The sequence below is a fragment of the Streptomyces sp. NPDC002536 genome (genome assembly GCF_053594995.1).
Genome location: NZ_JBSFWU010000002.1, coordinates 1 through 175232, shown reverse-complemented (window position 1 = coordinate 175232; position 175232 = coordinate 1). Strand labels below are relative to the sequence as shown.

The 175232-nt window shown below is 70.5% G+C and carries 185 protein-coding genes and 1 pseudogene; 65 read left to right on the top strand and 121 right to left on the bottom strand.

Annotation, left to right across the window (positions count from 1 at the left end; genetic code table 11):
- Positions 1-131: 131 nt before the first annotated feature.
- The 4 genes from ACWD4B_RS01715 to ACWD4B_RS01700 all read right to left on the bottom strand — a co-directional run bounded on the left by ACWD4B_RS01715 (position 132) and on the right by ACWD4B_RS01700 (position 4563).
- On the bottom strand, positions 132-845 hold the full coding sequence (locus tag ACWD4B_RS01715) for a hypothetical protein (protein ID WP_451418869.1): 714 nt from the start codon (positions 843-845) through the stop codon (positions 132-134).
- Positions 846-1002: 157 nt separating this feature from the next.
- The gene (gcl, locus tag ACWD4B_RS01710) at positions 1003-2709 is read right to left on the bottom strand and encodes a glyoxylate carboligase (RefSeq protein WP_451418878.1); all 1707 of its coding nucleotides are present in this window, start codon (positions 2707-2709) and stop codon (positions 1003-1005) included.
- Between the two features lie 11 nt (positions 2710-2720).
- Positions 2721-3680 (bottom strand): 2-hydroxy-3-oxopropionate reductase, encoded by a 960-nt coding sequence (locus tag ACWD4B_RS01705; protein WP_451418877.1) that lies wholly within the window; start codon positions 3678-3680, stop codon positions 2721-2723.
- 82 nt (positions 3681-3762) lie between these two features.
- Positions 3763-4563: a TIM barrel protein gene (locus ACWD4B_RS01700; protein WP_451418868.1), complete on the bottom strand. Its 801-nt coding sequence runs from the start codon at positions 4561-4563 to the stop codon at positions 3763-3765.
- 108 nt (positions 4564-4671) lie between these two features.
- On the opposite strand from ACWD4B_RS01700, the gene ACWD4B_RS01695 reads away from it, so the two are divergent.
- The 7 genes from ACWD4B_RS01695 (at position 4672) to ACWD4B_RS01665 (ending at position 11752) form a co-directional block, all read left to right on the top strand.
- Complete coding sequence (locus ACWD4B_RS01695) at positions 4672-4932, top strand: hypothetical protein (protein WP_451418867.1); 261 nt, start codon at positions 4672-4674, stop codon at positions 4930-4932.
- Positions 4929-5282 (top strand): helix-turn-helix domain-containing protein, encoded by a 354-nt coding sequence (locus ACWD4B_RS01690; protein WP_336414889.1) that lies wholly within the window; start codon positions 4929-4931, stop codon positions 5280-5282. Before ACWD4B_RS01695 ends, ACWD4B_RS01690 begins: the two co-directional genes overlap by 4 nt.
- A gap of 92 nt (positions 5283-5374) precedes the next feature.
- Complete coding sequence (uraD, locus tag ACWD4B_RS01685; protein WP_451418866.1) at positions 5375-6205, top strand: 2-oxo-4-hydroxy-4-carboxy-5-ureidoimidazoline decarboxylase; 831 nt, start codon at positions 5375-5377, stop codon at positions 6203-6205.
- A gap of 3 nt (positions 6206-6208) precedes the next feature.
- On the top strand, positions 6209-7093 hold the full coding sequence (gene pucL, locus ACWD4B_RS01680; protein ID WP_451418865.1) for a factor-independent urate hydroxylase: 885 nt from the start codon (positions 6209-6211) through the stop codon (positions 7091-7093).
- Between the two features lie 98 nt (positions 7094-7191).
- Complete coding sequence (locus ACWD4B_RS01675) at positions 7192-8556, top strand: 8-oxoguanine deaminase (protein ID WP_451418864.1); 1365 nt, start codon at positions 7192-7194, stop codon at positions 8554-8556.
- 50 nt (positions 8557-8606) lie between these two features.
- Positions 8607-9935, top strand: a complete 1329-nt coding sequence (locus tag ACWD4B_RS01670; protein ID WP_451418863.1) for a nucleobase:cation symporter-2 family protein — start codon at positions 8607-8609, stop codon at positions 9933-9935.
- 314 nt (positions 9936-10249) lie between these two features.
- Positions 10250-11752: a YfcC family protein gene (locus tag ACWD4B_RS01665; protein ID WP_451418862.1), complete on the top strand. Its 1503-nt coding sequence runs from the start codon at positions 10250-10252 to the stop codon at positions 11750-11752.
- 92 nt (positions 11753-11844) lie between these two features.
- On the opposite strand, the gene ACWD4B_RS01660 is transcribed toward ACWD4B_RS01665, so the two are convergent.
- The 3 genes from ACWD4B_RS01660 to ACWD4B_RS01650 form a co-directional block, all read right to left on the bottom strand.
- Positions 11845-13470, bottom strand: coding sequence for a class I adenylate-forming enzyme family protein (locus ACWD4B_RS01660; protein WP_451418861.1), 1626 nt, complete (start codon positions 13468-13470; stop codon positions 11845-11847).
- 141 nt (positions 13471-13611) lie between these two features.
- The gene (gene aceB / locus ACWD4B_RS01655; RefSeq protein ID WP_451418860.1) at positions 13612-15207 is read right to left on the bottom strand and encodes a malate synthase A; all 1596 of its coding nucleotides are present in this window, start codon (positions 15205-15207) and stop codon (positions 13612-13614) included.
- An 88-nt stretch (positions 15208-15295) separates the two neighbouring features.
- Positions 15296-15946: a nucleotidyltransferase family protein gene (locus tag ACWD4B_RS01650; protein WP_451418859.1), complete on the bottom strand. Its 651-nt coding sequence runs from the start codon at positions 15944-15946 to the stop codon at positions 15296-15298.
- A 178-nt stretch (positions 15947-16124) separates the two neighbouring features.
- On the opposite strand from ACWD4B_RS01650, the gene ACWD4B_RS01645 reads away from it, so the two are divergent.
- Positions 16125-16460 (top strand): DUF5955 family protein, encoded by a 336-nt coding sequence (locus tag ACWD4B_RS01645; RefSeq protein ID WP_451418858.1) that lies wholly within the window; start codon positions 16125-16127, stop codon positions 16458-16460.
- 92 nt (positions 16461-16552) lie between these two features.
- Here the strand turns inward: ACWD4B_RS01645 and ACWD4B_RS01640 are convergent, their stop codons facing one another.
- From ACWD4B_RS01640 to ACWD4B_RS01630, 3 genes are read right to left on the bottom strand one after another with little or no spacing between them, the layout of a single operon-like run.
- Positions 16553-17329: an IclR family transcriptional regulator gene (locus ACWD4B_RS01640; protein ID WP_451418857.1), complete on the bottom strand. Its 777-nt coding sequence runs from the start codon at positions 17327-17329 to the stop codon at positions 16553-16555.
- Positions 17330-17372: 43 nt separating this feature from the next.
- Complete coding sequence (locus ACWD4B_RS01635) at positions 17373-19328, bottom strand: zinc ribbon domain-containing protein (RefSeq protein WP_451418856.1); 1956 nt, start codon at positions 19326-19328, stop codon at positions 17373-17375.
- On the bottom strand, positions 19325-19951 hold the full coding sequence (locus tag ACWD4B_RS01630) for an IS607 family transposase (protein ID WP_451418855.1): 627 nt from the start codon (positions 19949-19951) through the stop codon (positions 19325-19327). Before ACWD4B_RS01630 ends, ACWD4B_RS01635 begins: the two co-directional genes overlap by 4 nt.
- A 172-nt stretch (positions 19952-20123) precedes the next feature.
- On the opposite strand from ACWD4B_RS01630, the gene allB reads away from it, so the two are divergent.
- Together allB and alc are read left to right on the top strand one after the other, a co-directional pair.
- A complete protein-coding gene (gene allB, locus ACWD4B_RS01625) occupies positions 20124-21470 on the top strand; it encodes an allantoinase AllB (protein ID WP_451418854.1) in 1347 nt (448 codons plus the stop codon).
- Positions 21467-22621 (top strand): allantoicase, encoded by a 1155-nt coding sequence (gene alc, locus ACWD4B_RS01620; RefSeq protein ID WP_451418853.1) that lies wholly within the window; start codon positions 21467-21469, stop codon positions 22619-22621. Before allB ends, alc begins: the two co-directional genes overlap by 4 nt.
- Here alc and ACWD4B_RS01615 read toward each other — a convergent pair.
- From ACWD4B_RS01615 to ACWD4B_RS01600, 4 genes are read right to left on the bottom strand one after another with little or no spacing between them, the layout of a single operon-like run.
- Positions 22593-23129, bottom strand: a complete 537-nt coding sequence (locus ACWD4B_RS01615) for a GNAT family N-acetyltransferase (protein WP_451418852.1) — start codon at positions 23127-23129, stop codon at positions 22593-22595. The genes alc and ACWD4B_RS01615 overlap by 29 nt on opposite strands.
- A gap of 13 nt (positions 23130-23142) precedes the next feature.
- A complete protein-coding gene (locus tag ACWD4B_RS01610; RefSeq protein WP_451418851.1) occupies positions 23143-23823 on the bottom strand; it encodes a thiaminase II/PqqC family protein in 681 nt (226 codons plus the stop codon).
- Positions 23824-23847: 24 nt separating this feature from the next.
- Positions 23848-23988, bottom strand: coding sequence for a DUF6126 family protein (locus ACWD4B_RS01605; protein ID WP_336414867.1), 141 nt, complete (start codon positions 23986-23988; stop codon positions 23848-23850).
- Positions 23985-24599, bottom strand: a complete 615-nt coding sequence (locus ACWD4B_RS01600; RefSeq protein WP_451418850.1) for a helix-turn-helix domain-containing protein — start codon at positions 24597-24599, stop codon at positions 23985-23987. Before ACWD4B_RS01600 ends, ACWD4B_RS01605 begins: the two co-directional genes overlap by 4 nt.
- Positions 24600-24753: 154 nt before the next feature.
- Between ACWD4B_RS01600 and ACWD4B_RS01595 the strand changes: the two genes are divergently transcribed.
- The 9 genes from ACWD4B_RS01595 to ACWD4B_RS01555 all read left to right on the top strand — a co-directional run bounded on the left by ACWD4B_RS01595 (position 24754) and on the right by ACWD4B_RS01555 (position 32191).
- A complete protein-coding gene (locus ACWD4B_RS01595) occupies positions 24754-25188 on the top strand; it encodes a ribonuclease domain-containing protein (RefSeq protein WP_451418849.1) in 435 nt (144 codons plus the stop codon).
- Between the two features lie 396 nt (positions 25189-25584).
- Positions 25585-26226 carry a bifunctional 4-hydroxy-2-oxoglutarate aldolase/2-dehydro-3-deoxy-phosphogluconate aldolase gene (locus ACWD4B_RS01590; RefSeq protein WP_451418848.1) on the top strand — a complete coding sequence of 214 codons (642 nt, stop codon included), beginning with the start codon at positions 25585-25587 and terminating at the stop codon, positions 26224-26226.
- A gap of 90 nt (positions 26227-26316) precedes the next feature.
- Positions 26317-27063 (top strand): GntR family transcriptional regulator, encoded by a 747-nt coding sequence (locus ACWD4B_RS01585; protein WP_451418847.1) that lies wholly within the window; start codon positions 26317-26319, stop codon positions 27061-27063.
- 218 nt (positions 27064-27281) lie between these two features.
- Entirely contained in the window at positions 27282-28292 is a 1011-nt protein-coding gene (locus ACWD4B_RS01580; RefSeq protein WP_451418846.1) for a sugar ABC transporter substrate-binding protein, read from the top strand.
- Positions 28289-29329, top strand: coding sequence for an ABC transporter permease (locus ACWD4B_RS01575; protein WP_336414861.1), 1041 nt, complete (start codon positions 28289-28291; stop codon positions 29327-29329). The genes ACWD4B_RS01580 and ACWD4B_RS01575 overlap by 4 nt, the downstream gene beginning before the upstream one ends.
- Positions 29326-30150: an ATP-binding cassette domain-containing protein gene (locus tag ACWD4B_RS01570; RefSeq protein WP_336414860.1), complete on the top strand. Its 825-nt coding sequence runs from the start codon at positions 29326-29328 to the stop codon at positions 30148-30150. Before ACWD4B_RS01575 ends, ACWD4B_RS01570 begins: the two co-directional genes overlap by 4 nt.
- Before the next feature lie 199 nt (positions 30151-30349).
- Positions 30350-31471 (top strand): ROK family glucokinase, encoded by a 1122-nt coding sequence (locus tag ACWD4B_RS01565; RefSeq protein ID WP_451418845.1) that lies wholly within the window; start codon positions 30350-30352, stop codon positions 31469-31471.
- Positions 31472-31476: 5 nt separating this feature from the next.
- On the top strand, positions 31477-32055 hold the full coding sequence (locus tag ACWD4B_RS01560) for a hypothetical protein (protein ID WP_451418844.1): 579 nt from the start codon (positions 31477-31479) through the stop codon (positions 32053-32055).
- A gap of 37 nt (positions 32056-32092) precedes the next feature.
- The gene (locus tag ACWD4B_RS01555) at positions 32093-32191 is read left to right on the top strand and encodes a 3-oxoadipate enol-lactone hydrolase (RefSeq protein ID WP_451418843.1); all 99 of its coding nucleotides are present in this window, start codon (positions 32093-32095) and stop codon (positions 32189-32191) included.
- Positions 32192-32359: 168 nt separating this feature from the next.
- Here the strand turns inward: ACWD4B_RS01555 and ACWD4B_RS01550 are convergent, their stop codons facing one another.
- Positions 32360-32635: a helix-turn-helix domain-containing protein gene (locus tag ACWD4B_RS01550; RefSeq protein WP_451418842.1), complete on the bottom strand. Its 276-nt coding sequence runs from the start codon at positions 32633-32635 to the stop codon at positions 32360-32362.
- Between the two features lie 640 nt (positions 32636-33275).
- Here ACWD4B_RS01550 and ACWD4B_RS01545 point away from each other — a divergent pair.
- Entirely contained in the window at positions 33276-34163 is an 888-nt protein-coding gene (locus ACWD4B_RS01545) for a DUF5655 domain-containing protein (RefSeq protein WP_451418841.1), read from the top strand.
- 73 nt (positions 34164-34236) lie between these two features.
- Here ACWD4B_RS01545 and ACWD4B_RS01540 read toward each other — a convergent pair whose 3' ends face one another.
- The 35 genes from ACWD4B_RS01540 to ACWD4B_RS01370 form a co-directional block, all read right to left on the bottom strand.
- Positions 34237-35589: a hypothetical protein gene (locus tag ACWD4B_RS01540; RefSeq protein ID WP_451418840.1), complete on the bottom strand. Its 1353-nt coding sequence runs from the start codon at positions 35587-35589 to the stop codon at positions 34237-34239.
- Complete coding sequence (locus tag ACWD4B_RS01535; RefSeq protein WP_451418839.1) at positions 35586-38729, bottom strand: hypothetical protein; 3144 nt, start codon at positions 38727-38729, stop codon at positions 35586-35588. Before ACWD4B_RS01535 ends, ACWD4B_RS01540 begins: the two co-directional genes overlap by 4 nt.
- Positions 38730-38733: 4 nt before the next feature.
- Positions 38734-39378 carry a hypothetical protein gene (locus ACWD4B_RS01530; protein ID WP_451418838.1) on the bottom strand — a complete coding sequence of 215 codons (645 nt, stop codon included), beginning with the start codon at positions 39376-39378 and terminating at the stop codon, positions 38734-38736.
- Positions 39371-39967 (bottom strand): hypothetical protein, encoded by a 597-nt coding sequence (locus ACWD4B_RS01525; protein WP_451418837.1) that lies wholly within the window; start codon positions 39965-39967, stop codon positions 39371-39373. The genes ACWD4B_RS01530 and ACWD4B_RS01525 overlap by 8 nt, the downstream gene beginning before the upstream one ends.
- Positions 39954-41261, bottom strand: coding sequence for a hypothetical protein (locus ACWD4B_RS01520; protein ID WP_451418836.1), 1308 nt, complete (start codon positions 41259-41261; stop codon positions 39954-39956). Before ACWD4B_RS01520 ends, ACWD4B_RS01525 begins: the two co-directional genes overlap by 14 nt.
- A 353-nt stretch (positions 41262-41614) precedes the next feature.
- Positions 41615-42085, bottom strand: a complete 471-nt coding sequence (locus ACWD4B_RS01515; RefSeq protein ID WP_451418835.1) for a hypothetical protein — start codon at positions 42083-42085, stop codon at positions 41615-41617.
- Positions 42086-42162: 77 nt separating this feature from the next.
- Positions 42163-43554, bottom strand: a complete 1392-nt coding sequence (locus ACWD4B_RS01510) for a DUF317 domain-containing protein (RefSeq protein ID WP_451418834.1) — start codon at positions 43552-43554, stop codon at positions 42163-42165.
- Positions 43555-43603: 49 nt separating this feature from the next.
- Positions 43604-44722, bottom strand: coding sequence for a DnaB-like helicase N-terminal domain-containing protein (locus ACWD4B_RS01505; RefSeq protein WP_451418833.1), 1119 nt, complete (start codon positions 44720-44722; stop codon positions 43604-43606).
- Positions 44722-45930: a DNA cytosine methyltransferase gene (locus tag ACWD4B_RS01500; protein WP_451418832.1), complete on the bottom strand. Its 1209-nt coding sequence runs from the start codon at positions 45928-45930 to the stop codon at positions 44722-44724. Before ACWD4B_RS01500 ends, ACWD4B_RS01505 begins: the two co-directional genes overlap by 1 nt.
- Positions 45931-46231: 301 nt before the next feature.
- The gene (locus tag ACWD4B_RS01495) at positions 46232-47089 is read right to left on the bottom strand and encodes a hypothetical protein (protein ID WP_451418831.1); all 858 of its coding nucleotides are present in this window, start codon (positions 47087-47089) and stop codon (positions 46232-46234) included.
- 59 nt (positions 47090-47148) lie between these two features.
- Entirely contained in the window at positions 47149-47619 is a 471-nt protein-coding gene (locus tag ACWD4B_RS01490) for a hypothetical protein (RefSeq protein ID WP_451418830.1), read from the bottom strand.
- A gap of 79 nt (positions 47620-47698) precedes the next feature.
- Positions 47699-49501 (bottom strand): type IV secretory system conjugative DNA transfer family protein, encoded by a 1803-nt coding sequence (locus tag ACWD4B_RS01485; protein WP_451418829.1) that lies wholly within the window; start codon positions 49499-49501, stop codon positions 47699-47701.
- A 37-nt stretch (positions 49502-49538) separates the two neighbouring features.
- The gene (locus ACWD4B_RS01480) at positions 49539-49883 is read right to left on the bottom strand and encodes a DUF317 domain-containing protein (RefSeq protein ID WP_451418828.1); all 345 of its coding nucleotides are present in this window, start codon (positions 49881-49883) and stop codon (positions 49539-49541) included.
- 133 nt (positions 49884-50016) lie between these two features.
- Entirely contained in the window at positions 50017-50457 is a 441-nt protein-coding gene (locus tag ACWD4B_RS01475; RefSeq protein WP_451418827.1) for a hypothetical protein, read from the bottom strand.
- A gap of 50 nt (positions 50458-50507) precedes the next feature.
- Positions 50508-51317, bottom strand: a complete 810-nt coding sequence (locus ACWD4B_RS01470; protein WP_451418826.1) for a DUF317 domain-containing protein — start codon at positions 51315-51317, stop codon at positions 50508-50510.
- Positions 51314-51709, bottom strand: a complete 396-nt coding sequence (locus ACWD4B_RS01465; protein WP_451418825.1) for a hypothetical protein — start codon at positions 51707-51709, stop codon at positions 51314-51316. Before ACWD4B_RS01465 ends, ACWD4B_RS01470 begins: the two co-directional genes overlap by 4 nt.
- 728 nt (positions 51710-52437) lie before the next feature.
- Positions 52438-53199, bottom strand: coding sequence for a hypothetical protein (locus ACWD4B_RS01460; protein WP_451418824.1), 762 nt, complete (start codon positions 53197-53199; stop codon positions 52438-52440).
- 216 nt (positions 53200-53415) lie between these two features.
- Positions 53416-54270 carry a relaxase/mobilization nuclease gene (locus ACWD4B_RS01455; RefSeq protein WP_451418823.1) on the bottom strand — a complete coding sequence of 285 codons (855 nt, stop codon included), beginning with the start codon at positions 54268-54270 and terminating at the stop codon, positions 53416-53418.
- Positions 54267-55049, bottom strand: coding sequence for a tetratricopeptide repeat protein (locus ACWD4B_RS01450; RefSeq protein ID WP_451418822.1), 783 nt, complete (start codon positions 55047-55049; stop codon positions 54267-54269). Before ACWD4B_RS01450 ends, ACWD4B_RS01455 begins: the two co-directional genes overlap by 4 nt.
- Complete coding sequence (locus ACWD4B_RS01445; RefSeq protein WP_451418821.1) at positions 55046-55489, bottom strand: hypothetical protein; 444 nt, start codon at positions 55487-55489, stop codon at positions 55046-55048. The genes ACWD4B_RS01450 and ACWD4B_RS01445 overlap by 4 nt, the downstream gene beginning before the upstream one ends.
- A 104-nt stretch (positions 55490-55593) precedes the next feature.
- Positions 55594-56091, bottom strand: a complete 498-nt coding sequence (locus ACWD4B_RS01440) for a hypothetical protein (protein ID WP_451418820.1) — start codon at positions 56089-56091, stop codon at positions 55594-55596.
- Between the two features lie 25 nt (positions 56092-56116).
- Positions 56117-57376, bottom strand: a complete 1260-nt coding sequence (locus ACWD4B_RS01435; RefSeq protein ID WP_451418819.1) for an MFS transporter — start codon at positions 57374-57376, stop codon at positions 56117-56119.
- Positions 57377-57471: 95 nt separating this feature from the next.
- Complete coding sequence (locus ACWD4B_RS01430; protein WP_451418818.1) at positions 57472-57825, bottom strand: hypothetical protein; 354 nt, start codon at positions 57823-57825, stop codon at positions 57472-57474.
- Positions 57822-58298: a hypothetical protein gene (locus tag ACWD4B_RS01425; protein WP_451418817.1), complete on the bottom strand. Its 477-nt coding sequence runs from the start codon at positions 58296-58298 to the stop codon at positions 57822-57824. Before ACWD4B_RS01425 ends, ACWD4B_RS01430 begins: the two co-directional genes overlap by 4 nt.
- 2 nt (positions 58299-58300) lie before the next feature.
- The gene (locus ACWD4B_RS01420; RefSeq protein WP_451418816.1) at positions 58301-59482 is read right to left on the bottom strand and encodes a hypothetical protein; all 1182 of its coding nucleotides are present in this window, start codon (positions 59480-59482) and stop codon (positions 58301-58303) included.
- A 55-nt stretch (positions 59483-59537) separates the two neighbouring features.
- Positions 59538-60272 carry a glycosyltransferase gene (locus ACWD4B_RS01415; RefSeq protein WP_451418876.1) on the bottom strand — a complete coding sequence of 245 codons (735 nt, stop codon included), beginning with the start codon at positions 60270-60272 and terminating at the stop codon, positions 59538-59540.
- A gap of 79 nt (positions 60273-60351) precedes the next feature.
- A complete protein-coding gene (locus ACWD4B_RS01410; protein WP_451418815.1) occupies positions 60352-60876 on the bottom strand; it encodes a hypothetical protein in 525 nt (174 codons plus the stop codon).
- Positions 60877-60954: 78 nt separating this feature from the next.
- A complete protein-coding gene (locus ACWD4B_RS01405; RefSeq protein ID WP_451418814.1) occupies positions 60955-61722 on the bottom strand; it encodes a hypothetical protein in 768 nt (255 codons plus the stop codon).
- Between the two features lie 486 nt (positions 61723-62208).
- Positions 62209-63723: an ATP-binding protein gene (locus tag ACWD4B_RS01400; RefSeq protein ID WP_451418813.1), complete on the bottom strand. Its 1515-nt coding sequence runs from the start codon at positions 63721-63723 to the stop codon at positions 62209-62211.
- Positions 63724-63748: 25 nt separating this feature from the next.
- Entirely contained in the window at positions 63749-64207 is a 459-nt protein-coding gene (locus ACWD4B_RS01395) for a DUF6238 family protein (protein ID WP_451418812.1), read from the bottom strand.
- A 39-nt stretch (positions 64208-64246) separates the two neighbouring features.
- Entirely contained in the window at positions 64247-65719 is a 1473-nt protein-coding gene (locus ACWD4B_RS01390) for an SCO6880 family protein (protein ID WP_451418811.1), read from the bottom strand.
- 99 nt (positions 65720-65818) lie between these two features.
- Positions 65819-67216 carry an SCO6881 family protein gene (locus ACWD4B_RS01385; RefSeq protein ID WP_451418810.1) on the bottom strand — a complete coding sequence of 466 codons (1398 nt, stop codon included), beginning with the start codon at positions 67214-67216 and terminating at the stop codon, positions 65819-65821.
- A 35-nt stretch (positions 67217-67251) separates the two neighbouring features.
- Positions 67252-67932 (bottom strand): hypothetical protein, encoded by a 681-nt coding sequence (locus ACWD4B_RS01380; protein ID WP_451418809.1) that lies wholly within the window; start codon positions 67930-67932, stop codon positions 67252-67254.
- Positions 67932-68246, bottom strand: a complete 315-nt coding sequence (locus tag ACWD4B_RS01375; protein WP_451418875.1) for a DUF6112 family protein — start codon at positions 68244-68246, stop codon at positions 67932-67934. Before ACWD4B_RS01375 ends, ACWD4B_RS01380 begins: the two co-directional genes overlap by 1 nt.
- A gap of 125 nt (positions 68247-68371) precedes the next feature.
- Complete coding sequence (locus tag ACWD4B_RS01370) at positions 68372-69517, bottom strand: C40 family peptidase (protein WP_451418808.1); 1146 nt, start codon at positions 69515-69517, stop codon at positions 68372-68374.
- 533 nt (positions 69518-70050) lie between these two features.
- On the opposite strand from ACWD4B_RS01370, the gene ACWD4B_RS01365 reads away from it, so the two are divergent.
- The 21 genes from ACWD4B_RS01365 to ACWD4B_RS01265 all read left to right on the top strand — a co-directional run bounded on the left by ACWD4B_RS01365 (position 70051) and on the right by ACWD4B_RS01265 (position 85239).
- Positions 70051-70806: a DNA-methyltransferase gene (locus tag ACWD4B_RS01365; protein ID WP_451418807.1), complete on the top strand. Its 756-nt coding sequence runs from the start codon at positions 70051-70053 to the stop codon at positions 70804-70806.
- Between the two features lie 152 nt (positions 70807-70958).
- Entirely contained in the window at positions 70959-71615 is a 657-nt protein-coding gene (locus ACWD4B_RS01360) for a DUF4913 domain-containing protein (protein WP_451418806.1), read from the top strand.
- On the top strand, positions 71612-72091 hold the full coding sequence (locus tag ACWD4B_RS01355; protein ID WP_451418805.1) for a hypothetical protein: 480 nt from the start codon (positions 71612-71614) through the stop codon (positions 72089-72091). Before ACWD4B_RS01360 ends, ACWD4B_RS01355 begins: the two co-directional genes overlap by 4 nt.
- Positions 72088-72699: a DUF3631 domain-containing protein gene (locus ACWD4B_RS01350; protein WP_451418804.1), complete on the top strand. Its 612-nt coding sequence runs from the start codon at positions 72088-72090 to the stop codon at positions 72697-72699. Before ACWD4B_RS01355 ends, ACWD4B_RS01350 begins: the two co-directional genes overlap by 4 nt.
- The gene (locus ACWD4B_RS01345) at positions 72693-73166 is read left to right on the top strand and encodes an N-acetyltransferase family protein (RefSeq protein WP_451418874.1); all 474 of its coding nucleotides are present in this window, start codon (positions 72693-72695) and stop codon (positions 73164-73166) included. Before ACWD4B_RS01350 ends, ACWD4B_RS01345 begins: the two co-directional genes overlap by 7 nt.
- 27 nt (positions 73167-73193) lie before the next feature.
- Positions 73194-73913 carry a hypothetical protein gene (locus ACWD4B_RS01340; RefSeq protein WP_451418803.1) on the top strand — a complete coding sequence of 240 codons (720 nt, stop codon included), beginning with the start codon at positions 73194-73196 and terminating at the stop codon, positions 73911-73913.
- A 13-nt stretch (positions 73914-73926) separates the two neighbouring features.
- A complete protein-coding gene (locus ACWD4B_RS01335) occupies positions 73927-74652 on the top strand; it encodes a hypothetical protein (protein WP_451418802.1) in 726 nt (241 codons plus the stop codon).
- A 185-nt stretch (positions 74653-74837) separates the two neighbouring features.
- On the top strand, positions 74838-75179 hold the full coding sequence (locus ACWD4B_RS01330; RefSeq protein WP_451418801.1) for an SH3 domain-containing protein: 342 nt from the start codon (positions 74838-74840) through the stop codon (positions 75177-75179).
- A 98-nt stretch (positions 75180-75277) separates the two neighbouring features.
- Complete coding sequence (locus tag ACWD4B_RS01325; protein WP_451418800.1) at positions 75278-75727, top strand: hypothetical protein; 450 nt, start codon at positions 75278-75280, stop codon at positions 75725-75727.
- Positions 75724-76170 (top strand): hypothetical protein, encoded by a 447-nt coding sequence (locus ACWD4B_RS01320; protein WP_451418799.1) that lies wholly within the window; start codon positions 75724-75726, stop codon positions 76168-76170. The genes ACWD4B_RS01325 and ACWD4B_RS01320 overlap by 4 nt, the downstream gene beginning before the upstream one ends.
- Positions 76171-76181: 11 nt before the next feature.
- Positions 76182-76592: a hypothetical protein gene (locus ACWD4B_RS01315; RefSeq protein WP_451418798.1), complete on the top strand. Its 411-nt coding sequence runs from the start codon at positions 76182-76184 to the stop codon at positions 76590-76592.
- A 35-nt stretch (positions 76593-76627) separates the two neighbouring features.
- On the top strand, positions 76628-77527 hold the full coding sequence (locus ACWD4B_RS01310) for a winged helix-turn-helix transcriptional regulator (RefSeq protein WP_451418797.1): 900 nt from the start codon (positions 76628-76630) through the stop codon (positions 77525-77527).
- Positions 77524-78105 carry a hypothetical protein gene (locus ACWD4B_RS01305; protein ID WP_451418796.1) on the top strand — a complete coding sequence of 194 codons (582 nt, stop codon included), beginning with the start codon at positions 77524-77526 and terminating at the stop codon, positions 78103-78105. Before ACWD4B_RS01310 ends, ACWD4B_RS01305 begins: the two co-directional genes overlap by 4 nt.
- Positions 78102-79370 (top strand): MFS transporter, encoded by a 1269-nt coding sequence (locus tag ACWD4B_RS01300; RefSeq protein ID WP_451418795.1) that lies wholly within the window; start codon positions 78102-78104, stop codon positions 79368-79370. Before ACWD4B_RS01305 ends, ACWD4B_RS01300 begins: the two co-directional genes overlap by 4 nt.
- 117 nt (positions 79371-79487) lie before the next feature.
- Positions 79488-80747 (top strand): ATP-grasp domain-containing protein, encoded by a 1260-nt coding sequence (locus tag ACWD4B_RS01295; RefSeq protein ID WP_451418794.1) that lies wholly within the window; start codon positions 79488-79490, stop codon positions 80745-80747.
- Positions 80748-80790: 43 nt separating this feature from the next.
- Positions 80791-81660, top strand: a complete 870-nt coding sequence (locus tag ACWD4B_RS01290) for a DUF317 domain-containing protein (RefSeq protein WP_451418793.1) — start codon at positions 80791-80793, stop codon at positions 81658-81660.
- Positions 81661-81694: 34 nt separating this feature from the next.
- Complete coding sequence (locus tag ACWD4B_RS01285; protein ID WP_451418792.1) at positions 81695-82189, top strand: hypothetical protein; 495 nt, start codon at positions 81695-81697, stop codon at positions 82187-82189.
- Between the two features lie 49 nt (positions 82190-82238).
- Positions 82239-83282: a SpaA isopeptide-forming pilin-related protein gene (locus ACWD4B_RS01280; RefSeq protein WP_451418791.1), complete on the top strand. Its 1044-nt coding sequence runs from the start codon at positions 82239-82241 to the stop codon at positions 83280-83282.
- A gap of 356 nt (positions 83283-83638) precedes the next feature.
- The gene (locus tag ACWD4B_RS01275) at positions 83639-83992 is read left to right on the top strand and encodes a DUF317 domain-containing protein (protein WP_451418790.1); all 354 of its coding nucleotides are present in this window, start codon (positions 83639-83641) and stop codon (positions 83990-83992) included.
- Between the two features lie 199 nt (positions 83993-84191).
- Entirely contained in the window at positions 84192-84476 is a 285-nt protein-coding gene (locus ACWD4B_RS01270) for a hypothetical protein (RefSeq protein ID WP_451418873.1), read from the top strand.
- Complete coding sequence (locus tag ACWD4B_RS01265; RefSeq protein ID WP_451418789.1) at positions 84463-85239, top strand: DUF317 domain-containing protein; 777 nt, start codon at positions 84463-84465, stop codon at positions 85237-85239. Before ACWD4B_RS01270 ends, ACWD4B_RS01265 begins: the two co-directional genes overlap by 14 nt.
- Before the next feature lie 158 nt (positions 85240-85397).
- Here the strand turns inward: ACWD4B_RS01265 and ACWD4B_RS01260 are convergent, their stop codons facing one another.
- The 11 genes from ACWD4B_RS01260 to ACWD4B_RS01210 all read right to left on the bottom strand — a co-directional run bounded on the left by ACWD4B_RS01260 (position 85398) and on the right by ACWD4B_RS01210 (position 94441).
- The gene (locus ACWD4B_RS01260; protein ID WP_451418788.1) at positions 85398-86099 is read right to left on the bottom strand and encodes a hypothetical protein; all 702 of its coding nucleotides are present in this window, start codon (positions 86097-86099) and stop codon (positions 85398-85400) included.
- Positions 86100-86178: 79 nt separating this feature from the next.
- A complete protein-coding gene (locus tag ACWD4B_RS01255; protein ID WP_451418787.1) occupies positions 86179-86625 on the bottom strand; it encodes a hypothetical protein in 447 nt (148 codons plus the stop codon).
- Between the two features lie 83 nt (positions 86626-86708).
- Complete coding sequence (locus ACWD4B_RS01250) at positions 86709-88445, bottom strand: relaxase/mobilization nuclease domain-containing protein (RefSeq protein WP_451418786.1); 1737 nt, start codon at positions 88443-88445, stop codon at positions 86709-86711.
- On the bottom strand, positions 88442-88798 hold the full coding sequence (locus tag ACWD4B_RS01245) for a plasmid mobilization protein (RefSeq protein ID WP_451418785.1): 357 nt from the start codon (positions 88796-88798) through the stop codon (positions 88442-88444). Before ACWD4B_RS01245 ends, ACWD4B_RS01250 begins: the two co-directional genes overlap by 4 nt.
- Positions 88799-89100: 302 nt before the next feature.
- Positions 89101-89337 carry a hypothetical protein gene (locus ACWD4B_RS01240; protein ID WP_451418784.1) on the bottom strand — a complete coding sequence of 79 codons (237 nt, stop codon included), beginning with the start codon at positions 89335-89337 and terminating at the stop codon, positions 89101-89103.
- Positions 89338-89435: 98 nt separating this feature from the next.
- Entirely contained in the window at positions 89436-89627 is a 192-nt protein-coding gene (locus ACWD4B_RS01235) for a hypothetical protein (RefSeq protein ID WP_451418783.1), read from the bottom strand.
- Positions 89624-91096 carry a DUF2637 domain-containing protein gene (locus tag ACWD4B_RS01230; protein WP_451418782.1) on the bottom strand — a complete coding sequence of 491 codons (1473 nt, stop codon included), beginning with the start codon at positions 91094-91096 and terminating at the stop codon, positions 89624-89626. The genes ACWD4B_RS01235 and ACWD4B_RS01230 overlap by 4 nt, the downstream gene beginning before the upstream one ends.
- On the bottom strand, positions 91093-91728 hold the full coding sequence (locus ACWD4B_RS01225; RefSeq protein WP_451418781.1) for a WhiB family transcriptional regulator: 636 nt from the start codon (positions 91726-91728) through the stop codon (positions 91093-91095). The genes ACWD4B_RS01230 and ACWD4B_RS01225 overlap by 4 nt, the downstream gene beginning before the upstream one ends.
- Positions 91729-91855: 127 nt before the next feature.
- Positions 91856-92614 (bottom strand): ATP-binding protein, encoded by a 759-nt coding sequence (locus ACWD4B_RS01220; RefSeq protein WP_451418780.1) that lies wholly within the window; start codon positions 92612-92614, stop codon positions 91856-91858.
- Positions 92611-93690 carry a hypothetical protein gene (locus tag ACWD4B_RS01215; protein WP_451418779.1) on the bottom strand — a complete coding sequence of 360 codons (1080 nt, stop codon included), beginning with the start codon at positions 93688-93690 and terminating at the stop codon, positions 92611-92613. Before ACWD4B_RS01215 ends, ACWD4B_RS01220 begins: the two co-directional genes overlap by 4 nt.
- A gap of 523 nt (positions 93691-94213) precedes the next feature.
- Positions 94214-94441 (bottom strand): hypothetical protein, encoded by a 228-nt coding sequence (locus ACWD4B_RS01210; protein WP_451418778.1) that lies wholly within the window; start codon positions 94439-94441, stop codon positions 94214-94216.
- Positions 94442-94762: 321 nt separating this feature from the next.
- Between ACWD4B_RS01210 and ACWD4B_RS01205 the strand changes: the two genes are divergently transcribed.
- Entirely contained in the window at positions 94763-95641 is an 879-nt protein-coding gene (locus ACWD4B_RS01205; protein ID WP_451418777.1) for a helix-turn-helix domain-containing protein, read from the top strand.
- Between the two features lie 92 nt (positions 95642-95733).
- Here the strand turns inward: ACWD4B_RS01205 and ACWD4B_RS01200 are convergent, their stop codons facing one another.
- From ACWD4B_RS01200 to fabG, 6 genes are all read right to left on the bottom strand, one after another.
- Positions 95734-96417 carry an HAD-IA family hydrolase gene (locus ACWD4B_RS01200; protein ID WP_451418776.1) on the bottom strand — a complete coding sequence of 228 codons (684 nt, stop codon included), beginning with the start codon at positions 96415-96417 and terminating at the stop codon, positions 95734-95736.
- Between the two features lie 134 nt (positions 96418-96551).
- Complete coding sequence (locus ACWD4B_RS01195; RefSeq protein ID WP_451418775.1) at positions 96552-96710, bottom strand: hypothetical protein; 159 nt, start codon at positions 96708-96710, stop codon at positions 96552-96554.
- A gap of 229 nt (positions 96711-96939) precedes the next feature.
- A complete protein-coding gene (locus ACWD4B_RS01190) occupies positions 96940-98118 on the bottom strand; it encodes a family 1 glycosylhydrolase (protein ID WP_451418774.1) in 1179 nt (392 codons plus the stop codon).
- A gap of 314 nt (positions 98119-98432) precedes the next feature.
- A complete protein-coding gene (locus tag ACWD4B_RS01185) occupies positions 98433-99647 on the bottom strand; it encodes an MAB_1171c family putative transporter (RefSeq protein ID WP_451418773.1) in 1215 nt (404 codons plus the stop codon).
- Positions 99648-99660: 13 nt separating this feature from the next.
- Complete coding sequence (locus ACWD4B_RS01180; protein WP_451418772.1) at positions 99661-100227, bottom strand: hypothetical protein; 567 nt, start codon at positions 100225-100227, stop codon at positions 99661-99663.
- Positions 100228-100325: 98 nt separating this feature from the next.
- Complete coding sequence (gene fabG / locus ACWD4B_RS01175) at positions 100326-101048, bottom strand: 3-oxoacyl-ACP reductase FabG (protein WP_451418771.1); 723 nt, start codon at positions 101046-101048, stop codon at positions 100326-100328.
- 763 nt (positions 101049-101811) lie between these two features.
- Here fabG and ACWD4B_RS01170 point away from each other — a divergent pair.
- The 3 genes from ACWD4B_RS01170 to ACWD4B_RS01160 all read left to right on the top strand — a co-directional run bounded on the left by ACWD4B_RS01170 (position 101812) and on the right by ACWD4B_RS01160 (position 104548).
- Positions 101812-102180, top strand: a complete 369-nt coding sequence (locus ACWD4B_RS01170; protein WP_451418770.1) for an MmyB family transcriptional regulator — start codon at positions 101812-101814, stop codon at positions 102178-102180.
- 56 nt (positions 102181-102236) lie between these two features.
- Complete coding sequence (locus tag ACWD4B_RS01165) at positions 102237-102383, top strand: hypothetical protein (protein ID WP_451418769.1); 147 nt, start codon at positions 102237-102239, stop codon at positions 102381-102383.
- An 821-nt stretch (positions 102384-103204) separates the two neighbouring features.
- On the top strand, positions 103205-104548 hold the full coding sequence (locus tag ACWD4B_RS01160; RefSeq protein ID WP_451418768.1) for a hypothetical protein: 1344 nt from the start codon (positions 103205-103207) through the stop codon (positions 104546-104548).
- 54 nt (positions 104549-104602) lie between these two features.
- Here ACWD4B_RS01160 and ACWD4B_RS01155 read toward each other — a convergent pair whose 3' ends face one another.
- Positions 104603-106357 (bottom strand): hypothetical protein, encoded by a 1755-nt coding sequence (locus ACWD4B_RS01155; RefSeq protein WP_451418767.1) that lies wholly within the window; start codon positions 106355-106357, stop codon positions 104603-104605.
- A gap of 326 nt (positions 106358-106683) precedes the next feature.
- Here ACWD4B_RS01155 and ACWD4B_RS01150 point away from each other — a divergent pair, with 326 nt between their 5' ends.
- Together ACWD4B_RS01150 and ACWD4B_RS01145 are read left to right on the top strand one after the other, a co-directional pair.
- Positions 106684-107172 (top strand): hypothetical protein, encoded by a 489-nt coding sequence (locus tag ACWD4B_RS01150; RefSeq protein WP_451418766.1) that lies wholly within the window; start codon positions 106684-106686, stop codon positions 107170-107172.
- A 49-nt stretch (positions 107173-107221) separates the two neighbouring features.
- Positions 107222-107758 (top strand): NUDIX domain-containing protein, encoded by a 537-nt coding sequence (locus tag ACWD4B_RS01145; RefSeq protein ID WP_451418765.1) that lies wholly within the window; start codon positions 107222-107224, stop codon positions 107756-107758.
- Between the two features lie 15 nt (positions 107759-107773).
- On the opposite strand, the gene ACWD4B_RS01140 is transcribed toward ACWD4B_RS01145, so the two are convergent.
- The 10 genes from ACWD4B_RS01140 to ACWD4B_RS01095 form a co-directional block, all read right to left on the bottom strand.
- Entirely contained in the window at positions 107774-108952 is a 1179-nt protein-coding gene (locus ACWD4B_RS01140; protein ID WP_451418764.1) for a hypothetical protein, read from the bottom strand.
- A gap of 186 nt (positions 108953-109138) precedes the next feature.
- The gene (locus tag ACWD4B_RS01135) at positions 109139-109783 is read right to left on the bottom strand and encodes a 2'-5' RNA ligase family protein (RefSeq protein ID WP_451418763.1); all 645 of its coding nucleotides are present in this window, start codon (positions 109781-109783) and stop codon (positions 109139-109141) included.
- The gene (locus ACWD4B_RS01130) at positions 109780-110436 is read right to left on the bottom strand and encodes a 2'-5' RNA ligase family protein (protein WP_451418762.1); all 657 of its coding nucleotides are present in this window, start codon (positions 110434-110436) and stop codon (positions 109780-109782) included. Before ACWD4B_RS01130 ends, ACWD4B_RS01135 begins: the two co-directional genes overlap by 4 nt.
- Positions 110433-111347: an endonuclease/exonuclease/phosphatase family protein gene (locus ACWD4B_RS01125; RefSeq protein ID WP_451418761.1), complete on the bottom strand. Its 915-nt coding sequence runs from the start codon at positions 111345-111347 to the stop codon at positions 110433-110435. Before ACWD4B_RS01125 ends, ACWD4B_RS01130 begins: the two co-directional genes overlap by 4 nt.
- 64 nt (positions 111348-111411) lie before the next feature.
- Positions 111412-112152 carry a class I SAM-dependent methyltransferase gene (locus ACWD4B_RS01120; RefSeq protein ID WP_451418760.1) on the bottom strand — a complete coding sequence of 247 codons (741 nt, stop codon included), beginning with the start codon at positions 112150-112152 and terminating at the stop codon, positions 111412-111414.
- Between the two features lie 21 nt (positions 112153-112173).
- On the bottom strand, positions 112174-113565 hold the full coding sequence (locus ACWD4B_RS01115; protein WP_451418759.1) for a hypothetical protein: 1392 nt from the start codon (positions 113563-113565) through the stop codon (positions 112174-112176).
- Positions 113565-114332: an HD domain-containing protein gene (locus tag ACWD4B_RS01110; RefSeq protein ID WP_451418758.1), complete on the bottom strand. Its 768-nt coding sequence runs from the start codon at positions 114330-114332 to the stop codon at positions 113565-113567. Before ACWD4B_RS01110 ends, ACWD4B_RS01115 begins: the two co-directional genes overlap by 1 nt.
- 52 nt (positions 114333-114384) lie before the next feature.
- A complete protein-coding gene (locus ACWD4B_RS01105; RefSeq protein ID WP_451418757.1) occupies positions 114385-114969 on the bottom strand; it encodes a CYTH domain-containing protein in 585 nt (194 codons plus the stop codon).
- A gap of 154 nt (positions 114970-115123) precedes the next feature.
- A complete protein-coding gene (locus tag ACWD4B_RS01100; RefSeq protein WP_451418756.1) occupies positions 115124-115423 on the bottom strand; it encodes a hypothetical protein in 300 nt (99 codons plus the stop codon).
- A 76-nt stretch (positions 115424-115499) separates the two neighbouring features.
- Entirely contained in the window at positions 115500-116003 is a 504-nt protein-coding gene (locus tag ACWD4B_RS01095) for a nucleoside-diphosphate kinase (RefSeq protein WP_451418755.1), read from the bottom strand.
- 442 nt (positions 116004-116445) lie between these two features.
- Here ACWD4B_RS01095 and ACWD4B_RS01090 point away from each other — a divergent pair, with 442 nt between their 5' ends.
- Complete coding sequence (locus tag ACWD4B_RS01090) at positions 116446-117099, top strand: NUDIX domain-containing protein (protein ID WP_451418754.1); 654 nt, start codon at positions 116446-116448, stop codon at positions 117097-117099.
- On the top strand, positions 117096-117506 hold the full coding sequence (locus tag ACWD4B_RS01085) for an NUDIX hydrolase (RefSeq protein ID WP_451418753.1): 411 nt from the start codon (positions 117096-117098) through the stop codon (positions 117504-117506). Before ACWD4B_RS01090 ends, ACWD4B_RS01085 begins: the two co-directional genes overlap by 4 nt.
- 9 nt (positions 117507-117515) lie before the next feature.
- Here the strand turns inward: ACWD4B_RS01085 and ACWD4B_RS01080 are convergent, their stop codons facing one another.
- The 13 genes from ACWD4B_RS01080 to ACWD4B_RS01020 form a co-directional block, all read right to left on the bottom strand.
- Positions 117516-118301: a class I SAM-dependent methyltransferase gene (locus tag ACWD4B_RS01080; RefSeq protein ID WP_451418752.1), complete on the bottom strand. Its 786-nt coding sequence runs from the start codon at positions 118299-118301 to the stop codon at positions 117516-117518.
- Positions 118302-118403: 102 nt separating this feature from the next.
- The gene (locus ACWD4B_RS01075) at positions 118404-118877 is read right to left on the bottom strand and encodes an NUDIX domain-containing protein (protein ID WP_451418751.1); all 474 of its coding nucleotides are present in this window, start codon (positions 118875-118877) and stop codon (positions 118404-118406) included.
- The gene (locus ACWD4B_RS01070; protein WP_451418750.1) at positions 118867-119427 is read right to left on the bottom strand and encodes an NUDIX domain-containing protein; all 561 of its coding nucleotides are present in this window, start codon (positions 119425-119427) and stop codon (positions 118867-118869) included. Before ACWD4B_RS01070 ends, ACWD4B_RS01075 begins: the two co-directional genes overlap by 11 nt.
- Positions 119428-119499: 72 nt before the next feature.
- Entirely contained in the window at positions 119500-120129 is a 630-nt protein-coding gene (locus tag ACWD4B_RS01065) for a hypothetical protein (RefSeq protein ID WP_451418749.1), read from the bottom strand.
- A gap of 70 nt (positions 120130-120199) precedes the next feature.
- On the bottom strand, positions 120200-120847 hold the full coding sequence (locus ACWD4B_RS01060) for a M15 family metallopeptidase (RefSeq protein ID WP_451418872.1): 648 nt from the start codon (positions 120845-120847) through the stop codon (positions 120200-120202).
- Positions 120848-120868: 21 nt separating this feature from the next.
- Positions 120869-121633, bottom strand: a complete 765-nt coding sequence (locus tag ACWD4B_RS01055) for a class I SAM-dependent methyltransferase (RefSeq protein ID WP_451418748.1) — start codon at positions 121631-121633, stop codon at positions 120869-120871.
- The gene (locus ACWD4B_RS01050; RefSeq protein ID WP_451418747.1) at positions 121633-122223 is read right to left on the bottom strand and encodes a class I SAM-dependent methyltransferase; all 591 of its coding nucleotides are present in this window, start codon (positions 122221-122223) and stop codon (positions 121633-121635) included. The genes ACWD4B_RS01055 and ACWD4B_RS01050 overlap by 1 nt, the downstream gene beginning before the upstream one ends.
- Positions 122220-123509 carry an MFS transporter gene (locus tag ACWD4B_RS01045; protein ID WP_451418746.1) on the bottom strand — a complete coding sequence of 430 codons (1290 nt, stop codon included), beginning with the start codon at positions 123507-123509 and terminating at the stop codon, positions 122220-122222. The genes ACWD4B_RS01050 and ACWD4B_RS01045 overlap by 4 nt, the downstream gene beginning before the upstream one ends.
- Positions 123506-125563 (bottom strand): ABC transporter ATP-binding protein, encoded by a 2058-nt coding sequence (locus ACWD4B_RS01040; protein ID WP_451418745.1) that lies wholly within the window; start codon positions 125561-125563, stop codon positions 123506-123508. Before ACWD4B_RS01040 ends, ACWD4B_RS01045 begins: the two co-directional genes overlap by 4 nt.
- Positions 125560-126024, bottom strand: coding sequence for an NUDIX domain-containing protein (locus ACWD4B_RS01035; protein WP_451418744.1), 465 nt, complete (start codon positions 126022-126024; stop codon positions 125560-125562). Before ACWD4B_RS01035 ends, ACWD4B_RS01040 begins: the two co-directional genes overlap by 4 nt.
- Before the next feature lie 398 nt (positions 126025-126422).
- Positions 126423-126938, bottom strand: coding sequence for a hypothetical protein (locus ACWD4B_RS01030; protein WP_451418743.1), 516 nt, complete (start codon positions 126936-126938; stop codon positions 126423-126425).
- The gene (locus ACWD4B_RS01025; RefSeq protein WP_451418742.1) at positions 126929-127525 is read right to left on the bottom strand and encodes a hypothetical protein; all 597 of its coding nucleotides are present in this window, start codon (positions 127523-127525) and stop codon (positions 126929-126931) included. Before ACWD4B_RS01025 ends, ACWD4B_RS01030 begins: the two co-directional genes overlap by 10 nt.
- Positions 127526-127585: 60 nt before the next feature.
- Positions 127586-128497: a hydroxymethylbilane synthase gene (locus ACWD4B_RS01020; protein ID WP_451418741.1), complete on the bottom strand. Its 912-nt coding sequence runs from the start codon at positions 128495-128497 to the stop codon at positions 127586-127588.
- A 105-nt stretch (positions 128498-128602) separates the two neighbouring features.
- Here ACWD4B_RS01020 and hemC point away from each other — a divergent pair, with 105 nt between their 5' ends.
- Positions 128603-129535, top strand: coding sequence for a hydroxymethylbilane synthase (gene hemC, locus ACWD4B_RS01015; RefSeq protein ID WP_451418740.1), 933 nt, complete (start codon positions 128603-128605; stop codon positions 129533-129535).
- On the opposite strand, the gene ACWD4B_RS01010 is transcribed toward hemC, so the two are convergent.
- The 7 genes from ACWD4B_RS01010 to ACWD4B_RS00980 form a co-directional block, all read right to left on the bottom strand.
- On the bottom strand, positions 129525-130505 hold the full coding sequence (locus ACWD4B_RS01010; RefSeq protein ID WP_451418739.1) for an endonuclease/exonuclease/phosphatase family protein: 981 nt from the start codon (positions 130503-130505) through the stop codon (positions 129525-129527). The two genes, hemC and ACWD4B_RS01010, sit on opposite strands and share 11 nt — an antisense overlap.
- Positions 130506-130516: 11 nt before the next feature.
- Positions 130517-131182, bottom strand: a complete 666-nt coding sequence (locus ACWD4B_RS01005) for a DUF6624 domain-containing protein (RefSeq protein WP_451418738.1) — start codon at positions 131180-131182, stop codon at positions 130517-130519.
- Positions 131175-132092, bottom strand: coding sequence for a glycosyltransferase family 2 protein (locus tag ACWD4B_RS01000; protein ID WP_451418737.1), 918 nt, complete (start codon positions 132090-132092; stop codon positions 131175-131177). Before ACWD4B_RS01000 ends, ACWD4B_RS01005 begins: the two co-directional genes overlap by 8 nt.
- A gap of 14 nt (positions 132093-132106) precedes the next feature.
- Complete coding sequence (locus ACWD4B_RS00995) at positions 132107-132985, bottom strand: SAM-dependent methyltransferase (RefSeq protein ID WP_451418736.1); 879 nt, start codon at positions 132983-132985, stop codon at positions 132107-132109.
- A gap of 147 nt (positions 132986-133132) precedes the next feature.
- Complete coding sequence (locus tag ACWD4B_RS00990; RefSeq protein WP_451418735.1) at positions 133133-133297, bottom strand: hypothetical protein; 165 nt, start codon at positions 133295-133297, stop codon at positions 133133-133135.
- Between the two features lie 116 nt (positions 133298-133413).
- On the bottom strand, positions 133414-134187 hold the full coding sequence (locus tag ACWD4B_RS00985) for a TauD/TfdA family dioxygenase (RefSeq protein WP_451418734.1): 774 nt from the start codon (positions 134185-134187) through the stop codon (positions 133414-133416).
- The gene (locus ACWD4B_RS00980; RefSeq protein WP_451418871.1) at positions 134184-134660 is read right to left on the bottom strand and encodes an ATP-binding protein; all 477 of its coding nucleotides are present in this window, start codon (positions 134658-134660) and stop codon (positions 134184-134186) included. Before ACWD4B_RS00980 ends, ACWD4B_RS00985 begins: the two co-directional genes overlap by 4 nt.
- Positions 134661-134956: 296 nt before the next feature.
- Between ACWD4B_RS00980 and ACWD4B_RS00975 the strand changes: the two genes are divergently transcribed.
- Positions 134957-136282, top strand: a complete 1326-nt coding sequence (locus ACWD4B_RS00975; RefSeq protein ID WP_451418733.1) for a hypothetical protein — start codon at positions 134957-134959, stop codon at positions 136280-136282.
- Here the strand turns inward: ACWD4B_RS00975 and ACWD4B_RS00970 are convergent.
- The gene (locus ACWD4B_RS00970) at positions 136256-137317 is read right to left on the bottom strand and encodes an NAD-dependent epimerase/dehydratase family protein (RefSeq protein ID WP_451418732.1); all 1062 of its coding nucleotides are present in this window, start codon (positions 137315-137317) and stop codon (positions 136256-136258) included. The two genes, ACWD4B_RS00975 and ACWD4B_RS00970, sit on opposite strands and share 27 nt — an antisense overlap.
- 405 nt (positions 137318-137722) lie before the next feature.
- On the opposite strand from ACWD4B_RS00970, the gene ACWD4B_RS00965 reads away from it, so the two are divergent.
- Positions 137723-138871 carry a methyltransferase domain-containing protein gene (locus tag ACWD4B_RS00965; protein ID WP_451418731.1) on the top strand — a complete coding sequence of 383 codons (1149 nt, stop codon included), beginning with the start codon at positions 137723-137725 and terminating at the stop codon, positions 138869-138871.
- Positions 138872-138952: 81 nt separating this feature from the next.
- On the opposite strand, the gene ACWD4B_RS00960 is transcribed toward ACWD4B_RS00965, so the two are convergent.
- A complete protein-coding gene (locus ACWD4B_RS00960; RefSeq protein ID WP_451418730.1) occupies positions 138953-139408 on the bottom strand; it encodes an NUDIX hydrolase in 456 nt (151 codons plus the stop codon).
- Positions 139409-139635: 227 nt separating this feature from the next.
- Positions 139636-140319 (bottom strand): pentapeptide repeat-containing protein, encoded by a 684-nt coding sequence (locus tag ACWD4B_RS00955; protein ID WP_451418729.1) that lies wholly within the window; start codon positions 140317-140319, stop codon positions 139636-139638.
- A 112-nt stretch (positions 140320-140431) separates the two neighbouring features.
- On the opposite strand from ACWD4B_RS00955, the gene ACWD4B_RS00950 reads away from it, so the two are divergent.
- From ACWD4B_RS00950 to ACWD4B_RS00940, 3 genes are all read left to right on the top strand, one after another.
- Complete coding sequence (locus ACWD4B_RS00950; protein WP_451418728.1) at positions 140432-141301, top strand: hypothetical protein; 870 nt, start codon at positions 140432-140434, stop codon at positions 141299-141301.
- Between the two features lie 122 nt (positions 141302-141423).
- Positions 141424-142485 (top strand): DUF6624 domain-containing protein, encoded by a 1062-nt coding sequence (locus ACWD4B_RS00945; RefSeq protein WP_451418727.1) that lies wholly within the window; start codon positions 141424-141426, stop codon positions 142483-142485.
- A gap of 13 nt (positions 142486-142498) precedes the next feature.
- Entirely contained in the window at positions 142499-142834 is a 336-nt protein-coding gene (locus ACWD4B_RS00940; RefSeq protein WP_451418726.1) for an HIT family protein, read from the top strand.
- Between the two features lie 341 nt (positions 142835-143175).
- On the opposite strand, the gene ACWD4B_RS00935 is transcribed toward ACWD4B_RS00940, so the two are convergent.
- The 16 genes from ACWD4B_RS00935 to ACWD4B_RS00860 all read right to left on the bottom strand — a co-directional run bounded on the left by ACWD4B_RS00935 (position 143176) and on the right by ACWD4B_RS00860 (position 159086).
- A complete protein-coding gene (locus tag ACWD4B_RS00935; protein WP_451418725.1) occupies positions 143176-143691 on the bottom strand; it encodes an NUDIX domain-containing protein in 516 nt (171 codons plus the stop codon).
- Positions 143688-144719, bottom strand: a complete 1032-nt coding sequence (gene galE, locus ACWD4B_RS00930; protein ID WP_451418724.1) for a UDP-glucose 4-epimerase GalE — start codon at positions 144717-144719, stop codon at positions 143688-143690. The genes ACWD4B_RS00935 and galE overlap by 4 nt, the downstream gene beginning before the upstream one ends.
- Positions 144720-144851: 132 nt before the next feature.
- Positions 144852-145904: a phosphotransferase enzyme family protein gene (locus tag ACWD4B_RS00925; protein ID WP_451418723.1), complete on the bottom strand. Its 1053-nt coding sequence runs from the start codon at positions 145902-145904 to the stop codon at positions 144852-144854.
- 216 nt (positions 145905-146120) lie between these two features.
- Positions 146121-146846, bottom strand: a complete 726-nt coding sequence (locus tag ACWD4B_RS00920) for a 3-deoxy-manno-octulosonate cytidylyltransferase (RefSeq protein ID WP_451418722.1) — start codon at positions 146844-146846, stop codon at positions 146121-146123.
- Between the two features lie 58 nt (positions 146847-146904).
- Positions 146905-148026, bottom strand: coding sequence for an adenosylhomocysteinase (locus ACWD4B_RS00915; protein WP_451418721.1), 1122 nt, complete (start codon positions 148024-148026; stop codon positions 146905-146907).
- Positions 148027-148051: 25 nt separating this feature from the next.
- A complete protein-coding gene (locus ACWD4B_RS00910; protein ID WP_451418720.1) occupies positions 148052-149047 on the bottom strand; it encodes an NAD-dependent epimerase/dehydratase family protein in 996 nt (331 codons plus the stop codon).
- Positions 149048-149077: 30 nt separating this feature from the next.
- Complete coding sequence (locus tag ACWD4B_RS00905) at positions 149078-149917, bottom strand: phosphotransferase (protein ID WP_451418719.1); 840 nt, start codon at positions 149915-149917, stop codon at positions 149078-149080.
- Entirely contained in the window at positions 149914-150570 is a 657-nt protein-coding gene (locus tag ACWD4B_RS00900) for a histidine phosphatase family protein (RefSeq protein ID WP_451418718.1), read from the bottom strand. Before ACWD4B_RS00900 ends, ACWD4B_RS00905 begins: the two co-directional genes overlap by 4 nt.
- The gene (locus ACWD4B_RS00895; protein WP_451418717.1) at positions 150567-151319 is read right to left on the bottom strand and encodes a phosphotransferase; all 753 of its coding nucleotides are present in this window, start codon (positions 151317-151319) and stop codon (positions 150567-150569) included. The genes ACWD4B_RS00900 and ACWD4B_RS00895 overlap by 4 nt, the downstream gene beginning before the upstream one ends.
- Positions 151316-152161: a class I SAM-dependent methyltransferase gene (locus tag ACWD4B_RS00890; RefSeq protein ID WP_451418716.1), complete on the bottom strand. Its 846-nt coding sequence runs from the start codon at positions 152159-152161 to the stop codon at positions 151316-151318. The genes ACWD4B_RS00895 and ACWD4B_RS00890 overlap by 4 nt, the downstream gene beginning before the upstream one ends.
- 31 nt (positions 152162-152192) lie before the next feature.
- On the bottom strand, positions 152193-152705 hold the full coding sequence (locus ACWD4B_RS00885; RefSeq protein WP_451418715.1) for a topology modulation protein: 513 nt from the start codon (positions 152703-152705) through the stop codon (positions 152193-152195).
- Between the two features lie 93 nt (positions 152706-152798).
- Positions 152799-153857: a glycosyltransferase family protein gene (locus ACWD4B_RS00880; protein ID WP_451418714.1), complete on the bottom strand. Its 1059-nt coding sequence runs from the start codon at positions 153855-153857 to the stop codon at positions 152799-152801.
- The gene (locus ACWD4B_RS00875) at positions 153854-155572 is read right to left on the bottom strand and encodes a carbamoyltransferase family protein (RefSeq protein ID WP_451418713.1); all 1719 of its coding nucleotides are present in this window, start codon (positions 155570-155572) and stop codon (positions 153854-153856) included. Before ACWD4B_RS00875 ends, ACWD4B_RS00880 begins: the two co-directional genes overlap by 4 nt.
- A 7-nt stretch (positions 155573-155579) precedes the next feature.
- Entirely contained in the window at positions 155580-156524 is a 945-nt protein-coding gene (locus tag ACWD4B_RS00870; protein ID WP_451418712.1) for a thymidylate synthase, read from the bottom strand.
- Between the two features lie 58 nt (positions 156525-156582).
- Positions 156583-158376 carry a hypothetical protein gene (locus ACWD4B_RS00865; protein ID WP_451418711.1) on the bottom strand — a complete coding sequence of 598 codons (1794 nt, stop codon included), beginning with the start codon at positions 158374-158376 and terminating at the stop codon, positions 156583-156585.
- Complete coding sequence (locus ACWD4B_RS00860; protein WP_451418710.1) at positions 158373-159086, bottom strand: HAD family hydrolase; 714 nt, start codon at positions 159084-159086, stop codon at positions 158373-158375. The genes ACWD4B_RS00865 and ACWD4B_RS00860 overlap by 4 nt, the downstream gene beginning before the upstream one ends.
- Positions 159087-159419: 333 nt before the next feature.
- On the opposite strand from ACWD4B_RS00860, the gene ACWD4B_RS00855 reads away from it, so the two are divergent.
- Complete coding sequence (locus ACWD4B_RS00855) at positions 159420-160781, top strand: helix-turn-helix domain-containing protein (protein ID WP_451418709.1); 1362 nt, start codon at positions 159420-159422, stop codon at positions 160779-160781.
- Positions 160782-161424: 643 nt separating this feature from the next.
- On the top strand, positions 161425-162753 hold the full coding sequence (locus ACWD4B_RS00850) for a hypothetical protein (RefSeq protein ID WP_451418708.1): 1329 nt from the start codon (positions 161425-161427) through the stop codon (positions 162751-162753).
- 6 nt (positions 162754-162759) lie between these two features.
- Here the strand turns inward: ACWD4B_RS00850 and ACWD4B_RS00845 are convergent, their stop codons facing one another.
- A complete protein-coding gene (locus ACWD4B_RS00845; RefSeq protein WP_451418707.1) occupies positions 162760-163413 on the bottom strand; it encodes an HAD family hydrolase in 654 nt (217 codons plus the stop codon).
- A 17-nt stretch (positions 163414-163430) separates the two neighbouring features.
- Between ACWD4B_RS00845 and ACWD4B_RS00840 the strand changes: the two genes are divergently transcribed.
- The gene (locus ACWD4B_RS00840) at positions 163431-164141 is read left to right on the top strand and encodes an HAD family hydrolase (RefSeq protein WP_451418706.1); all 711 of its coding nucleotides are present in this window, start codon (positions 163431-163433) and stop codon (positions 164139-164141) included.
- A gap of 77 nt (positions 164142-164218) precedes the next feature.
- A complete protein-coding gene (locus tag ACWD4B_RS00835; RefSeq protein WP_451418705.1) occupies positions 164219-165175 on the top strand; it encodes an NAD(P)H-dependent glycerol-3-phosphate dehydrogenase in 957 nt (318 codons plus the stop codon).
- 639 nt (positions 165176-165814) lie between these two features.
- Here the strand turns inward: ACWD4B_RS00835 and ACWD4B_RS00830 are convergent.
- The gene (locus ACWD4B_RS00830) at positions 165815-165937 is read right to left on the bottom strand and encodes a hypothetical protein (RefSeq protein ID WP_451418704.1); all 123 of its coding nucleotides are present in this window, start codon (positions 165935-165937) and stop codon (positions 165815-165817) included.
- Between the two features lie 322 nt (positions 165938-166259).
- Between ACWD4B_RS00830 and ACWD4B_RS00825 the strand changes: the two genes are divergently transcribed.
- From ACWD4B_RS00825 to ACWD4B_RS00805, 5 genes and pseudogenes are all read left to right on the top strand, one after another.
- Entirely contained in the window at positions 166260-167465 is a 1206-nt protein-coding gene (locus tag ACWD4B_RS00825; RefSeq protein WP_451418703.1) for a tyrosine-type recombinase/integrase, read from the top strand.
- Positions 167466-167559: 94 nt separating this feature from the next.
- Positions 167560-168510 (top strand): annotated as a pseudogene (locus ACWD4B_RS00820) (alpha/beta fold hydrolase); the annotation flags it as partial.
- A gap of 708 nt (positions 168511-169218) precedes the next feature.
- Positions 169219-170325: a carboxymuconolactone decarboxylase family protein gene (locus ACWD4B_RS00815; RefSeq protein WP_451418870.1), complete on the top strand. Its 1107-nt coding sequence runs from the start codon at positions 169219-169221 to the stop codon at positions 170323-170325.
- A gap of 13 nt (positions 170326-170338) precedes the next feature.
- The gene (locus ACWD4B_RS00810) at positions 170339-170986 is read left to right on the top strand and encodes an MBL fold metallo-hydrolase (protein WP_451418702.1); all 648 of its coding nucleotides are present in this window, start codon (positions 170339-170341) and stop codon (positions 170984-170986) included.
- 47 nt (positions 170987-171033) lie between these two features.
- Positions 171034-171813: an exodeoxyribonuclease III gene (locus tag ACWD4B_RS00805; protein WP_451418701.1), complete on the top strand. Its 780-nt coding sequence runs from the start codon at positions 171034-171036 to the stop codon at positions 171811-171813.
- 17 nt (positions 171814-171830) lie between these two features.
- On the opposite strand, the gene ACWD4B_RS00800 is transcribed toward ACWD4B_RS00805, so the two are convergent.
- Positions 171831-173666: an SGNH/GDSL hydrolase family protein gene (locus ACWD4B_RS00800; protein ID WP_451418700.1), complete on the bottom strand. Its 1836-nt coding sequence runs from the start codon at positions 173664-173666 to the stop codon at positions 171831-171833.
- A gap of 147 nt (positions 173667-173813) precedes the next feature.
- Between ACWD4B_RS00800 and ACWD4B_RS00795 the strand changes: the two genes are divergently transcribed.
- Positions 173814-174254: a DUF6278 family protein gene (locus tag ACWD4B_RS00795; RefSeq protein ID WP_451418699.1), complete on the top strand. Its 441-nt coding sequence runs from the start codon at positions 173814-173816 to the stop codon at positions 174252-174254.
- An 18-nt stretch (positions 174255-174272) separates the two neighbouring features.
- On the opposite strand, the gene ACWD4B_RS00790 is transcribed toward ACWD4B_RS00795, so the two are convergent.
- Positions 174273-175046, bottom strand: coding sequence for a GntR family transcriptional regulator (locus ACWD4B_RS00790; protein ID WP_451418698.1), 774 nt, complete (start codon positions 175044-175046; stop codon positions 174273-174275).
- Positions 175047-175232 lie beyond the last annotated feature (186 nt).

Here is a 175232-nt window from a genome sequence, read left to right as displayed (position 1 = left end):
ACTGCGCGACCAGCCACGACGCGCCCGCAGCCGAAGTCCCGGGGCTTCGCCCCGGACCCCCGGGACGGTGCGTCGGCTGCGGGCCGGTGGGGGCCGGTCGCGCAGTTCCCCGCGCCCCTTCGGGGCGCGGCTCAGCCGCGCCCCGGCCGTTTCACCAGTTCGTCCGCCCAGTCGTTCAACGGCTGCGGCGTCCCGGCGAGGTCCAGGACGAAGAGCGGCACGCACAGGTCGTCGGCGCGGCACCGGGCGTCCGGCGCGTACCCGGCCAGGGAGAAGCAGACGGAGGCCGCGGAGTCCAGGAGGCCGTGCAGCCACAGGCATTCGACGTCGCGCAGTGTGGTGGGGAGGGTCGTCGGGTCGACCCGGGCGACGAGGCCGGTGGCGCGCAGGTCCACTCCCGCCACGGCGGGGGCCGGGCAGCTGCCGGGACGGCGCACGTCGGTGAAGCCGAGCCAGCGCAGGTACCGTTCGGCCGCCATGATCGCATCGCGTTCGGTGCGGATGGCGACGGGCCGGAAGGCGGGGCGCACCGCGGCCCGTTGCCCCGGCTGCCCGTGCGCGGGATCGTCCGGTGCGGTGGCTTCGCCCGCCGGCACGGGCAACCGCATCACGGTGCCGCACGAGCAGCCGAACTCCGGCCGCGGCCACTGGCCCTCGCGGTCGCAGGCGGTGCAGCGCACCGACACCCAGGAGTCCCGCCAGGTGCGCTGCCCGAGTAACTCCGGTGCCGCGTCCGGCAGGACGGGGAGGGTGAGGGGAGCGCCGCAGGCGCAGGGGAAGGTGGGAGGGGTGAAGGAGTGCTCCCGGTGGCACGTGGGGCAGTGCACCGGCACGCTCTTTGCCATCTTCGGCTCCAGCGGGGTATGGAGGGTGGGGTATGGGACCCCATCGTCCACGATGCGGAGCGCTCGGGGGAGCGATTCGGTAAGCCGTGGTTCCGCCGGAGGCGCGGTTCTTCGGGTGCGGGCCGGTTGTGGTTGCTCGCGCAGTTCCTCGCGCCCCTTATGGGGTGCTCTCGAACTCCTGTACCGCGTTGATGTTCTGGCCGTGCGGAGTGTCCGCCTCCCGCTCGATCATGATCTCGACGAGCACCGGACGGGACGTCGCCACCGCCTCCTTGCGGGCCCACTCGATCGCCGGGCGGACCTCGGCCGGGTCGGTCACGCGGCGGCCGGAACAGCCGTAGGCCTCCATGATCTTGACGTTGTCGGTGCCCGTCTCGTCGTAGTGGATGTCGACCTGGTAGTTCATCCCGTAGCCGGCGGAGGCCTGGCGGATCAGGCCGAGACAGGTGTTGTTGAGCATGATCAGGACGAGCGGCACGTCGTACTGCGCCGCCACGGCCAGCTCCTCCACCGTGTACTGGAAGCCGTAGTCGCCGACGATGCCGACGACCTCGGTGCCGCCGCGGCCCATGCCCTCCAGTGCCTTCTTGACGCCGATGGCGGCGGGCAGCTCCCAGCCGAGCGGCCCGGCCTGGCCGCACACCTGGTAGTGGCGGGGCAGATGGGCCTTCTGGTGCTGGCCGCCCCAGATCTGGTAGAGGCCGATGGCGGTGACGAAGTAGGTGTCCTCGCCGAAGACTTCGTTGATCTCCTTGTACACGCGGGGTGCCTTGACGGGGACGTCGTCGAAGTCCTCGCGGCGGGTGAGAGTCCGCTTGAGCTCGCGGCAGCGCGCCGTCCAGGCGGCCGTACGGGGCCGGGTGCCGCGGGCCCGGGCCGCGTCGAGCAGGGCGGCGAGGAAGAGCCGGGCGTCGGAGACGATGCCGAGGTCCGGCGCGATGACCCGGCCGAGCTGGGTCGGTTCGACGTCGACGTGCACGAACGTCCGGTCGCCCCGGTAGACGGCGGTGTCCGCCCCGGTGTGCCGGTCGCCGAAGCGGGCGCCCACGGCGAGGACGAAGTCGGCCTCCAGGAACGAGGCGTTGGCGTAGCGCTGCGAGGTCTGGATGCCGGTGGTGCCCAGGTGCAGCTCGTGGTCGTCCTCGATGACGCCCTTGCCCATCAGGGTCACCTGGAAGGGCACCCGGAGGTACTCGACCAGCGCCCGCAGTTCCGCCGCCGCGTCGGCCAGGATCACCCCGCCGCCCGCCAGGACCAGCGGCCGCTCGGCGGCGAGCAGCAGGTCCAACGCGGCCTCGACGCGCGGCGGATGCGGTAGGACGGGCGCGATGGGAAGCCGGGTGTCGAGGGCGGGGTCGTACACGATCTCGTGCTTCGCGACGTCGACCGGGATGTCGATGAGCACCGGACCCGGCCGCCCGGTGCGCGCGACCCGGAACGCCTCGCGGAAGATCCACGGGATCTGCGCCGCCTCCTTGACCTGCACGGCCCACTTGGTGACGGGCCGGGCGACGCCGACGATGTCGACGGCCTGGAAGGCTTCTTGGTGCAGTTTGGCGGAGACGGCCTGGCCGGTGATGCACACCATCGGGATCGAGTCGGCGAAGGCGGTGTAGAGGCCGGTGACGAGGTTTGTGCCGCCGGGGCCGGAGGTGGCGATGGCGACGCCGGGCCTGCCGTTGGTCCGGGCCCAGCCGTCGGCCATGTGCGCGGCGCCCTCCTCGTGGCGGACGATCAGGTGGTCGATGCCGCCGAGTTGCTGCATCGCCTGGTAGAGGGGGAGGACGGCGGCGCCGGGGCAGCCGAAGGCGATGTCGACGCCCTCGTCCTTGAGGATGTGCACGGCGGCGTGCATGGCGGGCATGGTGGGCACGTTCACTCCTGGGGGGACTCGGGTGAGATGCCGGAGAGCCGTTCCACCCCGCGCAGCAGTGCGGAATGGTCCAGGGCGCCGTCCCCCTGGGCGCGGAGTGCGGCGACCAGTTCCGCGACCACGCCGCCGACGGGGAGGGCGGCGCCGGCCTCGCGGGCGGCGGCGGTGACGATGCCCATGTCCTTGTGGTGCAGGTCGATCCGGAAGCCCGGGGCGTACGTGCGGTCGGTGAAGTTGCGCCGCTTGCGCGTCAGGACCGTCGAGCCGGCGAGTCCGCCCGCGAGGACGTCGAGGGCGGCGTCGAGGTCCACGCCGGATTTCCGGAGGAAGACGACGGCCTCGGCGCAGGCCTGGAGGTTCACGGCGACGATCAGCTGGTTGGCGGCCTTGACGGTCTGGCCGGAACCGGGGGCGCTGCCGCAGTGGACGACGGTGGTGCCGAGCGCCGCGAACAGCGGTGCGGCGGCGCGGAAGTCGGCCGCCGGGCCGCCGGCCATGACGGAGAGCGAGCCCTCGACGGCTCCGGCCTCCCCGCCGGAGACGGGGGCGTCGAGGAAGCGGACTCCCTTGGCGGCGCAGGCGGTTGCGAGGCGGGCGGCGGTGCCGGGGGAGACGGTGGACATGTCGATGAGGAGGGTGCCGGGGGCGGCGTGGGCCAGGATCTCCTCGGCGACGGCCGTGACGTCCGGGTCGGCCGGGAGCATGGTCACGACGACGTCCGCGCCGCGGACCGCGTCGGCGACGGAGGCGGCCGGGGTGCCGCCCGCGGCGGCGAGGCGGTCGAGCTTGTGCGGTTCGAGGGTGTACCCCGTGACCGGGTGGCCGGCCTTGAGGAGGTTCTCGGCCATGGGGGAGCCCATGATGCCGAGGCCTATCCAGGCGATGCGCATGGTGTTCCTTTCGTCGGTGTTGTGGTGCCCCGGTCCCGCCCTTTCGCCGTTTCCTGGGGGCTTCGCCCCCAGGCCCCCATTCCCCCCCCGGGCATACCGGGGTCCGGGGGCGCAGCCCCCGGTTGCGGGAAGGGGCGGGGCAGGGGAGAAAACATCAGCGCAGCCAGCCGAACGCGTCCGCACTCGGCCGGTCACCCGCCGTGTACTCCAGCCCGATCCATCCGCCGTACCCGGCGTCCCGCACCCGCTGCACCAACTCCCCCAGCGGGAGCGACCCCGTGCCCGGGGCGCCCCTCCCCGGTACGTCCGCGATCTGTACGTGTCCCGCGCTTCCCGCGTGGCGGTCGACGACCGCCACCGCGTCCGCACCACCCATCGCCACGTGGTAGAGGTCCAGCAGGACCTTCGTATTGCCCAGCCCCGTCAGGGCGTTCACCGCATCCGCCACTTCCGCAGCACGGTCCACCGTGGTCACCGGATACCGGGGTGACTCGGCCGCGTTCAGCGCCTCGACCAGGAGTGTCGCCCCGGCCCGGTCGGCGGCGCGTGCCGCGAAGGCCAGGTTCTCCAGGGCGAGTTCGTCCTGTCCGGTGGCGGATGCGACGCGATTCCCGTAGAGCGCGTTGAGCGCCCCGCACCCCACCGATTCCGCGAAGGCCGCGGCCACTTCGACGTTCGCACGGAACCGCTCCGACTCCGCACCCGGGAGCGACAGCGCACCCCGGTCCGGGCCGGGCAGCCGGCCCGCGTAGAAGTTCAGCCCCACGAGCTGCGTGCCGGCGTGCTTCAGCGCGCGGCGCAGGGCGGCGAGTTCCGACGGCTGCGGCACCGGCTCCTCCGGCCAGGGCCACCACAGCTCCACCGCGTCGAATCCGGCGGCGGCCGCCGCCGCAGGCCGCTCCAGCAGCGGGAGTTCGGTGAAGAGGATCGACAGATTCACATCGAAGCCGTGCACAGCTCTTGCGCTCCTTCCGTATAGTGGAAGTTGACTTCTGTAATACGAAAGGCTCCTCCCGGTCGTCCGACGCTGTCAAGGCCCGCCGCAACGCAGTAGGTTGACGGCGTGCGATTGCGAGCGGAGTTCACGACCGAGCCCTTCGACCTCGACGAGCCCCCGCCCCACGCGGTGGCCGCCCGCGAGGCCGTGCAGGGCGCCGGGCTCGACGCGGTGGACGTCGGCCCGTTCGGCAACACGGTCGAGGGCGGGGCCGATGCCGTGCTCGCCGCCCTCGGCGAGGTGCTGCGCACCTCGCTCACCGCCGGGGCCACCCGTGTGTCGTTGCAGGTCAACGTCCTCGGCGAAACAGGGGGACAGGAACCGTGACCGGTGAACACCCCTTCCGCACCGCGGTCGAGCCGCTCGTGGACGCCCTGGGCGGGCAGCTGCTGGAGCCGGAGGCGGCCGGCGCCGACGACGTGGTGCTCTCCTGGGAGGGCAGCCCGGTCGTCGCCGTGCGCCTCCCGCACCTCGCGGACTCGCTCGACCGCATCCTGTCCGACCTGGAGCGCCGCCACGGCATGCCCCTGGCACAACTCGGCCGCAAGGAGAAGCAGTCGGTCGTCCGCAACCTGGAGGCGCGCGGCGCCTTCACTCTGCGGCACGGCGTCGAGACGGTGGCCGCCGCGCTCGGCGTGAGCCGCTTCACCGTTTACAACTATCTGAACAGGGAGTAGGCAAAGCCCGTCCCAGGTATTTCAACAAACTGTTGACGCGCTGATCGTCCGGGCGTTAGCTGTGCGCAGCGAATCGCGCCACGGAGGTTGCCGTGACACCGAGTTCGACACCGTCCACGCTCGGCCGCTTCAACGCGGCCGACGACGCCACCGCCCTCGCCGCCCTGCACACCGTCTGCGCAAGTGACGCGTGGGGCAAGGAAATTCTCGCGGGGCGCCCCTATCCCGATGCCGAGGCCCTGTTCGTGGCGAGCGACACGGCCGTCGCCCGCCTCGGCACCGCCGGCCTCGCCGAGGCACTCGCCGGGCATCCGCCCATCGGCCGGCCGAAGCCGGGCGACCCGGACTCCTCCCGCGAACAGCGCGGCATGGCGGGCGCCCCGGCCGGGCTCCGCGCCGAGATGCTCGCTCTGAACCTCGCCTACCAGGAGAAGTTCGGGCACGTCTTCCTGATCTGCGCCACCGGCCGCAGCGCCGAGGAGATGCGGGACGCCGTCCGTCACAGGATCGACAACCCGCCGCAACACGAGCGCGAGATCGTGCGGGAGGAACTCGCGAAGATCAATCGCCTGCGGCTCGCCCGCCTGGCCGGCCCGGAAGGAGCGACCGTCTCCACACACATCCTGGACACCGCCGCCGGCCGCCCGGCCGCGGGCGTCGCGGTCGCCCTCTCGGTGCGCGACGGCCGCGACACCGACTGGCAGCTCCTCGGCACGTCGGCGACCGACCCCGACGGGCGCTGCAAGGACCTCCCCGCCCTCCCTGCAGCCGCGGCCCACGCACGCCTGGTCTTCGCGACGGAGCCCTGCGGCGCCGGCTTCTTCCCCGAAGTGGCCGTCGCCTTCGCCGTCGCCCCCGGCGAGCACTACCACGTCCCGCTGCTGCTCAGCCCGTTCGGCTTTTCCGTCTACCGAGGGAGCTAGCCCATGCCTGCGATGCTCGGCCAGAACCAGTACGGCAAGGCGGAGAGCCGCGTCGTGCGGATCACCCGTGACGGGCCCGTCCACCACATCAAGGACCTCAACGTCTCGATCGCGCTCTCCGGCGACCTGACCGCGACCCACCTCACCGGATCCAACACCGACGTCCTGACCACCGACGCCACCAAGAACACCGTCTTCGCCTTCGCCAAGGAACACGGCATCGCCTCCGCCGAGCAGTTCGGCATGCGCCTCGCCCGGCACTTCGTCACCAGCCAGGACCCGATCACCACCGCCCGGATCCGCATCGAGGAGTACGCGTGGGAGCGGATCGCGCCCTCCGACGCCCGCGAGGCGCGGCACTCCTTCGTGCGGGTGAACCGCGAGACGCGCACCGCGCAGATCACCTATGACGGCGAGCGGTGGCAGATCATCTCCGGGCTCAGCGGCCTCACCGTCCTCAACTCCACCGACTCCGAGTTCCACGGTTATGTGAAGGACCGCTACACCACGCTCAAGGAGACCCGCGACCGGATCCTCGCCACCGAGGTCAACGCCCGCTGGCGGCACGGCGCGACGGACGACGCCGGGGTCGCTGCCGCGGACTGGGACGACTCCTACGCGCGGACGCGCGATCACCTGCTGCACGCGTTCGCCGAGACGTACTCGCTCTCGCTGCAGCAGACCCTCTATGCGATGGGTGCGCGGGTCGTCGACCGGCGCCCCGAGATCGACGAGATCCGGCTCTCCCTTCCCAACAAGCATCACTTCCTCGTGGACTTGGAGCCATTCGGGTTCAAGAACGACAATGAGGTGTACTTCGTGGCGGATCGCCCTTACGGGCTCATTGAGGCCACCGTTTTGCGGGAGGGGGCCGAAAGCGTCGTGTGAAGGTGCGGGCCGGTTGTGGCTGGTCGCGCCCACGCGGCGGAGCCGCAAATCGAAACAGCCCCGCGCCCCTTACGGGGCGCCTCACTTGAGGGATCACCATGGACCGCATCGTCATCGAGAACTGCGCCGTCGCGACCGTGGACGCCCACGACACCGAGTACGCCTCGGGGCACGTCGTCGTCGCGGGCAACCGGATCGAGTCCGTCGGCCCCGGGGCCGCGCCCGGCGGGCTCGCCGGAGTCGTCCGGCGCGTCGACGGCACCGGGCACCTGGTCACGCCCGGCCTGGTCAACACCCATCACCACTTCTACCAGTGGCTCACGCGCGGCCTCGCCCAGGACGCCATCCTCTTCGACTGGCTCGTCGCCCTCTACCCCGTCTGGGCCCGCATCGACGAGGAGATGCTCTACGCGGCGGCGCGCGGCTCCCTGGCCATGATGGTCCGCGGCGGTGTCACCCTGGCCATGGACCACCACTACGTCTTCCCCCGCGGCGCCGGTGACCTGCTCGGCGCCGAGATCCGCGCGGCCCGCGAACTGGGCGTGCGCTTCAGCCCGACCCGCGGCTCGATGGACCGCGGGCAGTCACAGGGCGGGCTGCCCCCGGACTTCGCCGTCGAGACCACCGAGGCCGCGCTGGCCGCCACCGAGGAGGCGATCGACACCCATCACGACCCGTCCCCCGACTCCATGCTGCGCATCGGGGTCGCGCCCTGCTCGCCGTTCTCCGTCTCGACCGAACTCCTGCGGGAGGCGGCCGTGCTCGGCCGCCGCAAGGGGGTCCGGCTGCACACCCACGGCTCGGAGTCGGTGGAGGAGGAGCAGTTCTGCAAGGAACTGTTCGGCATGGGACCGACCGAGTATCTGGAATCGACCGGTTGGCTCGGTGAGGACGTATGGATGGCCCACTGCGTCCACATGAACGTCGCCGACATCGCGGCCTTCGCCCGCACCGGCACGGGCGTGGCGCACTGCCCGTCCTCCAACGCCCGCCTCGCGGCCGGGACCGCGCCCGTCCCCGCCCTGCTCGCCGCCGGCATCCCGGTCGGGCTCGGTGTGGACGGCACGGCCTCCAACGAGTCCGGGGAACTGCACACCGAACTGCGCAACACCCTGCTCGTCAACCGACTGGCGGGTGGATCAGGTGCTATGACGGTGCGTCAGGCACTGCGGATGGGCACGTACGGCGGCGCCCGGGTGCTGGGCCGGGCGGCGGAGACCGGGTCGCTGGAGGCGGGCAAGCTCGCGGACCTGGTGCTGTGGAAGCTGGACGGGCTCGGCCACTCCACCATCGCCGACCCCGTCGCCGCGCTGGTGCTGGGCGCCCCCGCGCCCGTCACCCTCTCCCTCGTCAACGGCCGGGCGGTCGTGGAGAACGGCCGGCTGACCACCGCCGACGAGGACGACATCGCCCGCGAGGCCGGCGTCCAGGCGCGGCGCCTTGCGCGGATCGCCGCCGGCTGAGCCCCGCGCCCCTGACGGGGCGCCCCCCCCACTCGACAGGAGGAACTGCCGTGGCCGCTGTGCCCAGTGGCGTCCACCCCGTGGACCGGCTGCCGGGGCCCGGCAGACTGCTCGCCGGTGGCCTGCAGCACGTCGCCGCCAGCTATGCAGGGGTGGTGGCGCCGCCCCTGGTCATCGGCGCCGCCGTCGGGCTCCGCCCGGACCGGCTCACGTTCCTGGTGGGCGCGAGCCTGTTCACGGCCGGGCTGGCCACGCTGCTCCAGACGATCGGCTTCTGGAAGGTCGGGGCGAGGCTCCCGTTCGTGAACGGCGTCTCGTTCGCCGGTGTCGCACCGATGCTGGCGATCGCCGACGGCCAGGCGGACCGGAGCAACGCGCTGCCCGTCATCTACGGGGGCGTCATCGTGGCGGGCGTGCTGGGCTTCGTGCTGGCCCCGTACTTCTGCAGACTCGTCCGCTTCTTCCCTCCGGTCGTCAGCGGGTCCGTCATCACGCTGATCGGCATGTCGCTCCTTCCGGTCGCCTTCGAATGGATCCAGAACGGCCATCCCGAGCGTCCCGCCTCGATGACCGATCTCGCCCTGGCGGGAACGACGTTGGTGATCGCGCTGGCACTGCGGCGGCTGCTGCGGGGTTTCCTGCAGCAGATCGCGATCCTGCTGGGCCTGGTGGCCGGAACACTGATCGCCGTACCGGTCGGTGCCGTCGACACGACGGCCGTGCGGGAAGCCGCGGTGGTGGGCTTCCCCACCCCCTTCCACTTCGGGCACCCGCAGTTCACGATGCCGGCGATCGTCTCGATGTGCGTGCTGATGCTGGTGTCCATGACGGAGAGCACGGCCGACATGCTCGCCCTCGGCGAGGTCGTCGAACGCCCGGCGGACGAGAAGGTGATCGCGGCCGGCCTGCGGGCGGACACCCTCGGCACGGCGCTGAGCCCCTTCTTCAACGGCTTTGCGAACAGCGCGTTCGCGCAGAACATCGGCCTCGTCGCCATCACCCGCGTACGCAGCCGGTTCACCGTCGCCGCGTGCGGGGTCCTCTTCGTCCTCCTCGGACTGAGCCCGGTCGCCGCGTCGCTGATCGCGGTGGTGCCGCGGCCGGTGCTGGGCGGCGCGGCCATCGTGCTGTTCGGCTCGGTGGCGGCGAGCGGGGTGGGGGTGCTGGCGCGGGCCGGACTCGAGAAGGGGGAGGGCCTGCTGGTGGCGGCGGTGTCGCTGGGGGTGGGCATGATTCCGGTGGTGTCGCGGGACTTCTACGGTGCCGCGGCGATTCCCGCGACCCTGAAGACCGTCCTGGATTCGGGCGTGAGCGCGGGGTGCCTCACGGCGGTGGTGCTGAACGCGGTGCTCAACCGGCATACGGATCGTCGCCCTTGACGCGGTCGGCGGAGGGCCCGGCGGGGCAGGCCCCGGCCTCGATTCCGAGGTGCCGGAGGCGGACCTGCTGCCCGGCCTGGGCGCCCCGGCGTTCACGCTGACCGCCGGGCACCCCCGGTGCGTGGACGGCGCCTTCGACTGGCACCCCTCCGAGGCGGAGGCCGCTTGCCGCTCGGTGTGCGGGTTTTCGGAGGTGGCGGGTGCATGCGGGGCACTGACGGTCGTTTGTGGTTGATCGCGCAGTTCCCCGCGCCTGCCCCTTACGGGGCGCGGCAGCACCATAATCTGGGGCAAATCTGCGCAAAATGAGCACCGTGACCCACCCACCCGAAGGCCACAAGCCCCGTTTCGCCTTCCCCAGTGCCCTCACCGTGCTCGCCGTCGTCACCGTCGCCGTCTGGGCGTTGGCCTTCGTCGTCCCCTCCGGCACCTACCGGCGCAACCCCGCGGGTCATCCGGTCCAGGGCAGTTACCACCACGAGGCCGCCCCCGGCGGCTTCCTCCACCGCCTCGGCGACCTCTTCCTCGCCCCCGTCAACGGGCTCTACGGAGTACGGGACCCGGTCACCGGCCGGATCGCGCCCGACGCCACCGGCACGCTCTACGGCAGCGCGGGCGTCTTCCTCTTCGTCCTCGCGATCGGCGCGTTCATCACCGTCGTCTTCGCCACCGGGGCCCTGGACCGCGGCATCGAGCGGCTCGCCCACCGGCTGCGCCACCGCGGGGCGCTGCTGATCGCCGGGATCATGACCGTCTTCTCCCTCCTCGGCACCGTCGAGGGCTTCGCCGAGGAGACGCTGGGCTTCTACGGGCTGGTCGTGCCCCTGATGCTCGCGCTCGGCTACGACCGCATGGTCGCGACCGGCACGATCATCCTCGGGGCGGGCGTCGGCGTGCTCGCCTCCACCGTCAACCCCTTCGCCACGGGCGTCGCCTCCTCGGCCGCCGGGATCTCGCTCGGCGACGGCATCGGGCTGCGCTTCGCGATGTGGCTCGTCCTGACGGGCGTCACCATCGGCTACGTCATCCGCTACGCGCACCGGGTACGGGCCGACCCGGGCCGCTCGCTGGTCGGCTTCCTGCCCGGCGACCGGGAGTTGGCCGCCGAGGCGATGGAGCCGCCGGAGCTGACGGGGCTGCAGAAGGCCGTGCTTGTGACGGTCGCCCTGGTCTTCGCCTTCATGATCTTCTCGGTGATCCCCTGGTCCACGGCCCTCACCGGCAAGGCCGAGGCCGCCCCCTACGGCTGGGAACTCGACTGGTCCTTCGCGCAGTTGGCGGCGCTGTTCATCGTTGCGGCCTTGCTCGTCGGGCTCGTCGCCCGCCTCGGCGAGCAGCGGCTGAGCGCCGCGGTCGTCCAGGGCGCGGCCGACTTCATCGCACCGGCCCTGGTGATCGTCCTGGCGCGCGGCGTCACCGTCATCATGACCAACGCCAAGATCATCGACACGGTGCTGCACTCCATGGAGGGCATCGTCTCGGGCACCCCCGCCGTGGCCTTCGGCATCCTGATCTACCTGGTGAACCTGCCGCTGGCCTTCCTCATCCCCTCCACCTCCGGCCACGCCACGCTGGCGATGCCGATTCTCGCTCCGCTCGCGGAGTTCGTCGGCGTGGCGCGGCCGGTGGTGGTGACGGCTTGGCAGTCGGCCAGTGGGTGGATGAACCTGTGGGTACCGACCACTGCCGTGGTGGTGGGCGGGGTGTCCCTGGCCAAGGTGGGCTACGACCGATATCTGCGGTTCATTTGGCCGCTGTTGCTCATTCTGGCTGTGCTCATCTGCGGGTTCGTCGCGCTGGGCGCGGTCGTGAGCTAGGCGGTTTCGTTTGGATCAGTTGGTCGCCGGTCCGTCGCCCTTTCCGCCCTTTCCCGGTGAAAGGGCGGAAAGGGCGGAAGGCCGAGGTGAACCTACGGCGTGCGCAAGGCCCTGCTCGTCCACGCGGCGCGCAGCGCCTTCTTGTCCACCTTGCCCACCTTGGTTGTCGGCAGCCGATCCATCAGCACCGTCTCCCGTGGCGTGTACAGCTCGCCCAACTCGGCGGTCACCGCCGCGCCGACCGCCTCCGGGTCGACGTCAGCGCCCTCGGCCGTGGCCAGGAAGATCTGCACGGCCTCCCCGTACTCCTCGTCCGGCATTCCCACCGCCGCCGCATTGCGCACACCGGGCAGCGTGAGGAGGAAGTCCTCCAGCACCCTCGAGTACACGTTGTCGCTGGTGCTGCCGGTGACGATGATGTCCTTGGCCCGGTCGACGAGGTAGAGGTACCCCTCGGCGTCGAGGTACCCCAGGTCCCCGGTGCGCAGCCAGCCGTCGTGCAGTGCCGCCGCGGTGCGCTCCGGGTCCTCGAAGTAGCCCAGCATCACCGTCTCGCCGCGGACGCACACCTCGCCGACCTGCCCGACGGGCAGTGCCGCTGTGCTCTCTTCACCACGGATCTCGATCTCGGCATCCCTTATGGCGCGACCGCAGCTGCGCCAGAGCTCGGGGCGCCGGGCTGCCTCCGAGGCGAGTTCCTCTGCACCGAAGGCGCTGATTCCGAGCGCCTCCGACTGCCCGTAGCCCTGGCTGAGCACGGGCCCGAACACCTCGACCGTCTGCTGCAGCCGGCTGGGCGACGTGGCCGCGCCGCCGACGACGATCCCCCGCAGCGCGGGCAGGGCGCCCGGCTTGCACTCCGGGTGGTCGAGCACCGCGTAGAGCATGGGCGGTACGAACATCGTCGCGGTGATGCGCTCCTCGCGCAGCACCGCCAACGCCGCGCCCGCTTCGAATTCGGGCAGCACGACGAGGGTGGACCCCGTCACCAGAGCCTGGAGCGAGGTGAGGTGACCGCTGCCGTGCGTGAGCAGCGTGGCGACGAGCACCCTGTCCGTGCCCTCGTCCATGGTCGGGAAGAGCGTGGAGCCGGAGTCCTGCCGGGCGTCATCCACCAGGTCCAGCAGCATGTTGTAGAGCCGGTGGCTGTGCGCGGCCAGCTTGGGCCGGCCCAGGGTGCCGCCGGTGTAGAGGACGGTGACGGCCTCGTCCGCTCCCGGAGCGGGCACGCCCTCCGGGCGCACGTCCGGGCACTCGGCGGCCAGGGCCAGCAGGTCCGTGCACTGCTGCTCACAGGGCCCGAGGCTGAGCAATACGGGGGCGTGGATGCTGCGGCCGGCCGCGTCGGCGGCCCGTTGCGCGAAGGTCGGGTCGGTGACCACGACGCGCGCCCGGGACTGCTCGACCAGCGCGGCGAGTTCGCCGGGCCCTGGCTCGGGCGGCAGGAACACGACGCGACAGCCGATGAGATGGACGGCGAGTTGCACGAGCACGGAGTCCACGCGGTTGGCCAAAAACAGCCCCACTCCGTCGCCGGGCGCAAGCCCCTGCCGGCGCAGCGCATGACCCAGCCTGAACAGCTGCCGCCGAGCCTCCCGCCTGGTCAGTCGCTGCGCCCCCTGGACGAGCGCCTCGGCGTCCTCGTCCCGGTTCCAATGCTCCAGAATGCGGTCGATGTATATCCGCGGCCCGGATGTTTCCTGTGCATTAACGATCACCAACACATCCAAACATGCCGTTTGGAGGCAGTGGCAGCACGGGGTCATCTGCGAGGCGACCTTTGAGACATGAACGGCGCCTCGCCGAGGGACACTATGCCCCGCGCGACAGCACGGCCCAGGTGTACGGGGCGCGGCCCCTTACTCCAGCAGCTCGTACGCCGGCAGCGTCAGGAACTCCGCGTAGTCCTCGTCCAACGCCACCTTCAGCAGCAGGTCGTGGGCCTCCTGCCAGCGGCCCGGCTCGTGGATCGCCGTCAGTTCCGCCGCGGCGAGGCGGCGGACCAGCTCCGCGGTGACCTTCTCGCCCGTGTCCAGTACGACCCCGGCATCGACCCACTGCCAGATCTGGGAGCGCGAGATCTCCGCCGTGGCCGCGTCCTCCATGAGGTGGAAGATGGCGACGGCACCGTGGCCGCGCAGCCAGGACTCGATGTAACGGATGCCGACCTGGACGGCGTTGAGCAGGCCGGCGTGCGTCGGCCGGGCCTCCAGCGAGTCCACGGCGATGAGCTGATCCGCCGTCACACGGACGTCCTCGCGCAGCCGGTCCTTCTGGTGCGGGCGGTCGCCGAGGACGGCGTCGAAGCAGGCGCGGGCCACCGGGACGAGGTCGGGGTGGGCGACCCAGGAGCCGTCGAAGCCGTCGGCCGCCTCCCGGTCCTTGTCGGCCCTGACCTTCTCCAGGGCGACCTCGTTGACCTCGGGGTCCTTGCGCGAGGGGATGAAGGCCGCCATGCCGCCGACGGCGTGCGCGCCGCGCTTGTGGCAGGTGCGGACGAGGAGTTCGGTGTACGCGCGCATGAAGGGCGCGGTCATGGTGACGGCGTTGCGGTCCGGCAGGACGAACCTCTCCCCGCCGTCGCGGAAGTTCTTCACGATCGAGAAGAGGTAGTCCCAGCGGCCCGCGTTGAGGCCCGAGGCGTGGTCGCGCAGCTCGTGGAGGATCTCCTCCATCTCGTAGGCCGCGGTGATCGTCTCGATGAGGACGGTCGCGCGGACCGTGCCGCGCGGCAGTCCCGTCCAGTCCTGGGCGAAGACGAACACGTCGTTCCACAGGCGGGCTTCGAGGTGTGACTCGGTCTTGGGGAGATAGAAGTAGGGGCCCTTGCCCAGCTCCAGCAGGCGCCGGGCGTTGTGGAAGAAGTAGAGGCCGAAGTCGACGAGGGCGCCGGGCACGGGCCGGCCGTCGACGGTCAGGTGGCGCTCGTCCAGGTGCCAGCCGCGCGGGCGCATCACGACGGTGGCGAGCTCCTCGGCGGGCCGGAGGGCGTAGGACCTGCCCTCGGGCGTGGTGAAGTCGATGCGGCGCTCGTAGGCGTCGATCAGGTTGAGCTGGCCCAGGACCACGTTCCGCCAGGTGGGGGCGGAGGCGTCCTCGAAGTCGGCGAGCCACACGCGGGCACCGGAGTTGAGGGCGTTGACGGTCATCCTGCGGTCGTCGGCCGGCCCGGTGATCTCCACGCGCCGGTCCTCCAGGGCGGCGGGTGCCGGGGCCACGCGCCAGGTGGGGTCCTCGCGGATGCGGGCGGTCCCGGGGAGGAAGTCCAGCCGTCCGGTGCGGGCGATCTCCGCGCGGCGCGCGGCCCGTCGGCCGAGCAACTCGTCGCGGCGCCCGGTGAAGCGGCGGTGCAGGGCGGCGACGAAGGTGAGCGCCGCATCGGTCAGCACCTCCTCCTGGCGCTCCACGGGCGGCCCTTGGACGACGGCCGGTGCGGAGGGTGTTGCTGCGGACATGGCGGTCAACTCCTTCAACTGGCGGGAGACAGCGGGAGGTTCCCCGGATGGCACGCGGTGCCGCGCCGATCTTTGGACAGTAGTTTCCTCATGGTGGAAGTTCAATGCCGCCTGCCGTGAGCCGCGCCAGATCCTCGGGGGTGTCGAGGTCGTCCGGCGCCGCCACGTCCCCGCACTCGACCAGCACGACGTCCGCGGCATGCGCCCGCAGATACGCCCGTGCCCCCTGGTCGCCGCGGGCCGCAGCCGCCACGCCCGCCCAGTGCTCCCGCGCGAACAGCACCGGGTGCCCCCGCTCGCCCCCGTAGGCCGCCGCCACCAGGCCCGCCCCGGCGCGATGTGCTGCCAGCACCCGCGCCACCGCCTCCGGGCCGATGCCGGGCTGGTCCACCAGCATCACCAGGACGGCGCCGGTGCCCGGCACGGCGGCGAGCGACTCCAGGCCCGCCCGCAGCGACGAGCCCATGCCCGCCGCCCAGCCGGGGTGCTCCACGAGGACCGTCCTCGGCGCGAGCGGGCGGATCCGCTCGCGCACCTCCGCGGCCCCCGCGCCCAGTACGGCGTGCACCGGGGAACAGCCGCCCGCGCGCAGCACCTCCAGGGCGTGCCCGGCCAGCAGACCGCCTCGGTACCTCAGTAGGGCTTTGGGCCGGCCGCCCAGGCGCCGTCCGCCGCCGGCCGCCAGCAGCAGACCGGCGACCGAAGGCCCGTGCGCAGGAAGGTTCTTGGAGTTGCTCATGGTTCCTGCATACCCCATGGCCGGGCGCCTGTGCGCCGGACGCCAGTTCGTCACCCGCACGGGAACACGCGGCCTGAATTTCGCTGTGCGTGTGGCGCGTCGCACGGAAAGTGGCGTTAACTGATCCGCGCGGACGGGCCGTGGGAGGGGGAGAGTCGTGACGGAAGGCGCCGTAGTGGTGGAAGAGGAGCGAACGGGCCGTTCCGGCCGTAATGCGGACCCCCGAGCGGCCGTGCTGTGCGCCGCCGTCTCCCGGCTGCGCAAGGCCCTTGCCGGGCACCCCGCCGCCTTACCCGACCGCGAGGCCGCCGACGACGAGCTGGCCGCGCTGGACTCGATGGCGCGTGCCGACGAGCCGGACGTGTCCCGGTTGCGGAGTGCGCTGCTGCTGGTGGCCGGTGCGGTCGGGTCGGTGAGCGCGCTCGCCGGTGCGCTCGGTGAGGTGCGGGCTGCGGTTGACGCCTTCGGCGATGACGAAGAGTCCGTGGTGCCCCGGCCTCGCGAGGAGGCCTAGCGCCCCGCAGGGGCGCGGGGCTGTAACTGCGGGTGTGTCGTGGCTGGTCGCGCCCACGCGGCGGAGCCGCACAATGTCACAGCCTCGCGCCCCTACGGGGCGCACAGTTCCGCCGACAACTCTGCCGCCGCCTGCATCAGCAACGGCACTATCTTCTCCGTCGCCGCATCCGTCACCCGGCCCGCCGGGCCCGAGACGGAGACGGCCGCCGCCGTCGGGGAGTCCGGCACCGGTACCGCCAGGCAACGGACCCCGATCTCCTGCTCGTTGTCGTCCACCGCGAAACCCGTCTCGCGCACCAGCGCCAGGGCCGTCAGGAAGGCCTCGGGCGTGGTGATCGTCTTGTCGGTCGCGGCCGGCATCCCCGTGCGCTTCAGCAGGGCACGCACCTCGTCGTCCGAACACTGCGCGAGCAGCGCCTTGCCGACCCCCGTGGTGTGCGGCAGCACCCGCCGGCCGACCTCGGTGAACATCCGCACCGAGTGCCGCGAGGGCACCTGGGCGACGTAGACGACCTCGTCCCCGTCCAGCAGCGCCATGTTGGCCGTCTCGCCCGTCTCCTCGACCAGCCGCGCGAGGTGCGGGCGGGCCCAGGTGCCGAGCAGCCGGGAGGAGCTCTCGCCGAGGCGGATCAGCCGCGGGCCCAGCGCGTAGCGGCGGTTGGGCTGCTGGCGCACGTAGCCGCAGGCGACGAGGGTGCGCATCAGGCGGTGGATGGTGGGCAGCGGAAGCCCGCTGCTCGTGGAGAGTTCGCTCAGCCCGACTTCGCCGCCCGCGTCGGCCATCCGCTCCAGCAGGTCGAAGGCGCGCTCCAGCGACTGGACGCCGCCGGTCGGCGAGGCGGTTCGGGGCTCGGCGGGCGAGGGCACGGTGCGGTCCTTCCGTGACGATGAGTGGGAGCAGCGTCTCTGATCAGCTCAGCGAATCTATGCGAACCGTAAGGTTCGACACGGGTTTTGCCCACCTGGGCGGGGAGGCATGAGCGTGGAGATGGAATCCCGCGCCCAGTGCTGCTCCGCGTGGCTGGTGGCCGGTGGTGGGTGTGCTGATCGTGGTCACGCCCTGGTGCCGGTGGGCTGCGCGGGGCAGCCGGGGCCGGCCCGTTGGTGCGTGTCCCTCCGGACGCTGGCCAGCGCGGCCCGAAGGCCGCACTGGGGAGGGAACCTCACGTCGCCTGGGCGTGAGGCGGTTGGTTCGTGTCCGGGTGGGGCCGATCTTCGACCGGTCCGTCCGGCTGGTCCTTTCGGTGGCTGTCATGACGGCCTTGGCCTCCATCATGTCCACCACGGTACGGATCGCCATCTGCCCGGTGGCGCGGTCTACGACGGTCCTGGTCTGGTGAGCAAGGCCGCGTGCGGCGATCCGCCGCCAAGCACCCTGGTCACGGTCGCCCTGCCAGCCGCACTCCCGGCTGGGGCAGACGGCCCACTTCCAGCCGGACGCGGCAGGTCGGTCGGGGGCTTTGCGATGCCGCAGCGGAGCGAGGCAGTGCGGGCAATGCTTGGAGGTGTTGCGCGGCGGCACGGCGACCACTGCGATGCCGACTTCGGCGGCGAGGTGCCGCATGCGGTCGGCAATTTGACCGCGTACCGTCTGCGACATGTGCGTGTTCTGGGTGCGGCCCATGCCCCGGGATTCCATCGACCGCAGGTCTTCCAGATAGATGGCCGTGGCCCCGGCGGCGACAGCTTGGTCCACAGCCCAGCGGGCGGCGGCCTGGGCCAGGGCGTCGTTGAGGTGGGAGCGGCGCTCGCAGACGCGCTGGATCTCCTGCGTCAGCCTGGCCTGCTTGCTGCCCAGGGCGGGATCGGCGAGCCGCGTGTAGTGGTCGGCCTTCGTATGCAGGTGCTCAGAGATGCGGCGCAGCCGGTGCTGCTTGGCCAGTACACCGCTGGCCCGGAACTGGGCACCGGCGCCGAGGGCGGTTAGGGTGCCGTCATCGTGCAGCCGGGCCGCGCCTGCGCTGAGCAGGGTGTTCAGGCCCCAGTCCACACCAAGCGCGATGGTGTGCCCGCTGCGTTCGGCCTTCGGTACGGGGTGGGTGTAGGCGAGGTCGGCCCGCACTTTCCCGCCGGCAAGGCGCAGGGTGGGAAGGTGGATCACCGCGTTCACCGGGACCGTGGGCGGCAGTGTGACCGAGTAGGACACCCAGGTCCAGTCACGGTATGCCTGCGGGTCGGGCCGGGTGGGGAGTTGCAAGCGCAGGAGCACCCGCCGCCCGTCGTCGGCCTGTTCGATGGTGGCCTGCTGCCCGTCGCAGGCGGCGAGCAGCAGTATGCGCGGCACACGCGGGGCGGGCTCCATCTCGAAGACATCGGTTGGGAGGCGTCCGTGCTTGCGTTCGAAGGAGGTGATCTGGCGGGTGCGGGAGCGGATGATGCCGGACGGCAGACACTCGCCGCCCGGTATGGCGGCGCGCACCTGATCCCACTCGTCGGGGGTGCGCTTCTTCGGGTCGGCAGGCCATGCGGCCAGGACCCCGGCCACCAGATCGGCGCGCCACTTAACCGACCGCAAAACGCGCCCGGCACTCTCCTGGGCCATGCGCACGATCCGGTCGTTCACCTTCGCATCGCAGGTGACGGTCCAGCCGAGGCGGCGCAGCGCCATCCACGCGTTCGACGGCAGCTTGCGGCCCCCGGCATCCTCACCGGAGGCGAGCCCATCAACGTCGTCGGTGTTCCAGTGCTCGGCCAGCAGCGCGTCCGTCATTTCCGAGACAAGACCGGTGCACCAGCCGACACGCTCCACCAGGGCGGCAGAGCTGAGGACTTCGCCGGTCCTTTCGTCTGCACCCGACCGGATCAGAGCGTGGGCGCAGGCGGTGCGGGCGGTCTCGCCCTCGGCGAGAGGCAGCTTCCGGCTCACGCCACCTGCCCCTTGTTTGCGCACTGGCCGGACTCGGCCAGCAGACGGCGGCGGTTCTCCGCACTGCGCATCCCGTACAGCCGCCCGGCGAACGTCGTCACCAGGGAAACGAAATCCTCCAGCAGCTCATCCCGTCCGCCGAGCTTCTTCGGGTGCAGCACCTCCACGGTCACCCCGTACACGGCGAACAACCGCTTGAGCCAGCCGACACCGAACCAGGCCAGCCGATCCTCATGCGTCACGCGCACTACGGTGACCGTGCTGGCCGACACCATCGCCAACACCCGGTTCAAACCAGGCCGATTCTCCTTCAAACCTGAATCGCGGTCCCGGACAACCTTGACGATCTCCCCCGTCGAGGTGGCCCTCAGCTCGGCTTCCTGGGCCTCCAGCGAGGTCTCCTGCCCAGACAAGCCGGACACGCGCACGTACAGAAGCTCCAGGCGCGGGCGGGCAGCAGAGGAGTCGCTGCCGCGCTTCATGTTCTCCACATCAGTCGAGGAGAACCGGCGCTCACGACCGACCCACGTGAACGGGATCTTGCCGTCCAACGCCCACTGGCGAAGTGTCATCGGGTGTATCCCGAGACGCTTCGCAGCCTTGGACGTGCGCAGCAACTCCATTGCGCACAACCATACATGCACAACACTAGGGATAGCTAACGAAGTTGATTGACCTACCGGTGCACGGAAGGGGTCTTGACGGGGTCGGGCCATCGCAGAAGACTGCGGGCCACCCGCGCATCAACAGACTGTTGAAGCGCGGGCCCGGCCGGCGGATCGAGGAGGGGGCGCCATGCCCGCGGTGGAGCTGTTGCTGCACTCGACGAGAGTGGTCACCCCGGACGGCACCCGCCCCGCGTCCGTCGCCGTCGCGGACGGGCGGATCGCCGCCGTGCTGCCGTACACGGCCGAACTCCCGCCCGGAGCAGTCCGCGAGGACCTCGGCGACGACGTCCTGCTGCCCGGCCTCGTCGACACCCACGTGCACGTCAACGACCCCGGCCGCACCGAGTGGGAGGGCTTTCGCAGCGCCACCCGCGCCGCGGCCGCCGGGGGCGTCACCACGCTCGTCGACATGCCCCTCAACAGCCTTCCGCCCACCACCACCGTGGCGCACCTGCGCATCAAGCAGGCCGTGGCGGAGCGGGCGGTGCACGTCGACGTCGGCTTCTGGGGCGGGGCCGTGCCCGGCAACACCGGCGACCTGCAACCCCTGCACGCCGCCGGGGTCTTCGGCTTCAAGTGCTTCCTCTCGCCCTCCGGCGTCGAGGAGTTCCCGCCGCTCGGCCGCCGGCAACTCGCGGCCGCAGCCGCCCGGATCGCCGATTTCGGCGGACTGCTGATCGTGCACGCCGAGGACCCGGACCGGCTCTCCGCCGCACCGCAGCGCGGCGGCCCGCGCTACGCCGACTTCCTCGCCTCCCGCCCCCGGTCCGCCGAGAACGCCGCCGTGACCGCCGTGGTCGACGCGGCCCGGCGCTTCGGCACGCGCGTGCACATCCTGCACCTGTCCTCCGCGGATGCCCTGCCCGTCATCGCCGCCGCCAAGGCCGAGGGCCTGCCCGTCACCGCCGAGACCTGCCCGCACTTCCTGACCCTGACCGCGGAGGAAGTACCCGACGGCGCCACGGAGTTCAAGTGCTGCCCGCCCATCCGGGAGGCGGCCAACCAGGACGAACTGTGGGCGGGCCTCGCCGCCGGGACCGTCGACTGCGTCGTCTCCGACCACTCACCCTGCACCACCGTCCTCAAGGTCCCCGACTTCGGCGCCGCGTGGGGCGGCATCTCCTCCCTCCAGCTCGGGCTGCCCGCCGTCTGGACCGCGGCCCGGCGGCGCGGGCACACTCTCGACGACGTGGCCCGCTGGATGTCCGCCGCCCCGGCCGCCCTCGCCGGACTGGCCCGCAAGGGCGCCATCGAGGCGAGCCGCGACGCCGACTTCGCCGTCCTCGACCCCGACGGGACCTTCACCGTCGACCCGGCCGCACTCCACCACCGCAACCAGGTCACCGCCTACGCGGGCCGCACCCTGCACGGCGTCGTACGGTCCACCTGGCTGCGCGGCCGGAAGATCGCCGACCACGGCACCCCCACCGAGCCCACCGGCCGACTCCTGGAGAGGCAGCACACGGACAGATGAGCGACACGAGTGACATAGCCGAAACCACCGGCGTCCCGCCGCAGTTCACCGGACCCGCCCGTCCCTACCCCGGCGGCGACCCCTACGCCGACTACCGCACCGCGCCCTTCGCCTTCGACGTCCTCCCCGACCTCGCCGACCGGCGGCTGGGCGGCGCCGTGACCGCCGCCAACGACGAGTTCTTCGCCGACCGCGAGAACCTGCTCGAACCCGGGCCCGCCCGCTTCGACCCCGAACTCTTCGGCCACAAGGGCAAGATCATGGACGGCTGGGAGACCCGCCGCCGCCGGGGCACCGCCGCCGTCCCGCACCCGGCCGCCGACGACCACGACTGGGCGCTCGTCCGCCTCGGGGTGCCCGGCGTCGTCCACGGCATCGTCGTCGACACCGCCCACTTCCGCGGCAACCACCCCGAGTCCGTCGCCGTCGAGGCCACGGTCCTGCCGGGCACCCCCTCCCCGGAGGAGCTGCTGGCCCCCGACGTGCCGTGGGCGACCCTCGTCCCGCGCACCCCCGTGGGCGGCCACGCCGCCAACGGCTTCGCCGTCGCCGTCCGCGAGCGCTTCACCCACCTGCGGCTCGCCCAGTACCCCGACGGCGGCATCGCCCGGCTGCGCGTGCACGGCGAGCCGGCCCCCGACCTCGCCTGGCTGGGCGCGCTCGGCACCTTCGACCTCGCCGCACTCGAGAACGGCGGCCACGTCGAGGACTCCTCCGACCGCTTCTTCTCCTCCGCCCTCAACTCCATTCACCCGGGCCGCTCCCTGCGGATGGACGGCGGCTGGGAGACCCGCCGCCGCCGCGACTCCGGCCACGACTGGGTGCGGTACCGGCTTACCGGGCAGGCGACCCTGCGCGCCGTCGAGATCGACACCGGCTGCTACAAGGGCAACGCCCCCGGCTGGGCCGACCTTTACGCCCTCGACGCCACCACCGGCGCCGACCCCGCCGACCGCACCACCGGCTGGACCCCCTTGCTGCCCCGCACCCGCCTCCAGCCCGACACCGTCCACCGCTTCCTGCTCGACGGCGCCCCGACGGCCACGCACGTCCGCATCGACATCCATCCCGACGGGGGCGTCGCCCGGCTGCGCGTACACGGCTCCCTGACGGGGGAGGGGCTCAACCGGAAGCCAGGGGCCGGCTCATGAACAGGGCCGTCTCGCCCTCGGAGACGGTGCCGGTGTAGAGCGTGGTGTCCAGCCCGGCGAACGTGAACCCCATCTTCCGGTAGGCCCGGACCGCCTGGGCGTTGACGCTGGTGACCTCCAACCAGGCGGTGCGGGCGCCCAGTTCGCGGCCGCGGGCGAGGGCCCGGTCCATCAGGCCGCGGCCGATGCCCCGGCCGCGGTGGGCGGGGGAGACCCGCAGGTCGGCGATGTGGAGACGGCGGTTCCAGTCCTGGTACGCCACGGTGATCGCACCGCACAGCTCGGCGCCGTCGTACGCGGCCACGACCTCCGCACCGTCCTCGCGCTCCTCGCCCTCGTCCGGATACTCCTTGAGCAGCGGCGGGTCCACCGGCGCCTCGCGCAGGGCGAACCCGTCGGCGTGGGCGGTCACTTCGAGGACGGCGCCGGTGACGAAGGAGTTGTCGAGTGCGTCGACGGCGGCCAGCGCCTCGGTGTCGTCAGCAGAAATTGCACGGTATATCGGCATGGGCACCTGTCTATCACCACGGCCACCCCGCGGCGGACACCCCGTCCAGGCTGTCCCAGAACATCAACTCGTAGGCCTGAAGCAGCCGTCCGTGCCGGCGGGCCAGCCGCTCCGAGAACGTGCCGTCCTCCAGCCCCGCCCGCACCGCCGTGAGCGCCAGCGCCTCGCCCTCCGGGTCGGGCCCGGCGAAGAGGTCGAAGAAGCCGCAGGCCGTATCGTCGAAGCCGTAGTGGACGCGCAGCGCCCGGCTCATCGTGGCGCAGTAGCCGCCCCACGCGGCGAAGTTGGCGGTCAGTGCGACCACGACGTCGGCCGGCTCGGCGCCCAGGGCCAGCGAGGCCACGTACGCCGGGTAGGCCTGGCAGCCGGCCTGCGGCTCGTAGGCCCGTACCGTCTTGTCGTCCAGGCCGCAGGCGGCCGTCAGCGCACCGAGCCGGTCCAGCGCGGCGGTCTCGCCCCCGGCGAGGTGCGTGAAGAAGCCCGCGACGGCCGGGCGGTCCGCGGACCGGGCCGCGAGGTGTGCGAAGCTGCGCCGGTCGCCCGAGATGATGTGGTGCTGTTCCAGCGCGAAGGCGGAGACCGCCTCCCGGGGCGCGGTGCCCGCGGCGATCCGCGGGACGAGCCGGTTCGCCGTGGTGTCCGGTGCCAGCTCCTGCACCGCCTGCGCGAGGACTTCCTGGGCTGTACGGGCCATGGCGCCAGGTTAGGGCGCAGGCGCCTACTTCGCCCCGGCAAGCCAGAAGATGAGGAAGAAGAAGGCGACGATGAAGTGGACGGCGACGAGGTAGATGAACACCCGGATCGTCATCCCCATGGGTGCCCGGTCCTCTTCCACGTACTGCTTGACGTTGTCGCTCACGGCATTCCCCTCCGGGTCGGTGCGGTGTCGCCCAGGCACAGCCCGGCGGCGCCGCTCTGCATCAGCGTGTGCATGAACAGCAGGTCCACCCCGCCCTGCGCGGCGGCGGCGATGCGGTGCGGGGTGAGGGAGTCGAAGTGGGCGGCGTCGCCGGGACCGAGCTCGTGCACGGTCTCGCCGAGCGTCAGCCGCATCCGGCCCCTGGTGACGTAGAGCCACTCCTCGCCCGGGTGCACCCGGACCAGCTGCTCCTGGCTGCCCCGGCCCTGCGGCACGTGCAGCCGCAGGGCCTGCATCGCCCGCCCGGAACCCCCGGCCCGCCAGTACGTCCAGCCGCCGGCCTGCTGTGCCTCCATGCGGTCGGCCCGTACGATCGGATCGGACTCGGGCGGCACCTCGCCCAGCAGGTCGGAGACGGTCGTGCCGTACGTCCGCGCGAGTGCGAGGAGCATCGGCAGCGACGGCGTCCGGTGACCGGTCTCCAGCCGGGAGAGGTGCGCGGGCGAGAGCCCGGTCCGGGCGGCCGCGGCCTCCAGCGTCAGCCCGCTGCGGGTGCGCAGGGCGCGCAGCTGCGGGGCGACGAGGGGGAGCGGTTCGGGCGGCTGGCTCATGCCTCCGGTATATCCCCGCTTTACCTCCAGGACAAAAACTTTTGCCTTGGAGGCAAAGATTCCTTCGTGTACGCGTCACGCCTGGTGAACATCAGGAAAACATCAAGATCACGTCATTGACATGACACGGTCACCGGTCGCCATGCTGTCGGACATGACAACCCCCCATCGCTTCGCCCGTATCGGCGCGCTCGCGGCCCTGTCCTCCGTCCTGCTGCTCGGCACGCCCGCCGTCGCCGCCCCGCACACCGCCGCCGTCTCCGCGGTCGCGAGCGTGCAGTCCGCGTCCGCCGACGTGCAGTCCGTCGGCAACGTCTGCTACTCGCAGCTGCCGTCGCAGGCCCACGACACCCTGAACCTCATCGACCAGGGCGGCCCCTTCCCGTACCCGCGCGACGGGATCGTCTTCTCCAACCGCGAGGGCGCGCTCCCGGCGCAGTCCAGCGGCTACTACCACGAGTACACGGTCATCACCCCGGGCGCCCCGACCCGCGGCACCCGGCGCATCATCACCGGACAGGGCGACCACGAGGACTACTACACCGCGGACCACTACGCGAGCTTCGCCCAGGTCGACTGGACCTGCTGAGCAACCCGCCCTGCGGGAGGGCCCGTCACCGTTCCACGGTGACGGGCCCCGCCCATTCCCCGGTCGCTTTCTCCGGCAGGGGGGCGCGCGTCGGCACGGCCGCGCGACGCCCTCGGCGGCGGGCGGGGGCGGGCGCGCTCCCCTTTTCGCGCCTTCACGCGACCCATGCCGCCCGTCCGGGGCCGATTGTCGGCGCCTCCCGTTAACGTTTCGGTAGAGCGGCGTTCCGGGGAGGGGGCGTGATGTCCGTGGCATCGACGATCGTGCACGAAGTGCCGCAGCGGAGGCGGTGGTTGACCGCCTGACGCCCGTCCCGGCCCGTGGGCCCCGCCTGGCCCCGCCTGTCGACATCCACGCCATGTACACCGAGTACACCGAGAAGGGCGGCGAACTGCCGTGTACCGCTGGGAGATCACCCGAGCCGCACTCGCGCAGCGAGTCCTCGCCGTCGTCCGCGGCGACAGCTACGACCAGGCCGCGGTCACGGCGGGCACCCTGATCTCCGCGGGGGTCACCAGCCTGGAGATATCCCTCACCACGCCCTTCGCCCTGGAGGCCGTCACCACGCTGACCCGGGAGGTCGGCGACGAGGGCCTGATCGGCGCCGGCGCGGTGCTGGACGCGGCCTCGGCCCGGATGGCCATCGACGCGGGCGCCTGCTTCCTGTCCTCGCCCATCCTCGACCACGAGGTCATCAGCACCGGCCACCGCTACGGCATCCCGGTCTTCCCCGGCGTGGCGACGCCGACGGAGATCGTCCGGGCGCTGGAGATGGGGGCCGACGCGGTCAAGCTCTTCCCGTCGCCCTCGCCGCACCCGGACTGGGTCAAGGACCTCCGGGCCGAACTGCCGCAGGCGGCACTGGTGGTGAGCGGCGGGGGAGTGTCGGTCGACAGCGCGCCTGAGTGGATCGCGGCAGGAGCGGTGGCCTGCGCCCTGGGCGCGGACCTGGCCGAGGGCGACCGTGACTCGGTGGCCAAGCGCGTGGGGGAACTGCTGGGGAGGCTGGCGGAGGTGGATCCGTACGGCGAACTGTGACGGTGGCCGCGCCCCGTGACCGCGTGGATATGTCCGAACAACCGAACGTCCGGACTTCCCGTCAACAGACGGCCCGGCTACGCTCCCTCCGTGGCGAAGCAACCCCTCCAATTCACCCTCGACCGCACCAGCCCCGTTCCCCTCTACTTCCAGCTGTCCCAACAGCTGGAAGCCGCCATCGAGCAGGGCGTGCTCGCCCCCGGCAGCCTCCTCGGCAACGAGATCGAGCTGGCCGGGCGCCTCGGCCTGTCCCGGCCCACGGTCCGCCAGGCCATCCAGTCGCTGGTGGACAAGGGCCTGCTCGTACGCCGCCGCGGCGTGGGCACCCAGGTCGTGCACAGCCAGGTCAAGCGCCCGCTGGAGCTGAGCAGCCTCTACGACGACCTGGAGGCGGCGGGCCAGAAGCCCGCCACCCGCGTGCTGCGCCAGGGCGTCGAGCCCGCCACGGCACAGGTCGCCGCGGCCCTCGGCGTGCCGGAGGGCACCGAGGTCCGCTACGTCGAGCGGCTGCGCCTGGCCCACGGCGAGCCGATGGCCCACCTGCGCAACCACCTCCCGGTCGGCCTGCTCGACCTCGGCGCGGACGTGCTCGCGGAGACCGGCCTCTACCGCCTCATGCGCACTGCCGGCATCACCCTGCACAGCGCCCGCCAGACGATCGGCGCCCGCGCCGCCACCGCCGAGGAGGCCCGGCTGCTCGCCGAGCCCGAGGGCGCCCCGCTGCTGACGATGGAGCGGACCACCTTCGACGACACTGGCCGCGCGGTGGAGTTCGGCTCCCACCTCTACCGGGCCTCGCGCTACTCCTTCGACTTCCAGCTGCTGGCCCGCCCGTAGCAGGCGGCCAGGCATGTCCCGTCGTAAGAATGTTCTGACAAAGTCTTGACGCGGTGTGGCGTCCGCCACTAGAACTCCACCCACATGGCACAGCCCGGTACGTACCGCCGACGCCCCGGCCGACAGCGGTGACGGATGGTGACGGATACTTGGGCGGTTGGGCCTGCACGATCGGGGTCCGGCCGCACCGTGAAAGACAGTGGGAAGGGCAAGTCCTCGTGGCAAGGGTTCGGACAGGCGTACGCGCGCTGAGCGCTGTGCTGGCAGCGGTGCTCGGCGCCACTCTGGCGGGGTGCAGCAGTACGGGCGGCAAGCGCGCGGAGGAGCGGGCCAAGGCGGCCGCCCAGGGGCACGCTGCGGTCGACACGCCCCGGTGGACCTTCGCGATGGTCACCCACTCGGGTGATGGCGACACGTTCTGGGACATCGTCCAGAACGGTGCGAAGCAAGCGGCGGTCAAGGACAACATCAAATTCCTCTACGCCCATGACGTGGAGGGCAACAAACAGGCCCAGGACGTCCAGGCCATGATCGACCAGAAGGTCGACGGTCTGATCGTCACCCTCGCCAAGCCCGACGCCATGAAGGACGTCGTGGCCAAGGCGAAGGCGGCCGGCATCCCGGTGATCACCGTGAACTCGGGCTCCGAGGAGTCCAAGGCCTTCGGTGCGCTCACCCACATCGGCCAGGACGAGACCATCGCGGGCGAGGCCGTCGGCGACGAGCTCAACAAGCGCGGCAGGAAGAAGGCCGTCTGCGTCCTGCACGAGCAGGGCAACGTGGGCCACGAGCAGCGCTGCGCCGGCGTGAAGAAGACCTTCAAGGGCGACCTGCAGAACCTCTACGTCGAGGGCACCAACATGCCCAACGTGCAGTCGTCCATCGAGGCCAAGCTCCAGTCCGACAAGGACATCGACGCCGTGGTCACCCTCGGCGCCCCCTTCGCGCCCACCGCGGTCAAGGCCGCCCAGCAGGCCGGCAGCAAGGCCGAGGTCGACACCTTCGACCTCAACGCCAAGGTCGCCGACGCCCTCCAGGACGGCTCCCTCGGCTTCGCCGTGGACCAGCAGCCGTACCTCCAGGGGTACGAGGCGGTCGACCTGCTGTGGCTGTACAAGTACAACGCCGACGTCCTCGGCGGCGGCCGGCCGGTGCTGACCGGCCCGCAGATCATCACCAAGGACGACGCGAAGGCCCTGGCCGACTACACGAAGCGGGGCACCCGATGAGCGCAGCAGCCCCGGCGGAGGCCGACGAACGCCTGGTGCGCCAAAGCTGGCTGCGCCATGTGATGGGCCGCCCCGAACTGGGCGCGGTCGTCGGGGCCGCGGCCGTCTTCCTCTTCTTCTCGTTCGTCGCCGAAAGCTTCCTGCAGGCGTCGAGCCTCTCCACGGTCCTCTACGCCTCGTCGACGATCGGCATCATGGCCGTGCCCGTCGCGCTGCTGATGATCGGCGGCGAGTTCGACCTGTCGACCGGCGTCATGGTCACCAGCTCGGCGCTGATCTCGTCGATGTTCAGCTACCAGATGACGGCCAACGTCTGGGCCGGCGTGGGGGTCTCGCTGCTGGCGACCCTCGCGATCGGCTTCTTCAACGGCTTCATGCTGACCCGCACCAAGCTGCCCAGCTTCATCATCACGCTCGGCACCTTCCTGATGCTCACGGGTCTCAACCTCGGCTTCACCAAGCTCATCAGCGGCACCGTGTCCACCAAGACCATCGGTGACATGGAGGGCTTCGACTCGGCCCGGGCCGTCTTCGCCTCCCACCTGACCATCGGCGGCGTGGACCTCCAGGTCACCATCCTGTGGTGGTTCGGCCTGGTCGCCCTGGCCACCTGGGTGCTGCTGCGCACCCGCGTCGGCAACTGGATCTTCGCGGTCGGCGGCGGCTCCGACGCGGCCCGCGCGGTCGGCGTCCCGGTCAACAAGACCAAGATCGGCCTGTACATGGGCGTGGCCTTCTGCGCCTGGATCTCGGGCCAGCACCTGCTGATGTCCTACGACGTCGTGCAGTCCGGCGAGGGCGTGGGCAACGAGTTCCTCTACATCATCGCGGCCGTCATCGGCGGCTGTCTGATGACCGGCGGCTACGGCTCGGCGTTCGGGTCCGCGGTCGGTGCGTTCATCTTCGGCATGACCAGCAAGGGCATCGTCTACGCGCAGTGGAACCCGGACTGGTTCAAGTTCTTCCTGGGCGCCATGCTGCTGCTGGCCACCCTGCTGAACGCATGGGTCCGCAAGCGGGCGGAGGCGAGCAAATGACCGCGCTGGTCAAGCTCACGGACGTGAGCAAGTACTACGGCAACATCCGCGCCCTGGAGGGCGTCTCCCTGGAGGTGCACGCGGGGGAGATCACCTGTGTGCTGGGCGACAACGGCGCGGGCAAGTCCACCCTCATCAAGATCATTGCGGGGCTGCACCAGCACGACGCGGGCACCTTCGAGATCGAGGGCGAGGAGAGCCGCCTGGACTCCCCGCGCGAGGCGCTGGACCGCGGCATCGCCACGGTCTACCAGGACCTCGCCGTGGTTCCCCTGATGCCGGTGTGGCGGAACTTCTTCCTGGGCTCGGAGCCGACGAAGGGCCGCGGCCCCCTCAAGCGCCTCGACGTCCAGCAGATGCGCGAGACCACCCGCGCCGAGCTGCTGCGCATGGGCATCGACCTGCGCGACGTCGACCAGCCCATCGGCACCCTCTCCGGTGGCGAGCGGCAGTGCGTGGCCATCGCCCGGGCCGTCTACTTCGGCGCGAAGGTCCTGGTGCTGGACGAGCCGACGGCCGCGCTCGGCGTCAAGCAGTCCGGCGTCGTCCTCAAGTACGTCGCCTCCGCCCGGGACGCGGGCCTGGGCGTGGTCCTGATCACGCACAACCCGCACCACGCCTACCTCGTCGGCGACCGCTTCGTGCTGCTCAAGCGCGGTGCGATGGCCGGCAGCCACACCAAGTCCGGGATCGCCCTGGACGAGCTGACCCGCCAGATGGCGGGCGGCAGCGAGCTGGACCAGCTCAGCCACGAGCTGGAGCGGGCCCCGGGCCCCGACGTGATCGGCGGAAAGAAGGTCGACACGGACCCGGCCGGCTGACCACCGGACCGGGCGCGGCGGGGGCGGGACGGGGCACCGTCCCGCCCCCGCCGTTGTGCACCGCCCACCCCCGGTGAGGCACAATCGGCCACGACCACACCCACGAGGCCGCGGGCCTCCCGAGACCACCGCAGGGACGACGACTCGTGCGAGCACGCCCCCGAACACCCGCCGGACCGCGCAGCGCGGAGGTGGCGCGATGAGCATGTACCGCGACAGGGTGCACCGGGGTACCGCCAGAGCGACCGTCCTGCGCACCGTGGGCACCCGCGAGCGCCGCTCCCACCTCACCGCCCCCCGCGTCCCCACCGTCGGCATCGACATCGGCGGCACCAAGGTCATGGCCGGCGTGGTGGACGCCGACGGCACGATCCTCGAGGAGATCCGCACCGAGACGCCGGACAAGTCCAAGAGCCCCAAGGTCGTCGAGGACACCATCACCGAGCTCGTCCTCGACCTCTCCGACCGGCACGACGTGCACGCCGTCGGCATCGGGGCGGCCGGCTGGGTCGACGCCGACCGCAACCGCGTCCTCTTCGCCCCGCACCTGTCCTGGCGCAACGAGCCGCTGCGCGACCGCCTCGCCGGCCGGCTCGCCGTGCCCGTCATGGTCGACAACGACGCCAACACCGCCGCCTGGGCGGAGTGGCGCTTCGGCGCCGGCCGCGGCGAGGACCACCTCGTCATGATCACGCTCGGTACCGGCATCGGCGGCGCCATCCTCGAGGACGGCCAGGTCAAGCGCGGCAAGTTCGGCGTCGCCGGCGAGTTCGGCCATATGCAGGTCGTCCCCGGCGGGCACCGCTGCCCCTGCGGCAACCGCGGCTGCTGGGAGCAGTACAGCTCCGGCAACGCGCTGGTCCGCGAGGCCCGCGAGCTGGCCGCGGCGGAGTCCCCGGTGGCCCAGGGCATCATCGACCGCGTCGGCGGCAACGTCCAGGAGATCACCGGCCCGCTGATCACCGAGCTGGCCCGCTCCGGCGACGCCATGTGCGTCGAGCTCCTCCAGGACATCGGCCAGTGGCTGGGCGTCGGCATCGCCAACCTCGCCGCCGCCCTCGACCCCTCCTGCTTCGTCATCGGCGGTGGCGTCAGCGCCGCCGACGACCTCCTCATCGGCCCGGCGCGGGACGCCTTCCGGCGCCACCTCACCGGCCGCGGTTACCGGCCGGAGGCCCGGATCGTCAAGGCCCAGCTCGGCCCCGAGGCCGGCATGGTCGGCGCCGCCGACCTGGCCCGCCTGGTGGCGCGGCGCTTCCGGCGCGCCAACCGGCGCCGGGTCGAACGATACGAGCGTTATGCGAAGGCAGGTCGCGGGTGATCACCATGGAACACACCGGAAACCAGGCGCCGGCCGCGCCGGAACAGCCCATAGGCGGCGGCGACGGCGGACGCCCGCCGCGCCGCTGGCTCAAGGCCGTCATCGTCTTCCTGCTCATCGCCGTCCCCGCCGGGTACCTCTACATCTCCGCGCTGCAGAGCCGCGGCGGAGGCGGCGACAAGGAGGAGCAGGCGACCAGCGGGCAGCTGGAGGAGGGCTGGCCGTCGCGCCTCCAGCGCCGCATCTACGGGATGTCGGTGCCGTACTACGCGACCGGGGTCGCGCACTACGAGGACAATTCCTGGAAGTCCAGCTCCCTGTACCTCCAGTTCACGACCACGCCCGCCAAGTTCGACAAGTGGCTCAAGAGCGTCGGCACGAATTCGTCCGCCCTCAAGGACGGCGAGATCACCATCGACCAGGACGAGGCGGCTGTCGTCGGCTGGAAGTTCGGCAGCGGCCACCACTGGAAGGGAACGGTCCACCAGCAGGGAGACCGTCCCAAGCCGGAGCTGGAGATCACCGCCAACCTGGACGACCCGAAGCACCCGAAGGTCTACGTCGTCTCGACGACGACCCCCTGACGGCGGGGAACCCCGCACTGCGGATAGCGTGGCGCGGGTGAGTGAGAAGCAGACCCTTCAGTACCGGTTGGACGGCCCCGAGGGCGGGCCCGTCCTCGTCCTCGGCCCCGAGCTGGGCACCACCTGGCACAGGTAGGCGAACGCGTCTTCTGGCGTCCAGCAGGTCCATGAGAGGTACTTAAATCCAGGTTAGGGCCCTTTTGTCTCGGGGGGTCTGTGCAGTTGGTGATACGCCTGTGATCGATGGTGATTACGACGAACCCCCGCCGGGTGGCCCTACGGCGGGGGTTCGTCGCACCGCGGACTACGACGGCGCGCAGCGTTCGGTGGGGGCGCTGCTGTACTCCGGCTCTCCGCTGTCGAGTACGCGGAGCAGGGAGGCGGTGACGACGCGTGTCTTACGGCCGATGCGTATCACGCGGCAGGGGAACTCCCCTTGGCGAACCAGGTTGTAGCCCTTGGCTCGTGAGAACCCGAGGGCCTTGGACGCGTCCTCCACGCTCGCCGTCCCGCTCCAGGTGGCGCGGATGTGCGTAGGGCTGTACGGGGCGCCCTGCAGCTCGTCTGTCTGCCTGTGCATGGTGGATTCTCCAGTGGCTTTCACAATGGCGCTGTCTATGTGGCGCCAGTAGGTTTCGAAACTGCGGGGAACGGCCTATGGGCGATCAGTGGCTGTGGCGTTGGGGCATCATGGTGGTTCGCGTAGGCGAGGCCATGTCGTTGCCCTGGGGTTTGATGCGCGAACTAACCCCCAATGCTCTCGACCGCGCATCGGGTTTTACCCAGGGCGCGAGGAGGTTCTCCATATCGGCGCTGGTGCCTGGAACGTTATGTCTGCCCTGGGGGAATTGGAGCATGGCTGCGGACCTGTTCTGCGCGAACTAGGTGGGCGGCATGAAGCGCTGACGAGGCCTGTCAGGTTGAATCGGCGACTGTTCCGGCAATGCCTTCCGACGTGCGGGCAGAGAGTGGCGGTGGACTTTCAATGATGTGCGGGATCACCGGTTTGGCTAACCGGTGATCCCGCGCTATGTTCCACCCCTTCGAGGCAATCTCCGTCGTCCAATCTGGAGTGGCCACTTGCGTGGCCTGCCGTGGCTGGTGTCCCCCACGGCGGGCTCGATGCCGTGCACCACGAGGTGGCAGCGTCCCCGCGACTGGTGAGCGGAAATACGTCTCCCCTTGCTGGCGTTGAGCTTGTGGTAGTTGAGGAGGGGGAGGTGCCAGCGCTGAAGCTGTTCCACACGAAAGGTGCCGTGACGGAGGTGACGTCGCGTCTTGCCGAGGCCGAGGCGGAGGTGCAGGCCCTTGTTGAGGGCAATCTCGAGGCGATGCTCGGCGTGCGGTTTCTGGCGAGCGAATTCAGCACGGGCCCCGTCCATGGAGGCCGGATCGACACCTTGGGCATGGACGAGAACGGCGCCCCGGTGGTCATCGAGTTCAAGCGTGCGACGGATGCCGGCGTGATCAACCAGGGGCTCTTCTACCTGTCGTGGCTCGTGGATCACAAGGCGGAGTACGGGCACCTGGTCCGCGACCGGCTCGGGGCCGCGGCCGCAGCCCAGGTCTTGTGGAGCGCACCGAGACTGATCTGCGTCGCCGGCAACTTCACCCGCTACGACATGCACGCCATCCGCGAGCACCGGCGCAGTATCGATCTGGTCCGCTACCGCTTCTTCGGCGAGGACCACTTCGGCCTGGAGACCGTCGCCTCCGTCGCCGCCCAGACGGCCGTCCCGCGCGCCCGCCGGGCGGGCGAGGCCGCAGCGCCCGGTGCTCGTGTGGCCACGGGGGTGGTGCAGGAGCTGTTCGCGGAGGTCGACCAGGTACTGCTGGGTCTCGGTGACGACATCACCAAGGTGCAGCGCAAGACCTACCGCGCGTACCAGCGGCTGCGGAACTTCGCCTGCGTCTGCCCGCCGCAGCGGGACAAACTGCTTGTCTACCTCAAGGTGAACCCCAAGGAGGTCGACCTCGTCCCCGGATTCACCCGGGACGTGACCGGGCTCGGCCACCATGGGACTGGCGATCTGGAGGTCCAGCTGCGCACGGACCGGGACCTGGAGCGCGCCCAGGACCTGTTCCGCCTCAGCTACACCGCGGTGTAGCTGGGCCATATCCGTTCCAGGCACAGGATTACTTCTCCGAGGACGGAGGGGAGGCGAACCCAGAGGCCGCTCCTCAGAGGACTCCACTAACGCTGTGGACGATTGCGGCTTCTTGTTCTACTGGGTACCCGCGGTTGAGGCAGCTTTGGGCTAGTGCTGCCGCTGGTCCGTTCAGGGCGGCGCGTAGTCCGTCCCATGTGCAGCTGTCGTTTGGCCAAGGGGGCTGGGGTTTGTGCGTGGTTGCGCCGGCATCACAAATCAGGGCGTGAGTGCGGGCTTGCGCTGGGAGGGCGTCGTGTATTGCTGAGGCGATACGTACTCCGCCAAGGTCTGCGTCCGGCGCGATGACGGTCTTGTGTGCCTTTTCGGCGAGAGCGGCGATGTGATGGAGGGCGGCGGGGCTGGGCATTCCTCCGCTGTAGACGATGCCGGTGTCACGGGTTTCGGACGCTTGCCGGAACGTTGTGCACAGGGTTTGTGCCGCCTGCAGGTTCTCGACGATGACCAGACGTGTGCCGTCGAGGGTGCATTGCAGTCCGGGTTGCTCCGCTGCGAGGAGGACGGGTTCTTCGAAGAGGGCGAAGGGGAATGTCTGTCGGCCGAGGTGGACGGTGATGGCGCCGCCGATGCCGATGAGGCTGTTGCGGCGGAGGCCGATGGCCGTTGCCACGGCGGGGGGTATGCCTGTGCTGCTGAGGATGGCGCGTGCGCTGTCCCAGGTCTTGGTGCTGCCGGTGTGGGCTTGTGAGAAGCCGCGTGCGTTGAGGTGGACGATGCCTTCACACAGGTCGTGGGTGAGGGCGCACAGGATGAGTGTGCGCTTGGGTGCGGGATGTGTCTTGCGCAGTTCGTGGCGGAGGGCGTTCTCGACGGTGGCGAGATCGTCGTCGGTGAGGTCGGCTCTGTGGTTGACGTTCGGGCTGTGCCGGTAGGTGCCGAGGGAAGCGAGGGCGCCATGCAGTTGGTCTCGGAGTTCTTGCTGATGGGTAGCGAGCGTGCCAGAACGGTGCTGGGCCGCTTCGGCTGCGGCTTGGGTGCGGTACCAGGCCGTGGGAGCGCCGAGGGTGAGCGGTTCGATGACGGTGCAGCGCAGGGTGACGACTCCGGCGCGGGTCAGGTTTATGGCAGCGGTCCATGCGCGCGGGCCGAAGTGGCGTACGACAGCGGTCCAGGAGCGTCGGCTGGCGCCCAGGACGAAGGTGCGGTCCCCGGCGCGGGTGAGCTCGGGCACAGTGCTGAGGTCGAGGGGGGCGGGTGGGCTGGTTGGTAGGAGATCGACTTGTTCGGTACGCAGGCGGCTGCCGCGTTGGAGGACGATGATGCGGGTGCCGTCGGGGCCGGCGCGGGTGCGCTGGACGGCGTGGGCAGCCAGGCCGCTGGGGGTGTTGGCGAGGTCGATGCGGGGACCGTCGGAGCGCATGGTCACCACCAGCTGCGTCCGGCGAGGAGTGCTTCGAGGGTGAGTTCGAGGTGTTCACCGTTGGAGTCGTAGCCGAACATGCGGGTGGGGGCGTTGAGAGCCTCGGTGAGGCTGGGGTAGGTGAAGTAGAGGAGTTCGCCGAAGAAGTCGGCGGCATCGTCCATGAGGGATTCCTGGCAGGTTCCCAGCACGGTGATGCCGTGGTCGGTGGCGCTCTTGGTGAGGGCTCCGAGAACTTCGCGCCGGTGGTGGGTACCCAGAGTGTCGCCGAGTTCGTCCAGGATCAGGATGCGTCCGCGGGGGTGAGGGGAGGCGAGCAGGGCAGCCAGGACCAGGTGGATGGCGAAGAGCTTCTCTTGGGCGGAGTTGGTGACGTTGTCGTACCGCAGCATCTGGCCGCCGGGGGTACGGCGCCAGCATGGGGTGACCTCGCACTGCCACAGGTCGGTAAGGGAGGGCGGTGGGCTGATGACGCGTTGCAGTTCGACGCCGTAGAGCCCGGCTCGGCGGTTGAGGTCGGTAAGTGCGGTCTCGATGCTGTCCATGGCCTGGTCGAGCAGGAGTGAGATGGCGTCCTGCTGGGCGCGCAGGTCGAATTCAAGGCGGTCGACGGCCTGCCGGCAGTAAGCGATGGAGTCCGTGCGCTCTGCGCGCTCGTCCTGGATGAGCCGGGATGCGGCCTCATCGGCGTCGGCGAGCTGCTCCAGCCAGTCGTTCAATGCGCGTGCGGGAGATTCGAAGGCGGTGGCATCGGCGAATCGGCGGCTGCCGGATTCGTCATTGCGGTTGGCGCGAAGAACCACTGCATCCTTGAGCTCGGGCGTGGGTGCGTTGGCGCCGGCGACCAGGTCGATGCCCAGGGCTTGCAGGGAGCGGTCCAGATACCGGCCGGCTCGTCTGCGCAAGGTGACTTCCGTTCGGTGCTCCGGCTCCGCTCCCTCAACCGCGTTCTCGCCGGTCTCACTGGAGGTAGGCCAGCGCAGTTGTTGCAAGGCCGATTCCCGGGTTCCGCCGCGTTCGATCCAGTAGGCCAGTTCAAGTTCGGTCAGCTGGTTCTGGAAGGCGTCACGGGCGCCCGTGGCGTCGCTGACGTCGCGCTGTGCTTGCACGGTGTGTTGGCGTGCGATATGGCGTTGGGACTTCAGGGTGGAGTAGGCCAGGTTGGCTTTATCGTAGGCGAGTTGGGCTTTCTCGGATTCTGCCCTGCGGGTGGCGGTGACGGCCCGCAGTCCGGCCAGCTCGTTTTCGACCGTGGTGTTTTCTCTGTGCAACTGACGGGCGAGAGCGGCACTTTCCAGCCGATGGACGAGGTCGTTCGCCTGGTCGCATTCCGAGCGGGTTCGCTCGAGCCCGGATTGTGCTGCCTGGAGGACCGATTCGGTCTGATCAAGGGTGTCGCGCAACCGGGCGACCAAGGCTGCGCGGCCTGTCAGAGGGGTGGTGAAGCCGCCGAGGGCGTGCAGCCCCAGGGCCTGGTCGACGGCAGTATCGGGGTCGTGGTCGATACGCATACGCCTGGCCAGCTCGTCGAGGAAGGCCCTGACCTGGTCCTTGCTGGCGGTGCCGGAGATCTTGGCGGGACACGCGATCAGCACGGCGCCGGGAAGCGAGCGCAGTGCGTCACGGGCGGCAGGGGCGTCGTCGGCGGCGATGCACACCGCATCCTGGTACAGCGACAGCCGAGCTTCCCAAGCTGGGCGCTCGCGGGCGGTCAGGTTGAGGGAGTCCAGCAAGCCAGCTGCATGGATCTTGGCATCACGCAGCACGCTGATGGTGCGGCCGGCCGGGCCGTACCGGCCCTTCTCCGCTCGGTCAAGGTCGGCGCGAGCGGCGTCCACTGCGGCGGTGGCGGCCCCGAGCTCGCCCTGCCGTTGTTCTACGTCGGCGCGGGCGCGGTCCGCCTCCCCGCGTGCCTGCTCCAGGCTGCCGTGCACGCCGCGGGCTGCCTCCTCGGCCTCGTGGATCTGTTCGTTCAGCCTCCGGTGGCGGTAGCTGCACTCGTTCTCGTCAGTTCGTGCGGTCTCCAAGCGCTCCTCGGCCTGCCTGCGTTGGTCTGAAGTGGCGTCACGCTGCTGCTTCAAGGCGTCTGGATTCTGTAGCGCGTCCTCCTCTGCTCGGGCCTGCTGGACTGCGCGTTCGCTCAATGCGAGGCGTTCCTCGGCATTCCGAAGAGAAGACTCCAGCTCTTCCTGGCGGCCCAGTGCGTCCAGCAGGCCCCGGGCGTAGTGGAGTTGCCACAACTCCCATGCCCTGGTGAGGGCTTCACGGGCAGCTTGACGGTGGCTGATGGCATCCAGCTGGGCATCTTCCCGTGCACGCTTGTCGGCGTCCTGACGCAGTTGCTGGTCGCGTTTGCTGATGGCCTCGGAGAGGTTCTTGCGGACGGCGACGTCGCGTTCCATGAGCGGTTCGCGTCCGGTAAGGCTCAGCAGGGCCGTGCCGATGGCAGCGGGGGTGAGCAGACCCTGGTCGAGTTTGAGCAGCGAGGGGCCGCCCCGGCGGCGGCCTCGGGAGCCCAGGTACGCCTGGCAGCGTGGTGCGGGTCCGTACAGTTCCTCGGCATAGCGCATGGCGCCCAACGAGGGTCTGGGCAGGTGGCGGAAGATGTCGGCGGCCTGAGTGTGTCGCTCGGATTCTTCAGGGGCTGTGGCCAGGTGGACTCCGGGGGCGTGGCGCACTTTCACGTACGGTGCCGTGGCGGACAGCTTCATCCACACGGTGTGGGCACTGGCTTTGACATCGTCGGGGTCTGCGAACAGGCCGGCGATATAGCCCGTGGTTGCGGCCGGGTAGTGCTGGGCTGCGATCCCCGCTGTATTGGGTTCGAACAGCAGGTCCGCGACGGTGCCGGGGCCACCGCCCTTCATCCGCCATTCCGGGTCACCGAGCAGAAGCGCGACGCTGGCCAACCAGCTGGTCTTCCCTGATTCGTTGGAGTCTTGGGGGCCCTTGCCGGAGACAGCGACGAAGCAGCCGGGGATGACGCCGACTGCCGCAGTCGGATGCCGGGCGATATCGAAGGTCTGGACGCACAGCAATTGCCGGGCCCCGATCTCCCCGAGATCGTCGGTTGCATCCTCGACCGGTATATCGGCCGGGCCGGTGGAGACGGGAATATCACCGAGGTACGGGGCGGAGGTGGTCATGGCACTACTCCTCTGGAGCACTCTCCCCCTGGCCCGCGTCATGTTCCTGGCGCCGCTGGCGGATGGCCAGGGCATACCGCGAGGTGGGGCGGGTGACGAGCACCAGGTCCTCCCATAGGCGGGCGGACTGCTGATCGGTCAGCCGCAACAGCGCTGGCCCGGGGAGCGTGGCGCCGTGGAATCCGGTGCGCAGCAGACGCCGGGCTTTGAGCCGCCGCAGGGCGAGGCGGATTTGATCGTGAGTGAAGGGGGCGTTGGCGTACAGCTCTTCGGCCTGAGTGCCTGGCCCGTTGGCCATCCACGACCGGGAGTGATGTTCACCGCGGGCGCGAGGGGCCGCGACGGTGCGCAGCAGCACCATCGCCAGCACGGCCCGGTCCATCGGGGGCAGCACGCCGATGCCCTCACGTGCCAGATGTTCGGCGATGGTGTCCTGGAAGCCGCTCGTGTAGCCGATCACGCCGTTGTGCTCCCGCTTCAGGAGCACGCGCCCGGCGGCTTCGAGGCGCTGCGCGACGACGGCGCGTAGAGCATCCGTCTGCAGAGCAGCCAGTGCTTCGGCGGGGACGATGCCGTCTGCGATCTCTACGGCGGCGAGCGCGGACCGCACGTGGCCCTCGTCAACGTCCGACAGATGCTGATCAGTCATTGCGGCCTTCCCCCTCGTGGAACGGGCCGCTGGGGCCAAGGGCGTGCAGGTAGTCGTAGAAGCGGCGCATCGCCTCGGTGAAGGTGTCCGGCAAGGCGGCGACCGCAGGTCCCAGACGCAACTCGTCGTGGTCTTCGACGATCAGCAGGCGTAGTGGCAGTGAGCTGTTGAGCGCGCTGGCCGTGGAGCGGGGGTCCAGCCCGAGTTCGGCGGCGGCGTCGCGCACAACGGCCGGGCTGAAAGGAACCCCTGGGTAAGGCGCATCGTGCCGATCTTGCCAAGCGCATGCGAGACACAGGGCGAAGACGAGGGTCTGGTTCGGAGAGAGTCCGGCCACGGGGTACAGACCGAGGTCTTCGGGGACAGGCGGCTCCGACCAGCCCAGCGTCAAGGACAGGCGTAGTTCTCCCGATCTGAACGGCGCGGCGGCCGGCGGCGGCCAAGGGCAGGCGCATGCGACGAGCACGCGGCCCATCAGCTGTGCAGCTTCCTCGGCCTGCTGCAGCACGTCATCGGACAGCCCAGCGCGTTCCACCGCTCCACAGGCCCGGGCTGCGGCCAGGATCAGCGGGGGATCAGGGTTCCTCATGACCCGCCTCCCTGGAATCAGCCGGCAGGGCTTGGGCGGTTGTGCCGACTGTCACGCGGTGGAGGGTGACTGGGTGCAGGTAGGTAACCCAGCCGAGGCGGTCGATGATCAGCTCCACTGCGATCTGCACGCCGTAGGGCGCATGTGGGTCGGCGTCGAGCATCAGCAGATCGGTCAGCAGACGGGCAGCCTGGGGCCACCGGGACCGGCGCAGCTCTTCAGTCACCTCTACCTGCTCGCGCTCCAGCAGGAGGCGGTCAGCCGCATTCTCGCGGCGCACCCGCTCGCTGGACCGACGTCGCAACAACGGCCCTAGAGGATCTTGCTCAGGCGTTCCGCGTGGCACAGGCGGACGACGGTGTGGTTGCCAGCGGGGCACGAACATTTCCAGCGCCTCCACTACCGACCCTGCGTCCACCCACACCGGCGGAGAATCCGCCACCAGATATTTGCCGACCTCAGTCAACGCCTCCGGCGGGCAATATTTCGCGGCGTCCAGATAATCCTCGGCCGAAAACAGATCGAAATCCAGCGAACGCGCAGCCTGATCAGCTACCCGTTTAACGGCCTCCGTGGCCCAGAAGCCGTAGCGTAGTTCGGCCTCCACCATGGCCACTGCACGCTGAGCCAGAGCGAAATCCCTCGGGAAGCGCCGTGTCACCTGACGACTCAGGTCCAGGACGCGCTCATATAGATCCCGGTGGTTGTACTGCCTTTCGTAATCCTTCAGCTCCTGCACCGAGCCCTCTAGAACCAGCTCCTCCAGCTGGACGGCGAAGGTCGCGAAGATCCACTGGCAATAGGTGATGTTACGCAACACCGCTTGACGGTCGGGACGTTCGCGATCCAGCAGGTGCTGTGTTCGGTCCAGAAGGGAGATGAGTTCATCGAGACCGCCCTCGGTGTTCACCCTGTCCCAGATGATCAGGAACAGGCCACCGTATGGATCAAAGGTGTGCCGCTGCTGATGCTTCTTCAGTCGGAGTGGTTTGATCAGGCCGTCGCTCTCGAAGACACGCCAGCGTTCCTCGAACCGCTCGTACGAATAGGCCGCAGAGATATTCTTCGATATCCACTCCCAAACCTCAGCCTTGGTGGCACCTCTGCGCTCACCGGAACATCCGGCGAAGCCGTCCGCAATGTCGTACGCTATCTGCAGCGTCCCTGGATCCGTCACCGTCGCATGAGCGTGCCGCGCAACAGGTGCCACTAGCGCCCGAAGCCTCTGTGACTGCTGCTCTTCGCTCAGTGGATTCCTGCTTGCTGTGTTGGCAGGCAGGTCGACGGTCTTCATCTCCGCTCTCCCTGGTAGCGGAAGTCCTTCCATTGTCCCTCGGGGGCGTCTCTCTTATTAGAGGAGTCCTGGTCTGCGCGGCTAGGCCGGGCGACTCGCCATAGGATCGTGACTGTGGGTGTGCGCTTGCGATCTCCTGGTAGTGGAAAGTTGAGATCGTCAAGCGTGCGACCCAGCAGGATCAACGGAGGGTTGTCCTGTGGCCGCCTCAGCCCTCCCGGGCCGGGACGGCCACGTATACGCTGACGCCGTGAAGTCGCAGCTGACGCGAGCGCGTGTGACCGTATGGGGACTGGCGGCCGGTACCGTCATCGGCCTCGCCGCGTTCTTGCCCGCCGCCCTGCGCTGACTCTTTAGACGAGCCCGTCGCCGCGGGCTGCTTCCTGGGCGGCCAGTGCCTGCATGTCGAGTGCGTCGGCCAGTTCGTCCAGGTCTTGCGTGACGCCCCTGTACAGGGGGGCGCGGTAGGAGGCGCCGAGCGCGCGCAGCATGCGTGAGACCTCGCTCGAGTCGAGCAGGACGACTTGGCTGTTCGCGGCGTGGAACGTGCGGAGCTGGACGTTCTTCGGTGCGAACACGGAGCCGTTTGGGCGGTCCGCCGCCAGGTGGCGCAGCAAGGCTGCTGTGTCGTCGCTGAGGGGGATGGACCTCTGGGCTCGCCGTTGTGCCCGGCGTTCGGCTACGTACTTGGTCAAGGACGACACGATGACATCAGTGATCGTCCGGTCCTCCCTCTTGGCCTCCTTCTTCGCATCCTCCCAGAGCGACTCCTTGACGCGGACGTTCCGCTTGGGAGTTTCACCGTCGCCCGTCGGCCTGCCCATGACTGCCTCCCTATTTCTGTAGGGACAGTGTAGGTACAGAAATCGGGGCCAGTCCATGGTGGCGCGGATGCGCCGGCCTACCGCCTGCGGGCCGGCTGGGCGCTGGCCGGGAGAGACGGCGTCGGGCGGCTGGTAGGGAGGGCTAGGTGCGGCTGCTGGGGCGGACTGGGGCGAGCGGGCCTGGTGGTGTGCCCGTGGGCGAGTTCGAAGGCGAGGTCTTGCAGAAGCGAGGCGGGGGCGTGCGTGGAGAGGTGAATGGCCCAGGCGGGGCGGTCGGGAGCGTTGCCGCCCCACAGGGTCCAGGTGTCCAGGGGGCCGTCCGCGGTCGACTGAGCGGCGAACGCGTCGAACTGCACGCCAACGGGGTCTGCGTTGGGTGAGGTCCACTGGAGTCGGCGTCCGTCGTTCTTCTGCGGCCAGGTGGCTTCGTCGAGGGGGCGTGTGGCCTGCGCGACGGATTTCTCCATGACGGACACTTCAGGGTTGGGTCCCCATATGTCGTCGGTGGAGAGGGCGTTGAGGAGGGTTTCGACGATCTCGACGGGTGTGGCGGCGGTCACGGAGGCATGCCACGTACGTGGCCCGACGGGCGATTCGTAGGCGGCGATCGTCCAGTTGAAGTCCTCGGGTGCGGCCTCGTGGAGGAACTCCACCCGCAGGGTGAGGGATTCGTGAGCGGCGATGGTTGTCTCGTCCGACCATGTCCGGTGGCGTTCCCATTCCGGCTGCGAGGCGAGGAAGGAGTCCAGCAGGGCTTCGTGGTCGCCGGGGGAGGCTGCCCACACCGGTATGCTCTCGCGCTCGCCTTTCGTCGGCTGGCGGCCGGTTGCGTCTGGGGTTGGCGTGGCGGCTCCCGGCGGGGCGAGGGCGAGTGCCGCGCGTTGTTCGATGTCGGTGGCCGGCGGGGGGCCGGGGCGTACGGCGTCACCGTTGAGGCGGTCGAACTCGGCCAGGGCCTCGGTGGGGTTGTCGTAGACGAGGGCGACTTGGCGGAGGTGGTCTTCACCGTGGAGGTGGATGCTCTGGCCGTCGTGGCGGTACGTGCCGACGGCGACGAAGGTGTGACCGTCGTGAGCGTGGGCGTGGATGAGGAGGCGGCCGGAGGTGATGTCGTCGTGGATCGTCTGGGCTTCGGCGGAGACCTCGCGGATCTCCTCACGTGTCAGCCAGGGCATGGGGTAGTCGGCCCAGGTCCACTCGGTGTCGATGTCCTCCTGCAGGCCTGCGTCGATCTCGACGTCGGCGCCGTGTGCGCGCAAGGCGCGCGCGGCCTGGTCGGCGTAGTAGGGCTCCTCGTGGTCGATGCGGGCCAGGACCATCGTCTGCTCATGGGCCGGACGGAAGCCGTGGACGCTCAACAGGGCAGACGCGGCACGGGTGTCGGGGCTGGCGATGGTGGCGGTGACGGCGTCGGGGTGCTCGCGGTGCCGGGCCAGGTGGACATGGGCGTCAAGGGCGGGGTGGGGCATGGGCGCTCGGTTCTCGGGCCCGGCCGGATATGGCCGGCCGGGCCCGGGGTTATCGGGTGGTTCGGTGCACGCTGGCGATGGCCGGTGGTCCGGCGCGGGTGGCTGCTGGTGGGCGGGGTGTGCGGGGTCGGGCTGGTGGGGGTTGTGGTGGGGTGGTGCGGTGCCAGCGGGCGCGGATGGCGGTGAGGTCGGCGAGAGCGCGGCGGCTGCCGGTGACGAGCTGGTGAGGGGTGTTGGCCGGGTCGTCGGTGAACGCCTGGATCCGCAGGGCGACGGTGTGCGCTCGGGTGAGAAGGGCGCGCTGGAGGACGCGTTCGCCCCAGTGCTCCGGTGAGCCGGCGGGCGTGGAGAGCAAAGCGATCAAGTCGGCCGGGGTGAGGCCGGCGGTGAGCAGACCGCGGTGCTGGGCTTCCCACAGCACGGTGACCGCGTCGACGGGCTCGTCCCGGTGGGCCTGGACGGTCAGGCACTGGAAGAGGGCGCCGTGCAGGGGGAGGGCGAAGTCCTCGGCCTGCAGCCACCGCATGGTCTTGAGCCCGTCGGGGTGGGCGGTGGCGGACGCCAGCAGCAGCCGCTCTTCCTCCACCGCCTCCTCACCGGCATAGCGTGGCGGGGTCGTGGGGGTCGGGGTGCGGGGGAGGGAGCCGGGGTGCGGGGCGAACTGGACGGCGAGTTCGTCCAGGTACCGGGCCAGGGCTTCGGCCTGGTCCAGGACGGCGGCGGCCGGGTCTGGGCCCGTGGTGTCGGTGGCCGACTGGCCCAGGCGCTGGGCGTGCATGCGCAAGGTCCGGCGGGCGTGTTCGGACCGGACCATTCGCGCGTACGCGGCCGCGTGCCCAGTCCAGGGGCAGGCGTGGACCAGGCTGTGCAGGTAGGCGGCGCTCAGACCGGGGGCTTCGGGCCGGGCGGCGTGCAGGACGGCGTTCAGCCAGAGCGGCTCCCTGGCGTGCGCCTCGGGGGCGGGCGGCGGGAGGGTGCGCATGGCTGCGAAGAGGACGGCGTGGGAGTGGTCGGCGAAGTGGCCGGGCTCCAGGGCACCGAGGGCCTTGAGTTGCTGAGGGTCGAGGAGGAGAGCGCCGAGCAGCGCCTGCTCGGCGTAGTGCACCGGCCGCGGCGGCGCTGGGTCGTCGAGGCCGGGGTCGGGCTGGGGGCGGGGGGAGTCGGGCATCAGGCCGCCAGGGTGAAGTCGTCGGGGCCCAGGGTCTTGCCGAGGTGCGGGGCCAGGAGGTGAGCCGCGAGGCGCGGGGGGACCGCGTTGCCGATCTGGGAGAACCGCTGGCCTTTGTTGCCCTGCCACGGGTAGTCGGCGGGGAAGGTCTGGAGCAGGCCAGCCTCGGCTGCGGTGATCCGGATCGGCTCCGGCGCCGGACCGTCCTCGTGCCGACGGCCATCGACGGGGTCGGCGACCCAGACGCACTCGTTGGCGCGGTGGCCGAAGAACAGCGTCCCGGCAGGCTCGTCCGCGCTGCGGACGGTGGCGTGGGCCTGGTTGTTGCTGCGCAGAGACCAGGCCCAGCGCGCCTCCGAAGGCCTCGCGTCCAGAGCGTGGGCGGAGTCCTTCCGCGTGGTGCCGCGCGGGTGGCTCTTCCAGGTGCCGCGGTCGCGGGCGTCGGCGAGGGATTTACGGGAGCCGGAGGGGAAGGGTTCCGGGCCTCCGCCGGGTCCGCCGCCGGCGCACACGGTCGGGACGGGGCGGTCGGTGGCGCCCCAGCCCAGGGCCTCGGCCATGGACACCCATTGCGTGCGGCCCGGCCCGAACAGGGTAGGCGGCTCGGCGAGCTTGGCGTGCGTGGGGGCGGGAGGCTGCGCGGTGCGGGTCCGTGACGCGAGGAGGATGGCCCGCCGCCTCGTCTGGGGGACGCCGAAGTCGGCCGCGTTGAGGATGCCGGACCAGGCAGAGAAGCCCCAGCGGCGCAGGACGACGGCGTACTGCCGCCACAGCGGCAGGACATCGGGCACCTCCTCCATGGCCACCCAGTCCGGCTCGCCCACGGTGTTGAGGGCGTGCAGGTAGCGCATGGGTTCGGCGGCGAGCAGGGAACGCTGGTCCCGGCAGGCGGCGAGCAGCCGTTCGCGGGTGTCCCGGCCCGTGGCGAGGTCGGCGACGGCCTGGTGGACCAGGGGCTGGTCGACGAGCCCGAGGCGCTTGCCGGCCATCGACCATGCCTGGCAGGGCGGTGAGGCGATCAGCCCGGTCGTCCGGCCGAGGAAAGGCCAGGCCGGGTACCTCGCCACATCGGTGCGAATGGTCAGCTGGCCAGCGGCCGCGCGGGTTTTGCAGGCCCATTCGTCCCATTCCAGGCCGACATCCCGGACGCCGAGCCGGGTCAGAGCGTGGCTCCACCCGCCGGGCCCGCTGAAGAGGTCAACGATCACGCGGCCAGCCCGAAGCCATCCTGCATGGCGTAGTCGACTTTTGGGAGGACGCCTGTTGCTGACAGGGCGAGTCGCATCGTGCTGGATTGAACTCCGCTACCTAGCGAGATGGAGCGGAATGCGGGGGTTGCGGAAATGGTGCGGTCCTTGCAGTGAACAGGGCCGGCCAGGACGGTGGCCGGAAAGGAAAGTGGGGGAATGCCGGAGTCAGCGCCGCGATCGGCCCGCGTGCGGGGTGGGCATGCCAGCGGTCGTGACGGTCCCCAACACGGTGGGGAATCAGCGTGGTTGACGGCCGAGGTCAGCGGGCCCGGCCGGATGCCGCGTTGAGTGCTGGCCGTGCAGGGCGCGCGGTGGCTGTCGCCCTGGCCCTGGCTGCTGGGGAAAGGCCGATGAATGCGGCGACGGTGGTCGTGCCGCGGGAGGTGAGGCGCACGCGGTCCGGCAGCGGGCCGCCGACGAAGGCGGGCGGCGCGGACTTGGGCTCGTGTGCGATGAGGTCTTTGGCTTCCAGGGATCGCAGCGTGCTGATCAGCACGCGGACGTCGCGGCTGTGGACGTACTGCCGGCCGAGGCTTTCGGACACGCGGATGTGGCCGCGGGCGACTTCCTGCAGCGCGCTGTGCTGGACGGCGTTCAGCTCCTGCACTGCGATGCCGGCCGGGGGCCGGCGTCGGCGCATTTCCCGGGCGATGCGGTCGGCGGACTCGACGGCGGCTTGGGGAGCGAGCGCGGTCAGTTCACCGGCCAGCCGTGCCTGGCGGCCGGCGATCTCCAGTGCGTCGGGACGATCAGGTTCTGCACTGCCTGCCGCGGCGGGCCGGGTGGTGAGGGCCTCTCGCGCATCGGCGAGGCGGAGGGCAGCCTCGTTGCTCAGGTAGGCGAGCTGCTTGAGCCGTACCAGGGCGTCGATCAGCTCGCGGCTTTCGTAGAGCTGTTGGTCCTGGACGGCCTTGACGGCGGTGAGGGTCTCGTGGGCCAGGCGCTGCGCGGAGTCGGCGTACGTGCCGAGATCGGGGCCCGAGGAGGAGCTGAGGCGGAAGGTGTCGATCGCGTCGTTGTGGTGGGTGTAGTGGTCGGCAAGGACCAGTAGTCGTTCGATGGGGGTGAGCGGCGCGGGCACGTCGAACAGGAGGGCATCGACGGACGGTGTCGTCATGGGAAAGGGCAGGTCTTCCGTGGAGTGTGCCGGGACGTGGACGGCGAACGGTGCGCGTCTCAACGGGTCCGCACGGCCGGGGTGTTTGCAGGGGGTAGTGCGGGCTTGCGTGGAGAGGCGGGGTGGTGGCGCCCGGCGAGGGAGGAGTGGGCCGCTGCCAGGGCTTGGCCGGCGTCGTCGAGGTGCATGCGGAGTCGGCTGTGGTGGTCGATCGCGTGGAACTTCTTTTGGATCGTGTCTTGCGCGCCGGGCTCGGCGAGGGCGACGAGCGGGGCGAGAGCCTGGGTGTAGTGGGCGACGGCGCGCCCGATGTGGCTTGCCGCCTGGGACAGGGCGTCGGCCGAAGGCCGGGCAGGGGCATCGGGGCGGTCGGGAGCGAGACGGTATTCGGTGTCAGCGGCTATGAGGGCAGTGAGGTGGCAGAGCAGGTCGATGTGCCGAATGGCGGTGAACAGGCCGCTGCCGTCTCCGGTGATGCGGTGGCCGCTGATGTCGGTGATGACGGCATCCAGCGCTTCGTACGGCTCCATGCCCTCCAGATCGGCGGGCTCGTACGTGTGAATGGGGCGCCTCCATAGGCGAATTGGGAAAGATGAGAAGGGGGTCGGTCTAGACAGCGGTGCCGAAGTCGTCTTGCTTCGGAGCGGTTTTGGCGACGGCGCGGGCGGTGATGCCCCTGGAAGCACGGGCGGAGGCGGCGGCCAGTTCCTTGGCGTCGGGCTCGAGGTACCAGGGGCGCAGGTCGAGCATGGCGACGCGCATGCCGGTGGCCAAGCACAGCGCGGTGCCCTTGGGCAGGGCGCGGATGGCATCGGCGGCCATGATGCGCTCCTGGCGCATGCTGATGCTCGTGGACTTGCCGGACTCCGAGGTGGAGGTGGACTTCGTCTCGACGTCGTGGTCGCCGATCAGCCTGCTGAGCTTGTCCGCGAAATCGGGGTCGTCGATGCCGGAGCCGATCACCTTGATCGTGGAGGCGGACCACATGGCGTCCATGCCCGCGTCCCCCCAGACCTTCTGGCCCTGCCGGTAGGACTGCAGGATGGTGATCGGGATGATGCCGCGGGAGCCGAGGTGGGAGTACAGGTCCGGCAGGTCCGAGATCTTGCAGACGTTGGCGGCCTCGTCGAGGATCGCGAGCATCGGCGGGTCGAGACGGCCGCCGGCGCGTTCGGCCTGGGCGGTGGCGGCCCGCATGACGGAGTCCGCGCACGCGGCGATCAGCGCGCTCGCGCCACCGCCGCCGTCCTTCGACAGCAGGTAGAGGGTGTCGCGGGAGGTGACGAAGTCGGCCGGCCGGAACTCGGGGACGTTCTTCTGCGGGGTGACCCACGCGGCGATCTCGCTGTTGAGCAGCGCGGCGGCGTACTGGCGGGCGGTCTCGTAGATGCCGTCGCGGGTCTCGGGTGGCCCTTCGACCGTGCCCTTGAGCTGGGCGGCCACCGCGCTGAAACCGTGGTCGCGCAGGATGTCCAGCGGCGTGCGGTCTGCGGGGAAGGCCAGCCACTGCATCACGTCGGTGATCGGCCGCTCGTCCAGGGCTGCAGCCAGGAAGAGCTGGCTCAGGATGTTGCTGCCGGCCTTGGACCAGAAGTCGCCCTGCTGTGAGGCGTCCACGGAGGCGGCGAGGAAATGCCCGGCGAGCCGTCCGGCGCCATCGAGGGTCTTGGCGTCGGCGAGCGGATTCCACCACATCTCCCGGCTGGCGTGGGCGATCTGCTGCGGGTCCATCGACCAGGTCCGCCCGACCTTCGCCCGGGCTTCGAGGGTGGCGGTGTAAGCGTCGCCGGCAGCCTTGTTGGAGGTGAGCAGAACGGGACCGGGGGCGTTGAGGATCGACGGGATGGCGAGGCTGGTGGTCTTGCCGGAACGCGGCGCCATGATGGCGACGGCGACATCCTCGTAGCCCATGCGGACCTCGTGCCGGGTCCCTTGGAGGTTGCCGAGCAGGATGCCGGTGTCCTTCGCCTGGATGGTCTTGGCGTCCTTCAGACTCGGACGCAGGGAGCGGGCCTTGGCTGTGATGGCCTTCGACAGCAGGGGCTCGATGTCCTTCTGCTTGGCCATGCCGGCGACCTTCTTCTTCCGGCCTCCGGCCCCGCCGCGGTGCCGTGACCACAGCACGGCGCCGACGATGGCCAGCGTGAGCAGGGTGGCGATGGGGACGATGCGCGCCCCGATTAGCAGGGACGTTCCGCCAGCGTGAGGCCAGAGGCGTGCGGGGCGGAGGAGAGCTTCGACCGGCTGGTAGGCGGCCCAGGGGCCGGAGTCGGTGAGGTAGGCGGTGACGTTGCCGCCGAGCCAGGCGAGGTTGGCCAGGGGGACGGCGATGGCGAGGGCGACGAGCAGGACGCGGAAGGCTATGTCGTAGCCGTCGGTGCTGCTGCCGGGGTTCGAGGAGGTGTTGGACAAGGGGGCGGTTCCAAGGGGTGCTGTGGTGCGCCGGCGGTCAGCGGGAGCGGCGGGGTGGCGGTACGCGGGGGTTCCGCGGCGGCGGTGGAGTCGGGGTGCCGCGGGCGGCGAGTTCCTTGACGCGGTTTTCCAGGGCGAAGGCGACGGCGGCTGCTGGGACCTCGCGGGTGGTGCTGCGCTGGTGGCGACGGCCCAGGGCGGGGACGTGGAGCGGGTCGCGCGCCAGCGGCGCCCCGTCGGCGAGCGCGCGGGTGAAGGCGGTGATCAGGTGCGGCGGCGTATTCCCGTCGAAGTACGCCCGCCAGACCCGGTCATGCAGCTCCCCGTCTGCAGTGACGTCGGCGAACCAGCTGTTCGCTGCCCTCGGTGAAGTGCTCGACACCGGAGAGACCGTCGGGCGAGACGAGCCCGTCGCGGTGCTCGGACTCGTGCCACCCGGCGTGGCGAAGTGGCTCGCACGGGTCGGCTGCGGGGGCCGCACGGGTCGCCGGCACGGGTGGGGGTGTAGGGGTGGCTCACGGCTGCTGCCGGTATTGGTCGCCGGACGGTGAGTCGGTCGCAGAGGAGCAGCGTGAGCAGAGAGCCGGCGCCTGCTGGCCGGGTGTGCGGTGGCCGGCGGGGATGCGGGTGATGTCCTCGGTGAAGGTACGGAACTGGGCGTCGAAGCCGTGGAGGCGGTCGATCAGGCTGGCCAACGCGCTGTAGGCGTCGTCGCTGATGTCCTGCAAGTCCATGGCGTAGCTGTCCTGTTCGACGAAGTCGTTGCAGAGACGGCCGATCGCCTCGAAAATCTGGGCGATCCGGTGAAGGGCGCCTTCGTGGCGGTCGATGATCGGCGTCAGGACGGTGGCGATGTCCTCGGGACGCTCCGCCCGGTCGAGCTGTCTGCTCAGCCGGAGGAGCCCGGTAGTGATCGCCTCGATCTCCCGTGCGGAGAGGTCGTCGGGGTGGGGCACGCGGGGTCTTTCTCAATCGGGGGCCCCGGCCGGTCGCCGGGGCCAGCTGATCAGCGCCGGGTTCGGGCGCCGCCGGCGGCGGCGTACGGGCCGGTGGGGTTCTTCCGGGGGCGGGTGCTGGCCCACGAGTTGCGGGCCCAGGTCGCGGCGCGGGCGGTGGTGATGCGGGCCTGCTGCCAGGCACTGAGCTGGGAGGGCAGCACGGAAACGGACGTCGTGCGGATGCGAAGGGTCGGCGGGACGTGCCCGCGCGGTCGCATCACCGGCTGCGGATCGGACAGCGCGGTGGTGAACGCCTGCACCAGGTGCATCGGGGTGGTCGGAGTGAACGTCGCGTTCCATGCCGGGCCGTGTTCGGTCTGGGCCGCGGCCCACCAGTACGCCTGCCCCTGGCTGTCCTGATGGAACTGGACGACGGCGTTGCCGTCTGGGCTCATCGCCGAGAAGTGCTGCCCGCGCTCGGTGCGCCAACCGTTCTGCTGGAGCGGTTCCCACACGTTGGGGGCGTGTGCCGACCGGGGCCGGGTGAGGGCGTCGGTGAATCCGGCGACGATCTCGACGGGAATCTGTTTGCCGAGGGTCGCGTGCCAGGCTTCCTGCTGGTTGGTCGCCGTGCCCCGGATTGTCCAGCCGCCGGGCTGGGTGTAGGGGTCGTAGCCGACGCGGACCGTGCGGTCGGGGCTGTCGAAGACGATCGGGACACCGGCCTTGGGCGAGCGGTCCGTCCAGCCGGAGGCGCGCAGGAACTCGGTGACGTGCCGCAGGTCACCGCCGCCGGCCAGGTGCCGGGGCTCGACGAGGTAGTGCTGCTCTGCCTGCTGGCTGGCCGGTCCCCAGCCGGCCCACTCCTTCTTTTTCACCGGCGTCTCCGGGCCACGAAGGCCGAGGTGACCGGCGCTGGCGGGCGAGCGGTGGAGTTGGTGGGCGCCGCCGGTTGGGCCAGGCGCTGGAAGTCCTCGGCATGGTCGCTGAGGTCCGCGCACAGGCCGTTGAGGTCGTTCGCGGCGCGCCCGAGGGCCAGCCACACCTCGGGCGGGAAGGCCCCCTGCTCGGTGTGCGTCCGGGCGGAGCGGGAGCCGGTCTCCACCAGGGTGGTCACTTGGCCGAGGATCCCGTCCTGGACGTCGAGGACGCGGCCGAGGATGTGAGCCGTCTGCTCGGGCGGAGCCTGTGACAGATGCTGGGCGAGAAGGCCGAGTTGGCGGGCGATGTTGTCAGCGAGGAGTACGGGGTAGGGCGTCGGGTCGGGCATGGCGCTCCGGGCGGTGAAGGCGGCGGTTGGTCAGGGGTGCTGGCCGCGGCGGCGGGTTTCATCGAGGAGCCCGTACGGTCCGGTGGCCAGCGGATTGCCGCGCGTGCTGCTGCCGAGGGCGCACGCGTGGAGGTAGCGGCGGAAGAGGAAGGTGGCCAGGCGGGGCGGGCGGTCGGCGGTGATCGGCGGCGGGATGGTGCGGTCGCGCTGGGGGATTGCTCAGGCTCCGGATGTCGGTGGTGATGGCCGGCCCCGGAGGGGGCCGGCCGGTGGTTCAGGTGCGGCGGCGCGCTGGGGTGGCGGGCGGGGCAGGCGTGTTGGCGTGGGTCGTTCCCGGTGCGGCGCGCTGCCTGCGGAGGTCGGCCACGGCGCTGCGGTAGGTCGCCTCGTCGAAGAGATCGGGGTGGATGTTGACGCGGTATCCGGCCGTTAGCAGCGTGGGGATGGCCCGAGTGGCGAACTTCTTCTGCTCTGCCTCGGGCAGGTGCTCGGGTACTTCGTGCCAGACGTAGATCGCCGCGGTACGGCGCTCGAAGCCGAGGTCGTCCAGGAGGACAAGCAGTGCCTCGGCCGGGTCGCTGCCGCTGTCGACGTAGATCGTGTCGTTCAGAGGACGGCGGTAGATCTCGAGGTCGTTGCCGGTTTGGTCAGCAAGGCTTCCCAGAGTGGGCCTCCTGTTCAGCGAGGGATCTTGGCGCGTTGGCCCATTCGGCCGGCGGCGCGGGCGCTCACCGGGTCCGGGTGGTCGGCTTGACGGGCTGCGCGGGCGGGACGGCCGCGGTCTCCAGCGCCGGTCGGCTGGGCGGGTGGCGCAGGATGACGCCGATGCCGTGGGCGGCCAGCTGGGCACCAGCAGCGCGTACGGCCTGGGCCTGCAGAGCGGTGTCGTCACCGGAGAGGACGAACGCCTCCTCGCGCGGGTCGTAGACGAAGCCGGCCTCGTGCAGAGCCTTGGCGGCCTGCGGGCTGTCCGGCTTGGCGGCCAGCATGCCGTCGCCGAACCAGGTCATCACCACGCGCTCCGGCTCCCGGACCGGCGCGGCAGCCGGCGGCCGGGGGTGGTCGGCGTTGTGCTGGACCTGGGCGACGGCCTTGTCGTACCGCGGCAGCAGGTCGGCGGCGATGTCGTCCGCCGCGCGGAAGGGGTCGTCGGGGACGGCGATGCCGTCCGGCTCGCGGACGCCACGGAACGCTTCCGGCTCGAAGCCGGGCGGGGCCATGGCGCCGACGAGGTACTCGTCTGGGTGGCCCGGGCGGCCCGTGACGTACAGGCGTGCGCCGTCGTCGCGGGTGAGGACGGCATCGTGTCCCAGGACGTGTTCGGCGATCGCGCCGGAGACCAGGTTCATGTCCCACACGTCCTCGGTGACCGGGAATTGCTCGGCGTACTCGGCGTGACGGTGGTAGGCACTGGTCCATCGGCCGGGCAGTTCGCCGGCGAGGACTTGGGCGAACGACTCAAGGTCGTGCGTAGCGATGGGGTCGGGCATGTTCTCCTCGGGGAGGCAAATGAGGGTCAGCGTCGGCGTCCGTCGGCTGTTGCGGCGGGCGCGGAGGAAACGCGGGGCGGTGGGGGTGGGCAGGCGCCTACCGCGGATGCCTCCGCTCGGCATCCGGGACAACGCCTTCGCAGTCGGTTCACCTGGGCGCTGCGCGTGGCGGTCGGCGAGGCCGTTGCGCAGGCCGCGCAGATCGGTAGGCGATGGTCAGCGGGAGCGGTGGGCACGGGCGGCTGGCATTGCCACCGGAATCTCAGAGGCGGCAGGCGGGCGCTGGGCGGCCTGATCCAGGCTGGCGGCGGTGGCCTGGAGGTCCTGCTGGAGGGCGAACAAGCGGCGGGCGGCCCACTCCAGGCGATGGCCCGCATCACTGGCGCGGCCGTTGTGATGGTTCGCCACTTGGTGCGCCGCCTGTTCGACGAGCCGCCGGACGTTCGCCAGCGGACCGTTGGCCTCCTCAGCGAGCCTGCGCAGCAGCGCCGCTTGCGCCGCGTCGGCGACCGCGGGCGAGTCCCGGCCGCTCTGCGGACCGTCCGCGCTGGCCCCTTCGGCACGGAGCCGGAGGTCGGAGTCGATGCGGTGGCATTCGGACAGAAGGAGCGTGTGCAGCGGACGTGGCTGGCGGGCCCGGGTGCCGTCCTCCCTGATGAGGTTGGCCAGGAGATGAAGGCGGCCAGGCTGGGGCTGGAGGGCGATCCAGCGGCACGCCTTGTCGTCTCCCGGCGGCGCGATGCCGGTGGTGCGGGCTAGCCGGTAGGCGATCTCCGACCATTCCGTCTTCGCCAGCACGCGGTCCCCGGGACGAAGGCGGACGGAGACATGGAACACGAACGGGTGCTCAACGCGGGCGACTTGAGCGGGCCGGCGGGCGGGGACGGCGAGGTGCTCCACCACGTCCTTGCTGGTCCAGCGCGGCTGACCGCCGTCGACGACAGGGAAGCTGGAGGAGTGGGCAAGGACCGTGTCGCCGGTCAGGTCCTGGTCCGCGGCGAGGGCGCGGCCGAAGGCTTCGGAGAGGGCCCCGGTGAAGGACCTGCATGACCCGTGTACGCGCGCGATCACCGCTGAGCCGGCGCGTGGGACGGCCGGGCCAGACGCCCCCAGTCGTCTGCCGCTGTGATCAAGGAGCGTTCGCGGACGAGGTCGGCGTGCACGGCCACATCGCCGGGCGGCAGCAGGTCCAGTGCCCGGTCAATGGCGTCCAGGGCCTTGCGGTAACTGCCCAGAGCGCGCAGGGCTGCGGCCTTGCGGAACAGCGCGATCGGGTCCGTACGTTCGGCGAAGGGCGGCCGGTCCAGCAGCTGGAGCATGCGTTCCTCGCGGCCGGGGAGGCGGTGTCCCAGCCACAGGCCGTGCAGCAGGACCTGCAGGGTCTTGGGGTGGTCGTCGGCTTCGGCCAGCACTGTGTCCATCAGCTCCACGCCGTCCGTGCGGGACTGGCCAAGGAGAGCGAAGGCCCACATGGCGCGGCTGTAGACGTCCAGGCGGCTCACGACCGACGGCGGCATGCGGTCGAACAACGCCTCGATGCTGGGGCAGCGGAAGTCGTAACGCAGGCCGGCAAGGTACAGATGCCGGTGCGCGCGGCCGGTGATCGGATCGGGTGCGGGTTGGGTGATCTGCTCCGGCCGCAGCATGAGCAGAACGCTGTCGCCCGTGGTGCGCGTCTTCCAGGCGACGTCGGCGCACACCTCGGCAGACTCCTGCCACGTCGCATCGATTTCACTCAGGAGACCGGCGACGGCATCCGGCCATGCGTCGCCGCAAGCGGCGGCCGTGACTGCGGCGGCACGCACGTGTTCGAGAACAACCGTGCGCTCGGAGGAGGCGGTGCTGGTCATCGGCCGCCCCGGGCGTTGTCGATGTGCACCAGCTGGTTGAGGGCGGTCACGGTGTACCACCCGCAGTCGACCACGTCGCTGGTGTGAGTGAACTTCGGCAGCAGCAGTTCTTCCAGGGCGCGCAGATGGATCAGGCAGTCGGGGCATCGGCGGGACAGGTGGACCATGTAGCGGGGGTGGGCGGTGATGTAGGTGCGCGGGCCGCCGTTGGGGTCGCGCAGCCGCCAGCCGTCCTCGTCGGTCGGGGTGTGCCAGGAGGGGGTGACGACCCTCATGGCGTCACCCCACAGTTCCCCGTCCGCGACGCCCTTGAGGATGACGACCTCGTCGCCGGGCGCGAAGTGGGCGTGGGTGATGCCGCGGTGGGCGGTGAGGGTGTCGCGGGACGGCGCCCAGATAGCGGGGATGTGCGGGGGGCGGGGCGCGGAGGCGTCAGGCACAGCAGGGGTCCTTCCACGGGCGGCACGGGGTGGCGGTGGGAGGATCAATGGTCCGGACGATCCCCGGTTTCGCTAACCGGGGATCATCGGGTATTAGGGCGCGCTTACCGGAACGGATTCTCCGTGCCACGGTCGTCGTCGCTGGCCGCGTCGAGGAGTTCGGGCAGATCAAGCGCCTCGGCGTCCCGCTGGTCGATCCACCATCCGGCGCGCGTGATGGTGCGGATCTTCTCCTCCAGCTCGGCCCAGTCCGCCTCGTCCCAGGTTCCTTCGGTCACGAGGGCGGTGTAGGCGGCGGTGACCAGCTGGTGGCGGGAGCGCTCGCCCCAGTCCAGGGCCTTGGCGGGGCCTCCGAGCGGCGGCATCTGGAACTGCTGGGCCCACGCGGCGGCGGCCTGCTGTTCCTCGGCGCGCTTGGCGGCGAGCCATTCCTCCTTGCTGGCGCTGTCGCCGTCCCGGGCTGCCTTCCAGCAGTCGGTGCAGTCCTTGCCGGCTAGCCAGCGGGCGAAGCCGGCGCGCTTGTCCGCCGGACGGTTCGACAGATCATGATCCACACTGTGCCCACAGGTGTGGGCAACGTTCCAGGTCTTACGGACAGTCATGTACGGATTTCCTTGGTGAGAGGGGTCAGGGACGGGCGGCGTGGGCTGGGACGCGTCGGTGCCGGCCGCGACGTCGGACCACGCCGGGGACACGGATGCGGCGGCGGGCGCCGACAAGCACGGCGAGGCAGGCGCCGGCGCCTGCCGCCGGGAGCGCCGAGCCGATGAAGGGGTGCGTGGCCAGGGCGCCGGCCAGGGCGGTTCCGGCGGCCTGGCCGACGCCGACCGAGGCGATCAACCAGGCGTACGCCTCGGTCGTGGTGCCGGACGGGGCGAGCTGGTCCACGGTCAGGAACGCGCTGGTGATCAGCGCGGTGAGGAACAGGCCCGGCAGCGCGGTGGAGACGGTCGCCGTGATCGGGCCGGGGCCGGTCATCAGCGGCACCCACCCGACCGCGAAGAGCACGGCGCTGACCGCGAGTTGGGCCGTCACAGTGCCGGGCCAGGACCGCCGAGCGTAGAGAAAGCCGCCGAGGAGGCTTCCCGTGGACAGGGCGGCGGGGATCAGCCCGGACAGCAGGTCCATCCTGTACCGGTCAGCCATGGCCACGGCCCATACGTTCATGGAGCCCAGCGCGAAGCCGACACCGGTCAGCGCGACGAAAAGCAGCAGCAGCCCGCGGTGCCGCAGGGGTCCCCATGCCCCGGATCCGGAAACGGGTGCGGGCAGCCAGTTCCTGGACGGCGACGCGGTCAGGACGACAGCCGCACCGAGCAGGCCAAGGAAGGCGGTAGCGGTCATCGCCGTGCCCGGGCCGGTGGCAGCGACGAGGGCTGCCACCAACGGGGGCCCGGCCACGTAGATCAACCCTTGGGTGCCGGTGTCCAGGGAAAGAGCGGCGCGCTGCCGTTCGCGGTCGGGCAACACCTGCGGCCACAAGGCCCGCAAGCCGGCTTCCAGCGGCGGAGTGCTCAGCCCGGCCAGCGTGACCAAGCCGAGTGCGACGCCGGACCGCGCGGCAGCGTTGACGTGGGGCAGCAGCAAGAGGCACACGGTGGTGGCGATCACTGCTGCTGAGGTGGCCAGGGTCTGGCCGCGTCGGTCGACCATCCGGCCAAGGAGCGGCTGCCCGACGGCGGACGCCAGACCGTACACCGCGCACAGCCCCCCGCCCAACGACAGCGACCCGCCCTGATCGGTGACCAGCAGGAGGATGGCGACGGGAGCCATGCCGTTGGGCAGCCGTCCGATCAGGGTGCCTAGCAGGAGTCGGGCGACGTGCGGGTGGGCCAGCACCGGGCGGGAGCCGGGCGGCGCGGTCGGGTGGTCGGGCGTGGTCGACAACGAGGTGCTTTCCGTGGTGGCGGGTGGCCGGGGACGACTCGGGGGTGGGTGCGGCAGGGAGACCGACATGTGCGGCTTAGAGCCGTCGGGTGAGGTCAGCGGCGGGGGCGCCTGCTGGCGGCCGGCGGCGAGGGCTGGGCCTTCATCGCCGTTCTGGTCCGGTACGCAGCTCGTGCTGACGCCGCGCCATCGGCCGAGCGGAGGCTCGGGTCGAGGTCGACCTCGTACCGGGCGGCGGTGAGCATGTCCGCGGCCCAGCTAGCGTGTTCGTTCTCCCAGCCCTCGCCCATGTCGAACGGGAGTCGGATCCACTGCCCGCGCAAGGAGGGCCTGGTCTCGAATCCGGCGTGCGCCAAGATGCGGGCCGCGAACCCGTCGACTGCGCCGTCGATTTCGACTTCGCCGCTGGGCTGGCGGGTGATGCGGATCGACTCGGTGGCCACGCTCACCTGCCCCGGCTGTGTCCGGCGGACGGGGTCATGCCGACCGTCGGTGCGTAGGTGGGCTGCGGGGGGATGGGACGGGCGCCGGGCGACGTGGTCAGGGCGGGGCCGCGCTGGGGCGAACGGGCGGCGGCTGCGTGAGCGATGCGGCTGCGTCGCTCGGTGTGCGCGTGGGCCGCGATCGGGTTGTGGGCCGGGCCGGGGGTGAGGGCGGGGTCGAGGGAGTAGTCGGCTTGAACGGCGTAGCCGTGCCGTCGCAGGTCGTGGACGGCCTGGCGGGTGCGTCGCATGCCGTCCTGGTCCGGGTTGGTCAGCCGGTACATGCCGGGCCGTTCGGGGACCGGCTCGAACTGCTCGCGGGTGAGGAACCAGTGGGCGAGCTGTTCCGGCATCGTGGCGGTGGCGGTGGCGACGAAGCCATGCTCGGGGTGGGTGCCGAAATGGAAGTGCTTGGACAGATGCGAAGCCTTTCTGTGCAAGGTCAGCGTCGGGCGGGTGCCGTGCTGGGCAGTGCCGGCCGAGCAGGCGGAAGCGCGAGACCGCCGTGGTCCCGCAGGGGAAGCGGACGTGGCGGGGAGGGAACGGCGGCGCGAGCCTGGCGCAGGAAGGCATCCCCGTCGGCGATCCAGGTCTCGATCACCGGACGGATCAGGGTGTTTCTGCGGGCTTTCGCCTCCGCCTTGGCCTGGTCCGAGTGCAACGTGAACGTGGGACCGGGCATCGTGAGGGAGCCCCATTCGGCGATGATGTCCGCGCCCTGGGCCACAGCTCCGTGGAGGCGTTCCAGCGTGGCGGCGTCCTCCGGCCAGGCGGTCTGCGCCGGGCGGCACGTCTCCAGCAGAGCCGGTGCGTGGATGAGGTAGTTGCGGAGCTTGTACCAGGCCAGGTCACCGAACTGCTCTTCCAGCTCCGGCAGATGACTCGGGTCCAAGACGGTGGCGTCGCTGTAGCGGCCGGACTCCTTCATCGCCATCAACGTCTCGTACTCCTCGCGGAGGCTGTTGAGTCCGTAAGTGACGGCCTCCAGACGCCGGGCGTGCAGCGCCTGGCGGTAGGCGGGCAGAAACTGGTCCGCGATGGCGCGAGCCGCCAGCTGCACGTCGCTGGGAACGGTGATGCTCACGGGCGCGATCGGCTCGTTGCTGTTGTCGTCGAAGCCTTCGGTGGCGAACGCGCCGACCAGATAGTCGTGTGGGTGTCCGGGCCGCTCGACGAGGAGCAGCTCGATTCCGGCGCCGTCGCTCAGGACTGCCGTATACGGCAGCCGCTCGTCCTCAACGGCGCGGATCAGTTCGCCGGCATCCCACAGCAGCGGAACAAGGTCGTGCTGCCACACCGGGTGGCTGTGGATTGCGACTTCGGCGTTCCAGTTGCCGGGCAGGTGCGCGGCGATCTCCTCGGCGACTTCGCCGAAGTAACGGCGGCTGCTGACGGTGACGGCGGCCTGGTGGCGGCGGGCGGTGCGCAGCAGAGTGCGGATGACATCGCGCGTCGCCTTCGCATCGCCGGTCGCGAGGGCGTACGCGCCGTCGTCGCGGCGCTGGAATCCGGCGAGCTGGAGCGCGGTCTGCGCCCATGGGTACTTCTCGCCGTGGGCGACGGCGACGATGCCAGCCGTATGGCTGTACGACAGGGTGATGTGCGCAGGGGAGTTCGGGGGCATGCAGGTCCTGTGGGGCGGGGCTCGGGAGACGAGGTGCCAGGCGCAGGCGTGGGGCCTACGCGGTTGCGGAGGCTGCGGCATCGCGCAGCGCGCGTGACGCGGAGCACAGGCTGGTGCCGAAGCGGTGCGCGAACTGGCGGACCTGAGCTTCGAGCGTGTCGTAGGAATCCTGGGCAGTCATCTGACCGGAATGCTTGCGGTACCGGTAGACCGGGACGGGCAGCAGGATCCCGGGGGCGAGGCAGGTGACGGCGAGGGCGCAGTAGTCCTCGCCCTGGATGAGACCGCCCATGGGCACCGCGCGCACCAGTTCGGTGCGGGCCAGGATCGTGGTGGGACCGAGCGGGATGGTGTCGGCCGGATCCTTCCAGTACGTCCACACGTCTCCGGCTTCGTGCTGGCCAGGCGGAGTCGGACAGCGCCACAGCGTCGTGGTCCCGTCCTCGTGGAGGTCCTCGCTGTAGCCTGCGCACCAGCCCATCCCGGTCTCCTCCAGCGTGTGCAGCCGCAGCGCCATGGCTCCGTCGGTGAACTCGTCATCGTCATCGGCCCAGTTGACGTACTCGGTGCGTACCTCGTTCAGGGCGAGGTTGCGGGCGCAGGTGGCGCCGACCGCGCGGGGCAGCACGAGGGTACGGACGCGAGGGTCGGCCGCGAGCGGCTCCGGAAGCCGGGCGGGGTCGGCGCCGTCGAGTGCGACGACCGCCTCCCACGGGACGCTCTGACGCTCGAGGCTGGCGTGCATGGCGGCGAGGTAGCCCAGGCGGTCAGGGCGGAGCTGGGTGGCGATGACGACGGTGACTTTGGGGCGGGCGTGCGGGGACAGGGAGTTCTCCAGGAACGGGGGGAAGCGGGGAGGCTGAGTGGCGCTAGCGGCGGGTGGAGAGCCGTACGACGGTGGTGGTCACGGTGACCGGCTTGGCGGGCGGCTGGGTTGCTCGGGGCGGTGCGGTGGCCGGGATCGGGTGGCCGGGCTTCCACAGCACGCCGGTGTCGCTGAACCGGGCGCGGGGGTCGGTGTTCCAGTCCACGACCGGGCCCCTGGTGTGGTTCCGGCAGCTGATGACCTCGACGCCGTGCGGGTGCAGCACGTAGCCCCAGTCCAGGCCGCCGGTGGTGGCCTGCGTGATGAGTTCGCGCTCAGCGGGTGTGCCGTCGGAGTTGATGACGTAGCTGTACTTGCGGCTGGGGAATTCGCTGCCGCCGGTCAGGGCTTGGCGCAGATCGGTGGGGGCGCCGTCGAGCAGGTCCGTGCCCAGCTCGGACCAGCCGTAGTCCACGTCGTCGACGAGGTGCTGGGACATGGCCTCGACGTCTTTAGCGAAGCGGTGCTGGTAGGCGGCGAGCAGCAGGGGCAAGCGCCCGCTGGGGTAGCCGTCGAAGTGGACGTACATGCCGGCGTAGCCGGTCTTGGAGGGGCGGGCGATGAAGGAGCGCGTGGACAGGTGGCCTCCAAAAGGGAGTTGGGAAGGTCAGCGGTGGTGCGCGCGTGCGGTCTTCGGCGGCGCGGGCGGGAGGCCGGTGCGCGCGGCTGGTGCGGCGTGGCGCAGATTCGTGCCGATTCCCTGGGCCGCGAGCTGGCGGGCCACGGCCTGGACGCGCAGGGCGCGGTCGACTTCGCTGTACGCGGTGGGTAGGACGAAGGCGGCCTGGTGGGGGAGGTACTGGAAGCCGTGGGTGTACAGCGTGGTACGGGCCTCGGGCGGCACACTCCCGTACGGCGCCCCGAGCGCCCCGTCGTCGTACCACGTCAACGTGACGACCTTGGACACCTGCGGCGGGGCTTTCCGGTGCGGAGGCTCAGGCTGGTCCTCGACGTTGCGGTGCACGCAGTGCAGGGCGTGCTGGTAGCGGGGCAGTAGCCGTCGGGTGATCTGGGCGGCAGCGCGCACGGGATCGTTGGGGACAGCGATGCCCTTGGGATCCTTGACGCCGACGAAGTGGTGGGGCTTGATCTCGTCGCCGTCCGGCTCGAGCGGGGCGACGACGAACTGGCCGGGGCGCAGCGGCCGGTCGGCCACGTAGAGCAGTTGGTCGTCGGGTCCGTGGAGGACGGCGTCGTGGCCGAGCACGTACTGGCTGACGATGTAGTCGACGTGGCCGGTATCCCAGAGCCGCTCGACGGTGGAGAACTGGTCTTTGTAGTCGGTGTGGCGGTGGTACTCGCTGGTCCAGGCGCCGGGGAGGCGGGCTGCCAGGCCGGTGGCGAAGGCGGACAGGTCAGTGCGGGATGGGGGCATGGGTTCCCAGGTGAGGGCGGCAGTATCGGCGCAGGTGGCGGCGTGTTCGGCGGCATTTGGGAGGCAGTGCGCGCGGGCAGCTGGTTGCAGGCTTAAAACGGGGGCCGGAGGGCGCGGCTGGTACGTGGCGGACCCGGCGGGATGCCCGGGATACGGCCATGGACGGGCGTTGACCGGAGACGTGGCGAGGCCGGCGCGGACTCGGCCGACGTCGGCTCTTGGCCGTGCGGCCGAGGAGCGCTGTCCGGGTGCTCCCAGCTGAACTCGTACTCGTCGTACGAGTCGATCAGGCCCATCTCCAGCTTTGCTTCGCGGTCAGCGACTTGGCCAGCAGCTCGTCCTCTTCTTCTTGGCACTGGCGCCATTCGGCCCATTCCGCGTCCGTCAAGTTCGGGGGGCGCTGCACGTGGTGGTTCTCCTCGGTCAGGCAGGGCGGGGCGGTGATGGGCGCGGTTTCGCACGAGCGTTTCGGGACTGGCGGGAGAATCAGTGCATCCGGGCGTCGGTGTCGAAGAGCCGGCTCTCATGCGGGTGGAGGAGATGCTGGACGATGAAAGATCGCCCGGCGACCTTCCACAGGCCACGGCCCCGGTTGAGGTGCGCGATGGCTTCGGTCTCCACGGAGGTCAGGCCGAGCAGGGCGGCTGCGGCGTGGAGTTGGTCGGTCTCCTGCCGGTAGACGATGCGGGTGGAGCAGTCGGCGAGCAGGCCCTCGGCGAGGGCGCGTCCGCGGGATCCGGCGTCTCCGGCGGTGAGCAGGTCGGACAGGCGGTGGATGACCATCAGGTTGGCGATGCCCAGGCCGCGGGAGAGTTTCCACTGGGACTGCATGCGCTGCAGGAGACCGGGGTGGCGCATCAGACGCCAAGCTTCGTCGTAGACGATCCATCGCCTGCCGCCGCGGGGGTCGGTGAGGGCGGATTCCATCCAGGCGGAGGCGCAGGTCATGGCCAGGACGAGCGCGGTGTCGTCGCCGGAGCCGCCCAGGCGGGAGAGGTCGATGGTCAGCATCGGTGAGTTCGGGTCGAACCGCACGGTGGACGGCGCGTCGAACATGCCGGCGAGGTCGCCGTGGACCATGCGGCGCAGGGCGTGGGCGAGGTCGCGGGCGGCGTCACCGAGGTGGCCGGACATGGCGCCGCCGGCCGTGTCGAGGGCGGCGGGGTTGTTGAGGGTGGCGGCGATGTCGCCGAGCAGCGGGGTGCGGCCGGTGGCGGTGGCGTGGGTGACGACGGCGTCGAGGGCGACGTCGAGCGCGGTGTGCTCCATCGGCATCAGGTCCCGTCCGAGGACGGTACGGGCCAGGGAGCCGAGCAGGAGCAGGCGGCGTTTGCGGATCTCGCCCACCCAGTCGGCCTCGGAGACGCTGTTGGGGCGGGGTGCGGCGTCCAGGGGGTTGAGCTTGCCGGGCAGGCCGGGCCCGAGGGCGATGGAGGTGCCGCCGAGGGCGTTGGCCACGGGCGTCCACTCGCCCTTGGGGTCGCACGGGACGTAGACCCGGTAGCCGAAGGCGACGCTGCGCAGGGCGAAGGACTTGGCGAGGGCGGACTTGCCCTGTCCGATGACGCCAGCGAGCAGGACGTTGGGGTTGGTGAACCCTTCGACCTTGCCGTAGAGGGCGAAGGGGTCGAAGCAGAAGGAGGCTTCGGCGTGGACGTCGCGGCCGATGTAGATGCCCTCGGCGCCGAGGCCGCCTTCGGCGAGGAAGGGGTATGCCCCGGAGGCGGTGGCCGTGGTCATGCGGTGGGCGGGCAGCTTGAGCTTGTTGCCCCGGGCGGAGGCCGGCCCCGGGCGCCCGCTGGGCGGATAGCGGGGAGCGGGTGCTTCCTGCTCGGCGGGCTCCTGCCCGTTCGGGTGGGCGGCGGCTTCGGCGCGGGCCTTTGCGGCGGCTTCGGCGAGCTGGCGGCGGGCGGCCTTGCGGGCGGCACGGTCGGTGCCGTGCGGGGTGAAAAGGGGAGAGGCCGAGGCGCGACGGGCGCGGCGGGCGGGCCGGTGGGTCATCGGTGGTGCTCGATTCCGCGGAAGCTCACGAGGCGCAGCTGGTGGTGTGGCCGGGGAGCGGGGTGTTGAGGTCGGTGGGTGTGGTCTTGCGGCGGATGGCGTGGCCGGCGGCGAGGTGGCGCTGGCAGATCGTCAGCACCGGCGGTCCTTCCGGCAGCCGCTCGGGCTGGCACTCGGCATCAGCGGTGCCGTTGGGCGCCGGTGGTAGCAGGTGGAAGGCGTCATGCACGGCGGCGGTGGCCTGCCACAGCCGGGCATGGGCCGTGGCGAGGTGCCGTCCTGCGGCCGGGTGCGGGGGCCGGGTGGTCTCGGCGAGGTAGTCGAGCAGCTGGTGCAGCGCGGTGAGGTGCGCGTGCAGCACGTCGAGCTGGACGCGGTCGGCCGAGCCCGGTGCCGTCGCGCTGAGCAAGCGGCCGTGGTGGCGGATACCGGCCGTGGCGGCCCGTAGGTAAGGGTGCGCATCGGGGGAGGAGAGGGGTGTCAAGAGAGCAGGATCCTTCCTGCCGGGCAAGGCAGGTGTGGGTTACAGCGCGGTGCGGGCCAGGGGCAGGGCGCCGAGGGTGAGGGCATCGGGCTGCTGGAAGTTGAGTCGACGCAGGTCGACTTGGGCGGTGACGGCGGCGGTTTCGATCTGCGCGCAGGCAGCGTCCAAGAGGGCGTCGGTCTCGGCGGAGACGGTGAGCAGGCCGGTGAGGGCGACGTCGGCGTGGCCGGCGATGAGCTGGCGTTCGCGGACCTTGACGTCGGCGTACTCGATGGAGTCGGCCTCGTTGTCGACCTGGCCGCGGCGGGCACGCTCGTTGGCGTCGGCGATGATGGCCGCCTTCTTCCGCTGCACATCCCGCAACGCCGACTCCAGACCCTGGGGGACGTATATAAGGGAGAGGCTGCGGCGGACGCCGGCGGTGAACATCAGCCCGTGCAAAAAGCCCGGCGAGGTTTCGGTACGGGGCCAGTCCTCGATCCAGTAGGTGGCGTGGCGGGCGGAGTCGGTGATCACCCGGTCGTACTCCTCGACCTGGACCACGGGACCGGCGGCGGCCGGGTCGGCTTCGGCCCGCCCGGATTCCGACCACTGCTGCAGACCGGAGAGGGACTTGGGGTCGTAGGCGGTGCGGACGACGGCGGCGATCTCCCGCGCGGTGAGCCAGCCGGTCACCATCAGCCCGGCGCTCCGGGCGGCCTGCGCGACGGAGGCGGTGGTCTGCTCCATCACCGTGAAAGCCCCGGGAAGCCCACCGCCGGCCTGGCTGATGAGCCGCTTGGCGGCCTTCATGTCCAAGGAGATCGCCAGGTACGCCTCGTGCGGGGCGGCGGCCGGACCTGCGGAGGCGACGAGCTCGGAGTAGACCTGCCCGGCCACCGGGGTCTCGGGGCGGCCCTGCTGGGCCCAGTGCCGGGCGAGGGTGTCGCCGGAGTCAGGGACGGTGCGTTCCAGGACCTGCACGGTGGCGACGTGGCCGGTGCGGGCGATGCCCGCGAGGGCGCGACCCCAGGACGCGACGTTGTGGTTCTGGGTGGCGGGGTCCAGCAGAGCGAAGGCCCGGGAGGAGACGCGGGCGACGGCGGTCAGGGTCTGGTGGTGCGGGTCATGCACCGCGGCGGCGCCGTTCGCCGAGTCGCCGGGGGTGACCACCCGCAGCGAGGCGGTGGTGCCGGGCAGGTGCAGCAGGCCGTCCTGGCGAGGGCGGGAGACCGGACGGGCCAGCCACAGCGTCTGGCCGGTACGCCGCCGGTGGGCGTAGCGCGTGACGATCGGGGCCCAGTCGATCAGGGAGCGGCCGTGCCGGCGGATCGCGACCAGGGCCGCGCTCGCCGCCCACAGCGGGGCCAGGACGATCGCGCCGACCAGCCCGGTGCTCACCACGGTGACCAGGAGCAGGGCCAGGGTTGAGGAGACGAGGACGAGCTGGGGCAGGGAGAGGCCGAGCAGGATGCCGCGCCGGGATCGGTGGGGGAATTTGACCGTGAGGGGGGTGACGGTGAGGTCAGACATGGGCTGTTCCGGGAAGAGTGCGGCGGGCGGGGCCGGGGGCGGGACGCAACCGTGCGGTGGCTGGGGCGTCCCGCCCCCGGCGATGAGAGGGGCGGGGGATCAGATGCCGGTGGGCGGCGGCGTCGGGGTGGCGGGTCCGTTCGCCGCGTTACCCGTGGTCGGCGCGGGCGGGGCGCCTTGCGGCGGGGGCGTCGCACCGGTCGGCGGGGCGGACATCCATCCGCCGCCCTGTCCGGATGCTGCGGATCCCGGTCCGCCGTTGCCGCCTCCGCCCTGGCCGCCGGGACCGCCGCCGAACTGGCCGCTGGTGTCATCGGTCGGTCGGGTCGGCGGGGGCTGGACGGCCTTCTCCAGGCCGCTCTTGGCTCCGCCGCCGGAGGAGCCGCCGTTTCCGCCCTGGCTGCCGCTCTGCCCACCGCTGCTGGTGGGGGCGATGTCGCCTGGGAAGCCGCCGGGGATGGCATCGGGGCCCTGGGGAGCTGCGCCGCCGGCGGCACCTGCTCCAGCGGCGGCGCCGCCGGTTCCGGCTGCTGCGGCGGCCTGGGCGCCCTTGCGGGCGGCGCGTTCGGCGTGCTGCTTGGCGATCTGGGCACCAGCGCCGCCGGCCCGGTGGATCTCCTCGCCGCCGCTCCCTTCCGCTGCCCAGTGGACGAACTTGAAGGTGGCGTAGGGGCAGAGCAGGACCAGGACCATGATGACGATGCCGGACATGACGTCGGCGAGCGCGCCGAGGCCGTCCTTGGGGTCGGACTTGCCCATGGCGGAGATCCCCAGGAGGAAGACCACGGTCATCAGCAGCTTGCTGCACACGAGCGTGGCGGTGGCTTCGATCCAGCCCCGCCGCCAGCGGCGGGCGACTTCCCAGCCGCCGCCTGCTCCGGCGAACACGGCGAGGGTGACCATGACGAGGATGCCGACCTTGCGGACCATCATCACGCACCAGTACAGGAAGGCGCCGATCGCGGCGCCGATGCCGCAAAAGGCGCACACCAGCCAGCCCAGCGGGCCGAGGGCGCCGAGCTGGGAGACCTTGACCATGCGCCGCACCGCGTCGGAGAGCGAGGATTCCGCGGCCTTGAACAGCCCGTCGGACAGCGCGTCGACGACTTCGATGGCCACGGTGGTGGCGGCGATAGCGGAGAAGGCGAACAAGACGCCGCTCATCGTGCCGGTGAAGGCTTGGCCGAGGGCTTGGCCGTCGCGTTTGACCGCGGCCCGGATGAGCTGGGCACAGAAGGTGGCGACCAGCAGCACGAGGCCGATCGGCAAGATCAGCTCGTAGTTGCTGCGGAACCAGCCGGCGCCCAGGTCCACGTTGGTCGTCTTGTTGACGGCCTCGGCGGCGAGGTCGGCCGCGGCGGCGGCCAGTTGGCCGGTGGATTTGGCGATCCAGTTGCCGATGCCTTCGGTGATCGCCTTGCCCGGGTCGGACACGAAGTCGATGGCGTCGGCCGCGGCGCAGAGTTTGCCCGCGACGGGTATGGAACAGAAGTCCACGGAAAGGTTTCCTCCTTTCTTCGGTCAGTGGCTCGTCACGGGGCGACGCTGGGGGCGATGGAGACCAGGGAGCAGTCCTGGGAGGGGCGGCACTGCACGGCGAGGGTGACCGAGCGGTCCTCGGCCCCGCCGCCGCCCTTTTTCCAGCTGATCTGCTGCTTGCCGGTGACGGTGATGGCGTAGATGTACGCCTCGGTGATCGCGGAGGGGTTGTCGGCCAGGGCCTGCTTGAATGCCGACGGGTAGTGGACGTCGGTGACCGTCGTGGTGGCGTACTGGGCGTTGTCGGCCATGCGCGACCACAGCACCGGGTCGGGGACCTGGGCGGAGATGGAGGACCAGTCGGTGTACTTGGTCTCCTTGGTCATCCACGCGTTCATGCCGGCCAGTTGCTGGTCGCGACTGGTGGTGCGGGTGTCGTAGGACCACAACATCACCGCGGCGGCTTTGGCGTAGGCCAGTGGGTCGGCCAGGTGCGGGGGCCTGGGCACCGAGCCCGACCCGGGTGCGGGCTTCGGTGGGGCCTCCGGCGAGGAGGGGCTGCTCGCGGCGGACGAGGTGCTGTCATCGTGGTGCTGGTCACCGCTGCTGGTGGCCCATGCGGTGATGCCGGCGACGGCGAGCAGGACGGTCAGCACGAGCGCGCCGACAAGGATGCGGCCCTTGGTCGACCAGGTGGCGCCGTAGCCGGAGAGGGACGAGGGGAAGCGCGGCATCAGTGGACCTGCGACCCCAGCGCGGAGAAGAAGGCGACGATGCCGTTGGCCGCGCCCAGGCCGAGGGCGGCGCCGGCTGCGACGACGGCGCCCTTCTTGCCGTTGGCTTCGGCCTGGTGGCCGCCGGTGTGGTGGCCCCAGGCCCACACGCCGAGCGAGACGGCCAGCGCGCCGACCACGGCCACGATGCCGAAGAGGTTGATCGAGCTGACCACGTTCTTCAGCACCGACAGGCCGGGCAGGCCGCCCTCCTTGGGCGTGACGCCTGGGTCGTAGGCGAGGGTGATGACGCGGTCTGCGAGAGACATGGGTATGGCGGAACTCCTTGCAGACGCGGGCAGGTTGCAGCCCACGGTGTGAGGGGAGAAGAAGGGGGACGGCGGCGTTCGGGGAGGCGTCCGGGCGCCGGTCAGACCGCCGGTCACCGGCGGAGGGTGGGTCAGACGACCCGGCGAGCGGCGAGGATGTCCCAGTCCTTGATCGGCTCGATCCGGACGGGCTTGGTGGTGCGCGGCGCGTTGATCACCAGACCCGCACCCATGTACATGCCGACGTGTTCGGGGACGGCGGCGGTGCCGCGGGTGAACAGCAGGTCACCCGGCTGCAGTTCCCTGGGGGAGACGGGCTTTCCCTCGTTGACCTGGGTGTAGGTGGTGCGGGTGAGCTGGATACCGGCGTGGGCGTACGCCTGCTGCATCAGCGAGCTGCAGTCGCACCGGCCCATCGGGTCGGGGCCGTGCGGGGCGGTGCACTCGCCGCCCCACTGGTACAGCGTCCCGAGCTGGTGCATCGCCCACTCGATGGCCTTGCGGGCCTTGGGGTTGGCGTCCTTGGGGATCGCGTAGCCCTTGGGGACGGTGCCTTCCGGGATCGGCCCGTAGCTTGATCCGTCGTCGCCGGGCTTGCAGCCGCCCGGGTTCTGGGCGGGAGTGTCTTTGCCCTTGTCCTTGGTGTCCTTGCTGGTGGTGGTGTCCTTGCCGCCGCCGGGCAGGGTCTTGACGATGGCCTGCTGCAGGGCGCGGGCGAGTGGTTCCCACTGTGCGTAGGCGTTGGGGAAGCCGGATGCCTGGACGGCCTGGGCGGCCTGGGTGACGGTCATCTGCTGCCAGCCGTGCACCTCAAGCAGGGCCTTGTAGAAGCGGGTTGAAGCGTAGACCGGGTCGCGGATCTGCTCGGGTGTGCCCCAGCCCGCGCTGGGGCGCTGCTGGAACAATCCGAGGGAGTCGAGGTCTCCGTAGTTGAGGTTGCGGATCCGGGATTCCTGCATGGCGGTGGCGAGCGCGACGATCTGTCCGCGTTCGGGGACCTTCAGGGAGATGCCGGTGGCCACGATCGTCTTCGCGTTCGGGATCTGTTCGGCGGGCAGGTCCAGGCCCTCGACGTGGACGTCCTTGCTGGAGTTCTTGCCGCCGAGGATGGAGGCGACCTGCTTGGCGACGGCATCGGTGTTGATGTCCGCGCCGGTGGTGCAGTCCGCGAACTTCGCGTGAGCGCCGCCGGATCCGGCCGCGGCGGTTGCCGCGGCGCCGGCGAGAAGGAGGGGGGAGAGGCAGACGACGCCGAGGACGGCGGCTATGCCCTTCAACCCGCTCCGCCTCCCGGCAGCCGCTCGTGACGCGGTGGCCGGATTTCAGGCAGGGGAGGGTAGGGGTGGGTCACTGCGGTGTCCTTCGAAGTGAGCCCTAGCCGCGCATGTGCGGAAGGTGGAAAGGGTGCGGCGGCCAGGGTGGTGGGTGAATCGGGGCCGGCGGGCGGGGCGCGAGTGGCAGCTCGTGCCTTGAGCCGGACTGGCAGGTCAGGTGGACCGGGACAGGGCGAACCTCCGTAAAGGCATGGGAGAGGGAAGGAGCCAGCAGCGGTGTGCGCCGGGCGGTTCCAAAACAGTAAGCGGCGATCCCCGGTTGACGAAATAGTCGGTGATCAAGGCTTGATTCCAGGGTTTTTGCCGGGCGATACGGCTCAACCGGGGATCGTGACCTACAGTTTTGACTCCCTCCCCCTCGCGCCCCGCCTCTTCGGCTTGCGGGCCTTTGTCCTGCCCGCATTCAGCCACCGGGATCACGCGCGGGCCGGAGCGGCTCTCCCTCTCATCTCCTGACCCGGATTGGGGTTTCCCCTTTGCCTTTTTCTCTGCACCAGGGCGACGCGCTGAGCGTTCTGTCCGGCCTGCCGGACAACTGTGTCGACTCCGTCATCACCGACCCGCCCTACAACTCCGGCGGCCGGACGGCGAAGGAGCGCACGAGTCGCTCGGCCCGCCAGAAGTACGTCTCCGCCGATGCCCGGCACGCACTGCCGGACTTCGTGGGCGAGAACATGGACCAGCGCTCCTACACCCTCTGGCTCACCCAGATCATGACCGAGGCGCACCGCCTCACCAAGACCGGCGGGACAGCGCTGCTGTTCACCGACTGGCGTCAGCTGCCGGCCACCACCGACGCCTTCCAGGCAGCCGGGTGGCTGTGGCTCGGCATCCTGACCTGGCACAAGCCCCAGGCCAGGCCGCAGAAGGGCAAGTTCCGCCAGGACTGCGAGTACATCGTTTGGGGCGCCAAGGGCAAGATCGACGCATCCCGCAATCCCGTGTACCTGCCGGGCCTGTACAGCGCTTCGCAGCCCTCGGGGAAGAACCGCCAACACATCACGCAGAAGCCGGTGGAGGTGATGCGTGAGCTGGTGCAGATCGCTCCGCCGGGCGGCACCGTCTTGGACTTCTGCGCCGGCTCCGGCTCGACGGGCGTTGCTGCCCTGCTGGAGGGGCGGGACTTCATCGGCGTGGAGAAGACCCAGCACTACGCCGAGGTAGCCGCCGACCGGCTCACCGAGACCCTGCGCCACACCCTCACGCAGGACGACGTCACGCTCTCCGCCTGACCCGCTGTCCGGCGTACGGCATCTGAGGCCGTGTTCTGTGCTGTGCGCCGGGCTTTATAGCAGGCAATCCCCGGTTAGCGAAACCGGGGATTTTCTGGATGGTTGTAGCCGCATCTCATAACCCACGGCTGCGGCTGCAAGGAGACCTATTCGTGCCTGAATCCGTCGACCCCCGCGACGAGGGGGAATTGGAGCCCGTCCGCCTTCCGGACTCCAACCTGGAAAGCATTGAGGCCAGCGTCCGCAAGCTGATGGAGCAGTCGGCCGAGCAGGCACGGCAGCTCGACCACCTGGCCGCCGCGCCCGCCCCGTCCCCCTCGCCGTTCGCCGCCTTCGGTATGCCGGGCCTGCCCGGCATACCGCCGCTGCCCACCGCTCCGCCGGAACCGCGCCCGATCCTGGAGCTGGAGGGCGAGGAATACGACAACGAGCTGGACGCCCTCTCCGACTGGGTGGATGACTTCCTGATGCCCACGTATGGCGCCGAGGTGACCACCGCCTCTCCGTGGTGCCAGCAGTGGCAGGAGCACGACGACGTCGTGGCCTGGCTGCACGCTCTGTGGATGGCCTACCAGCAGCACAAGGACCCTGAAGCCGGCCCCTCCGGCCCCTTCGTGTGGCACCGCGACTTCCTTACCCACGCCATGACCACCGTCCGCGCGCCGGGGGGACCGCTGTCGGCGTGCACGACCGACCCCGACCGGCCCGCCCACCGCCTGCTGCCTGGCCCGAAGCCCTCTCTCCGTTCGGCACGCGCCGACTCCGAGGAACCGGAGGACAACACCGGCGCGGCCGAGGTCGGCTCATGACCGGCCGGCCGGCCTTCGGCCTGAGCTTCGACCCCCGCGCCCTGACTGACCTGCTCCAGGCCCCCAGCGACATCCGCGACCTCGCCCTCGCCCAGCTCCAGGACGTCGTCAACGCCGAGCTGTTCGGCGGCAGACTGGCCGGCGACCTGGAGGGCTACCGCAAGGTCTATGTCGACTCGCGCAACGCCTGGCGCATCGTCTACGCCCAGCGCCCCGCCCCCGCCGGCTCAGCCCACCGCACGGAGATCCACGTCGTCGCTGTGCGGCAGCGCGCCGGATACGACGTTTACGACACCGCCCGGGCCCGCCTGGGCATCACCCGGCGCCCCATGAGCACGCGTACCCACGCCGCCCGTGCCCGCTCCCCGCAGTTGGGCACTCATCGGCCGCAGCCGAAACCGGGCCCGCCGTACGCAATGCCCGGCTTGCCTCAACCCGCAATCGTCCCGCCCCTGTCGAAAGGCCCCGTCCGTTGACGACGACGTCCCCCATCCTCCTCGAATCCCTTGTCACCCGCCTGTTGGAGGCCGAACCGGTCCAGGAAATCCCGCACCACCGACGGCTGCTGGACACCTTCATCGAGATCCAGCAGCTCGACCAGCAGATCCTCGACTTCGTCGACACCGACACCCCCACCGGAGCCTGCCCCTTCGGTGACCTGGTGGAGTTCACCCACCTTCTCCTCGCCCGCGTGGACGCCGGCGACGAACTCCGCCAGCTGCTGTCCTCGCCCTGCTGCTCCGCCGCCACCACGGCGGACGGCGCTCATGCGGCCGGCACCGACGCACCGGATCCGACCCAGCCGGAGCCGTCGGACAGCATCGTGCACGCGTGCCTGAACGTTTTCGCCGACCTCGGCGACCCCGACGCCATGGCCTCCACTGACCTCGTCGCCGAGCTGCGGCGCCTTCCCGGAGTCGCCGAAGGCCGCTGGCACTACGCCGAGCTCACCCAGGCGCGCCTGGCCAAGCTCCTGGCCCGTTACGAGGTCTCCACCCGCGACATCACCCTCCCGGACGGGCGCCGCCGCAAGTCCTACCAACGCACCGCCCTCCGGGCCGCCCTGCGAGACCGCCTCTGCTGAGCCACCCCGCCGTTCACCTCACGCGTCCGGCGCGGGCGGCGGACTGGCACCTGATCGACGCCCTGCACCGGCAGTGCTCCCCGGAGAACCTCCTGCGCCGCTGGGGCCGCACCCTCATCACCCGCCGCCATGTCGAACGCCTGCTGGAGCACAGCACCTGCTGGATCAGCCTCGACAGCTCCGGCTGCCCCCTCGCCCTGACCTCCGCCGGGTGGCTCAGCCACGAAGCCGGCGTCGTCGACCTCGCACTCCAGGTCGTCGACGCTCACCAGCGCCGCGGCATCGGCACCGCCCTGGCCCGGCACGTCGCCGATCACGCTCGCATCCGCGGCGCTCACACCCTGCCGGTGCACACCAACGCGGCCAACACCCCGATGCTCCGCCTCCTGCGCCGCCTCGGCCCCTTCCGGCACGTACGGGACGGCACCCGCATCGACGTCCGCGTCGCGCTGAGCACCGCACCGTGACACCACTCCAAGGAACATCTGCACTTCATGTCCACCACCCGCGCGCCGACGCTTGCCACCAAGGCACGGACGGCGCTTGACCACCGCATCGAGGCCGCCACGGGCCTCAGCGTCGACCAGCTGTGGGAGCACCGCGACCGCGGTCTCCTCGATGCGCCTCGCGCCCGCCTGGTCGACGCCCACCGCAACCTCGCCCAGGCCGAGACGTCCGTGACCTTCTACCGCGTCCTGCTGAACCGCCTGACCTCCGGCGAATTCCCTGTCGACAAGGCACTCTTCGCCCGCATCGACCGCACCGTCGACCAGTTGGAGGCTTCCGCCGGCACCCGCGACGAACACGAACGGTCGGTTCTGGCCGCCTTGGAGCCCATCGAGACGGCTGCATGTACGCAAGTCCCAGCGGAACTACGGGAGATGGCACCAGCGGACGTCGCCGCTCTGCTGGCCATCGCCCAAGGCGCCAAGCTGCACGAACACCTCCTCACCCAGCGGTTGTCGGTCGTCACCGCCACCGGAACCCGCGTCGCCTACAGCCGCTTCCAGCGCCTGGAAGAGTCCGGCCTCGTCCAGCGGGACACCTCCCACCCCGTGCACGCCGGGCAACCGGTCACCCTCACCGATGCCGGCCGCACCGCGCTGTCCGGATCCCGCCACGCCAACCCGCCGGCCGCGCCCGCTCACCGGACCGGCGCCTGGCCGCCGACCGCCGCCGCCCGCGGCACCACTGGCGCCGCCCGCCGCCACTGACCCGAAAGCTCTTATGCCGCACGACGAACCCGACTTCCTGCACCTCGACGGCTACGAAGCCGAGACCCCGCAGGTCGAGGAGCAGTTCTGGCAGCACATCGAAGGCGAGCAGGACATGCTCACCGTGCTGGCCGAACACCACACCGACGACGCCCGGAACAGCTTCTACGTCCTCCACAACGGCGCCGTCACCTGGGGCATCCCGGGCGAGCCACAGATCGTCGCCCTGCACCTGCAACGCGACCCCGAGGCACGTACGTTCCGCTTCGAGCACGCCGAACTGCCGTTGCCGGCGATGGCCCAGTCCTGGCTGATCGCCCGAGGCTGCCCGAAGGAGACCATCCGTCTCCCGGACGGCATGGGCACGCGGCCGGCCGACGAGGCCACCCGTGCCCTGCAGGAGCGGTTGATGACCGACGGCGATCACTTCGCCCTGCTGACCAGCTACACCGACGACACCTCGGCCCGGCCGGAGACGGTGGTGCTCCTGCGGGCCCTCGACGAGCGGTCACCGCTGCCCTTCCGGGTCCTGCTGGAGGAAGCGGACTTGGACGCGGGAACGCACACGCTGCGCGAAGGGGGATTCGCCACCTTTGAGACCGCCACCGAGTGGTGGGAGAACCACTTCGCCGGCGACGCCGCCGCTCTGCCGATCGCTCCACCGCCCGTGCGCAGCCCCGTGCCCACGGTGCCCGCGCGGCCTGCGCCGACTGCACCACCGCGCGGCAGAGGCCGGTGACGATGTGGTCCGCGCTCACACGGCGGCTGCCGTAGGAAGCGTCATCCCCCGCGTGGGCCGGAAACATAGCAGGCAATCCCCGGTTAGCGAAACCGGGGATTCTCCGGACCCTTGTATTCACCCCGCACGGCATCGCCTCGGGGTTCATCTCCGTATTCCCTCATCTGGCTGGAAGTCAATTCCTCATGCGCTCTTCCCGAATGACTGTCTGCGCCGCCGTACTCGGCGCACTGTCCATGCCGCTCGTCGCCGCCACCACGGCCAGCGCAGCCCCCGCCGCCGCACCGATTGCCGCGGCTGTTGACTGCCACCGGGCCGGACCCTGGGTGATCGGCACCAACGCCGTCACCATTCGCTCCAAGGCGACGACGAAGTCCACCGCCGTCGGCGTCCTGTACCGGAGCCACAAGTTCACCGTCCACAAGAGCAGCGGGAACTGGCACTACATCACCGACCGGACCACGGGCGTTACGGGCTGGGTGTCCGGCACCTACGTCTACCGAGACGTCTACATGTGTTTGGACTAAGCCCCCGCCCGTAGCCGTATTGGCTGCCGGGGAGGGAATTCCACTGAGGCAGACCAGACCCATTCCATTGCCGGAAAACTCACCGTGAGGAGCTGGCTGTGCCCGACGACGACGTGATGGGCATCATCACCCAGCAGATCGAGGCCCGATTCCAGATGAACCTGCCCGAGCTGGGCCAGGTTGTTGCGGCAGCCCCCAACGCCAACCAGCAGGCGACAGAAGTCATCCACTGGTACGGCCTGTTGGCGGAGTCCCAGGCGGCGGTGGAACGCGCCGAAGACGACCTCGTCGCCGTTCTCGTCCAAGATCCTGTACCGCTCGACGACCCGGCGATGGATCTCGCCCACCGGTTGAACGCGGCCGTCACAGCCCGGGACGGCCGCGCCATGGTCGTGCGCTTCCTCCTCGACCCGGCCGCCCCGGGCAAGCAGGGGCCCGGTACCTGGCGCGGCGTCACCACGGCCGCAGCCCGGAGACCGGCCCTGCAGACCACTGCGCCGACACGTCCGGCCACCGCGGCCGTCCCGGTCCGGGGAGCGGCACGATGAGCGTGACCACCAAGCCCAGCAGCCAGGACCGGCGGCTCGAAGAAACCTTCGGCGCCGCCATCGGCGAGTTGTACGCGACAGCGACGACCGAGGAGGCGTCGGCGGCGTTGCGGCGCGCGCTGGAGCTGCGCAGCTTCCTGGCCCTCGCGGAGGAACAGGTCGCCCGGGTTCGCGACCGTGTCCACCGAGCGACCGACCCCGGCCGTGACATGGGTGAGCTGTCGGCCGACGACCTGCGGATGGATGCCCAGTGGATGGAAGCGGCGCTGGACGCCCGCGACGGATACCGCGTCGCCCTGAACGAGCTGCTGCGCACCATGCCCCCTGCGGTCACCGGCCCGCCACGCCCCGTGCAGTTCGCCCAGCCGAAGATCAGCATCGCCCTTCCCCCGGCCGCCCCGGTACCCCCGCGCGCCGGGGCGGTCCGGGCCCGACGACCCTGAAAGGGGGCTGATTGCCCCACACCACGTCCCAGACCGTCGCCGAACGCATCGAAGCCCTCTACGGGCAGCCGCTCGCCGCTCTTGAGGCCCACGCAGAAGCCACTGGCCACGACAGCATGCTGGCCGCCCTCCTCGGCAGCCATGCCGACCTCGCCCTCGCCGAGCGGAACATCGACTTCCAGCTCGAACGCCTGCGGCAACTCGCCGACCCCGACCGCGAGATCGGCCGCTTCGACGCCGGCCACATCCTCGACTGCGCACGCCGCATCACCGAATCCGTCACCGTCCGCGACGCCCACGCCAAGAGCGTGAGCGCGGTCCTCGCAAGCCTGCGCCGCCTGCCCGCCCCGGACACCAAGGTCCCGACAGCGGCCCCGCCGACAGCGCTGGCACCCGCAGCACCCGCCGCCCGTACCCGCTGACCGCTCAGCACCCCCTTTCTCCAGGAGTTCCCCCTTTGGCCACCACCGGTCTGCCCCGCACCACGCTCACCGACCTCTCGCGCGTCACCGAGACGCTGGAGATGCTCGCCCCGCGCTGGAGCGTCTGGGTGCTGATGACGCTCGCCGACCAGCCGCTGCGTTACGCGGAGATCAAGCCGAAGCTGCCGTGGCTCGCCGATGGACAGCTCCACCCCCGGCTCCGCAAGCTCACCGACGCCGGCCTGGTCGAACGCACCGCATACGCACCCCGCCACGTCACCTACGGCCTCACCGAGCGCGGCGCCGAGCTGATGCCCGTTCTGACCGCGATCGCCACCTGGGGCAACACGCACCTGGAGAAGAACCTGGTGCCCAACCCGAGGACCGGGGAACTCGAACCCGAGCGCATCCCGGCGGCCGACAACATCGAGGACGCACTCGTCCTGCTCACCCCCCGCCACGCCACCCCCCTCCTGTGGACGCTGAAGGCGCGCGAAGCCGCCAGCGCCAAGGCTCTGGCCGCCGACGCGATGCCGGGCTACAACCTCAGCACCGTCTACCCGCCGCTGCGCCAGCTCATCGACGACGGCCTCGTCGAGGTCACCAACGAATCGACCTTTCAGCTCTCCGCCCAAGGCCGCGCCCTGGCCCCGGTCTACCGCGCGCTCTCGGCATGGGCGGCAGGCCGTCCGCCGTCGGATGCCGCCGGCCACCCGGTGTGGGGGGAGACACCGTCCCCGTCGCAGTCCCGGCCGGGAACCTGGGTCACCCACCAGGCGCGCCTGCCGGCACCACCGGTCCCTGCCGCCCCTACGGCCCCGGCGCTCCCGGCCACGCAGCGGCCGGTAACCAAGTGGCAGCCGAACGAACTCTTCTCGCACCAGATACCCGCCCGCCCGATCGCGACCCCGCCGGCAGGAGGCCACCGCCGGTGATCACCACCCCGACGCTCACTACCGCGCAGGTGGGCCGCGCCGTCACCGTGCTGTCCCACCCGGGCCTGATCCGGCTCATCACCGAAATCGACGACAACGGCCCTGTCAACCGCCGCATGCTCGGGCGCACCTTCGCCGACCTGGCGCGCCACCAGATCCGTCATGGGCTGGACGTCGGACGCACCCACCAGCTCATCCGCGCCGGCCACCACAGCGAACCCTGCTACCTGCTCACCGGCCGCGGCGCCGACCTGGCCGACGTCTACGACACCGTCGCCCGCTGGGCCCGCGCCCACCACTTCCCCGCGCAGGCCAGCGACTTCGTTACCCGCATCCAGCACACCCTGGCCCTTCTCCGCCACGAGTCGGCTCGCGGCGTTGTGACCGAAGAGCCCGTCCACCTGCACCGGGCGCAGCAGGTCGTGGACGCCGGACTGCTCCCCGACACCGAGACGGCGAGCAGCCTGCACCGCCCGTGGGCCGCTGTCTCCGGGTGGATCCGCATGAACCCGTCCGTCCTCGCGGCCACCACCCGACGTTCCACCACCGCCCCGGCCACGGTGGAGAGCGCCTGTTGAGACCCGGCTTCCGCCCGCGGCATGCCCGCCGCCCAGCCCTCGGTGTGGTGCGCGGCATCTACGTGCCGCGCACCGCCGACGCCGGCGCCTTCGCCATGACGACGTACGGCATCCCCCTCCTGGTGATGGCCACCACCGGCTCCGCCGCCCTGACCGGGCTGGCGTTCGCGCTGGAATGGATCCCGCGCCTGGCCGCCTTCGCCATCGCCGGAGCGATGGTCGACCGGTACGGCACCACCCGCGTGTTCCGGCACGCATCGGTGGCACGAGCCCTGGTGGTGCTGGCCGCCGCCCTCGTCCTCCCGGCACAGGCCCCCGGACTCGGCGCGACGCTCACCGTCATGGTGGTCGCCGCCAGCACCGGCGTACTCACCGAATTCAGCTACATCGCGGCGGAGACCGCTGGCGCCACTGCCAGCCGCGAGGCTGGCGAGCGCGCACACCGCGTGCAGACGGTACTGCTCGGCATCGACCAGATCGCCACCCTGGCTGGCCCCGCACTCGCCGGCCTGCTGCTGCAGTGGACTGGTGCGCCCGGGATGCTCGCCACGATCGCCTGCTTCTCTCTCCTCGGCGCCCTTCTCGCGCCACGACAGCCCAAACACCAGCCCGTCCCCGAACTGGCCCCCATGTTTCAGGGCCTCCGCACCGGGTGGACGACCCTGCGGGCCTTGCCGGCCCTGACCTGGCTGGTGACCGGATTGACCGTGTCGAACCTGGCGATCGGCCTGCTCCAAGCCGCCGCGCCAGTGATCGTCGTTAAGGAATTGGGGCACTCCAGCGCCTCGGTCGGTCTGGTCTGGTCGGTCGCCGCCGCTGCCTCCCTGATCGCCGTCGCCTTCTGCCGTTTCGCCATCGACCGGTACGGACTGTGGCCCGTGGGTGCGTTCTCGGCGACGATCGCCGCAGGCGCGTGCCTGGGGGTCGCCGCCGCCCACACCTACACGACCTACCTGATCCTCATCGCCCTGCTCATGGCCGGCGAGGGCGGCATGACCGTCGTGCTGCGAACCCTGCGCTCCGCCCTCATCCCGCCGGACGTCTTCGGAGCCACCCTCGGCCTGTCCATCCTGCTCCTCCTCCTGCCGTTCCCCCTCGCGGGCGTTGTGGTCGCACTTACCCCGGTCGGCGCGCTGAGCGGCGTCATCACCGTCTGCGCCCTCCTGCAGGCCCTCGGTCTCGCCCTGACCTTCTCCCGCCTGCGAACAGTGCCGCACCTGCGCTCCACCGGCTCCCGCTGCCCCGAGCCGCAGCCCAGCCCCTGAGCACTGGACCTCCGCCTTCGAGCTGCGCCGTCGCCGGACGCCCTGAACCGCACACCCGGCCACCGCGCTCTGCCGGCTTCCGCCCATCACGTCCACCGTCCCGTCTGGAGAGTTGCTTTGTCCTCCCGCCCCGTTGTTCTCGTTGTTGCCGCCGCCGACCGGGACGCCCAGGCGTACCGCGGGTACTGCCTCGAAAGCGTGGCCGCCGTCTACGACGTCGTCCTCATCACCGGTGCCGAGCCCACCTGGGAGCGGGACTTCATCACCGACTACGAAGTCGCCGATCCCGTGAACCAGCAGGCACTGTTCGCAGCGGGCCGCGCCCTGTCCCGGCGGCACTCGCTGGCCGGGGTGATGACGTGGACGGAGTGGTACCTCGTCCCCGTTGCCCGCCTCGCCCGGGACCTGGGCCTGCCGACCAACGCGCCGGAGGTGATGCAGGGCTGCCGCAACAAGGCCACCGCCCGCTCGCTGTTCGCGCGCCACGGCGTCCCCTCTGCCGCCTCCCTCCGCGTACGCACCGCCGCCGAGGCGGCTCGCGCGGCGGAACGGATCGGCTACCCGGTTGTCCTCAAGCCCGCAGCGCACGCTGCCAGCGTCGGCGTCATCCGAGTCGACACCCCATCCGATCTCGCCGAGGCGTACGCCTTCGCCGCAAACGCGGCCGGCCAGGGGGTGGAGAGCCGCCACATCCTGGTCGAGGAGTACCTCGACGGGCCCGAGGTGTCCGTCGAATGCGTCACCCACCAGGGCAGGACCACCGCCGTGGCCGTCACCCGCAAGACCGTAGGCATGGAGCCGTACTTCGAGGAGCTGGCTCACACCGTCGACGCAGCCGACTCCCTCCTCGCCACGGTGACCCCGGCAGCCGCTGCGGCCATCGCGGCCCTCGGTATCCGCGACGGTGTCAGCCACGTGGAGATGCGCCTGGTCGACGGCCGTCCTCGCCTCATCGAGGTCAACGCCCGGATCGCCGGCGACCTGATCGGCCACCTGGTCCACCTCGCCACTGGCGTGGACCTGCCGCGGGCCGCCGCCGACCTTGCCTGCGGACGCACCCCCGACCTCACGCCCACCCAGCACCAGGCAGCGGCGATCCGCATGATCTATCCGGAAGCCTCCGGCATCCTTTCCGCCCGCCACCTCGCCAGCAGACGCTTCGTGCAGACCACACCGTGGCTGGAGCGCGTCCATTTCCAGCGCCGGCCCGGCGATGAGGTCCTCCTGCCTCCACAGGGCGACATGTTCACTGCCCGCATCGGGTTCCTCGTCACCACCGGGCCCACCGGCGCCGTCGCCCAGGCCCGGGCCGACGAAGCCTGCCGGCAGCTGACCATCGTCGTCGCCCTCCGCCCAGCCCTCGCTCCCGCCGCGTGAACCGACCGCGTCCACACGCCCGATACCCGCACCGGAAATGCCCATGACCGAATCGGACACGATCGAAGGAGACGTCTTCGTCTCTCCCCGCTACCTGGCCGGCAGCACCTTCACCGGCGACCCCGCCCTCGAGCCCCTGCTCGACCTGGGCTGGGAGATGCGCGACAACGAGGACGGCAACGTCTATCTCTCCTCCCCGGACCGCAAAGTGCGCCTGGGCTACCTGCCCGAAGGCGACGACGACGGACTGTGGCGCATCAGCGCCTATACCGACGCCTTCGCCCAGCCGCATTGGGGCGTCTGCTTCAACGACATGGCACCGACGGAGTTCGTGACCGCATTCACCACCGCCCTGGCCGAGGCGTACGCCGACGGCCCGGACGCCTACCTGACAGGCCCCGGCCCAGCCGACTCCGAGGCGTCAGCGTTCAACGCGGTCGTGCCGTTGATCAACCGCGGCTGGCAGCTGCAGCACCCCCGGTGGGGCGTCATGGAGCTGAAGAGCGCCGACGGCATGGCCGGCCTGGAGTACACCACCGGCAAGCTCGACCACGAGCGCGAACTGACCACTCTGGAGGCCCGCTGGTACATGTGGGGCGGACCGGCCGGACCCCGCTGGTACGCCACCGCCTCCTCCAACACCCCCGTGCACCTGGTCACCGCGATCACCACAGCGGTCGCCGATCCGGCGCCGCTGCCGCGCTGGAAGGACGGGATGCTCCGTTCCCTGCGCGAGGCCGCCCAGCTCACCCCCGTCACACCACCGCCGCCTCCGGTGCCCACCCCCCTCGACGTACAACGCAACGTCGTCCGTCGCCCACCGGCACTCGGCACCGTCAGCGTTCCGCGCTGGAGCACCGCGTCGCGGGCCCCCGCTCCACCGGCGACCCGTACCGGCGGTGCTCGCCGCTGACCCTCGCATCCCTCCGCCAGAAGGCTTTCGTCCCATGTCCCTGAACGCGCAGCAGTTCTTCATCGAGCACCTCGCGCTGCCCTTCGACGACGGCAGCGTCGTCGGGAACACCTACTACGCCACGCCTACGCCCGGGTCTGCTCTGCGGCTGAGAATCGCCTTCGCGCCCACCATCTTCCACGGCCAGTACGACGGCTTGCGCTTGCAGGCGATCCACCCCGAGCAGGGGGTGGTGGACACCGCCATCCTCACCTTCGCCGACCATGGCACCTTCGCCCAGCGGGATGCCGCCCGGGACGTACGGCCTGGCCAGGACGGATACGCGCGCATCCGCGACTGGCACCGCGACGGCGAACCGCCCTGGAAGGGAGCCGACGTCCGCGGCCTGCGCCGCGCGATCGAACAGTACGCGCAGGTGTGGTTCCCCGGCGCCACCCCGACTGCCGCTCCGCAGTGCACATCGTCTGCCCTCACGGCCGGAAGGCCACCGGCCGCACCAGTCGGCCGCCCGGCATCCCGCACCCGCTGACCCCCCTCACCCACCGGGCAGCTTTGCCCCTTCCCTGGAGAGTCCCTACTTGCACACCCATCCCGCCCGCCACCTCCATGCTGCGGCCCTCACCGTTGCCGCCGCTGTCACCGGCACCCTGGCCTGGGCCCCGACCGCCTCCGCCCACGCCCCCGAACCCGCCCCGACCATGACGGCCCCCGCGAGCACCGCGCCGGACACGCCGACGGGCGGTGTCCAGATCACCAAGAAGGATCCGAGCGGCGCCGTCCTGGAGGGCGCCCAGTTCAGCCTCCTCGACACCGTCAACGGAACGAAGGCTCTTCAGGGAAAGACCAACAGCGAAGGAATCCTGCGCTTCGAAGGCGTCACCCCCGGGGTGTACCGCCTCAAGGAGACCTCCACCGGTAGTTCCCTCCACGACCTCGTCCCGGACCAGGACGTCATCGTCACCGCCGGCCAGGATGCACCGCTGACGATCATCGACCCGTTCAAGCCTGCCGACCTGACCGTCAAGAAGACCGACAAGGCCACGGGCAAGCCACTGGCCGGTGCGGTCATCAACATTGCGCCGGCTGATAAGGGGGACGCAGTCACTCTCACCACGGGCAAGGACGGCACGGCCTCGGCCAAGCTCCCCGTCTCCTCCCGCAGCGGCACCGAGTACACCGCCACGGAGACCAAGGCCCCCGCCGGTTACAAGCTGGACGCCAAGCCGGTGGAGATCACCGCGAAGCCCGGCGCACCGGTGACCGTCACCCTCGCCGATACGCCGAAGGAGGAGCCGACCAAGCCGCCCACGACTCCGCCGTCCACGGACACGACCACCCCGGACAAGCCGTCGGGTAAGCCGACGCCGGACAAGCCGACCCCCTCCGGCACCGCGACGTCGCCGTCCCCCTCTGACACCCCGCTCGCGGACAAGACCACTTCCAGCACCGCAGCACCTGAGCCGGAGGGCTCCCTCGCCCACACCGGCGCCGACGCGACCCCGTGGCTGCTCGGCGGCGCGGGAATCCTTCTGGCCACCGGCACCGCCGCGGTCATAGCTATCCGCCGCCGCAGCAGGGAAGCGGACGACGAGGACCAGAACAACCGGACCGACCAGGACTGACCGCAGCGTGGCCATCCGCAGCTGACGAGCCTGGCGCCGGGTGAGGCGGATCGCCACGTGGCGATGCTGACCCCACGCGCTCTTGCCCCCTCAGCCCCAGGAATCCTCAAACGGATTCCTGGGGCTTTGGCGTTTGCAGCCGCGCTCATCTCCGCGTCGGCGGAGCGACGGGCCGGGCCTGCGCGATGAGGAGGGCGACGTCATCTAGGGAAGACGCCGCCCTTGCGATCCGGCTCTGTTCTGCCAGTTCGCCTCGGGCAGACAGGAAAGATCCCGAAGGGACTGGCCAACGCTGCGAACGCATGTCAACGTAGACCTCTTCCCCAAGAAACCGCAGGTCAGAGAGGTGATTGCCCATGACCGTGGATGTTGCCGGCCCCGGATTCTCCACGACCGTCGAGTCGCTGCGACTGCGCCGGTGGCGGTTGGGGCCCGGGCAGCCGACGCTCGTGACCGACCAGTTCCGCGCCGAGGACTTCAACCTGATCGTGGACGACCGCGCCGATGTCCACATCGGCAGCAAGGATGGACGCTTCTACCTCGGCTGGTTCCCCACCGGCCGGCCCGGTACCGACGGTGAGGGCTGGAGGCTCTCCGTCACGGGGACCGCCAAGGTACCCGGCTACCACGTCTCTTTTGGCACGGAGACCCCCGCTGAGGTCGTCGCTGCTGCCGTGGCCTGCGTCCTGGCCACCTCCCGCTGCTTGTGAGGCAGCGCACGTTACCCGGACGGACACAAAAGCCGCGCTCGCTGTGTCCGCCACCAGTCCGACGTCGGCCTTCCTCTCATCCCAGGCCCCCGCGCCGCGTACACGCTCTGGTCGCACGCGGCTCGTACCCTGCCCCTTCCGCCAAGGACCCCAGCCCTCCACCGCAAGGAGAACCGAGTTGAACGCGCACACGCCGGAGATGACGGTCGGCGAACTGATCGACCGCCTGTCCGCCTGCGATCGCGACGCGACGGTCCGCCTGGCCATCAACCCGTTCTTCCCGATGGCTCACCAGGTCGCCGATGTGGTCGCCTGCCGGGACGAGAACGGGCGGCCGGTGGTCTTCCTCGCCGAGGACAAGGAGGCCGAGCAGCACGGACACCTTCCGCCCGAAGTCGCCGTACGGCTCACCTGGCAGGAGCCCGTAGACGCTCCGCGGCGCAGGCGACGCGGGACAATTCGTCCCGCCGATGATGGCCAGTGAACACCCCGACCTTCCGGAGGCGCCCCTGAACTCGCACCGTCCCTTCGACCCGTCCACCCCTAGTTCCGCCGAGCCGGCCTACTGGGTCAGCCCGCGCCACCTTGCCGGCGACGACGGCCGACTCGCCGAGCAGATCGGCACCCTTCTCACCGGCGCCGGCTGGCGAAGCTGGCCAACGGCTCGTGACACCCTGCTCTATGTGAGCCCGGACGAGCTGCGCGGCGCCGAATGGATCCTGGCCAGTTACCCCTTCGAGCTGGGCGGACTGCCGGTGGCCTGGCAGATCTCCGCCCGCGCCCACCCGGCCAGCGCCATGACGGAGTGGAACGCGTACTTCACCACCGGCACCCCACTCGAAGCGCTGGCCGACTTCCTGCTCACGCTCGACGCCCGCGCTGAACCCGACGCCGGCTTCGACGGGCCGGAAACGGTTCTCGCGGCATTGACCGCCCAGGGGTGGATCCGTGACATCGACCGTCCCGTTACAACCGCCACGGATTCTGAGTTCACCTCCAGCGTCTCGCTCGAGCCGCTGCCGGACCTCGTCCACGACGCCGACCCGCGCCCCGACCTGGCCGGCTGGCAGGCATGGGCGGAACCGGTGTTGGGGGACCCGTATCTGTGGTGTGCCACCTTCAGTGCCAGCGTGCCGCACGACTTGGTCGCCGCCTTCGCCTCCTCGCTCGCCTCACCGGTCCCCGTCCTGCGGCACACGCTGCCCGAGAGCGTGGCGGGGCGGCTCACCGTCATCCCGACCGGCTGACCTGGTCGCCTCATTGCAGTGCCCAAGCCGCCGTCGCTCGTGCGACGGCGGCTTTCTGCCTTTTCTTGGCCGTCGACCGGTTGCGGGTGACCGAACGCCGATGCCCCTGCCGCTGCCCGCGAGGGCGGCGACAGGGGCATCGTCCTGTCCGGGGAAGGTCAGCTGGCGGCCTGGGCCTTCTTGAGCGCCTTGTCCAGGTGCGAGTCGACCAGACCGGGCGCCCCGGAGACGACTATGACGGTCGTCCCGGTGCGGATGGCGGTCTGCTTCACCACGCTGCTGCTGCCTCCGACGTTGAAGGTGAGCAGCTGGCTCCACTGCTCGTCGCCGAGCTTGGGGGCGGACAGTTTCTGCGTGGCCATGTCGATGGGCGTGCTGCCCACCACGACCTGGTACTTGGGGCACGACACCATGGCGTCGAAGATCTGCCGGGTCCTGCTGGACGCCTGGGCCTCGGTGTCGCTGTACAGCTCCTCGGAGATCTCCGAGTCGCTGCTGCCGTTGTAGGTGAACGACGCCTTCGCCTTGTTGGGGAAGTCGAGGGAGCCGCCGGCCGCCGCGTCGGTGCCCAGCTTCTCCAGGGCAGGGCAGCCGGTGACGGTGACGTCGTCGCGGTCGGAGGTGCTCTCCGGCTTGCGGGTGTACCCGGGCCCGAGGTCGGTCTCGTCCAGCAGGCGCTCGCGCAGTGCAGCGGAGGCCAACGGCACGGCCGGCTTGACGTCCGTGCTGTTCTTCGGCTGTGCCGAGGAGGGGGCCGAGGCGGTGTGGGTCGGAGAGGATTGGTCGCTGGAGCAGGCCGGCACTGTGAAGACGGTCAGGGCGGTCAGGCCGAGGACGGAGGCGGTGGTGCGAAGACGCATGAAGTTGACCCCTGGGGTGGAGCGGAAGGGCTGACTATGGGCTGGACCGCGAGGATCCAGCGGATGGACGGGCAAGGGATCAGTGGCCGAGGTGCTTCAGGCCGTCTTCGAGAGTGGCGTGCATACGGTCCATCGGGCCGGAATTGCGGTTGTACCAGGCGGCGTCCAGCCGGGGCTCGAGGGTCTCGTGGCCGGCGCGGCAGCGCAGCCACACCTCGGCGTGGACGCTCAGAAGGATCCAGTCGCGGTACGCGCCGCACTGCGGGCAGGACCGGACCTCGCCGTCGATGACGAGCGGCTTGTCGTAGCGCATCATCATCCCGGCGATCTCGTCCCGGGAGGGCACCCGCAGGTCCGGCGGCAGGAAGTCGTCCACCTCCGCGGCCGGAGTGCTGACCGGGCCGGCTGGCGTCGGCACGGGCGCAGGGGCCTCGGCGAAGGGCAGCTCCGGGTGCGCCTGGAGCCATTGCGCCGTCTCCTGCTGGATTTCGCGCAGTTCCTGTATGGCGCGCTTGCGGCCGAACATCCCGTCTCCCTCACGTCGTCCTCGTGGGCCGCAATGAGCGTGCCTCACCTCTCTGACCTGCTGCAACTCACGAATGCCGTAACTTACCGGCGCCCCCGGCGCTGGTCGGGACGGCCCCCGGCCGTGCGTGCAGCTCGCGGTGCGGACTCCGCCGAGGTGCTCTGGCCGGTCATGGGCGCCGCGGAGGCGTCGGCGGGCAGGTCGGCCATGCGGCGCAGCCGCCACACGAGCACGTCGCTGACCGATTCGGCGGTATCCAGTTCCCGGCGGGCGGCGGCTTCGGCGAGCAGGGTCGTGGGGTCGTGGCCGGCGGCTTCGGCGTCGGCCAGGGTGGCGACCAGGGCGTACCAGCCCGGCTCGGCGAGCACCTGCTCGGCGAGGTCGGGCAGGGCCGTGCGAACGGTGGCTGCGTGCCGCCGTTGCAGGGACTGGGCGAGGTGGCGGCCCCGCTGGTGGAGCACGGCCATGGGAGTCCCGGCGACTGCCCGGTAGGCAGCGCGCAGGTGCTCGGCGGCCTGGCGGGCGGCGGCGGCCTGCTGGGCGTGCTCCTTCTTCCCGTGCCAGTGGGCGGCGGCGATCACGAGGAAGAACGCCATGTCGATCAGCATCGCGGTGGTGGCCCCGTCCTCCCCGCGGCCCAGCGCCGGCCCGCTGTAGACCAGGTCGCGGGCAGCCTGCCGCAGGGCACGATCGTGGCCGCGCTCGGCCCGGACGTGCGACCGCGAGGCCCTCTCGAAGGCGAAGGCGGCCTCACGCAGCTGCTTACGGGTGTGGGCAGCGGAGGTCTTGGCGAGCGCGTCCAGGACCTCGCCGGCCGCCGCGATCTGGGCAGCGACCGCGGCGTCGTCGCCGTGGTCGATGATCAGCACGGCCTGCCACGCGGCAGTGGCCGCACGACGCCGTGCGGATGCCGGGTCGTTCCCGACCGCGCGACGGTCTCGATGCGGGGGTGCCTCGTGGCCCTGGCCCTGATCGGCATCAACGTCGGCGGACCAGCGTTCGCGGATGCGGGGCAGCGACAGGTCCGGGGCGAGCTTGGACCCCGAGTAGAAGACAGGCTCTCCGTCCTTGTTGCGGTCGTCGGGCAGCGCGACGGTGTAGCCGAGCAGGTCACCGGAGGGGGCGATGCGCCGCCGGACGAGCAGGCCGGCGGCGGCCAGCCGGTCGAAGAACTCCTCCTCGCTGCCGGCGCCGGCGACGGCTCGACGCACGGTCTCCCGCAATTCCTCGCGCGGAGTGCACTCGCGTTGCTGCCGTTCGGCCTTGTGGCGTTCGGCGCTGGTGGGCCGCTGGGCGGCGGTTCCGTCCCCGACGTTGAGTCGCTTGAGCCCGTACTCGGCCTCGATGAGACGGGCTTCGGCCTGGGCGCGGCCGGCGTCGTTGTTCAGGCGGGGCCTGCGGCCGTCCTCGCGGACGAGGGTGGCGATGATGTGGATGTGATCGTCGGCGTGGCGGACGGCTGCCCACCGGCAAGCGGCGTCGCCGCCGTCGGGGGCGATGCCGGTGGCCGCGACCATGCGCCGGGCGATCGCGCCCCACTGCTCGTCGGAGAGAACGGGGTCCTCCGGTGCGGCGCGGACCGACAGGTGCCACACGTGCTTGGCCGGGCGGCGGCTCTTGGCGAGGGCGTCCACCGGCTGGTCGAGGAGCCGTTGGAGGTCGGCGTACGTGGCCTGCGGGTCGCGGCCAGGGTCGGGGGCGAGAGGGTCCCAGGCCGCCACGAGATGGGGGTCGACGTGCTCTTCGTGCGTGCCGGGCCCGTACAGGTAGCAGATCAGGCCGAGGGTGCGGGTGCCGCGCTTGTGGACTCGGGGGATCATGCGGCGCGGCTCTGGTCGTTCAGGTAGTGCTGGGTGAAGGTCTCGACGCGCTTCGCGGCACGGTGGACGGCGTCGAGGACGGCGCGGGTGTGCGGGACGTCGGCGCCGGCATTGGTGGCCTTGGCCACCTGGTTGAGGTTGTTGCCGATCTGCCCGAGGTGTCGGCGCACGGCGAACAGCTCGGTCAGTACTTCGCGTTCGGTGGCGATCTCGGCGGCGGTGCGGTCGAGGTCGCGGGCGGCGTTGAGTGCGGCGTGGGCGAGGAAGCTGGCGACGCTCATGTGGCAGGTGGACGCGGCGCGGACGAGGAGCTGGTACTCGTCGTCGTTCATGCGGCAACTGGGTTGGCGCATGCGCTTGTTCTCGTCGCGCAGGCGCTCACGCTGGCGCACGTGCGGCTTCGACGGCGCGGCGTGCGTGCAGTGCGCGGTGTGACAGGTGTGCTGCTGGTCCCCTTCCGGATGCGGTCCGCCCTCGGCCGTATCCGGGTGGACCGGCGCCCCCTGGTGCCGGTCCGCTCCCGCCACTCTAGGGGCGGGGGAGGCAAGAGCATTGCTCCCAGCGGGAGCAATGCTCTTGCGATAACTTGCTCGCGCCGAGGTCGAGTTGGACTCCGGCTCGCCTGGCGTGTGGGTGGCGGTCGTTTTCGGGTTCGTCATCGGATACGGGTCCTGGTCGTGCGGGTGAGGTGCTGGATGCCGGCGGCGAGGTCGATCATCGCGGCTGGTCCGTCGACGAGGAGGACCGGCGCGTCGGGCGTGTGCTGGACGAGCCACTGGCCGTTCGGGGCCTGGACGGCGGAGTGCAGGAGGCGGTGGCGGACCAGGACGTCCGCCCAGGCGCTGGCCTCGGCGTCGCTCGCCGCGATCGTGCGCGGTTGTCGGGGGTGCATGGCAGGGCCCTTTCGTTACGGGCGGTGGCCCGGCGACGTGCCGGGCCACCGCGGCCAACCAGTCCAGGAGCAGGCGGATGACCTGCGTCTTTGCGGGCTCAGCCGCATTGCAGGCAGCGATCGACATGCCGGCTTAGGGCTCGGGCCATGCTCCGCTTCACCGTGAACGCGTTCTTCGCGCTCGTCTTCGCCGGCGCGGTCCCCGGGTTCCGCTCGGCGTAACTGCGCAGGAAGCGGATGTCCTGCTCGTAACCGGCCTTGATCCGGGCGAAGCGCTCACAGGTCTTCATCGGGCACTGCTCCTCGTCATGGTGGTGCTGCCGGTCTCGCTGCGCAGGCGCTGCAGGACGGGCGTGAGGCGGTCGTTGCGGATGGCGATTTGCTGGGCGCGCATGATCTGCCGCAGCTGGACGCGGGTGACCTCGCTGTTGCCGTCCCGCTTCAGTACGGCGGGGACGTGGGGACGCAGGCGCTGGACGATCTCGTCCTCCGTCATCTGCCGCGATCGCTTGCCCGCGCTGCTCCGGGACCGGTCGCCGGTCCCCTTCGCAGAGCGGTCCCCAGTCCCCTTCGTCTTCGCCGTGTTGCCGGGGACCGCGCCGGCTTGGTCCTCGCCCTGGCTTACGGGGGTCGGGCGGGGACCGTCCCCGGTCCGCTCGTTCCCCGGGACCAAGCTGCTCCCGTCCCCGTTTCCCGAGGTGACCGGGCGGGGATCGGGGGAGTCGGTCCCGGGGACCGGTTCAACCCGGTCCCCCGTGGGCTCGCATCCGGGGACCGTGGCCGTCTCGGTCCGATCGCCGGTGTCACCACCGGTCTTCGGCCCCGCAGCTGCGCTGTCTTCTCCGCCTGTCGGCCCTGCGCCGGCCCCGCCTGCACCGTCCGAGCGCCGCTGCGTGTTGGGGGCCGATGCGTTCAGGTCTGCGGTCGTTCCGGGGACCGTGGTGCCGTCCCCATCGGATTCGGGGGCGGTGTCGCTGCTCGGTCCCCGGTCCCCGTCGGCAGGGTGGTGCCGGGTTACCGTCCGGTCCCCGTCGGCGGGGTGGTGCCGTGGTGCCGTCCCGTCCCCGGGGATCTCGGGGACCGCCGGGCGGTCCCGGCCCTCTGTGGGGACCGGGACGGTGGTCCCCGAACGCGATCCCGCGTGCTCTCCGGCGGGACGGTCCCCAGCAGGGGACCGGTCGCTGTGGGGACCAGCGACCGGGTCGGGGACCAGACGGAGCCGGCGGGTCCGACGGTCCTCGTCGACGACCTGTTCGGGGACGGGGACCGACTGATCCCGGTCCCGGCCAGTTGCCGCTTCCGCCAGCGGAGCGGGCTGGGGGTGGTGGCGGGTTATGAGGATGTACAGGTGGACGGCGCCGGCGAGGGCGAGCGGGGCGAGGGTGGACAAGATGGCCACCACGGTGTCGCCGAGCCGCAGGCCCTCGTGGTCGGTCTGCTGGTTGAGCCGGACCGCATGCAGGGCGTTGGCCCAGATGCTCGCCGCGGTCGCGGTGCCGAACAGCGTCCACACGTATAGCCGGGCGCGCAGCGGTGCGGCTGACAGCACCAGCAGGGCGCGGACACCGTAAGCGATGAAGCCGTCGATCACCAGCGGGAAGAGGTAGGTCAGGAACCCGCGGACGTGGATGGCGACGGCCATCTGCTGCAGGGCGTCGTAGCTCAGGGCGCAGCCGGCGGCGCCGAGGGCGACGATGGCCAGGCGGTCCCAGGCGCCGACGGGAGCGACGGTGAAGTGCGCGGTGGTGCGGTTCGTCATGCGGCCTTTCCGAGCGCGGCGATCAGGGCGTGGGTGTGCACCTGGCGGGTGACGGGCGAGGAGGTCGGCTCGTCCTCGTCGTGCGGGGTGCGCTCGTCGTCGGTGGTGTCGGTCTCTTCGTCGTCGTACAGGTCCCAGTACCGGTCGCGGTCTGCCACGGCGTGGGCGGCGTTGCGCATCAGGTCGCGGGCCCAGTCGAGGTCGAGCTGGAGGGTGTAGGCCAGGCGTTCGGGGCTCCAGCCGCGGACGTAGGCGTGGCGGGTGACGGCTTCGCGCTCGGCGTCGCTGAGGTGGACGTCGCGACCTTGGAAGGCAGCGCGGACTCGGGCGTAGTCCAGCCTTTTGTTGATCTTGGCGTGCCAGGGCCGGCGCTCGGCCTCGGTCAGACCGCCCCAGATCCCGTCCTTGATCGTGTTGTCGAGGGCGTGGTTGAAGCAGTCGCGCTTGACCGGGCACCTGCTGCAAATCGACTTGGCCTCGGCGATGGCCTGGTGGTCCCGCGGCTTGGGGAAGAACAGCTCGTCGGCGTCCTCGGGCGTCATGCCGTGGCACAGGCCGTGCACGTGCCAGCTGTGGTCGGCGATGCCGCGCAGCGGCGTGGGCGGGGCGTCGTCGGTGGTGATGTAGCGCAAGGTGGTCTCCGGGTACGCCTCACGGCCGCCGGGCGGTTGCGGTGGCGCGCGACGGGAGCGGTGAGGCGGGACAGGGGCGTGGGCGACGCGTCGTGGTCGCTGCGTCGGCAGGATCGGGCAGGCCGGGTCAGGGGCGCTGGAAGCGGCGGTCCGGGCCGGTGAATTCGATGGGGACGCACATGCCGGACAAGCGGCTCAGGACGCGGTCGCCGATCTTGTCGCGCAGCACGGGCTGACGGGGGTCCATCGCCGATGTGCGGACCGGCGGCAGGTTGCTGGTGATGATCGTCGGCAGGTGGTTCTGCGCCCGCCAGTTCAGCAGCCGGAAGTTGATCTCCTCGGTCCACTCCGAGCCCTTGGCGGCGCCGAGGTCGTCCAGGAGCAGCAGCGGCACGCGGACGATCCGGCGCAGCAGGTACTCCGGGTCCACGCCTGCGCGGGGCCGCATCTCGGCGTACAGGTCGGCAGCCGTGGTCGCGTGCCACCGCACGCCACACCCTGCGGCGGTCAGAGCCCGGATGGCGCCGTACGCCTCGTGGGTCTTGCCGACACCGGTGTTGCCCCACAGCAGCAGCGAGGGCCCGTGGGCCAGTTGCCGCCGGCCGGTGCTGCCGAAGTGCGGGTGCAGGGCGGAGGCGTGAGGCGCGACCGCGCTCTCGGCGATGGAGCCCACCCACCGGATGACGTCCGGGTGGGCGGGCATCGCCTCGCGGTAGTCGATGGGGATGCGGGCCTGCGCCGCTTCCAGCGCGGGGATCGGCTCGGGGGTATCCGGCACCTGCGCGGTCGCGAGGTCGATGCCACGTTCGGCGAGCTTCGCCTCGAGCCGGGCGCGGAGGCGATCGGGGACGGCCAGCTGCGGGTCGGCGAGTCGGGAGCGGGTCACAGGCGGCCTCCGAACGTGGTCGGCTCGGGCTGGGTCGGGTTGAGGTACGGGGTGTAGGCCGAGCGGTTACTGGCCCAGGGCCCCGCGCCGGAGGCGGACCGCACCGGCGAGTCGGCCTGTTGCGGCGCGGCGTTGACGACCTCGTTCACCAGGCTCGGCAGGAGGCTGGCGTGCAGGCCCTTGGTCCGCAGGCGGTCCATGGCCGCGCGGATGTCGTCCGGCGCGAACCGCTCGTCCAGCAGGACGTTGATCTTGCGGCCCAGCAGGCCGAGGAAGTCCTCCGGCGGTCGGCGGGTGCAGCCCCGGACGTATTCGGCCACCAGTTCCTTGGCGGAGACCGAAGCGGGGGAGGTGGCGGGCTCGGGCGCCTCGCGCCCCGTAAGGACAGATCCAGGATCCATGATCCTAGATCCAGACCCGGACTCCTCCGGTAGTCCTCCGGGAGTGTTCCGGGAGTGTTCCGGGAAGCCCGTTTGACCTGCGGGTTTTCCCGGTCCGTCGGGCGTGGCTTCGAATCGGTCGCCCGCTGGCGTGTGCGTCTCGGCGGACGTGTCCACCGCCGTCGGCGCCGGCGTCTGCACCTGCCGGACCGGCTGGTGGAGCCCTCCGGGAGTGGTTCGGGTGGACTCCCGGAGGACTCCCGAAGCGGTCGCCGAAGCGGACTGCTGGGCGAGGGGCTGGCTGGATCCCCGGCAGTCCGCCGTCTGGCACCTGCCGCACTTGTGGCTGCTCTGGTGGCGCGGGCAGCTCGGCACTCGGGAGGCGGTGGCCTTGCTGATCTTCTGGTGCTGGTCCCAGGTCACGATGTGGAGCCAGGCTCGTCCGTCACAGCCGGTGTACCGGCAGATCAGGCCGGCGGTGGCCAGCTCTTCGAGGTCCCGGGCGACATGCGTGGCCGTGTGCTCCGGGCGCAGCGCCCAGAGCCGACCAGCGATGACCGCCGCGTTGTCCCGGAACCGTCCCGCGTCGTCCGCCTGGGTCAGCAGGCCGAAGAAGGTCCGTTCCGCGGTGACACTGACCGAGGCCAGGTCCTCGGACTCGAATGCCTCGGGCTTGATCGTGCGAATCCGCGCCATTAGGCATTCCCCCCGTGCTGACGGCCGTCCCCGTCGTGGGGCATCGGAAACCGGGCGTTAAGGGGGGACCGGACCCAGGCTGCCGTGCAGGCCGGAATGTCCGGCCTTTCGTGCAGGGCAGTCGGCATGCAACACTCTCCTCTGAAGTACACCCGCGCCGGTGTGCCCCGTGGAAAGGGCCGGTGCGGTACTGGTGGGTAATCTCCGGCCCTGGCAGGGGCAAGAGTTCCATCTGACGGTCGGCGCCTGGGAGTTGCAGTCTCCTAGGCGCCGACGTCGTTTACGGGCCTATTCGGCCCGAGTGGTTCGCGCGCTCGCACATCACTCCTCGCGGTTGCTTCGTCCCGGGCGGGCGCCCGGGGGACGACGAACATATGCGGAGGCCGCGACAAGATCCAGACTTAGCTAAAGAACTCTCCACAAGTCGCGGAGAGGGTGCGCGATCCCTGGCCGCGGAGCCACCAAGCGTTGGCCGCCACCAGGTGGGCGCAAGGAGTCCGGCCGAGCGTCTCGGCGGTGATCATCAGGTGCCAACCGCGCCGTAGCCGTCGGCGGCCTGCGGGCCGGTCAGGCCCGGGTCCGCGCGGTACGCGATGACGTCCGGCACCGCGGACCGGTAGCCGCCGATGTGCGAGGCGCTCGTGTGTCCGGCGGAGTCCGGGATCAGGAAGCCCGGGCCCCACTGATCAGCCGCCGACGCGCTCGGCGCCAGCAGCGCACCCGCGCCCAGCGCCACCGCCGATACAGCCACCAGCGAACGCCGAAACCGGCGGCTGGCCTGGGAATTGGTGGCAGGTGATGCCACACTCATAGACGTCTCCAATTGGGGATGGTGCCGGACCCGGTCAACGGGTTTCTCAGGCCACGAGCTGGCCGGGTCCGACGGTCCGCTCCTCGGAATGGAGGGGCGGAGGGCTTCAAGAAATGAGGAACTGGCAAACTAAGACACCCGTCCGGGGCGCCGAGCAGCTCTGATAGGCAAAGTTACGTTACGCGCCTGTGCCGATCAACCGGCGGGGTTAAACTTTCCTCATTGTCCGTTTTTGCAGGTCACGCAGCAGCAGGAGTCGGGATGCCCACACGCCAGTTCGACGGCGCGCGTGTCCGCGCCGAGCGGCGGGCGGCCGACCTCCGGCAGGACGATGTCGCCAAGTCCATGGGCGTCGGCCGCGGGGCAATTGCCAAGTGGGAGACCGGCGCGACCGTCCCCGATGCACACAAGCTGCCCATGCTCGCCAAGGCGCTGGGAAAGCCGCTGGACGAGCTGTTCCCGCGGGACGGTGCGCCAGACCTCGCCGACCTTCGGTGCGATGCCGGTTATGCCCAGAACGAGACAGGCCGGATCATCGGGGCGCAAAGCCACATCCCCGTGTACAAGGCCGAACGCGGCATCGCTCGCCTGGACGACTCCTATGTCAAGCCGCTGGCGGGCGCCTACGGGGTGACCGTCGACGAGCTGCTGGCCGCGCAGGATCGCTCATTCGGCGTCCCCGCCGCAGCGCAATCCGATGAGCGTGTTCGAGCCCCCCGCACGGTCGCGGAGAAGATCAACTATCTCCTGGGGAATGCCTACTTCGGCCAGGATCCCCCGACCGATGCGGAGATCGCGCAGGCCATCAACGAAGAGGCAGGCACGACCGTCGCCACGGCGGACGACGTTCGCGCGCTGCGCACTGGCACCGTAACCTTCGCTTCCCCGGTGATATGCGCCGGCCTGGCCCGTGCGTTTCAGATCGAGCCTGCCTTCTTCGAGGACGACGCGGAGGTGAATCCCGCGGTGAGGGAGGTGCTGGAGAACATGCGCTTCCTGTGGTCGCTCCACGAAGGGCAGATCCTCGGCCTGGCAGCCCGCGGCAGCAGCGCTGGCCTTTCGGCTGGAATGATCGCCAAGATGAACGAACTCGTTGCCGAACTTCAGGAGAAGCTCCCCGACGCGCAGGGTGGCGCCTGACGCCAGCCCCCATTGCGGGCCCCGCTGCTCACAGAGTCCCTTCACGGCAGCAGTGCCTCGCCGCGACCGCCCCCAGGCCGTGCCGGCTGCGGTCAGCACGAAGTCCGGCCGCCAGGGCATGGCCGCCCATACATCGCGGGTGTCCTAGAGACCTCCCCGGCCAGGAGTACCCCGAGCAGGTCTTCAAGCTGGGAGATCGTCTGCTTGGGATCCTTCGCGTGGACCGTCGCGAAGCCGAGATCGGCTGCTGGGGGAAGGTAGCTTTCGGTGTCGTCAACGAAGACGCACTGCTCGGCGGGCAGCCCCAGAAGCTTCAGCGCGACCTGGAAGATCTCCGGATCGGGCTTGCGTATCCGGTGGTGCTCAGAGATCACCACCGCGTCATAGAGAGTGTCGAGGTCGTAGCCCTCGTAGAGGTTCCAGGGGGCGAGTCCGACGGAGTTGGACAGGACGCCCACCTTGATCCCCGCTCGTCGCGCGGCGGCAGCCGCGTTGATCATCAGGGGCTCGGGGCGCAGATCGGCGAAGATCCTGCCCATCAGGTTGTCCGGGGCGACCCCGAGCCGGGGCGCCGCGGCCTCGTTCCACTGGTTTTGGGTGATCGCACCGCGCTCCAGCTCGTGGGTACCCCGGGTCCCTTCCTCGTCCAGGTACAGCGCGGTGATGCACGCGCCCTCGGCCAGCCCCTCGCGCCGCTCGAAATTCAGCACGGCGGGCAGCAGCGGTGTGGTGAGCACCCCGCCGAAGTCGAGAACGAGACCGGTGCGGTGGGACATGCGCGAACTCCAGTGATAAGGACTCGTGTTGCCGATCACGCGCTTGGCCGCCCGGCGGGGACCAGGGCCGGAGGGTTTTCGCCGGTGCCGGTGGCGTCGCTGTCGGCGAGCGCAGGCTACGCGGACATGGAGAGTCAGGAACCGAACAGCGCCACCACGATGATCACCATGACGGCCTGCTGCTGCATGCCCTTGGACCAGGCGGTCTGCGGCCCCGGGCCGTGCTCCGCCAGCAGCCGGGTCTTCTCCCTCTGTTCGCCGCGGCGCCCGAGGAATCCGAGCGGAAAGCCCACGATGAGCTGTAGAGCGGCAGCGCCACCTCGGGGCCGAAGCCCAGCCGGTGAGCCCGGTCAGGCTACCGAGTGAACATCGGCGATCGGGGAGCCGGGCGCGTGCATGACATGGGCCGATCCCCGAGATCGCCTTTGTGCCGTTCTCCAGGCCCCGGGCGCTGCGCCCAGGTGAGGCACGCCGACGCGGCGATTGGGGCGCTGGACATCTCGGCGCCTGCGCGGGGTCGGATCAGCGGCCGATGATGGACCGGATGATGTGCGCGCTGGGCCGCGGGGCGCGGTTCCGGTCGAAGAGGCCGAACGGCACGTCGTATCCGTTGAGCCACTCGTAGTTGTCCACGCCGGTCCAGAAGTGGACGCCGGTGACGTCCATGCCGCCGGCGATGGCGTTGCGGACCTGGTCGAGGGCGGCTTGCAGGTACGCGGCCCGCACGGTGTCGTCGTCGCCGCCGTAGCCGATCTCGGCGACGAGGAACCGCTTGCCCGGCAGCTCGGTGTTCAGCCTGGTGAGGACCTCGCCGAGGCCCGGTGCCCACGCCGCGTAGCCCTGCGGCCCCACTGGTTCTCCCGCCGGGTAGGGCAGGAGGTCGCCCGAGGGGCTGACCGCCGCGGTGAAGTAGTAGCTGAAGCCGTACCTGTCGAACGCGTTTTCGTATCGCGGTGTCCGGGCCAGGTTCAGCCACGCTCCCCACACGACGGAATCGATGAGGGCGGTGGCAGCTGCTGCGTCGTCGCTGCTGTCGGCCGGGTGCAGCGGTACCAGGGCCTCGTTGGTGGAGGTGGGCTTGCCGCCCTGGCGCAGCCGCAGCGCGGCTTCGAAGTCGGCCTGGTGGACGGCTTGCAGGGCGGTGAGGAATTCTTCCTGCGAGGTGTGACCGGGAGGGAAGGCGCCGGTCAGGTACGCCTTTTGGACATAGGCGGTGGGGTCGTTGACCGGCATCCAGCCGCCGGCGAGGTCGCCGAAGGTCTCGGCGATGAAGTCGACGTGCCGCAGCCAGGTGGTGCCGGCCGTCGGGGAGAGGAATCCGCCTTCGTCCGCGAACCAGGTCGGCAGGGCGGTGTGCAGGAGGCAGACCCACATGGTCAGGCCCGCTTCGCGGCCGGCGAGGAGGATCTGCCGGTAGTGCTCGATCGCCTGGGGATCGTGCCGGCCTGGCTGCGGCTCGAGCCGCGCCCAGTCCAGGGACAACCGGTACTCGTTGAGACCCCAGTCGGCCAGCAGCGCGAAGTCCGAGGCGTAGAGCTTGTCGAAGTCGTTGCCGTTGCCGCTGCGGGGTGCCTTTCCGGCCTGCTCCCAGCCCCACCAGTTATCTGCCGGGGTCGCCCCCTGGCTCTGGGTGGCGGAGCTGGCGGTTCCCCAGGAGAAACCGGAGGGAAAACCGGGGGAGGCGGGGGCGGACGTGGTCATGAACGTGCTCTCCTGGTCGGTGCTGGCGGGTTTGGCGCCCGACGGCGGAACGACGCGTCGCGCCGGTACAGGCGTCACGGCTGGGCTCTCGAAGACACCGAAGAGCCGCGGGTTAGGTGTGTGCTGTGCGGGGATGGTCCTCGTATCACTGTGTCACGTTGTGGTGCAGCTGGCTGGCTGCACGGCCGCCGGCCGCCGACCGACTTCGCGGCAGCGAGCCGAGGGCGCGACGCTGTCGACGGAGGCGGGACTCCCCACGATGAGGCGTCGGCCATCCCGGTATCCCGGGGCGATCCTGGGCCCGCCGGGTCGGCTCATACCCCCAGTACCTCCTCCGCTCGGGCGAGCAACTGCTGGGCTTGGGAGGTGGTGATCTCGCAGTAGGCCCTGTGCACCCGCACCAGCCAGGCCGCTTCACTGTCGGTGTCGACGAACGGCTTGGTCTGCAGCGGTTCGGAAGGCTGAGGGCCCGGCTGCCGGTCGGCGACGGCCAGCAACGCGGCCTTGATCCAGTACGCCTCTGCCGCCGGCTGGTGGTCGCGGTGTGACGCGGCAGCTTCCTCGGCGGCGAACAGCAGTCCAGCCGGGGCGAAGTAGCGCAGTTTGTCGGAGGCGTCTGCGATGTCCTGGGTCCACCGGTCCAGGCGCACGTCGGAGGTCGTGTGTGCGCGGGTGACCTCGCGAAGACGCGATCCTGGCGGGTACAAGCTGGTGCCGGGGAAGGCGTCCATCAGGTCGCGCCATAGCGGGTACAGCCTGTACAAGGTGCGCCACGTCCTCCAGCGGACAGCGGCCGATTTGGTGGTGGGGATGCTCGCGCCCACCGCGACGATCACGAACAAGGCGTTCATCCATATAGCCGAGGCTTCGACGACGTCCTGCTCGACGGCCGGGTCCAACGGAGCGGAGACCGCCACCCAGATCAAGGTCAAACGGGCCGTTACGTAGATCAAGCCCATCCACATCGAGATGGCCATCAGCACCAATCCGATGCGCATGCTGGTGGTCTCGGCCCGCCGGGCCGCGCTCGTCCATTGCCAGCCGCAGACCGCAGTGGTGATGAGCGGGAAGAAGTAGAAGACGCTCATGTAGACCGCGGCGCCCCCCTGGCCGGCGTGGTCGGTGACGAAGTCGGCGCTCGGCGTCTTGCGGTCCACCACGGTGAAGAACAAGACGGTCAGCACCACCACACCTACCGCGCCGGCCTTGTACGCCACACGGGCGATCCAGCGGGAGACGCCGGCCATGCGTGCCGAGGTCTTGCCGTAGCTGGTGGCGACGTAAGTCAAGGCCGCCAGGATGGCAGCAGTGCTGGCGAAGTGTTTGAGCAGCGCCTCAAGGTCGACGACCGGGAGGCGGTCCAGGGCGTGGTGCACCGCGGGTGCGCTGAACCACAAGGCCAGGGCGAATCCTGCGTAGCCGCCCCACAGGGCCCGGCGGTGAGCATCGCCGTACCGAACAGCCGGCACGCGCCACACGGCGACAACGGTCATCACCGCTGGGGTGAGGTACTCGAAGAAAGCAAGCACGTGATGGTGCTCCTCAGGAAGTTGCGTGCTTGCCGCGACGCAGCGGGGCAACGGGGTGGGACAGCGAGGACTCGAGGAGGCTGACCATGTCTTCGCCGGCGACCGGCTGCCGGCGAGCGGACCGTTTGATCAGCGAAGCCGACAGCTCCGCCTGCTGTTCCTCGGGGGTGTCGTAGCTGAGCCGCCCCTGGACCAGGGCGGCGGGGAAACGCCGCAGCAGCCCCTCCCGGATGTGCTCGGGCACGTACCGCTCGATCTCGGCTTGCGTCAGCGTGGTTCCGTGGTCCAACCACTCGTGGGCGAGCTCGTGAAGGATGACGTGTTCGGTCTGATTGCGGCTCGCCCGCCGCCGGACGAGCACAAACGTGACCTCGGGCACCTTGACCCGAAGACCACACGCCGTGCCCAGTCGCGCATCGCGGTCGTCCAGCGGCACGAGCCGAATCTGGCGGCCCAATGCGCGCTCCATGTTGTGCACCAGCGCCTCGACGCTGAAGGGAACAGGCAGGGGAAGGTCGGCGAGCAGCCGCTCGCATTCCCTCACAAGAGCGCGGCGTGAGGGTTCGCTGCGCCACCACATGGTCGCTCCTATGGTGCTCGTGGCCGCCTGCGGCAGCTGCGGCGGGGCGCAGAGGCGATGCGTGCAGGGGCCTGGTGGTGCTGGGGACGGGCGGGGTGTCAGTGCCCCATGCCGGCGCCGCCGTCGACGGGCAGCACGGCTCCGGTGATGTAGGCGGCGTCGTCGCTAGCGAGGAACCGGACCGCGGCGGCGATCTCACAGGGCTCGGCCTTGCGGCCCAGCGGCACGTCCCGCTTGAGCATCTCCGCCTGCTTGTCGTCGCTGAGCTGGGCGGCCATGTCGGTGTTGGTCAGCCCCGGCGCGACGACGTTCACGGTGATCCCGCGGGAGCCGAGCTCACGGGCCAGGGAGCGGGCGAAACCGATCAGGCCGGCCTTGGAGGCGGCATAGTTGGCCTGGCCGGCGGCGCCGAGCAGGCCGACTGCGGAGGGGATCAGGACGACCCGGCCTCGGCGTGCCCGCAGCATCCCGCGGCTGGCGCGCTTGACCACCCGGAACGCGCCGGTGAGGTTGGTCTCGACGACCGAGGTGAAGTCGTCTTCGGACATCCGCATCAGCAGCTGGTCGCGCGTGATGCCGGCGTTGGCCACCAGGACCTCCACGGGCCCGTACGCCTCCTCCACCTGTTTGAAGGCAACCTCAACCTGTTCCGGGTCGGTGATGTCGCAGCGGACCGGCAGGCAAGCGAGATTGATCAATTCGGCGGGCGGCTCGCCATTGCGATAGGTGAAGGCGACCTTGTCACCGTTCTCGGCGAATGCCAGAGCGGTTGCGAAGCCGATTCCGCGGTTTCCCCCGGTCACCAAAACCGTGCGCGACACGACAGGGCCTTCCTATAGAGCGAGTGCAATGCGGAGCTGCTGGCTAGGCGGCGCTCCAGCCAGATCAGACTCTATGGCGCACTTTGGACCCCGTTAGCCGCAAAAGTTCGCTGAGGGGAACTGGCACTTCCCCCGGCTACCCGCAGGTAGACAGAAGGTTCGCGGTTCGACGTCCCTCTCGGCGGGGGCTCACGCCTTCCGGCCTGGGAAAACGTCCCTGCTAGCCTCGAGCGAACCCGGAATTCGGCCCCGGGATCACGTCGAGGGATGTGACACAGAACTCATGAACCTTGTGATGCGACCGTTATGAACCCGTCAAGATCGAATCAGCAAACCATTACCCGCGTTCTACGCCAGGCTCGCGCCCGCCTCGACCCTCGGGACATCCCCGGCTTCGACGCTGCCTTCGGCGCCCGCAGCGAGCCTGGCTTGTGACAGCACGAGGTGGCCCACCTCCTCGGCATCTGCGCTAAGTGGTACAGGGAGCTTGAGCTGGGCAAACGCCGGAACTTCTCGACAGCACTCCTGCTCTCCGTGCGGCGCGTCCTATGACTGGACGATGCGGAGTGGGACACCGTGTGGCGCTTGACGCACGACCGCCCGCCAGCCGATGTGCTGTCAGCCGACACCGCCGCCCTTCGCGATCTCCTGCGGGAGTCGGTCCGGGCATTTGTGCACGCGCAGCGCTGGCCCGCCTACCTTTTGTGATCACCGCTGGGACGTTCTCGTCTATAACGCTGCGGCCGTACGCGACTATCCGTGGATGCTGCACGACGTCAACGTGATGGAATGGGTCTTCACGTATCCCGAAGCCCGGACCCAATTGATCAACTGGGAATCGGACTGGGCGATGCCGATGATGGCACAGCTGCGTCTGCATGCAGAACGGTGGCCTGCTGATCAACGAATGAAGATCGTTATAGACGCGATCTTTGCGGACTCCACTGCTAAAGCTCTATGGAATTCGCCGAAATTGCCGACACTTTCCCATCCGCCAGCGGCGGCGACACGGAAACTGTACCTGCCACGCAGAGGCGCCAAGGAGTTCGAGGTAAGTCTCCTGACAATGAAGGTTGATGAGTTGTCGTCATGCCGTTTGATGACTGTCAGGCCCCTGGGGGTGGCACAATGATGCAGCTCTCCACGGGAATTTGTCCGGCAGGCCAACGGCCATCGGATGCACCGTACTTGGACGCGCTCGTACCCGATGCTGTCCTCGCCTACGTACAGCCCCAGGGCGGCTGGTGCGTCTGCAACGCAGGTGTCCTGATCGGCGAAGCCACCGTCATCACGCACGAGCAGACCCGGGCGGCGATGCGACGCGACGGCTGTTGACTGCCTGCCATATGGCCCGACGCGAACTGGGGCGCTATCGAACTCCCCCTCCCCGAAGTCACCGATGCCTTGGCCCGCCGCTCGCCCTGGCCGAGGTGGAGATCGCCCTCCACGCACTCCTGACCCGATTCCCCGGACCACGCCTCGCCGTAGCCGCCGAAGAGCTCCGGTGGCGCCACACACGACTCATGCGGGGACTGGAATCCCTGCTGGTATTCACCAAGTTGAAGGCCCTGTGGACCGGATACGCCCGAAGGGCGCTGTCCGCTGTACTCGGCATGCCAGGATCGGGCGCATGTTGAATGGGCTGGGGGCTGGATCGCTGCGGGAGCTGTGCTTCAGGGCTGAGTGCTTGAGAGCCGAGGCCGGGCGCTGGAAGCCGAACACATTCGATCTTCGTCTGCTCCGGGCGCTTGATCAGAGCGAACCGTTTCGCGTGCCCCTGAGCACGGACCCGGGGAGGGACACCACACTCGCGCCGCTCGCCGTTTCGCGTGAGTCTGCCGCCGTCATCTCAGGTGATGCGATCACGGCGGCGTTCGTCGCCTCGGGAGTTCGGCACGTCAACCGGATGGATAGCCGTCTTGTGATGGTGCTGCGCGACGCGGCGGGGCTGCAGGAGTTCCCTTCCGCTGCGTACACGCCAGCAGGCAAAGAGGCCCTGACAGCCGTGACGAAACTGGTCCGCTCTGCTGCCGCGTACCAGCCTTGGTGGTCACGGCTCCGACCCACCCGACGTCGGCCCGCGACAGCAGGCAGCCCTACGATCTTCCGGTAGCCGACCGGCTGCCCAGGGTCCAGCCGGTAGGACGGGAGGAGTCGTGGTGCAGGAATGGGAGCGGGCGTGCGAGCGCGCTTCGGACGTGGCTGCCAGTTACCTGGGGGAGCCAGATGATCCTCGTGGTACGTGGGAGTGGACGGCTGTCACCGGCATCCTGTCCATGGCCTTCGCGGCCCTGGGGAAGGGCATCCAGGGCGGGGTCGGCGTGGTCGGTCTTGGAACGCTGCTGTGGCACCTGCAGCAGGGCCCCGGGCACCTGCGGGCTCTCGTCGTCCCGCTGGTCGGCGACCGGCTCGCCGCGGGCACGGACAGCGCCCCGGACGCAGCCGGGGCCGTGGATGATCCTGTGGTGGCGCGTTGGCTGTGGCTGACACGGACCTGGCCCGAGGCGGCGCATGCTCACGAGCGTCCTGCGCCGGGCAGTGCGCCGCTTTGGGACGGCCTGCCGCGTGTGTACCGCCGTGAGCATCCGGAGCCCGCGGTGGAGATCGGTGCCGACTGGGCGCTCATGGCGGCCAATACGGCGCTGGCCCGCCAGCGTGGCGGCCTCGCTCCTCAGACCCGGGTGCGGATCGTCGGTGGTGAGGAGGACGGTGGCTCCGCCACGGTGATCCTTCCCGCGTGGGAGCTCGATGACGAAGCCCGCGATGTCAACTCCGGCCCGCCGGCCTCGTACTTGGTGCGACTGGGGGCCACGGGTGACCGGGGCGTTCAGTTCGAGCCGCTGCTGGTGTCCGGTGACCGGGTGCGCGTTCTGGAGCTGGAGGACGAGCAGGCGCCGTTCGGCGCGGACCGGACGTTCACCACGGTGTGGGGGGCGTGCTCGATGTGGGCCGGCGCCCTGGTGGGCTGGCACCGCGTCCGCACGCCCGCCGCATGGAGCGGGGCCGATGCCGGGGAAGCCGGGCGGCTGCCGTTGGTGAACGGCCTGGTCGCCCTGGCTCTGTTCGTCACGGCGCGCGCCGAGGGCCTGGACGACCCCGCCGATGGGACTGCTGTTGCCCGTACCCCGCTGATGCCGGCCGCGGACCTCCTGCCCGGCCGGTTCGGCGGCCTCTACCGGGTCGACGAACTCCTCAACCGGGTGATCTCCGAAGTCGGGCAGCAGCCTGAGCGCGGGCCCCTGGAAGAGGTACGCCATCTGTGGAAGTCGTTCGAACGCACCGGGCGGGAGGTACGGGAATGGGCGACGGGGACGGCGAACGAGGTGCTGCTCGCGCACGCCGGCCAGCTGCGCGTCCCGGTCGGCCTGAGCGCCCGGGACATCCTCGCCCGCATGAACAGCGGACAGCTGCAGGTGACCCTGGCCGACCGCGCCGAGGACCTTGTCGCCGATGCCCAGCAACGCTCCCACGACGCACTCGGGCCCCTCTTCGAGAACTGAGCCGCCGCGCGGCGGGCTCCTGCGGCCCGTGGCCGGCGGAGCCCGTGCTGGCGCCTACTTCCGCTTGCGCTTGGACGTCCTCTTCGGCTGAGTACGGACCACACCGGTGCGGGCTGGGGGTGGCGGCGTGCGCCGGGGGGTGCCCTCTGCCGCGCGCAGGATGGCACCCAGGCGTTCGTGCAGGGCGGTCTTCTGCTCGGGCGTTGTGGCGTCGGCGGGGGTTTCCAGCAGGTGCTGCTTGGCGACGGCGATGATGTCCGCTTCCCACACGGCTCGTTCGCCGGCATCGCGGGGCAGGGGGTAGTCCCCGTCGTAGAGCTGGTTGAGGAAGGCGAGGGCGTCCTGGTCGCTGATCTCGGTGATCATTTCGCGGTCGGGCGTCTTGAGGGCCTTGGCCTCGCTCTCCCGGATCTCCTGGATCAGGGTCAGGCGGGCGGATTCCCGGGAGCGGTGGACCTTGGGGTGGACGCACAGCCAGGCGGCGGTCGCGGCGAACGCCAGCAGTCCGGGAGCCTCGTCCCCGGCCGTCGGGCTGAACTCGGCGTCGTGGCCGTCTTCGTTCATGGCGGTCAGGAGACGCTGCGCGGCCGCCCGGTGTTCCGCCGGAGCATGCCGTGCGAGCAGATCACCGGCGCCGCCAGCGGCGGCCCGGTTGGAGATGTGGGCGCCGTGCGTCTCCGCCAGATAGAAGAGGTCGTTGGCCAGTGCAAGGGCCTGCCGGGCGGCGAACTGGAAGCGCGGCTGCGGATACGGCAGCCGGCCGGGATCGTCATCCCACGACGCGATCCGCTCCACCACCGCGGCCAGGGTCTGGGCGTCCTCGTCGATGAACGCCAGCACTGCGCGACGCGACAGAGCGTGCATCCGCCCCGTCCGCTCGACCATGCCATCCGGCAGCTCATCCATGAGGGACCCGACGACGCTGCGCATCGCCTCCTGCTCCGTGCCCAGCGGAGCATGGCCGACCACGCGCTCGGCCTGGCGCGCCGCCTTCCGGGCGGGCTGCGCACGGACGGCGGCGATCATCATGGCCAGTTCGAAGGCCAGCATGACCTGATCGTCCTGGGACTGGGCGGCGAACTCCGCCTGCGCACGCTTGACCATCCTGGTCGTTCCGTGGACGGCCTCGACCGCGCGCCGGGCCAGCCCGACGGGGTAGGTGGCCGAGTCCTGCGGGAACGGTTCCAGGTGCTTGAGGTACTCCGGCGACATGATCGAAGCAGCCACCTGCGCCCACGTCCGCCACAGGCCGGCGCCGTGTCCTTCCTCGGCGACGAGACGGGTGATGGCCCGGTTGGCTTCGGTGTAATGCGCTTCGGTCAGGGCACAGATCGCCCAAGCCGCGGCGCTCACCCACCCCGCGTTCGGGGCGGCGGCGAACTCCTCATGTGCCTTGTCCTGCTCCAGCAACTCCTCCAGCCCGCCGGCCAGGCGGAGAGCATCGCCGACGTGCTGCCCCAGGTGCTCGACGAGCAGCGCGCGCTCGTCCGGCGTCAGCTCGACAACGCACCGTCCGGCGGCGCTCGTGACCTCGGCCGGCTCACCTTGGTCCGCGGCGTCGCACAGGTCCCGCCCGAGGTGCACCCAGCGGGCGGCCGGGTCGGTGACCCCGGCGAACAGCGGGCCGGAGGAACCCGTCATCGCTACGGCAATCTGCGACCACGCGGCCAGCAGCGGCGAGAGGCGGTCGGCGTCGTGAGCCAGACCGTCCTCGACGAGCAAGGCGGTGGCGGACCACAGGTTCGGATCGTTGACCAGCGTGCCGGTCAGATTTCGAGCGTCGTCGAACTCGGCTTGTCGGATCAGCATGCGAGCGCCGTGCCCCCCAGGGTGCGGATCGCGGAGCCCTTCTTTCCCGGGGGCTGCCGCGGTGTGATGACGGATGCCGTGCGGTGCCAGCGTTTCAGCAGGCCGACGCCGACAGCAAGGCGGGGCTGCTGACGCGGCCAAGGGGGGCTTCGAGACTGGCGACTTGTCACGCTTTGCTCCTTGGCGGGCTGCTCGCGGCGTGTACGGCTGGATCCGGTGGGCGCAATGCTCAGATTGCCGTCCCGGTCCGTGGTCTTATGGGACTTCACCGAACGCGCTGACGGCCACGCCGGGCAGCACGCTCAACGCCGAGGGGGCACACCGTCATGCCGTTGATTCTGGAACAGCTGCGTGCGTGGCAGGGCGAAGGAGGCCCTGCAACCTGGCAGGCCTCCTGGGAACGAACCATCGAGCTGGTGGGACCGCTGTGGGAGGGGCGAGGCACGAACGTCGACGGCGTACTCCTCGCCGACGGCGCAGCCACCCTGACGATCGCTCTCTACGTGATCGCGAAGGCCGAGGGAATCAGCCCGGCGCAGGTGACGCGGGCCCAGGTCGAGGAACTGCGCGGAGAGGCCAGCAGCCGGTTCACCAAGGGGCCACAGGAATGGGAGCGGCGGCTGCGAGCGGCGGGCCACGACCCCGACGACCCGGATGACCCGGTCGCCATCCAGTGGCAGCGACTGCGCGAGGACCACCGGCCGCCGGACGGCGCGCCGGACGAGGTCTGGGAGGACGCGTTCACGCGATGGGGGCCCGGCTTCATCCAGGGCCTCAACCGCACGCTGGCACCCATGTGGTCCCTGTCCTTCTAACACGACCCCGTCGCCGTGCTGGCAGTGACGAACGAGGGAGCCCGGCGCCATGGGATGGACACGCACGACGACGCAGGTCCTGTACCGGGGGCCGTTCGTCACGCTGCACCGCGACGACGTGGTCCGGCCCGACGGCAGCCCGGGAGTGTACGAACACGTTGCGGTCGATGACAGCGTCCGCATCGTCGCGCTGAACGGCGCCGGTGACGTGGTACTCGTGGAGGACGACTTCTATCTCCCGCAGCGGCGCATGATCCACCTGCCCGGCGGCGGTACGGACGGCCAGGACCCACACACCGCGGCGCTGCGGGAACTGGAAGAAGAGACCGGGCTCATCGCGGACACCCTGCAGCCCCTGGGCATCCTCGACCCGCTGCCCTCCACCACCAAGGCCCGCACACACCTCTTCCTCGCCACTAGGCTGCGTCCCGGGCGGCAGGCCCGGGAGAGCACAGAGCTCGGGATGACCGTGCTCCGGTGGCCTCTGGGCGAGGCCGTCGAAGCGGTGCGTTCCGGCCAGATCACCGAAGCCACCAGCGTCGCTGCACTCCTGCTCGCCCACCTCGCCGCAGACCCTGACGCCTGACCTGGCCGTGCGCCGTCAAGACGCCTGCAGCAGGCGCGCGGCCAGCTCCTCCGCCTCCTTGCGGTCCAGCGCCAGCGAGCAAGCGGGTTCCTCGTCGTGCACGTGCCGGGTGACCCGGACCTCCCACACCTCCGCACGGCTCTGCGGATCCACTTGATAGTGCTCGGTCAGCTGGTACCAGTGCAGGACCGTTTGCACCGTCACCCGATGCGGCCGGGGGCTGGACTGCCGCCGGACGTCGACATGGTGGTGCTGGTGCGCGGCGCGGATCACCTGCCGCAGCTGTTCCGGCACGGTCTGCGGATTGCTCGCCTGGGCGAGGAGGGCATCGAGGTCCTCGGCGCACGTGGGGTGCGGGATCTGGGCCAGCCGGTCGTCCAGTCCGGGCGGCGGTCCGTCCTTCAGTGATCCCGGGCTCCGCCGCGGCCACCGGTGATCGGTCGCCGGAGCCAGGTGCTCCGCGTCGATGCGCTCGGTGCCCTGGACGTCATCGAAGTCGACCACGTAACCGGCGGGCCCGATCACCTGCTGTGCTCTGTCGTCGAACTCCCAGCCGACGTCGGACACATAGCCGGCCTGGCCCTCGAAGGTGCCGGCCATTGCGCGGACGCGCTGGTGGATTTCGTATCCGCCGTTCGCGGCGCTGAGGGCGGCGGCGACGGCACCGGCGGCCCAGTGGGTGCAGATCTCGATGGCTGGGTCCGGAAGAGCATTGGCGATGCCCCGGCTCATGCCCTCCCACCGTGCCTCCATCCGGGGCAGGAGCTCCTCGCCGCGGCCCCGCAGTTGCTGGAGAGTGCCGTCCCACTGGGAGGTGCGATTGCGACGGCGTATGGGCGCGTCGGGATCCCAGGTCTTGTTCAGCCAGCACCACCGCGCGACTACCGGATCCGCCGAGCTACCTGGACCTCCGGCACCGGCCATGGCGGCGCTGGCGCCAGGAATGGTCTCCTCGACCAGCGTGATGACGCGCCCGTCGTCCCGCAGCCACCACAGCACGGACGCCCACGGCACGCTGTCGACGTCGCGGTTACTGCGCACATGGAGGGCGTAGAGGGTTACGGCGATGATGTCGCGGATCGCGACGTCGTCCCAGCAGTCCTCGTCCACGCTGCCCAGGCGTGAGGCTGCCGCGCCCGTGGCCCGGCGAAGAGCCGCCTGCCACGGCCCGTCACCGGCCGTCGACTTACTCATGCCCATCTCCTCCTGACAGCTGCGCGGCCCGGAAGAGGAACTCCCGGATCGCGGGCGTGGTTTCGAGCCGAGCGGTACTGGCTCCTGGGCCTGGAACGCATCAGATCACGCAGGGCCGCCCGCAGTCTCGCGGATGCGGCGATGCACATCCACCGCCGCCCCGCCCCTGCGGCGAACGATGGCGGGTCAAGTCGTCAGCGGGAGAGCGGAGACCGGGGTCCAGGAGATCTCCCAGGCCGTGTTCCCGTCCTCGCGGGCACGTTCACGGAACTGGACATCCAGCAGGTGCACGCGGTCGACATGGAAGACGGCGTGGCTGGGCGCGATGCGCCGCAGGGCGCTCTGGAGCGGGTCACTGTCGGCCGTACCCCAGCTGTACCCGAGGGAGAGGTGGTGCCGGCCTCCATCGTGCTGGATCACCTCCGGTCCGCGGGCCTCGCGGAAGGCATCTCGCACCCGGCCCCGCAGGTCCTCCAAAGGGCCGTCGGGGGAGAGGTCCAGCAGGGCACCGGCCTTGTTGGCCACCGGGGAGCCGGCCGTCACCTGGAACGGCTTCGCCCCGGCGAGATGCCGCTCCAGGGCGTCGGCCAGCGCGGCGCGTTCGTCCGGGCCGATGTTCTCGGAGCTGGTGTCGGCGACCATCTCGACGGTGACGTGGAGCTGCGAGTTGCCGAGCAGCGTGATCGGGAACGGACGCATCGCCTCGCGGCAGGCCGACACTAGCTGCGCGAGATGGCGGTCGACCGTCAGGTCCGGGAGCAGGTAGGCGTGCAGGACGCGCATGCCGTCGGCCCACGCGGCTCCCTGGAACTGCGGGATGAACTTCCTCACGGTCGGTATCCTTCCCTTCGAGCGGCGGCCGGTTGAGCTACCGGCCGGGGGCCTTGTCCGAGCTGTATCTCGGCGATCGGGGTCCAGGTGTACCGGTCGCGCCAGAGCTGCTGCTGGTCCACCAGGACCGCCCGAGTCACGGTCATCCGGGCCCGGGGCGGGCGGAGCTTGACCAGCGCCTCGGCGAGAGCGTCGGAATCCCAGTGGGCGCTGCTGTACGCCAAGCTCATGTGAGGCCAAAACCTCGCGTCCCGCGGAGACGGCAGAACACCGGTGCCCAGGACGCTTTCCGTGACCTGCCGCAGGGTCCGGTAGAGGGCGGAGATCTGCTCCTCCGGGTAGAGCGCGGCGATGACGCCGTTGTGGACGGCCTGGGCGGGGCCGACCTCAAGCTCGAACGGCGCAATGTCCCGCGCGGCCAACTGGGCGGCTGCGGCGACGGCGTCGGCCTGGCCGGGGGAGAGGGGGCCGACGGACTGGATCGTGGCATGCAGCCACTCGACGGGGATCGGGGCGAGCTCTCGATGGCGGCCGAGCAGCTCGGCGTGGGCGCGGACGAAGGTGTGCACGGTCGGCTGGTCGTCGAAGAGCACGTGCCAGTGGGCGCGCCGCTCCCCTTGAGGCCAGTGATGGGTTTCCCAGAAGTCCTTCACCCGGCCACCTCCGCTAGGACCAGGTCCACGACGACGGGCAGGTGGTCGGATGCGGCGAGCGTGTCGGGCGTGCGGACGGTGCGGTGCGCTCGCAGGGCCGGGGCGAGGTGTTCGGTGATGCGGATGGTGTCGATGCGCCGGGGCCCCCACCGGTCCGGGTCGCCCTGGCCGTCCGCCCAGTGCCCGGTGGTCGGCTCCCAGGGCACGTCGAGGGCGGCGGCGGTATCGAGGAGGCCGCCGCGGCGCAGGACTTCGCTGGCTCGGCGGTCGGCTTTCGGCGGCGCGGTGGGATCGTCGCGCCATTCGACTTGGTACTCGAGATCGACGTGGTCCTGGCCGGTGTACGGGTCGTCATCGAAGAGCGTGCCGTCGGGACGGCGGTCGGCGCTGATCGCGTTCCAGTCAGCCCCGACAGCACCCGGGATACCAGCGCGGAACGCGGAAGTAACGCGGCGGGCCTCGTTGTAACGCCAGTCGGGGCGGAAGGGATCGGCGTGGAAGGAAGCGAACTTGACCTGGGGACCGCCGGCGTCGAGGACGAGCGTCGCCAGGCTGTGCCAGAAATCGGGTGCCCCGTTGTAGGCCCGCCACCCGCCGGGCACGGCGGTGAGGTCGGTGTGCCAGAGCAGTCCGGTGTGGAAGTGGTGCTGGCTGGAGGCCAGCGCGGGGCCGGCGGGGGCACCGGTTGTCGGGTCGGGCGCCGTGGTGCAGGTCAGACCGGTGTCGTCGGCCAGCTGCCACAGGATCTTCGCGGCGTCGTCGGGCTCGGCTCCGATGATCTCCTGGACGGCCAGAACCTGCAGCTCCAGGTTGCGGATCGCGCGGACGATGCAGTCGTAGCGTTCCTGATCCGAATCCCTACGGGGGGAGGCGAGGTTGAAGAGGTTGTAAGTGCCGAAACGTACGGTCACGGATGCTCCAGGTGCTCGCGGCGGATGATGACGCGGTGTTCCTGCGCGCGGTGCGTTGCGGTGGCTATTTCGTGGCGGTGACGTAGACGCTGGCCCATTGCCGCTTCGGCTGGGCGAGGGCGGGATCGAAGGACCACGGCTCCACGGTGCGGAACCCGGCCTCGGTGCACAGCTGGATGAGCTTGTCCTGGTCGTAGGCCCAGAGGTGGGGGGTGTACGGCGGGTTGTCGTCCTGGTCGCGGAAGAACAAGTTGATCAGGTCGAGGAAGGTGTTGATGTCACCGAGGCAGTCCCGCTTGCCGTACCACCGGCGGGTCATCTCCTCGGCCAGCTTGGGCGCGTTGGGGTAGTGGGCGAGGACGAAGTGGGCGTCGGGTACTCCGGTGATCAGACAGCCGTCGTCAGCGAGAACGCGGTGGGCTTCGCAGGCGTAGCGTTTGGCCGAGCGCGGGTAGTCGATGTGCTCCAGGAAGTGCTCGGAGAACATGATCTCCACGCTGCCGTCGCGCAGGGGAATTCCTTCACGAACGTCCCACACCAAGTCGGCCGGCGGCAGGGCGTCGATGTTGTAGAACCCGTCGATGTGATGGCTGCCGCCGCCGATCTGCACGTTGCGGGGGGAGACGTCGACGCGCCGGGTGGGCCAGGCGCGCAGGCTCGCGGCATGGTGGCGGCTGATGGCGGTTTCCCGGGCCAGGGCACGCAGGGCACGGGCGAGCCCGTGCCCGGTGCCAGGCTCCTGGAGGAGGGCGCTGATCTGTTCGTCGAGGAGGTCAAGGGACCGTTCACGGGGGTGCGTGGTCACGGAAAGCTCCTTGCGCCGGGGTCAGTTGGGGGAAGGGGCGGGGACCTTCCACTGGTTGTTGCGCATGAGCGTGTACTTGATGTCCACCAGGCGGGGTGCGATGAGCAGGTCGAGCTGTTCGACAGGGTGCACGCGGCCGGCGTCGTCCTGAACGGCACGGTGGATGCGGTACTGCAGGTCCGGGTATGCGGGGTTGATGCCAACCTCGCCCTTGGGCATCGTGCCGGTGAAAGGGGCAACGATATCCATATGATTCCAATAGTTCCAGGCTTGGAGGGCTTTGTACTGGTCGAAGTAGAAGTAGAAGTCGGGGTAGCGGCCGAAAGTGCGCAGTTCCCGGTGGATCAGGTGGCCCAGGAGCGGGCCGAGCTGGGTGGTGAGGCTGTCGAATTCCCACCGGGTGTGATGCCAAGCTTCGGGTACCTGGCCGTGGGCGAAGAGCCGGGCCGCGACCAGGTAGCTGATCCGGTCGCGCAGGTACCGGCGGGCGTGACCGGCGTCCAGGGTCGTGTCGATGTGGGCGAGCAGGGAATCGAGCTCGTCGGGCGGGGGCCGGAACTTCGCCAGGTCGAACTTGCCCGCCATGTCCGTGAGGGCGGAGAAGAGCAGTTCCTTGTAGAGCCAGTTGTTGAATTCGCCGTGCTCGGCGCGCTCGCGGGTCTCACTGCTGGTCGAATGCAGCATGAGGTATTCGGCGAGGGCCTCGAAGTAGAGGTAGCCGAGGATCGGCAGACGGGGGATCGCCTCGTCGAGGAGAGCGAGGAACGCCTCCGGGGTGACCGCGGCACCGTCGAGGACAATCGCGGAGGCGAGGGCGAGGAACGCGCCGCTGTTCTTGGCCCGGCTGACGACCGTCTCGCGCAGCTGGTATCGCTCTTCCTTGGAGAGCAGGTATTCGAGGTTGGTGTAGATGTTGAGGTGGATAGTGCCCAGGCGGAGGTAGTCGATGCCGGCGAGGCCGCGGTAGGCGGCGCGAGGCCGGGTGATCTCGAAGAGCAGCGGGGTCGGCCGACGGTCGGCGTGGCCTATGCGGGCCATGAACGCGGGGGCTTCCTTGCTCAGAACGTACTCGCCGAGGTTGTGCATCCGAAAGCCGCTGCCGCTGGCGGCCACGGGAGTGCAGTAGATGCTGCCGACCAGGCACCCGCCCGAGGGGTAGAGAAACCCGTTCTCGTTGATCTGCTCCAGTGCGTGGGTGACGTGCATCAGATGCAGGGGCCCGTCCCCGACGAGGGCGTCGAAGAGCGCGTTGTCGCGCAACAGGGCACCCTGGGGTGCCTGGGCCAGGCGCTCGTGCCAGGAGGCGGTCTGCTCGGCCAGCGGGTCGTCGGCATCGGCGGCCGGGGGGATGACAGGGGTGTCGAAGAAGGCGTGCGCGTCCGCCCACAGGTGGTAGCTGTCGAGGGTGTCCATCAGCGGCGTAACCCCCACGCTTCGAGAGCCTGGGCAACGGCGTCCGCGCTGCCGAGGCCGGCGAGGTGCGCGGCCTCGGAGGCGACCACCAGCTCGAACGCCGCAGCCTGGAACGAGGCGAAGGAGGAGCAGCGCACCCGGGTGGCGTCCGGCCACCAGGACAGCTTCGGCAGCCGGTAGCGGTCGAGTGCATCCGCGGCCTTGAGGAGATCGGTGACGTCCTGGGCCTGGCTGTAGTCGTCCGTCTCGTTGCAGGTGAAGATGTCGTACGGCCTTTCGTGTAGCCGCACTGCGGTCTGTGCCGTGTTGATGCGGCGGGCGGTGGCCGCTAGTTGGAAGTGCTGGCACACCGTGGAAGCGCTGTGCGCCAGCCACGTAGCCGCCCGTGCTCCGTGGCCGCGGTCGTCCTTGTCGTGGAAGCGGCGGCAGTCGTGCACGGCCGCGGCCATGACCAGGGTGGCCGTCGCGTCCTCGGGCAGGCCCTCGGCTTCGGCGAGCACGGCGGCCAGGGCGGCTGTGCGCATGGCGTGCCGGATGCCGTGGAGGGAGTCGGCGAGACGGGGCTCGGCCAGCCACGCGGTGGGGATCGCGGCACGCAGGACCAGCTGCTGCACGGCGGGCCGCAGGCGGAGCACCGGGCTGTTGGAGAAGACCGGGCGGTGGGCCTCGATCCACCGCACGGTGGCGTGATCGGTGTACTGGTGGCGCGGGAGCTGCTTGCGGGCGGCCAACTCGACCAGGCTCTCGGCCGGCGGGGTGGTACGCATCGGATCCTCCCCAAAGACGAGGGACAGCACAGCGCGGAGACAACCGCCGTGATCAGTTCTGCGGGAGCGCCTTCGTGGACGCGGCGTTGCGGGCCGCCTGTTTCCGCTCGAACACGGTGGTGAAGTCGGCAAGCTCCTGCTCCGACATCAGCTCCAGGCCCAGCTCCTTGGCCACCCCGGTGATCCTCTCGGCGGCTTCCTGCCGGGCGGCCGGGCCGGCCTCGTCGCCCAGCAGGACCTCGAGCTCGGCGTGGTGCCCCCACGCCTCGCTCCACTTCACGGCGATCTCGACGCCGCGCAGGCGGTAGTTGTGGCGCTGGTTGAACGCCCCGTGCATCAGGGGCGCGAACCCCAAGGCGGCGAAGATCTCCACGGCCTTGGGCACGTCGGCACGGGCGATGGCGATCTCGGTCTCGGGGAACGCAGCCCCCGCGCCGATCTTGCTGTGCTTCAGGGTGATCTTCGCAGACCCCGCGGTGATGTTGTCCGTGACTTTCAGGAGCTTGTCCGGGAACGTGTAGAAGTAGATCTGTTTGTCGTCGACGCCCAGGTCGGAGCCCTCCTTCTCCAGGCGAGCGATGAGGCGGTCGCGCGTGGCTTCGTCGAAGCGGGCGCGCATCTCGATCTCTACGGGCACAGCGATGTCCCTTCCTGCGGGCATGACTGACCAGGCCGCAATAGCCCAGGCGGAGCCCACGGTCGTACGGCCGGTGGAGAAATCTGATGACAGGTCAGGCGGCGGCGTCCGACAGGCGCTGGCGCCGCCGCCTACATGGTGCTGCTGACGAGGGTCAGCCGAGATCACCGAAGCGTGCGTTGAGCACGCCCTCGTGAAGGTAGTTCGGCAGCGCGACGCCGCCCACCGAGGTGCGGCGGGTGGCCACCTGCTCCTCCGTGGCGGACGGGAAGCCCGCAAGGAGCTGACGGCACTGGTCCACCCACTGGCGGGAGGCGTCCCAGTCGCCCTGGTCACGGGTGAGCGAGGCCAGCGCGAACGCCGTCTCGGCCGCCGCCCACCGGTCGGCCGACAGCTCGCTCTGGAAGACCGACTCCAGCTCCGTGACGGAGGCGACGCGGGTCTCGTTGGTCATCAGTGCCCTCTCTGTTCAGTGTGCGATCCAGTGCTGATCAACGCGGCGGATGCCCTCGGGGTGACGGCGCCGAAGGTCAGTAGGTGAAGATCTCGGCGAGCGTGCGGTACTCGTGCAACTCCTTCTCGTCGAACCACAGCTCCACCTCCTGCTTGGCCTCATCGGCGTTGCCGGACGCGTGCACGAGGTTCGCCACGGCCTTGCCCGACGCCACACTCGCGCCCTTGCTGTAGTGCGAGAAGTCGCCCCGGATGGTGCCGGCCGGGGCCTCGTTCGGGTACGTGCTGCCGACAATCTTGCGCACCGTGGCGATCGCGTCGAACCCTTCGAGCACGAGCGCGATCACCGGACCCTGCTGCATGAAGGCCGCGGTGAAGTTGTAGACCTCCGACCCCAGCCGCTCCTCCAGATCGAAGTAGTGGCGCCGGGTGAACTCCGCGTCCATCTGCTTCATCTTGACGCCGACGATCTTCAGCGCCGCGTCCTCGAACCGGGCGATGATCTTCCCGGCGAACCCTCGTACGAGAGCGTCGGGCTTGAGGAGCACGAGCGTGCGCTCGACGGTCTGATCCTGCGTCATGGATGGCTTCCCTTTCGTCTCGCACGCCGGGGAGGAGATGAGCACCCGGCGCACCGAGATCAGAGGTTACCGGCGTCGAAACCTTGGGCATGATCCGATGGTTCACACCGCGCTGCACATAAGTCACATGATCAGCATGCGAGTTATGGCAAATGGCACGCGACCCTGGTTGATCTTGCGGCAGGTTGAGGCCCACTACGGAGGGGTGTCTGGTCGTAGAATCGGGGCCGGCGGACGTGATCCGCCGGGATGCTCGTCCTCCAATCGGTTGACCAGTCGAACGCTGCACGCCGGACGGCAGCCGGAGAGGGCAGCTGCTTCGGCGCTTGGACGACGAGTCAACCGGGAGCTGCTGAGTACGGCAAGGAAGGCACAGTGCACCGGGGCGGCAGCCCAGTGCAGTGCCCTTGCACTTCATTGACAGCGACGGGCCGGGGGTCCCATGAGGGTGGTCGGTATCTGGACCGGAGCGTTCGCCTGCGCGCTCCAGACCGCATCGCGCATGACCAACGAGCAGTTCGCCGACCACCTGGGCGTCGCCACCCGCACGGTCGCCACCTGGCACACCAACCCTCACCTCGTTCCCCAGACCGAGACGCAGCAGCTCCTGGACGTCGCCTTCAAGCAGGCGTCCCCCGAAACCCGTCAGCGGTTCTCCCTGCTCGTTCTGGAAGCCGGCACCCAGGCCCCTGCCGCGGGGCCGGGCGAACCCCTGCGGGTCGCCATCGCCGTAGTCGTCCGGGGCGAGGAGGTCCTGCTGGTCCGCCGCCGCGGTGACGACGCCGTCGGCATCGCCTGGCAGTTCCCGGCGGGAGTGATCAAACCGGGAACACGGCCGGAGACCGCGACCGTCAGCGAGACCCTCAACGAGACCGGCGTTCACTGCGCGGTCCGTGAGGACCTCGGTGAACGCCTCCACCCCGTCACCGGCGTGCACTGCCTGTACTTCCTGTGCGACTACCAGGCCGGGAAAGCGACGAACCGCGACGCCGTGGAGAACGTGGACGTCAGCTGGGTGCCGAAAACCTCGTTGACCCGCTTCATACCGGCCGACACGATCTATCCCCCGATCCTGGCAGTCCTGGAGGACCAATGACCCAGCCGGCATCCGAGCAGCCCGCCATCGCCGCCGCGATCGTGGTGCACGACGGCGGCGTCCTGATGGTGCAGCGCAGAGTGAAGGAAGGCGAACTGCTCTGGCAGTTCCCCGCGGGCGAAGTCGAGGACGGCGAGTCCCCTGAGGAAGCGGCAGCACGCGAAGCACTCGAAGAGACCGGCGTGACCGTGAAGCCCACCGCGCTCCTCGGCGAGCGCACCCACCCGAAGACCGGACGACGCATGGCCTACGTCGCCTGCACCCTCGTCTCCGGAGAAGCACACGTCGCCGACACCGACGAACTCTCCGCCCTGACCTGGGCCCGGCTGGCCGATATCCCCGCGTACGTCCCCTACGGCCTCTTCGGCCCGGTCCAGGTGTACCTCGATGCCGCACTGAACGAATGACCCTGCCGCTCACGCCGGTGATCCTCCACCGGCGTCGGCTTCCGGCAGCGGCCGGTACACGGACACATGATGGGCGCTCGACGCGGTGAACGCCGACCCCTCCCAGTCCGCCCAGCGTTCTTCGAGGCGCAGTCCGGCCAGTTGCGCCATCAAGTCGAGTTCACCGGGGTGGGCATATCGCAGACGGCCGGGCCGGGCCCGATAGCCGTCCGGCCCGATGCGCACTTCCTGAGTGCGGATCGTCTGCCCGACTGGTTCATGCACCAAGGCAGACCAGGCCAGATGCTGATCGCCGAGATCGCTGACGACCACCTGGGGCCGCCCAGGGGGGAGGCCCCAGGTGTGCGGGACGGGTGCCTCGACGACGAAGGCCCCCTGCGCAGTCAGGTGCCGGGCGGCGCTACGAAAGCAGTCGACCTGGTCGTCCTGGTGCTCAAGCTCAAAGACGACGCCGGCGGCGGCATAGACCAGGGGATAGCGGGTGCCCAGGTCGAAGCGGGCCACGTCCGCGGGGCGGGCAGTGACGGACAAACGCGTCTCAGGGTTTTTGGCCTGCCGTTCGGCGAGGCGGGCGATCTTCTCGGGGGAGGCGTCGATGCCGAATACCGGTACGCCCCAGTCGGCCAGGGCGAAGGCTATCCTCCCTTCGCCCACGCCGAGTTCCAGGGCGGCCCCGTCGCCGGCCAGGTCGGCCAGCCGGGCGGCGGCAGGCCGCGGATCAGGTACGTCGCCCACCAGACGGGGGAGCAGCGGCATCGCAGAGAAGTTCGTGTGGTCGTGTAATGCCTCGGTCATCTCTCACTCGATTTCAGGGATAGCTGGCCGGCGGGTGCGTGCTGTCCGTCTCGTACGGACGGACAGCACGTACCGCTTCGAATAGGCGTGCTTGTTCTGTGGTCACTCCAGCGCCTGGAGGTCCTCCAGGTAGGCGCAGGTCCCGCTGGCCGCGGCCTTGACCGTGGCCGTGAAGAGTGCCGCGTTGGTCGGGTCCATGAGCGTCACGCCGTCGTCGGGGGTGAACCAGTCCCAGCCCAGCAGTTCCCCGTCCGGCACCCGGATGCCGACGTACTGGCCGGGGGCCACGTGGAGGGCGAAGACGAACAGCTCGTACGCGTCGGCGATGTACTTGCTGCCCCAGTACCGGTCCGCGGTGAGGTGCTGGACGGCCAGCAGCCGCCCCGGCCGGCCGCTGAGCCCGGTCTCCTCGCGGGCCTCGCGCACCGCGCACTGCAGGGGCGTCTCGCCGGGCTCCGCCTTACCGCCGGGGATCACCCAGTGCCCGGTCTTGGCGTGATGGACGAGCAGGACCCGGCCGTCCTCTCGTTGGACGAACATGCCAGCGCCCACGAGGAAGCGGTCATCAGACGACATCGGGCCTCAACTCCACGTACGCCGCCGTGCCGGTTCGCTGTGCGTGGTGGACGGCCACGAGCCGTTCCCAGGCCCGGGTGTCCAAGACCTTCGCCCACTCGTCCAGCGACTTCACCGCGAACTCATTGTGCTCATCCGGGTCGAGCTGGATGCGGTCGATGCCGTCGGCCGTGAGCTGGCCGCCGTCGAACGCGAAACCGAGCTTGGCCACGGGCCACTTGCCTACCGGCTGCCAGAACACCGCGAGGACCTTCGGACGACCGGTGAAGACGATCCCGGTCTCCTCCCGGCACTCCCTGACCGCGGTCTCGAACGGTGCCTCGTTCACCTCGTCGGTGTTGCCGCCCGGCCACTGCCACAACTGCCCGTGCTCGGGCTGGCTCGACCGCAATTGCAGCACCCTGCCCTCGGTGTCGGTGAAGAACATGCAGCCGAAGCTCGCGTGCATCGGCAGCCTCTTCACGTACTGCTCCGGCGGAATCCATGGATTCGCCAACGTGATCCCTCCCTGCATGAGGACGAAGTGCAGCAGCCCGGCTGCCTCCGTCACGGTGTCAACGGTGTGCTGGAGACAGGTCCGGTGCGCGGGAGCGGTCGGCCGTGGGAGACCCACACGGCTGTATCACGCATCCGCGGGCTCCTCTTCCCTCGGGGCGGGCACCTTCGCAGTCGTGTACTGGGCTGCTTCGATTTGGAGCAGTTCACTCACACAAGGTGCGGTGGCGTAGTTGTACGGCCCGCAGACACCCGCGCTGTGATGAGTAGCGGCGGCCAGAGCGGCATCCAGCCGTTCACGCGGGCCCATGCCGACCGGGGCCGTGGCGTGAAGGGCACCGAGGGCCAAGTCGCTGCCGCAGCCCACAGCCGCGTATCCGTCGGCTGGCTCGCCCACCTGATAGTCGCCCCCGATGACGAACAGGCGTCCATAGACGCCGACGAGAAACGTGCCGGCCCACTCCTGCTCGGAGTCCTTACGTGCCCAGCCGCCGTCCTTGAGGCACGTGCGCACCTTGTCCACGAACTTCGTGGCCATGAACCGCTCAAGGTCGTCCTTGGGCCTGGGCGCCTTGAAGGCGTGGTGCAGCAACTGGCCCATGCGGAAGCTGGTGGTGAAGCCCATGGCATAGGGGCCGTTGCGGAACACCTTCGAGTCCTTGCGGATCGCGATGGACAAGCTGTTCCAGGAGACTCCGGCGGAGTCCCCGCCGAGGTGGACCCGCTCTTCGTGGACCAGGCCGACGATCACGGTCATGGCTTCCCCCTTTACGCTCGTGCCTCGTGGATGACGTGAAGATGCAGGTGCTTCGGGTTCCGGTGCGCCTTCACGGGGTGACCGGCCCGTAGGCCGCGGCCGACGCGCCCGTGATGAGCGCCCAGTAGCGGTCACGGTGCGACCAGTGCCACCACTCGGTCGGGTAGTTCACGAACCCCGCGCTGGACATGGCGGTCGCGAGAACCTGGCGGCGTGCTCGGTGCAGGGAGCTGACGTTGGTGGCGTCCATGTAGCAGGCGCCCATGCTTTCCTCCGGCGTGGAGTTCGTTCGTGTCCCCAGGTCCAGCTCCGTCCCGCTGGAGTCGGCGAGGGTGATGTCGACGGCTGCCCCGGCGGGGTGCGGGGCGACCTCGGGCGGCGATACGTAGCGGCTGGCCGCAGAGTGGACCTGCTCGGCCGTCCATTGCGGGTTCTGCGCCCTCAGTTGCTCGGCGTACTCGGCGAAGTACTGCTCCTGGAGCTGCGGCGGCCGGTAGCCCTCGACCAGCAGCAGCCGCAGTCCATCAGGCAGCGCGGCTTGCGCGGACAGGAGCCGTTCGAGGACGTTTTTGCGGACGTGAGCGAAGTGCCCGGCCGCGTCCTGTCGGCTTTCGTCGACCAGCAGTCCGCTGCCGCGCGCGTCGACCAGCCGCTCGCCGCACTCGCGCACGGGTATCGCCGCGACCTTCGGATCGCACATCAGAATGATCTCGGACATCGGGTCAGTCACACGGTCTCCTTATGGGGTGGGGAAGGGGCACGGCGCCGTACTGGGCGGCTGGCTGGCTACCCGGGCCCGAGGAACGGTCTGTTGCCGACGGTGCGCGGTGATCAGCTGGCAGACAACCGGGTCGTCGTCCTTCGGCGACGGCAGAAGGTCGATGGTCTTGACGAGGAACCCCGACTCGACGAGCAGGTCCTCCCACAGGGCGGGGGTCAGGACCCACATCGGGGTGGTCAGCATGCCCTCGTTGGCCAGGCGCACGCCCTCGTCGCGCGGGCTGACCGTCGTGGACGGGCCGAGACCGTCCCGGTTGGTGTGCAGGACGGAGAAGACCAGTCGTCCGCCGGGACGGACACGGGGCGCGAGAGCCGGGAGGAGCTGGTGCGGGTCGATGAAGCCGAGGGAGTGCATCGCGTACACGACGTCGTACGGGTCACCCTCTTGGCGAAGGTGCTCGAGGGCGTCGGCCAGGACGAAGCGCACGCCCGCCTCTCCGTGCTCGCCGTAGCGGCCGAGCGCCCGCTGGTGCTGGGTGGGCGAGCCGTCGACCGCGTCGATCACCGCACCGTACGAGCGGGCCAGGTGCACGGCGTAGCGGCCGGTGCCGCTGCCGATGTCGAGGACCCGGCGGCCGGCGAGGTCGCCGAGGACTTCGTCGCCGGGCCCGTCGCCGTAGAACCCCCAGTCGATACGCTCGGGTTCGGGCGGGTTGCTTCCGCGGTCGAGGTGGAAGCGCCCGAAGTCCGTCCACACCTGGCGGTCGGCGGCCGTGTCGTTCATCAACAACCCCTCTTCTCGATACTGACGTCACCCCAGGCCCGCAGGGCGTAGCAGCGCAGGCTGCCCACGTCGATGGAGCGGGCATGGGCCCACAGACGAGTCAGCAACTCCTCCTCCGCGCTGGTGATTCCGGTCGAGGCCCGGTCGGGAGGAAGCCGTTCGGCCATGGGCGTGACCACCCAGAAGACGCCGCCGAAGTCCAGGAGGCTGCGCACGCGGTCGAGGAAGGCCGGTTTGTCCTTGATGAACGCGAAGACGAGCCGTGCGGTGACCAGGGCGAAAGCCCGCTGCGGAAGGGGCAGCGGCTGCGGGGCTTCGATGTCCACGCAGCGGTACTGCACGGGACCGTCGTTCGGCTCGGCGAGGGCGGGGGCGGCCGGGGTGCAGTCCAGACCGGTGACCTGGTAACCGAGTTCGGCGAGATGGCGGGCCAGTACGCCGTCGCCGCATCCGATATCGAGCGCGAGGCGTCCTCGGCCCGGGCCGGCATGCTGGTCGAGGAGCGCGGTCTCGGGCTCGGTGAGCGGGCTGTACCGGCGGCCCGCCGTCCACAGCTCTCCCCAGTAGTCGGCCGGGTTGTCGATGGTCACGCCGGTTCTCCTTCAGGATGAGGCGGCCGAGGGGCAGAGGCTGGGCTGGGAATGTGGTGCATGGTGCGGATCGAGGAGGCGAGGAGCACCAGGAACGGGATGGCGAGCGCGGCGGTGCCCAGGGCGAGGGTGGTCCACAGGCCGAGCCACGTGCCGGCCGCCCCGGCGAGGAGCGCGGCGAGCGGACGCGTGCCGTAGGTGATCCATTGGCCGGTGGCGAGCATGCGGCCCTGCATGCCGGGAGCGCATACGGCCTGGCGGATGCTGCGCTGGGTAGAGCCCTGCGCGGTGGCGCACGCCAGCTGGACGAACAGCCCCGCGGCGATGACGACCTGCCCGGTCCGCCCGGGCGCGGCGAGCAGTAGCGGCACTTCGGTGAACGGGGTGATGGCCAGGGCGGTGAGCATGACGCGGGCGGGTCCGTACCGGTCCACGAGCCAGCGGACGGCGAGGGCACCGGCGACTCCGCCGAGGGCCGCCGCGCTGAGCAGCGTGCCCAAGGTGGCGGCGGTGTAGCCGAGTTCGCGCAGCAGGTACACGTCCCACAGGGTGGTGACGACGGCGAATACGCCGGTGTAGACGGTGCCGGTCAGCAGCAGCGGCCGGATTGTCGGATGCCCCCACACGTACTTCACGCCGTCCGCGATCTCGGTACGCATTGAACCCTTCCGCTCGGACGGGTCGGGCGCCGGTTCGGGGGTGCGGATGCTGCCGAGGAGGAGCGCGCAGGCAAGGTAGGAGCCGACGTCACACCAGACAGCGCGGGCAGCCCCGAGGGCGGTGACGATGGCGCCGCCGAGCTGGGCTCCGGCGCTGTCGGCCAGGGAGGAGACCACGCCGATCTTCGCGTTCGCCTCCAGCAGGCGCTCGCCGGGCAGCAGGGACGGCAAGTAGCTGATCCGCGGGGTGGACCCGACGAGGCTGGCTGCGGAGGTCACCAGCGCCACCGCGTACAGCAGCTCCAGCGACAGGTGACCGAAGGCGTCCGCGAGCGGGACGGCGGTGAACGCGGCGGCGCACACGAGGACCGCGCCGATCATCAAGGGGCGTTTGCGGTGCCGGTCGGCGAGCGCCCCGGCGGGAAGAGCCACCAGCAACGGAGGCAACCGCTCGGCGAACGAGAGGAGCGACACCTGCCACACCGTGGCGTGCAGGGAGACCACCGCGATCAGCGGCAGCGCGACCCCCGTGACGCCGCTGCCCGCGACGTCGACCGCGCACGCCGACCAGTACCGCACGAAGTCCCCATGCCGCCACAGACTCCGCCCCGCCGGGGCCGTACTCACTGGGCGTTGCTCCCTTCTTCCACGTCGGCTGACCGACGCGGTCCCGGCACGGGGGCGTCCTGGTACTGGCGGGCCTGCATCTCGTACAGCTCGCGGAACACCCCGGCCGCCTTCGGGGACAGCAGCTCCTCGAAGGTTCCGGACTCGCGCAGCTCGCCCTTCTCCAGGACGTGGATGAGGTCGGCGTAGCGGACGGAGGCGAGGCGGTGGGTGATCAGCACGACCGTCTGACCGGTGTCGGCGAGCCGGTGGATCTGCTCGAAGACGTCCTGCTCCGCCTTCGCGTCGAGGGCGGAGGTGGGTTCGTCGACGATGAGGATCTCGGCGTCGCGGTAGCGGGCGCGGGCGATGCCCAGCTTCTGCCACTGTCCGCCGGAGATCTGGTGCCCGCCCCGGTAGCCCTTGTTCAGCAGTGTGTCCCAGCCGCGGGGCAGTTCTTCCACCACCGAGTCCGCTCCCGCGTAGACGGCCGCGCTCTCCAGCGCCGACTGGTCCGTGGGGCGGTCGGGACGGCCGATCGCGACGTTCATCCGGCAGGTGAACGGCCATCTGTGGAAGTCCTGGCCCACGACGGCGAACTGGGCGAAGAGCTGTGCCCGGTCGAGTTCGCCGGCCGGGACGCCGTCCCACAGGATGCGCCCGCTGTCCGGCTGGTAGAGCCCGGCCAGCAGCTTGGAGACGGTGGTCTTGCCCGAGCCGTTCTCACCCACGAGCGCGATGATCTTCCCGACCGGGATGTCCAGGCTCACCCCCTTCAGCGCGGGCCGCTCCACCTCCGGCTCGTCCTCCGCCGCTCCCTCCGGCCCCTGCTCCGGCTCGTCGTCGTTGTCGGTCGGGTAGGTGAAGGTGACGTTGTCGAAGCGGATCAGCGACAGCCCGCGGGGGACCGGCCGGCCGCCCTTGGGGATCGCCCACTTCTCCGCGTCGACGAACAGCCGCTCCAGGTCCTGGACGTAACAGGCTTCCTCGTAGAGGTTGTTGACCTGGAGGACGAGCGTGGACAGGCTCTGCCCGCCGGTGCGAACGGCCAGGACGGCGGTGCCCGCCACCGACAGGGCCATCACCCCGGTGACGAGCAGCCCGGCGAGTGCCGCGTAGGTCAGGAGCGCGGCGAGGCCGGTGAGCGCGGCGGCGATCAGCCGGACCCGCGCGGCGTCGGCCGCGAGGCGGGCCTGCTCGGTCTCGGAGGCCTGCGACATCTGCCGGAAGTGCTCCAGGATGAACGGGCCGACACCGTGCACGCGGATCTCCGGCGCCGGGCCGGTGCGCACCAGGGTCTGGCTCAGCAGCCGTCCGGCCCGCGAGTGTTCCATCCACCGCAGGTAGGAGCTGTATTTCGCGCGGGAGTTCTGCAGGGAGGCCCAGGAGCGGGGCACGGTCATGAGCAGCAGCAGGGGCAGCAGCGCGGGGTGGAGGACGGTGAGAACCCCGGCGGCGGAGACGAAGGAGATCAGGGAGCCGACCACTCCGGTGCAGGCGCTGACCATGCGGCGGGATGCCTGGGCGCCGTACTGCGCGGAGTCCATCAGCCGCTGGAAGGCGGCGTCCTCGACGGCCGCGAGCTCCACCTTGATCACGTGCGTCAGGTACATCTCGGTGGCGACCCGCTCGACCTTCGGCTCCAGCCGCCCCGAGCCCGAGGTGGCCGCGGCGTTGGCCAGGGCGCCGAGGATGCCGGTGGCGGCCGCGCCGATCATGGCGGGGATCGCGGACTGCACGCGGTGCCCGATCTCCCCGGTGGCGAGCACGGCGGCCAGGATCGCGTTGACCGCGATCAGGCTGATGGCCTGGCTGATCCCGCGGGCGAGCGTCCCGACGCCGGTCGTCCACAGGGCACGGCGGTCAGCCCGCCATGCCAGCCGCGTGGTGAAGGCCACCAGCCGAGGGAGGCGCAGGGCCATGGCCCACAGCGACATCTCGAAGTAGGCGTTGCGGTAGTTCGCCCACTTCGCCGCGTAGACCAGCGGCCCGCCGAACAGCAGTTGCTCCGACGGTGACCCCTCGGCTTCCTCGCCCGGCTCGGTAGTCGCCCGCTGCCGTTTCGTCGCTTTCACGCTGCCCCTCCCGTCGGCCAGCCGTGCTCGGACAGCAGATCCCCGCCGCAGAACTGCTTCAGGACGGCGGCGGTGTACGGCACGCAGTCCGCCGGCGGCCGCACGGGATCCGCCCACACCAGCGCGGAGGACTTCTCCGGTTCGCGGATCGACGGCGTTCCCGTCCACTGCTGCGCGGTGAAGACCACACCGAGCCGCCCTTCACCTTCGGGGCTGCGGTGGTGGATGAGGTGGCAGAACTGAAGATCGCGGGGTGCGATCGCGACCCCGACCTCCTCGGCGACCTCGCGCAGGGCGCCGGCGGTGACGGTCTCGTCTTCCTCCAGGTGTCCGCCAGGCGGGCACAGCAGCCCGGAGGCGTACACCGTGCCCGCCCGGCGGAGGAGCAGGACCCGCCCGTCATCGCGGACCATCAGCACCATCACGTCGACCACGAGCCGGTAGCGCGGCACTTGTGTCACGCCTGCCTCCCCGTGGCCGTTCCAGCGCGGCGGCCAGGCTTCTGGCCGTGTTCGAATCGCAAACGCACCCCCGTAGCATTTGTGAATTGGCCCTGGTGGTGATGCACTACGCCTCCTCGTTGACGAGCGGGTCGGACGAGTGATCGGAAAAACGGCCCCCGGACGGGTGTGGTCACGGCTTATCGGGGGCGTTTCGTCGTTCAGGAATTCGAGTAGTCGTCAATCGGCCCGTGATCGCTGGGCGGGCGGCCCGCGGGGCTGTGTGCGATTCACTCGGGCGTGGCAGCTCACCCGATCCGGGTCTTGCGTTGCTGCCGGAAACGACCGGCCGCCACCCTGATTCAGGTGTCGACGGGGTCTGGGTGGCGGCCGCTTTGCAGACGACCGGGTGACGCCCCTCACGACGCGGAACCCGCCTTCCTTGCAGTGGACTTCTTCGCTGGAGGCCGCTTCCTCGGGGGCGGGGCCGGCCGCCGCGCGGGCGGAGGGTCTACTTCTCCACCGAGAGCGCGGTAGAGCTTGTCGGGGTCGGTCCAGCCTCCGGGCGGCACGACCCACCGCACATCGCGGGTCTGTGTGCACGTGGCGGTCAGCGGAAGCTCGATCACGGTGTTCCGGCGCAGCAGCCGGGCGCCCCGTCCCCGCAGGTCCCACCGGTCGGCCCACCCGCAGTCGATCAGGAACGTCCACTGGCCGGCGTACCCGCTGGCCAGGACCGGGCCGATGCTGGACCCGAGCGTCTTCAGCGTCCGTTCGCCGAGCCAGGGCGGGACCCTGACCGCGTCCCACTCCACCCCGCACCGGGCGTGGATCATCCCGGGTATCGACCTCACAGGATCGCCCCGGAACCGGGCTACCTCCCGCTGCTCCTTGTGGTCCGTGTAGGGGTTGAGGAAGTTGACCATCAGCCCCACGGCGTCTTCCTGGCCGCGGCCTCCGGGGTGGCCGGGGAGTTCTCGCGTGTGTAGATCCTGAGCTCCCAGGCGCGCCGGACGCCGTGGGCCGCATTGCGCGCTGCGAGCTTGCCGAGCAGGTTCCTGTTGACCGGCGTCAGGTGATGAGTCGGCCAGCGGCGGGACTCGGCCAGCCGTCGCAGGGTGACGCCGGTGGCGTACGCGTCGAGCACCGCGCGCTCGATCTCGTCAAGGACCAGGGGTTGTTCTTCCGGCTCCGTGCCGCGTGGCAGCGGCAGAGGGTAGTCGGGGTGCCGGTAGGCGGCGTGCAGCAGAGCGGGCGTGCGCCCGCCCGACTTCAGTTTCTGGTCGGCGTAGTTCAGGGCTTGTGTCACGGCGTGCAGTCGTCCGCCCAGGAGCGTCGCCGTGCCGCGGTGGGTGTGCCCGAGGGAGATCAGGGTGAGCACGGTGCGCTGGAGGGGGTTGAGTATCGGGCAGCTGCGCAGCTCCCTCAACTCGGCGTCGGCCACCTGGCCTTGGAGGGGCGCGAAAATGTCGTCGACGGCCTCGGTGCCGTCGGCGCGGGGCGAAATAGTGTGCGTGGACACGATGGGCTCTCTCGTACGGGTGGGTCTACAGGGGCAGAAAGGGGGCGCGCGGGTCGGTCGTTACTGCTGGGCCGCGCTGGCGGCGATGAGGTGGTGGCCCCTGCTGGAGAGCAGGTCGAAGCCCACGGCCGTGCCGAGGTCCATCGGATCGGTACCGCGCTGGTGGGAGACGACGAACCGGCCGCCATCCGGCTGGAAGAGGACGCCGCGCAGGGACAGCTGACCATCCGGCAGGGTGATGCAGAATCCGGCCGCTGGCGCGTGCCCGCCGGCGAGCAGGACGCACCGCAGCATGCGTTCGGCGTCGATCTCCCGCCGGGTGCGCGTGTCGTCGAGCCGTCCGACGACCGCGACGGTGCCTTCGTCGTCGTTGCGGCATTGGAGGGCGGTCGCGGCAGCCCCCAGGGGCGGGCACAGGCGCTCCACGGGAAGCCAGTCACTGGCCCGGTACTGCTGGCCGAGCAGGTCCAGGGCGTGGGAAGCGACGACCAGGGCGCCGACCTCGCCGGCCTCCAGGGCCTTCAGGCGCTGGTCGACGGTCCCCAGGACCGGCATCACTTTCAGGTGCGGGTGGCTGCGGGCCAGGTACGCGGCGCGCCGTACCGAGGTCGTGCCGATGGTCGTGCCCCGGGCGAGCCGGTCGAGGGGCAGCCCGCCGGGATGCACGAGAGCGTCGCGGACATCGCCGCGCTGCGGGTAGGCGGCGACCACGGTCCCCGGGCGGACCAGGGGGACGGCCGGGATGTCCTTCACGTGCCGCACCGCGACATCGCAGCGACCGTCTAAGAGCGCCTGTTCGACAGGGCTGGGGGACGTGCTCGTCCCGGAGACGTGGGCAGGACCGGGCATGGGGATGACGCTGACCTCGACGGGCGGCCGCAGTTTCTCCAGGCTGGCCCTGGCCTGCTCGGCCTTGGCCAAGGCCAGGGGCGCATCGTGCACCCCGATACGAATGTGCTTGCGCTTACGCACGCGTGATCTCCAGACGTTCAAGGCCGACAAAGCGTCGGAAAGCGGTGTGTTCTGGGGCAGCTACGATGCGCCCAACCATGCCGTTGGCGCGAGGAGTTGATGGTCATGACCGTGGTCACGGTCGGGTCCCGGGCGAGCCACCTGGCGCGCGCCCAAGTCGCCGAGTACCTGGCGCCGCTGCGCCGCCGCTTCCCCCACATCGACTTCCGGCACCGGGTGGTGGCCGAGAGCGCCGACAAGGATCGGCGCACCGCCTTGGTCGAGGTCTCCCGCGCAGCGAACGGCGCCGCGTTCGCAGGCGCCCAGGAAGCCGCCCTGCTCGACAAGCGCGTGGACTTGGTCGTGCACTCGTTCAAGGACCTGCCCGCCACCCCCACGCCGGGCTTGGTGCTGCTGCCACCGCCTGGCCGCAAGGACGCGCGCGACGCCCTGTGCGGCAGCACCCTCGACGCCCTTCCGAAGGGCGCCCGGGTGGGCACGAGCGCGCCGCGCCGCATCGCCCAGCTCCTCGCGGCCCGGCCCGACCTGCGCCTGGTTCCCATCCGCGGCAACGTCCCCCCGCGTCTGGCCAAGGCCAGGGCGGGCGGGCTCGATGCCGTGGTCCTGGCCGCCGCCGGCCTGCGCCGCCTGGGCCGCGCCGAGGACATCAGCGAACTGCTGCCCGTCGACCCCTTCACGCCCTCGCCCGCCCAGGGCGCGCTCGGCATCCAGATCCGCGAGGACGACGTGATGCTCCGCGACCTCCTCGCCGACCTCGGCGACCCGGAGGCCGACGCCCAGGTGCGCGCGGAGCGGGCCCTGCTCACCGCCCTGCGCTCCGGCTGCGACCTGCCGGTCGGCGCGTACGCCCGCATCCGCAGCGACGGCAGCCTGTCCCTGACGGCCCGCGTCACCGCGCTGGACGGCACGCGCGAGGTCGCCGTCACCGCCAGCGGCCCGGCCACCGCCCCGGAGGCCCTGGGGCGTGCCGTTGCCGAAGACCTCCTGCGCCACGGGGCGGGGCCCCTGCTGGAGGCGGCCCGCGCGGTCACCGGCTGACCGGCCGCGTGCTCAGGCGGACCTCGACCGGAAGGTGGTCCGACAGCCTTCGCGTCAGGGGCGTGTCGTGCACGACGGCCCCGGCGACGTGCCCGGTGAGGTGCTGGTTGATCAGCACGAAGTCCGAGCGGTGATCCAGCAGTTCGACCTCGGACCAGTAGCCCGCGGTGCGGTGCGGCTCCCGGCCGTGCAGCTCGAACGGGTCACGCCAGCCCGCTTCGTGCAGCAGCTGGATCGCGCGCCGGTCGGTGACCCCGGACTTCCCGCTCGGCGTGAGCTGGCAGTGCCGCGAGCGCAGGTTCGCCGGAATCCGGCCCCAGTCCGGCTCCGCGTCCTGGAGCCCGATGGTGTTCAGGTCACCCAGCAGCACCACGCGCTGCGCCTCGCCCTCGTAGGTGTCGCCGTAGCCGGTCAGCCACCGGGCCTCGGCCAGGCGTTCGTCACCGCCGAGGAAGCACAGGTGGGTGAACAGCGCGGTGATCTCCAGCTCGTCGCGCAGCAGCAGCCGGACCCGGCCCAGTCCGTGGTAGAAGCTCCCGCGGTCGGCGTCGGCGTCGTGGCCCTGCACACGGACGGTCTCCGGCCGCACCAGCAGCGCCAGATGGTTCCCGCGACCACTGCGCGACAGCACCGGCGGCAACGGCACCATCCCGACGGCGTTCGCCAGCTCCCACAGGCGCCGCCAGTCGCCCTGCTCCCAGCCGCGCAGCTCCTGCAACGCGAGCACGTCGGGCGCCAGAGCCGACAGGAACTCGATCTGGGCCTTCCGGCGGCTCTCGTCGCCCTCGCCGTCGATGCCGCCGGTGCGGATGTTGAACGTCACCAGGTGAACGCCGTCATCGAGCCGGGGCACGGCCTGCGGCAGGGCGCCGCAGGCGTCCGTGAGCAACTGGGCCTCCAGGCTGTCGTTCGTCGTTCCTCCGCCCGCCGTTCCTTCAGGGGCGGTAGACGGCGTGGGCCGTAAATTCACAACAGGAGCATTCACGTCAAATGTCCTTCACAGGTGGGGCGTACATGGGGCGGGGGTTCGAGGCGGGGCCGCCGGGTGAGGGAGAGCAGCCGCACGTCGCTGTCCGTGCCGGCCTCCGGCAGGCCGACCGCACGGCGCCGCTCGGCCAAGGCGGACGGGTCGGCGACCGGGTAGAGGCTGATCGAGCCGTCGTCGTGCAGCACCCACTGGGTGCCGTGGGTCTGCAGCTCGCCGTCGTGCATCGACAGCCGGTCGCCGAGATAGGCCGTGTGCCGGGCCGGGGCGTCACCGGCTTCGACGGCCTCGTGCAGAAGACCGAGCGCGTCACGCTGGAACGGGGTATGCCGGTCGCACATCATCGCGACCCACCACGCCGCCTCGGCACCGACCTCGCCCACCAGGCGCACCCCGGGCCAGCCGTGGGCGTCGAAGTACTGGCGGAGCTCCCGTGTACTGCGCTGCTCCCAGCGCAGCATCTCCTGCATCTTGTCGCCTGTGGGAACGGGGCCGGTGAACGCGCGGGCGGCGAGTCCTTCGCTGTGGAGGCGGAACAGCGTCGACAGCACGTCGAGGCGCGGGCAGGGCCATGAACGAGGGGGTACGAGGGCGGCTCCGTCGTCGGCGGCCGCGCGGGGCCGGGGAGGACCGAGGCGCGCGTCGGACTTGGGGTCAGCCACGGGCGGCCACCGCCGTCCGGCGCATCGGGCGGGGCGCCGTCTTCAGGCGAAGGCGCTCGATCTGGCGGCCCGCGCTGCTGGCCAGGCACGCCGCCCCCGCCAGGCGCCCGCCGCGCGTGAACAACCAGCGCACCGCGTCACCGTCCGGCAGCCGGCACGGACGGCCGGGAACGCGGGCTTCGGGCACTTCGTAGGCGAGCCGCGCGAGCACCGCGCCCTGCCACCAGGCCCGCGCGCACACCGCCCGCCAGGTGAGGTCGGCGGGCGCGACGTCGAGGTGAACGACCGCGTCCGGCACGGCCTGTACGAAGCGGCCCGCCGCCCACAGCCGGGTGGCGAACGCCGCCGCCCCACACCGACGGTGACCCCGGTCAGCACCGGTGTGCTCGTCGTCGAACTGGAGAGGGGCGACGCCGTTGCGGAACCCGAGGTTGCAGCCCGAGACCTCCCACGGCCGTTCCAGCTCGCCGGGCACCGTCGGCCATCGCGCCGAGCCGACCAGATCGAGCACAGCCTTCGGCAGCCGAGGCCCCGGCGGGTCGGTGACGGCCACCGACACCTGGCCGCACACCAGATCCGCACCCCCGTACGTCAGCGCGGCGACCATCGCGCGCACCCACCCCGGGTCCGGCCGGGCGGCCGGGTCGGTGATCAGGACGACTTCCCCGGTGGCCACGCGGATGCCGGTGTTGCGGGCCCGAGAGAGCCCGGCATCCGGCTCGCGCAGCACGTAGACCGGCAGTCGCGAGGCGGCTAAACCGGACAGCTCCAGCGTCGGCTCCGTACAGGTGTCGACCGCGATCAGCTCGATCGTCCCCAGGTAGTCCTGCTTCAGCAGGGCCATGAGAAGGCGCGGCAGGCGGGAGGCGTTGTCCCGCACGGCGACCACGACACTGACCAACGGAGGCACGGTCATCTCCTCGTTCACGGCTTGATGGCGAGGACGGCGTAGGCGGCGGAGGACGCGCCACCGCCCGGGGCGGTCCTGCTGTCGCGGCCCCAGCGCGCCGTCGGCTGCACGCCGTTCTTGGCCAGGCGCCATCCCGCGCCGAACGCCTCCACCTCGTCCCGGGTGCGCAGGTACGTGGGCATTCCGGCCGCCGTGGCCGCTTCGGCGGCGGCCACGTGACGGGGGTGGAGATCGCCAGTGGGGTGCGTGATGGACAGGGCGCTGCCGCTGGCCAGCATGTTCTTGAGCTCGTCGACCAGGTCGTAGGGGTCCGGCATCAGGTGCAGGACGTGATGCAGCAGCACCGCGACCGGCCGGGTGAAGTCCAGGACCTCGCGGGCCTGGACGCCGGACAGGGTGGCGGGCTGGGCCAGGTCCGCGAGCATGAACCCGGTGTGGGCCGGCGGGGTGGCGTTCATGACGGAGCGGGCGCGGGCGAGCGCCACAGGGTCCGAGTCCGCGTACACGACCCGGGCCGTGCCGTACCGGCCGATGACCTGGTGCATGTACGGCCGGAGCGGGTAGCCGCAGCCGACGACGAGCACCTGCCGGATACGGCGCTCGACGGCCAGATAGGTCACGGCCAGCTCGCGGTGCCGGTGGGCGATCCGCGCCGCCAGCCGGGCCTGCGGGTCCGCGGCCAGCAGCACGGCGGCCATCTCCCGGTCGCTGGAGGAGTGGTCGTGCCCGCGCAGCAGGAAGTTGTGGACGCGGGCAGGGCGCGGCCTGTCGAAGTAGTCGCCGTCGAGGACCAGGCTCGGCGAGGGCGGCAGCTCCCACCGCCCCGCCTCCAAGGCGGGGCAGTCCTCGAGCGCGGAAGCGCCGGGCGGTGTGGCGGTCAGGTGATCAGTCACGGTGGTGTTCTCCGGATCAGGCCGGGCAAGGGAGAGAGAAGCCGCGCCGGTGGTTCGGGCCCCGCGCCCGGCGGGCGGGACTTGGGTCTTCCGGCGGTGGAGACGGGCAGCGAAGTGGACTCGCCGCCCGGTGTGGGCGTGGAGGATCTAGCGCACGAGCGGCGGAATCAGCGGAACCGCGCAGGCGGCGGGCACCACCACGAGCAGCACGGCGTTCCGTTTCCGGAGAAGCCGCCCGGGCCCGGGGTCGCGCTGCCGGCGGTGCCGGGCCCGCGCGTGCCGCCTCGGCCGCACGGCGGGGGTCTCGCCCATGGGCGGCCGCTGAACCGGGCGGGGCTGCGGGGAAAACATGGTCGGCGGGGCGGGCATCAAGTTCTGTGCCGGATGGTCCGCGTACCGGAAAGGCCCGGTGTCGTGCTCCGTCCCGGTCACTTCGGCACCGCCCCCGAGACGAAGCCCGCGGCCATACGGAACCGGGCAGTGCCCTCGGCCCGCAGGAACACCCGGGGGCCGGCGAACGCCCTCCGGCCTGTTGCCCAACGGGTGTTGTCGACCAGGAGCCCCTGGCCGTACCCGAGGGCGAGGACCTGCTGGTGCCGCTGCAAGGCGGTGCGCAGTACCGGCAGGTACGGCTGGGTGGCTGCGCTCCAGCGCACCACCCCGTCCTGGCGCAGCCGGAGCGTGTATCGGCGGCGCCCGAGGTTTTCGAAGACGGGGGCCGATACGGTGGGGCCGAAGGTGGCCGCTCGCTCGTGCAGGAACGCGTCGGTGGTGTCGGGACGGCGTCGGCACAGGTCGCCGAAGAGAACCTTCCCGTCGACCAGTACGGTCTCCCCGCCCTCGTGCCCCGGATGGAGGCAGGCCATCAGGACGAGCCGGGGCGGGTGGACGAGATCAGCACGGCAGGTGTGGACGTCGACCGCCGCGCGCGTCAGCTCGGCGTGCCCAACGAGGTGCGCGTGCCCGCCGGTGTCCCAGACCTCGTGCAGGCCCAACGGGCCCTTGCCCGGGTACACGCCCCGGAGCATCACCCGGTCCGCGAACTTGGCCACGGCTTCCGGCGACGTGAGCCCGCTGACGGCCACCAGGCCCGTGTGCCGCATCCGGGCGGCGATCAGATCGACGACCCGCGGCTGCCGGATGTCGACCTCGTACTGGGCGAACAGCCCGCTTAAGGAGGCGATGGTGGGAGAAGTGGTCATCGTGACACCTCGTTGAGCCAGGGGAGGACGGCCCAGGTGGCTCGGCCTCCGTCGGGCAAGGGGCGCCAGGACCAGCTCTCAGCCACGGCCTCGACGATCGTCATGCCACGGCCGGATTCGGCATCCTCGCTCACCATCTGTTGCACGGTGGGTACGGACTTCGGGTTCCCGCTGTCCTCGACCTCGATGATCAGGGAACCGCCACCCTCGGCTGCGGTCAGCGCCAATTCGCTACGGGGCGCGTGCTGAAGCGCGTTGGTGAGAAGTTCGCTGGCCACGAGTTCGGCGGCGGGGACCCCCTCCTCGGCCTCGGCTCCCCACTCGATGAGGGTGGCGCGGAGCATTCGGCGTGCCTTCCCGACGGAATGCTTGTGCGGCGCGACCGCGAACGCGACTTGATGCCGGACGGGAAGGCGCGGCCGCTCCAAGGGGGAGACAGCCTCCAAGGTGGTTGGTCTGCCTGCGGTTCCCATGATCATCTCGCTCTGCTGGTCCGATGCTGCCAGGGGTTTTGAGACAGGGCTCACCTGCGCCATAGAGAGGGTGATCTTCGGGGGCGCCAAGGCGAGTGGTCAGAGTCCCCCCGCAGCGCCGTTCACCGCCATATCGCGGCGGGTATCACCTCGACCCTCATTCGAGGCCCGGGGTATCACCTGGGTATCACCTCGTGAAAATGCGTTGGCCAGCAAGGCAGTTAGGGCACATTGGCCAGTAACGGAGGCCAGCGTTCGGTGGCTCGACGAACAGGCCGGGCTGCGGGAGGAGCGTCATGGCCAAGGAGATACTGCTGCGCGTCCTGGTCGCCGCGAACAAGCAGACCTTCAAGGTGTTCCGCGACGACTACCACGAAGGCGCCAAGGAGGTCGCCGTCCTGCGGTCGGACCCTTCGATCGCCAAGGCGACGCTCACTGAGCTCACCTTCCGCCGATGGACGAGTGGCCAGCTGCGCTCCCTGCCGCAGTATCCGGCGCCGATCATCCTGGAGCACATGTACGGCTACCCGGCCCATGTGCTGTTCGGCCCCGCCGACCAGGTGCCTCCGCCTGCCCCTGTGCCTTTGCTCGACGAAAGCGAACTCGCCATGACTGCTCGGGATGCCGCCGCGCACGCCTCGGACGCCGCTTCTCTGGTGGTGCCGGACATAACCCTTGACCAGCTGAACGACGACATCACCGCCCTCGCGCGGGCCTACTCCAGCACCTCACCCCTCGACGTGCACCGCCAGGCCAAAGCCCTGCTCCTCGTCGCCCAGAACCTGCTAGACCGCACCCAGCGGACCCGTCAACGCGACCTCCTGTACAAGGCCGCCGGCCAGTCCGCGGCCATCATGTCGTCCGCCTGCTTCGACCTGGGGGCCTTCCCCCCGGCCGTGCAGCTCGCACGAACCTCCGCCCTGTACGGGCAGACCATCGAGCACGGCCCGCTCCAGGCGTACGCCCACGGCATGCTGGCCTGCCTCGCATTCTGGGACGACCGGCCGGCGGACGCCGTACGCCTGGTCCACCAGGCCCAGCAATTCAGCGGCCTGGGCGTCACCGCCACCACACGCCTCGCGGCCATCGAAGCCCGCGCCTACGCGCACCTCGGCGACCACCCCAAAGCCGAAGCGGCCGTAGGCAAGTCGCTGGCCCCTCACGGCGACGGTCGCGACGAACTCCACGACGACGTCGGCGGCGAATTCGGCTTCCCCGCCGAACGGCTCGCCATGAGCACCGCCACCACCTACCTGCTCCTGCGCGACTCCACCCGCGCCGAGGACGCCGCCACCCGCTCACTGCGCCTGCTGAACGAGCACGCCAGCACCCGCTCCGTGCTGGTCTCCTCCCAGGCGTCCATCGACCTCGCCCGCGCCCGCCTGCTGCGCGGCGAACTCGCCGGTGCCGACGAGGCGTTGGACCCCGTCTTCGGCGTGCCCAACGAATGGCGCGGCCTGGGCATCGTCAAACGCCTCAGCGACGCCCGCGCCCAGCTCACGCAGGAAGCCTTCCGCACGGCCACCGAAGCCCGCACCCTGGGCGAACGGATCGAGGAGTTCACCGCAGTGGCCGTAGCCAGGACACTGAGCGGGTCAGCCCACCTCGCGATCGACAGCTGACGGCCGCTCAGCGAGCGCGGCCAGGATCTTCGACTCCTTCTCCGGCGCGATGCCGTGCTCGTCCCACCGGGGATGCTGAACCGGGATCCCGCCCCGGTGCAGCCACGCCCACGTCGCCTCGACCGTCTCGGCCAGCGGCCGGCACACCAGACCGGCCGCCTGTGCCTGCGTCGAGTCGATGTTCCACACCCCGGCGTGCGTGCGCCACAGGGGCAGCTCCGTCCACTGCTCGACACCGTGCTCAACCAGCAGATCGTCGGGCACCCACTCCAGACGTCCCCGATCGCCGGTCACCTTCAGGCACGACTGAAGGAGGCCGCCCATCGTCTCCCGGCCGACCGGTGCGACCACGTTGTACGCCCCACCCGCCGTTGCTGTCGCCTGGGCGAGCGCGAACCGGGCCACGTCCCGCACGTCCACGGGCTGGATACTCCGGTCCGGGGAACCCGGCGCGACGATGATGCCCCCGCGCTCGGCCCGGCGCAGCCACCACGGAAGACGACCCACGTACTCGCCGGGGCCCAAGATCACGCCCGGCCGCAGAATGGCCACCCGCTCGCCGCCGAACGCCGCGAGGGCCGCTCGCTCGGCACCGGCCTTCTGCCGTCCGTAGTACCAGTCCGGCCCGTCCCACCCCTCCGGCAGCCGGCCGTACGCCTCGTCCGCGTCCGGCGGCCCGTCCAGCAGCTCGGAGTCCTCGGTCAGCGGATCGCTGGGCCAGCCCCGGTACGCGTTCACCGTCGACACATACACATATCGACCCGCCACGCCCTCCAGCGCGGTCGCTCCCGCGAGAACATCGCGCGGAGCCAGGGCAGCGGATGAGGTGTCGATCACCGCGTCCCACGGCCCCGCAGCGGCCAGCCGTGCCAGGTCCACCGGACTCGTACGGTCCCCGCGGATCACCTCGACGGCCGGCACATCCGCACCTGAGCGCCCCCGGTTGAAGGTCGTCACCTGCCAACCGAGCTCCAGCGCCTCCTGCGCAACCGACCGACCCAGGAACCATGTTCCGCCCATGACGAGAATCCGCATGCGGCGATCCTGCCCGCAGCAGGCGCGCCGCCGCCACCGAAACCACGATCGAACCCCTCCCACCACCTGGATTGATCGCCCCGTGGCCGAAATGCGCTGCCGTTGGCGGGCCGTGACCACGAGTGCCACAGGAAGACCTGCGGCGACGAACCGGAGCGCCGCACCATCCTTCGCCGCCGTCGCCCCCCCGGCCATTGTGAGCAAACATCGGCTGCAAACGCCTGGGCCGGCACTACGGTGCTTCCGTCACTGCTCCGGACCTGTACGAGGAGGCGTTGCGCGTGGGTACGCATGGTGATGGCAAGGGCGGCGAGGAAGGCGACAAGAAGCAGTCCAACAAGGAGAAGGACGGCCAGTGGAACGGGCCGGTGACCGACCCTCCGAAAAAGAAGAAGTGAGGCGGCGTTGAGCTCACCGGAACGGCTCCTGGAGATCCTGACCAACAAGGGTGCGGTTCTCCCGGAGTGGAAGGATGCCGTGGCCTCGGTCGACCGCAAGCTCTTCGTTCCCGAGGCCATCGAGGTCGACGACCGGCCTCTGACACGCGGTGAACGTCCTGAGTGGTGGCTGACGGTGGTCTACGGCGACCTGCCGCTCGTCACCCAGGTCAATGACGGCAAGGACCTGGGTGACGACGCGTACAGGCTGCCGACGTCTTCGTCCTCCATGCCCTCGCTCATGCTGGAGATGCTTCAGCTCCTGGACGTTCGCGAGGGGCACCGCGTCATGGACGCCGGGGCCGGCACGGGATACAACCTCGCCTGGCTGTCCCATCGGCTCGGCTCCGACAACGTCTTCGGCATCGACGTTGACCCCGAGATCGTCGAGCAGGCCGTCAAGAATCTGGAATCGGCCGGGTACAGCCCGCACGTCGTGTGCGGCGACGCCGAGAAGGGATACCCGGACGGCGCACCGTACGACCGATGGCTCGCGACGTTCACCGTCCCCGAGATTCCCTACGCCTGGGTCGAGCAGACCCCGACCGGGCGGATCGTCGCACCGTGGGGAGGCAGCTACCACTCGTACTCGTTCGCCGTCCTCGACGTCCGGGACGGCGTCGCCGAGGGCAGGTTCAGCGGCTACCCGGCCTTCATGCGCTCGCGGACGAACCGCCCTGACCGCGGGTACCTCGGCGACTTCCTTCACCACCAGGACGAAGCCGACCGCAGCACCACCACGCTCTCGCCCCGCGATCTGGCGGCCGAGTACGAGGCGAAGTTCTTCATCGGCCTCGGCCTCCGGGACGCGTGGTCCCTGCTGGCCGAGGCCAACGACGGCAGCGACGAAGCCACGTTGTGGGTGCTTGCCGATGACCGGAAGTCCTGGGCCTCGGTGGACTACGTCCCCGGACACGACACCTTCACCGTCGAGCAGTACGGTCCTCGGCGGCTGTGGGACGAGGTCGAAGTCGGCTACCGGAAATGGGAGGCCCTCGGCTGTCCCGACCGCGACCGCGCCGGGCTCACGGTGAACCGCGACGGACAGCACGTGTGGCTGGACGGTGAGGACAACATCATCGGTACGGTCCCGCCGACCGTCCGGCTCCAGTCGTGAAGTTTCTGCCCAGGGTGTGGCAGACCCCGGTCGCTCTCCCGAGGGGAGGGAGACCGGGGCCCGGTCGGGGTGCGGAGCTGGTCAGTCTGCCTGGCGGCGCCAGGTGTTGAGAATGTTCTGGACGGCGCTGGAGACCTGGTTCTGCTGAGTGCGATCGGCCCACAGATGCGCGTCGTGCTCGGTGAGCGTGACTGTCTCGCCAGGGTTGACGGTGGCGGTGAAATTGAACTGGCGGGTGGCGCGTCCGCTGCCGGAGCGGTAGTCGAAGTGGCCGAGGTAGCCGCTCACGGCCGCGATCGTCAGCCCGGTCTCCTCGGTGACCTCCCGCTCCAGGGCGTCGATGAGGGTTTCGCCGTCGTCGACGCCGCCGGAGGGCAGCTCCCACAGTCCGCCGAGGTAGTCGCCGGCCGGGCGGTGCAGCAGCAGGACCTTGTCGTCGGTGTCGGCGATGACGGCCCCGACGACGGTCTTGGTGATGCCGTCGCGTTCCGCGGTGCGGGCGAGGTCGTCGAGCAGGCGGGTGTCGAGAGAACTCACAGCAGGTCCTTGGCGTGGGAGGCGACTTTGGCGAGGGCCGCGCTGTAGGCGTCGGCGAGGCGGGCGTCCTCCTCGCGGTGCCAGACCGGCAGCTTGAAGGTGGTGGCGTGCACGTACTTCGCCGTCGGAGAGCCGCCGACGGCGGAGACCCGGCCGTCATCGTAGCCAGGCAGCAGGGCCCCAGGGGTCTGGAACAGCGGATGAGCGCCCAGAGAGGCAGGTCGAGTTCAGTCCTGGAGGTCCTCGCCGAAGGTAACGTCCAGGTCCGCCGCCAGGGCCTGGGCGAGCTGGAGGGTCTGCGGCCGGTCGATGAGCATGCGGCGGAGGCTGCTCACCCCGCGCACGGCCGAGAGATCGTTGCCGCGCAGGTCGAAACCCGTGTACCGGCCTCCGTCGAACTCGGTCTTCTCCATCATGCAGGTGTCGAAGGCCGCGGCACCGAGGTCGCACGAGGAGAATGTGGCCTCGCGCAGCGAGCACTCCGAGAAGACCACCGGGCCAGCGGCGCGGACCCGGCTGAACGTCGTGTAGGCGAGCCTGCATTTGTCGAAGAGCACGTTGTCGAACACGACGTCCTCGAAGGCGCCGCCCATGATCTTGCAGTCGGAGAAGGCGACGCGGGAGAGCTTCCCGCCGCTCCAGCGGAGCGAGGACAGCTCGCAGCCGGAGAATTCCACCGAGTCCACACGCAGGTCCTCGAGCAGGGTCCGTTGCGCCCGCAAGCGCAGGACGCGGCCGTCCAGCAGCTGGCCCTCGGCGATATTAAGCTCGCGCAGCACGGCGTCGGCGTAGGTGAATTCCGCCACCCGGCCGCGACCGCTCTCCAGGGAGACGACGGAGGACAGGTGCAGGCCGGGTTCGTCGAGCGCAGGCAGCGTGACGCTGGTGCGACGGACGGTGCGCGTGCTCATGTTTCCCTCCCCGCAACGGGCGTCCGTCGGACACCCCGAGATGCCGCCCCCCATAGTGGCGGACCTTCGAATCCGGCGTGAGGAGGGGCACGCCGCTGCTACGGTCCCGGCTATGACGCTGTCCGTGCCGCGCGCCGTCGACCTCCGGCACGAGCCGGTGGACGAGGTCCTGGACCGGGTAGAGCAGGCGTTCCAGGTGAGGCTCGACCGGCGGACGACCGTGCGGAAACGCCGGTCCGTCGGGGCCCGGACGGACCGTGGCACGTGGGTGCGGGTCGAGCGGCGCGGCTTCGACCGGATCGGCGCCCAAGGGGGGAACGGCCCGGAGGCCGCCGCGGTCCTCACCGGCGTCGCCATGCCGCGCTGGTTCGCGGGCTTCACCTGGCGCGAGGGGAACGAGCCGGTGATGTGGCGGGCCGATGAGTTCGAACTCGCCGAGGCTGCGCCTGTCGGGAAGGGCGCGCTCGTGACCGAAGACCCCGGGCTGCCGGACGGGTGGTGGGCGGCGTTGAACGCCTCCCTGGACGCCCTCGCCGGCCAGTGGACACCGCGTATCGCCACTCCGGACACGGAGACCGCGACCCAGCAGCTGGTCACCGCCACCCTCCGGGAGACCTTCCCCGATCTCTCGGACACCAGCGTGGATGAGTGGGCGACGGCGCACGCCGATCTGACGTGGGCGAACGTGACGGGGCCAGTGTTCTGCCTGATCGACTGGGAGGACTGGGGCACGGCGCCCCGCGGGCTCGATGCGGCGACGCTGTGGGGGAACTCCCTCGCCGTCCCCGCTCTGGCCGAGCGCGTGTGGACGGAACGCCGTCAGGACCTGGAGAGCAGAACAGGACGGTTGATGGCGCTGTTCTTCTGCGCGAAGGTCATCGGCCCGCATGCTCACCCACAGGACCCACGGCTGAAGCTGGCCCAGGAAGAAGCCGCACGGCTCGTCGCCGAGCTGACCGTACGAGGCACGCGACACCGCTGAGGAGCAGGTGGCTCGGCGGAGGCGGTCCAGGCGTCGGCCCAAGCAGGGCAGACCCACCGGCACTTCCGTCTCGTCGGCCCACATGCGCCTTCAGCATAGGCGCGCTCTGTACCCGGGGCCTGGTGGCGTGGGACGCTGCCGCGATGGACCTGGTCCGTCACCGCACCGCCAGCCTGTATCCCTTCGCCCGCTTCGGCGACACGTGGCGGCTGGGCGTCATCGAGCACCCTCGGCACGGCGGCTGGATGGTCCCCGGCGGCCACATAGAACCCGACGAAACGCCCGAGCAGGCCGTGCTGCGCGAGACCACCGAGGAGACCGGCTACCGCGCCCGCCTCCTGCCGCCTGCCGGGTACGCGCTGCCTGCGGAGTACCCGCACCCCGAGACCAGCGCCGATGCGTGCGTCGACGGAGCACCCTGGTGGACGGTGAGCATGCCCGCCGGAGCCGAAGGCCAGCACCCCGAACAGCACGTGCACGTCGATCACATCCACGTCGGAGTCGTCGACCGGCCGTACGGCCCCGTCGGCCATCGCGAGCACCCGTTCCGCTGGATCACCGCCGACGAGCTGGCCGTCCTGGACGCGCCTGCGGACACCCGCATCCTCGGCGAGGCCCTGCACGAACTCGTGCCTCCCACGGCCGCCGCCCAGCACGCCCGCCCCGCCCGGGACGAGGCCCTGCGCAAGGAACTGCTGCGCCGCCGCGACGTCGACCAGGACTTCCGTGACACTCTGCACGACACGGTCACGGACGACGTCGCCGCGCGCTGGGCGGACATGGACAACGACAACACGAACTGGCTCAAGGACGTCATCGACCGCGTGGGGTGGCCCGGGCGGGCGCTGTGCGGCGACGACGGCGCCAACGCGGCCTGGATCCTGGCGCAGCATGCCGATCGGCAACCCCACCTCCAGGAGCAGTGGGTCAACCTGCTCGCCGAAGCGGTCACCGACGGCGACGCCGCGCCCTGGCAGCTTGCCTTCCTCGAAGACCGCATCGCCGTTCGCACCGACGGCGCCCAGTGGTTCGGCACGCAGTTCCGCCGGCCACCGGGCGGCGACTGGGCTCCCTTCCCGATCCGCGAGCCCGACGCCGTCGACCAGCGCAGAGCCGAGGTCGGGCTGAACCCGGTCGCCGAACGCGCGAAGGAGATCGCCGAAGCCAACCCGCGGAAGCCGTAAGGAGGGCTAGCAGGTGGGGGACGACTTCTACTGCGAGCAGGTCCTGAGCGGACTCACCCAGGTCCGGAAGATCATCGAGACGGACACGGTCCTCGCGTTCGAGCACACGCGACCCGCGTACGCCGTCCACCTCGTCGTCATCCCGAAGAGGCACGTCCTCTCGCTCATCGACCTGGGCGACGGAGGTGATCAGCTGCTGCTGGACGTGATGACCGTCGTCCGGCAAGCCGCCGCTGCGGTGAAGAACGAGCACGGAGCCTGCCGCGTCGTGACGAACATGGGCCGCTACCAGGAGAGCCAGCACTGGCACGTCCATGTGCTGTCCGGCGAGCCGCTACCGACTACCTGAACCACCCCGTCCTGCGCCACGAACGGGCAAGGGCAGCAGGCGGCGGCGAAGGCCCGAGAACAGCCGTGAACGCCCCCTGTGAGCTCGGCTAAGCGATCAAGGAACTCGGGATGCTGTTGAGTGGCAAAAGGCGCTGACGGCGGCACTGACGCCCTCGTCGGCGACAGCCGACAGCAGCGTGAGAAGCGTCAGCCAGAACGACACCTGTAGGGGTAGGGGGAACTTGGTGAGGGTCTTAGTAAACACGCCTGGTTCACCGGGGACCGGTTAACCGACGACTGGTAAACCGACGCCTGAAAACCCGTCTCCGGTGACTCTCTGCCGCCCCGCTCACGCGGTCGTCAGCGCCATCGGTAGGTCCGATCTGTGATCGGTGGCAGGAGGACCGGAACCAGACCGGCTTGGCCGCCTGCTTCGGTGAGCGTTCCGATTACCTCACCGACCGCCGGATAGAGGTGAAGGCGGGCGGCGCGGTCGAGGTCCGCCCAGACGATGGGAGCGTGATCCTCGGCATCCTGTTCCTCGTCGGCCACATTGCGCCGGGCGTCGGACGGTAGGTGCAGCACGTGGATGAGGTGGAGCCGTCGGAACGGCGCGCTGTTGCCGGGGCGGGTGGTGATCTGGTCTTGCACCCAGCGCAGCACGGGACGGCTGGTCAGCTCCGCGAGGTCAAGGCCGAGTTCTTCCTTGAGTTCGCGGACCAGGGCGGCTGGCACCTCTTCGTCGGCGTGGACGAGGCCGCCGGGCAGGGAGTATTGGTCGCCGTCGGGCCGCTCGCGGTGGATCAGACAGATGTGGTTGTCGTGGAGGATAACGGCGCAGGTGCGGATCGGGATGGTCGGGGCCGGATGGCTCATGAGGTCACGCCGGGTGCAGGGACTGCCTGTTCGAGGTGGGCGGACCAGTGGTTGCGCCAGGTGAGGGCATCGCGGACGGCGTCGGCGATGGTCTTGACCGATGTCCAGCCGAGGAGGTCCCGGGCGCGGGTGCTGGAGGTGTAGCAGCCGATCACGTCGCCGGGCCGCGGTCCTGCCTCGCGGACGCCGAGGGTGGAGCCGACGGTCCTCTCGAAGGCCGCAACCAGTTCGCGGACAGTGGTGCCTTCGCCCGTGCCGACGTTGATGACCTGGTAGCGGTCAGCGGCATCCAGCGGGAGGACCTGGTCGAAGCGGTTGAGGGCGGCGAGGTGGGCCAGGGCCAAGTCCCAGACGTGGATGTAGTCGCGGATGGCGGACCCGTCGCGAGTGGGCCAGTCGACACCGGTGACCGTGAACGACCTCCCAGCGGTATACGCCTCGATCAGCTTGCCCAAGGCATGCGTAGGGTCAGGGTTCTGCAGGCCGGTGCGCATCTCGGGGTCGGCGCCGACGGGGTTGAAGTAGCGCAGGGCGATCACGCGGGCCGGTGCTGCGGCGGTCCAGTCCTGGAGGACCTGTTCCATCATCGCTTTCGTGCGCGCGTACGGGCTGCCGGGCGCCAGGGAGCACGACTCGTCGACGTGCCCATCGGGGTGCGGGGCGTAGATCGACGCGCTGGAGGAGAAGACGACTCGCGAGCACCGGTTGCGTTCCAGCGCGCCGAGCAGTTCCACCGTCTTGGCGACGTTCTCGCGGTAGTAGCGCAGCGGCTCGGCCACCGACTCGGGCACGACGATCTTGGCGGCGCAGTGCACGGTGGCGGCGATATCCGGATGCTCGGCGAAGACGCGGTCGACGAGAGCGTGGTCGGCGACGTCGCCTTGGTAGAAGGGCCGACCGTGAAGGAACTCCCGGCGCCCAGTAGACAGGTCGTCGAGGATGACCGGGGTGATGCCGTGGTCGGCGAGCGCAGAGGCGGTGGTGCTGCCGATGTAGCCAGCGCCGCCGGTGATCAGGACTTTCTGCATGCGAATAATTAACTCGGCTGGGTTCCTGGAAGTTACGGGTCACCGGTCAGAAAATCAGAGGCCTGCCTGCGACGGCGCGCTAGGAGGCAGTGTTCGCGGGGGCGGGCTGAGGATCAAGAAGTGTTCAGGCGCTCAGGGCTGCTCGGAGGCGAGGGTGCCCGGGTAGGGGTGTCCCTCCAGGTACGCCTGCATGTGCGCCAAGATGCCGGCGATGCGGCGCGGTCCCCATGAGGCGACGTCCGTGTTGACCGGCGCCGCCGCGGTGACGAAGTTGAGGACGAAGGCATCGCGCAGCAGCAGGTAAGGCTCCAGGAGCCGGGCGAAGCCGGTCGGCAGGGGCCGCACCTGGGGGTAGCCGGCCAAGAAGGCGTGGGCGAACTCCTCGTAGGCGCCCTCTTCCTTGTGTGCGATCCGGTGGACGGACGAGAGCACGGTGGCAATGTCGAGCAGGTAGTGGCCTGTGCCGCAGTCGTCGAAGTCGATGAGGCCGATGCCGCCGCCAGTCATTGCGATCATGTTCTCGCGGTGCAGGTCGCCGTGGATACGCCCGCGGTCGTCCTGGCCGCCCTCTTGGAGGGCTGGTGCGATCAACTCGGTCACCTTGCGGAGCGCGGCGACGCCGTCGGCACCCAGCCGCTCCTGGGCGACCGGATCGGTGAGGGCATTCCCCTTGAGGAGGATCGTCTCCGCGTCCCAGACCGGCCGGTCGAACTCGGTCAGCGGCACCGTCGCGGCGTGCTCGTGCAGGTGGGCCGTCGCGCGGCCCATCTCCTGCGCCACGCCGGGCTGACGGTAGGGGGGCTCTGCTGTGCCGGGCAACCAGTGCAGCAGGGCAAGGGTGGACGGCTCGTCGTGGCCGGGGACCTCGACGGGGACCACGTAGTTGCCGCCGGTGGTAGTGACGGGCTCCGGCACAGCGACCGTGCGGGACACGGCCAGGCTCTCCAGCCACCGCATCTCGCTGCGCTGCTGGTGGTCAGGGCGACCATCGCGGACGGACAGACGGGCCACGAAGGAACCACGGCCTGGGGGAGTGACGCGCCAGACAGCGTTGTCCTCGTACTGCTGGACCTCCATCCGTACAGCCGCGCCGTCAAGTCCGTAGCGCTCGGTCAGCGCGGCCCGGGTCAGTCGCTCGAGCAGGTCGAGCTGCGCGGCGTGGGGAAGGTGGGAGAACGACGGCACGGGGGCACGGGCTCCTTGGCGGTCGGGGTGGGCACGAGCGTAGCGCGGGCCGGCCGGGGGCTGGCCGGATCGGCGCGGGAATGCACCGCTTCTGGGGACCGCCCCGACGCGACCATTGCACGGAGGATCGATTGCGCTGGTGATCAGGCGTATGTGATGTTCTGCTGCTGGGCTTCGGTGCAGGGGAAGTCGCAGACGGAGGCTGTGCGCAGTGCATCACAGCATCATGCGCGCCCTTTCGAGGTCTTCTGGTGTATCGATGGCGATCCCGTCGTCCGAGACAAGCAGCATGTGCACCCCGTGGCCATGTTCGATGAGCCGGAGCATTTCTATGCCCTCGGCGTTTTCCACCGGGCCCTGCTCGAGTCGATGAAAATGCTCGAGCCCGTCACGGGTGAAGCCGTAAAGGCCGAGCTGCCGCAAGTAGGTGGGGCGGCAGCCCTTCGGGTATGGGATCGGCTGCCGGGAGAACATCAGTGCCTTGTCGTTGTCGCTGACGACGACCTTGACGACGTTGTGGTCAAGGATGGCTGCCACGTCGCTCAGCGTCGCGTAAGCGTTGACGGCCGATGTGACGGCGTCCAGGCGGGTGAGGGCGTCCGACACGGCGTCGATCGCCTCGGGGGAGATGAACGGCTCGTCGCCCTGGACGTTGATGTACGCGTCGGCGTCGAGGTGCTGTGCGCACTCGGCGACTCGGTCGGTGCCGGTGGGGTGCTCGCCGGTCATGATGCAGGGGATGCCGAGACGGCGGCACGTAGCTGCGATGCGGTCGTCGTCTGTGGCGACGACCGCGTCATCAAGGCGGTGCGCCTGCTGGCAGCGTTGGTGAACATGCCAGAGCAGTGGCATTGTGCCGAGCTCGGCGAGCGGCTTTCCTGGGAATCGTGAGGCTCCCCAGCGGCAGGGAATGACCGCTACATGGCGGCGTGTGGAATTCATGGTCGGCTCCGTTGACGGGAAGTGACGTGGCTGTGCACCGCGGCAGGAACGTGGGGGATCACCTGTCGAAGTGGTCGAGCCAGACTTGCGCGATGGTCTGGCGGATACTCGTGGGCACTTCGTGCAGTCCGGGGTCGTACCCGCCGCGGCTGAGCGCGGCGGTGGCGGCGAGGATCTCGGCCTGGACGAGGTGGATATACGTGCCGACCGCCGCGCCGTGGACGAAGTTCACGGCTCCTCCTTCGGCGAGCACGTAGAAGTAGTGCCCGGTGACCTCGTAGCGGGTCAGGTGGTCGCCGACGGGTGTGCGCTGGTAGAGGCTGTCGAGTGCGTCGAGTTCGAGTTCGTCTTCGGAGGAGGTGACCGAGGCGACGTAGGCTCCGTTGCGGAGGGCTTCGAAGTGGCTTTGCCGCAGCGCCAGGTTGCCGGTGGCACACAGGACGAGTTCGGCGTCGCGGATTGCCTCGGTGCGGGATGGCGGAGTGCGGAATCCCTGGGAGTGCGCTTGTACGCGTTTGACGGGGTCGCTGTCGAAGACGGTGACGCGCAGGTCGTGGGCGCGCAGGGTGTGGGCGATGGCACGGCCGACCTTGCCGAAGCCGATGACGCAGGCGGCGCGGCTGGTGAGGATGTCGCCCCGGGTGCGGACCAGTGCGTCGGCCGAGAAGACGATGGAACGGCCGACGAGGTGGTCCTCGCAGTGCTTCAAGGGTGAACGGGCCACGGAGAAGACCGGGCAGGGCAGTGCTTCCAGTGCCTCGTACCGCTGATGTCCGTTCTCGGTGTCCTCGACGACGCCCACAACGCGGCCGGAATACTTCTCGGCCAGGGTGGTGATCGCGGGAGCGAAGTAGCCGCCGATGTCGAGAAGGACGACGTCGTGGCTCGGGGCGGTCTTCTCCAGATACTCCAGGGCCCGGGCGGGGTCGGCGAACTTCGCACGGCTGAGGTCGTGCACGGCGTAGGTGCGCCGGACTTCCTGGAGGGCCTGGGGGTTGATGGAGCGGGGCTTGGGCAGCACGGCGGCGATGGTCGACGTGCGGGCCAGGGCGTGCAGGAAGGCCGGCCGTTCGGGGAGCAGGTGGGTGATGATCAGCAGGCTGATCAGGCCGTTGACAGGGAACTGTGCGGTGATCCGGCGGAAGTAGGCGTCGAGCCGGGCTTTCTCGGGGCCTTCCACGGCATCTCCTTCTCCGCAGTGGGGGTCAGGCCGCGGCGCTGTAGGGGGCGTGAGCGAGTTCGTGCATTTGAACGCGCATGCCGCTGTGCAGGTCGGCCGTGGCGCGCCAGCCGAGGGTGGCTTCGGCGAGCCGGGTGTCGGCTCGGGTGCTCAGGACGTCTCCGCTGCGTGCCGTGTCGGCGCGGACGTCGATTTCCCGGCCGGTGAGGCTCTGGGCGATGTTGATCACGTCGATCAGGGAGGCGCTGGTCCCGCCGCCGACGTTGATGATGCTCGTGCCGTCCGGGGCGATGCCGGCGGCGATGGTGGCCGCGATGGCGTCGTCGATGAAGGTGAAGTCCCGGCGCTGGTGTCCGTCTCCGTACAGCTGGAGGGGGCGGCCGGTGAGGGCCGCGTGGAGGGTGCGGTGGATGAACATGTCCGGGCGCTGGCGGGGGCCGTAGACCGTGAAGTACCGCAGGGCGACGACGGTCGTTGGGCATGTGGCACGGGCGGCGTGGGCCAGGCACAGCTGTTCTTCGGCGAGTTTGGTGACCGCGTACGGAGAAACTGGGCGGGGGCGGTCGCTTTCGACGCTCGGTCCTCCGCTGGTGACCCCGTAGACGCTGGAGGAGGACGCAACTACCAGGCGGGGGACGCGCATGCGGGTGGCCGCGTCCATCACGCGCTGGGTGGCCAGGATGTTGGAGCGGACGTACTCGCTGAACTGCGGCCCCCACGACGGGCGCACGCCGGGGATGCCGGCCAGGTGGAAGATGACGTCCGCGTCGACGAGCAGGGGGTCGATCGCGCAGTCGAGGAGGTCGGCGGTGACGGGGATGTAGCCCTGGAGCCCGTGCAGCACGGCGTGGCTGGCGGCGGCGGACTCGTCGCTGGCGGGGCCGCGCCGGTCCACGCCGATCACAGTGGCGCCCGCGTGGAGGAGAGCGTGGGCGAGGTGGGAGCCGATGAACCCGGCCGCACCCGTCACGACCGCGCGCCGGATGACCGGTGCGGTGACGGCGGGGTGGATCTCTGACATAGGGGCCTCCGGAGGGCTGGTGGAAGGGGGCTAGCTCAGCAGGCGGGAGAGGACGGTGCGGCCGTGGGCGGTGAGGACGGGGTCGTTTTGTTCGTGTCCGCGGACCAGTGCGGTGGCGGCCTCGATGGCGCCGAACCGTTCGAGGAGGCGTTGCTCGATGGCGGACGGGCGTGCCCCGTAACCGTTGAAGAAGGCGTCGCGGAGGTTCGGGGCCGCCTGCCAGCGGCGGAATTCGAGTCGGGCGAAGTCACGCACGCGGGCATCACGCCGCATGTGCTCCATGTCGATGACCCGGAACCCGTCTCCGATGATCCAGTTCTGCGGCTGGTAATCGAGATGGCAGACGGCGCTGTCCATGGAGGCGTCAGCCAACTCCTCGACGATCCCGCTGAGAAGCCGGTGTTCGGTCCCTGACAGGAGGCCGGTTTGCTCGGCCTTGCCGATCCAGCTCCGCAGACGAGCAGCGAGCTCTACGCCCAAGGCACCGGCGCTGCGCCGTGCCGTGCCCCGGTGCAGGGACCGCAGGACAAGGCCGGCGTCGTGGTGCGCCTGCTCCTCCTGGGGGGACCCGGGAGGAAGAGTCTGGCCTCCCTGCCCGTGGACGGCAGTGAGCAGCAGTGTGCGCGTGGAGTCGTGTCGGGCGACGAGCTCGGGTGCGTGACCGTGCAGGTGGTGGGCCCATGTGGTGTAGGCCCGGACTTCTTGGCCGTAACGGGCGGATCGCCAGTGCTGCTTGGCGACATAGGTGGTTCCCGCGGTGTCGGCGAGGCGCAGCAGGTGGGGCGGGAGCGCCGGGTCCGCGACGGTGGTGACTTCGCCGACGGTGCTGCGAGCGAGTTGGACGCGCGGGTCGTCGGAGTCGGATGTCATGGCGCGGGCTCCGTCGCCGGCCCGGCGAGGTGCGCGGTGTCGTTGTGGACCTCGAGAAGCCACCGCTGCTGGCCGAGCCGGTTGAGGTGGTGCTGCCACCGGCTGATGGACGCATGGGAGATCGCGAAACCGGCATCGGTGCCTGGACCGAGGCCGAGCAAGAGAGTGTGGGCGGCGATGACGGTCTCGCCGTGGGCCGCGAACAGTAGACGGTCGCCTTCGTGGGTGGCGATGAGGTCCCGGAGAAAGGCGCCGGCCCGGTGCAGGTAGCCGTTCCAGGTGTCGGATCCCTCCGCCCACGGCTGGTCAGGATGGACGTGCGGCGCGCCTCCGGCGGCGGTCTTCACCTCGGCCCAGAGTTTGCCGTCGGCTGCGCCGTGGACGGGACCGTCGAGGCCAGGGGCGGTGCGAACCGGCAGGTCGAGGGCCTGGCTGAGGATCTCGCCGGTCTGGCGGAGCCGGAGGCGGGGACCCGTGTAGAGCGCGGTGAACGGCGTGCTTCGGTGCGCAGCGGACAGCCGGGCAGCCGCCAGGGTCACCTGGGCGTGGCCGCGGGTGGTGAGTCCCGTGCAGGTCGCGGGCCCGCCGACGACGCCGTCAACGTTGCACTGGGCCTCGCCGTGCCGGACGAAGACGAGTTCGGTGGTGATCATGCTGGGCCTCCGAATCCGGGGACGCTGAAGCGGTAGCCGTTGCGCCCGACATACGGGGCGGTCAGATGCACGTGGAGCGTGAGAAAGGCGTGGAGGCGTTGGAGATCGGTGGTGCCGAGCCGGGCATCGTGACGGGAGGCGGCCTCGTTGTAGAGGTCCAGGGCCCGGCCGATGTCGGGCGGTTTGATCGGCCCGTGCGTCATGATCAGCGCGGTGATCAGCTTCGCCAGGTCATATCCGAAGGGGGCGAGCGTGAGGTCGTCGGTGTCGACCGTGAAGATCGTGCCGTCGGCGGTGATCAGGAAGTTCCGCGGGTTGCTGTCCTTGTAGAAGGCGACCGGCCCTTCAGCGGTCTCTTCCAGGAGCGTGACCAACATGGCCAGAACCGACGCGTCGGGCAGGTAGCCCTGCTCCAGCCGCTTGCGCAGGGCGACCTCACGGCAGGCGACGTAGTCGGGGAACAGAGCGCCGTCGCGGAAGGCGTGCGGCATGGCGAGCGAGGCGTGGTGCAGGTCGCTGGTCCAGGCGGCGCCGTGGGCATCACCCAGCATGCCGGCCAGCCGCGGCAGGTCGTGCGGCGCGGCGTGTCGGCCCTCGATCCATGCAAACGTCAGGCTGGCTGGGGCAGTGGCAGTGAGCGTCGGCTGCAGGAGCGGCCGGGCGTGCGTGGCGAGCCAGTGGTAGTGCCGGGCGGCTTCAGCCGCTTGCCTGGTGCCGCGGTAGCTCTTGATGAAGCAGGTGGGGATCATGGCCGGCCTCCCCGGTGCCGAGCCACGACGTAGGTGATGACTGAGCTGGTAGTGATCGGCTGCTCGGGGAGTGCTTCGTGGAGCGCCTTGGCCAGTGCGCCCGGGTTGCCGTACAGGCCGGGGACAAGGTGGTACTTCGGGTTCGTGGCGAGGTACTCCGCCGCGTGATCAAGTCCGTCGAACGTGAAACGGTGCTCCTCGTGCTCAGCCTTGATCACTTCCAGGGAGCTGCCCGTCAGCTCCGCGAGGTTGCCGCTGTGCGCGGCGGTGTAAAGGCTCTCGTGTTGCTCGGCGAGCGGGTCGAGCCCGGCGGCGGCGACGAGGGCGTCCATCTCTCGATAGCTGTCGAGCGATTTGGTGACCAGGACGGCGAGCCCATCACCAGCCAGCACGCGGGCGATCTCGGCGAGGACGCGTTCGGGCTGCGGTGAGTGGTAGAGGCAGAACGCAGCCACCACCGACTCAGCTGAACCGCCGGCCAGAGGCAGCTGGTGGAAGTCCGCCTGGAGGAACTCCGTACGAACATCGCGATGCCTTCCCACCCGCTCGCGGGCGTCGGCCAAGAGCGCCGGGGCGAGATCGATGCCGACCAGCCTCGTCGGCCGGAGCTGCTCGGCCAAGATCCGAGTACTGGTACCGCGACCGCAACCGATATCCACCACTAGCCCAAGCGGCGGTGCGCCCTCGCCGCGGTGATCCGTGAGGCTGCGGACGATGGCCTCGGGCACTGGCCGACCGGAGGTCTTCGCTTGCATGAGAGCGCCGGTGCGGCGGGACAGCCGGGCAGCTCGGCCGTATAGATCGTGATGCCGTCCGGGGTCGAGAAAGGGGTTGTTGATCACGAGCCGCACCCCCGCAGGGGCTGCGACCGGGTCAGCTGTGCTCGGCGGCGACCTGTCGGAGCCAGCGCCGCGCGTGGCGTCGGCTGGTCAGCAGCACCACGGTGGCGTGCCCGGCGGCGAACTGCTCGATCTTGGCCATGACGCGGGGGCGCATCTTGCGCCGGTACGTCGCGACGTACTTGATCACGCCCCAGTGGATCCGGTTGTGCACTCCGTTGCCCTGGTGTCCGGCGCCGTGCCGGATCTGCCGGGAGAAGATCCCCCACAGGGCGGCCGGCGTGGAGACGTCCATGAGGACGACGGTGTCGCAGGCTTCGAGCCGGATCTGGAGCGTGGAGTTGTAGTTGCCGTCGATCACCCAGGCCGGCTCGGCGACGAGATTCCGCTGCACCTGGGCGAACTCCGCCATGGGCAGCTCGTTCCAGTCGTCGTCGTAGTACGCGGCATCCAGGTGCGTCACCGGTGCGCCGAGCAGGGCGCCGAGCTTGCGGGCGAGGTGCGACTTGCCGCTGCCTCCGCAGCCGACGATGGCGACTTTCTTCATGGTGCTCCAGCCTAGGGCTACGGGGACGGTCAGGTGGCCTGGCTGCCGAGAAAGGTCCGGGTGATCCGGGACGGGCTGCCCGAGCGTGGTGATTCATCGGGCCGCTCCTCGGCAGGCATTCGCTGGGGCGCTGGAGACCGAGTCGAGGACGGCTTCCAGCACGTCCACCTGGCGGCTCAGCCCAAAGAGCTTGAGGCGGGCGAGGCAGGCGGAGATCAGTTCCGCGTGCTGGCGCGTGCTGGCGATCTTCTTCAGGTCAGTGATCTTGCGGACCACGTGGCCGCCCGACCGGACCACCAGCTCGTCGGGGACGAACCGCTCGACGTGCCGGATTCCGGACGGGGCCAGCGGGAGGCAGCCGGCGAGGACGGCTTCGAAGATCCGCTGCGTCATCTGGCCCGCCGCGGCGTACCTCTCGGGCAGCAGCAGGACCGTGGTCAGCGCGCCGCCGTACAGGCGGGTGACCTCCGTGAAGGGGACCCGCCCGAGAAAGGTGATGTGCGGCCAGCGGCCGGTGTGGGGCCACTTGCCGCCGACCCGGTGCTCGAAGCAGGAGGCAGCCGGGGCGAAGAAGCGGTCGAAGGCTTCGTTGCGGTCGTACTGGTTGCCCACGTAGGCCAGCGGAATCTCGCGTGGCCTCTTCGCCAGGGCGTTCGGATCGGTCTGGGCGAGCAGCTCCTCGTCGACGGGGAAGAGGAGCGTGTGGGCGCCCGGGGTGGGCTCCAGGGCGGCTTCGCACACCGCGACCGTGGGGTGGCGTCGCCAGATGCTGTCCGGCGGCAGCTGGCGGTCCTTGTCCCAGATCACCGTGGGCACACGCCGGTGTGTGGTGTAGCGCAGCAGCAGCTCGGACTGCCGGTGCAGATCGCAGGTGTGGCCCGTGGTGCCGCAGACGGTGGTGTTGCGCCCTTCGATGGGCCAGCGCCATTCGAGGAACAGGACGTCGATGTCGGGGAGCCCGGCGTCGAACGTGTAGGGGCGGCTGACGGTGTCGCCGGCTTCGAGCCGGTCGCGGTCGGCTTGCAGGAAGACGATGTCGTGGCCGCGTGCGAGGAGGGCGTCGATCAGGGGGCGCCGGTGGCTGCGGCCTCCGTCGGGGGTGTCGGTGATGCCGTTGCCGAGGAAGCCCCAGAAGCTGTATCCGATCTTCATTTGGTGATCCACCAGCCTTCCAGCAGCAGTGCGTCCAGCCCGGAAGCAGTGAGGCAGTCGAGGGCCATGTCCGGGGTTCCGCAGATGGGCTTGCCCTTGACGTTGAGCGACGTGTTGATCAGCACGGGGACGCCGGTCCGGCGCTCGAACGCCTGCAGGACGTCGTGCAGGAAGGGGTTCTGCCATGCGGTGACGGTCTGGAGCCGGGAGGTCCCGTTGGCGTGGACAACGGCGGCGATGCGCTCACGGGCCTTCGCCGTGACCGGGGAGGCCATCGACATGTACGGGGCCTCCTGGCCGAGGGTGAAGAACTCGCTCGCCCTCTCGGCGAGCGTGACGGGCGCGAACGGACGGAATGGCTCGCGGAACTTCACCGTGGCGTTCAGGCGCTCCACGACACCGGCCTCCAGCGGGGAGGCGAGGATCGACCGGTTGCCCAGGGCCCGGGGGCCGGCCTCGAGGCGGCCCTGGAACAGGCCGACGATCAACCCGCTGGCCAGCTGGTCCGCAAGGAAGCCCGCAGCCTCTTCGCCCAGGGCCTTCTGCTTCAGACCCGGCCACCGGGAGAGGTCCAGGTGCGGCTGCCGGTAGGACGGCCCGAGATAGCAGGCGCGGGCAACCCCTTCGAGAGACTCCTGGGTGCCAGCGTCGCTGTGCACGGCGATCGCCGCACCGATCGCGGTGCCGGCGTCCCCCGGCGCGGGCGGGACGAAGACCTCATCGAAGATCCCCTCCTCGACGATCCTCCCGATGCCGACGCAGTTCGTGGCCACGCCCCCGCCCACGCACAGCCGCCGTGACCCGGTGATCTGGCGGGCTCGGCGTGCCAGGTGGAGCATGACCTGCTCCGTGCGTTCCTGAAGCGCCGCGGCAAGATCCTGGTGGACCGGCTGGAGCTGCTCCCCAGAGTGTCGCGGCGGACAGGTGCGGGCGGTGAAGAGAGGGGAGACCCGGGGGTAGCCGGAGTGGAGAACCCGCGGGGGGAAGTAGGCCAGGTCCACGGCGAAGCCGGTGGCGGTGGTGCGCAGCGCGCGGGTGAACACGGGCCGGAACCGGGCGGCATCACCGAGGGCCGCCAGCGCCATGACGGTGCCTTCCTCATCACCGCGCCGCCAGCCGAGGTGCTCGGTGACGGCCCCGTACACGTAGCCGAGCGAGGCTGGGTCGCAGATCTGCTCAAGAGTGCGCATGTGCGGGCGTTCGGCGTGATGGCCGTGGGCGAGGGTGGTGGTCTGCCGTTCGCCGAGGCTGTCCACGACCAGGACGGCCGCCTCGCTCCATCCCGAAGCCGCGAAGGCGATCAGCTGGTGAGCGCGGTGATGTAGTACCGGGGTGATCTGGGCACGGGGGAACTGCTGCCGCAGGTACTGGAGGCGGCGCCGCGTGCGCACGGCGACTTTGGCGAACCCGGTGGCACGCGGCAGTGCCCGGGAGCGGGCGGTGCCCGACAGCAGCAGGCGCGCCGCGCCGGGGACCTCGGCCAGATAGCGGGCGGGCCGGAAGTTGTACGCGACCGCATCTACATCGGTCGGTGCGAGGCCGGCCTGGTCGAGCAGCCAGGCGATGGCGTGGTGGGGGTATGCGCGGGTGTGCTTCGTGCCGGAGAGGCGTTCCTCCTCGACGAAGCCGACCAGGTTGCCGTTCACCAGGAGGGCTGCAGCGGAGTCGTGGGTGAAGGAGCACAGGCCGAGGATGATGGCGGGCATCGGATCCATCGCGGGTTCACCCTTCCGCTGCGGTCGGGGCGCAGGCGCGGCGGGTCAGCTCGCCGTACCAGTGGGCCAGCGCGTCACCGAGCGGTCCGCCAACCGTCGCCGCGGCGTGCCGCGCCTCCTGGTGCGCGCCGCCCTTCCACAGGCGGTAGCTGCGCATCGTCGTGGCCATGCCGTCCCAGGCCGGGTGTCCGGTCTCGTCTCCGGCCTCGACGCGGTCGAGCAGCTTGTCGAAGCCGTCCCACGGGGTGGCGAGTTCGGGCATGACCTTGGTCGCGTTGACGTCGGTCAGGCCGTCGGCCTGGTCGAGGTCACGCTCGTAGATATGCAGGGAGCCGACCTGGTGGTGGTACTCGCCGAGTTCGGCGCCCAGCCATCCGGCGACCAGTTCGTGCAGCGTGGTGTAGAAGAACAGGTCGTACGGCATGCCGATCCACACGTCCTGGCCGCGCATGCTCGTCGTCATGTGGAGGCGGCCGGCGCGCAGGTGGAAGCGGAACCCGAGGGTGCACGGGACGTCCTTGTGCCCGGCGGCGTCCCGTGCGGGGTCGTAGAGCTGAATCAGAGCCCGGCGGGAGTCGGGGTCGTCCTTGAGGATCTCGACGACCCTCCGGAGCTGGTCAACCCTCCCTCCCCAGTTCCGCATCCGGGGCCCGTACGCGCCCTTGAGAACGCCGTCGTCGGCGTAGTGGCGCAGCCGTCCGTTGAACTCGTAGATCCACGAGGCATCGGTGCCGGACAGGTGCCAGATGGTCTCGGCCACGGCGAAGGCCGGGTTGATGACCCGGGCCGGCGGCGCGCACAGCAGCCGTGCCCTGGGCTGGGTCAGCCGCATGGTGACGTTGAGGATCTCGCGGGTCGCCATTGCGCGGGGACTGATCGTGTCTCCGTTCTTGGCCAGCGTCACGGCCCCGACGAAGAGTTCGGCCATGCTGTCGGCGGTCAGGTGCGTCATGGTGGCGTCTCCCTCGCCTTGCGATGCGCCGGGGCCGATGCCCCGGTGGTGGAGGTGGTTATGCCGGGCCGGTCTGGGACCGGTTGATGACGAGGCGGGCGATGTCCTGGGCGCTGGTGCCGCGCCAGCGGCACACCGCGTCGGCGGCCGCGCGCGCAGTCTGCAGCCTGGGCAAGGCACTGAGTGCGCTGGCGATGTCGTCGGCCGTCCCGCAGCGCTGTGCGAGATCGTGACCGGCGAGGCCCAGCGTGCGCCCGCCGGGATGAGCAAGTTCGAGAACGGGAACGCCCAGCAGCACGGCCTCGATGCCGCAGGTGGAGTAGGCGCTCAGGACCGCGTCGGCCCCGGCCAGACATCCGCGGGCCCCGATCTGCGGATCGGCAACCGCCACCGGCGGCCCGCCCGTTCCCTTGAGGAAGCCGTCGAAGGAGTCGGTGCTCTGCGCCGGGTGGGGCGCGATGACCAGGCCCCAATCCCCCTCGGCCTTCTCCAGGGCCTCGACGAGGAGGTTCCCCTGAGCACGCAGTAGGGCGGGGCCGAAGGGCTGGCATGCCCATACCGCGATCTTCTCGGGTCGGCGGCCCGCGCATGCCGACAGCAGTTCATCGAGGTAACGGCGCTGCCGTTCTTGATCGAGGCTGGCGAGGGCATCGAAACGCGGCTGCCCCAGGACGTGGACCTCAGCGTTCGGGTGCCGTGCCCACGCTTTCGCGGGCGCGACGTCCCGTTCGCCCATGACGACGATGTGACGGCTGTGCAAGGCCGGCCACGCCACCGACTGCGAGGCCCACGCACCATGCTGGACGTAGACCGTGGAAATGCCGTGGCGCTCGGCAGCATGAACCGCCAGCGCCCCCAACGGGCTGGTGTCGTTGCACAGTACAACGGTGTGCGGCCCGGTGGCGGCGAGCACGCCGTCCAGCCACGTCTCCGTTCGGATCACCGCGCGCCACGACGGCTGGGTACTGCCGCCGCTCGTCTCGACCACGGCGGCAGCGAGCAGCTCCAGCCGGTCCAGCCGCACGGCCAACTCCCGGACACAGACCGTCTTGTCGTAGTCGGCCGGCTCCTCGCCGGCAAGGCCAGGATCGGAGACCGTACCTGCGGTGGAAAGGAGGCTGGGCGGTGCCGGGCACAGGCAGATGGACGGGGCCTCAGGCTTCGGGCACCGCTCCGCGGTGTCCGTGGCCAGATCGACCAGGACACTGGGATGACCGTCGCGGGCCAGTTCCTCGAGCACCGGCAGGAGGGTCTGCGCGTGACGGGAGGACCACGACAGCGCCACGACCTCGGACGGCGGCATCGCCGAAGGGACAGGGCTGGGTACAGGCGATTCATCCTCACGGGCGGCCGTGAGCTGTCGCAGCTGCGCAGACCGCACGGGATTGCCGGAATCCAGTGCGCCCAGGAGATAGGCGATACCGGACCACGTCACGGTGTAGAGGCGGTACTCGCGGGAGCTGGTCCCGCGTGTTTCGACCAGTGCTTCGCGCGGGGCGGGAACGATGCTGCCGGGGTTCCGCACGAACGGCTCCCACGCGCTCAGCGCGAGCAGCTTGCGCACCACTTGGACGACGAGGCGGCGCACCGGGACGTGCTGTATGTGCAGCCACGAGGCCCCGCCGGGCGTCAGAGCCCGGTAGGCGCTGTACGCCTCCAGCCCGGCCATCACGGCAGAAACGTGAGTGTCCAACTCCTGCTGACCAGCCGGCATGGCTTCGAGAGCCGCCGTGGTGGTCCACTGCGCCGTCCGACAGTCCGGCGAGCTGGCTTCCTCAACGAGTACCCACTGGTGCGTCTCGCCGGTCCGCGCCCGGGCGAGGATGAGCGAGCCCGGGCCGTCGGGGGTCACCGCAGGCTCCCTTCGACGAGGGACACGGAGCCCTGGGCCTCGCCGAGGAGCTGGATGAGATCCCCCGGAGCGTGCGCGATCGGAGGGACCGGGTCACCGGGAGAGCCGTAGCCCCAGGCCGCGTGCACGTACGCAACGCCAGCTCGGCGCGCGGCTTCGTGGTCAACCGCCATATCGCCCACGAACGTGGCCTGCACCGGATCAGCACACAGATCCACGAGCGCGAGCAGCAGCGGATCGGGGGCCGGCTTACCGCGGCCAGGACCCCCCGCTGCCCGGACCGCGCGGAAAGGACAGCCGAGCTGCCCGAGCAACGGAGCAGCGCGGTCCAACGACTTGGACGTGACGACGCCAAGCAGCCACCCTCGGGCGACGAGGGTGTGGAGCACTTCCTCCACGCCCTCGAACGGCCGAGCCAGATAGGCAACGGCCTTCGACGCCTCCGAGTACGTCCGGTGCACCACCTCGTCGGCATCGTCCACACCCAGACGGCTCATGATGTCGTCGAACGGACGGCCCAAGTGCTGCTCGTACTGCTCGAACGGCACATCAAGGCCGTGGCGCTGCTGAACCGCGCGCCACGCCTCCTTCATCACCGGCCGCGTATCGAGGAGGACCCCGTCGAGGTCGAGGAGCAGCGAGCGCTGTCCGCTGCGGCGCGCCTGATCGGCGTGACGGCTCTGTACCGCGGGGCAAGGTGTCGAGGTCATGCTCTTCTCCCTCGAATGCGAGGTGGGAGTGTTGTGGATTGCACGAGCGTGCCGAGTTGCCAGGCATCCAAGACCGACGGGCGGACGGGCAAGGCTGGCCCGCGACGGTCTCGGAAAGCGCTGGTTTCTCAACGTCAGCTGGAAGCCAGTCGGAGGTGGTCCCCGGTGGCCGGCCGATGGCTCTCCAGCAGACTCCAGCGCCCGCCCGCACCGGGTAAGGCCTAACCCTGAAGGCCGCAACTCCCTTGCGAAATCGGAAAGTTCTTTGAACCGCCCTGCCACTGACTGAGGGCCGCGGCTACTTTGGACACGCGCCCGCCGCGAGGAGGTACCGTGAGCGTCCCCGCCACGCATGCTCCGTCCCACCCCGACCTGGGCGCACTCATGCGAGGCGGCCGCGGTGCCCGTCGGCCGAAAATGACCCAGGCGCAGCTCGCCGTGATCGTGGGTTACTCCACCTCGTGGGTCTGCCGCGTCGAAACAGGAGAGATCATCCCGCCGGATGCAACCCTGCGGCGCATCGCCGCCGCGCTGGACATCCCACCCGATGAGCTGATCAGCGCCGCTCACCCGCCGGAGCGAGAACCGGCACGGGATCCGCAAAGCCCCGGATCCAGCGGCACGGTGACGGATACCGTGACCACAGGGGACATCGAGGAGGAGGATGCCGTGCGGCGCAGGGGATTTCTCACCGGAGCGGTCGGAGTCGGCGCCGTCATGGTCACCGGCACCCCCGCCACCGCCTCCGGACGGACCCCGGCCGACCCCGCGGCCGCACTGGAGGCGGGGCTGTTCCACCCGCCCGCCACCGGCCCCGTGCCACTTGCCCAGCTCGACCGGGCGCTTCACCGGGCCCGCGCGGACTTCCGCCACGCCCGCTACCACGTCCTGGGCACCGAGCTCCCGCTGCTGCTCGCCGCCGCCGATACGACTCGCGTCCACCTCACCGGCCATGCCCACGAGCGAGCCTGTGCGCTGGCCTCCTACGCCTACAGCCTCGCGGCCGAGCTGGCCAGCAAACTCCATTCCGAGACGGTCTGGGTTGCGTCCGACCGTGCCCTCGCCGCCGCCCGCGACTCCGGACAGCCCGCACCCCTCGGCGAGGCCACGCGCATGCTCTCGGTCGCCATGCGCCGCGCCGGCCGTCACCACCAGGCCGCTGGCCTCCTCATCCACACGGACCGTCAGCTGGCCGACGATCCCAGGGAGCAGGCCCGAGCCGTTCGTGCCGCAAATCTCCTGACGGCCGCCTATACCGCCGCTCACTACGGTGACCGCACAGCCGCGCTCGCCATGGTCGACGAGGCCCAGCACATCGGACAGCGAGTCCACTACGGGCACGGCATGGAACAGGTCACCATCCGGGCCACCCGGGAACAATGCGAAGGTTTCCGCCTGAGCATCTACAACAAGCTCGGCACTCCGGACGACGCGGTGTCGGTCATCCGTCGGATCAACCCCAGCACCTTCCCGACCCCCGAGCGCCGCGCCCGCTTCCGCACCGACGAAGCACGCATCTGGCACCAGCTCGGCGACAACCCCCGGACCTTCGCTGCGCTTCGCGCCATCGAGCACGAAGCACCCGAAGAAGCCAGGCGCCCGTCGGTAAGGTCCCTCACTGCGGACTTGCTGTACTCGTCGGCGAGCTTGCCGGGCCTGAAGGATTTCGCCGGCAGGACAGGAGTTCGCAGCTGAGCTCCGTCCGCTGTCCTTGCCAATCCGGCCAGACCCGGTGCCCCTCTCCTCGGGCTGCAGCATCTCAGCGCCGTCCGGCACCAGGCTCTGCCGGCCGGGACGCACCAGCAGTTCGACTTGGGCGCGCAAGACTGCCGAGCCCTCGCTGACGCGAGTCGTACGCCTGAACATGACTGCCTGCCCGGGCACGGTCAGGTCGCCGTCGGCAATGCAGGTTTGCGCCTCGCGGGGGGCGCGGCCTGCAGCTGGAAGCCGAGGGATCGACACGGCGCTGCTGGAGATCAGCACAGTGTCGGGGCGATCGAAGGGGCGCATACAGCTCTCCCTTGGCGGTGCGTCAGCCGTGCGGAAGCCGGAGCCGCTGCTCGTCCATGGAGCGTCACCCGCCCTGCGGCGAGACGGCCCCCGGCGCGAAAAGCACACCGCAGGTGCGCGTGGCGGAGCCAGACGGGCGGCCGTAGCGGAGTGTTGCGGTTCCCGCGCTCCATGCTGTGGCGGAAGGTGTGGCGCGGTGTGGCGGATGGCGCGCCACACCTCCACGCGACCTTCCGTGCGCCGCTACGGTGGTGGGGCCCCGCACACGGCAGAGGAGCTTCCGGTGACGGTCTCAGGCGAGCACACAAAGCGAAAAAAACAGGCGAATGTGGCGCTCAAGTACTGGATAGACCGTGCTGGGCAGAGTTACGGAAAGCTCGCTATCCACCTGAATCACACCACCGCAGCCCACGGCCATCCCGAGCTCGTCACCGACCGGTCCCGCATTGGTCACTGGGTCAACGACGGGGAAATCCCCCGGGAGTTGATGCCCCAGTACCTGGCCGAGACCCTTACCCGGCTCTGCGGACTGCCCACACCCCTGACCCCGGCCGACCTTGATCTCGCCCCCCGCGAGCCCTCCCTGCACGCCCCCTTCGCGCTGCCCCCGGCAGCGCCCGACGAAGCAGGTGATGATCAAACGAAGCGTCGAACCGCGCTCGCACTCATCGGCGGCACCGCCCTGACTCCCCTGATGACCACAGGCCACGCCAGTGCCCAGACCGTGCGCGCCTACACCCAGCACGCCACCAGCACGGAACTCGCCCCCGGCGACATCGAGCAACTCGACCTCGCGGTCCATCACCTCGGTGCCACCTACTCCGCTCAGTCACCGGAAGAACTCTGGCCCGTCGCCGCTGCCCACCGCCACCAGGCATTCGTCTTCCTGCACGAGCGCCGGCACACCCTTGACGAAGGCCGCGCTCTCGCCCGGCACAGCGGCATGCTTTCCGTCGTGCTCGCCTGGCTCGCACACGATCTCGGCAAGGGCGACCTGGTCGAGGCCCTCTGCGAAGACGCCTGGGTCCACGGCAAACAGGCCGGCGTCAAAGAGGTCGGAGCCTGGGCGGAAGACGCCCGCTGCACGCACAAGCTCTACGCCGGGCACCCGCTCGACGCCCTCACCGCGGCCACCCGCGGCCTGGCCGTCGCGCCCAAGGACGGCAACGCCGCCGTACGGCTGAGTGCCCAAGTCGCCCGCGCCAACGCACTCCTCGGCAACCGCAGCGCATACCGGGCCGCGGCGCAAACATCCCACCGGCACCAGGCACGACTGCCCCTCCACGCTGCCGGCCTCTACGCCGTCGACGCCGTCCGCATCACTTCCTACGACGCCACGAGCCTGCGATGGCTCGGCGACGCCGACCGCTCCCGCACTGCAGCCCAAGAAGCCGTCGACTACTACCGCACAGCACCCCAACCCCACCAAGCACCCACGCGCCTGGCCATCGCCCAGCTCGACCTCGCCCATGCCCACGCCGCCCTACGCGACCCCGAAGCCGCCGTCGACACCGCACGCCAGGCAATCACCGGCAGCAGGCTCGTCAACTCCGTGAAGGCACGCGCCCAAGAACTCAACATGACCCTGCTACGCCGGTTCCCGACCCACCCCGCCGTCGGCGAATTCGCCGACGAAGTCCGCGCCCTGCCCGCCTGACCGCCACTACCAGCGAGCATCCACCCACGGCCGCACATCCACCGCGTCCATCCCGGCCGCCTCGGCAGCAGCCAGTCCCTCATCGGCATCCTCAAGGACAAGACACCGCTCCGCAGCCACCCCGAGCCGCCGCGCCGCTTCCAGGAACAGATCGGGAGCAGGCTTGCCCCTCGAAACAGCCTCGCGCGTCACCACGGCATCGAACAAGCGGCTCAGACCCGTACTGGCGATCCCGGCACGCACCACAGTCCCGCCGCCTCCCGAAGCAACAGCGCACCGCAACCCGCTCGAACGGCCGGCCTCCACCCACCGCACGATTTCTGGGAACGGACGCAAGGCCGATATCGACTCGATGATCAGTGCGCTACACCGCGTAATGATCTCGGCGTGGCGTGCCGGCGGCACACCGAGCTCGGCCAGCAGATCACCGGCGGACGTGCCGAGCCGCTGCCTGTACCAGCCCTCTTCCACCGCCACGCCACAAGGAGCCAGCGCCGCAGCCAGCGACGTGAAATTCAAAAACTGGGAATTGACCAGCGTACCGTCCCAATCCAATACAAGAGCCGCATAACCTGTGAAATCCACAGACATCCCCTGGCCACCCCCGCCGTCAACGCCTTCATCCCCACCGTCCGCCGGGCTGCGGCGGCCGAGCATCATCCGCTACTGTCCCCCGCGTGTATCCGCTGAGGGAACAGGCCGGCAAGCGTCTACGTCCACGGTCGCCGCAACAGCACCTGCTCCTCCTGGACTTGGACAACACCACCGTGGACCGCGGGGCGGGGCTGCTGCGCTGGGCGGAGGAATTCACCCAGGAGCACAGCCTTGGTTCAGAGGCCGTCGAATGGCTCATCACTGCCGACAAGGACGGCCTGAAACCCCGCGGCCGGTACTTCGCCGAAGTCCGGCAACGCTTCACACTTGCAGCCACCCCGGACGAACTGCATCACGCCTATCAAGCCCGGTATCCCCGGCACATGCACTGCCCTCAGTCCGTCCTTGACCAGCTCGCACGGCTGCGCGACTCCGGCTGGACGATCGGGGTCATCACCAACGGCCTCACCACGACGCAGGAGGCCGTCCTGGAGCACACCGGCTTGATCGCGTACCTCGACGGCTGGAGCATTTCCGAGGCCGAGGGAGTGCGCAAACCCGACACGGCGCACTTTGAACGCGCGGCATCCCGCTGCGGACGCAGCCTTGACGACGGGGGCTGGATGATCGGGGACTCGGTCGACGCCGACGTCTGCGGGGCCAAGGGCGCTGGGCTGAGCACCATCTGGATCAGCCGACAGCGCACATGGCCCATCGGCCTCCCGCCCCCGGACCATGCCGTCGGAGACATTGCGGAGGCGCTCCAGTTCATGCTCACGCACACCGCATCGTGACCCCCGGACCGCCACGCCGGACCCGGACAGCCCGCCCCGCGCGAGCGGCGGTGTTCTCGGCCGGATCCTGGGGGACGGTGTTCGCCAAGGTGCTGGCCGACGTCGGCAGCGACGTCGTCCTGCACGCCCGCCGGAACGAGATCGCCGATGCGATCAACACCCGCCGCCGCAACTCCGGCTACTTCCCGGACATCGAGCTGCCACCGAACCTGACGGCGACGACCGACCCGGCCGCCGCGCTGGACGGCGCGGACCACCTCGTTCTCTCGATCCCCGCCCAGTCCTTGCGCGACAACCTCACTGCCTGGTCGCCGTACATCGGCCCGCGCACCGTGATCATCTCCTTGATGAAGGGCATCGAGCAGAGCACCGGGAAGCGCGCGAGCGAGGTCATCGCCGAAACCAGCGGCGTGCCCGCGGACCGCATCGCCGTACTGTCGGGCCCGAACCTCGCCCGCGAGATCGCCACCGGCCAACCCGCCGCCGCCACCGTCGCCTGCCCCGACGAGACCACCGCCCGCGCCTTCCAAGCGGCCTGCCGCGCCCCGTACTTCCGGCCCTACACCAGCACCGACGTCATCGGCTGCGAACTGGGCGGCGCAGTGAAGAACGTCATCGCCCTCGCCGTCGGCATCGCCACCGGCATGGGCCTGGGCCACAACACCGCCGCCATGCTCATCACCCGCGGCCTGGCCGAGACCACCCGCCTCGCCACCGCCCTCGGCGCCGAACCAGCCACCCTCGCAGGCCTTGCCGGCCTGGGCGACCTGACAGCCACCTGCTCCTCCCCGCTCTCCCGCAACCGCACCTTCGGCACCCACCTCGGCCGCGGCATGACCGTCGCACAGGCCACCGCCGCCACCGAGCAGACCACCGAAGGCGTCAAGAGCGCGCAGGCGATCCTCGACCTCGCCCGCGCCCACCACATCGACATGCCGATCACGGACGTCGTCTCACAGCTGCTCCGTGAGAAGGTCACCCTCGGCCAGGCCGCCGCCGCGCTGATGCAGCGGCCGGCCAAGCCCGAACACTGACCTCGCCTCGGCGCCCCCGGGCGCGCCTCCTCCAGGCGCGGCGAGGCCGACCGCAGCGAGAGGCCGATGCCCGTGGCACTCCCTGGGAGACGCTGGTGGCCTGCGTGGGGACACCGCGTACGGGCTGTGTGCTGAAGCATTCGGTGAGACGGATCCTCCTTCGAACCCGAAGCATGAAAACTTCAGCGCGCAGGTCAGAAGGCATCCGTGCTGAAGGATTGAATGCCCGCGGCCGCCAGATTCATCCCTCGCAGCATCTCCGCCGGGCTGCGGAGGCGAGCGGGTCAGCGGCGTCTGGGGCCAATTCGCCCGCAGCAGACAAGAAGAACCGCGACAGGACTGGAATGCCCTCCGGAACCATGTCAACGTACAGCGTCCCGGAAAACATCAGGTCAGCGAAGGTGTGCGGGCTCCAACCGGCCGGCGCGCCAGCCAGCCCTACGGGAGCCCGCGCCTCGACCGCGCCTCCGAGCGCCCGACTCCACGGAGGTCCACCTGTCGAACGCCGCTATCCGATCTGCCCGGTTCACCGCCCCCGTCCTCTTGGAGCGCGGAGCCATGAACGCGTGGACAGCCCAACGGGCAGAGGATTACGGCTCCTTGTCCACGGCCCTGCGTTTGTGCGTCTGCGCGGCCGGGCTATTTGGGGAGGACCTGCTGCAGCGCGGATATCGCCGTGATCGCGCGGTCCTCGCGCACGTCGCGGCGCACCCTGGAGTGGCGACTCGCCATGTGGCCCGAGCCGTCGGAGCCCCCGAGCATGTCGTCGTCCGAAACCTCGACCGCCTCACCGGCGACGGACTGCTTGCGCTCGTCGCTGGCGGCGCGACTCCAGCACTGCGGTCCTACCGACTGGCGTCCTGACGGCCGCGAAAGCGTACCCGAAGGCCAGGAGCACGTCCCTGCTGGGCGATACATAGCAGGTGATCCCCGGTTAGCGAAACCGGGGATCGGCCGGACCATTGATGCTGTTCGTCTTCGGCTGCGCTTGGCGGTGGAGCCCTAGCGGACGGCGTAGCCCATTCGCCTAGCCCCTCATTGGCGGAGGCGCCGTAGTGCAAATATTTCCACGTATTCGAGGAGAGTGAGCATTCTGTCCGATCCCATCAAGAAACTTCCGCCAAACTCGAAGGGGAAGGTCAGGTACCAGTTTGTTGTCGACGTAGGGGTCGACCCCGAATCTGGGAAGCGTAAGCAGTTGAGGCGTACCTTCGATTCGTTGAAGGAAGCGAAGGCTGAGTACGCGAACATATCTAACCGGCGAAACGAGGGCTCATTCGTTCCGCCCAACAAGATCACCGTGAACGAATGGCTCGACCGATGGCTGGCCATGAAAGCCGATGATCTCGAAGAAACCACCATCTACAACTACACGATTACCTTGGATCGAGTTCGGGGGAGGCTTGGCAAGATCCCCCTCCAGGACCTTACTGAAGAGGATGTGGTGGAGTGGAGGGACTGGGCCCTGGCGCATGGTCGTATGCGTGGTAAAAGGGCGGGGACGCCGCTTGGTGTCACGAGTGTGGATATGAGTCTTGCTCGACTGAAGGAAGCTCTGGGGAGGGCTGTTACCCGACGGTTGGTGTACGTCAATGTCGCTGCCCACGTCACCATTCCCCGCAGGGCACGCAAAGCGGAGCGGAAGAACAAGGAAGAGGTGCAGCCCTGGAACGTCCAGGAGGTTCAGAAGTTCATCCATGGCATTAGGGGGGAACGCCTCTACGCTGCGCTTCTGCTTTCACTGATGGGGCTCCGTCCGGCTGAAGTCTGCGGCCTTCGCTGGGAAGATGTCGACTTGGAAAACGCTACGATTGTGATTGCCAACACGCGCACGATGATGGGCAACCGGTACGTGGTGGAGAAGGACACCAAGTCTCTTGCGGGCGAGCGGGATTTGCCGCTGCCGGCTCCGGTGCTGGCCGCCCTCAAGGCGTTTAGGGCTCTCCAGGCCGAGGAGAGGCTCGCGCTGGGAGAGGCGTACGTCGCGTCCGGCTACGTGCTGGTGCACGAGGCGGGAGACGCTTTCACGATCAAGCAGCTTCGTCGGCGCGCGTACCGGCTCATGGAGCTTCTCGGCCTCCGTCGCGTCAGGCTCTACGACGCGCGCTCGTCGTGCTTCACCTTCCTGGCCAACAACGGCGTGCCGGACCACATCCTCGCGCGATGGGCCGGGCATACGAACGTAAAGACGACCAAGAGGTGGTACGTCAAGCCGGACGTAGAGGATCTCCGCGGGGCCGCCACCACGTGGGATGGCCTGCACGGGGTTGCGGTGGAGGGGCAAGCGTGAGCCGTGCGCTCCACCAGTCGAGCGACTTGCCGAGCCGCATGGCCAGCAGACCCCGGCGATGTGACTTCTCGTGACAGATGAGAGGGTCTGGCGGGTGAGTGAGACACCGGCGAAGACCCTCCAATACCGCTCTGACGGGCCAGAAGACGCTCCCGTCCTGGTCCTGGGGCCCGCGTTGGGTACCACATGGCACATGTGGGATCGGCAGATCCCGGAGCTGAGCCGGAACCGACGCGTCCTGCGCTTCGACCTGCCCGGTCACGGCGGCTCGCCCGCCGAGCCCGCGAGCACGGTCGGCGAGCTCACCGACCGGCTCGTCGCCACCCTCGACACCCTGGGCATCGAGCGCGTCGACTATGCCGGCTGCTCCTTCGCCTCCGCCCTCGGCACCGACCTCGCCCTCCGCCACCCGCACCGCCTCTCCGGGCTCGCCCTGCTGGGCTCCGCGGCCCGCTTCGGCGCGGTCGACGCGGAGGGGGTGCGCCGGAACGGCCTCGAACCGGTCGCCCGCGCCGTGCCGGAGCGGTGGTTCGCGCCCGCGTTCGCGAGCGCACAGCCGGCCATCGTGGACTGGGCCGTCCAGATGGTCCGCAGCACCGACCTCAACTGCTTCGCGGCGGCGTGCGAGGCGCTGGCCGCGTTCGACGCGCAGACGGACCTGGCCCGCATCGCCGCCCCCACGCTGGTGGTCGTCGGCTCGGACGACCAGGTCACCCCGCCCTCCCAGGCCCGCGCCCTGGTCGCGGGCATCCCCGACGCCCGCCTCGCGGTCGTACCGGGCGCCTGCCACCTGACGCCGGTGGAACAGCCGGCGGCGGTGACGGACCTGCTGCTCCGCCACTTCACGACACCGGCGTCCGTGCGCCCAGGGGGGCGCACGGACGACTGGCCGGTGCCGCCGGGGAGTACTCCGGCGGCGGGTACGGGTGCGGGTGCTGGGCGGGATGACTGGCCGGTGCCGTCGGGGAGCACCCCGGCGACCCCGGTTCCCGGGCCCGGCCGCCCCGGCGATGCGGGGGTCGGCGCGGAGGCCGGTCGGGGCGATTGGCCTGTGCCGTCGGGCAGCGGGCAGCCGTCCGGTCCCGGGGGCGCGGTCGGCGACTGGCAGTCGGCGCCGGGTCCGCGCCCGGACGCTGCGGCGAGGGGCACCGCTCCGGCGGGCGATGACTGGCCGGTGCCGTCGGGCAGTACTCCGCCCACCCCTTCCTCCGGGCCCGCCCGCCCTGGTGATGCCGTGCCGGGCACGGGTGATTGGCGGGTTGGGCAGGCGTCCGGTCCTGGGGGTGCCGCCGGCGACTGGTCGTCGGCGCCGGGTCCGCGTCCGGATGCTCCGGCGGCCGACTCGACGGTGACGGCCGGCGGCCGGCCTGTTTCGTCGGCTGCCTCGCCGTCCCGCCCGGACGACTGGCCGGTTGCGGCGGGCAGCACCCCGTCGGGTACCGCCGTGCCCGCTCGCGCAGCAGGCGCGACGGGTGACTGGCCCGCGCCGAAGAACGACAGCCCGGCGGCAGCGGCCGACGACTGGCCGGCCCAGGCGCCGGGTACGGCAGGCGACGCCCCGAAGAACGGCGGTTCGGCTGCCGACGGCTGGCGGGTCCCGCCGAGCGGCACGGCCGGCGGAGGGACTGCGCCCGCCCGGCCGTTGACGATCGACGACTGGCCCGCTCCGGCCTCCTCGGGGACGGCCGGTGACTGGCCTGCCCCGCCTGCCGGCTCTGCCGCCGCCGGGCCGAATGGCGCGCCTGCCCGGCCCATGACGGTGGACGATTGGCCGGTTCCTGCCGGCAGCACTCCGGCGACGGATTCCGGTGCGCCCTCGGCTCGCCCGGCAGGCACGACGCCTGACGGGTCCGCCCTGCAGGACGGCAGCCCGGCCGCGACAGGTGCCGCCGGCGTGCCGGTTCGCCCGTCGGGCGCGGTCGACGACTGGCCCGGGGCCGACGGCCCGTCCACGCGTCCCGCAGCGGCAGTTGACGGCCGTGCCGTCCCGCAGGGCAGCGCTCTGTCCGGTGGCCCGGGCGCGAAAGGTGCCGCTGCTGTGCCCGTCGGCCCGTCGGGCGCGGCCGGCGATTGGCCGGTCCCGCCGGGCAACGCCCCTTCTGCCTCGCCGTCCAGTGGCCCGGTTACCGCAGGTGCCGCTGCCGTGTCCGTCGGCCCGTCGGGCGCGGCCGGCGGCTGGCCCGTCCCGCCCGGCAGTGCTCCCTCCGGGACCGACGCCCCGTCCGCCCGTCCGGCAGCGACGATCGACGGTCGCCCCGTCCCGCCCCGCGACGCCCCGTCCGCGCGTCCCGCAGCGGCGATGGACGGTCGCCCCGTCCCGCCGCCCGGCGGCCCCGCCGCGGCAGGAGCCGTCGCCCCGTCCGCCCGCCCGGTCGGTGCCGTCGACGGCCTTCCCGTTCCGCCCGGCGGTGTCCCCTCCGCTCCCGACGCCCTGGCCACGCGTCCGGCCGCGACCGTCGACCGTCGCCCCGCCCCCGCCGCGGGAGCCCCTTCCGCGGCGGGCGCCGCCGTCGGGCTCCCCGTGCCGTTCCCGCTGCCCGCAGGGCTCCCGGCCGAGGACGATTTCCACGAGCTCGTCGTGGCCCGTGACGCCGCGATCTGGGCCCGGCCGGGGCTCGATCTGCGGAGCCGGCTGCTCGTCACGCTCGCCGCGCTCACGGCCGGCGGGCATCTCGACGAGCTGGAGCTGCACCTGCGAGCCGCGCTCCGGCACGGCGTGGCGGCCGAGGAGGTCAAGGAGGTGCTGCTGCAGTGCGCGGTCTCGTGCAGTCCTCCGGCCGTTCGCGCGGCCTACGCCGTGGCGCGGCGGGTCGTCGCCGAGGAGGGCGAGCAGGAGGAGGCCGCGGAACCGCAGCCGTAGCAAGATGGGCGGCATGAAGCTGACCAAGCACTCCCACGCCTGCGTCCGGTTGGAGAAGGACGGCCGGACGCTCGTCATCGACCCCGGCGGGTTCAGCGAACAGGACGCGGCCGTCGGGGCGGACGCCGTGCTCGTCACGCACGAGCACCCGGACCACTTCGACGAGGGCCGGCTGCGCGCAGCGCTGGAGGCGAACCCGGCCGCCGAGCTGTGGACCCTGCGCAGCGTCGCGGAGCAGGTGTCGGCGGCCTTCCCGGGCCGGGTGCACACGGTCGGCGAGGGGGACGCCTTCACCGCCGCCGGGTTCGACGTGCGCGTCTACGGGCAGCTGCACGCCGTGATCCACCCGGACATCGACAGGATCACGAACGTCGGCTACTTCGTCGACGACTCCGTCTTCCACCCCGGCGATGCGCTCACCGTCCCCGACCGTCCCGTCGACACGCTGATGCTGCCGGTGATGGCCCCGTGGAACAAGGTCTCGGAGGTCGTCGACTACCTCCGCGAGGTCAAGCCGCGCCGTGCGATCGACATCCACGACGGGCTGCTGAGCGATCTGGCCAGGCCGGTGTACGACCGGATGCTCGGCCCGCAGGGGCCGGGCGGCACCTCGGGGGCCGACCACGAGCGGATGGCGGCGGGGGAGAGCCGGGAGCTGTGAGGGGCGACGCGGGCGGCGTTGTCACACCCGGCCGTTAGGGTGGCCCCATGCGCATCGCCACCTGGAACGTGAACTCGATCGGCGCCCGGCTGCCCCGGCTCCTGGCCTGGCTGGAGAGCAGCGGTACGGACGTGCTGTGCCTGCAGGAGGCCAAGTGCACGGCGGAGCAGTTCCCGACGGCGGAGCTGCGCGAGCTGGGCTACGAGGCGGCGGTCAACGCGACGGGCCGGTGGAACGGGGTGGCGGTGCTCTCCCGGGTCGGTCTGGACGAGGTGGTCACGGGCCTGCCGGGCGGTCCGGAGTACGAGGGCGAGCAGGAGCCCCGTGCGATCTCCGCGACGTGCGGGGGCGTGCGCGTCTGGTCGGTGTACGTGCCCAACGGGCGCGACGTCGAGCACGACCACTACGGCTACAAGCTCCGCTGGTTCGAGGCCCTGCGCGACGCGGTGGCGGCGGACGCCGCGGCCGACCGCCCGTTCGCGGTCCTCGGCGACTACAACGTGGCCCCCACCGACGAGGACGTCTACGACCCGGCCGTCTTCGAGGGCCTCACGCACGTCACGCCCGCCGAGCGTGCCGCCCTCGCCGCCCTGCGCGACACGGGCCTGTCCGACGTGGTGCCCCGCCCGCTGAAGTACGACCGCCCGTACACCTACTGGGACTACCGGCAGCTGTGCTTCCCCAAGAACAAGGGCATGCGCATCGACCTGGTCTACGGCAACGCCCCCTTCGCGGGCGCGGTGAAGGACGCCTACGTGGACCGCGAGGAGCGCAAGGGCAAGGGCGCCTCGGACCACGCCCCGGTCGTCGTCGACCTCGACATATAGCGCAACGGCTCAGCGGTTCAGACGAGTTCGCGCAGTTCCACGGAGTCGCTGAAGGCCCGCATCCCGGCGTCGTTGGGGTGCAGGTGGTCGCCGCAGTCGAAGCGCGCCAGCATCCGCTCGGGGTGCTGCGGGTCGCGGACGGCCGCGTCGAAGTCGAGGACGGCGTCGTAGGAGTCCTCGTCGCCCCGGATGCGCCGGTTGACGGCGACGCGTTTCGCCTCGGCGGCCGCCGTGCAGTCGTGGAAGCCGCCGCACGGCGCAATGGTGGCCGCCACCACGCGCATCCCGCGCTCGTGCGCCTGTTCCGCGATCGAGCGCAGGGCGGCGACGATCTGTTCGGCCGTCGTGTTCGTCCGGACGTCGTTGACGCCCTCGAAGACGATCAGGGTCCGGGCCGAGGTCTGGGCGAGGACATCGCGCTCCAGCCGGTGGCCGGCGCTGACCCCGGCCATGACGCCGCTGGTGCCGTTTCCGGGGTAGCGGTCGGCGACGACCTGGTTCCCGGAGATCCCCGCGTTGAGCACGCCGAGGGCGGGCACGGTGTGCTGGGCGCGCAGCCTGCGCGCCAGCAGGTCGGGCCACCGGCCGTTGGCGCCGGGCGTCGAGCGCTCGCCGTCGGTGATCGAGTCGCCGAGCGCCACCACGGAGCCGGGCCCGCCCTCGGCGTCCACGCCGGTGAGCAGCGGCCAACTGCCCAGCGTCTGCCGGAAGGAGGCGTCGCCGCCCTCCAGCGTGCGGTCGCCGGCGCCGTCGACGGTGAGGTACGAGACCTGGCTTGCGGTATAGCTGTGCACCGGCAACGCCCGTACGGTGCCGGGCAGATGGAGGCTCACCAGCAGATTGCTGTCGGCCGGCACCCGGAAGCCCACGGGGTCGCTGAACTGCTGGGCCCCGGCGGGGATCTCGGTCCCGGCCCGGCCGCCGAAGGCGAGGGGCACGGGCCGTCCGGCCGCCGCGGCCCCCCTGCCCTGCAGGGCCACGCTGGCGGCGCCGATGCGCACCGGGCGCCCGGCGAAGGTGTTCTCCAGCCGGATCCGGGTGCGTGGGCCGCCCGCGCTGCTGTGCACGACGAGCCGCAGCGTCCGTTCGTTCCACGGGCCGACGGAGGCGTACCCGGACGTGGGTGCCGCCCAGCTGCCGGTCCACCCGTTCGAGGGAGTGCGGAGCGCCAGTGCGAACACGTGGAGCGCGGCGGAGCCGCCGGTGCGCGGCAGGACGACGGAGCGGACCTCGCGGTTGCGGACGACCGGCACGGTCACCGCGTACAGCCGCGCGGTCGTGGTCTGCTGCCCCGCCGGGGAGTTGACGTGGGGCAGTCCGACGGCCTTGGTGGTGAGGGGGCCGCGTTTCCAGTCGGGGGCGGTGAGGGTGTAGCCGCCGGAGGAGCCGTCGCGGTAGCGGACGGTGCCCCGGCCGCTCGCCCGGCCGCCGGTGCCGGCCACGAGGAAGGTGAGGGCCTCCCCGTGGCCGGTCAGCTTCACGGCCTGCCCGGCGGCCCGTACGTTGTCGGGCTGACCGGCGCCGGAGCGGGGCCAGTGCAGCGGTGAGGCGTCGAGGGTCAGGGTGCGGCCGGGTGTCCAGCCCGCGGCCCGCAGGTCCTGGGCGGAGAGCGAGGCGCCCGAGCCGTCGAAGTCCGCGGCCCGGGCGCGGCCGTCGTCGCTGACCGCCGTATTGTCGAAGAGCCGCTCCAGGGGGAGCGGCTCTCGTGCTGCCGCCGCCGGGGCGGCGAGGGCGGGGGCGTTCGGGAGGACCAGGGCACACAGGGCCCCCGCGGCGACGGCTCCGGCCGCCGTCCGCCACCGTCTGTGCCGGCATCCGTGCCGGGTCCCGCCGATCTTCGCTGTGCGCAGCATGCGACTCATGCCTCCCTGCGTACCCGCTCCGACTGTGGCGGGATGAAGTTAAGGAGACGCCGGGGGAACGTCAAGGAGGCCGTGCCGCCACGTCGTGTGCAGCGCGCCTGTGGTGGGGCCATCCGTGCGAGTGACATCCTGGCCGGTATGAACATTCCCTTCTTGGACGGCTGGCGCAGGCGGCACGGCGCTGCGCGCGGGGTGGCGCTGCTCGGGACGGGCGAATGGGACCCGGAGGGCCTGGCCGCGCTGCTGTCGGAGTGCGAACTGCTGCGCGCGCACGCGCAGTCGGCGGGGGTCGCGCTCGACGACTCGCCGGAGTCCCTGGAGGGGCTGGACCAGCTGCAGCCGCGCTGGCGCGAGGACCCGGAGCTGGTGCCCTGGCTCGGGAACGACGCGGGGCTGTACCTGGGCACGGTAGTGGTCCGTACGGTCGCGGGGGCGGGCTGGCGGGTCCGGTCCGACGGACAGCCGGTGGTGCTGCTGGCGAACGGCCGCGAGGCGGACGTGGTGGGGGCGGGCCGCCAGTGGGCGGTGGACGGTGCCCCGGAGCTCTCCCAGCTCTACGCGGAGCTCGCCGAGGTCTGACGACCCGTCAGATAACTCTCAACTGGTGAACGGAATCGTGTACTCCAGCCGCCAGCGGTCCGCGCGGACCACGATGTCGGAGGTCTCCACGGCCCGGTCCTCGCCGTCGAAGTGGGTGCGCTCGACGACCGTGACGCACTGTCCGGCCGTACAGCCGAGCGCCTCCGCCTCCGGCGTGGTGGCCGGCCGGGAGCCGACCAGCTCCCGGGCCCGGACGACCCGGATCCCGATGGCCGCCAGCCGGCCGCGCACCCCGCGCCGGGCGTAGGGGCCCCGCTCGGGGAGGGCGACGTCGGTGCCCGCGGTGATGGTCAGCGGCTCCCAGCTGGTGGCCAGCTGCACAGGGTGCCGGTTGGCCAGGTACTCGTACTGCGTGCACAGCACGGGCTCGCCGGCCCCGATCCCGAGCCGCTCGGCGATCGGCGCCGGGGCGGGCGTCTCGGCGGAGGTCGCCTCCCAGGTCAGGGCGGTCGCGGGACGGCCCTGCGGCGGCACGGTCCCGTAACCGCGGATCTGTGCGGCGAACGGGGTGTCGACCGCGCCCGTCGAGCGCAGCAGCGTCCCCAGCGGTGCCCGGTCGGTGACGAACACGCCCCGCCCGAACTGCCCTTCCGCGTACCCGGCCGCCTTGAGCACCCGTACCGCGCGGTCCACCGTCTGGTCGCTGGCCGCATAGGCGCGTTTGAGCTCGGAACGGGACGGGATGCGGTCGCCCACGGCGAGTCCGCCCTCGTCGATGCGCCTTCGCAGATCGTCCGCGATGCGCAGATACACCGGCCTGCTGTCCCCCACGCCAGGCTCCCCTCTCCCGGGCTCCCCCGTATGGACCCACAGGCTAGGTACCCAGGCTCGGTCTGTGTACCTAGGGCCTGTCCGGCGGATCTTCGCTCGTGGGTGCGGTGCGCCCCGTCAGGGGCGCGGGGAACTGCGCGATCAGCCACCGACGGCCTGCAGCCGACGCACCACCCAGGGGTCCGG

Coding starts and splice junctions, on each gene's coding strand:
- ACWD4B_RS01715 (WP_451418869.1), bottom strand. CDS start 845: ATGGCAAAGAGCGTGCCGGTGCACTGCCCCACGTGCCACCGGGAGCAC.
- gcl (WP_451418878.1), bottom strand. CDS start 2,709: ATGCCCGCCATGCACGCCGCCGTGCACATCCTCAAGGACGAGGGCGTC.
- pucL (WP_451418865.1), top strand. CDS start 6,209: ATGCCTGCGATGCTCGGCCAGAACCAGTACGGCAAGGCGGAGAGCCGC.
- ACWD4B_RS01675 (WP_451418864.1), top strand. CDS start 7,192: ATGGACCGCATCGTCATCGAGAACTGCGCCGTCGCGACCGTGGACGCC.
- aceB (WP_451418860.1), bottom strand. CDS start 15,207: ATGTCCGCAGCAACACCCTCCGCACCGGCCGTCGTCCAAGGGCCGCCC.
- ACWD4B_RS01650 (WP_451418859.1), bottom strand. CDS start 15,946: ATGAGCAACTCCAAGAACCTTCCTGCGCACGGGCCTTCGGTCGCCGGT.
- ACWD4B_RS01630 (WP_451418855.1), bottom strand. CDS start 19,951: ATGGAGTTGCTGCGCACGTCCAAGGCTGCGAAGCGTCTCGGGATACAC.
- allB (WP_451418854.1), top strand. CDS start 20,124: ATGCCCGCGGTGGAGCTGTTGCTGCACTCGACGAGAGTGGTCACCCCG.
- alc (WP_451418853.1), top strand. CDS start 21,467: ATGAGCGACACGAGTGACATAGCCGAAACCACCGGCGTCCCGCCGCAG.
- ACWD4B_RS01615 (WP_451418852.1), bottom strand. CDS start 23,129: ATGCCGATATACCGTGCAATTTCTGCTGACGACACCGAGGCGCTGGCC.
- ACWD4B_RS01610 (WP_451418851.1), bottom strand. CDS start 23,823: ATGGCCCGTACAGCCCAGGAAGTCCTCGCGCAGGCGGTGCAGGAGCTG.
- ACWD4B_RS01600 (WP_451418850.1), bottom strand. CDS start 24,599: ATGAGCCAGCCGCCCGAACCGCTCCCCCTCGTCGCCCCGCAGCTGCGC.
- ACWD4B_RS01595 (WP_451418849.1), top strand. CDS start 24,754: ATGACAACCCCCCATCGCTTCGCCCGTATCGGCGCGCTCGCGGCCCTG.
- ACWD4B_RS01575 (WP_336414861.1), top strand. CDS start 28,289: ATGAGCGCAGCAGCCCCGGCGGAGGCCGACGAACGCCTGGTGCGCCAA.
- ACWD4B_RS01570 (WP_336414860.1), top strand. CDS start 29,326: ATGACCGCGCTGGTCAAGCTCACGGACGTGAGCAAGTACTACGGCAAC.
- ACWD4B_RS01565 (WP_451418845.1), top strand. CDS start 30,350: ATGAGCATGTACCGCGACAGGGTGCACCGGGGTACCGCCAGAGCGACC.
- ACWD4B_RS01560 (WP_451418844.1), top strand. CDS start 31,477: ATGGAACACACCGGAAACCAGGCGCCGGCCGCGCCGGAACAGCCCATA.
- ACWD4B_RS01550 (WP_451418842.1), bottom strand. CDS start 32,635: ATGCACAGGCAGACAGACGAGCTGCAGGGCGCCCCGTACAGCCCTACG.
- ACWD4B_RS01535 (WP_451418839.1), bottom strand. CDS start 38,729: ATGACCACCTCCGCCCCGTACCTCGGTGATATTCCCGTCTCCACCGGC.
- ACWD4B_RS01530 (WP_451418838.1), bottom strand. CDS start 39,378: ATGACTGATCAGCATCTGTCGGACGTTGACGAGGGCCACGTGCGGTCC.
- ACWD4B_RS01525 (WP_451418837.1), bottom strand. CDS start 39,967: ATGAGGAACCCTGATCCCCCGCTGATCCTGGCCGCAGCCCGGGCCTGT.
- ACWD4B_RS01520 (WP_451418836.1), bottom strand. CDS start 41,261: ATGAAGACCGTCGACCTGCCTGCCAACACAGCAAGCAGGAATCCACTG.
- ACWD4B_RS01515 (WP_451418835.1), bottom strand. CDS start 42,085: ATGGGCAGGCCGACGGGCGACGGTGAAACTCCCAAGCGGAACGTCCGC.
- ACWD4B_RS01510 (WP_451418834.1), bottom strand. CDS start 43,554: ATGCCCCACCCCGCCCTTGACGCCCATGTCCACCTGGCCCGGCACCGC.
- ACWD4B_RS01505 (WP_451418833.1), bottom strand. CDS start 44,722: ATGCCCGACTCCCCCCGCCCCCAGCCCGACCCCGGCCTCGACGACCCA.
- ACWD4B_RS01495 (WP_451418831.1), bottom strand. CDS start 47,089: ATGACGACACCGTCCGTCGATGCCCTCCTGTTCGACGTGCCCGCGCCG.
- ACWD4B_RS01490 (WP_451418830.1), bottom strand. CDS start 47,619: ATGGAGCCGTACGAAGCGCTGGATGCCGTCATCACCGACATCAGCGGC.
- ACWD4B_RS01465 (WP_451418825.1), bottom strand. CDS start 51,709: ATGCCCGACCCGACGCCCTACCCCGTACTCCTCGCTGACAACATCGCC.
- ACWD4B_RS01460 (WP_451418824.1), bottom strand. CDS start 53,199: ATGCCCGACCCCATCGCTACGCACGACCTTGAGTCGTTCGCCCAAGTC.
- ACWD4B_RS01450 (WP_451418822.1), bottom strand. CDS start 55,049: ATGACCAGCACCGCCTCCTCCGAGCGCACGGTTGTTCTCGAACACGTG.
- ACWD4B_RS01440 (WP_451418820.1), bottom strand. CDS start 56,091: ATGACTGTCCGTAAGACCTGGAACGTTGCCCACACCTGTGGGCACAGT.
- ACWD4B_RS01420 (WP_451418816.1), bottom strand. CDS start 59,482: ATGCCCCCGAACTCCCCTGCGCACATCACCCTGTCGTACAGCCATACG.
- ACWD4B_RS01410 (WP_451418815.1), bottom strand. CDS start 60,876: ATGTACGTCCACTTCGACGGCTACCCCAGCGGGCGCTTGCCCCTGCTG.
- ACWD4B_RS01405 (WP_451418814.1), bottom strand. CDS start 61,722: ATGCCCCCATCCCGCACTGACCTGTCCGCCTTCGCCACCGGCCTGGCA.
- ACWD4B_RS01400 (WP_451418813.1), bottom strand. CDS start 63,723: ATGACCCACCGGCCCGCCCGCCGCGCCCGTCGCGCCTCGGCCTCTCCC.
- ACWD4B_RS01390 (WP_451418811.1), bottom strand. CDS start 65,719: ATGTCTGACCTCACCGTCACCCCCCTCACGGTCAAATTCCCCCACCGA.
- ACWD4B_RS01380 (WP_451418809.1), bottom strand. CDS start 67,932: ATGCCGCGCTTCCCCTCGTCCCTCTCCGGCTACGGCGCCACCTGGTCG.
- ACWD4B_RS01355 (WP_451418805.1), top strand. CDS start 71,612: ATGACCGGCCGGCCGGCCTTCGGCCTGAGCTTCGACCCCCGCGCCCTG.
- ACWD4B_RS01340 (WP_451418803.1), top strand. CDS start 73,194: ATGTCCACCACCCGCGCGCCGACGCTTGCCACCAAGGCACGGACGGCG.
- ACWD4B_RS01335 (WP_451418802.1), top strand. CDS start 73,927: ATGCCGCACGACGAACCCGACTTCCTGCACCTCGACGGCTACGAAGCC.
- ACWD4B_RS01330 (WP_451418801.1), top strand. CDS start 74,838: ATGCGCTCTTCCCGAATGACTGTCTGCGCCGCCGTACTCGGCGCACTG.
- ACWD4B_RS01320 (WP_451418799.1), top strand. CDS start 75,724: ATGAGCGTGACCACCAAGCCCAGCAGCCAGGACCGGCGGCTCGAAGAA.
- ACWD4B_RS01290 (WP_451418793.1), top strand. CDS start 80,791: ATGACCGAATCGGACACGATCGAAGGAGACGTCTTCGTCTCTCCCCGC.
- ACWD4B_RS01285 (WP_451418792.1), top strand. CDS start 81,695: ATGTCCCTGAACGCGCAGCAGTTCTTCATCGAGCACCTCGCGCTGCCC.
- ACWD4B_RS01275 (WP_451418790.1), top strand. CDS start 83,639: ATGACCGTGGATGTTGCCGGCCCCGGATTCTCCACGACCGTCGAGTCG.
- ACWD4B_RS01270 (WP_451418873.1), top strand. CDS start 84,192: ATGACGGTCGGCGAACTGATCGACCGCCTGTCCGCCTGCGATCGCGAC.
- ACWD4B_RS01265 (WP_451418789.1), top strand. CDS start 84,463: ATGATGGCCAGTGAACACCCCGACCTTCCGGAGGCGCCCCTGAACTCG.
- ACWD4B_RS01260 (WP_451418788.1), bottom strand. CDS start 86,099: ATGCGTCTTCGCACCACCGCCTCCGTCCTCGGCCTGACCGCCCTGACC.
- ACWD4B_RS01255 (WP_451418787.1), bottom strand. CDS start 86,625: ATGTTCGGCCGCAAGCGCGCCATACAGGAACTGCGCGAAATCCAGCAG.
- ACWD4B_RS01250 (WP_451418786.1), bottom strand. CDS start 88,445: ATGATCCCCCGAGTCCACAAGCGCGGCACCCGCACCCTCGGCCTGATC.
- ACWD4B_RS01245 (WP_451418785.1), bottom strand. CDS start 88,798: ATGCGCCAACCCAGTTGCCGCATGAACGACGACGAGTACCAGCTCCTC.
- ACWD4B_RS01240 (WP_451418784.1), bottom strand. CDS start 89,337: ATGCACCCCCGACAACCGCGCACGATCGCGGCGAGCGACGCCGAGGCC.
- ACWD4B_RS01235 (WP_451418783.1), bottom strand. CDS start 89,627: ATGAAGACCTGTGAGCGCTTCGCCCGGATCAAGGCCGGTTACGAGCAG.
- ACWD4B_RS01230 (WP_451418782.1), bottom strand. CDS start 91,096: ATGACGAACCGCACCACCGCGCACTTCACCGTCGCTCCCGTCGGCGCC.
- ACWD4B_RS01215 (WP_451418779.1), bottom strand. CDS start 93,690: ATGGCGCGGATTCGCACGATCAAGCCCGAGGCATTCGAGTCCGAGGAC.
- ACWD4B_RS01205 (WP_451418777.1), top strand. CDS start 94,763: ATGCCCACACGCCAGTTCGACGGCGCGCGTGTCCGCGCCGAGCGGCGG.
- ACWD4B_RS01200 (WP_451418776.1), bottom strand. CDS start 96,417: ATGTCCCACCGCACCGGTCTCGTTCTCGACTTCGGCGGGGTGCTCACC.
- ACWD4B_RS01190 (WP_451418774.1), bottom strand. CDS start 98,118: ATGACCACGTCCGCCCCCGCCTCCCCCGGTTTTCCCTCCGGTTTCTCC.
- ACWD4B_RS01180 (WP_451418772.1), bottom strand. CDS start 100,227: ATGTGGTGGCGCAGCGAACCCTCACGCCGCGCTCTTGTGAGGGAATGC.
- ACWD4B_RS01170 (WP_451418770.1), top strand. CDS start 101,812: ATGCTGCACGACGTCAACGTGATGGAATGGGTCTTCACGTATCCCGAA.
- ACWD4B_RS01155 (WP_451418767.1), bottom strand. CDS start 106,357: ATGCTGATCCGACAAGCCGAGTTCGACGACGCTCGAAATCTGACCGGC.
- ACWD4B_RS01150 (WP_451418766.1), top strand. CDS start 106,684: ATGCCGTTGATTCTGGAACAGCTGCGTGCGTGGCAGGGCGAAGGAGGC.
- ACWD4B_RS01145 (WP_451418765.1), top strand. CDS start 107,222: ATGGGATGGACACGCACGACGACGCAGGTCCTGTACCGGGGGCCGTTC.
- ACWD4B_RS01140 (WP_451418764.1), bottom strand. CDS start 108,952: ATGAGTAAGTCGACGGCCGGTGACGGGCCGTGGCAGGCGGCTCTTCGC.
- ACWD4B_RS01115 (WP_451418759.1), bottom strand. CDS start 113,565: ATGGACACCCTCGACAGCTACCACCTGTGGGCGGACGCGCACGCCTTC.
- ACWD4B_RS01110 (WP_451418758.1), bottom strand. CDS start 114,332: ATGCGTACCACCCCGCCGGCCGAGAGCCTGGTCGAGTTGGCCGCCCGC.
- ACWD4B_RS01100 (WP_451418756.1), bottom strand. CDS start 115,423: ATGACCAACGAGACCCGCGTCGCCTCCGTCACGGAGCTGGAGTCGGTC.
- ACWD4B_RS01095 (WP_451418755.1), bottom strand. CDS start 116,003: ATGACGCAGGATCAGACCGTCGAGCGCACGCTCGTGCTCCTCAAGCCC.
- ACWD4B_RS01090 (WP_451418754.1), top strand. CDS start 116,446: ATGAGGGTGGTCGGTATCTGGACCGGAGCGTTCGCCTGCGCGCTCCAG.
- ACWD4B_RS01085 (WP_451418753.1), top strand. CDS start 117,096: ATGACCCAGCCGGCATCCGAGCAGCCCGCCATCGCCGCCGCGATCGTG.
- ACWD4B_RS01080 (WP_451418752.1), bottom strand. CDS start 118,301: ATGACCGAGGCATTACACGACCACACGAACTTCTCTGCGATGCCGCTG.
- ACWD4B_RS01075 (WP_451418751.1), bottom strand. CDS start 118,877: ATGTCGTCTGATGACCGCTTCCTCGTGGGCGCTGGCATGTTCGTCCAA.
- ACWD4B_RS01065 (WP_451418749.1), bottom strand. CDS start 120,129: ATGACCGTGATCGTCGGCCTGGTCCACGAAGAGCGGGTCCACCTCGGC.
- ACWD4B_RS01060 (WP_451418872.1), bottom strand. CDS start 120,847: ATGTCCGAGATCATTCTGATGTGCGATCCGAAGGTCGCGGCGATACCC.
- ACWD4B_RS01055 (WP_451418748.1), bottom strand. CDS start 121,633: ATGAACGACACGGCCGCCGACCGCCAGGTGTGGACGGACTTCGGGCGC.
- hemC (WP_451418740.1), top strand. CDS start 128,603: ATGACCGTGGTCACGGTCGGGTCCCGGGCGAGCCACCTGGCGCGCGCC.
- ACWD4B_RS00990 (WP_451418735.1), bottom strand. CDS start 133,297: ATGGGCGAGACCCCCGCCGTGCGGCCGAGGCGGCACGCGCGGGCCCGG.
- ACWD4B_RS00985 (WP_451418734.1), bottom strand. CDS start 134,187: ATGACCACTTCTCCCACCATCGCCTCCTTAAGCGGGCTGTTCGCCCAG.
- ACWD4B_RS00980 (WP_451418871.1), bottom strand. CDS start 134,660: ATGGGAACCGCAGGCAGACCAACCACCTTGGAGGCTGTCTCCCCCTTG.
- ACWD4B_RS00975 (WP_451418733.1), top strand. CDS start 134,957: ATGGCCAAGGAGATACTGCTGCGCGTCCTGGTCGCCGCGAACAAGCAG.
- ACWD4B_RS00970 (WP_451418732.1), bottom strand. CDS start 137,317: ATGCGGATTCTCGTCATGGGCGGAACATGGTTCCTGGGTCGGTCGGTT.
- ACWD4B_RS00955 (WP_451418729.1), bottom strand. CDS start 140,319: ATGAGCACGCGCACCGTCCGTCGCACCAGCGTCACGCTGCCTGCGCTC.
- ACWD4B_RS00950 (WP_451418728.1), top strand. CDS start 140,432: ATGACGCTGTCCGTGCCGCGCGCCGTCGACCTCCGGCACGAGCCGGTG.
- ACWD4B_RS00935 (WP_451418725.1), bottom strand. CDS start 143,691: ATGAGCCATCCGGCCCCGACCATCCCGATCCGCACCTGCGCCGTTATC.
- galE (WP_451418724.1), bottom strand. CDS start 144,719: ATGCAGAAAGTCCTGATCACCGGCGGCGCTGGCTACATCGGCAGCACC.
- ACWD4B_RS00920 (WP_451418722.1), bottom strand. CDS start 146,846: ATGAATTCCACACGCCGCCATGTAGCGGTCATTCCCTGCCGCTGGGGA.
- ACWD4B_RS00910 (WP_451418720.1), bottom strand. CDS start 149,047: ATGTCAGAGATCCACCCCGCCGTCACCGCACCGGTCATCCGGCGCGCG.
- ACWD4B_RS00905 (WP_451418719.1), bottom strand. CDS start 149,917: ATGACATCCGACTCCGACGACCCGCGCGTCCAACTCGCTCGCAGCACC.
- ACWD4B_RS00900 (WP_451418718.1), bottom strand. CDS start 150,570: ATGATCACCACCGAACTCGTCTTCGTCCGGCACGGCGAGGCCCAGTGC.
- ACWD4B_RS00895 (WP_451418717.1), bottom strand. CDS start 151,319: ATGATCCCCACCTGCTTCATCAAGAGCTACCGCGGCACCAGGCAAGCG.
- ACWD4B_RS00885 (WP_451418715.1), bottom strand. CDS start 152,705: ATGAAGAAAGTCGCCATCGTCGGCTGCGGAGGCAGCGGCAAGTCGCAC.
- ACWD4B_RS00880 (WP_451418714.1), bottom strand. CDS start 153,857: ATGAAGATCGGATACAGCTTCTGGGGCTTCCTCGGCAACGGCATCACC.
- ACWD4B_RS00875 (WP_451418713.1), bottom strand. CDS start 155,572: ATGGATCCGATGCCCGCCATCATCCTCGGCCTGTGCTCCTTCACCCAC.
- ACWD4B_RS00870 (WP_451418712.1), bottom strand. CDS start 156,524: ATGACGCACCTGACCGCCGACAGCATGGCCGAACTCTTCGTCGGGGCC.
- ACWD4B_RS00860 (WP_451418710.1), bottom strand. CDS start 159,086: ATGACCTCGACACCTTGCCCCGCGGTACAGAGCCGTCACGCCGATCAG.
- ACWD4B_RS00845 (WP_451418707.1), bottom strand. CDS start 163,413: ATGATGCTCGGCCGCCGCAGCCCGGCGGACGGTGGGGATGAAGGCGTT.
- ACWD4B_RS00830 (WP_451418704.1), bottom strand. CDS start 165,937: ATGCTCGGGGGCTCCGACGGCTCGGGCCACATGGCGAGTCGCCACTCC.
- ACWD4B_RS00815 (WP_451418870.1), top strand. CDS start 169,219: ATGACGGTGGACGATTGGCCGGTTCCTGCCGGCAGCACTCCGGCGACG.
- ACWD4B_RS00810 (WP_451418702.1), top strand. CDS start 170,339: ATGAAGCTGACCAAGCACTCCCACGCCTGCGTCCGGTTGGAGAAGGAC.
- ACWD4B_RS00805 (WP_451418701.1), top strand. CDS start 171,034: ATGCGCATCGCCACCTGGAACGTGAACTCGATCGGCGCCCGGCTGCCC.
- ACWD4B_RS00800 (WP_451418700.1), bottom strand. CDS start 173,666: ATGCTGCGCACAGCGAAGATCGGCGGGACCCGGCACGGATGCCGGCAC.
- ACWD4B_RS00795 (WP_451418699.1), top strand. CDS start 173,814: ATGAACATTCCCTTCTTGGACGGCTGGCGCAGGCGGCACGGCGCTGCG.